195 protein-coding genes and 9 pseudogenes (1 of these 204 cut by a window edge) are annotated in these 228,998 nt (G+C 71.1%); 99 read left to right on the top strand and 105 right to left on the bottom strand.

Annotation, left to right across the window (positions count from 1 at the left end; all coding sequences use genetic code 11):
• Window positions 1–195 precede the first annotated feature (195 nt).
• The 3 genes from ACFY0P_RS23710 (at window position 196) to ACFY0P_RS23720 (ending at window position 3,814) form a co-directional block, all read left to right on the top strand.
• A complete protein-coding gene (locus ACFY0P_RS23710; protein ID WP_388916438.1) occupies window positions 196–720 on the top strand; it encodes a flavin reductase family protein in 525 nt (174 codons plus the stop codon).
• A 350-nt stretch (window positions 721–1,070) separates the two neighbouring features.
• Window positions 1,071–2,465, top strand: coding sequence for a polyprenol phosphomannose-dependent alpha 1,6 mannosyltransferase MptB (gene mptB / locus ACFY0P_RS23715; protein ID WP_388916441.1), 1,395 nt, complete (start codon window positions 1,071–1,073; stop codon window positions 2,463–2,465).
• On the top strand, window positions 2,462–3,814 hold the full coding sequence (locus ACFY0P_RS23720) for a glycosyltransferase 87 family protein (RefSeq protein ID WP_388916444.1): 1,353 nt from the start codon (window positions 2,462–2,464) through the stop codon (window positions 3,812–3,814). Before mptB ends, ACFY0P_RS23720 begins: the two co-directional genes overlap by 4 nt.
• 89 nt (window positions 3,815–3,903) lie before the next feature.
• Here ACFY0P_RS23720 and ACFY0P_RS23725 read toward each other — a convergent pair.
• Window positions 3,904–4,749: pseudogene (locus ACFY0P_RS23725) on the bottom strand (D-alanyl-D-alanine carboxypeptidase family protein); the annotation flags it as partial.
• A 121-nt stretch (window positions 4,750–4,870) separates the two neighbouring features.
• Window positions 4,871–6,019, bottom strand: a complete 1,149-nt coding sequence (gene rho, locus ACFY0P_RS23730; protein ID WP_388916447.1) for a transcription termination factor Rho — start codon at window positions 6,017–6,019, stop codon at window positions 4,871–4,873.
• Between the two features lie 405 nt (window positions 6,020–6,424).
• Here rho and ACFY0P_RS23735 point away from each other — a divergent pair, with 405 nt between their 5' ends.
• The 5 genes from ACFY0P_RS23735 (at window position 6,425) to ACFY0P_RS23755 (ending at window position 11,661) form a co-directional block, all read left to right on the top strand.
• On the top strand, window positions 6,425–7,678 hold the full coding sequence (locus ACFY0P_RS23735) for a cytochrome P450 (protein WP_388916450.1): 1,254 nt from the start codon (window positions 6,425–6,427) through the stop codon (window positions 7,676–7,678).
• A 123-nt stretch (window positions 7,679–7,801) separates the two neighbouring features.
• The gene (locus tag ACFY0P_RS23740; RefSeq protein WP_388916453.1) at window positions 7,802–8,572 is read left to right on the top strand and encodes an SDR family NAD(P)-dependent oxidoreductase; all 771 of its coding nucleotides are present in this window, start codon (window positions 7,802–7,804) and stop codon (window positions 8,570–8,572) included.
• Between the two features lie 6 nt (window positions 8,573–8,578).
• Window positions 8,579–9,046: a VOC family protein gene (locus ACFY0P_RS23745; RefSeq protein WP_388916456.1), complete on the top strand. Its 468-nt coding sequence runs from the start codon at window positions 8,579–8,581 to the stop codon at window positions 9,044–9,046.
• Between the two features lie 13 nt (window positions 9,047–9,059).
• Window positions 9,060–10,577, top strand: a complete 1,518-nt coding sequence (locus ACFY0P_RS23750) for an MFS transporter (protein WP_388916459.1) — start codon at window positions 9,060–9,062, stop codon at window positions 10,575–10,577.
• 163 nt (window positions 10,578–10,740) lie between these two features.
• On the top strand, window positions 10,741–11,661 hold the full coding sequence (locus ACFY0P_RS23755; RefSeq protein WP_388916462.1) for a hypothetical protein: 921 nt from the start codon (window positions 10,741–10,743) through the stop codon (window positions 11,659–11,661).
• Between the two features lie 3 nt (window positions 11,662–11,664).
• Here ACFY0P_RS23755 and ACFY0P_RS23760 read toward each other — a convergent pair whose 3' ends face one another.
• The 8 genes from ACFY0P_RS23760 to ACFY0P_RS23795 form a co-directional block, all read right to left on the bottom strand.
• Entirely contained in the window at window positions 11,665–12,435 is a 771-nt protein-coding gene (locus ACFY0P_RS23760; protein WP_388916464.1) for an SDR family NAD(P)-dependent oxidoreductase, read from the bottom strand.
• Window positions 12,436–12,490: 55 nt separating this feature from the next.
• Window positions 12,491–13,474 (bottom strand): LysR family transcriptional regulator, encoded by a 984-nt coding sequence (locus tag ACFY0P_RS23765; RefSeq protein ID WP_388916467.1) that lies wholly within the window; start codon window positions 13,472–13,474, stop codon window positions 12,491–12,493.
• Window positions 13,475–13,658: 184 nt separating this feature from the next.
• The gene (locus ACFY0P_RS23770; protein ID WP_388916470.1) at window positions 13,659–14,615 is read right to left on the bottom strand and encodes a fumarylacetoacetate hydrolase family protein; all 957 of its coding nucleotides are present in this window, start codon (window positions 14,613–14,615) and stop codon (window positions 13,659–13,661) included.
• A 6-nt stretch (window positions 14,616–14,621) separates the two neighbouring features.
• A complete protein-coding gene (locus tag ACFY0P_RS23775; protein WP_388916473.1) occupies window positions 14,622–15,992 on the bottom strand; it encodes an FAD-binding oxidoreductase in 1,371 nt (456 codons plus the stop codon).
• Between the two features lie 8 nt (window positions 15,993–16,000).
• Entirely contained in the window at window positions 16,001–16,837 is an 837-nt protein-coding gene (locus ACFY0P_RS23780; protein WP_388916476.1) for a cyclase family protein, read from the bottom strand.
• Window positions 16,834–17,838 carry an amidohydrolase family protein gene (locus tag ACFY0P_RS23785; protein ID WP_388916479.1) on the bottom strand — a complete coding sequence of 335 codons (1,005 nt, stop codon included), beginning with the start codon at window positions 17,836–17,838 and terminating at the stop codon, window positions 16,834–16,836. Before ACFY0P_RS23785 ends, ACFY0P_RS23780 begins: the two co-directional genes overlap by 4 nt.
• Entirely contained in the window at window positions 17,835–18,959 is a 1,125-nt protein-coding gene (locus ACFY0P_RS23790) for an FAD-dependent monooxygenase (protein ID WP_388916482.1), read from the bottom strand. The genes ACFY0P_RS23785 and ACFY0P_RS23790 overlap by 4 nt, the downstream gene beginning before the upstream one ends.
• A gap of 49 nt (window positions 18,960–19,008) precedes the next feature.
• Window positions 19,009–19,314, bottom strand: coding sequence for an antibiotic biosynthesis monooxygenase family protein (locus tag ACFY0P_RS23795; protein ID WP_388916485.1), 306 nt, complete (start codon window positions 19,312–19,314; stop codon window positions 19,009–19,011).
• Between the two features lie 276 nt (window positions 19,315–19,590).
• Between ACFY0P_RS23795 and ACFY0P_RS23800 the strand changes: the two genes are divergently transcribed.
• From ACFY0P_RS23800 to ACFY0P_RS23825, 6 genes are all read left to right on the top strand, one after another.
• The gene (locus tag ACFY0P_RS23800) at window positions 19,591–20,556 is read left to right on the top strand and encodes a fumarylacetoacetate hydrolase family protein (protein WP_388916488.1); all 966 of its coding nucleotides are present in this window, start codon (window positions 19,591–19,593) and stop codon (window positions 20,554–20,556) included.
• Window positions 20,553–21,488 (top strand): VOC family protein, encoded by a 936-nt coding sequence (locus tag ACFY0P_RS23805; RefSeq protein WP_388916491.1) that lies wholly within the window; start codon window positions 20,553–20,555, stop codon window positions 21,486–21,488. The genes ACFY0P_RS23800 and ACFY0P_RS23805 overlap by 4 nt, the downstream gene beginning before the upstream one ends.
• A gap of 29 nt (window positions 21,489–21,517) precedes the next feature.
• Window positions 21,518–22,819 (top strand): histidinol dehydrogenase, encoded by a 1,302-nt coding sequence (hisD, locus tag ACFY0P_RS23810; RefSeq protein ID WP_388916494.1) that lies wholly within the window; start codon window positions 21,518–21,520, stop codon window positions 22,817–22,819.
• Complete coding sequence (locus tag ACFY0P_RS23815; protein WP_388916497.1) at window positions 22,816–23,577, top strand: SDR family NAD(P)-dependent oxidoreductase; 762 nt, start codon at window positions 22,816–22,818, stop codon at window positions 23,575–23,577. The genes hisD and ACFY0P_RS23815 overlap by 4 nt, the downstream gene beginning before the upstream one ends.
• Before the next feature lie 282 nt (window positions 23,578–23,859).
• Window positions 23,860–25,767, top strand: a complete 1,908-nt coding sequence (locus ACFY0P_RS23820; protein ID WP_388916500.1) for a hypothetical protein — start codon at window positions 23,860–23,862, stop codon at window positions 25,765–25,767.
• Between the two features lie 120 nt (window positions 25,768–25,887).
• Window positions 25,888–26,637: a class I SAM-dependent methyltransferase gene (locus tag ACFY0P_RS23825; protein ID WP_388916503.1), complete on the top strand. Its 750-nt coding sequence runs from the start codon at window positions 25,888–25,890 to the stop codon at window positions 26,635–26,637.
• On the opposite strand, the gene ACFY0P_RS23830 is transcribed toward ACFY0P_RS23825, so the two are convergent.
• The 4 genes from ACFY0P_RS23830 to ACFY0P_RS23845 form a co-directional block, all read right to left on the bottom strand.
• Window positions 26,607–27,350, bottom strand: coding sequence for a GntR family transcriptional regulator (locus tag ACFY0P_RS23830; RefSeq protein WP_388916506.1), 744 nt, complete (start codon window positions 27,348–27,350; stop codon window positions 26,607–26,609). The two genes, ACFY0P_RS23825 and ACFY0P_RS23830, sit on opposite strands and share 31 nt — an antisense overlap.
• Window positions 27,351–27,470: 120 nt before the next feature.
• The gene (locus ACFY0P_RS23835; RefSeq protein ID WP_388916509.1) at window positions 27,471–28,649 is read right to left on the bottom strand and encodes a serine hydrolase domain-containing protein; all 1,179 of its coding nucleotides are present in this window, start codon (window positions 28,647–28,649) and stop codon (window positions 27,471–27,473) included.
• An 89-nt stretch (window positions 28,650–28,738) separates the two neighbouring features.
• Entirely contained in the window at window positions 28,739–29,143 is a 405-nt protein-coding gene (locus ACFY0P_RS23840) for a nuclear transport factor 2 family protein (RefSeq protein WP_388916512.1), read from the bottom strand.
• A 13-nt stretch (window positions 29,144–29,156) separates the two neighbouring features.
• The gene (locus ACFY0P_RS23845; protein WP_388916514.1) at window positions 29,157–30,125 is read right to left on the bottom strand and encodes an acetylxylan esterase; all 969 of its coding nucleotides are present in this window, start codon (window positions 30,123–30,125) and stop codon (window positions 29,157–29,159) included.
• A gap of 103 nt (window positions 30,126–30,228) precedes the next feature.
• On the opposite strand from ACFY0P_RS23845, the gene ACFY0P_RS23850 reads away from it, so the two are divergent.
• The gene (locus ACFY0P_RS23850) at window positions 30,229–31,587 is read left to right on the top strand and encodes an 8-oxoguanine deaminase (RefSeq protein WP_388916517.1); all 1,359 of its coding nucleotides are present in this window, start codon (window positions 30,229–30,231) and stop codon (window positions 31,585–31,587) included.
• 5 nt (window positions 31,588–31,592) lie between these two features.
• On the opposite strand, the gene ACFY0P_RS23855 is transcribed toward ACFY0P_RS23850, so the two are convergent.
• Together ACFY0P_RS23855 and ACFY0P_RS23860 are read right to left on the bottom strand one after the other, a co-directional pair.
• Complete coding sequence (locus ACFY0P_RS23855) at window positions 31,593–32,180, bottom strand: hypothetical protein (RefSeq protein ID WP_388916520.1); 588 nt, start codon at window positions 32,178–32,180, stop codon at window positions 31,593–31,595.
• 216 nt (window positions 32,181–32,396) lie between these two features.
• On the bottom strand, window positions 32,397–33,005 hold the full coding sequence (locus ACFY0P_RS23860; RefSeq protein ID WP_388916523.1) for a TetR/AcrR family transcriptional regulator: 609 nt from the start codon (window positions 33,003–33,005) through the stop codon (window positions 32,397–32,399).
• A gap of 173 nt (window positions 33,006–33,178) precedes the next feature.
• Here ACFY0P_RS23860 and ACFY0P_RS23865 point away from each other — a divergent pair, with 173 nt between their 5' ends.
• From ACFY0P_RS23865 to ACFY0P_RS23875, 3 genes are all read left to right on the top strand, one after another.
• Complete coding sequence (locus ACFY0P_RS23865) at window positions 33,179–33,622, top strand: nitroreductase family deazaflavin-dependent oxidoreductase (protein ID WP_388916526.1); 444 nt, start codon at window positions 33,179–33,181, stop codon at window positions 33,620–33,622.
• A gap of 173 nt (window positions 33,623–33,795) precedes the next feature.
• Window positions 33,796–34,719 (top strand): NADP-dependent oxidoreductase, encoded by a 924-nt coding sequence (locus tag ACFY0P_RS23870; protein ID WP_388916529.1) that lies wholly within the window; start codon window positions 33,796–33,798, stop codon window positions 34,717–34,719.
• On the top strand, window positions 34,716–35,465 hold the full coding sequence (locus tag ACFY0P_RS23875; protein ID WP_388916532.1) for a GNAT family N-acetyltransferase: 750 nt from the start codon (window positions 34,716–34,718) through the stop codon (window positions 35,463–35,465). The genes ACFY0P_RS23870 and ACFY0P_RS23875 overlap by 4 nt, the downstream gene beginning before the upstream one ends.
• On the opposite strand, the gene ACFY0P_RS23880 is transcribed toward ACFY0P_RS23875, so the two are convergent.
• Complete coding sequence (locus ACFY0P_RS23880; RefSeq protein ID WP_388917271.1) at window positions 35,426–35,827, bottom strand: MarR family winged helix-turn-helix transcriptional regulator; 402 nt, start codon at window positions 35,825–35,827, stop codon at window positions 35,426–35,428. The two genes, ACFY0P_RS23875 and ACFY0P_RS23880, sit on opposite strands and share 40 nt — an antisense overlap.
• A 141-nt stretch (window positions 35,828–35,968) precedes the next feature.
• On the opposite strand from ACFY0P_RS23880, the gene ACFY0P_RS23885 reads away from it, so the two are divergent.
• Together ACFY0P_RS23885 and ACFY0P_RS23890 are read left to right on the top strand one after the other, a co-directional pair.
• Window positions 35,969–37,006: a hypothetical protein gene (locus ACFY0P_RS23885; protein ID WP_388916534.1), complete on the top strand. Its 1,038-nt coding sequence runs from the start codon at window positions 35,969–35,971 to the stop codon at window positions 37,004–37,006.
• Between the two features lie 106 nt (window positions 37,007–37,112).
• The gene (locus tag ACFY0P_RS23890) at window positions 37,113–37,910 is read left to right on the top strand and encodes a putative protein N(5)-glutamine methyltransferase (RefSeq protein WP_388916537.1); all 798 of its coding nucleotides are present in this window, start codon (window positions 37,113–37,115) and stop codon (window positions 37,908–37,910) included.
• Between the two features lie 194 nt (window positions 37,911–38,104).
• Here the strand turns inward: ACFY0P_RS23890 and ACFY0P_RS23895 are convergent, their stop codons facing one another.
• Together ACFY0P_RS23895 and ACFY0P_RS23900 are read right to left on the bottom strand one after the other, a co-directional pair.
• The gene (locus tag ACFY0P_RS23895; RefSeq protein ID WP_388916540.1) at window positions 38,105–38,857 is read right to left on the bottom strand and encodes a hypothetical protein; all 753 of its coding nucleotides are present in this window, start codon (window positions 38,855–38,857) and stop codon (window positions 38,105–38,107) included.
• 141 nt (window positions 38,858–38,998) lie between these two features.
• Window positions 38,999–41,077: a SpoIIE family protein phosphatase gene (locus tag ACFY0P_RS23900; RefSeq protein ID WP_388916543.1), complete on the bottom strand. Its 2,079-nt coding sequence runs from the start codon at window positions 41,075–41,077 to the stop codon at window positions 38,999–39,001.
• A gap of 276 nt (window positions 41,078–41,353) precedes the next feature.
• Between ACFY0P_RS23900 and ACFY0P_RS23905 the strand changes: the two genes are divergently transcribed.
• From ACFY0P_RS23905 to ACFY0P_RS23920, 4 genes are all read left to right on the top strand, one after another.
• Window positions 41,354–42,226: a hypothetical protein gene (locus ACFY0P_RS23905; protein ID WP_388916546.1), complete on the top strand. Its 873-nt coding sequence runs from the start codon at window positions 41,354–41,356 to the stop codon at window positions 42,224–42,226.
• Between the two features lie 122 nt (window positions 42,227–42,348).
• Window positions 42,349–42,717, top strand: coding sequence for a hypothetical protein (locus ACFY0P_RS23910; protein ID WP_388916549.1), 369 nt, complete (start codon window positions 42,349–42,351; stop codon window positions 42,715–42,717).
• 129 nt (window positions 42,718–42,846) lie between these two features.
• Window positions 42,847–44,862 carry an FAD-dependent oxidoreductase gene (locus ACFY0P_RS23915; protein WP_388916552.1) on the top strand — a complete coding sequence of 672 codons (2,016 nt, stop codon included), beginning with the start codon at window positions 42,847–42,849 and terminating at the stop codon, window positions 44,860–44,862.
• Window positions 44,863–44,884: 22 nt separating this feature from the next.
• Window positions 44,885–45,430 (top strand): PadR family transcriptional regulator, encoded by a 546-nt coding sequence (locus ACFY0P_RS23920; protein WP_388916555.1) that lies wholly within the window; start codon window positions 44,885–44,887, stop codon window positions 45,428–45,430.
• Here ACFY0P_RS23920 and ACFY0P_RS23925 read toward each other — a convergent pair.
• Both ACFY0P_RS23925 and ACFY0P_RS23930 read right to left on the bottom strand, forming a co-directional pair.
• Window positions 45,427–45,999 (bottom strand): hypothetical protein, encoded by a 573-nt coding sequence (locus tag ACFY0P_RS23925; RefSeq protein ID WP_388916558.1) that lies wholly within the window; start codon window positions 45,997–45,999, stop codon window positions 45,427–45,429. The genes ACFY0P_RS23920 and ACFY0P_RS23925 overlap by 4 nt on opposite strands.
• A 180-nt stretch (window positions 46,000–46,179) precedes the next feature.
• The gene (locus ACFY0P_RS23930; RefSeq protein ID WP_388916561.1) at window positions 46,180–47,142 is read right to left on the bottom strand and encodes a fibronectin type III domain-containing protein; all 963 of its coding nucleotides are present in this window, start codon (window positions 47,140–47,142) and stop codon (window positions 46,180–46,182) included.
• 386 nt (window positions 47,143–47,528) lie between these two features.
• Here ACFY0P_RS23930 and ACFY0P_RS23935 point away from each other — a divergent pair, with 386 nt between their 5' ends.
• The gene (locus tag ACFY0P_RS23935; RefSeq protein ID WP_388916564.1) at window positions 47,529–48,215 is read left to right on the top strand and encodes a glycoside hydrolase family 75 protein; all 687 of its coding nucleotides are present in this window, start codon (window positions 47,529–47,531) and stop codon (window positions 48,213–48,215) included.
• Window positions 48,216–48,247: 32 nt separating this feature from the next.
• Here the strand turns inward: ACFY0P_RS23935 and ACFY0P_RS23940 are convergent, their stop codons facing one another.
• Complete coding sequence (locus ACFY0P_RS23940) at window positions 48,248–49,009, bottom strand: SDR family NAD(P)-dependent oxidoreductase (RefSeq protein WP_388916567.1); 762 nt, start codon at window positions 49,007–49,009, stop codon at window positions 48,248–48,250.
• A gap of 162 nt (window positions 49,010–49,171) precedes the next feature.
• Between ACFY0P_RS23940 and ACFY0P_RS23945 the strand changes: the two genes are divergently transcribed.
• Entirely contained in the window at window positions 49,172–49,807 is a 636-nt protein-coding gene (locus tag ACFY0P_RS23945; RefSeq protein ID WP_388917274.1) for a TetR/AcrR family transcriptional regulator, read from the top strand.
• On the opposite strand, the gene ACFY0P_RS23950 is transcribed toward ACFY0P_RS23945, so the two are convergent.
• The 7 genes from ACFY0P_RS23950 to ACFY0P_RS23980 all read right to left on the bottom strand — a co-directional run bounded on the left by ACFY0P_RS23950 (window position 49,804) and on the right by ACFY0P_RS23980 (window position 60,837).
• Window positions 49,804–53,874, bottom strand: coding sequence for a discoidin domain-containing protein (locus tag ACFY0P_RS23950; protein ID WP_388916570.1), 4,071 nt, complete (start codon window positions 53,872–53,874; stop codon window positions 49,804–49,806). The two genes, ACFY0P_RS23945 and ACFY0P_RS23950, sit on opposite strands and share 4 nt — an antisense overlap.
• A 786-nt stretch (window positions 53,875–54,660) precedes the next feature.
• Window positions 54,661–55,071: a PTS-dependent dihydroxyacetone kinase phosphotransferase subunit DhaM gene (locus ACFY0P_RS23955; RefSeq protein ID WP_388916573.1), complete on the bottom strand. Its 411-nt coding sequence runs from the start codon at window positions 55,069–55,071 to the stop codon at window positions 54,661–54,663.
• Window positions 55,064–55,663, bottom strand: a complete 600-nt coding sequence (gene dhaL / locus ACFY0P_RS23960) for a dihydroxyacetone kinase subunit DhaL (protein WP_388916576.1) — start codon at window positions 55,661–55,663, stop codon at window positions 55,064–55,066. The genes ACFY0P_RS23955 and dhaL overlap by 8 nt, the downstream gene beginning before the upstream one ends.
• A gap of 58 nt (window positions 55,664–55,721) precedes the next feature.
• Window positions 55,722–56,714, bottom strand: a complete 993-nt coding sequence (gene dhaK, locus ACFY0P_RS23965) for a dihydroxyacetone kinase subunit DhaK (protein ID WP_388916579.1) — start codon at window positions 56,712–56,714, stop codon at window positions 55,722–55,724.
• Window positions 56,715–57,497: 783 nt separating this feature from the next.
• Window positions 57,498–58,238 (bottom strand): class I SAM-dependent methyltransferase, encoded by a 741-nt coding sequence (locus ACFY0P_RS23970; RefSeq protein WP_388916582.1) that lies wholly within the window; start codon window positions 58,236–58,238, stop codon window positions 57,498–57,500.
• Window positions 58,239–59,060: 822 nt separating this feature from the next.
• Entirely contained in the window at window positions 59,061–59,969 is a 909-nt protein-coding gene (locus tag ACFY0P_RS23975) for a helix-turn-helix domain-containing protein (RefSeq protein ID WP_388916585.1), read from the bottom strand.
• A 4-nt stretch (window positions 59,970–59,973) separates the two neighbouring features.
• Entirely contained in the window at window positions 59,974–60,837 is an 864-nt protein-coding gene (locus ACFY0P_RS23980) for a phytanoyl-CoA dioxygenase family protein (protein WP_388916588.1), read from the bottom strand.
• A gap of 197 nt (window positions 60,838–61,034) precedes the next feature.
• Between ACFY0P_RS23980 and ACFY0P_RS23985 the strand changes: the two genes are divergently transcribed.
• The 10 genes from ACFY0P_RS23985 (at window position 61,035) to ACFY0P_RS24030 (ending at window position 74,468) form a co-directional block, all read left to right on the top strand.
• Window positions 61,035–62,198 (top strand): LacI family DNA-binding transcriptional regulator, encoded by a 1,164-nt coding sequence (locus ACFY0P_RS23985; RefSeq protein WP_388916591.1) that lies wholly within the window; start codon window positions 61,035–61,037, stop codon window positions 62,196–62,198.
• Window positions 62,195–63,121, top strand: a complete 927-nt coding sequence (locus tag ACFY0P_RS23990) for an ABC transporter permease (protein WP_388916594.1) — start codon at window positions 62,195–62,197, stop codon at window positions 63,119–63,121. Before ACFY0P_RS23985 ends, ACFY0P_RS23990 begins: the two co-directional genes overlap by 4 nt.
• The gene (locus tag ACFY0P_RS23995; RefSeq protein WP_388916596.1) at window positions 63,121–63,999 is read left to right on the top strand and encodes an ABC transporter permease; all 879 of its coding nucleotides are present in this window, start codon (window positions 63,121–63,123) and stop codon (window positions 63,997–63,999) included. The genes ACFY0P_RS23990 and ACFY0P_RS23995 overlap by 1 nt, the downstream gene beginning before the upstream one ends.
• 69 nt (window positions 64,000–64,068) lie before the next feature.
• Window positions 64,069–65,610: an ABC transporter substrate-binding protein gene (locus ACFY0P_RS24000; protein WP_388916599.1), complete on the top strand. Its 1,542-nt coding sequence runs from the start codon at window positions 64,069–64,071 to the stop codon at window positions 65,608–65,610.
• 47 nt (window positions 65,611–65,657) lie between these two features.
• Window positions 65,658–66,638, top strand: coding sequence for an ABC transporter ATP-binding protein (locus tag ACFY0P_RS24005; protein WP_388916602.1), 981 nt, complete (start codon window positions 65,658–65,660; stop codon window positions 66,636–66,638).
• Window positions 66,635–67,459: an ABC transporter ATP-binding protein gene (locus tag ACFY0P_RS24010; RefSeq protein WP_388916605.1), complete on the top strand. Its 825-nt coding sequence runs from the start codon at window positions 66,635–66,637 to the stop codon at window positions 67,457–67,459. The genes ACFY0P_RS24005 and ACFY0P_RS24010 overlap by 4 nt, the downstream gene beginning before the upstream one ends.
• A complete protein-coding gene (locus ACFY0P_RS24015) occupies window positions 67,456–69,612 on the top strand; it encodes a trehalase family glycosidase (protein WP_388916608.1) in 2,157 nt (718 codons plus the stop codon). Before ACFY0P_RS24010 ends, ACFY0P_RS24015 begins: the two co-directional genes overlap by 4 nt.
• On the top strand, window positions 69,609–71,222 hold the full coding sequence (locus ACFY0P_RS24020) for an FAD-dependent oxidoreductase (protein WP_388916611.1): 1,614 nt from the start codon (window positions 69,609–69,611) through the stop codon (window positions 71,220–71,222). Before ACFY0P_RS24015 ends, ACFY0P_RS24020 begins: the two co-directional genes overlap by 4 nt.
• Window positions 71,223–71,347: 125 nt before the next feature.
• The gene (locus tag ACFY0P_RS24025) at window positions 71,348–72,283 is read left to right on the top strand and encodes a dihydrodipicolinate synthase family protein (protein WP_388916614.1); all 936 of its coding nucleotides are present in this window, start codon (window positions 71,348–71,350) and stop codon (window positions 72,281–72,283) included.
• 67 nt (window positions 72,284–72,350) lie between these two features.
• Window positions 72,351–74,468, top strand: a complete 2,118-nt coding sequence (locus tag ACFY0P_RS24030; RefSeq protein ID WP_388916617.1) for an exo-alpha-sialidase — start codon at window positions 72,351–72,353, stop codon at window positions 74,466–74,468.
• Between the two features lie 184 nt (window positions 74,469–74,652).
• Here ACFY0P_RS24030 and ACFY0P_RS24035 read toward each other — a convergent pair whose 3' ends face one another.
• From ACFY0P_RS24035 to ACFY0P_RS24065, 7 genes are all read right to left on the bottom strand, one after another.
• A complete protein-coding gene (locus ACFY0P_RS24035; protein ID WP_388916620.1) occupies window positions 74,653–75,282 on the bottom strand; it encodes a DUF3887 domain-containing protein in 630 nt (209 codons plus the stop codon).
• Window positions 75,283–75,297: 15 nt separating this feature from the next.
• Complete coding sequence (locus ACFY0P_RS24040) at window positions 75,298–76,044, bottom strand: hypothetical protein (RefSeq protein ID WP_388916623.1); 747 nt, start codon at window positions 76,042–76,044, stop codon at window positions 75,298–75,300.
• A gap of 22 nt (window positions 76,045–76,066) precedes the next feature.
• The gene (locus ACFY0P_RS24045; protein ID WP_388916626.1) at window positions 76,067–76,945 is read right to left on the bottom strand and encodes a TauD/TfdA dioxygenase family protein; all 879 of its coding nucleotides are present in this window, start codon (window positions 76,943–76,945) and stop codon (window positions 76,067–76,069) included.
• A gap of 63 nt (window positions 76,946–77,008) precedes the next feature.
• Entirely contained in the window at window positions 77,009–77,710 is a 702-nt protein-coding gene (locus ACFY0P_RS24050) for a hypothetical protein (protein WP_388916629.1), read from the bottom strand.
• Window positions 77,649–78,734 carry a GSCFA domain-containing protein gene (locus ACFY0P_RS24055; RefSeq protein WP_388916632.1) on the bottom strand — a complete coding sequence of 362 codons (1,086 nt, stop codon included), beginning with the start codon at window positions 78,732–78,734 and terminating at the stop codon, window positions 77,649–77,651. Before ACFY0P_RS24055 ends, ACFY0P_RS24050 begins: the two co-directional genes overlap by 62 nt.
• A gap of 11 nt (window positions 78,735–78,745) precedes the next feature.
• Entirely contained in the window at window positions 78,746–87,919 is a 9,174-nt protein-coding gene (locus ACFY0P_RS24060; RefSeq protein ID WP_388916635.1) for an amino acid adenylation domain-containing protein, read from the bottom strand.
• Window positions 87,916–91,911 (bottom strand): amino acid adenylation domain-containing protein, encoded by a 3,996-nt coding sequence (locus ACFY0P_RS24065; RefSeq protein WP_388916638.1) that lies wholly within the window; start codon window positions 91,909–91,911, stop codon window positions 87,916–87,918. Before ACFY0P_RS24065 ends, ACFY0P_RS24060 begins: the two co-directional genes overlap by 4 nt.
• A 577-nt stretch (window positions 91,912–92,488) precedes the next feature.
• Here ACFY0P_RS24065 and ACFY0P_RS24070 point away from each other — a divergent pair.
• Window positions 92,489–92,893, top strand: a complete 405-nt coding sequence (locus ACFY0P_RS24070) for a hypothetical protein (RefSeq protein ID WP_388916641.1) — start codon at window positions 92,489–92,491, stop codon at window positions 92,891–92,893.
• Between the two features lie 162 nt (window positions 92,894–93,055).
• Here the strand turns inward: ACFY0P_RS24070 and ACFY0P_RS24075 are convergent, their stop codons facing one another.
• Window positions 93,056–93,709: a LuxR C-terminal-related transcriptional regulator gene (locus ACFY0P_RS24075; RefSeq protein ID WP_388916644.1), complete on the bottom strand. Its 654-nt coding sequence runs from the start codon at window positions 93,707–93,709 to the stop codon at window positions 93,056–93,058.
• Entirely contained in the window at window positions 93,697–94,848 is a 1,152-nt protein-coding gene (locus ACFY0P_RS24080) for a histidine kinase (RefSeq protein WP_388916647.1), read from the bottom strand. Before ACFY0P_RS24080 ends, ACFY0P_RS24075 begins: the two co-directional genes overlap by 13 nt.
• Window positions 94,849–94,990: 142 nt before the next feature.
• On the opposite strand from ACFY0P_RS24080, the gene ACFY0P_RS24085 reads away from it, so the two are divergent.
• Complete coding sequence (locus tag ACFY0P_RS24085; protein WP_388916650.1) at window positions 94,991–95,299, top strand: hypothetical protein; 309 nt, start codon at window positions 94,991–94,993, stop codon at window positions 95,297–95,299.
• A 24-nt stretch (window positions 95,300–95,323) separates the two neighbouring features.
• Here ACFY0P_RS24085 and ACFY0P_RS24090 read toward each other — a convergent pair whose 3' ends face one another.
• Window positions 95,324–95,527, bottom strand: a complete 204-nt coding sequence (locus tag ACFY0P_RS24090) for a cold-shock protein (protein WP_362596413.1) — start codon at window positions 95,525–95,527, stop codon at window positions 95,324–95,326.
• A gap of 202 nt (window positions 95,528–95,729) precedes the next feature.
• Window positions 95,730–96,575 carry a helix-turn-helix domain-containing protein gene (locus tag ACFY0P_RS24095; RefSeq protein ID WP_388916654.1) on the bottom strand — a complete coding sequence of 282 codons (846 nt, stop codon included), beginning with the start codon at window positions 96,573–96,575 and terminating at the stop codon, window positions 95,730–95,732.
• 101 nt (window positions 96,576–96,676) lie between these two features.
• On the opposite strand from ACFY0P_RS24095, the gene ACFY0P_RS24100 reads away from it, so the two are divergent.
• The gene (locus tag ACFY0P_RS24100) at window positions 96,677–97,384 is read left to right on the top strand and encodes an SDR family oxidoreductase (RefSeq protein WP_388916657.1); all 708 of its coding nucleotides are present in this window, start codon (window positions 96,677–96,679) and stop codon (window positions 97,382–97,384) included.
• A gap of 57 nt (window positions 97,385–97,441) precedes the next feature.
• On the opposite strand, the gene ACFY0P_RS24105 is transcribed toward ACFY0P_RS24100, so the two are convergent.
• A complete protein-coding gene (locus ACFY0P_RS24105; protein WP_388916660.1) occupies window positions 97,442–98,230 on the bottom strand; it encodes a hypothetical protein in 789 nt (262 codons plus the stop codon).
• Between the two features lie 567 nt (window positions 98,231–98,797).
• Between ACFY0P_RS24105 and ACFY0P_RS24110 the strand changes: the two genes are divergently transcribed.
• Together ACFY0P_RS24110 and ACFY0P_RS24115 are read left to right on the top strand one after the other, a co-directional pair.
• The gene (locus ACFY0P_RS24110) at window positions 98,798–99,739 is read left to right on the top strand and encodes an SGNH/GDSL hydrolase family protein (protein ID WP_388916663.1); all 942 of its coding nucleotides are present in this window, start codon (window positions 98,798–98,800) and stop codon (window positions 99,737–99,739) included.
• A 172-nt stretch (window positions 99,740–99,911) separates the two neighbouring features.
• A pseudogene (locus ACFY0P_RS24115) lies at window positions 99,912–100,103 on the top strand (hypothetical protein); the annotation flags it as partial.
• A gap of 46 nt (window positions 100,104–100,149) precedes the next feature.
• On the opposite strand, the gene ACFY0P_RS24120 reads toward ACFY0P_RS24115, so the two are convergent.
• Both ACFY0P_RS24120 and ACFY0P_RS24125 read right to left on the bottom strand, forming a co-directional pair.
• Entirely contained in the window at window positions 100,150–101,763 is a 1,614-nt protein-coding gene (locus tag ACFY0P_RS24120; protein ID WP_388916666.1) for a GMC family oxidoreductase, read from the bottom strand.
• A gap of 16 nt (window positions 101,764–101,779) precedes the next feature.
• Window positions 101,780–103,216, bottom strand: a complete 1,437-nt coding sequence (locus tag ACFY0P_RS24125) for an aldehyde dehydrogenase (protein ID WP_388916669.1) — start codon at window positions 103,214–103,216, stop codon at window positions 101,780–101,782.
• A gap of 378 nt (window positions 103,217–103,594) precedes the next feature.
• Here ACFY0P_RS24125 and ACFY0P_RS24130 point away from each other — a divergent pair, with 378 nt between their 5' ends.
• Entirely contained in the window at window positions 103,595–104,227 is a 633-nt protein-coding gene (locus ACFY0P_RS24130; RefSeq protein ID WP_388916672.1) for a TetR/AcrR family transcriptional regulator, read from the top strand.
• 441 nt (window positions 104,228–104,668) lie between these two features.
• Here the strand turns inward: ACFY0P_RS24130 and ACFY0P_RS24135 are convergent, their stop codons facing one another.
• Both ACFY0P_RS24135 and ACFY0P_RS24140 read right to left on the bottom strand, forming a co-directional pair.
• Window positions 104,669–105,136: a VOC family protein gene (locus ACFY0P_RS24135; RefSeq protein WP_388916675.1), complete on the bottom strand. Its 468-nt coding sequence runs from the start codon at window positions 105,134–105,136 to the stop codon at window positions 104,669–104,671.
• A 314-nt stretch (window positions 105,137–105,450) separates the two neighbouring features.
• Window positions 105,451–106,272 carry a class I SAM-dependent methyltransferase gene (locus ACFY0P_RS24140; RefSeq protein ID WP_388916678.1) on the bottom strand — a complete coding sequence of 274 codons (822 nt, stop codon included), beginning with the start codon at window positions 106,270–106,272 and terminating at the stop codon, window positions 105,451–105,453.
• 397 nt (window positions 106,273–106,669) lie between these two features.
• Here ACFY0P_RS24140 and ACFY0P_RS24145 point away from each other — a divergent pair, with 397 nt between their 5' ends.
• Window positions 106,670–107,050: a 5-carboxymethyl-2-hydroxymuconate Delta-isomerase gene (locus tag ACFY0P_RS24145; RefSeq protein ID WP_388916681.1), complete on the top strand. Its 381-nt coding sequence runs from the start codon at window positions 106,670–106,672 to the stop codon at window positions 107,048–107,050.
• 59 nt (window positions 107,051–107,109) lie between these two features.
• Here the strand turns inward: ACFY0P_RS24145 and ACFY0P_RS24150 are convergent.
• A pseudogene (locus ACFY0P_RS24150) lies at window positions 107,110–107,373 on the bottom strand (alpha/beta hydrolase fold domain-containing protein); the annotation flags it as partial.
• A gap of 4 nt (window positions 107,374–107,377) precedes the next feature.
• Between ACFY0P_RS24150 and ACFY0P_RS24155 the strand changes: the two are divergent.
• The 3 genes from ACFY0P_RS24155 (at window position 107,378) to ACFY0P_RS24165 (ending at window position 109,307) form a co-directional block, all read left to right on the top strand.
• Complete coding sequence (locus ACFY0P_RS24155; protein ID WP_388916684.1) at window positions 107,378–107,845, top strand: MarR family winged helix-turn-helix transcriptional regulator; 468 nt, start codon at window positions 107,378–107,380, stop codon at window positions 107,843–107,845.
• Between the two features lie 72 nt (window positions 107,846–107,917).
• Window positions 107,918–108,841 carry an NAD(P)-dependent oxidoreductase gene (locus ACFY0P_RS24160; protein ID WP_388916687.1) on the top strand — a complete coding sequence of 308 codons (924 nt, stop codon included), beginning with the start codon at window positions 107,918–107,920 and terminating at the stop codon, window positions 108,839–108,841.
• A gap of 10 nt (window positions 108,842–108,851) precedes the next feature.
• Entirely contained in the window at window positions 108,852–109,307 is a 456-nt protein-coding gene (locus ACFY0P_RS24165) for an RpiB/LacA/LacB family sugar-phosphate isomerase (RefSeq protein WP_388916689.1), read from the top strand.
• Window positions 109,308–109,320: 13 nt separating this feature from the next.
• Here ACFY0P_RS24165 and ACFY0P_RS24170 read toward each other — a convergent pair whose 3' ends face one another.
• Window positions 109,321–109,686, bottom strand: a complete 366-nt coding sequence (locus tag ACFY0P_RS24170; protein ID WP_351956391.1) for a DUF6479 family protein — start codon at window positions 109,684–109,686, stop codon at window positions 109,321–109,323.
• A 128-nt stretch (window positions 109,687–109,814) separates the two neighbouring features.
• Window positions 109,815–110,480, bottom strand: coding sequence for a CBS domain-containing protein (locus ACFY0P_RS24175; protein ID WP_388916692.1), 666 nt, complete (start codon window positions 110,478–110,480; stop codon window positions 109,815–109,817).
• Between the two features lie 336 nt (window positions 110,481–110,816).
• Here ACFY0P_RS24175 and ACFY0P_RS24180 point away from each other — a divergent pair, with 336 nt between their 5' ends.
• From ACFY0P_RS24180 to ACFY0P_RS24195, 4 genes are all read left to right on the top strand, one after another.
• Window positions 110,817–111,266, top strand: a complete 450-nt coding sequence (locus ACFY0P_RS24180) for a universal stress protein (protein WP_388916695.1) — start codon at window positions 110,817–110,819, stop codon at window positions 111,264–111,266.
• Between the two features lie 57 nt (window positions 111,267–111,323).
• Window positions 111,324–111,704, top strand: a complete 381-nt coding sequence (locus tag ACFY0P_RS24185) for a ferredoxin (protein ID WP_388916698.1) — start codon at window positions 111,324–111,326, stop codon at window positions 111,702–111,704.
• A gap of 167 nt (window positions 111,705–111,871) precedes the next feature.
• Window positions 111,872–112,396 (top strand): cupin domain-containing protein, encoded by a 525-nt coding sequence (locus tag ACFY0P_RS24190; RefSeq protein WP_388916701.1) that lies wholly within the window; start codon window positions 111,872–111,874, stop codon window positions 112,394–112,396.
• A gap of 94 nt (window positions 112,397–112,490) precedes the next feature.
• Window positions 112,491–113,669, top strand: a complete 1,179-nt coding sequence (locus ACFY0P_RS24195) for an acyl-CoA dehydrogenase family protein (protein WP_388916704.1) — start codon at window positions 112,491–112,493, stop codon at window positions 113,667–113,669.
• A 328-nt stretch (window positions 113,670–113,997) separates the two neighbouring features.
• Here the strand turns inward: ACFY0P_RS24195 and ACFY0P_RS24200 are convergent, their stop codons facing one another.
• From ACFY0P_RS24200 to ACFY0P_RS24275, 16 genes and pseudogenes are all read right to left on the bottom strand, one after another.
• On the bottom strand, window positions 113,998–114,708 hold the full coding sequence (locus tag ACFY0P_RS24200) for an IS701 family transposase (protein WP_388917277.1): 711 nt from the start codon (window positions 114,706–114,708) through the stop codon (window positions 113,998–114,000).
• A 657-nt stretch (window positions 114,709–115,365) separates the two neighbouring features.
• Window positions 115,366–116,406: a LacI family DNA-binding transcriptional regulator gene (locus ACFY0P_RS24205; RefSeq protein WP_217236390.1), complete on the bottom strand. Its 1,041-nt coding sequence runs from the start codon at window positions 116,404–116,406 to the stop codon at window positions 115,366–115,368.
• 172 nt (window positions 116,407–116,578) lie between these two features.
• Window positions 116,579–117,622, bottom strand: coding sequence for a Gfo/Idh/MocA family oxidoreductase (locus ACFY0P_RS24210; RefSeq protein WP_359438483.1), 1,044 nt, complete (start codon window positions 117,620–117,622; stop codon window positions 116,579–116,581).
• 96 nt (window positions 117,623–117,718) lie between these two features.
• Entirely contained in the window at window positions 117,719–118,501 is a 783-nt protein-coding gene (locus ACFY0P_RS24215) for a TIM barrel protein (protein WP_388916708.1), read from the bottom strand.
• Window positions 118,502–118,726: 225 nt separating this feature from the next.
• A complete protein-coding gene (locus ACFY0P_RS24220) occupies window positions 118,727–119,710 on the bottom strand; it encodes a TIM barrel protein (protein ID WP_388916710.1) in 984 nt (327 codons plus the stop codon).
• Window positions 119,711–119,740: 30 nt separating this feature from the next.
• Window positions 119,741–121,243, bottom strand: a complete 1,503-nt coding sequence (locus ACFY0P_RS24225; protein ID WP_388916713.1) for a CoA-acylating methylmalonate-semialdehyde dehydrogenase — start codon at window positions 121,241–121,243, stop codon at window positions 119,741–119,743.
• Between the two features lie 29 nt (window positions 121,244–121,272).
• The gene (gene iolD, locus ACFY0P_RS24230; protein ID WP_388916716.1) at window positions 121,273–123,156 is read right to left on the bottom strand and encodes a 3D-(3,5/4)-trihydroxycyclohexane-1,2-dione acylhydrolase (decyclizing); all 1,884 of its coding nucleotides are present in this window, start codon (window positions 123,154–123,156) and stop codon (window positions 121,273–121,275) included.
• A pseudogene (iolB, locus tag ACFY0P_RS24235) lies at window positions 123,156–124,029 on the bottom strand (5-deoxy-glucuronate isomerase). Before iolB ends, iolD begins: the two are co-directional and overlap by 1 nt.
• A complete protein-coding gene (locus ACFY0P_RS24240; RefSeq protein WP_388916718.1) occupies window positions 124,026–124,898 on the bottom strand; it encodes an aldolase in 873 nt (290 codons plus the stop codon). The pseudogene iolB and the gene ACFY0P_RS24240 overlap by 4 nt, the downstream one beginning before the upstream one ends.
• Before the next feature lie 4 nt (window positions 124,899–124,902).
• On the bottom strand, window positions 124,903–125,880 hold the full coding sequence (iolC, locus tag ACFY0P_RS24245; protein ID WP_388916721.1) for a 5-dehydro-2-deoxygluconokinase: 978 nt from the start codon (window positions 125,878–125,880) through the stop codon (window positions 124,903–124,905).
• A 116-nt stretch (window positions 125,881–125,996) separates the two neighbouring features.
• Window positions 125,997–126,908 carry an ATP-binding cassette domain-containing protein gene (locus tag ACFY0P_RS24250; protein WP_109005518.1) on the bottom strand — a complete coding sequence of 304 codons (912 nt, stop codon included), beginning with the start codon at window positions 126,906–126,908 and terminating at the stop codon, window positions 125,997–125,999.
• Between the two features lie 5 nt (window positions 126,909–126,913).
• On the bottom strand, window positions 126,914–127,984 hold the full coding sequence (locus tag ACFY0P_RS24255) for an ABC transporter permease (RefSeq protein ID WP_351476785.1): 1,071 nt from the start codon (window positions 127,982–127,984) through the stop codon (window positions 126,914–126,916).
• Window positions 127,985–127,989: 5 nt separating this feature from the next.
• Complete coding sequence (locus ACFY0P_RS24260) at window positions 127,990–128,994, bottom strand: substrate-binding domain-containing protein (RefSeq protein ID WP_388916724.1); 1,005 nt, start codon at window positions 128,992–128,994, stop codon at window positions 127,990–127,992.
• 356 nt (window positions 128,995–129,350) lie between these two features.
• Window positions 129,351–129,674 carry a hypothetical protein gene (locus ACFY0P_RS24265; RefSeq protein ID WP_388916727.1) on the bottom strand — a complete coding sequence of 108 codons (324 nt, stop codon included), beginning with the start codon at window positions 129,672–129,674 and terminating at the stop codon, window positions 129,351–129,353.
• Window positions 129,675–129,967: 293 nt separating this feature from the next.
• Entirely contained in the window at window positions 129,968–130,615 is a 648-nt protein-coding gene (locus tag ACFY0P_RS24270) for a zinc-binding dehydrogenase (RefSeq protein ID WP_359438584.1), read from the bottom strand.
• A gap of 27 nt (window positions 130,616–130,642) precedes the next feature.
• Window positions 130,643–131,009 (bottom strand): annotated as a pseudogene (locus tag ACFY0P_RS24275) (alcohol dehydrogenase catalytic domain-containing protein); the annotation flags it as partial.
• Between the two features lie 15 nt (window positions 131,010–131,024).
• On the opposite strand from ACFY0P_RS24275, the gene ACFY0P_RS24280 reads away from it, so the two are divergent.
• Window positions 131,025–131,420: a hypothetical protein gene (locus ACFY0P_RS24280; protein WP_388916730.1), complete on the top strand. Its 396-nt coding sequence runs from the start codon at window positions 131,025–131,027 to the stop codon at window positions 131,418–131,420.
• A gap of 104 nt (window positions 131,421–131,524) precedes the next feature.
• On the opposite strand, the gene ACFY0P_RS24285 is transcribed toward ACFY0P_RS24280, so the two are convergent.
• Window positions 131,525–132,115 carry a hypothetical protein gene (locus ACFY0P_RS24285; RefSeq protein ID WP_388916733.1) on the bottom strand — a complete coding sequence of 197 codons (591 nt, stop codon included), beginning with the start codon at window positions 132,113–132,115 and terminating at the stop codon, window positions 131,525–131,527.
• A 628-nt stretch (window positions 132,116–132,743) separates the two neighbouring features.
• Here ACFY0P_RS24285 and ACFY0P_RS24290 point away from each other — a divergent pair.
• The 3 genes and pseudogenes from ACFY0P_RS24290 to ACFY0P_RS24300 all read left to right on the top strand — a co-directional run bounded on the left by ACFY0P_RS24290 (window position 132,744) and on the right by ACFY0P_RS24300 (window position 134,044).
• Window positions 132,744–133,013, top strand: a complete 270-nt coding sequence (locus ACFY0P_RS24290) for a helix-turn-helix transcriptional regulator (RefSeq protein WP_067259018.1) — start codon at window positions 132,744–132,746, stop codon at window positions 133,011–133,013.
• Window positions 133,014–133,165: 152 nt separating this feature from the next.
• A pseudogene (locus tag ACFY0P_RS24295) lies at window positions 133,166–133,546 on the top strand (DUF6083 domain-containing protein); the annotation flags it as partial.
• Window positions 133,547–133,819: 273 nt separating this feature from the next.
• On the top strand, window positions 133,820–134,044 hold the full coding sequence (locus ACFY0P_RS24300; protein ID WP_324613864.1) for a hypothetical protein: 225 nt from the start codon (window positions 133,820–133,822) through the stop codon (window positions 134,042–134,044).
• Between the two features lie 155 nt (window positions 134,045–134,199).
• On the opposite strand, the gene ACFY0P_RS24305 is transcribed toward ACFY0P_RS24300, so the two are convergent.
• Complete coding sequence (locus ACFY0P_RS24305; protein ID WP_387862224.1) at window positions 134,200–134,658, bottom strand: hypothetical protein; 459 nt, start codon at window positions 134,656–134,658, stop codon at window positions 134,200–134,202.
• Between ACFY0P_RS24305 and ACFY0P_RS24310 the strand changes: the two are divergent.
• A pseudogene (locus ACFY0P_RS24310) lies at window positions 134,602–136,078 on the top strand (UvrD-helicase domain-containing protein). The gene ACFY0P_RS24305 and the pseudogene ACFY0P_RS24310 sit on opposite strands and share 57 nt — an antisense overlap.
• 134 nt (window positions 136,079–136,212) lie before the next feature.
• Window positions 136,213–136,821: pseudogene (locus ACFY0P_RS24315) on the top strand (amidohydrolase family protein); the annotation flags it as partial.
• Between the two features lie 69 nt (window positions 136,822–136,890).
• Here the strand turns inward: ACFY0P_RS24315 and ACFY0P_RS24320 are convergent.
• Window positions 136,891–137,763, bottom strand: a complete 873-nt coding sequence (locus ACFY0P_RS24320; protein WP_383459335.1) for an alpha/beta fold hydrolase — start codon at window positions 137,761–137,763, stop codon at window positions 136,891–136,893.
• Window positions 137,764–138,192: 429 nt separating this feature from the next.
• On the opposite strand from ACFY0P_RS24320, the gene ACFY0P_RS24325 reads away from it, so the two are divergent.
• Window positions 138,193–138,795, top strand: a complete 603-nt coding sequence (locus ACFY0P_RS24325) for a TetR family transcriptional regulator (protein WP_388916735.1) — start codon at window positions 138,193–138,195, stop codon at window positions 138,793–138,795.
• A 273-nt stretch (window positions 138,796–139,068) separates the two neighbouring features.
• Here the strand turns inward: ACFY0P_RS24325 and ACFY0P_RS24330 are convergent, their stop codons facing one another.
• Together ACFY0P_RS24330 and ACFY0P_RS24335 are read right to left on the bottom strand one after the other, a co-directional pair.
• The gene (locus tag ACFY0P_RS24330; protein WP_109005513.1) at window positions 139,069–139,641 is read right to left on the bottom strand and encodes a TetR/AcrR family transcriptional regulator; all 573 of its coding nucleotides are present in this window, start codon (window positions 139,639–139,641) and stop codon (window positions 139,069–139,071) included.
• A 102-nt stretch (window positions 139,642–139,743) separates the two neighbouring features.
• Window positions 139,744–140,211 (bottom strand): helix-turn-helix domain-containing protein, encoded by a 468-nt coding sequence (locus ACFY0P_RS24335; RefSeq protein WP_109005512.1) that lies wholly within the window; start codon window positions 140,209–140,211, stop codon window positions 139,744–139,746.
• Between the two features lie 92 nt (window positions 140,212–140,303).
• Between ACFY0P_RS24335 and ACFY0P_RS24340 the strand changes: the two genes are divergently transcribed.
• Window positions 140,304–140,804: a PaaI family thioesterase gene (locus ACFY0P_RS24340; RefSeq protein WP_388916739.1), complete on the top strand. Its 501-nt coding sequence runs from the start codon at window positions 140,304–140,306 to the stop codon at window positions 140,802–140,804.
• Window positions 140,805–141,005: 201 nt separating this feature from the next.
• Here ACFY0P_RS24340 and ACFY0P_RS24345 read toward each other — a convergent pair whose 3' ends face one another.
• Window positions 141,006–142,073, bottom strand: coding sequence for an alkene reductase (locus ACFY0P_RS24345; protein WP_362243929.1), 1,068 nt, complete (start codon window positions 142,071–142,073; stop codon window positions 141,006–141,008).
• Between the two features lie 646 nt (window positions 142,074–142,719).
• Entirely contained in the window at window positions 142,720–142,992 is a 273-nt protein-coding gene (locus tag ACFY0P_RS24350) for a hypothetical protein (RefSeq protein ID WP_387861778.1), read from the bottom strand.
• Window positions 142,993–143,356: 364 nt separating this feature from the next.
• Between ACFY0P_RS24350 and ACFY0P_RS24355 the strand changes: the two genes are divergently transcribed.
• Entirely contained in the window at window positions 143,357–143,785 is a 429-nt protein-coding gene (locus ACFY0P_RS24355; protein ID WP_159106840.1) for an ester cyclase, read from the top strand.
• Between the two features lie 73 nt (window positions 143,786–143,858).
• Here ACFY0P_RS24355 and ACFY0P_RS24360 read toward each other — a convergent pair whose 3' ends face one another.
• From ACFY0P_RS24360 to ACFY0P_RS24375, 4 genes and pseudogenes are all read right to left on the bottom strand, one after another.
• Window positions 143,859–144,278: a hypothetical protein gene (locus ACFY0P_RS24360; RefSeq protein WP_387861782.1), complete on the bottom strand. Its 420-nt coding sequence runs from the start codon at window positions 144,276–144,278 to the stop codon at window positions 143,859–143,861.
• A pseudogene (locus tag ACFY0P_RS24365) lies at window positions 144,275–144,610 on the bottom strand (transposase); the annotation flags it as partial. The pseudogene ACFY0P_RS24365 and the gene ACFY0P_RS24360, both read right to left, overlap by 4 nt.
• Before the next feature lie 36 nt (window positions 144,611–144,646).
• Window positions 144,647–146,536: a propionyl-CoA synthetase gene (locus ACFY0P_RS24370; RefSeq protein ID WP_388916743.1), complete on the bottom strand. Its 1,890-nt coding sequence runs from the start codon at window positions 146,534–146,536 to the stop codon at window positions 144,647–144,649.
• A 185-nt stretch (window positions 146,537–146,721) separates the two neighbouring features.
• A complete protein-coding gene (locus tag ACFY0P_RS24375; protein ID WP_055705486.1) occupies window positions 146,722–147,633 on the bottom strand; it encodes an alpha/beta hydrolase in 912 nt (303 codons plus the stop codon).
• 469 nt (window positions 147,634–148,102) lie between these two features.
• Between ACFY0P_RS24375 and ACFY0P_RS24380 the strand changes: the two genes are divergently transcribed.
• The 3 genes from ACFY0P_RS24380 (at window position 148,103) to ACFY0P_RS24390 (ending at window position 149,647) form a co-directional block, all read left to right on the top strand.
• Window positions 148,103–148,252 (top strand): iron-containing alcohol dehydrogenase, encoded by a 150-nt coding sequence (locus tag ACFY0P_RS24380; RefSeq protein WP_388917281.1) that lies wholly within the window; start codon window positions 148,103–148,105, stop codon window positions 148,250–148,252.
• On the top strand, window positions 148,249–148,473 hold the full coding sequence (locus ACFY0P_RS24385) for an iron-containing alcohol dehydrogenase (RefSeq protein ID WP_388916746.1): 225 nt from the start codon (window positions 148,249–148,251) through the stop codon (window positions 148,471–148,473). Before ACFY0P_RS24380 ends, ACFY0P_RS24385 begins: the two co-directional genes overlap by 4 nt.
• 163 nt (window positions 148,474–148,636) lie before the next feature.
• Window positions 148,637–149,647 (top strand): enoyl-CoA hydratase/isomerase family protein, encoded by a 1,011-nt coding sequence (locus ACFY0P_RS24390; RefSeq protein ID WP_388916749.1) that lies wholly within the window; start codon window positions 148,637–148,639, stop codon window positions 149,645–149,647.
• A 191-nt stretch (window positions 149,648–149,838) separates the two neighbouring features.
• Here ACFY0P_RS24390 and ACFY0P_RS24395 read toward each other — a convergent pair whose 3' ends face one another.
• Entirely contained in the window at window positions 149,839–150,462 is a 624-nt protein-coding gene (locus ACFY0P_RS24395; protein WP_067257758.1) for a TetR/AcrR family transcriptional regulator, read from the bottom strand.
• Window positions 150,463–150,619: 157 nt separating this feature from the next.
• Here ACFY0P_RS24395 and ACFY0P_RS24400 point away from each other — a divergent pair, with 157 nt between their 5' ends.
• From ACFY0P_RS24400 to ACFY0P_RS24415, 4 genes are all read left to right on the top strand, one after another.
• Window positions 150,620–151,615, top strand: coding sequence for an NADP-dependent oxidoreductase (locus ACFY0P_RS24400; protein ID WP_388916752.1), 996 nt, complete (start codon window positions 150,620–150,622; stop codon window positions 151,613–151,615).
• A gap of 66 nt (window positions 151,616–151,681) precedes the next feature.
• A complete protein-coding gene (locus ACFY0P_RS24405) occupies window positions 151,682–152,548 on the top strand; it encodes an alpha/beta fold hydrolase (RefSeq protein WP_383459312.1) in 867 nt (288 codons plus the stop codon).
• A 31-nt stretch (window positions 152,549–152,579) separates the two neighbouring features.
• On the top strand, window positions 152,580–153,386 hold the full coding sequence (locus ACFY0P_RS24410; RefSeq protein WP_351476505.1) for a strictosidine synthase: 807 nt from the start codon (window positions 152,580–152,582) through the stop codon (window positions 153,384–153,386).
• A 119-nt stretch (window positions 153,387–153,505) separates the two neighbouring features.
• Window positions 153,506–154,339, top strand: coding sequence for an enoyl-CoA hydratase/isomerase family protein (locus tag ACFY0P_RS24415; RefSeq protein WP_055705479.1), 834 nt, complete (start codon window positions 153,506–153,508; stop codon window positions 154,337–154,339).
• Between the two features lie 252 nt (window positions 154,340–154,591).
• On the opposite strand, the gene ACFY0P_RS24420 is transcribed toward ACFY0P_RS24415, so the two are convergent.
• Entirely contained in the window at window positions 154,592–155,305 is a 714-nt protein-coding gene (locus ACFY0P_RS24420) for an SDR family oxidoreductase (protein WP_055705478.1), read from the bottom strand.
• Between the two features lie 167 nt (window positions 155,306–155,472).
• Between ACFY0P_RS24420 and ACFY0P_RS24425 the strand changes: the two genes are divergently transcribed.
• The gene (locus tag ACFY0P_RS24425) at window positions 155,473–156,060 is read left to right on the top strand and encodes a TetR/AcrR family transcriptional regulator (protein ID WP_055705477.1); all 588 of its coding nucleotides are present in this window, start codon (window positions 155,473–155,475) and stop codon (window positions 156,058–156,060) included.
• A gap of 346 nt (window positions 156,061–156,406) precedes the next feature.
• Here ACFY0P_RS24425 and ACFY0P_RS24430 read toward each other — a convergent pair whose 3' ends face one another.
• A complete protein-coding gene (locus ACFY0P_RS24430) occupies window positions 156,407–157,078 on the bottom strand; it encodes a TetR/AcrR family transcriptional regulator (protein ID WP_234357682.1) in 672 nt (223 codons plus the stop codon).
• Window positions 157,079–157,146: 68 nt separating this feature from the next.
• Here ACFY0P_RS24430 and ACFY0P_RS24435 point away from each other — a divergent pair, with 68 nt between their 5' ends.
• On the top strand, window positions 157,147–157,986 hold the full coding sequence (locus ACFY0P_RS24435) for an alpha/beta fold hydrolase (protein ID WP_067257768.1): 840 nt from the start codon (window positions 157,147–157,149) through the stop codon (window positions 157,984–157,986).
• Between the two features lie 1,662 nt (window positions 157,987–159,648).
• Here ACFY0P_RS24435 and ACFY0P_RS24440 read toward each other — a convergent pair.
• Window positions 159,649–160,662 (bottom strand): NADP-dependent oxidoreductase, encoded by a 1,014-nt coding sequence (locus ACFY0P_RS24440; protein ID WP_388916759.1) that lies wholly within the window; start codon window positions 160,660–160,662, stop codon window positions 159,649–159,651.
• Window positions 160,663–160,801: 139 nt separating this feature from the next.
• On the opposite strand from ACFY0P_RS24440, the gene ACFY0P_RS24445 reads away from it, so the two are divergent.
• Window positions 160,802–161,275: a helix-turn-helix domain-containing protein gene (locus ACFY0P_RS24445; protein WP_306504923.1), complete on the top strand. Its 474-nt coding sequence runs from the start codon at window positions 160,802–160,804 to the stop codon at window positions 161,273–161,275.
• 34 nt (window positions 161,276–161,309) lie between these two features.
• Here the strand turns inward: ACFY0P_RS24445 and ACFY0P_RS24450 are convergent, their stop codons facing one another.
• On the bottom strand, window positions 161,310–161,915 hold the full coding sequence (locus ACFY0P_RS24450) for a CGNR zinc finger domain-containing protein (protein WP_388916762.1): 606 nt from the start codon (window positions 161,913–161,915) through the stop codon (window positions 161,310–161,312).
• 65 nt (window positions 161,916–161,980) lie between these two features.
• On the opposite strand from ACFY0P_RS24450, the gene ACFY0P_RS24455 reads away from it, so the two are divergent.
• Window positions 161,981–162,853, top strand: coding sequence for an alpha/beta fold hydrolase (locus tag ACFY0P_RS24455; RefSeq protein ID WP_067257776.1), 873 nt, complete (start codon window positions 161,981–161,983; stop codon window positions 162,851–162,853).
• Window positions 162,854–163,082: 229 nt separating this feature from the next.
• Here the strand turns inward: ACFY0P_RS24455 and ACFY0P_RS24460 are convergent, their stop codons facing one another.
• Genes ACFY0P_RS24460 through ACFY0P_RS24470 form a run of 3 tightly spaced genes read right to left on the bottom strand, consistent with a single transcriptional unit; the run spans window position 163,083 to window position 166,487 of the window.
• The gene (locus tag ACFY0P_RS24460) at window positions 163,083–164,549 is read right to left on the bottom strand and encodes a class I adenylate-forming enzyme family protein (protein ID WP_388916766.1); all 1,467 of its coding nucleotides are present in this window, start codon (window positions 164,547–164,549) and stop codon (window positions 163,083–163,085) included.
• Between the two features lie 35 nt (window positions 164,550–164,584).
• On the bottom strand, window positions 164,585–165,505 hold the full coding sequence (locus tag ACFY0P_RS24465) for an alpha/beta hydrolase (RefSeq protein WP_387137778.1): 921 nt from the start codon (window positions 165,503–165,505) through the stop codon (window positions 164,585–164,587).
• Window positions 165,506–165,512: 7 nt separating this feature from the next.
• Window positions 165,513–166,487 carry an enoyl-CoA hydratase/isomerase family protein gene (locus tag ACFY0P_RS24470; protein ID WP_388916769.1) on the bottom strand — a complete coding sequence of 325 codons (975 nt, stop codon included), beginning with the start codon at window positions 166,485–166,487 and terminating at the stop codon, window positions 165,513–165,515.
• A gap of 212 nt (window positions 166,488–166,699) precedes the next feature.
• Here ACFY0P_RS24470 and ACFY0P_RS24475 point away from each other — a divergent pair, with 212 nt between their 5' ends.
• Window positions 166,700–167,383: a WHG domain-containing protein gene (locus tag ACFY0P_RS24475; RefSeq protein WP_351476532.1), complete on the top strand. Its 684-nt coding sequence runs from the start codon at window positions 166,700–166,702 to the stop codon at window positions 167,381–167,383.
• 53 nt (window positions 167,384–167,436) lie between these two features.
• Here ACFY0P_RS24475 and ACFY0P_RS24480 read toward each other — a convergent pair whose 3' ends face one another.
• The gene (locus ACFY0P_RS24480) at window positions 167,437–168,333 is read right to left on the bottom strand and encodes an SDR family oxidoreductase (protein WP_387861805.1); all 897 of its coding nucleotides are present in this window, start codon (window positions 168,331–168,333) and stop codon (window positions 167,437–167,439) included.
• Window positions 168,334–168,440: 107 nt separating this feature from the next.
• Between ACFY0P_RS24480 and ACFY0P_RS24485 the strand changes: the two genes are divergently transcribed.
• The 3 genes from ACFY0P_RS24485 to ACFY0P_RS24495 all read left to right on the top strand — a co-directional run bounded on the left by ACFY0P_RS24485 (window position 168,441) and on the right by ACFY0P_RS24495 (window position 170,648).
• Window positions 168,441–168,938 carry a winged helix-turn-helix transcriptional regulator gene (locus tag ACFY0P_RS24485; RefSeq protein WP_388916774.1) on the top strand — a complete coding sequence of 166 codons (498 nt, stop codon included), beginning with the start codon at window positions 168,441–168,443 and terminating at the stop codon, window positions 168,936–168,938.
• Window positions 168,939–169,053: 115 nt separating this feature from the next.
• Entirely contained in the window at window positions 169,054–169,587 is a 534-nt protein-coding gene (locus tag ACFY0P_RS24490; protein WP_055705465.1) for an SRPBCC family protein, read from the top strand.
• Window positions 169,587–170,648: an LLM class flavin-dependent oxidoreductase gene (locus tag ACFY0P_RS24495; RefSeq protein WP_388916777.1), complete on the top strand. Its 1,062-nt coding sequence runs from the start codon at window positions 169,587–169,589 to the stop codon at window positions 170,646–170,648. Before ACFY0P_RS24490 ends, ACFY0P_RS24495 begins: the two co-directional genes overlap by 1 nt.
• Before the next feature lie 50 nt (window positions 170,649–170,698).
• Here the strand turns inward: ACFY0P_RS24495 and ACFY0P_RS24500 are convergent, their stop codons facing one another.
• Entirely contained in the window at window positions 170,699–171,328 is a 630-nt protein-coding gene (locus tag ACFY0P_RS24500; protein WP_387861810.1) for a TetR/AcrR family transcriptional regulator, read from the bottom strand.
• Window positions 171,329–171,424: 96 nt separating this feature from the next.
• On the opposite strand from ACFY0P_RS24500, the gene ACFY0P_RS24505 reads away from it, so the two are divergent.
• Together ACFY0P_RS24505 and lpdA are read left to right on the top strand one after the other, a co-directional pair.
• Window positions 171,425–172,600, top strand: a complete 1,176-nt coding sequence (locus ACFY0P_RS24505; RefSeq protein ID WP_388916780.1) for a saccharopine dehydrogenase NADP-binding domain-containing protein — start codon at window positions 171,425–171,427, stop codon at window positions 172,598–172,600.
• A 131-nt stretch (window positions 172,601–172,731) separates the two neighbouring features.
• Complete coding sequence (gene lpdA / locus ACFY0P_RS24510) at window positions 172,732–174,144, top strand: dihydrolipoyl dehydrogenase (RefSeq protein WP_388916783.1); 1,413 nt, start codon at window positions 172,732–172,734, stop codon at window positions 174,142–174,144.
• Window positions 174,145–174,194: 50 nt separating this feature from the next.
• On the opposite strand, the gene ACFY0P_RS24515 is transcribed toward lpdA, so the two are convergent.
• The 4 genes from ACFY0P_RS24515 to ACFY0P_RS24530 form a co-directional block, all read right to left on the bottom strand.
• Entirely contained in the window at window positions 174,195–174,305 is a 111-nt protein-coding gene (locus ACFY0P_RS24515) for an AMP-binding protein (RefSeq protein ID WP_324613857.1), read from the bottom strand.
• A gap of 228 nt (window positions 174,306–174,533) precedes the next feature.
• Window positions 174,534–174,815, bottom strand: a complete 282-nt coding sequence (locus tag ACFY0P_RS24520; RefSeq protein WP_388917284.1) for an AMP-binding protein — start codon at window positions 174,813–174,815, stop codon at window positions 174,534–174,536.
• Window positions 174,812–176,299, bottom strand: a complete 1,488-nt coding sequence (locus tag ACFY0P_RS24525) for an amidase (protein WP_388916786.1) — start codon at window positions 176,297–176,299, stop codon at window positions 174,812–174,814. The genes ACFY0P_RS24520 and ACFY0P_RS24525 overlap by 4 nt, the downstream gene beginning before the upstream one ends.
• A gap of 455 nt (window positions 176,300–176,754) precedes the next feature.
• Window positions 176,755–177,582: an NAD(P)-dependent oxidoreductase gene (locus ACFY0P_RS24530; RefSeq protein WP_055705458.1), complete on the bottom strand. Its 828-nt coding sequence runs from the start codon at window positions 177,580–177,582 to the stop codon at window positions 176,755–176,757.
• A 63-nt stretch (window positions 177,583–177,645) separates the two neighbouring features.
• Here ACFY0P_RS24530 and ACFY0P_RS24535 point away from each other — a divergent pair, with 63 nt between their 5' ends.
• The 5 genes from ACFY0P_RS24535 (at window position 177,646) to ACFY0P_RS24555 (ending at window position 182,376) form a co-directional block, all read left to right on the top strand.
• Window positions 177,646–178,872, top strand: coding sequence for an acyl-CoA dehydrogenase family protein (locus ACFY0P_RS24535; RefSeq protein WP_055705457.1), 1,227 nt, complete (start codon window positions 177,646–177,648; stop codon window positions 178,870–178,872).
• Window positions 178,873–179,005: 133 nt separating this feature from the next.
• Entirely contained in the window at window positions 179,006–179,500 is a 495-nt protein-coding gene (locus ACFY0P_RS24540) for a MarR family winged helix-turn-helix transcriptional regulator (protein ID WP_388916791.1), read from the top strand.
• A gap of 415 nt (window positions 179,501–179,915) precedes the next feature.
• Entirely contained in the window at window positions 179,916–180,146 is a 231-nt protein-coding gene (locus tag ACFY0P_RS24545; RefSeq protein ID WP_387861821.1) for a hypothetical protein, read from the top strand.
• Between the two features lie 403 nt (window positions 180,147–180,549).
• Complete coding sequence (locus ACFY0P_RS24550; RefSeq protein ID WP_388916794.1) at window positions 180,550–180,906, top strand: hypothetical protein; 357 nt, start codon at window positions 180,550–180,552, stop codon at window positions 180,904–180,906.
• Between the two features lie 183 nt (window positions 180,907–181,089).
• Window positions 181,090–182,376: an IS256 family transposase gene (locus tag ACFY0P_RS24555; protein WP_388916797.1), complete on the top strand. Its 1,287-nt coding sequence runs from the start codon at window positions 181,090–181,092 to the stop codon at window positions 182,374–182,376.
• A 263-nt stretch (window positions 182,377–182,639) separates the two neighbouring features.
• Here ACFY0P_RS24555 and ACFY0P_RS24560 read toward each other — a convergent pair whose 3' ends face one another.
• From ACFY0P_RS24560 to ACFY0P_RS24575, 4 genes are all read right to left on the bottom strand, one after another.
• Window positions 182,640–183,098, bottom strand: a complete 459-nt coding sequence (locus ACFY0P_RS24560; protein WP_388916800.1) for a hypothetical protein — start codon at window positions 183,096–183,098, stop codon at window positions 182,640–182,642.
• Window positions 183,099–183,709: 611 nt separating this feature from the next.
• On the bottom strand, window positions 183,710–184,165 hold the full coding sequence (locus tag ACFY0P_RS24565) for a DUF6884 domain-containing protein (protein WP_388916803.1): 456 nt from the start codon (window positions 184,163–184,165) through the stop codon (window positions 183,710–183,712).
• A gap of 83 nt (window positions 184,166–184,248) precedes the next feature.
• Complete coding sequence (locus tag ACFY0P_RS24570; protein WP_388916806.1) at window positions 184,249–184,977, bottom strand: DNA-3-methyladenine glycosylase; 729 nt, start codon at window positions 184,975–184,977, stop codon at window positions 184,249–184,251.
• Between the two features lie 146 nt (window positions 184,978–185,123).
• The gene (locus ACFY0P_RS24575; RefSeq protein WP_388916808.1) at window positions 185,124–186,128 is read right to left on the bottom strand and encodes a GlxA family transcriptional regulator; all 1,005 of its coding nucleotides are present in this window, start codon (window positions 186,126–186,128) and stop codon (window positions 185,124–185,126) included.
• Between the two features lie 392 nt (window positions 186,129–186,520).
• Here ACFY0P_RS24575 and ACFY0P_RS24580 point away from each other — a divergent pair, with 392 nt between their 5' ends.
• Window positions 186,521–187,666, top strand: a complete 1,146-nt coding sequence (locus ACFY0P_RS24580; protein WP_388916810.1) for a TDT family transporter — start codon at window positions 186,521–186,523, stop codon at window positions 187,664–187,666.
• Between the two features lie 50 nt (window positions 187,667–187,716).
• Here ACFY0P_RS24580 and ACFY0P_RS24585 read toward each other — a convergent pair whose 3' ends face one another.
• The 6 genes from ACFY0P_RS24585 to ACFY0P_RS24610 all read right to left on the bottom strand — a co-directional run bounded on the left by ACFY0P_RS24585 (window position 187,717) and on the right by ACFY0P_RS24610 (window position 196,486).
• Complete coding sequence (locus ACFY0P_RS24585) at window positions 187,717–189,249, bottom strand: DUF488 family protein (RefSeq protein WP_388916811.1); 1,533 nt, start codon at window positions 189,247–189,249, stop codon at window positions 187,717–187,719.
• A 129-nt stretch (window positions 189,250–189,378) separates the two neighbouring features.
• On the bottom strand, window positions 189,379–192,123 hold the full coding sequence (locus tag ACFY0P_RS24590; RefSeq protein WP_388916813.1) for a multifunctional oxoglutarate decarboxylase/oxoglutarate dehydrogenase thiamine pyrophosphate-binding subunit/dihydrolipoyllysine-residue succinyltransferase subunit: 2,745 nt from the start codon (window positions 192,121–192,123) through the stop codon (window positions 189,379–189,381).
• Window positions 192,124–192,322: 199 nt separating this feature from the next.
• On the bottom strand, window positions 192,323–193,201 hold the full coding sequence (locus tag ACFY0P_RS24595; protein ID WP_388916815.1) for an ABC transporter substrate-binding protein: 879 nt from the start codon (window positions 193,199–193,201) through the stop codon (window positions 192,323–192,325).
• Window positions 193,202–193,260: 59 nt separating this feature from the next.
• Complete coding sequence (locus tag ACFY0P_RS24600; RefSeq protein WP_388916816.1) at window positions 193,261–194,016, bottom strand: SDR family NAD(P)-dependent oxidoreductase; 756 nt, start codon at window positions 194,014–194,016, stop codon at window positions 193,261–193,263.
• Window positions 194,013–194,960, bottom strand: a complete 948-nt coding sequence (locus ACFY0P_RS24605) for an NAD(P)H-binding protein (RefSeq protein WP_388916817.1) — start codon at window positions 194,958–194,960, stop codon at window positions 194,013–194,015. Before ACFY0P_RS24605 ends, ACFY0P_RS24600 begins: the two co-directional genes overlap by 4 nt.
• A gap of 119 nt (window positions 194,961–195,079) precedes the next feature.
• Window positions 195,080–196,486 carry a carboxypeptidase regulatory-like domain-containing protein gene (locus ACFY0P_RS24610; protein ID WP_388916819.1) on the bottom strand — a complete coding sequence of 469 codons (1,407 nt, stop codon included), beginning with the start codon at window positions 196,484–196,486 and terminating at the stop codon, window positions 195,080–195,082.
• 184 nt (window positions 196,487–196,670) lie between these two features.
• Between ACFY0P_RS24610 and ACFY0P_RS24615 the strand changes: the two genes are divergently transcribed.
• From ACFY0P_RS24615 to ACFY0P_RS24640, 6 genes are all read left to right on the top strand, one after another.
• A complete protein-coding gene (locus ACFY0P_RS24615; protein ID WP_388916822.1) occupies window positions 196,671–197,240 on the top strand; it encodes a TetR/AcrR family transcriptional regulator in 570 nt (189 codons plus the stop codon).
• Between the two features lie 296 nt (window positions 197,241–197,536).
• Window positions 197,537–198,334: an oxygenase MpaB family protein gene (locus ACFY0P_RS24620; RefSeq protein WP_388917287.1), complete on the top strand. Its 798-nt coding sequence runs from the start codon at window positions 197,537–197,539 to the stop codon at window positions 198,332–198,334.
• A gap of 107 nt (window positions 198,335–198,441) precedes the next feature.
• Window positions 198,442–200,676 carry a tetratricopeptide repeat protein gene (locus tag ACFY0P_RS24625; protein ID WP_388916825.1) on the top strand — a complete coding sequence of 745 codons (2,235 nt, stop codon included), beginning with the start codon at window positions 198,442–198,444 and terminating at the stop codon, window positions 200,674–200,676.
• A gap of 180 nt (window positions 200,677–200,856) precedes the next feature.
• The gene (locus ACFY0P_RS24630) at window positions 200,857–202,410 is read left to right on the top strand and encodes a phytoene desaturase family protein (RefSeq protein WP_388916827.1); all 1,554 of its coding nucleotides are present in this window, start codon (window positions 200,857–200,859) and stop codon (window positions 202,408–202,410) included.
• Between the two features lie 143 nt (window positions 202,411–202,553).
• A complete protein-coding gene (locus ACFY0P_RS24635) occupies window positions 202,554–203,663 on the top strand; it encodes an NAD(P)H-dependent flavin oxidoreductase (protein WP_388916830.1) in 1,110 nt (369 codons plus the stop codon).
• Window positions 203,660–205,213 carry an acyl-CoA synthetase gene (locus ACFY0P_RS24640; protein WP_388916833.1) on the top strand — a complete coding sequence of 518 codons (1,554 nt, stop codon included), beginning with the start codon at window positions 203,660–203,662 and terminating at the stop codon, window positions 205,211–205,213. The genes ACFY0P_RS24635 and ACFY0P_RS24640 overlap by 4 nt, the downstream gene beginning before the upstream one ends.
• A gap of 19 nt (window positions 205,214–205,232) precedes the next feature.
• Here the strand turns inward: ACFY0P_RS24640 and ACFY0P_RS24645 are convergent, their stop codons facing one another.
• The 3 genes from ACFY0P_RS24645 to ACFY0P_RS24655 all read right to left on the bottom strand — a co-directional run bounded on the left by ACFY0P_RS24645 (window position 205,233) and on the right by ACFY0P_RS24655 (window position 210,779).
• Entirely contained in the window at window positions 205,233–208,142 is a 2,910-nt protein-coding gene (locus ACFY0P_RS24645) for an ATP-binding protein (RefSeq protein ID WP_388916836.1), read from the bottom strand.
• Between the two features lie 191 nt (window positions 208,143–208,333).
• Entirely contained in the window at window positions 208,334–209,341 is a 1,008-nt protein-coding gene (locus tag ACFY0P_RS24650; protein WP_388916839.1) for a (-)-alpha-amorphene synthase, read from the bottom strand.
• Window positions 209,325–210,779, bottom strand: coding sequence for a cytochrome P450 (locus ACFY0P_RS24655; protein WP_388916842.1), 1,455 nt, complete (start codon window positions 210,777–210,779; stop codon window positions 209,325–209,327). Before ACFY0P_RS24655 ends, ACFY0P_RS24650 begins: the two co-directional genes overlap by 17 nt.
• A 345-nt stretch (window positions 210,780–211,124) precedes the next feature.
• On the opposite strand from ACFY0P_RS24655, the gene ACFY0P_RS24660 reads away from it, so the two are divergent.
• The 4 genes from ACFY0P_RS24660 (at window position 211,125) to ACFY0P_RS24675 (ending at window position 215,985) form a co-directional block, all read left to right on the top strand.
• Complete coding sequence (locus tag ACFY0P_RS24660) at window positions 211,125–212,627, top strand: acyl-CoA synthetase (RefSeq protein ID WP_388916845.1); 1,503 nt, start codon at window positions 211,125–211,127, stop codon at window positions 212,625–212,627.
• Between the two features lie 141 nt (window positions 212,628–212,768).
• Window positions 212,769–214,289, top strand: a complete 1,521-nt coding sequence (locus ACFY0P_RS24665; RefSeq protein ID WP_388916847.1) for a fibronectin type III domain-containing protein — start codon at window positions 212,769–212,771, stop codon at window positions 214,287–214,289.
• 27 nt (window positions 214,290–214,316) lie between these two features.
• A complete protein-coding gene (locus ACFY0P_RS24670) occupies window positions 214,317–215,075 on the top strand; it encodes a class I SAM-dependent methyltransferase (protein ID WP_388916850.1) in 759 nt (252 codons plus the stop codon).
• A 73-nt stretch (window positions 215,076–215,148) separates the two neighbouring features.
• On the top strand, window positions 215,149–215,985 hold the full coding sequence (locus ACFY0P_RS24675; protein WP_388916853.1) for an alpha/beta fold hydrolase: 837 nt from the start codon (window positions 215,149–215,151) through the stop codon (window positions 215,983–215,985).
• Here the strand turns inward: ACFY0P_RS24675 and ACFY0P_RS24680 are convergent.
• The 3 genes from ACFY0P_RS24680 to ACFY0P_RS24690 all read right to left on the bottom strand — a co-directional run bounded on the left by ACFY0P_RS24680 (window position 215,922) and on the right by ACFY0P_RS24690 (window position 221,714).
• A complete protein-coding gene (locus ACFY0P_RS24680) occupies window positions 215,922–217,754 on the bottom strand; it encodes a sulfatase (RefSeq protein ID WP_388916856.1) in 1,833 nt (610 codons plus the stop codon). The genes ACFY0P_RS24675 and ACFY0P_RS24680 overlap by 64 nt on opposite strands.
• A gap of 111 nt (window positions 217,755–217,865) precedes the next feature.
• Complete coding sequence (locus ACFY0P_RS24685; RefSeq protein WP_388916859.1) at window positions 217,866–219,935, bottom strand: sulfatase; 2,070 nt, start codon at window positions 219,933–219,935, stop codon at window positions 217,866–217,868.
• A gap of 165 nt (window positions 219,936–220,100) precedes the next feature.
• On the bottom strand, window positions 220,101–221,714 hold the full coding sequence (locus tag ACFY0P_RS24690; protein WP_388916862.1) for an acyl-CoA synthetase: 1,614 nt from the start codon (window positions 221,712–221,714) through the stop codon (window positions 220,101–220,103).
• Window positions 221,715–221,922: 208 nt separating this feature from the next.
• On the opposite strand from ACFY0P_RS24690, the gene ACFY0P_RS24695 reads away from it, so the two are divergent.
• The 7 genes from ACFY0P_RS24695 to ACFY0P_RS24725 form a co-directional block, all read left to right on the top strand.
• Complete coding sequence (locus ACFY0P_RS24695; protein WP_388916865.1) at window positions 221,923–222,723, top strand: crotonase/enoyl-CoA hydratase family protein; 801 nt, start codon at window positions 221,923–221,925, stop codon at window positions 222,721–222,723.
• 134 nt (window positions 222,724–222,857) lie between these two features.
• Window positions 222,858–223,799 (top strand): Zn-ribbon domain-containing OB-fold protein, encoded by a 942-nt coding sequence (locus ACFY0P_RS24700; protein ID WP_388916866.1) that lies wholly within the window; start codon window positions 222,858–222,860, stop codon window positions 223,797–223,799.
• A complete protein-coding gene (locus ACFY0P_RS24705; protein ID WP_388916869.1) occupies window positions 223,796–224,845 on the top strand; it encodes a thiolase domain-containing protein in 1,050 nt (349 codons plus the stop codon). The genes ACFY0P_RS24700 and ACFY0P_RS24705 overlap by 4 nt, the downstream gene beginning before the upstream one ends.
• Window positions 224,842–226,008 (top strand): thiolase domain-containing protein, encoded by a 1,167-nt coding sequence (locus tag ACFY0P_RS24710; RefSeq protein ID WP_388916872.1) that lies wholly within the window; start codon window positions 224,842–224,844, stop codon window positions 226,006–226,008. Before ACFY0P_RS24705 ends, ACFY0P_RS24710 begins: the two co-directional genes overlap by 4 nt.
• Window positions 226,009–226,091: 83 nt before the next feature.
• Window positions 226,092–226,334 carry a DUF397 domain-containing protein gene (locus ACFY0P_RS24715; RefSeq protein ID WP_351960985.1) on the top strand — a complete coding sequence of 81 codons (243 nt, stop codon included), beginning with the start codon at window positions 226,092–226,094 and terminating at the stop codon, window positions 226,332–226,334.
• Between the two features lie 155 nt (window positions 226,335–226,489).
• The gene (locus ACFY0P_RS24720; protein ID WP_388916875.1) at window positions 226,490–227,398 is read left to right on the top strand and encodes a universal stress protein; all 909 of its coding nucleotides are present in this window, start codon (window positions 226,490–226,492) and stop codon (window positions 227,396–227,398) included.
• A 131-nt stretch (window positions 227,399–227,529) separates the two neighbouring features.
• On the top strand, window positions 227,530–228,998 hold the 5' portion of the coding sequence (locus ACFY0P_RS24725) for an ATP-binding protein (RefSeq protein WP_388916878.1). Its footprint extends 1,195 nt past the window's final position; the window shows 1,469 of its 2,664 coding nt (coding positions 1–1,469); it begins with the start codon at window positions 227,530–227,532; its stop codon lies off the right edge, out of view.

Below are 228,998 nucleotides of genomic sequence, written 5' to 3' on the forward strand. Positions count from 1 at the left end.
CGGGGGGGGGGGGGGGGGGGGGGGGCCCCCCACCCCCGGGGGGGCCCGCCCCCCCCCCCCCGGGGGGGGGGGGGGGGGCGCCCCCCCCCCCCCCCCCCGCCCCGCCTCACCGGTTCCTCCTGTCCCGCCCACCGGGCGCACGGCGCACCCGCCGGCGCGACGTCAGCAGCAGCTCCTGTCGAGAGGAGAGTCCTCATGTCCGTGACGAGGATGTTCGCCGTCGACTCCGCGCCGCCGGAGCCCGCCGTCGCGCCCGAGCGGTTCAAGGCCGCGTTCCGCGGCCATCCCGCGGGCGTTGCCGTCATTACGCTGCCCGGCCGGAAGCGTCCCGCGGGGTTCACCGCGACGTCGCTGGTGTCGCTGTCGCTCAGCCCGCCGCTGGTCTCCTTCGCCATCGCGACCACCGCATCCAGCTGGCCCTTCGTGCGGGACGGCGGCACGGCCGTGGCCCACCTCCTGACGGCCGGCCAGGAGGACCTGGCCCGCCGCTTCGCCACCAGCGGCATCGACCGTTTCGCGGCGCCGACCGGCTACCGTCTCCTGCCCGGAGGCGAGCCCGTACTGGAGGGGGTGGACACCTGGCTGCTGCTTTCCCTGGAGAGCCTCATACCGGCGGGCGACCATCGGCTGGCCATAGCCAGAGTGCGGCACGCGGCGATCGGCGCCGACCACCGGCCCCTGCTGTACCACGACGGCACCTACCACACCCTCCGGGCGTGATCCGCGCCGGCAACCGGGGCCCACGGGGGATGTCCGTTGCCGGTCGGCAGCCGGACATCAGGCGCATCGCGAGGCGAGAGGCGGCGGGGGATCCGAAGTCCACAACCGCCCGTGACCGTCGTGACAGCGGTCGTCGGCGGACCGCTGCCCGGACGGCGCCGCGGGCGGTGCGCGCCTGCCGGACCACGGGCCGGTCCCGATGTACGGCTCCGCCGCGTGGGCGCGCTCAGCCCCACCCACCCGCTCCCGACCGCGATCCACCACCCACAGGTAACAACCAGGCCGCTCCCAAGAAAACACCCCGTCGCTTTCCGGCCACCCGCCATTGACACGCTGACCCAGTGTTGGCCATGGCTTTTCCCGTCGATCTACGCCGCTGCCAGGTGCTTGGCCTGGCCGGCACCGCCTTCCTGGCCCTGGGAGGTGAGACAGCCGGTGCCCTGCCCGTGGAGGATCTGCTCGCACCCAGCTCCGTGCAGGCGGCGTTCGGCCTGGTCGGGGTCTACTTCGGCGTCGTGCTGCTGATCGCGGCGTGGCTGCTGCTGGGCCGCCTCGTGCGCAGCGCCGAACCGCCCACCCCGCGGCAGCTGTTGCTGGTCCTCGCCGTCTGGGCGGCCCCGCTGCTGCTGGCGCCCCCGCTGTTCAGCAGGGACGTATACAGCTACCTCGCGCAGGGCGCCATGGTCGACGCGCACATGGACGTCTACACCTCGGGACCCGCCCAGCTCGGCGGCCCGCTGGCCGACGAGGTCGCACCGGTGTGGCAGAACACCGCGGCCCCCTACGGCCCCGCGTTCATGGGGGTGGCCTCGCTGCTGTCCGGGCTGACCCGGGGTGAACTCCCGGCCGGACTCTTCGGGATGCGACTGGTCGCCCTGCTCGGCGTCGGCCTGATGGCGGCCGCGCTGCCCCGGCTCGCCCGGCACAGCGGTGCCGACCCGGCCGCCGCGCTCTGGCTCGGCGCCCTCAACCCGCTGGTGCTGCTGCACCTGGTCGCCGGCGCCCACAACGACGCGATCATGCTCGGTCTGCTCGGCCTCGGCCTGGTCGCGGCGCTCGGCCGCTGGCCGTTCCTGGGCGCCGTACTGGTCACGCTTGCGGCGCTGGTGAAGGCACCCGCCGCACTCGGTCTGCTCGCGGTGATCGTCGTACAGGCGCGCCGGGGCCGCAGTCCCGCGCGGGCCACCCTGACGACGGCGGTCGCGTCCGGGGTGACGACGGTGGTGGCGACCGCCGTCGCCGGGACGGGATACGGATGGATAAGGGCGCTCGACACACCCGTCTCCCCGCACAACTGGGCGCTCAGCAGCCTGCTGGGCCGGGCCACGGGCAGGGTCCTCGAACACTTCGGCAGCGATCTCGCGCCGCTCGCCGTCCCGGCCTGGCATCTGCTCGGACTGGCGCTGACCGCCGTGACCGTGCTGGTGATATGGGTCCGGCTGCGGCCCCGCCCCGTCTACGCCCTCGGCCTGAGCCTGGCCGCGGTCGCGGCCTTCGGGCCGGCGATCCGCCCGTGGTACGCCATCTGGGGCCTGTTCCTGATAGCGGCAGCGGCGCCCAGCACCTCGGTACGGCACCGGGTGGCGGCCGTCACCGGAGTCCTCGCCCTCGCCGTGCTGCCCAGCGGCGGCCCCGCCGACATCGGTCAGCTGGTCCTCGCCGTCTCCGGCGGGGTGCTCGGCGTGGTCGTGCTGTGGCAGGCCCACCAGGCCGCGCAGGCCCCGGCCGTGGGACGTACGGCATGAGGGGCCCGAGTTGGCCGCAGACCGACCGGGGGCGGCTGCTGCTCGTTCTCGTCCTCGTCGCCGCCGTGACCGTGTTCACGGCCACCGTGCCGCTGCTGCGTGACTGGTTCGACCTGCGCGTGTACTACGGCACCGTGCACACCTGGGTGCATCACGGCGGGCGGATCTACGACTACCGGGTGCCCGGGACGACGTACGGGTTCACGTATCCGCCGTTCGCCGCCGTCGGCATGCTGCCCATGGCGCTGGTGGGGCTGCACCTGGCCATCGCGGCCTCGCTGCTGCTGAACCTGGCCGCGCTGGCGTTCGTGCTGCGCATCCTGGCCGGACCGGGCTGGCGGCGCTTGGGCTGGTACCGCTGGGCGCTGGTCCTGTGCGGGCTGGCGCTGTTCGAGCCGCTGCGGGACACCTTCAGCTTCGGCCAGGTGAACCTGGTACTGCTCGCCCTGGTGCTCGCCGACTGCTGTCTGCTGCGCAGCGGGCGGGGCCGCTGGGCCGGGATCGGCATCGGGCTCGCCGCCGCGATCAAGCTCACGCCGGCCCTGTTCATCTTCATGCTGCTGATCGGCCGCAAGTGGCGGGCGGCCGGTGTCGCGACGGCCGTGGCGCTCGCCGCGACCGGGCTCGCGGCCTGGGCCGACCCCGGGGCGTCCCGCTTCTACTGGACCCAGGCACTCTGGGACACCAGCAGGGTCGGCCGGCTCGACTACGTCTCGAACCAGTCGCTGCAGGGCGTACTGGCCCGGCTCGGCCATCCGGACAAGCCGCTGTGGGCGATCGTGGTGCTGCTCACCCTGGCCGTGTGGGCGTGGCGGACCCGGAAGGCCGTGGCGGTCGGCGACTGGACGGCCGCCTTCGCGCTCACCGGTCTCGCGGCCTGCCTGGTCAGCCCGATCACCTGGGTGCACCACCTGGTGTGGGTGCTGCCGTCGTTCGCGCTGCTGGCCCGTGCCGGGCACCCGCGGGTCGCGGGCGCCCTCTACGCGGTGATGTGCACCAGCGTGGTGTGGCTGTGGTTCGACGACGCGTCCGGCATCGACGGGTTCCTCGGCAGCAACATCTACACCTGGATCACGCTGGGCCTGCTGCTGGGCCTGCCGGCCGGTCAGTCCCGCCCGGAGCGTTCGCCCCTGAGCCGCACCGTCAGGGTGACGGCGCCCGCGCCCAGCACCGCGAACCCCGCGACGATGGCGGTCTCCCACCAGTCGGAGCCGTCCTCGGGCGCCGTGGCCGCCGCCATCGGCACGGTGCTCGGGCCCGGCCGGGGCCGCGGCTTGGCCCGAAGACCGTCCAGCGAGCCCACCGGGTCGACCCGTCCGGCCGCCTCGAAACCCCAGTCGAGCAGCTGACGTGCCTCGTCGTACACACCGCCGTCCTGCGGGTTCATCACCGTGACGATGAGGGTGCGCCCGCCGCGTCGGGCGGCGGCGACGAGGGTGTTGCCGGCGTTGCTGGTGTAGCCGTTCTTGATCCCGATCAGGCCGGGGTACCGTCCCACCCCGTCCTCGCCGGTCAGCAGCCGGTTGGTGTTCTCGATGCCGAACGACCAGCCGGTGCCGTCGGGGAAGCGGGCCTGGGCGGTGGAGCAGTACCGCGCGAAGTCGGGGTTGCGCAGCCCCTCCCGGCCGAACACCGCCAGGTCGAACGCGGAGGAGACCTGCCCCGGTGCGTCGTAGCCGTCGGGGGACTCGACATGGGTGTCGAGGGCGCCCAGGGACCGGGCGTTGGCCTGCATCCGGGTGGCGGTGCGCTCCCAGCCCCCGTCGAGCGCGGCGAGAACGTGCACGGCGTCGTTGCCGGAGCTGAGGAAGACCCCGCGCCACAGGTCGGACACCCGGTAGGTGTGGCCCGCCTCGACGCCGACCAGGCTGCTGCCCTCGGGGACGTCCGCCAGTTCCTCGGACGTCACCCGGTGCGGGAGGTCGGCGGGCAGGACGGGCAGCACGGTGAGGGCGAAAAGGGTCTTCAGGGTGCTGGCCGGCGGGAGTCTGCGGTGTGCGTGGTCGGCCGCCAGCACCTGGCCGGTGTCCGCGTCGGCGACCAGCCAGGAGAGCGCGGACAGGTCCGGGAGCTCCGGGGCGCCGGGGTGCGGCCGCACCTGTGTGCCGGAGTGGTAGAGCAGCGACGGTCCGGGCACCACCGCCCTCGGGGGCGGAGCCGGGTCCAGCGCCGCGGTGCCGGCGGTGGCCGTGCCGGGGGTCAGCGCCAGCAGGCCCGCCAGGCAGACGGAGCAGGTCGTCACCGCCGCTCGCCGAGGGAATCGGTCAGGGAATCCGATCGTCATATGATCAACGTAGGAACGGAGGCGGTGTACGGCGCGCTGCCTGGGCCGGTCGGACGCGGTGAGCAACCCGGATGCCGCACGCCCGGGCCGGTGTGACCCCACCGGGAGGGGCGCCCCGGTCTCAGCCCGCCGGCAGGGTCGGCTGCACGCGCCGCAGGAAGGTCGCGTTGTCCGGGGTCTCCTTCATGCGTCCCAGGAGCGTCTCCAGCCCGCCCGGGGTGCCCTCCCGGCTCTGCAGGGCCCGGCGCAGTCCGCGCACGGTCGTCAACTCGGCCGGGGTGAGCAGGAGTTCCTCGCGGCGGGTGCCGGAGGGGGCGATGTCCAGGGCGGGGAAGACCCGCCGGGAGGCCAGCTCGCGGTCCAGGCGCAGCTCCATGTTGCCGGTGCTCTTCAGCTCCTCGAAGAAGTAGCCGTCGGCCCGGGAGCCGGTGTCCACCAGGACGGTGGCCAGGATGGTGAGCGAGCCGCCCTCCTCGGCCTTGCGGGCGGCGCCGAAGAACCGCTTCGGGCCGAGCAGCGCGCCGGCGTCGACACCGCCGCTGAGGGTACGGCCGTTGGAGGCGGCCGCGTTGTTGTGGGCCCGGCACAGCCGGGTCAGGGAGTCGAGAAGGATGACGACGTCCTTGCCCTCCTCGACGAGCCGCTTGGCGCGCTCGACGACGAGTTCGGCGAGGGCGATGTGCTCCTTGGCGGGCCGGTCGAAGGTGGAGGCGTACACCTCGCCGCGCACCGAGCGCCGCATGTCGGTGACTTCCTCCGGGCGCTCGTCGAGCAGCAGCACCATCAGGTGGCACTCCGGGTGGTTGCCGGCGACGGCGGCCGCGAACTGCTGGAGCAGCACGGTCTTGCCGGTCTTCGGCGGGGCCACGATCAGCCCGCGCTGCCCCTTGCCGACCGGTGCGAACAGGTCGGCGACCCGTCCGGCGAGCCCGGCGGCGGGGTGTTCGAGGCGGATCCGCTCGTGCGGGTGCAGCGGGGTGAGGTCGCGGAAGTTCCGGCGGCCGCGCAGTTCCCCGGGCGTACGCCCGTTGACGCGCGTGACCTCGGTCAGCGTGCGCCGGTCGCCGCGGACGCCCTCGACGAGGTCGCCCTTGCGCAGGCCGTGACGGCGGATCAGCGCCGGGGAGACCTGCGGGTCGGCGGAGGAGGGCAGGCAGCTCGGGGCCCGCAGCTGCCCCTTCCCGCCCGCGTCGATGTCGAGGACACCGGTGACGGGCCGGGCGGCGGGCCCGTCCTGCTGACGTACTGGGGGTTCGAGTGTGGTGGTCATGAGAGGTGGTCCTTTCGAGGACGGAAGACATGGGTGAAGGGGGAGTGGGCCGCGAGTGGGAGGGCATCTGCACAGCCTCCGTGCGGCGGGGAACGGCACCTCGGAAACGGCGGAGAGGCCCAGGTCACGAGGTGGTGCTGAGAAGCCGGTGAGCCGGTCGGGAAGCGACGGGCGATACGGCTGGAGGAGTGGAACCTGCACTCGGCGCCCGGCAGAGGGACGCTCACACGTGCTGATCGCACTATACCCAGGGTTCCACGATCGTCAACATGGCCCCGGTCACCGGTATTCCCGCCGGCGGCCACTGCGTGCCTGGCCTCACCGGCCGGGAAAAGCTCGTTCCCGGAGCCCGCGGGCGCCTACGATCGGCCGTGTCCGCGTCGTACCGCTGTCAGGAGCCCCCTGGTGGAGACCCCGTCCGTGCCGCACCGACTGGACCCCGCCGGCGGCTGCCCGCACGCCGACAACGCCAGGCTGCTGGCGCGCGGTGCCGTGGCCCCGGTCGTCCTGCCCGGTGGCATCGAGGGCATGGCCGTGCTCGGCCACGAGGCGCTCCGGGACTTCCTCCAGCATCCCGACGTCGCCAAGGACGTCCAGCACTTCACGCAGCTGCGGGAGGGCCGCGTCCCCGCGGGCTGGCCGCTGCTGACCTTCGCCACCGTGCGGGGCATGACCACCGCCGACGGCGCCGACCACCGCAGGCTGCGCGGACTGGTCAGCCGGGCCTTCACCCCGCGCCGAGTCGCGGAACTCCGGCCCCGGGTCGAGGAGTTGTCCGGCGCCCTGCTCGGCGACCTGGAGCGGGCCGCGGCCGACGGTGACGGTGTCGCCGACCTGCGCCGGCACTTCGCGCTGCCGCTGCCCATGGGCGTGATCGGTGAACTCCTCGGTGTGGACGCGGAGTTCCGCGACCGGCTGCACCACCTGACGAACCAGGTCGTGGCCACCGACATCGGCCCCGCCGAGGCCGTCGCCGCCAACCGGGAACTGGTCGCCGTCCTCGCCGCGGTCGCCGCCGCCCGAGCCGACCACCCGGGCGACGACCTCACCAGCGCCCTGATCGCCGTTCGGGACGAGGACGGCGACCGGCTCGGTCAGGAGGAGCTGATCGGCACCCTGGTCCTGATGATCATCGCCGGGCACGAGACCACCCTCAACCTGATCACCAACGCCGTGCGTGCCCTGTGCGGCCACCGCGACCAGCTCGAACTCGTCCGCAAGGGCGACGCGGGCTGGGCGGACGTGGTGGAGGAGACGCTGCGCTGGGACGCGCCGGTCAGCTACTTCCCGTTCCGGTATCCCGTGCGGGACCTCACCGTCGACGGGACGGTGATCCCCGCGGGCACCCCGGTGCTGGCCGGCTACTCGGCCGCCGGACGCGACCCCGCCGCGCACGGCCCGGACGCCGGCCGGTTCGACGTCACCCGGCCCATGCGCCCCGACGCCGTCCGCCACCTCTCCCTCGGCCACGGCGCCCACTACTGCCTGGGCGCCCCGCTGGCCCGACTGGAGGCCACGGTCGCCCTGGAGCGGCTCTTCGACCGCTTCCCGGCCCTGGACCTGGCCGTCCCCGAGGACCGCCTCACCCGGCAGGCCAGCTTCGTCGGCAACAGCGTGCGCGCCCTCCCGGTCCGGCTGCGCCCCCGGCCCGGCGGCTGAGGCGCATACCAGCCATACGAACCCCCGATGGCGTTTCGCTGACGCATTTCTTGTTCTGGCCATAGGCCCTACCTACGCTGCCACCACCGCACTTCGGCGGCATGGACAAGGGACTTGGCAATCATGGGTCGACTGGCCGGAAAAATCGCTTTCATCAGTGGAACGGGGGCTGGAATCGGCCGGGCCGCGGCACAGGTGTTCGCGGCGGAGGGCGCCACCGTATTCGGCTGCGACATCGATGAGAAGAGCGCCGCGGAAACCGTGGAACTCGTCGAGAAGGCCGGCGGAGTCATGCGTTCCCTGGCGCCGGTCGACCTTTCCACCGAGGCCGGGGCGCGGGAGTGGATCGAGGCCGGGATCGCGGAATTCGGCGGGATCGACATCCTCTACAACAACGCCTCCGCGCTGCGGAACGGCCCCTTCGGGACGATGCCCGCCGAAGACTGGTACTTCACCATCAGGAACGAGCTGGACATCCCCTACTTCTGCACGCAGGCCGCCTGGCCGCACCTGATCGCACGCGGCGGCGGGGCCGTCCTGAACGTCGCCTCCGTGGCCGCCGTGCGCGGCGCGCCGTTCATGCCGATGGTGCCGCACGGCGCAGCCAAGGGCGGGGTCCTCGCGATGAGCAAGCACCTGTGCGCGGCCGGCGCCCCGCACCGCATCCGCGTCAACACCGTCGCCCCCGGCATGACCCGCACCTCGGCCACCGCACCCTTCCTCGACGACCCGAACGGCCCGAAGGCCCGGCTGGAGGCAAGGATCCCGGTCGGCAGGGTCGGACAGCCCGAGGACATCGCCCGCGCGGCGGCCTTCCTCTGCTCCGACGAGGCGGCCTTCGTCAACGGCGCCAACCTCATGGTCGACGGCGGCGACAGCGCGATGGCGGGCTGAGCGCGGATGCACGCACGACTCGACCACGTGGGCGTCAACGTGCGCGACCTGCCTGCCCAACTCGACTGGTACAAAACGGCCTTCGGCCTGAGGACCGTCTTCGAGTTCCGTCTCGACGGCCCCGGACTGACCGGTGTCGTCCTGGAACACCCGCACGGCTGGCGGCTCGAACTGCTCGCCAGGCCCGGGTCCGCGCCCGGCCTCAGGGCACCGGATCCGATGGCCGCCGTCCTCACCGAGGGGTACGGGCACTTCGCGGTCACGACCCCCGAACTCGACCCCGTGTACACCGCGTTGACGGCCCTCGGGGCGGGCGAGGTCCTCGCCCCAGGTCCGTCCCCCGAACCGGGGGTGCGGATGGCCTGGGTCAAGGACCCCGAGGGAAATCTCATCGAACTCATAGAACGCGGCGAACTCGGCGGGCACGGCGAACTCGCCGAAGTCGAAGAGCGCGGCACCACCGTTAACCCGTGAGATGGAGCAGGGAATGACCAACGCTGTGAAGAAACTGGACGTGGGCACGCTCATAGCCTGTTGTCTGGCAGTTGCCGCCGCGCAGCTGTGCATTACCGTCCCCTCGCCCATCAACGGGGAAATCCAGAACGCATTCGGAGCCTCGGGATCGCAGGTCGCCTGGGTCACCTCGGCATTCATTCTGCCCACCGCGATTCTGGAACTGAATTTCGGTGTGGTGGGCGACCTGTTCGGCCGTAAGCGGCTGCTGGTCCTCGGCGGATTCGTGCTGGCGATCGGTGAACTCCTCAACGCCACCTCCCAGAACATCACCATGCTCTGGATCGGGCAGGCCCTCGCCGGCATCGGCGCCGCCGCGCTCTTCCCCAGCTCCCTCGCCGTCATCGCGGCCGCGACACCGGAGGAGAAGGACCGCGCCAAGGCGGTCTCGACCTGGGCGCTGAGCATCTCCCTCGCCTCCGCCGTGGGTCCGCTCTCCTCCGGCATCCTGGCCACGGTCGCCGACTTCCGCTGGGCGTTCGTGCCGCCGGTCGTCCTCGGCATCGCGGTCGGCATCTCCTGCTGGGCCCTGGTCACCGACTCCAAGGCGCCCGAGGGCCGCGCCCTGGACTGGCCCGGCCAGATCAGCATCGCCGTCGGCCTCACCGCCCTGCTGTGGGGCATCATCGAGGGCGGCGACCGTGGCTGGAGCAGCCCGTCCATCGTCTTCGCGCTGGCCCTCGCCGCCGTGGCCCTGGTCGGCTTCGTGATGGCGGAGCGGCGGGCCGAGTCCCCGATGTTCAACCTGGAGCTGCTGAGGATCCCGTCGTTCGCGGCGGCCGCGGTGGTCGCACTGACCGGCATGTTCGGCTTCATCGGCACCGCCTACTGCGTCTCCATCCGGCTCGGCGCGGTGATGCACCTCAGCGCCCTGCGCGCCGGCATGCCGTTCGTGATCCTCCAGCTGATCCCGCTGCTCCTCGCGCCGGTGCTCAGCAAGATGCTCACCCGCGTCGAGCCGCGCTGGCTGCTGATGGGCGGTCTGCTGCCTATGGCCGCCGGCCAGTTCTGGATCGCCGCGCTGCCCATCACCACCACCTCCCTCGCGGCCTTCATCGGCCCGGTGCTGCTGCTCGGCGTCGGCTTCATCTGCGTGGTCTCCTCGCTGACCTCGGCCGCCGTCAACGCCGTGCCGATCGAGATGACCGGCATGGCGAGCGGCGCGACCAGCCTGGTCCGCGAGTTCGGCCAGGGCCTCGGCCCGGCCGTGATCAGCACCATCGCGATGAGCGCGGCCTCCTCCGCGCTGGTCGGCAAGCTGAGCGGCGCCGACGCCGGCATGGAGGCCGCGGCCGGACCGCTGGCTGTGGTCAACGCGGGCAGCGGCAGCGCCAAGGCCGCCGCGCAGGACGCCCTCGCGCATGGCATGGCCCTCGGCGTGGTGATCTGCGGCTGCGCCTCACTGCTCGGTGCGCTGGTCACCCTGCTGCTGGTCCGCAAGAACACCGCACGAGCGGCGGCCCAGGTGCCGGTGCAGCCGGCGTCCGCCTGACGCCGGACGCGACGAGAAGGCCGGGGCGCCCGCCCCGGCCTTTCCGCGTGCGTACCCAACTGGCCTGTAACAGGCATGGGTTGGCCGGTAACGGATGTCCCCGGACCATAACGATCCCGTTCTGACGGGGACTTGACGTCCGGTTATGCCGTATCTTCACGACATGTCCACGCCACCGCAGCAGCCGCAGTCCTCTCCGCAGCAGCAGCCGTCGTCGGCCCCGCAGCAGTCCTCGCCGCCTCCGCAGCAGCCGGACCAGCCCCCGGCGGCACCGCCGCAGCCCCAGCCGACCGCGTACCCGTACCCGAGTCCGCAGTCGCCACCCCCGCAGAACCCCTACGCCCAGCCCACCGTCGTCAACCAGGCCGCCGCCCCGCCGCAGCAGGCCAACCCCTATGCCGTGCAGCCCGGTTACGGCTACCCGCCGCCGGCCGCACCGCCGGCGACCGGCGGCAACGCGGCGGGCAGAGCCGTGCTGTGGGCCGTCGTGGGCGCGGTGGTCGCCTCCGCGGGCTGGGCGGCCGGACTCTTCCTGACCGGGGGCTTCGGGAGCAGTGCGGACCTGCGCGGCTACCGGGCGCCCGCGAACCTCTGCTCCAGCGCGGACTACTCGTCGTTCAAGGACGAGTACCCCGTGGACGACTCGTCCCCGACGAAGAACGTGATGAAGGACCCCGCGCTGGACCAGAGCTACTGCAGTCTCAGTCTCAAGAAGACCAGCTCCAGCTACGGGGACGCCTACCTCTCCTTGGAGGTCGACCTGCACAAGAAGACCGACCCCGCACCGGAGTTCACGGCCACCTGGAAGAACTACGGCGACAGCCACAGCGACTACGACGTGACGCCCGTGCAGGGCATCGGCGACGAGGCCTACCTGGTCACCCAGGACACCAGCAACGGTTCCACCACCAGCGGCGCGCGGTACGCCACGCTCGCGGTGCGGGACGGCTGGATGACGTACTCGATGAGCTACAGCGCGTACTTCTCCTCGTACGACAGCGACACCGACCCGCCGACCCTCGACGACGTGACCGGCTGGCTGAAGACCGACACCAAGTCCACGCTCGAGCAGCTCAAGGACTGAGGCTCAGACCTGGTCGAGGGCGTTGGTGATCGCCTTCACCGGGCCGTGCGACGCGTAGCCGCCGTCGACGGTGATCTCCGCGCCGTTGACGTACGAGGCCTCGTCGGAGAGGAGATAGACGACCAGCGGCGCCACCTCGTCGACCGTGCCCGGACGGCCCTGGGGCGTCATGGCGAGGTGGGCGGCGACGAACACCGGGTTGGCGGTGGCCATCAGCGGGGTCTCGATGTACCCCGGGTGGACGATGTTCGTCCGGATGCCGCGCGGGGCCAGCTCCAGGGCCGCCACCTTGGACAGGCCCCGCAGCGCCCACTTGCTGGTCGTGTACGCCACCGCGTGGTGCGCGGTGAGCCCGGCGACCGAACCGACGTTCACGATCGAGGAACCGGCCGGCATCAGCGGGGCGAGGGCCTGGATGCCGAGCAGGGCGCCGGTGGTGTTCACGGCGAACGCCCGGTTCCAGTCGCCGAGTTCGACGTGGCCGAGCCGCGCCCGCATCGGGATGCCCGCGTTGTTCACGAGGCCGTGCACGGTGTCCAGGGACGCCGCCAGGGCCGCCCAGTCGTCCGGCGAGGTCACGTCCAGGTGGACGTACCGGACGTCCAGGCCGTCGGCGCGCAGGGAGGCGGCGAGCTTCTCGCCGGTCTCGTCGAGCACGTCGGTCGCGATCACCGTCGCGCCCTCCCGGGCGGCCGCGGCCGCCTCCGCGGCCCCCTGGCCCTGTGCGGCTCCGGTGACGACGACGGTACGGCCCGCCAGGCGCGTGCGGCTCACGGCTTCCACGGTGTTTCCTCCCAGGGGGGCGTGCGGAGATGTCCTCCGGTCCACGCTAGGAAGCCGCGGACAGCTCCGGAAACGCGCTCTCCGGATGGGTGGCATCCGCCTCGGCGATCTCCGGCGGCGCCTCCTCGCCCAGCGCCGCGCCGACCCTGCGGACCGTGTCCCGCAGCCAGCGGTGCGCCGGGTCCGCGTGCCGGTTGTGGTGCCAGTACATGGCCTCCACCAGCGGTACGTCCGGGAACGGCGCCGGTACGACCGCACAGCGCGCGAAACCCTCGTAGCGGCGGGCCAGCCGTTCCGGGACCATGGCCACCAGGTCCGTACCGCTCACCAGGAACGGCAGCACACTGAAGCCGGGCGTGCTGACCTGCACCTTCGGGGTGATCCCTAGGGTCTCCAGCTGGCGCTCGGCGGGGGTGTGGCTCTTGCCGATGGCGCAGGCCGCGTGCGGCATCTCGGCGAGGTCGCGGAGGGTGAGCCGGCCGTCCACCAGGCGCGGGTTGCCCGGGTCGACGATGCACACGAACCGGTCGTGCATCACGGCCTCGCTGACGCCGGGCAGCTGGTAGCCGAGCGGCACGATCATCAGGTCGTGGCAGCGCAGATGCGTCTCGGTCTCCAGCTGCCCGTCGACGATCGGATGGAAGTCGATCCGCACGCCCGGCGCCTCGGCCGCGATGACCCGCAGCAGCGGCTCCACGAACACCGTCATCACGTAGTCCGACATGACCACGGAGAACCGCTGGCGGCTGCGGGCCGGGTCGAAGTGCCGGGTCAGCGACAGGGCCTCCTCGGCCTTCTGCAGCGAGCCCTGGACGACCGGCAGCAGCCGCTCCGCGAGCGGTGTCAGCTCGTACTCGCGGCCCACCCGGATCAGCAGCTCGTCGTTGAAGTGCCGGCGCAGCCGGGCCAGCGAGCCGCTCATCGCGGACTGGCTGGTGGACAACCGTACACCGGCGTGGGTGACGTTCTTCTCCTCCAGGAGCGCTTCCAGTGCCACCAGAAGATTGAGATCGATCGCTCCGAGACCCACGAGTGTCCCCTTCCGGCCGGCCACGTCCTTGAAGCTTCGGTGAAACGCGAGGTTAACCAGCGGACGGCCGTCGAGGAAGGGGGTCGGGGCGACTGGCAGGAAGATGCGATGCCAGGCATCCCGTCGCCGGATACCCGCAGGTGGAGGGCCTGAGCGCACCACAGGCCCCCCACAGCTTCGGGTGCTAGGGGCGCGGGGTGCGGCCCCTCTTGCGGGCCCGCGGAAGGTACGCGTCCGTCCGCCCGGGCACGATCCGGTTGGACACCGTGCCCAGCCCCTCGACCGTCAGCGTCACCTCGTCGCCGGGCCTCAGCGGGGGCGGGGTACGCTCCCCGAGCCGCCCCCAGAACTCCGCCAGCGCCCCCCAGCCGCAGGTGCCCGAGCCGAGGATGTCACCGGGGCGTACCCAGGCGTCCCGGCTGGCGTAGGCGATCATCTCCTCGAAGGTCCAGGAGACGTTGGCGAGGGTGTCCCGGCCGATCAGCTCGCCGTTCAGGGTGACCGTCATCTCCAGGTCCAGGAACCCGTCCGGATCCCGCCGGTCCTCGACCTCGTCGGCGGTGACCAGGTAGGGGCCGAGCGTGTTGGCGAAGTCCTTGCCCTTGGAGAAACCCAGGCCGAGGTTCTTCTCCGGCTTCTGCAGATCACGGGCCGACCAGTCGTTGAAGACCAGGTAGCCGATGATGTGGTCCCTCGCCTGCCCGGGGGTGAGGTCCCGGCCGCTGCGGCCGATGACCACGCCGACCTCCAGCTCGAAGTCCAGCACCGAGCAGCCGGCCGGGACCGGCACGTCGTCGCGGGCGCCGTAGGCGGCATGCGGGTTGGTGAAGTAGAAGTTGGGCGCCCGGTACCACTCCTCGGGCACGTGCTCCAGGCCGTCCAGCGACTTCGACACACCCTCGATGTGCGCCTCGAACCCGACGAAGTCCCGGATGGACGGTGGCTTCAGCGGCGGCAGCAACCGCACCTGATCGACCGTCAACTCGCCAGGTGCGTCCAGGGCTTCGATGCCGGCCGCGTACAGCCCACCCGCCTCGACCAGCGTCAGGACGCTCACCCCGTCGGGCAGCGGGTGGATCACCCCGTCCCGCACCACACCGGCGCGCTCCTCGCCCTCGTGCTCGTATGTCGCGAAACGCATCGCTGCTCACTGCTCCCAGTGGTTGGTGTTGGTGACGGTCCCGGCGCTCAGATGGCCGGCGAACACGCCCTTGGGGTCGCGGGCGGCCCGGATCTCGTTCAGCCGCCGCCACTGCTCGTCACCCATGAACCTCAACTGCCGTACCGTGAAGTCGGAGTCGCCGAGATACTGGCCCGCGGTCACCGGCTGCATCGCCGCCATCGCCTCGTCCAGCCAGCCGCGCAGCTCCGCGTCCCGCCCGGAGTCGTCATGGACGACATAACTGGCGCAGTAGATCTCCGACTGCAACGAGAAGGCCATGTCGGGGAGTTGCCGCAGCGGTGCCATGGAGAACCAGATGGTGAAGGTCTGCCGGGTCGGGTGCTCGGTGAACGCCTTGCGGATCGCCGGGACGACCTCCTCGGCGCTGCCGGTCAGCCAGGCGTTGTCCACGAAGTAGCGGTGGCCTTCGGGGTTGGCGGTTCGCTGGCCGGTCAACTGCTCGGCGAGGGTGGTGGGTTGGGCCTCGATGCGGAACAGGGCCTGGTCCGCGTACGGATTGGCGTGCAGCGGTGCGAGCGCCTCGGCCGCCTCCTGTGGGCTGTCCGTCATCGAGACACCCGTGACCAGCAGCACCGGTCCGTCGAGGTCGGGCGGGGTCTGGGTGAGGGCGACGATCTCGACCAGGTCGGAGACGGTGTGATGGGTGTCGTGCAGCCAGGTCATGACCTCGTCGAAGAGGTCCAGCGGGTAGGCGTGCACGGTGTGCGCGAGGTGCCTGGGCAGGGGTCGGGTGCGCAGATGGAAACGGGTGACGACGCCGAAGAAGCCGGGGCCCGCCCCACGCGCCGCCCAGAACAGGTCGCTGTGCCGGCTCTCGTCCGCCCGGACCAGCTCGCCGTCCGCCGTGACGACGTCGATCGCCACGATGTTCTCGGCCGCCCAGCCCCAGCCCCGCGCGTTCCAGCCCTGTCCGCCCTGGAGGAGAAAGCCGCCGATCCCGACGGACGGACAGTGCCCGCCGTTGAAGAAGCGCCCGAACTCACCCAGATACGGGTTGAGTTCGTCGCCCCCCTTGACGCTGGGGGTGGCCGTCACGATCCCGGTCGTCTCGTCGTACGCCATCTCGCGGAAGCCGCCGAGGTCGATCAGCAGCGCGTCCCGGCGCACCGACCAGGCGGCCCAGCTGTGCCCGCCGGAGCGGACCGCGACCTGCCAGCCCCGCTCCAGGGCGAGCCGTACACCCTCGACGACATCCTGTTCGGTGACCGCCCACAGTACGGCGGCGGGGATGCGGTCGACCGGGCGGCGGGCGTTGAAGACCCTGCCGTACACGGCCTCCTCGAAGTCCTCGTCACCGGGGAGGTGGAGGGTGCCGGAGAATCGGTTCGTGTTCACAAGGCGGCTCACTTGACTGCGATGGGATTGACGGGGGCACCGGCCGCGCCGGTCGCCGGCAGGGGCGCCGCGACCAGCAGGAACTCGTAGACACCGTCGGCCGCGCAGTCCGCCGCGAGGGCCTCCAGATCCCACATCTCGCCCAGCGGCAGGCCCATGTCGGGGACGGCGATCCGGTGCAGAGGCGACGACACCGGCTCGGTGAACTCGTACGGCCGGACTTCGAGGCCCCACGTGTCGGCGGCGACGGCCGCGATCTCCGTGCGATGCAGCCAGCCGAGGGTGGTGAAGGACAGACCGGGCGCGGCACCGGCCGCGTACCCGTCCCAGGTACCGAGCCGCCGTACCCGGCCGAGCTGTCCGGTGCGGACGAGAACGATGTCACCCCGGCGCACACTCGAGGTGGCACCCTGCGCCTCGACGGTGTCCCGCAGGTGCTCCTCCAGAATGGGGAAGCCGTCTGCGAGTTCACCCCGCGCGTCGCCGACCGCCCGGCCGACGTCGAGCAGCACCCCGCGGCCGGTGAAGGCGTCACGCAGGTGCTCGATGCCGGTCACGCAGTCGCCGTCGTCGGCGGTGGTGCGCGGACTGCCGTGCCACGCCCGCTCGGTGTCGTGGCCGCGGCCCAACCCGTGCCACCGTGTGGCGGCTTGGGGGCCGGTCGCGTCGATCCCCTGCGCCAGCGAGAACGAGCGGCCGCGCCGTACCAGGCCCGCGGCGTGCGCGCGGATCGCGTCGTCGGCGAAGTTGAGCGTGCCCAGCACGTCGTCCTCGCCCCAGCGGCCCCGGTTGCGGTAGGCGGCGCGGGCCTTGGCCAGCTCTTCGTCGACGGGCCCCAGGATCATCGGGTGTGTCCTTTCAGCAGCAGATCCAGCGCGTTGCCCCCGGCGATCGCGTCCCGCTCGGCCGGGTCGAGGCCGGCCGCGTCCAGACGGGCCACCGGGTCGGTCACACCCATGTCGAACGGGTGGTCGGTACCGAGCACCACCCGGTCCGCGCCCACCTCCTCGACCAGATGGCGCAGCGCACGCGGGGTGTAGACGAGGGCGTCGAACCACATCCGCCGCAGATAGGAGCTGGGCGGCTCGGCGCAGCCGCGCGCGTCCGGCCGTACCCGCCAGGCGTGGTCGGAGCGGCCGATGTACGTCGGCAGATAGCCGCCGCCGTGCGCAGCCACCAGCTTCAGGCGCGGGAAACGGTCCAGGACCCCGGTGAAGATCAGGTGGGAGAGCGCGACCGTGGTCTCGGTGGGCTGTCCGACCGTGTTGCCCAGGTAGTTCGAGGCGAGCCGCTCGCCGAGCGAGCAGCCCCAGGGGTGGACGAAGACGACCGCGCCCAGTTCCTCGGCCTTCAGCCAGACGTCGTCGTGCGCGGAGTCGGCCAGCTCCCGGCCCTCGACGGTGGTGGAGACGCTGATGCCGTACAGGCCCAGCTCGGTGACCGCCTTGTCCAGCAGGGCGACCGCGAGATCGGGGTGCTGGAGCGGTACCGTGCCGAGGCCGTACAGTCGGCCGGGTGCGGCGGCGCAGTGCGCGGCCACCGCCTCGTTGACGGTACGGGCCAACTGCACCGCGAGACCGGGGCCCGCCCAGTAGTGGTGCATGGGCATCGGGCCGACCACCTGAAGGTCGACGCCCATCGCGTCGAGGTCGGCGAGCCGGCTGTCCGGATCCGTCAACTTCCCTGCCAGCCCCTGGAGTTGAGCCCGGTTGGCGGCCAGTGACTCGGGGGAGTGGCCGCGCTGCTCGGCGGCCAGCTCGGCCGCGAAGCCCGCGGTGCCGGCCACCAGGGCGTCGGCCTCGGGGACCGCGAGATGACCGTGGAAGTCGACGACGGGCGTGCTCATGCGGCCACCGTCAGGCAGGAGAGCGTCTCCGACATGATGCGGGCCGGGTCGGCGCCCGGGGTGTCCGGGTGGATCTCCCACTCGGCGAGCTGGAGGGAGTTGTCCAGCACCATGCGGACGCGGGGCAGCCGCCGGGCCATGAACCGTTCGAGAGCCCTGTCCACCGGCTCGTCGGCGGTGACCAGGTCAGCCAGCAGCACCGCGTCCTCCATGCACATCGCGGCACCCTGCGCGATCAGCGGCGGGCAGGCGTGCGCCGCGTCACCGATCACCATGGCCCGGCCCCGATGCCAGTCCTCGTCGACCAGCACCGCCTCGATCCAGCGGTAGTCCACCGCCGTGTCGTCCGGCAGCGAGGCGAGGATCCTCCCCCAGGTGCCGCCGTACCCGGCGCCACGCTCGCGCAGCAGGTCCAGCGACGCGCGCGGGCCGATCAGGGAGGCGTCCAGGTTCTCGTCGAGGAGGTAGGCGTAGCACTGATCGTCCGAGATCGGGCTGTAGCCGGCCTTGTAGCGGGGACCGCCGTAGTACACCTCGGCGCAGTCCATCTCGGCGGGGCGCCGGGCCACCACCCGGAAGATCGACATACCGACGGGGTGCGGCTTCGCCGAGATGCCGATGAGCGCGCGCATCGCCGAGTTGATGCCGTCCGCGCCGACCACCAGGTCGTAGCGTCCGGCGGAGCCGTCGGTGAAGGTCACATCCACATGATCGGCGGACTGGTCGAGGCCGCGCACGCTCAGGCCCAGCCGGACGGTGACGCCGTGCGCGTACACCGCGTCGCACAGCGCGTCCTGCAGATCGGACCGGAGCGCGCCCGCCGTGGACGGCAGGTCCGCGCCGCCGGTGTGCGGGGTCTCCAGCTCGGTGATCAGACCGCCGTCCGCCCGGCGCAGCCGCATGAGGTCGAACGGCACCGCACGGGCCAGCACCCGGTCCAGCACGCCGACCGAACGCAGCGCCTTGAGCGCGTTGCCCTGGATGGTGATGCCATGGCCCACCCCGAACCACCGGGGCGAGACCTCGACGAGCTCCACCTCGACCCCGCGCTGGGCGAGGGCGAGACACAGCACGCTTCCGGTGATGCCGCCGCCGACGACGAGCACCTTGTTCACGGGCATGGGCGATCCTTGCGAAAGTAGAAAGACAGGTGGTGGGGGTCGGCAGCCTTCAGCCGGTGAAGCGGGGGCCCAGCTCGTGGTAGTGCTCGACGGCCGGCGGGGCGGCGAAGAACGGGCCGACCAGGGCCCGCCAGCGCGCGAACCGCTCCGACTCCCGGAAGCCGGCCGTGTGCGCCTCGACCGACTCCCAGCCGACGAGCAGCAGGAAGGTCCGCGGCCGCTCCTCGCCGCGCAGCAGCTCGGCCCAGCGGAACCCGTCCGCCTCGGCGAGCACCTCGCGTGCCGTGCCGAAGACCTCCTCGAATTCCGCTTCCCGGCCTTCCTCGACGGTCAGCTCGGCGTGCTCGACTACCACGGTGTGCTCCTCGGTTCGGGGTGGCATCGAGCCTGATCGGCGGTAGGTGCAGGGTCAACGGATCCAGGCATCGACAAGGGGGACGTCATCCATCCCCGACGGCGATGGCGGTCCCACGCAGCGCGCCGCACATCGATGCAGGCCGCGGCCGCACACCGGCGCAGGCGGGGGACGGGTGCGCAGGCGATGGCAGCCATCGTGAACGGCCATTTCCGCCGACCGTGCCCGATGCCTAGCGTCGAAGGCGAGCCCCCACCCGTACGAGGAGAGCCGCCCGTGCCCGAACCATCCCCCTCCCACGCCGGACCCTTCGCGCTCGGCACCTTCAGCGACGGCGCAGCCGCCTTCCCCGGCCTGGTCGCCGGCACGCGGGTCCGCGACCTCTCCGCCCTGGTCGCGTCGGTACGCGCGCTGGTCGAGGACTGGGACACCTGGCTGCCCCGCCTGCACGAGCTGGCCGCGGCCACCGACGGCGCCTGGCACGACCTGGCCGACCTACGGGTCCTGACGCCGATCGAACCGGGCCAGATCCTGCAGAGCGGCGCCAACTACCGCAAGCACGTGGTCGACCTGGTCGCCGCCGAGAAGGAGAGCGTGCACGGTGCCACGGCGGAGGAGGCCCGCGCCGACGCCGAGAAGATGATGGACGAGCGGATCCGCGACGGCGTCCCCTACCTCTTCCTCGGCTCACCGCGCGCACTGTGCGGCCCGTACGACGACGTCGTGCTGCCCGAGCTCGGCGAACAGCACGACTGGGAGCTCGAACTCGCCCTGGTCATCGGGAGGCCGGGAAAGAACATCCCGGCCGCCGAGGCGATGTCGTACGTCGCCGGATACACCATCAGCAACGACCTCACCACCCGTGACCGGCTGTACCGGCCCGACCTGAAGGCCATCGGCACGGACTGGTTCACCGCCAAGAACGCCGACACCTTCCTGCCGACCGGGCCGTTCCTGGTCCCGGCGGACTTCGTCGGGGATCCGGGCGACCTGCGGATCACACTGCGGCACAACGGGGTGGCCCGGCAGGACGAGTCCACCAAGGACATGATCTTCGACATTCCCCGGCTGATCGCCTACGCCTCCACGACCACCACGCTGCGCCCCGGCGACCTGCTGCTCACCGGTTCCCCGGCCGGCAACGGCGCGCACTGGGGGGTCTTCCTGAAGCCCGGAGACGTGATCGACGCGGAGATCACCGGCCTCGGCCATCAGCGCAACACCGTCAGGAGCCACGCATGAGCTTCCAGCCCATCACCCATCTGCGCCATGTCGACCTGGCCGTACCGGACTTCGCCGGCCAGCGCGCCTTCTACGGCACCACCTGGGGCCTGACCGAGGTCGCGAACGACAGCGGCATCGCGTTCTTCGCCGCCGAGGGCAGCCCCGAGCAGTACATCGTCCGCATCCGCGAGGACGAGCGCAAGCGGATGGACCTCGTCGCCTTCGGCGCGGTGTCACCGGCGGCCGTCGACGAGCTGGCGGTGCGGCTGGGGCGGGCCGGGGTGCGGATCATCCATGAGCCGCGGGCGCTGGACACCCCGGGCGGCGGCCACGGGCTGCGTTTCTTCGACCCCGACGGGCGGGTCGTGGAGGTCTCGGCCGACGTGGCCACCCGCACCCACCGCAAGATCGAGGAGCGCGAGGCCATCCCCGTGCGGCTCTCCCACTGTGTGGTCAACTCCCAGGACCCGGAGGGGCTGCGCGACTTCTACATCCGGCACCTGGGCTTCCGGCTCACCGACACCCTGTACTCCACGCACATGGGTGACCTCATGTACTTCCTGCGATGCAGCCCGCTGCACCACTCCTTCGCCATCGCGCGCGGGCCCCATGTGTCGCTGCACCACGCCTCTTTCGAGATGCGGGGGGTGGAGGAGTACATGCGCGGCACCGGCCGTGCGCTGCGCGCCGGGACCCGGCTCACCTGGGGCCCGGGACGGCACCTGGCGGGCGACAACACCTTCTCCTACTTCCACGACCCGCACGGCAACACCGTCGAGTACACCACCGAACTCGCCGTCCTCGAAGAGGACCTGTGGCACCCCGGCCGGCACGACGTGGACGACCCGATCACCCAGGACCAGTGGGGGACCGCCGACCCGATGAGCGAGTCGGTCGCCAAGGAGCAGTTCAACGACCCCGACGTGCTCTTCGAAGCGCCCCCGGTCTGACCCCGAACCTTCCGAGAAAGGCCGCAGTTGTGGCAGAGATCCTGAAGCACGCCGTGCCCCGGGCCGAGGTGGCCGCCTCCCTCGACCAGGTGCGTGAGACGGTGACCGGTGTCATCGCGGACATCCGAGAGCGCGGTGACGCGGCGGTCCGCGAGTACTCCGAGAAGTTCGACAAGTGGAGCCCCGACTCCTTCCGGCTGAGCGCCGAGGAGGTCGAGAAGATCGTCGCCTCGGTGCCCCGGCAGGTCATCGGCGACATCACGTTCGTGCAGGAGCAGGTCCGCACCTTCGCCCGCCGCCAGCTGGACTCCCTGGGCGAGTTCGAGGTGGAGACGCTGCCGGGCGTGAGGCTCGGCCAGAAGCACATCCCGGTACAGGCGGCCGGCGCCTACATCCCCGGCGGCCGCTATCCGCTCACCGCCTCCGCCCACATGACCATCGTCACCGCCAAGGTGGCCGGCGTGCCCCGCGTGGTCGCCTGCACCCCGCCCATCCACGGCGAGATCCCCGCCGCCACCGTCGCCGCCATGCACCTCGCGGGCGCCGACGAGATCTGGCTGCTCGGCGGCGTCCAGGCGGTGGCCGCGATGGCCGTGGGCACCGACACCATGGAGCCGGTCAACCTGATCGCAGGTCCCGGAAACGCCTATGTCGCCGAGGCCAAGCGCCAGCTCTTCGGCGAGATCGGCATCGACCTGTTCGCCGGACCGACCGAGATCCTGGTCCTCGCCGACGGCCAGGCCGACCCGTTCGTCTGCGCGGTCGACCTGCTCTCCCAGGCCGAGCACGGCCCGGACTCCCCGGCGGTCCTGATCACCACCTCCCGCGAGGTCGCCGAGCGGACCATCGCCGAGGTCGAGCGCATCCTGCCCTCCATGCCCACCCGCGACTACGCGGAGCCCGCCTGGCGCGACCACGGCCAGGTGCACGTCGTCGGCTCGATCGACGAACTGTACGAACTCGCCGACGCGTTCGCCTTCGAACACGTCGAGGTGCTGACCGCCGAGCCGCGCCTCGCGCTGGAGAGGATGACCCAGTACGGCGCCCTGTTCCTCGGCGAGGGCACGTGCGTGTCGTTCGGCGACAAGGTCATCGGCACGAACCATGTGCTGCCCACACGTGGTGCCGCCCGCTACACCGGCGGTCTGTGGGTGGGGAAGTACCTCAAGACGGTCACCTACCAGGAGGTCACCGACACCGCCTCGCAGGCCCTGCTCGGGCGGCTGTGCGGGCGCGCCTCCCGGGTCGAGCTGTTCGAGGGCCACGCCCGCTCGGGTGACGTACGGGCCGCGAAGGCCGCGGGCGACGCGCTGCCGTGGAACGAAGCGTGAGCCTGGACGGCCGTACGGCCCTGGTCACCGGCGGGGGAGGGCCGCTGGGCCGGGCCTTCGCGCTGGCTCTCGCCGAGGCCGGGGCCCGGGTGATCCTGGTCGGCCGGAACGAGCAGGCCCTCGCCGAGGCGGCGGCCAAGGTGGGCGAGGCGGCCCGTACAGCCGTGTGCGACGTCTCCGACCCCGCCGCCGTCCGCACCCTGGCCGCGCAACTCTCCGACGAAGACGTGTCGTTGCTCGTCAACAACGCCGGCGTCGCCGGGCCGGTCCGGCCCCTGGTCGACATCGAACCCGGCGAGTGGGACGACGTGTTCGCCGCCAACGTCCGCGGCGTCTATCTCATGTGCCGGGCGTTCCTGCCGCCCATGCTCGCCGCCGGGCGGGGCGACATCGTCAACGTCGCCTCGGTCAGCGGCAAACGCCCGCTGCTCAACCGGACGCCGTACACCGCGTCCAAGATGGCGCTGATCGGCCTCACCCGGACGCTGGCCGGCGAGGTGGGCCCGCACGGCGTCGCGGTCAACTCCCTCTCCCCGGGCCCGGTCCGGGGGCCCCGTATGGACCGCAATTTCCGGCTCACCGCCGAACTCACCGGCTGCACCGTCGAGGAGGCGGAACGGGACTTCGCCTCCCGCGCCGCGCTCGGGAGGCTGGTGGAGGAGGACGAGGTCGCGCGGGCGCTGGTCGCCATGCTGGCGATGCCCGGACTGTGCGGGGCGGACATCGACCTGTCGGCGGGGATGATCGCACCGGCGTAGACCACGTACAGGGACACGGCGAGGTGGACGGCATGCGGGCGTCCGCCTCGCCGTCGTGCGTGCCCGTCGTCCAGGCCTGTGGCCACTCTGTGTGAGCGCCATGAACTCGGCGGCGCGATCCGAGGCATCGGGTTCCGGGATGCGTGTGTGCGATGTCTGTCCCGGGTTTCCCAGGGCTGATTCACTCCCACCTGCACACCTCAGGTGCTTTCGTCGCCTTGGTTTCGACGGGCGACTCGTAACTCTGCGCGACGGCGCACTCCACCCGTGGAAAGGCCTGCAATGACGCTGATATCCCGACGCTCGTTCCTGATCGCCGGTTCCGCCACCGCAGCGGCCGTGCTCGTTCCGGTCGCCTCCGGTACCGCCACCGCCGCGCCGAAGGCGGCGGGCAGGACGATCTCCGTCGCCGCGGGGGAGACCTACGAGCTCGCCGCGACCACCCAGGTGAGCCGGTTGACCATCGGGGACGGCGGCAAGATCGTCGCCCCGGAGGGGTACGACATCAGCCTCACCGTCGACGGCGTGGAGACCGGCCAGCTGCTCACCGCGACCGGCGCCACCGGGACCCTCATCCAGGCCGGCACCTACCGCGGCGACGTCGTCCTCACGGTCGCCGAGTCCAACGACGTCACCTACCAGACGCTCACCTTCCCGTTCCGGCAGGCGCTCTACGTCGGCTCCGACGGGGTCGACTCCGCGAAGTCCGTCCTGTCCGCCGTGCGCGGCGGCAAGGTCACCGACATCGCCGCCCGGGGCGTGTCGATCGCCTCCACCGGCGAGTGCTTCAACGGCGTGTACGTCGAGAGCGGCAGTTACACCCTCCAGAGCCCGACCATCACCCTCGACGGCAACGGCCGCTCGGACTTCGCCGGGTACGGCGCCGCCGTGGTCGGCGACGGCTCCGCGACCAAGTTGGTCGTGGACGGCGCCAGGATCAGCAACAAGGGCGTGGTCCGCACCACCGTCATCGCCGACGGCGGCGCCAACGTCCTCGTCAAGAACTCCTTCCTGCGCGCCCGCAACGGCGTCCTGCCCTCCGACTACCAGGCCACCGTCGAGACCCCGTACATGGAGTCGGTGCCCTGGATGCTGGGCCTGGACGGCAACGTCCGCGCCACCAACCTGATCGGCAAGAACAGCATCGCCACCTACCTCGACTCGACCGTGTTCTCGGAGACCTGGGGCGCGCTGTCCGTGGAGGGCGGCAGCGGACTGAAGCTCACCGCGATCAACAGCCACGTCGGCAACACCGGCGACTACGGGTACGGCACCTACGCCATCGGCGACGCCACGGTCCGTGTGCTCGGCTCCCGCTTCGACGTCGGCTCGTACGCGACGATCATCGCCGGGCCGGCCGCCGTCGTGCACTACGGCGACAGCACCCCCGACGCCCTCGCCGCGCTCAACACCGAGCTCGAACTCGGACTGTCCGACGCCGAGTTGCGGAGCATCCCGGAGCGCAGCACGGTGGTCAACTCCGGCCACTTCGGCTACATGTTCTTCGGCGCCGGGGAACTCACCCTGGACGGCGGCACCGTCATCAACTCCGAACGGGCCACCTTCCTCAACAAGGGCCAGCAGACCACCATTTCGGTGGACGGTTCGCAGGGCGCCCGGCTCAACCCGCGCGACGGCATCATCCTGCAGATGATCGAGCTGGACGACCCGGGCCCGGTCAACGTCAACGGCAAGATGATGAACATCGGCGTGTACACCGAGCCCGCCACCGACCCGGTGAAGAACTCGTCGTTCGACGTCACCGCCGTCCACTCCACCGACGGCGCCGCCACATTCAGCTCCATCGGGCTGAAGGGCGACTTCTACAACGGCATGCGCAACGGCAAGAACATGGTCCTCACCTTCGAGGACTCCACTGTCGAGGGCGTCATCTCGGCGACGCGGGCCAAGCACCGGGTCTCCTCGATCGACTCGTCCACCTTCTACGAGCTGGGCATCGTCACCAACACCGTGCAGGCCGCCGTCAACAACGGCGTGGTGGTGAAGCTGAACAGCGGCTCGACCTGGACGGTCACCGGGACGTCGTACCTGACCAGCCTCACCCTCGCGGCCGACGCCGCCGTGCGGGCGCCGCGCGGCAAGTCCGTGAAGCTGACGGTCGACGGCACCGAGACGGCGATCACGGCCGGCTCCACCTACACGGGTGCCCTCACGCTCACCGTGGCGTGAGATCCGGCGCCGTGCGGTGACACCCGCTGCCGACGGGTGCCACCCGGCCGCAGGCGCGGTCCCTTCCACGGACCGCGCCTGCGCCGTGTCCGGCGCCGAGCGCTGCCGTAGGCTGGCCGGATGTTCAGCCCCGAAGGCCCGAGCCTCAGTGAACTCACCGTCCAGGCGCTGTCCTCGGTCGAGCGCGGCTACGACCTGCTGGCCCCGAAGTTCGACCACACCCCCTTCCGGACACCCGACTCGGTTCTTGAAGCGGTCGCGAAGGCGCTCGCGCCGCTCGGTCCGTTCGAGGACGGTCTCGACCTGTGCTGCGGGACGGGAGCCGGTACCGGGGTGCTGGCCCAGGTGTGCCGGCACAGCGTGACCGGGGTCGACTTCAGCGCAGGCATGCTGGAGATCGCCCGCCGGCAGCTCCCGCCCGACGGCCCGGACGTCACCTACGTGCGCGGCGACGCCCGTGCCCTGCCGTTCCGGTCCGCCTTCGACCTGGTCGTCAGCTTCGGGGCGTTCGGGCACTTCCTGCCCCGGGAGCTGCCCGGACTCTTCGACCAGGTCCACGGGGTGCTGCGGCCGGGCGGCGCCTTCGCCTTCCCGGTGCTCGCGCCACCGCGGCCCAGCAGCCCCGCGTTCTGGATGCTGCTGGGCTTCGACGCCGTGATGCGGGTCCGCAACGCCCTCTGGCGGCCGCCGTTCGTCATGTACTACCGGGCCTTCCGACTCGGCGGCGTACTGGGGGAGTTGGCGCGGGCAGGGTTCGCCGTGGACCTGTACGCGCTGCCCGGGTTCGGCGAGCGCGACGACGGCAGCCCGCGCGCCCGGCTGGTCGTGGCCCGCCGCGGTCAGCCCGCGGCGGGCACCGTGAACTCGTAGACCAGCGCGTCCTGCTGGGCGTCCACCACCAGGTCGGTGATCTCCAGCGGGCGGGCGTACTGGTCGTGCACCCGGCGGGTCACCCGGACCGAGGACGCGTCCGCGACCTGGGTGATGGAGTCGCGGTGGTGCAGGGTGAGGCCCGCCTGGCGCATCCAGTCGTAGGCCCGGCGCAGCTGCGCGGCGGCACAGCCGTCGGCCCGGTCCCGGTATCGGCCCAGTTCCTCGACCTCGGTCAGGGCCACCGCCGAGAACGAGGTCACGGCGGTGCGCAGGGCGTGGCCGTCGGGGGAGGCGGACTCGTAGCGGTGCACCAGGGTCGGCCGGTGCGGGGCCAGCCCGAGCGCCGCCGCGTGCTCGGGCGGTGGCTCCTCCCAGGTCACCGTGGCCCGGTCGACCGCGCCGTGTTCCGTGGGTCCGGCGCCCACCGGGAAGGCCAGGGAGACCGGGCTCTCCACCGGACGGCCGTGCAGCGTCGCGTGACTGCCCCGTCGGTCGGTGGCCACCAGTCCGCTGTGCCGCAGCACCTCCAGCGCCTGCCGGACGGTCTCCCGGCTGACCCCGAAGTGCCGCGCCAACTGCCGTTCCGCCGGCAGCCGTTCCCCGGGCGGCAGGGTGCCGTCGCGCAGTTCACCGAGGAGTTGTGTCGCGATCCGCCAGTACAGGGGCTGCCCTTCGCTCTCGGAGTGGTGATGCGGGGTGGTGCGGGCCATGCCGCTCCTCCAGTGGGTGACAAGAAGTAGCCGTGCGGGTTCGTTCCGCGACCACATCTAGCATTGGTCTAAACCATCAGGGAAGAGCGGCCGACGGGTTCGGCCGAAACCGTGCGGGCCTCACAGACTCGCGTAAACGGCGTTGACCAGGGCTGTCTTCCGCGGGTCGTCCGCGATCCGCGGTCCCATGCGGTTCATGACGTACCCGAGGGAGACCCCCGCTTCCGGGTCGGCCAACCCGCAGGAGCCGCCGAACCCGTCGTGCCCGAAGGCGCGCGGGTTCGGCCCGTACGAGCCGTTCGGCCCGCTCAGCCAGAGTCCGAGCCCGATCTCGGTCTCGTGCTCGAAACCCGCCCCCAGTACCAGGTCACGACAGCTGCCCTGGCCCTCCCGCACCCGCTCGGCCGCCTCCGGCGACAGCACTCGCAGGCCGCCGTACTCGCCCCGGCCGGCGAACACCCCGTACAACGCCGCGACCGCCCGGGCCGTGCCGTGCCCGTTGGCCGCCGGGATCTCGGCCGCCCGCCACTCGGAGGTGTTCGCCGCGGACGCGCCCACCCCCGGGTTGGCCAGGGCGGCGACCGCGGCGGGCGTCAACTGGCTGAAGATCGCAGCCTGTTCGCTGTCCGACACGACCCGAGGATGCACCAGCTCGGCCGCCCGGCCCGCGTCCTTCTCCGGCAGCCCGACGGTGAAGTCGATCCCCAGCGGCCCGGTGACCTCCCGCTCCAGGAACGCCCCCGGCAGCAGCCCGGACACCCGCCGCACCACCTCGCCGACCAGGAAGCCGTAGGTCAGCGCGTGATACCCGGACCGGGTCCCCGGCTCCCACCAGGGCTCCGTCGCCGCCAGCCGCGCGGTCGTCAGCTCCCAGTCGTACAGGTCCTGGAGCGAGTGCGGCTCGCGCAGCCCGGACAGCCCGGCCCGGTGCGAGAGCAGATGGCGGACCAGGACCCGCTCCTTGCCGGCCGCCGCGAACTCGGGCCAGTAGCCGGCCACCGGTGCGTCGAGGTCGAGCAGTCCCCGGTCGGCCAGGATGTGCGCACACAGGGCCACCGGGCCCTTGGTGGTGGACCAGACGTTGACCACGGTGTCCCGCTCCCACGGCCGCCGGTGCGCCGGATCGGCCCAGCCGCCCCACAGATCCACCACCGTCTCGCCGCCGGCCGTCACCGCGACGGCGGCGCCCAGTTCCTCCCGGTCCCGGAAGTTCTCCTCGAACGCCTCCCGTACCGCCGCGAAACGCGGATCGCAGTGGCCGTGGACCTGTGGCCGCGGCTGAGGCTCGTGCTCGGACATGCGCCCTCCGTCGTACGCCGGAAAACCCGGACCGCGACACTGCGGCCCGGGCATCCCGAACGTACCGACTGGTCGGACTGGAGGGAAGATCAGAGCAGGAAGAGTCTCCCGGCCGGCTCCTGGTGCCCCTCGGCGGTGTGCCAGTAGTCACGGGTCTCCACCGCGAGCCCCTGCGCGTCGAAGCGCACGAACACGCACCCCGCCAGCGTGGCCGCAGCACCCCCCTCTTCGGACCGCACCCGGAACTCCGCCGCCGCGACCCCGTCCGGGCCCACCAGCGGCGCCGAGAACCTGACGTCCGTCACCCGCTCCGCCTCGAACGACCAGCGCAGATAGGCGGCGAGTTCGTCCCGCCCCCGGTGCGGGGCGCGGAACGGCATCGAGCGGTGCACACAGTCCTCGGCGTACAGGGCGAGCAGCGCGTCCACGTCGTGCGCGGCCCAGCCCCGCTCCCAGACCCGGACGAACCGCTCGGCGGCCTCCCGCGTGTCCAACTCCGCCGCCTCCTCAGACGTACGAGCGCAGCCAGCGCGCCTTCGCAGCCTCGTGGTAGGGGCCGCCGCCCTCGTGGTCGTTGAAGTCGTACACCTCGATCGTCTTGTCCTCGTGCGCCCAGGAGTTGAAGGCCGCGTAGACCGTGGAGGGCGGACAGGTCTGGTCCTCCAGAGCCGCCGAGAACAGCGCCGGGGCCCGGCCGCGCGCCGCGAAGTGCACGCCGTCGAAGTAGGAGAGGGTGCGCTGCACGTCCGCCGAGCGGCCCCGGTGCGTCTTCAGGAACAGGGCGATCTCTCGGTACGGGTGACGGTCCGTCAGCGTGGTGGCGCGCGGGAAGTCGCACAGGAACGGCACGTCCGGCGCGACGGCCACCAGATCGGGGACCAGACCTCCGACCGCGATGGTGATCCCACCGCCCTGGCTGGCGCCGAGCGCCACGGTCCGTGTCGCGTCGGCCAGCGGATGCGAGCGGGCCGCCTCCACCGCGCGCACCGCGTCCGTGTACACCCGGCGGTAGTAGTAGTTCTCGGGCGCGTCGATCCCCCGGGTCATGAACCCGGGGTACGCCGGGGCACCGCCTACCGGGTCCGCGGTGCCGCCCCCGCCGCCCCAGGCGCTGCCCTGGCCGCGGGTGTCCATCGTGAAGTGCGCCCGTCCCGTCGACGCCCAGAGCAGGTTCTCGTGCGCCAGCCCGCGCCCGCCGCCGTACCCGACGAACTCCACGACCAGCGGCAGCGGTTCGGTGGTGCCGGCCGGCACCCGCAGCCAGCCCTTGACCGGGTGGCCGCCGAACCCGGCGAACGTCACGTCGTAGACGTCGACCGTGGACAGCCCGGCGTCGACCGGCTCGAAACGGGCGTCCAGATCGTGCTCGCGGGCTTCCTGGAGCGTCTTGGACCAGAACGCGTCGAAGTCGCCGGGAGCCACCGACGTGCTGTGGTGTTCGCGGAGTTCGTCGAGGGGGAGGTCGAACAGGGCCATCAACAACCACCTTGATGAAGGGAAGGTGCGGATGATCACACCGTACGTGGATGGTCCGACGAATCACCAGGCCTCTGCGCCGCCGGGCCCCTACCATGACCCCATGCAGCCTGCTGTCGATCTGCTGGTCAGGGATGCCGGACTGCTCGTCGTGGACGGCGGGCGGGAGATCCCCGGCGGCTGGGTGGCGGTGGCCGGTGGTCGGGTCACCTCGGTCGGAGCGGCGGGCGCCGAGCCCGAGGCCCGTACGGTCGTCTCCGCGGCCGGACGGCTCGTCACCCCCGGCCTGATCAACACCCACCACCACATCTACCAGAACCTCACCCGCTCCTACGCCCCCGCCGTGAACGGCTCCCTCTTCGACTGGCTCACCACCCTCTACCCCCTGTGGGCCGCCCTCGACGAGGAGGCCGCCTACATCTCCGCGTACGTCGGTATGGCGGAACTCCTCATGGGCGGCTGCACCACCTCCTCCGACCACCTCTATGTGCATCCGCGCCCCGGCCTGGTCGACGCCGAGATCCGCGCGGCCCGCGACATCGGCTTCCGCTTCCACGCGACCCGCGGCTCCATGACCCGCTCCGTCGAGGACGGCGGACTGCCGCCCCGGAGCGTCACCCAGACCACCGACGAGGTACTCGCCGACAGCGAGCGGCTGATCAGGAGCCACCACGACCCCGCGCCGGGCGCCCTGGTCCGGGTCGCGCTCGCCCCCTGTTCACCCTTCTCGGTGACCAAGGAGGTGATGACGGCGACCGCCGAACTCGCCGAGCGCCACGACGTCCGGCTGCACACCCACCTCGCCGAGGACCACGACGAGGACACCTACTGCCAGGAGACCTACGGCTGCCGTCCCGTCGAGTACTTCGAGGACTGCGGCTGGCTGACCGACCGCACCTGGGTCGCCCACTGCATCTACCCGAGCGACGCCGAACTGCGCCGCCTGGCCGCCGCGGGCGTCGGCGTGGCGCACTGCCCCAGCTCGAACATGCTCATCGGGGGCGGCACCGCCCGGGTGCGCGAGATGCGCGACCTCGGCCTGCCCGTCGGCATCGGCTGCGACGGCTCGGCCTCCACGGACCACGCCTCCCTCTGGATGGAGACGCGCAACGCCCTGCTGCTCGGCCGCTACCGGGGCGGACCCGCCGCCATGACCGCCCGGGACGCCCTCGACATCGCCACCCGCGGCTCGGCCCGCTGCCTGGGCCGGGCCGACGAACTCGGCCACCTGCGCCCCGGCGCCTGCGCCGACCTGGTCGTCTGGGACCTCCACGAGGTCGCTCTGGCCGGCGCCGTCACCGACCCCGTCGAGGCGTGGCTGCGCTGCGGACCCGCGCGGGCGTGGACGACGGTGGTGGCGGGACGGGTGCTGGTCGACTCGGGCGAACCCGTCCTGCCCGGGCTGGCCGACGCACTGCGCACACACGCGCGCGTGGCCCGCCGTCTGCAGACGGCGGGCTAGGGGCTTCAGGCCCGCCCGCGGGTCCAGTCCGGTCCGGTGCGTGCCCACTCCTGCTCCCACTCGGCGAGCCGGTGGCGCAGCGCCACCCGGCGGACGATGCCATGGCCGAGCAGCACCACGGCCGCCGCGCCGCTCGCCCCGCACAGGCCCACGGTGACCGTGTGCTGCCAGACGGCGATGTCGTCGGGTGGCGGGGCGACCCCGTGCCCCTGCCGGTCGAACCACACGTCCACCACGTCACCGGTCCGGGTCCCCGACGGAACCCGGGCCAGGGCGGTCTTCGTCCCCTCGCCGGGCACGGTCCAGCGGACATTCGTCTGGTAGGCGTGCGCCCGGTCGCCACCCTGCACCGAGGGCAGCTGGTCCGGGGTGCCGCCGACGACCACGGCCCGCACCATGTGCCGCTCGGACCGCTGCACCGCTGCCACCGACCGCGCCTGGTCATGGGCCCACAGCCCCGTCACCGCACCCACCAGGGGCGCGCCCACGCACAGCAGGACCGCGACGGCCAGCGCGATCCACGCCTCCACCATGTCGGACTTGCGCCGCAGCGGGTTCTGCCGCCAGCGCCAGCCACGCACCCGGGTACGCATGTCGACCTCCTCGCCGCCACAAGAGCCGGAGGGCCGGACAGCCGGTCCGCAGCTCCCAGCGTGCCCCCGCTCGCATGCGAGCGTCCACACGGGACTGGTACCCCGTACGGCGTACCTCGCTCACCCTCCGGGACCAGGGACGCGCCACGGGCCGAAGCACTCGGTCCGCCGCGCGCCGCACGCCCCCGGCCCGGCGCCCCGCGATCCGTGGCCGGTTCAGGGGCGGCACACGCGCCGGACCATGTCCTGCCAGCCGTCTGCGAGCCTCCGCTCGGCATCCTGCTCGGCCTGACCGAGGTCGGTCGACGACACATACAGGAGGAGAGGCCCGTCAAGGGCGGCGGTCAGTTGCACGGCGAGAAGGTCACGGTCCGCGGGTCCCAGGTCCATCTGGCCCAGGAGCATGCGGATGTGCATCCGTGACAGCGGCGTCTGGCCGCCGGCAGGAGCAGGCTGCCGTCCGTCGAGCGCGGAACGCGCGATGTCATGGTGATCGATGAGGAACCGGACGCGGGCCCTCCCGTAGGCGATCAGGCGTTCCAGCGGCGGTGCCCCCGGCCCCAGGGGCGGTGGACCCGACAGCACGCGCTCCTGGAAGGCGTACTCGCTGTCGTCCAGCAGGGCCTGGAAGATGCCGGCGCGTGTCTTGAACCGACGGAACACGGTGCCCTTGCCCAACCCCGAGCGCTCGGCGAGCGCGTCCATCGTGATCCTGTCCGGCCCGAACTCCGTGAGCATCTCCCGCGCGGTGGCCAGGAGGCGCTGCCGGTTGCGTGCGGCGTCGACACGCTCGGAAGCCGGTTGTGGCAAGTCGGTCCGTTCCACCCGGCCACCATACGGCGCAGCCGATGAGCAGGGTGAAGGCCGATGGTGCCCCTTCCGGCGCGCCGCAACCGGACCTGCGATCAGGTAGCGGGGTATAGTCCGCTTATGGCCCTGTAGGCGCGTGGCAACAGGCTGCCGCAGCCGGGCCGATCCTTGTATTGGATGGTGCAGACATGCCGCTCACCGGGGAATATGAGCCGAGTGCCTTCGACTTCGCTCGCAATCAGGTTGAGCTGTACGAACGTTCCGGCGGCACCGAGGGCACGGACAACCAGGGCAGGCCGGTGATCGTGCTGACGTCGGTCGGTGCCAGGAGTGGGAAGCTGCGCAAGACACCGCTGATGCGCGTCGAGCATGCCGGGGAGTACGCCGTCGTCGCCTCGTTGGGGGGCGCGCCCAAGCACCCGGTCTGGTACTACAACCTGGCTGCGAACCCGCATGTCGAGCTCCAGGACGGTCCGGTCAAGAAGGACTACCGGGCCAGGGAGGTGCACGGCGAGGACTACGAGGTCTGGTTCGAGCGGGCCGTCGAGACCTGGCCGGACTACGCCGAGTACCAGAAGAAGACCACCCGGAAGATGCCCATCTTCGTTCTCACGCCCTTCGACGCGCAGTGATCGGCTGTTGCGTTCGGGCGGCCGATCCGGGTGCCCCCGCCCAGGTCAGGCCCCCGATCATTGCAGCCGCATGAACGATCCGCGGGTGCGGGAATAGCCGCCGTGTGCTCGTCCTTGCCGCTGAGTGCCGCTGCCGGGACACCGGTGACAGCACCAGAGAGCGAGGAAACACGATGCCCAAGGCGTACGTCTACACCAGGCACGGCGGGCCCGAGACCGAGGCCTTCGCCGAGCTGGACCGGCCCGTTCCCGGCCCCGGTGAACTGCTGATCGCGGTCCGCGCGGCGGGGGTCAACCCTGTCGACTGGAAGCTGCGGGGCGGCTTCCGCCGCCCCGGCGAGGGGGAGGCACGCTTCCCGGTCGTCCTCGGCAGCGAGGCCGCCGGTGTGGTCGAGGAGACGGGCGAGGGCGTGACCGGGTTCGCGGTCGGCGACGAGGTCTTCGGCAACACGGCCGGCGGCGCGTTCGCCGAGTACGCCCTGCTGACGGCGTCCGTGACCGCGCACAAGCCCGCCGCGCTGTCCTTCACCGACGCCGCCACCCTGCCGGTCGCCGGAGCAACCGCCTACGACGGCGTGCGCCAGCTCGACCTGCCCGAGGGCGCGACCCTGCTGGTCACCGGGGCGGGTGGCGGAGTCGGCGCGGCGGTCCTGCAGATCGCCCACGCCTGGGGCCTGCGGGTGGTCGGCGTGGCGAGCGAGGCCAAGAAGGACCTCGTCGAGTCGCTGGGCGCCGTGCACGTGCCCTCCGGCCCGGGCCTGGCCGACCGGGTGCGGGCCGCCGCGCCCGACGGCGTGGACGGCGTCTACGACCTGGTCGGCGGCGAGGTGCTCGCCGACGCGGCCGGACTGCTCGCCGACCGCACCAAGCTGATCACGGCGGGCGCCCCGCCGGAGACCGTCGCCGCGCTGGGCGGGGCCCGGGTGGAGCGCGCCCGTACCGCCGCGGTCCTGGACGAGGTGGCCGAGCTCGTCGTGGCCGGTGAACTGGACCCGCAGGTCTCGCGGACCTTCCCGCTGGACAGGGCCGACGAGGCGCTGCGCACGGTCGAGGACGGGCACGCCCTGGGCAAGGTCGTGATCGAGGTCGCCATATGAGCGTCCCGAACGCCCGCGAAGGCGCCCCGCACGTCCTGGACAACCCCGCCCGCGCCTCGCTCACCGGCCCGCACGCCCTCTTCGCCGAGCGGCGCGGCCGGATCCTGCGCTACCCCGTCGACGTCTCCCCGTGGCTGGCGCTCCCCGACGATCCCGACGCCGACGACTGGGCGGACCTCGCCGCCCTGGCCGGCCCCGGTGCGGAGGTCCCGCTGCCCGGCTATCGCGGTGAGCTCCCGCAGGGCTGGGAGCTCACGATGAACATCGCGGGCGTACAGCTGGTGGACGAGGGCATGGACGCCGTCCCGGAGCCGGCGGCGGTCCGGCTCGGACCGGCCGACGTGCCGGAGATACTCGACCTGGTCGAGCGCACCCGCCCCGGCCCGTTCCTGCCCCGCACCATCGAACTCGGCACCTACCTGGGCATCCGCCGCGGCGGCAGGCTGATCGCGATGGCGGGGGAGCGGCTGCACCCGCCGGGCTGGACCGAGATCAGCGCGGTCTGCACCGACCCGGCCCACCGCGGCGAGGGCCTCGCGACCCGACTCATCCGGGCGGTCGCGTACGGCATCCGGGAACGCGGCGAGACCCCCTTCCTGCACACCGGCGCCGAGAACACCACCGCGATCCGCCTGTACGAGTCGCTCGGTTTCCGCCTGCGCCGCCGTACCGCCTTCGTCGCGGCCAGGGTGCCCGAGTCGCTCGGTCAGTCGCCGGTGGAGCCTGCCGAGGTCCCGGCGTTGTAGCGCTCCAGGTATCCGGCGAACCTGACCAGGTCCGCCTCCGGCCAGTCCGCCAGCCGCTCCCTGAAGGCGGCCCGGCGGCTCTCCGTCACCTGGGCCAGGATCTCCTCTCCCGCCTCCGTCAGATGCAGCACCTGGACCCGGTGGTCCTCCGGGTCCAGGCGCCGCTCGATCAGGCCCGTGCGCTCCAGTGCCGCCACCTGCCGGCTGACCGTCGACTTGTCCAGCGCGTAGTGCGCGGCCAGGTCGGTGGCCCGGCAGCCGCCGCGCTCCTCCAGATGCCCGAGCAGCGTGTACGACACCAGCGACAGCTCGGGGTGCATGCGGCCGGCCGACGCCCGGGCCCGGCGCGCGAAGGTCGTCATCTCGCGCTGGATGGTCTCGACTGCCGTCTCCGCCGTTGTCACGGGAATACCTCCTCCGACGGTCTAGTTGTATAGTACAACTTGATCGTGAGTTGTATAAGCCAACCAGTTTGGCCCGGAAGGTTCTGGAGGTCGTACGCGATGAGGTCACCGGCACTGCGCCATGTGCTCACGCACCTGATCACCCCGCTACTGATGTGCCTGGGCATGGGGCTCGCCTATATGGGCGCGTTCGTCCACCCGGAGCCGAACCACATGCCGGTGGCCGTGGTCGGCGCCGGACCGGAAGCGAAGGTGTTGGCGCAGACCATCAAGGACACCGCCGGCGACAAGCTCGACGTCCGTACCGTCCCCACCCGCGCCGCGGCCGTCGACCTCCTCAGGTCCCGCACCGTGACCGGCGCCTACGTCCCGAGCGCAAAGGCTCCGGAACTGATCGTCGCCAGCGCCGCCTCCGACATGGGCGCCACGGCCGTCGAGAAGGTCTTCAGCCCGCTCGCCGCGAAGGAGGGCGCCGCCCTCGAGGTCACCGACGTGGCGAAGCCGGTCGCCGACGACCCCACAGGACAGGGCCTCTTCTTCCTGCTCATCGCCGTGAGCATCGGCTCCTACGCCTCGGTCGCCGCCCTCGGCGCGGCCGGTGCGACGCTCCCCATGCGGATACGGGCCCTGCTCGCGCTCGGCGTCTCGGCCGTCGTCAGCGGCATCGGCGCGTTCCTCGCCGGACCGGTGTTCCACCTCGCCCACCACGACCTGGCCGGGGTCTGGGGCATGGCCTGGCTCTACTCCGCCGGCATCCTCCTCGTCGGCGTCGGCCTGCACACCTTCCTCAAGCGGTGGACCACGCTGACCATGATGGTGCTGTTCGTGATGCTCAACTTCACCAGCTCCGGCGGGCTGTTCCGTCCCGAGCTGCAGAACGGGTTCTTCGGCACCCTGCACGCCTTCTGGAACGGCGCCGGCTTCGTCGAGGGCGTCCGCAGCCTGCTGTACTTCGGCAGCGACGGCCTGAGCCGTAACGTGTGGACCCTCGCGGTCTGGCTGCTGGCGGGTCTCGCGGTCACCGCGATCGCCGCGGCCTGCGAGCGGGCCAAGGCGGCGCCGGCCGCGTCCGTGGCCGTACCGGCATCCCCTGCCGAACTGGCCGAGGAGGAGACCGAGGAGACGGTCGGCGTCTGAGAGCCCGTCCGGAACGCCGCTCGACCGATGGACCGTCTGCACGGCGGCCCGGCCGGGCGGTAAATCATCTGAGCGGTGCGCCGGCGTCCGGCTAGGCTCCCCGGTGATGACCTCACTTTCCGAAACCCCCACCTCCGCCGTCGTCTCGGCGCTGCGCGCCGCGGGCTGCGTCTTCGCCGAGGACGAGGCGGAGCTGATCCTCGCCACCGCCCGCACCCCGGACGAACTGGCCGCCATGGTGGACCGGCGCGCCGCCGGACGGCCCCTCGAACACGTCCTCGGCTGGGCGGAGTTCCACGGGCTGCGCGTCCTCGTGGAACCCGGTGTGTTCGTGCCCCGCCGCCGTACCGAGTTCCTCGTCGACCAGGCCCTGGCCCAGGCTCCCGGCGCGTCCGTCGTCGTGGATCTGTGCTGCGGCTCCGGCGCGGTCGGCGCGGCCCTCGCCGCCGCCCTCGGGGACGTCGAGCTGCACGCCGCCGACATCGACCCGGCCGCCGTCGGCTGCGCCGGCCGCAACATCGCCCCGTACGGCGGCCACGCCCATGTCGGCGACCTGTTCGACGCCCTGCCCGCGGTCCTGCGCGGCCGCACCGGCATCCTCGCCGCCAACGTGCCCTACGTCCCCAGCGACGAGGTGGGACTGCTGCCCGCAGAGGCCCGCGAGCACGAGCCGCTGGTCGCCCTCGACGGCGGCGGCGACGGTCTCGACGTGCTGCGCAGGGTCGCCGCGGGGGCGCGCGAGTGGCTCGCGCCCGGCGGCTGTGTCCTGGTCGAGACGAGCGAGCGCCAGGCAGAGGACGCCGTCGAGACCTTCCGCCACGCCGGGCTGACCACCCGCCTCGCGGTCTCGGAGGAGCTGTACGCGAACGTCGTGATCGGCGTACGCGACGGAGACCGTGCCTGACGGGCCCCTGGTGCGTCGCCCCGCCGACGGTGCCACCCGCTCGGTGGCCGGGTGGTAAGCCTCCGCTGTGTGCCGCCCACCCACCGGGCGGACGTCCGGAGCGGGGTTCAGCCGCTCCGGCCTGCCCTCCGACGCGCGCGTGATGTGTGACCGGGACCTGCAGCGGGTCACCGCGCGGGTCCCGGGTCGCAGTGCTAGGTGGTGGCGCCGCTGCCCGAGGGGCTCGGGGACGGTGAGCGGTCGCCGGGGCGCTGCCACGGGCCGCCGTGGTCGCGCCTGCCGCCGCCCCGGCCCATGCCCGTGAAGTCGCCCGAGAACGCGCCGGACGCGGTCAGCCCGCCGTCGTCGCCGCGGGTGCCGACCAGGAAGGCCGTCGCGTCCTTCCTCAGCGTGTCGGAGTCGCCCCGCACCTTGACGTCCGAGCCCACCGTCCACGTCCACGACGTGCCGTCGTCGCTCTTCACCGTGACCTGGTCGCCGTCCGCCTTCTGGACCGTGCCGCGCTGCCAGACCCGCACCACGTACTTGCCGGTGTCCGGGTCCTTGACGGTCGCCTCGCCGTGCACGCCCATTGCGCCCAGGCCGAACCAGCCGTGTCCCGGGCCGCGTCCGTCCGGTGCGGAGGGCGCCGACGGTGCACCGGAGGCGGCCGGGGACGCGGCGGAGCCGCTGCCGCCGGAGCCCGCGGCGAACGCCACCGTGCCGCCCAGGGCGAGGGCCCCGGCGACCAGGGCCACGGTCACCGCGCGCACGCGGAACGACTGGCGGCGCCACAGCTCCCGCAGGGGCGCGCCCGGCTCACGGTCCGGTCCCGGCCCGGAGAGGACCTCCGACGGGGCTTCCCACCCGGGGCCGGCGGTCTGCGGGGGACGGTCGGGCATCGGAGGGATCGACGGTTCGGTTCCGTCGACGTCACGGCGGTGTTCCTGCTCCGGTTCGTGCGTCACGGCTCGCTCCCATCGGCGAACGGCACGCGCCATCGCGCGATACATGCCTCTCTGTGAATTGTGGGAGTCCGCCGATAAGAACCCGGTAATCAGTCCCTGTGAATTCGATGAACCGGTGCGTCCGGCGCCCCGGCGTCCCCGCTACGGAAGTTCCCGGGCCCGCGCGATGAGCAGCGCCACGTCGTCGTGGTTGTCCGGGTGGTGCAGCTCCCGCAGCAGCAGGTCGCAGATCTCCTCCAGCGGGCGGGCAGGGCCGCCGAGCAGGTTCAGCAGTTCGTCAAGACGTTCGTCCAGGGAGTGGCTGCGCGTCTCGACCAGGCCGTCGGTGTAGAACACCAGCTCGTCGCCGGGCTCGAAGTCGACGGTCGTGGTGGCGAAGGCGACCCCGCCGACGCCCAGCGGGACCCCGGTGGGCAGGTCGAGGAGTTCCGGCGGCCGGCCGGGGCGGACCCGGGCCGGGGGCAGATGGCCGGCGTTGGCGATCCGGCACCGGTGCAGATGCGGGTCGTACACGGCGTACACGCAGGTCGCGATGGAGTGGTCGAGGCCCGACGTGGTCTTGTCCAGGTGTTCGAGGAGGACCGCCGGGTCGAGGCCGAGGGAGGTCAGGGTGTTGGTCGCGGTGCGCAGCCGGCCCATCGTCGCGGCCGCGTTGATGCCACTGCCCATCACGTCGCCCACCACGAGGGCCGTTCTGCCGCCGTCCAGCGGGATGACGTCGAACCAGTCGCCGCCCACCTCGACGGTGGCGCCCGCAGGCTGGTAGCGGGAGGCGACCTCCAGCCCGGGGGTGACCCGGGGATGCGTGGGCAGCAGGCTGCGCTGGAGGGTCAGGGCGGTGGTGCGGGCGTTCTCGTACCAGCGGGCGTTGTCGATCTGCACCGCCGCCCGCCCCGCCAGTTCCCGGGCCAGCAGCAGGTCGTCGTCGTCGAAGGACGCCGGATTGCGGGTGCGCTTGAGGTCGAGGGCGCCCAGCACCTCGCCACGCGCGATCAGCGGCACGGCCAGGTACGAGTGGACCCCGGCCCGGCCCAGCAGCACCGCGGCCTCGTGGGAGGGGGCGATCCGCGCCAGGTCCTCGTCCTTGACCTGCGGCACGACTACGGCCTCCCCGGTCCGTACACACTGGGTGATCAGGCGGTCCGGCGCGTACCGGGCGACCGTGCCCGGCGCGTCGGCGGCCTGGACCACCTCGGTCTCCTGCTCCGCGCGCACGGCGAGGGCCCGGAGCGCGGCCGTCTCGGCCGGGCCGAGCGTGCTGCGCCGGCCCTCGACCACCGTGTCCAGCAGCTGAACGGCCGCCACGTCGGCGAGCTCCGGCACGGCGACGTCGGCCAGCTCCCAGGCGGTGCGCTCCAGGTCCAGGGTGGTGCCGATACGGGTGGAGGCGTCGGCGATCACGGCCAGCCGGCGGCGCGCGTTCTCGGCCTCGACTCCGGCCCGGTACGGCTCGGTGATGTCCACCACCGAGGTGGCCACGCCCAGCACGTTGTCCAGCGCGTCGTCCAGCCGGTAGACCGACACCGACCAGATGTGCTCCTCGTCCGGGTCGGCCGGCGTACGGCCCACCGCGGAGTGGTCGATGACCGGCTCGCCGGTCCGCAGCACCTGCAGGTAGGCCGACTCCAGCGCGTCGGCGTCCAGCGAGGGCAGTACCTCGCGGATCGTCCGTCCCACGTGCTCCTCGGCCGGGACACCGTTCATCCGCTCCATCGCCGGGTTGACCGACACGAAGCGCAGGTCCGTGTCGAAGACGGCCAGCCCGATCGGCGACTGCTGCACGATCCGTTCGGACAGCGCCACGTCCTGCTCCAGCCGGCGCACCGTCGACTGGTCGGCCGCCAGACCCAGCGCGAACACGTCGCCGTTGTCGTCCATGAGCCGCATGTTGCGGAACTCGACCACATGGGTGGAGCCGTCCTTGTGCCGGATCGGGAAGCCGCCGGCCCAGCTCCGCCCGGTGCTCATCACGTCCGCGAACAGCTTGCCGACCAGTTCGATGTGGCGCTCGTGCACCATCAGCCGGGCCGCGTACTGGCCGAGCGCCTCCTGCGCCGAGTAGCCGAACAGCTCCTCCGCCTGCGGGCTCCACAGCACGATCCGCCCCTTGGCGTCCAGCACGACCGAGGCCACGCTCAGGACGTCCAGCAGCCCGCCCGGCCGCACGGGCCCGCGCACGGGCTCCCGGCCCCCGGGCACCGAGGCCTCGGCTGGACTCATCGCACGCACCGCCTTCGGACTTCCGCACGGCACGCCGTCCCCCGTGCCGACTCCCCTTGTTCTATCGCGCTCACACCCGACTCTCCGATGCCACCGCTGACTTTTCCACCATCTCTCAACACGGCGGCATCCGTACGGCGAAGCGACCACAGGGGCGGCAGGGGCGTGAGTTCACTTTCCCGTCCCGTCATTGGTCTGTACATGTCTATCGGGCCCGCGTCAGACTGACCGGCGCACGCGCGTCCCACCCCCACCGATACCGAGGAGTAGGCTTCCATGCCCGCGTCCACCCGGCAACGTTGTCGCGCAGGCCTGACCGCCCTGGTCGCCCTCGCCACCACCCTGGTCCTCGCGACCGCCGCCCCGGCCTCGGCCGCCGACACCTGGACCGAGACCGGCTCCGACCATGCCGATGCACTCACCGAGAGCCAGGGCCTGACCTCGGTCGAGGTCCCGGCCAACAGCCCCAACCGGTACACCGGCATCGGCACCATCCCGCTCAGCGTCTCCAGCCGCGGCTGGAACCACGTCGGTGATCCCGACGAGTCCTACGACGGCTACTACGTCGAGCCCTACCAGGCGGACTCCGGCACCGCCAAGATGTACCGGGTGCAGGCCCCCGACGGCACCTGGTCGGAGTACGTCCACACGCTCGCCTCCGGCGAGGCCCTCAACAACTCCTGGTCCGCCATCACGCCCGACAGCCAGTACATGCTCTCCGGCGAGTACGGCACGATGACGCGCTTCCTGGTCCTCCCGACGCCGGGCGCCAACAAGAGCACCTCGCCGTCGGCGAACCTCCCGCTCGCGTCGGTCGTCCATCTGGACCACGCCGTGCGTGACGTGCAGGGCTGCGACTTCTCCAGCGCCACCACGCTGCTGTGCTCCTCGGACGACCCGGACGGCAGCCTGTTCGGCTACACCAAGCCGCTGCTGCAGATCGACCTGTCCGCCCAGCCGGGCTCCGCCGACGTCACCGGACATGTCACGGCGCTGCGCCAGCTGCCGCTGCGCAGCTCCTGCTCGGGCACCTTCGAGGCCGAGGGCATCGACTACGACCGGCGCACCGGCACGCTGCGGGTCATCGTGATGTCGCCCAACATCTGCGTCCTCACGGACAGCAAGACCTACAAGTTCACCCGGAGCTGAGCACCCGGCCGCCTGCCGCGGCGGGTGGTGCAGGGCACGGAGATCGGTGCTTTTCTGTTGGCATGGCGTGGTTCGCGGGGGAACCCGTGCCACCACGCCATGCCATGAGAGGAGCGATCACGATGGTCCGTGAGCGACTGCACGAGGAACCCGTCTCGCTGGAGATCAGCGGATGCAGCAAGGAGGACGCCCGGATCGTGTTCGACGCGCTGTGCCAGTGCTTCGAGTCCGACCGGGCCGCCGAGGACGTGCCGCAACAGCTCCACGAGACCCGCCCGATGGTGTGGCTCGGCACGTTCGAGGTCACCGACGCCCACGAGTGCTCCCTGCCGCCCCGGCTCTCGGCCTCGGTCGAGGCCGACGCGCAGGGCGGCTACTGGGCCATCGACCGGCTCCGTACCACCCTCGACTCGCTGTTCACGGTGCGGAACCTGTCGTCCGCGTCGGGGGACCAGGAGAGGGAGCTGCACGTCCTGCTCGAGAGCCGGTGAGTGGTGCGTACGGGTTGAAGGAAGCCATTGATATGTCCCATGCCACCCCGGGGGTGTTGTGCAACTAGTTGCATAAACCGTGCGCGGTCCTCTACAACTACGGTGACGACACCGCGCACGGAGGCCCCCATGAGCCGTTACCCGAACCTGCTGAAACCCCTCGACCTGGGCTTCACCACACTCCCCAACCGTGTGCTCATGGGCTCCATGCACGTGGGCCTGGAGGAGGCCGAGCGCGGTTTCGAGCGGATGGCGGAGTTCTACGCGGCCCGGGCCCGCGGGGGAGTGGGCCTCATCGTCACCGGCGGCATCGCGCCCAACGACGAGGGCCGGCCGTACGAGGGCGGCGCCAAGCTCACCACCGAGGAGGAGGCCGGGCAGCACCGGGCCGTCACCGAGGCCGTGCACCGCGAGGGCGGCCGGATCGCCCTGCAGATCCTGCACTTCGGCCGGTACGCCTACCACCGCGACCTGGTCGCCCCGAGCCCCCTCCAGGCCCCGATCAGCCCCTTCCCGCCCCGCGAGCTGACCGACGCCGATGTCGAGCGCACCGTCGACGACTACGCCCGCACCGCCCGCCTGGCCCGGCAGGCCGGCTACGACGGCGTCGAGATCATGGGCTCCGAGGGCTACCTGATCAACGAGTTCATCGCCGCGCAGACCAACCACCGCACCGACCGCTGGGGCGGCTCGTACGAGAACCGGATGCGGTTCCCCGTCGAGATCGTCCGCCGGGTGCGCGAGGCCGTCGGCGACGACTTCATCATCGTCTACCGGCTGTCCATGCTGGACCTGGTCCCGGGCGGTTCCTCCCTCGACGAGGTGATCACCCTCGCCCAGGCCGTCGAGGCCGCCGGAGCGACCATCATCAACACCGGCATCGGCTGGCACGAGGCCCGCATCCCCACCATCGCCACCTCGGTCCCGCGCGGCGCCTACACCTGGGTCACCAAGAAGCTGATGGGCGCCGTGTCCGTCCCGCTGGTCGCCACCAACCGCATCAACACCCCGGAAGTCGCCGAGGAGTTGCTCGCCGACGGGTACGCGGACATGGTCTCCATGGCCCGCCCGATGCTCGCCGACCCCGACTTCGTCAACAAGGCCGCGGCCGGTACGCCCGAGGCCATCAACACCTGCATCGGCTGCAACCAGGCCTGCCTCGACCACACCTTCAGCGGGAAGATCACCTCCTGCCTGGTCAACCCGCGCGCCTGCCACGAGACCGAGCTGATCCTCGCCCCGACCCGGCTGAAGAAGCGCGTCGCGGTGGTCGGCGCCGGACCGGCCGGCCTCGCCTGCGCGGTCTCCGCCGCCGAACGCGGCCACCAGGTCACCCTGTTCGACGCGGCGGCCGAGATCGGCGGCCAGCTGAACGTGGCCCGCAAGGTCCCCGGCAAGCAGGAGTTCGACGAGACCCTGCGTTACTTCCGCCACCAGCTCGACGCCCACGGCGTGGACGTGCGCCTGAACACGACCGTCGAACCCGAGGACGTCACCGGCTACGACGAGGTCGTGGTCGCCACCGGCGTCACCCCGCGCACCCCCGACATCCCCGGCGCCGACCACCCCCGCGTCCTCGGCTACCTCGACGTGCTGCGCGACAACGCCCCCGTCGGCGACCGCGTCGCGATCCTCGGCGCGGGCGGCATCGGCTTCGACGTCGCCGAGTACCTCACCGACGGCGGCGACAAGGCGAGCGAGGACCCGGCGACGTACTTCAAGCACTGGGGCGTCGACACGGAGTACCAGGGCCCCGGCGGTCTGGCCGCTCCCGAACGCCCGGCGCCCCCGCGCACCGTCCACCTGCTCCAGCGCAAGACCAGCAAGGTCGGCGCCGGGCTCGGCAAGACCACCGGCTGGATCCACCGCACCGAACTCAAGCACCGGGGCGTCACCATGGTCCCGGGTGTGCAGTACGACCTGATCGACGACGCCGGACTGCACGTCACCGTGGACGGGGAGAGCACCGTCCTGGAGGTCGACACCGTCGTGCTGTGCACCGGGCAGGAACCGCGCCGGGGCCTGTACGAGGAGCTGGTCGCCGCCGGCTGCAGCGCGCACCTCATCGGCGGTGCCGACGTCGCCGCCGAACTGGACGCCAAGCGGGCCATCAAGCAGGGCACCGAGCTGGCCGCCGCCCTGTAGGGGCCCTCCCTAGGATGAGCCCATGTCACTCCCGCACGCGATCCTCACCGCCCTGCTCGAAAGGCCGTCGTCGGGGCTTGAGCTGACCCGCAGGTTCGACAGGTCGATCGGGTACTTCTGGTCGGCCACGCACCAGCAGATCTATCGCGAGCTCGGAAAACTGGAGGCCGAGGGCTACATCCGCACCCTGCCGGCCGAGCAGCCGGCCCGCGGGCAGAAGAAGAGCTACGAGGTCCTGCCCGCGGGCCGCGCCGAACTGGCCCGCTGGACCGCCGCCTCCCAGGACCCCAAGCCGCAGCGGGACGTGCTCCTGCTGCGGCTGCGCGCGGCCGCGGTCGTCGGCACCGACGGCCTCGAAGCCGACCTGCGCCGCCATCTGGAGCTGCACCGGCGGCAGTTGGCCGAGTACGAGGAGATCCAGCGCCGCGACTTCCCGCCGGGCAAGGACGCCCCCGAGGACCGGCTGCGGCACCTGGTGCTGCGGGCCGGCATCGACCTGGAGACCTTCTGGACGCAGTGGCTCGGCCATGCCCTGGAAGAGTTCCGCGAACTCCCCGGCCCGTCCTAGAGCCGGTAGGGCTTCGAGCGCTTGCGCAGGTACCAGCCCGTGGCGATGACGCCCGAGCCGACCAGCGTGGCGCCGATGCCCAGGGTGAGCGGGCCGTAGTCGCGGGCGGCGCCGCCCAGGCCGCCCATCACGCCCCGGGCCGGCGCGGCCGACCTGGGGGCGGAGTTGGTGGTGGAGTTGGTGGTGGTGGAGGAGGTCGTCGGCGCGGCGGGGGTCGAGGAGACGATCACGGACTGGGTGCCCGCCGTACCGCCGTTCGAGCACATGACGACCACCGTATAGGTGCCCGGCGACACCCCCGACCAGGCGGCGGACTGGCTCACCGTGGTGCCCGCCAGGGCCACCTGCCGCCCCTGGGCGAAGGCGGTCTGACCACTGTTGAGCAGGGAGGCGTTGCCCCAGCTGCCGTTGCTCTGGGTGCAGGCGCTGGTGACCACCGAGACCGTGCTGCCGATGGTGCTCACCGAGATGCCCGAGAGCGCGGCCGACGGGCCGGCGAGCCAGGTCGGGAAAGCGGCGGCGGCCGCCAGGGTCAGGCCGGAGCGGAGGAGAAGTCGTGTAGTGCGCATGGTCTGCCCTCCGGCGGCACGGTTGGCGGAACGTCCCGTGCGCCGCCGAGGGTGGGGAAACGCCCGTGCTGCCTCAGGTTCAGCGAAAGGGGCCCGGGCGCGTCCCGCACCCGGAGGGCGACCGGCCAGGTGACTTCTTCCTCCGTCCGGTCCAGGCCCGGGATGCGCGGCCGGCCCTTGTCAGGCACCTGTCGTCACGGTCCGCTCCGCCGACCAGCCGCCCCAGGTGCCGTCCGGCAGCCGCGCCCGGAGCCGCACCTGGTGCACGACCCCATGGTCCCGGCCCACATAGAAGCTATAGGTCGACCGTCCTTCCGGTGGGGTGCCACCCCACACCAGGGAGGTGGTCGTACCGCCGTCGAGCCGGATCTGGTACTCCGTGACCACACCGTCCACCTGCGGCGGATCCCAGGCCAGATCGAGGTAGCAGGCCCCGCTCTCCTCGTGGGTCCGTGCCGTGAACGCGGTCGGCGCGGTGTCCCGGCCGTCGTCGCTGCCGGGCGTGGTGAGGCGCACCGCCGTGCTGGCGGGCGAGAGGTTGTCGGCCGCGTCCCGGGCCCGGACGGTGAAGACATAGCGGGTGCCCGGCCGCAGCCCCATGACCACGGCTGCGGTCTGGTTCCCGCCCACACTGTGGATCTTGGCTCCGCCCTGCCAGATGTCGTACGACACCACGGCCCGGTCGTCCGTCGAGGCGCCCCAGGACAGCTGCACCGCACGGCTGTCCACGGTCCGGCCCACCGGCCGGGCCGGGCGGGTCGGCGCGGAGCGGTCGGCCGCGACCCTCGCCGGGGTGGTCGCCCGCACCGCCCGGCTGCGCGGCCCGAGGCTGCCGTCCCCGCCCCGGGCCCGCACGGTGAACACATACGCCGTGGACGGTCTGAGCCTCGTGACGTCCACCATGTGCTGGGACCCGGGCACCTCCTCGACCTTCGTGGTGCCGCGGTACACCTCGTAGCCACGGATCCCGGAACCTTCCGGCAACTCGTTCCACATGACGTGCACGCTGGTGGCGCTTCCGGCGGCCGCCGTCACCCCCGTCGGGGCGCCGGGCAGCCGGCCGCTGTCGCCGTCGGCGGCCCCGCCCCAGCCACAGGACGTCACGAACAGCAGGGCGCAGACCACGACGGCGACTCGGCGCACGGTTCCGCCTCCCCGGGGACGGCAGCACGGCAATGGTCCGGACCAATATGGCCTGCCCGGGATGCGGACATCAAGAGGGCCGTGTTGGAGACGACGGGGGAGAGTTACGTATGCTGTGGGTCCTGCGGTCGAACTTCCCCGGAGAACAGGGGAGTTCGCGCCTGTGGCGCGGAACGCTGTCGTCGCTGATCCCGCGCCGGCACGGGTGGCCGGGGCGACCTGGGCCGACACCGGCTCAGCGCCCCGGTCCTCGGCGAACGCTCACGAAGTGTCAGTTTCGTTGCTCCGAACGGCCCTGTACGGCCTCCACGTGCTGGCCCGGCCGCCGGACCCGCACCATCTTGTTCCGGGTGACTCCATGTCCCCCACGAAAAGGGTCCCTCATCGTGCGTGTCCAGTCGCTGACGCTGGCCGCGGCCGGCGCCGCCCTGCTCGCCCCGGCCACACTGCCCGTGCCCGCCGCCTCGTACGCGGCCCCCCGTGACCGGCACCGGATCTCCGCCGACGACCTGCTGGCCCGGGTGCGGGACTGTACCCAGGTCTCCAGGGGCCGCTTCCGCTCCGATGCCGACACCGCCGCCACCGTCCCCGTGTGCGGCACCCGGCAGGTCGTCTTCTGGAAGGCCGACCTCGACATCGACTGCGACGGCCAGAGGACCGCGCACTGCAACCGCACCGCCGACCCGGCGTTCACCGCCACCACCGCCTACCAGCAGTCCAACGGCCGTCAGCTCAACGCCGAGAAACTTCCCTACGTCGTCGTACCCGGCCCCAGCGGCCGCTGGAACCACCGGGCGGCCGGCGTCCGGGGCGGCGCGATCGCCGCGGTGATCTACAAGGACCGGGTGCAGTACGCCGTCGTCGGCGACACCGGACCGCGCGACATCATCGGCGAGGCCTCCTACGCCACCGCGAAGGCGCTCGGCGTGAACCCCGACCCGCGGGTCGGCGGGGTGGCGTCCGGCGTCACCTACATCGTCTTCAAGGACTCCGGGATCGAGCCCATCGAGGACCGTGCGGCGGCGGAGGCGGAGGGGGAGCGGTTGGCGGCGGAGTTCACCGAGGACGGCTGACCGGCCGGCGAGCCGCCCCCCCGCGGTACGGGTCAGACGGCCGCCCAGCCGTTGTCCACCGGCAGGATCGCGCCGTTGATGTTGCTCGCGGCGTCCGAGGCCAGGAACACGATCGCCGCCGCCTGCTCCTCGGGCTCGGAGACCTGGCCCACGTTGCCGAAGTACGGGCCGAGCGCGGTCGGCCCGTGCGCGCCGTCCTCCAGGTCGATCCGGATCCCGGTCCTGGTGCCGCCGGGGGCGATCGCGTTGGCCCGGATGCCCTGGTTGCGGTACATCACCGCCAGGTTCTTGGTCAGGCCGACGACGCCGTGCTTCGAGGCCGTGTAGGCGGCGCCCGCCGCGCTGCCGCGCAGGCCGGCCTCGGAGGCGGTGTTGACGATCGCGCCCCGGCCCGCCGCCAGCATGTGCGGCAGCACGGCCCGGGTGAGGAGGAACGGTGCGGTGAGGTTGACCCGTATCACCCGCTCCCACTCCGTGTCGCTGACGTCCGCCAGCGCCGACATCCGGTCCATGATCCCGGCGTTGTTCACCAGGACGTCCACCCCGCCGAACCGCTCCACCGCGGTCGCGACCACCTGGTCCACCACGGACTGCTCGCTGAGATCACCGGTGACGGCCACGGCCGTACCGCCCGCCTTCTCGATCTCCGCCACCGCCGTGCCCGCGGCCTCGGCATTCAGGTCGGCGACCAGGACCCGTGCCCCCTCCCTGGCGAAGGCCAGGGCGGCGGCACGCCCGATCCCCGATCCCGCGCCGGTGACGATGACGCCGCGCCCGTCGAGTCCGCTGGCCATGTGGTGCTCCCATCAGGTGGTTCGAGGGCGCTCGGCGCCCGTTACGGGACACACCGTACGACTTAATGTCTTCGAGCGACATAAATTCATCGCGTGAGTTTCCACCACCTCGGCTCCTCGGCGAGAATCTCGGTGCAGCAGCCACCGGCACGGGAGGGACAGATGACCGCAGGGGGACGCACGGGACGGCCGCCGCTGACCGAGGAGCGCAAGGCCGAGATCAGACTGGAGATCGCCCGCGCCGCGGTGGACCTGTTCGTCGCCCAGGGGGTGGCCGCGACCACCGGCGAGCAGATCGGGCAGGCGGTCGGCGTCTCGGCGCGCACGGTGTGGCGCTACTTCCCTAGCAAGGAGGCCTGCGTACGACCGCTGTTCGCGGCCGGCATCGAGGCCGTCGCCGACTGCCTGCGCGCCTGGCGCCCCGGCCGGCCGCTGGAGGAGGCCTTCGAGGACGCCGTACCGGCCGACAGCCGGCTGGTGCGCAGCCCGGACCGCGCCACCATGGGCGCCCTGGTCCGGCTGACCCGCGACGAACCGGGCCTGCGCGCCGAGTGGCTGCAGTCCTACGACGAGGCCGAACCGGCGTTCGCCCGCGCCCTCGCCGAGCGCTCCGGGCTGCGCGCCGACGACCTGCGGCCCACCATCCAGGCGGCCATGCTCAACGCGGCCCTGCGCGCGGCCGTCGAGCACTACGCCTGGCGCGTCGCCGACGAGACCACGGACCCCGCCACGGCGGAGGCCGAACTCACGTCGACGATGCGCGAGGCCCTCGCGGTGGCGGCGGAGGGGCTCGCCTAGGGACGGCTGTTGTACGCCTCCGCCCGCAGCGCCGGACGGCCTGCGGAGAGGGCCCGTGACGGCCAGGACACGCTGACGGTCTGTGCTTCTCCCGGCAGCAGCCACAGGTAGTTGTGGCTGTAGAGCGTCGGCAGCACGCGGTGGCCGGTGGCCTCGTCCACCAGCGACAGCCGGACCATGGCGGCGACGGCCGAGCCGCGGTTGCGGACGGTGGCGGTCAGGGAGCGACGGTCCCCGGACCGGGACACCGGTCCGGCCGAGACGGACACGTTCACCGGTTGGGCCTTGTTGAGCGCCTGCAGGGCGGCGGGGTCGCGGTGGCGCCAGTACGTGTTGCGGGACAGCTCCTCGCCGCCCGCGGCCGTCAGGGTCAGCCGGAGCAGGTGCAGGTCGGGCAGGTCATCGGTCCAGCCGGCGGTGAACGCCTCGGCGGTGGCGGCCCGTGACACGTCCACCTTCGCCGTCCTGCCGTTGCCGAGCCGCCGGCCGGACAGGTCGTACAGCCGGGCGGTGACGGTGGCGCCCCGGAGGTCCGCACGGGTGTGGTTGACCGCGAGGACCTGCCACTTCACCGGATCGGCCTGGACGTGCAACGGTTCGCAGGCGGAACGGGCGCCGTAGTACGTGCCGTTGACGTCGAAGTCGTAGTCGTAGGTCTGCCATACGGTGCTGTGCCAGGCCGGGTGGGACATCCACAGCATCAGGCCGGTGGCGTTGTCCCACAGGTTGGCGTTCCAGGCCTCGAACATGGCGCGCGTGTTCTCGAAGTTGACGAACTGCGCCTTGCGGGCGAAGTCGTCCAGGCCGGTGGCCGCGCCGAGGCGGGTCTCGATGGCCGCCCTGTAGTTCTGCGGCGCCTGGTTCCCGCGCTCGCTCCAGTCGTGGTGGTACCAGGCGCCGCCGATGGGCCACTCCGGCTCGTCGCCCGTCAGGTTGCGCAGGCTCGCCGCGGTGGACACGACCGGCATGCCGATCTCGGTGTGGAAGCCGAAGTCCTTGCTCCCGTAGGTGGCGGGGTCGAAGTACGCCTCGGGCTCCACCCAGCCGTAGGGACCGCCGCCCGTGACGATGCCGCCCGCCGAGTTGTTCTGGTAGAGCAGCCCGGGCACCTGCTGCTCGACGGCCTCGCGCATGCCCTTGTCGATCGCGGCCGGCGGGTTGCCCTCGTTCGCCCCGCACCAGACGGCCACACAGGGATGGCTGCGGTAACGCAGCACGGTGTCCCGGGCGATCGCGTTGAAGGCGTCGTGGTCCGGCGGGTCCATGCCCCAGGCGTTCGGGAAGTCGTTCCAGACGAGGATGCCGTGCCGGTCGCAGGCGGCGAAGAACTCCTCCCGGTCGCTGCTGCCGACCCAGTTGCGGATCATGGTGAAGTTCATGTCGCGGTGCATCCGCACCGCCGCGTCCATGCGCTCCGGCGGCATGCGGCGCAGCAGCTCGTCCCAGCCCCAGTTGCCGCCGCGGGCCAGCACCGGCACGCCGTTGACCGTGATCCGCAGCGGATCGGGGGCGTTCGACACGGACTTGACGTCGGTCCACTGCTCTCCGTCGGAGGACACCCGGATGACGTACGTCTTCGGGTACGCCGTCTCCCAGACGATCGCCACCCGGTCGAAGTCCCGCGCGGAGCCCAGGTCCACCTGGATCCACTGGTGGTCCTCGTACTGCGAGGACCAGCGGGTGCCCGGGTCGCCGTCGGTGGCGTTCGAGGCGGGGTGGTCGGACTCCTCGGTGGAGGCCGTCGCCGTCCGGTGCAGGGCGAGGTCGGTGCCCGGACCGGCGCTGTCGATGACGCCGAGCGACCACAGCGAGTTGCCCCAACTGGTGTTGCGCAGCCCGCAGTCGATACGGACGTAGCGGGCGGTCCGCCGGTCGAAGTCCTCGACCTGGAGGCTGGCGTTGCCGTCGTTGAACGGCAGCGGAACGGCCGAGTTGTCCACCGCCCGCACATCGGTCCACTCGGTGCCGTCGGCGGAGACCTGCACCACGAAGGTCCTCGCGTACGCCCGCTCCCAGGTGAGGTCCACCCGGTCGAAGGACTGCGCCGAGCCCAGGTCGACGCTGATCCACTGGTCGTCCTCGTACGCCGAGGACCAGCGGGTGTCCGGATCGCCGTCCGTCACGTTCGCCGGGCCGTGGTCGTCGCCGTCCGTGCTGGAGGCGTCGGCGGGCGCGTGCAGGGCGAGGTCGGTGGCCTGCCGGGCGCTGTCCCGCACCGCCAGGGTCCACAGCGAACTGCCCCAGGAGGTGGCCCGGGTACGGCAGTTGATGCGGACGTGCCGCGCCTGCTGCCGGTCGAAGGTGACGGTCTGGGTGTACGCGTCGCCGGTCGCGGTGAACGGCAGCGGCACCTGGTACTCGTAGCCGAACTGGCGGATGCCGAAGCGGGTGGTGCGCCGGTCGCTCTCGGCGCCGTCGACCGACGCGCTGAGCGTGAGGTCGTGCAGGTCCGGCTCGCCCAGACCGTTCGGCCACCACAGCCTGGGGTTGCGCAGCCGCAACTGCCGGAAGGCGTCGGGGGCGAAGACGACGTCGACGCTCCCGCCGGCCGGGACGGTGACCGCCTTGGAGACCCGGACGTCACCGAACGCCGCGGACACCGTCGCACTGTGGTCCGTGGTGTCGGCGTTGCGGACGGGGACGACGACGGTCAGCTCGGCGACGGAGACGTCCGGCAGGTTCGGGAGGTTCGTGTCCACGCGCGGGTCGCCGATGAGGACCTGCCCGGTGGATCTGAGCCGGACGTGGTTCCAGATGCCCGCCGCACGGTCGCGGACGGCCGGCATCCAGTCCCAGCCCGAAGAGGCCAGATAGGTGGGCGAGTTGAGGTTCATCTGCCCGGCACCCGCGTCCACCCACGACTCGCCCAGGGGGCCCTTGTCACCGGGGCTGCCGGGCACGGGCATCGGCGTGATCCGCACGGCCAGCGCGTTCGCGCCGTCCGGGGCGAGCAGCCGGGTCACGTCGTGGGAGGAACGGGCGAACGGGTAGGTCAGGTCGCCGACATGCTCGCCGTTCAGCCAGATGTCGGCCTTGTGGTTGACGCCGTCGAACTCCAGCCAGATCCGGCGGCCGGACCCCGTGCGCAGGCCGCGCGGCAGCTCGAAGTCCCGCTTGTACCACCAGGAGTGCCGCGACAGCGCCTCGGGGATGCGCAGGTTGTTCAGACCGGAGACCGGGTCGGGAAGTCTGCCCTGGTCCACCAGGGAGCCCAGGACCGTGCCGGGGACGGTGGCGGGCAGCCAACTGCTCGTGTCGACACCGGCCTTCGACAGACCGGGACCGTCCCCGCCCGCCCAGTCGTCCAGGGTGAGCCGCCAGCCGGACTCCACCGGGACCGTGCCGTCGTCGGCCACGGTCAGGCCGGGCGCCGAGTCGTGCCGGGTGCCCCAGTCGGTCCAGCCGGTCGCCGCGGGGCGGTGCCCCCGGGGGACGCCGTACACCTCGAACCCGTTGAGGCCCAGCGGCAGGGGACTGGAACGCCTGCGGCAGGTCATCCGCACCCAGCGCGCCGGGACCGGGCGGCTCAGTGGGACGTCCACCACTCCGCCGGTGCCGGCGGTCGTGCGGTGGACACTCGTCCACGACTCCTCGTCGAGCGACGTCTCGACCAGGAAGTCGAGCGCGTAACTCGACAGGATCTCCTTGCCGGTGGTGCCGTCCGCCGGATTTCCGGTGGCCGGAGGGGTGAACACCGGGTCGGCGGCGTCGGCTTCGAAGGTCAGGCGGATCCGGGAGACCTCGCACGCCGTCTGCAGGTCCACGGCGATCCACTGCGGGTCGCCGCCCCCGGCGCGCCAGCCGCTGCCCCGCACGCCGGGTGCGGTGAGGCTGTCGACGACGAAGGACCCCGGCGTGGCGGCGTAGGCGGTCGAGGAGACCGAGACGGGCCGGTAGAGCGCGAGTTCACCAGGCGCGGTGGGCTTGGCAGGTGCGCCGGCGGGGGCGGCGGCCGCGGTCGGCACGGGGAGTACCGAGCCGAGTCCGAAGCCGGCCAGCAGGGTGGAGCCCGTGGCGACTATGGAACGCCGCGAAGGATTGCGCGACGGATCCGACTGATCGGTCATGAGTCTGACGTCCCATCAGAAAACGGCGGGGCGAGCCGAATCGGCTCCGGGCGCCCCGCGTCGAGCACAATGACAACGTTGCCAAAGGCTGGGACGCGTGGAGCTTCCTGTCAAGACCTGATGCGTGGATCGACCGCTGTCCCCCGGATGTGCGGCCTTGGCGATGTGGACCGTCCCCGCCGCCGACTCCAAGGTGGCCACTGTTCGCGTACGCGAAGTGCGCATAGGGTGGAATCGCGAAACCCGTCCCAGGCCTGCCCGGCGAGGTCCGGGCCGGACGGTGGAGTGGGGTGCGTCGCCCGGTCGCCCGATGGGCTGGTGGTAGCCGAAGTGACGGCGCGGCAGCGTACGAGACGGGCACGGCGAACCGAAGCGGCGAACGTCGTGCAACCCGGCGGTGACCGAGGTGGCGACGGTCACAGACGTGAAGGAGCCTGGTCGCAAGCCGCCCGGCGCGTCGTACCTCCGCGGGCCGAGGGGCAACTCGGGCCGGGCCGGACGCGCTGCGCGTGCTCGCGCGGTACCTGGCCGCGGCCGGCGATCGGCCGCAGCTCCTCCCCGCACGTCAGCAGATGGCCCTCACCCTCGGGTTCCACATCTTCCTGGTGCCCTTCGGCGTAGCGCTCACCACACTGATGCTCGCCGCCACCCACCGGGTCTGCCCCGGGGTGACGCGGAGGCCCTGCCGCCCGCGCGGCGCTGGTCCGCCGACCGCCGCGCGCGTCCCGAACTCGGCTCGGCCGCAGCTCCGTCGGCCCGCCGGATCCCGCTGTGAACAGGCAGTTCTCAGACCTTCCGGTAGGTGTACGCTTCGGCGGCCGCCGCCTCCACCGCGTCGAGGTCGGCCCCGGTCGTCGCCGTGACGACCGCGGCGACCGCGCCCTCGACGAACGGGGCGTCCACCAGGCGGGTGCCGTCCGGGAGTTCGTCACCCTCGGCGAGCAGCGCCTTCACGGTGAGCACCGCGCTGCCCAGGTCGGTGAGGACGGCGACCCCCGCACCCCGGTCCACGGACGCGGCAGCGGCCGCGATCAGCTCGGCGCTGGTGCCGAGCCCGCCGCCCTCGGTGCCACCCGCCGGAGCGACCGGCACCGCCGTGGCACCACCCGCCAGCCCCTTGGCCAGCTCCGCGACGGACGCCGCGACCTCCGCGCTGTGCGACACCAGTACGATCCCGACCAGCTTGTCGTCACTCACCGGCTGCCTCCGCGAGTCCCGCCACGAGCAGCGCCGACGAGGTGGCGCCGGGGTCCTGGTGGCCGATGCTGCGCTCGCCGAGATAGCTCGCCCGCCCCTTGCGGGCCTGCAGCGGGATCGTCGCCTCGGCGCCCTGCTCGGCGGCGGCCCGCGCCGCGCCGAAGCCGTCTCCGAGGGCGTCGACCGCCGGCACCAGGGCGTCGATCATCGTCTTGTCCCCGGGCGCGGCTCCGCCGAGCGCCATGACCTTGTCCACCCCGGCCCGCAGCGCCTCGGCGAGCTGGGCCTCACTGACCTCGGCCGTGTCGCCGAGCGCCTTGCCGGTGCTGCGCAGCAGCGTGCCGTACAGCGGCCCGGACGCGCCGCCGACCGTGGAGATCAGCCGGCGCCCGGCGAGTGTCAGGACGGCACCCGGGGTGGCGGGCGCGTCCTTCTCCAGCGCGGCGATCACCGCCTTGAACCCGCGCTGGAGGTTGCTGCCGTGGTCGGCGTCCCCGATGGGGGAGTCGAGGGCGGTGAGCCGCTCCGCCTCGCGGTCGACGGAGGCGGCGGTCGCCGCCATCCAGCGGCGGAAGAAGTCGGCGTCGAGCACTGGATCTCCTTGCGTAGCGGTACGGACGCGGGTCGGCGCCGTCGGTGGTGTCTCTCCCTCACATGCCCCAGCGCAGCGCCGGCGTCTTCACCGGCGCGTCCCACAGCCGCAGCAGTTCCTCGTCGACCTGGCAGAGCGTGACCGAGGCACCGGCCATGTCCAGGGAGGTGACGTAGTTGCCGACCAGTGTGCGGGCCACGCTCACCCCACGCTCGGCGAGCACCCGCTGGACCTCGGCGTTGAACCCGTACAGCTCAAGGAGCGGGGTCGAGCCCATGCCGTTGACCAGGACGAGGACCGGGTTGTGCGGCGGCATGTCCTCCAGGACGGCGTTGACCGCGAAGTCGGCGATCTCGCCGGACGTCATCATGGCCCGCCGCTCCCGGCCCGGTTCGCCGTGGATGCCGATGCCCAACTCCAGCTCGCCCGGCGGCAGATCGAACGTCGGGGTGCCCTTGGCCGGGGTGGTGACGGCGCTCAGCGCGACACCGAAGCTGCGGGAGTTCTCGTTCACCTGGCGCCCGACGGCCTCCACCCGATCCAGCGGCTGCCCCTCGGCGGCGGCCGCGCCGGCGATCTTCTCGACGAACAGGGTGGCGCCGGTGCCGCGCCGGCCCGCGGTGTAGAGACTGTCGGTGACGGCCACGTCGTCGTTGACGAGCACCTTCGCCACCTGGATGCCCTCGTCCTCGGCGAGCTCGGCGGCCATGTCGAAGTTGAGCACGTCACCGGTGTAGTTCTTCACGATGAACAGCACGCCGGTGCCGCTGTCCACGGCCGCGGCGGCCCGGGCCATCTGGTCGGGGACGGGGGACGTGAACACCTCGCCCGGACAGGCGGCCGACAGCATCCCGGGGCCCACGAACCCGCCGTGCAGCGGCTCGTGCCCGGAACCGCCGCCCGAGACCAGCGCGACCTGCCCGGCGACGGGGGCGTCCCGTCGTACGATCACCCGGTTCTCCACGTCCACGGTGAGGTCGGGATGGGCCGCCGCCATGCCCCGCAGCGCGTCCGCCACCACGGTCTCCGGAACGTTGATCAGCATCTTCATGCGGTCCTCCAAATGACGCTACCAGACTAGTCTCTGACCTGCTCCTTTGCAGTTCAGAGCGGGTTTCTCCGGTTCTTGATCCTGGCGCCCCGTCCGCGGTCCGGAGCGGGTCGTGGCGAGGCTGATGCCGACTCAATACTGACTTCGGTGACTGTTCGTCAGGTGCATTCGGGGGCCGTGACCGCGAGCCGCGTAGTTCTCCTGAGCGCAGTATCGACCTTGCGCGCGCGGAGGTCACCTGGGCGGGCGCGGGAAGCCCACTTGACGGGCTTGGGGCTGCCTGCTCGTCTGCCAGTGATGCGGGAAACGGCGCAAGCGACGCCCGCCGGCAGGTTGGTACACGACGCACATGGCCCTGACCAGTACGAATGCCAGCGTTGAAGCAGGGACCGCGCGCCCTGGCCCGCATATGGTCCGGATCTTGGTCGTGGACACGGCGAGGCCGGAGGCGGAGAAGGGACTCGCTCTGAACCAGGCGTGATGCGCGCAGCCAGTGGGGCGACGAGATCTTCCTGAAGCCGTCCACCTAGTGGCGCTGACCTGCGGCGATGCTGCTGGGAACGCCTCTGGCCCGGGCTGATCCGTCTTTCTGGGCCTTTCACGCTCGTCCCTCACCGGAAATGGCCCCGAGCGGGGCGGTGCCTCCCTTGCGGCGGTGGCGACGACGGCGCTTGCAGACCGTCCTCCTCGCCTCGCTCCGGCTCCGGCTCGGCCCATGATCAGCCGGACAGGCCACAGGCCTGCCCGGCGACGGGATGCCTTCACGTCCCGGCGCGGCGGAACTCACGGTTTGTGGGTCACCCAGAGCAGTTCCGCCGGCCAGCGGTGTGCCCAGTCAGGCGGGTCGGTTTCGTTGTATCCGTTGGCTGTTCCGGTTTCGGGCCGCGGCTCGATGAGGTCGTCGATGACGAGACCCGCGCCGCGCAGGACCTTGACCCAGTCGCCGTAGGTGAGCTGATAGCTGGTCGCGCCCTGGTCTTCGGCGATGGTGTCCAGCCCGAAGTAGTCCCGCTGCAGCGTCGTGGTCACGCGTTCGGCGGCTTCGTCGTAGCAGGCTTCGAACCATGGGCTGGCGACGTTGAACACCAGGCGCCCACCCCGGCGCAGGACGCGTGCGGCCTGCGGGACGGCCAGGTGCGGGGGCGCCCAGCTGAGCCCGCCGTAGTCACAGAACACCAGGTCGAAGCTGTCGGCGGCGAACGGGAGGTGTTCGGCGGCGCCTTGCACCAGCGGGTAGCGGGCCGCTCCCATCGCGCGAGCTGCCGCGGCGAGCTGGGCTTCGGACAGGTCGAGCCCGACCACGGTGGCGCCCTCGGCGGCGAGTGCCCTGGACCACTGGCCGGCGCCGCAGCCGAGTTCGAGGACGCGCTTGCCGGTGACGTCGCCCAGGGCGTGCAGGTGCGCGTCGGGGATGGAGTACATGCCCCACAGCCGGGGCGCGGCGCCGATTCGCGGGTCGTGCTCGTGCTGGTAGGCGCTGCTGATCCGGTTCCAGAGCCGCCGGTTGGCGGGGATGCTGTCCACGTGCCGACTCCAGCACGGCCTGCCGGGGACGGTCAACACTGTTTGGAGGCGGTTCGCCGGACAGCGTCCCAGGCCCTGCCGGCCGCACTGGGGCCGCCGCTACGCGAGAGGGAGGATCTGTCATCCCGAAGCGGGCCACTGCCGGCGCGCTCGGCGCCTCGAAAGACCGACCCGCACGGATGAGATGGACGGGCTGAGCCCGCGCCACGATGGCAGGCGTCACCTGCAGGCCCACGAGTACGCACAGGAGTTGATCGAGACACGAAGCCGCTCATGTACACCGGAGTCGGACTCTGCGGTGCCGGCATGGTCGCATTGACCGTCGGCGCGGTTGTCGACGTCGACGCGGCGGACCCGTGGGCCGGCGTCGGTGGTGGCATCGCAAGTCTGGCGGGCGTCGCCCTGGCGTTGTACGGCCAATTCGCGCAGTCGGCCACGCCTGCCACCAGCGGAACCCAGGTCAGCGCCGCCGGAGAACGGTCCATCGCGGCCGGAGGCAGCATCGGCGCCGCCACGACAGGCAACGGCGCCGCGCCCGCATCCCCGCCGACACCGTCCGCGGCCCCCACTCCGCCTCCGGCGTCCGGGACGGTAACCGCGGCCGGCGACAGGTCCGTCGCAGCGGGCGGTCATTCGGCAGCGCCTCGACGGGCGACGCCTGAGAAAGCTGAAGGCCGGGGCACGGCGCGGGCAGCCTGGGGAGCAAGGCGTGGTCCACCTCGAGGAGAACGGCGCGGCGGCATCGGTGCGGCTTTCGGACGAGGAGTTCGCCGCGCTGACAACGGCCGTCCGGGAACCGGCCCGGCCTCCGGGCAGCGAAGGTCATGGGCGCTGCGAGCCCTCCTGCGAGGGCGGCGCCAGAGCCTGGAGTGCGGACAGGGCGCCGTCGGCCACCGGGGAGGGCGGGGCCGAGTCGGGCGGCACCTTGCGGAAGGCGCTCGGGGACATCCCGTAGACGGCACGGAACCGGCGCGAGAAGTGGTACGCGTCGGGGAAGCCGCACCGCACGGCTATGGCGCGGAGCGAGAGGTTGCTCAGCCACAGCAGCGGCTCGGCCCTCGCCAGGCGGAGCCGTTCGAGTCCGGCGACGGGGCTGACGCCCAGGTGCCGCTGGCAGAGCCGCGACAGTGTGCTCTGCGAGACGCCGGCCGCCCGCGCCAGCCGCTCCAGGGGGAGCGGGCGGGCGACGCCGTCCGACCAGTGGCTGCGGACCGCGGCCATCATGGCGAGCAGCGGCTCCGGGAGGGCCGGTGGGCTGGGGCCGGTGTCGTGCACGAAGGTGAAGAGCAGCAGCCGCAGCGTCTCCTCGGCGTGCCGCTCCCAGCCCGGCGGGCGGGTCGTGCCGAGCGTCAGCAGGTACCGGCAGAGCGCGGTCATCGGGTCGCCCCGGCCGGTCAGGTCCCGCACGACCGGCCAGCCGGAGTCGTCGGGGGGCTCCGTGCCCCGTACGACCGGGGGCAGCCGGAAGTGCGTGTAGGCGTGCCGGGTGGGCCGGTGGCCGTCCCAGTGGAACGTGTCGCGCATACCGGGGCGCACCAGCAGCAGCGCGCTGGGCGTCAGGGGTACGGTCAGGTCGCCGCAGACCCAGCGGGCGCTGCCGTGCAGCAGCCAGACGAATTCGTACGATCCGGCGTCCCTCGGGCCGAAGACCGCGCCGGGCGGGTAGTCGGCGACCGCGGGACCGAGCCGGGACAGGAGCACGGGGGTCGGTGGCGGGGCGCGATCCGTCACGGTCTCACCGATCGCAGCCCCCGGACCGGTCGCGCCGCACCCGGGGCCTGCGCACGTCGGCGGTGCCCTTGTAGGCGTACGGGTCCCGGCCCGCGACCAGCACGATGTCCCGGAAGTCGGCCTGGGCCATGGGTACGTCGGCCTCGGGGGGTGCCCAGGGGAGGAGGGACGAGGCGCTCATGTAGTGGTTGACCAGGGCCCGGCGGAAGCCCCGCCGACCCGTGTTGGGCAGTGACTTGTGCAGCAGATAGCCGTTGAAGAGCAGCACCGATCCGGCGGCGACCTCGACCGGCAGCGCGTCGGTCTCGTCGTACGGGAAGCCGTAGGACTCGACCGTGCAGTCGTAACGGGCGTCGTCGTGCTGCCGGTTGGGGTAGATGACGCCGGGGCGGTGTGAGCCCGGCAGGACCCAGAGGCAGCCGTTGTCGACGGTGGCGTCGTCGAGGGCGAGCCAGGCGGCGGTCAGCGACCGGTCCCGGGTGGGGATGAACATCTCGTCCTGGTGCCACGCCTGGCCCGGCTTCCCCTCGGACTTGACGAACAGCATCGACTGCATCGCCTTGACGTCGGGACCGATCACCTCGGTCAGCGGTCCGACGACGGCGGGATGGCGCATGGTGTCGAGCAGGAGAGCCGACAGCTTGTGCGGATAGTGCACGCACAGGAAGCGCCGTAGCGTGTCGTCGTCGCTCTCGCCCGCCACCGGGGGCGGTGCCCCCTCGACGGCGCCCCGCAGGCCGCGGCAGATCCGCACGGTCTCCGCCCGCAGCTCCGCCACCTCGTCCGGCGTCAGGGCGCCCGGAAGCACGACGTAACCGTCCCGGGCGAAGCGGTGCGCGAGGTCGTCGGCTGCGGTGTTCTCGGCCATGGTTCCGATGGTCCTGCACCGCGCGTCCGCGGGCCATGGCTCACCCGCGCACGGGGATGGCGAATCCGGTCACACCGCAAGATCGGATCATCTGTCAGAAACAAGCCCGACAAAGGGTGTTCATGTGTCTTGACGCCTTTCGTCGCGTCCGAGTAGCGTCATTCGGCACTTGCTAATACGTATTAGTGGGAGTGCTCATGGCCCCTCCCGAACGACGTAGACGCACCACCCAACGGGACATCGCCCGGCGCGCCGGCGTCTCCCAGGCGACGGTGTCGCTGGTGATCAGCGGAGGCGCGGCGAGTGCGCAGATCGCGGAACCGACCCGCCGCGCCGTGCTGGCGGCGGCCGAAGAGCTGGGCTATGCGGCCAACGTCGCGGCGCGCAGCCTGAAAGGCGGCCGGAACCGGCTGCTCGGGCTCTACACCTTCGAGTCGGTGTTCCCGACCGACCAGCGCGACTTCTACTACCCGTTCCTGCTCGGCGTGGAGGAGGAGACGGCACGGCAGGGCTACGACCTGCTGCTGTTCTGCTCCGGCGGGAGCGCGTCCGGCGCCCCGGGCACGCCGGGCGCTCCGGGGGAGGCGGGTGCGGCGAGCGCCTCGGGTGCGCCGCGGGCCGAGCGGTCGATCTACGCCGGTGGCACCAACCGGCTGAAGATCGCGGACGGTTGTGTCCTGCTCGGCCGGAACGTCCGCCGCGAGGAGCTGTCGGCACTGGTCCGGGAGGACTTCCCGTTCGTCTTCGTCGGACGCCGCGAGGTGGACGACGGTGAACTCTCCTACGTGGCCGCCGACTACGTCTCGGCGACCGCGGCACTCGTCGCCGAGCTGGCGGGGCTCGGCCACCGGCGGATCCTGTATCTGCGCGCCCCGGAGGACAGCGAGCCCACCAGGGACCGCGAGGAGGGCTACCGGCGCGGGCTGGCCGAGGCCGGTATCGCCGTGGACGAGGCGCTGATCCGGAGCCTGGCCGATCCGGCGGATCTGACGGTCGAGCGGCTGGAGGGGTGGATCGACGGACTCGGGATCACCGCGCTGCTGGTCGAGCCGACCGAGGACAACCGGCTCACCGAGGCGCTGGCGACGATGTCGGGCACGGAACGGGTCCGGTTCCCGGAGGACTGCTCACTTGCCCTGCTGGGCGATCCGCCGTCCTGGACACCCCGGTCGCGGAACTGGACACGGTTCTCGCTGCCCCGCGCCCAGATGGCGGGGGAGGCCGTACGGGTGCTGGTCGAGTTGCTCGACCAGGAGACCCCCGAGCCGCGGCAACTGACAGTGCCCTGCGCCTTCGTGCCGGGCGACTCGGTCGGTCCGGTACGAACGGTACGCACCGGTGGCGGGAGGCCGCGGACATGATCCGGATGATCGTGCACCGGCTGCTCATCGGGGTCTTCGTGATGTGGGGCGCCGCCTCGCTGATCTTCCTCATCGTCCGGGCCGCGCCGGGCGACCCCGCGACGGTACTGCTCGGCCCGGACGCCACCCGGAGCCAGATCGACGAGCTGCGCTCCTCGCTCGGCCTCGACCGGCCGCTCGGCGCGCAGTACCTCAGCTACCTCGGCGACGTCTGCCGGCTCGACTTCGGCCAGTCGCACTGGCTCGGCAGGTCCGCGATGGGCGCGGTCCTCGACCGGCTGCCCGCCACCGTCGACCTCACCGTGACGGCCACCGTGATCGCGGTGATCGTGGGACTGACGCTCGGCATGCTGGCCGGGGCGCGGCCCGGCGGCCTCCTCGACCGGGTGGTCTCGGCCTGCACGATCGCCCTGCAGTCGTTCCCGACGTTCTGGATCGGCATCATGCTGGTCCTGGTCTTCGCCCTGACCCTGCGCCTGCTGCCCAGTTCCGGGGTCGGCACGCCCCAGCACCTGGTGCTGCCCGCCGTCACCCTCTCCTTCCCGTTCGTCGCGATCATCGCCCGGCTGACCCGGACCAGCGTCGCGGAGACGATGGGCGAGAGCTACATCCGGACGGCGCGCGCCAAGGGGCTGACCGAGCGGCAGGTGCTGTTCGGACACGCGCTGCGCAACTCGCTGATCCCGGTGGTGACCGTGGTGGGCGTCCAGGTCGGGGCCCTGGTCGGCGGCGCCGTGATCGTCGAGAACGTGTTCGCCTGGCCCGGCCTCGGATCGCTCGTGGTGGAGGCGGTGGCCAACCGCGACTACACGGTCGTACAGGGCGCGACCCTGCTGATCGCCGGCATCGTCGTCGTACTCAACCTGATGGCCGATCTGCTCATCGCCCAGCTGGATCCGCGGATCCGGACGGGAGCCGTCTGATGGCCGACCTCACCGTCGCCGTCGAGAGGCCGGCGACGGCTCCGCGACGGGCACAGCGCTCGCTCCTGGCCCGTGTCCCCGCCGTGGTCGTGGGCTGCTACCTGCTGGTGGCCGTCGTCGGGCCCCTGCTGATCCGCTACGACCCGGTGCACACCTCCCTGGACGACCGGCTGCTCGCACCCGGCGCCAAGGTGTCCACCGGAGGCACCGCCTGGCTCGGCACGGACGGACTCGGCCGCGACATGTTCGCCCAGATCGTCTACGGGGCCCGGACGGCCGTGCTCATCGGCGTGTCCACGGTCGCGCTGTCCTGTCTCGTCGGCGTCCTCCTCGGCGCCGTCGCCGGTTACTTCCGGGGCGTCGCCGACGCCGTACTCGCCCGGATCTTCGACGTCCTGCTGGCGTTCCCCGCGATCCTGCTGGCGATCGTGATCGCGGGCGCCTTCGAGCGCAGTGTCCTGCTGGTCGTCGTCGCGCTCTCGGCGACCGGCTGGATCGGCTTCGCCCGCGTCACCCGGGGCATCGCGCTCTCCCTCAGGGAACGGCCGTGGGTCGACGCCGCCCGGGTGCTGGGAGTGCCCGGCCGGACCGTCCTCGCCCGGCACGTGCTCCCGTTCACGGCCGGACCGATCGTCGCCATGGCCACGCTCGAGTTCGCGCTGGTGGTGCTGGCGGAGGCGGGGCTCAGCTTCCTCGGCATCGGGCTGCCCCTCTCGACGGTGTCGTGGGGGCAGACCATCGCCAACGGCAAGGAGTACCTCGAAACGCAGTGGTGGATCTCCACCCTGCCGGGCATCGCCCTGTCCCTCCTGATCGTGAACGTGGGCATCCTCGGCGACCAGCTCACCGCCCGCTACGGGCGTGGCCGCTCCGACTGACACACACCAGGTACAGCGCCTCACCCCCCGGCTGACTCCGACCGGCCCTCGATCGAGAGGAGCACCATCATGACCAGGACGCGTGAGCGGGGGCGGAGCCGGCTGATCCGGCTCGCCGCCACCACCACCGCGGGCGCGGCGCTCCTCGCCGCCTGCTCGACGACCACGGGCGGCGACGACAACGGGGGCGGTTCCGCCTCGGGAGACGTGACGGTCGCCGGCACCTATCCGATCGAGAGCCTGGACCCGCACGGGGCCCAAGGCGCTTCCACCGGCACCCAGCTGGCCGCCCAGGAGATCTTCAGCAGACTCGTGAAGCCCGACGCGGACGGCACCCTCGAAGGCGACCTCGCCACGTCCTGGAAACCCGACAAGTCCGTCACGACGTGGACGTTCACGCTGCGCTCCGGCGTCACCTTCTCCGACGGCTCCGCGCTCGACGCCGACGACGTGGTCGCCTCCTTCCAGCGCATGATCAGCCTGAACGGCCCCAACGCGGGCAACTTCCCGGGCGACACGATGACCAAGGTGTCCGCCACCGAGGTGGTCCTGCACAGCCCGGCGCCCGACGCGTCCGTACCCGGCAAGCTCGGCACCTTCTACGTCCTCCCGTCGGGCATCGGCAAGGATGACACCGCCTTCTTCAACCACCCCGTCGGCTCGGGGCCGTTCAGCGTCGACGCGTTCACCCCGAGCGGGTCGCTGGTCCTGGTGCCCAACAAGAAGTACCGGGGCCCGAAGCCCACGCTCGGCAAGGTCACCCTACGGAACATCCCCGAACTCGCGGCCCGCATGACCGCCCTGCGCACCGGCGAGGTGGACGTCGTCTGGGGCATCCCCGACGACCAGCTCGCCTCGCTGAAAGGCCAGAAGGGCCTGACCGTGCAGACCGTGCCGAGCAGCGCCGAGTTCACCATGTGGTTCAACTCCTCGATCCCCGCCCTCAAGGACGCGAAGGTCCGCCGGGCCATCTGGCAGGCCGTCGACTTCAGGACCATCATCGACAAGCTCTATCCCGACACCGGCAAGCCGGCCGACGCGCCCGTGACGAGCGTCGTCCTCGGCCACGCGACGCAGCCCGCCGTCGCCTACGACCCGGCGGCCGCCAAGGCGGCCCTCACCGCCGCCGGGTTCGACTTCTCGAAGAAGCTCCGGCTCCAGTTCGCCAACGACGAGTTCAAGCCCTTCATCCAGGCCGTCGTCTCGGACCTGCAGAAGGTCGGCGTGCAGGTCGAGCCGCTGGAGAAGGAGCAGGCCGTCTTCACGGAGGACCTGCTCGCGCTCAAGTGGGACATCAACTTCCAGCAGCTGGCCACCCCCAGCTACGACGCGGCCGGCAACCTCGGCCGTCTCTACACCTGCGCGGCCAAGCGCATGGGCTACTGCAACAAGACGCTGGACGGCCTGCTGGCGGCGGCCGGCGCGACGGCCGACAAGGCCAGGCGCACCGACCTCTACGGTCGGGCCAGCAAGATCATCTGGGAGGACGCGGTCGGCATGTACCCGATGTCGGTGAGCATCGCCTACGCCTGGAACAGCGAGCTGAAGGGCTTCGTCCCGGACGCGAGCGGGCTGCCCGACTTTGCCGGCGTACGGACCGGCGGCTCGTGAACCCCGCCGGAACCGCGCGCGAACACGGGGCCGGGAAAGCCGTGCCCGTGACCGACGGGCCGGTCCTGCGGATCGACGACCTGGTGGTGGAACTGCCCGGCCCGCACGGCACCCGGACCCGCGTGGTGGACGGCGTGTCCTTCGACGTGCCCCGGGCCACCACCGTGGGGCTGATCGGCGAGTCCGGCAGCGGGAAGACCATGACCGCCCAGGCCGTCCTGGGCCTGCCGCCCGAGGGCGCCACCCTGTCCGGGCGACTGCTCTGGCACGGCGAGGACCTGCTCGCCGCCGACCCGGCACGGCGCCGTGCGGTACGCGGCCGGGAGATCGCCATGATCTTCCAGGACCCGCTCGCCGCCCTCAACCCGACCCAGCGGATCGGCCGCCAGGTCGGCGAGATACCGCGCCGCGACCGGCTGCCGCGTGCCGAGGTGAACCGCCGGGTCGTCGAACTCCTCGACCGGGTCGGCGTGCCGGAGCCGGAACGGCGGATGCGTGCCTACCCGCACGAACTCTCCGGCGGTCTGCGTCAACGCGCGGTGATCGCGATGGCGTTGGCCGGAAACCCGGCGCTGCTGCTCGCCGACGAGCCCACGACGGCCCTCGACGTCACCGTGCAGTCCCGGATCCTGCGGCTGCTGGCCGGCATCCAGGCGGCGGACGGCCTGGCGATGCTGCTGGTCAGCCACGACCTGCGGGTCGTGTCGCAGGTCGGCGAACAGGTCGTGGTGATGTACGCCGGACGGGTCTGCGAACGCGGGCCCGCTCGTGACGTCCTGCGGCGGCCCGCCCATCCCTACACCGCCGCCCTGGTGCGCAGCGTGCCCGCGGTCCGGACCCGTAGCGCACTGGCCGATCCGCTGCCCGGGGCCCCGGCGACACCGGCGAACCGGCCGGCCGGCTGCGCCTTCCATCCGCGCTGCCCCCTGGCCCGCGCCCGGTGCCGTGCCGAGCAGCCACAGGTACGCGAGGTGGCGCCGGGCCGCTGGAGCGCCTGCCACTTCGCCGAGGAGGTGCCGCGGCCGTGAGCACGAGCGAGCGCGCCCTCCTCGACGTGCGTGACCTGCGCGTCAGCTACGGAGGGCGGCGGAGCGGTCAGGTCGCCCTGGACGGGGTGAGCCTGTCGGTGGCACCCGAGGAGACGCTCGGGCTGGTCGGCGAATCGGGCTCCGGGAAGACGACCGTGGCCCGGTGCGTGGCCGGACTGCTGCGGCCCGGCGCCGGGACCGTCGCCTTCGAGGGACGGCCGCTCGGCCGCGCGGGCCGTCGGCCGCCCGAACTGCAGCGTGCGGTGCAGATGGTGTTCCAGGACCCGCGGTCCTCGCTGAACCCGCGCATGACGGTCGCCTCGGTCATCGCCGAGGTCTGGAACACCCACCCGGTCACCGCACCCGAGGGCGACCGCACCGAGGCCCTGCACCGGCTCCTCGCCGACATGGGGCTCGACGCCGAGGTGGCGGCGCGGCGCGCGGGGGACCTGTCGGGCGGTCAGTGCCAGCGGGTCAGCATCGCCAGAGCGCTGGCGGTACGGCCCCGGCTGCTGGTGTGCGACGAGGCGGTGTCCGCGCTCGACGTCTCGGTGCAGGCCCAGATCCTGCGGCTGCTGGTCGACCTGCGCGGCCGGCACCGGCTCGCGATGCTGTTCATCTCGCACGACCTGGGAGTGGTGCACCAGATCGCCGACCGGGTGGCGGTGATGCGCCGGGGCGTGATCGTGGAGGAGGGCCGGACCGGCGAGGTGCTGACCGCACCGCGTCACGCGTACACGCGGGCGCTGCTGGACGCGGCCCTGGACCTGGACGACTCGGTGCCGGGGGACGGTAGCGCCGACGGCGAGGCGGTCGTATGAGCGAGGGGCGGGGTGCCGTGACTCCGGTGCCGACCGGCTGGAACACCTGGGACGTCCGCACGCACACCGGCATGAACCGGCTGCCGGACGGGCCGCGGGTACGGTTCGGCGTCCTCGGCCCCGAAGGCCCGGTGCTCGACGGCCTCACCTGGCGCGACGGCCTCGACCGGCTGGGCCCGCACACCGTGGACGGCAGCTACGCCGAGGTGACGGTACGGGCGGCGGGCCACCGGCTGCGGCTGGAGTTCGCGGGCGGCCCCGGGGACGTGCTGGATGCTCTGGCCGAGAGCACGGGGGTGATCGTGCTGTCGGTGGAGGACCTGGACGGCATCGAACAGCAGACGGACCTGTCCGCCACCGTCCGCGCGGGCGGCATCCGCTGGACGGTCACCACGTCGGCACCGGCCCGCAGCATCGAGGGCGCGCAGGACGCGCTGGTACTGGCGTTTGACGGCGCCGTAGAAGTACGGTTCGCGCCCCGACGGGGCGCGGGGCCGTATCGATCTGCGGCTCCGCCGCGGGGCGCGACCAGCCACCACGGAGCGGCAGCCGAAAGACGGCACGGCGCGGCCCGCACAGCGGAGCGCACCTCGCTTCGTTCCACCGGCTGGCTGGGCGACGCCGCCGACGCCCTGACCCGGGCCGTCACCTGGAACACCGTCTACGCCCCGGACATCGGCCGCGTCCTGACCCCCACCTCACGGGACTTCGTCTGCGCCGAACGCAAGGGCTTCTACGGCACCTGGGCCCTGCACGCCTGGGACACCTTCTTCACCGGTCTCGTCGCCTCGGCCGTCGACCGCGACTACGCGCGCGGCATCTTCGAGCAGATCCTGCCGTACGCCGACGAGACCGGCATGATCCCGAACCGGGTCTCGGACGACAGAGGCCGCACCGACGACCGTTCGCAGCCGCCGGTCGGCGCCCTGACGGTGTACCAGGCCTACCTGGCGGGCGGTCTCGGGCCCGGGACCCGCGACACGGCGCTGCTCGCCACCACCTTCCCCACGCTGCTGGCCTGGCACGACTGGTGGCCCCGGGCCCGCCGCGGACCGCACGGGCTGCTCGCCTGGGGCTCCGACCCGGTCACCGGCGACTCCGCGTCGGCGACCCTGGACCGGGCCAGACGCGAGTCGGGCCTGGACGACTCGCCGATGTACGACGAGACCCGGTACGACCCGGCGACCCACACCATGGACCTCGCCGACGTCGGCCTGAACGCGCTGCACATCGCCGACGCCGAGGCGCTGGCGGAGATCGCCGGCCTCCTCGGGGAGCGCGCGACGGCCGACCGTCTGCACGCCGAGGCCGCCGCGGCCGGGGCGGCCGCCGACCGGCTGCTGTGGGACGACGAGCGCGGTGGCTACCGCAACCTCACGTCGGCGGGCACCCACGATCCGCACGTCTCGCCGACGATGCTGTACGCGCTGCTGGGCGGGCTGCCGGACGCCGGCCGTGCGGCGGCGGTGGCCGCCGATCTGCTGAGGCCCGAAGTGCTGGGCGGTGTACGGCCCTTGCCCAGTGTGGCCCGCAACGACCCGGGTTTCGCGGCGACTTACTGGCGCGGCCGGATCTGGGCACCGATGGCCTATCTCGCCGTACGCGGGCTGCGGCGGTACGGGCTGACCGAGCTGAGCCGGCCGGTGGTGGGGAACCTGCTGCGGCTGTTTCTCCACGAGTGGCACGAGCACGGCCACGTCCGGGAGAACTATCCTGCCGTCGACGGCGAGAACCTGACGAACCTTCGGAAACGGTCGGACGGGTTGATGGCCTGGGGCGGACTGCTGGCCTACCTCGCCTTCGGTGAGCTGGCCGACGCGCGCCCGGACGGCTGGCGGTTCGCCCACCCGGGCGAGCCGGCCGAACTGTGCAACCTGCCGCTGGGCGAGGGTCGCCTCGACGTCCGGGCGGCCGACCGGCTCACCGTCCGCCTCGAAGGACGGGTCCTGCTGGACATGGCGCCCGGCGTCGTCGTAGGGAGCTACCGGCGGACCCGTGACCACGTCAGCGGCACCGCCGAGGGTGCCGGCGACCTGCTCGTCACCCCGCCGGAGGGCGGCCCGCCCGTGCCGGTGGACGTACGGGGCGCTCCTCGGAGCTTCACCTTCGGTCCGGACGGTGCGGGTGACGTACAGGAAGGGAGCGGTGTATGAGCGCGCCGACGTCGGCGGCCACGGACATCCTCGTCGTCGGCGGGGGCCTCGGCGGGGTGGCCGCGGCGCTGGCCGCACTGGACCGGGGGCGGTCGGTGCTGCTCACCGAGGAGACCGACTGGATCGGCGGTCAGCTCACCAGCCAGGGCGTACCGCCCGACGAGCACGCCTGGATCGAGCAGTTCGGCGCCACCCGCACCTACCGCGCGCTGCGCGAGGCGGTCCGCGAGCACTACCGGACCTGGTATCCGCTCACCGAGGAGGCCAGGCGGCGCCGGTATCTCAACCCGGGCGAGGGCCGGGTGAGCCCGCTGTGCCACGAACCCCGGGTCGGCGCCGCCGTCCTGGCGGCCATGGTCGCGCCGTACGTGGCCGCGGGCCGGCTGCGGATCCTGTACCGGCACCGACCGGTCGCGGCCTGCGTGGACGGCGACCTGGTGAGGTCCGTGGTCGTCGAAGGGCCGGAAGGCACCCGGGTCGAGGTCGCGGCGCCGTACGTCCTGGACGCCACGGAACTCGGCGACCTGCTGCCGCTGACCGGCACCGAGCATGTGACGGGCTTCGAGTCGCGGCGGGACACGGGGGAGCCGAGCGCACCCGAGACGGCCCAGCCGGCCAACATGCAGGCGTTCTCATGGGTGTTCGCCGTCGACCACGTGGCGGGGGAAGACCACACCATCGACCGCCCGGCCGGCTACGGCCGCTGGGCCGCCTACCACCCCCCGCACTGGCCGAACCGCCTGCTGAGCCTGAGCGCGCCCGACCCGAGGACGCTGCAGACCGTACCGCGCGGCTTCACCCCGAACGCCGACTCGGGGCCGGTCGTCGCCGACCAGAGCAAGGACGCCGGTGACAAGGACCTGTGGGAGTTCCGCCGGGTGTTCTCCCGGAAGCTGTACCGGCCGGGGTTCGCCGCGAGCGACGTGACCATCGTCAACTGGCCCATGATCGACTACCTGCCCGGACCGCTGATCGGGGTGGACGACAAGGAGCGGGACCGGCACCTGGCCGGGGCCCGCGAGCTGAGCCTGAGCATGCTCTACTGGCTGCAGACCGAGGCCCCCCGGCCGGACGGCGGCACCGGCTGGCCGGGTCTGCGGCTGCGCGGCGACGTGCTGGGCACGGCCGACGGGCTGGCCAAGGCGCCGTACATCCGCGAGTCACGCCGGATCGTCGCCCGGCGCCGGATCGTCGAACAGGACCTGTCCCTCGCCGTGCGCGGCGAGCACGGCGCGGTGCGATATCCGGACTCGGTCGGCATCGGGATGTACCGGATCGACCTGCACCCGTCCACCGGCGGCGACACCTACATCGACGTGGCCGGCAGCCCTTTCCAGATCCCGCTGGGCGCGCTGCTCCCGGTGCGGGTGCGGAACCTGCTGCCGGTGTGCAAGAACATCGGCACCACGCACATCACCAACGGCTGCTACCGGCTGCACCCGGTCGAGTGGAACATCGGCGAGGCGGCCGGGTCACTGGCGGCCTACTGCCTCGACCACCGCCTGGACGTCGAGCAGGTGTACGAGGACGGCGAGGAGCTGCGCCGGTTCCAGGACGAACTCACACGCGCCGGGGTGGAACTGGCCTGGCCGGAGGTCAAGGGGTACTGATGGGCGGTCAGGACGTCGACGCGCCCCGAGGGGGCGCGGGGCCGCATCGATATGCGGCTCAGCCGCGGGGCGCGACCGGCCACGACGGCGCCGCGGCGGAGCAACCGCACCTGAGGGTCGAGCACTTGGCCCGCGAAGAGAGGGAGCGGATCGACGGTCGCGCGCTCCTGAGTGGTGTCGTCGTGCCGCTGGTCACTCCGATGGACCGCCCCGGACGCCCCTCGGCTCCGGCCGCCGACACCCTGCTCCGCGCGCTCGCGGCCGCCGGCGCCCGCGGCCTCATGCTCTTCGGCAGCAACGGCGAGGGGCCGCTGCTGCCCACGGCGGAACTGGCCGAGTTCGCCGCCGGGGTGGCCGAGCGCTGGCGTCGGCTTACCGACGATGGACCGGTGCTGATGAACGTCACGGCCCCCGGCACCGCCGAGGCGCTGGCACGGGCGGAGGCCGTCCGGCCCGCCGCGCCGGACGCGCTGGTGCTCAGCCCGCCGATCTACTTCCACCACCGGCACGACGAGATCGTCTCCCACTACTCGGCCTTCGCCGGCCTCGGTGTTCCCGTCGTCGCCTACCACGCGCCCCGCTACGGCAACCCGCTGACCCCCGCCCTGCTCGACGAACTGACCGGCCTCGCACACCTGGTGGGCATCAAGGACAGCTCGGGCGACCCGGCCCTGTTCGGCCACGCCCTCGCGGCGGCCCGGCGGCGCGACGACTTCGGGGTCAGCCAGGGCGCGGAGCGGCAGGCACTCGACGCGCTGCGGCTCGGCGCCGACGGTGTCGTCCTCGGCGTGGCCAACCTGGCGCCCGCGGTGACCGTCGAGCTGTTCCGGGCCCACCGCGAGGGCCGGGACGAGGACGCCCGGCGCGCGCAGCAACTGCTGGACGCGGTAGTGGCGTTGCACACCGTACGTCCCGGGGTCCCGGCGGTGAAGGCCGTCCTGGCCGAGCGCGGGCTGTGCCCGCCGTATGCCGCGGCGCCCTTCACCCCGTGCTCCGAGGGAGAGCGCAAGGCGCTGCTCGACCTGCTCGCCCCCCTCGACGCGCATCTCGTACGCGCCTGAACCCGAGTCCGCACCGGTGCCCTCTCCTGTCTGTACCTCCACCGTTCCGCCCGAAAGGGGTGGCCCCATGTCCGAAGACAGACCGAACCGCACCGCCATGAACCGCAGATCCTTCGCCCGGGGCGTCGTCGGTGCCACGGCGACCGCCGCGTGGGGGCCCATGGTCCTCGGATCCACGGCGCACGCCGCCGACCGGTCGTCCGCACCGGACCGGCACGGCGCCTTCTTCGAGGAGCAGACCCTCTGGGACGCCGCCGAGGGACCGCTCGTGAGCTACCACGTCCACGCGCTCGCCGTGCTGCCCGACGACACCGTCCTGGCCGTGACCGAGGGCCGACACGAGGTGTGCGACGCCGGTCCGCGTGACCTGCTGCTGCGCCGCAGCACCGACGGCGCCCGGACCTGGGAGGCGAGCCGCACCCTGGTCGCCTCCGTCGACGGCGAGTCCTGGGGCAACCCGGCACTGGTCGTGGACCGCGAGACGCGGGAGGTCTTCCTCTTCTACATGCTCTCGCTCCGGCTTCCGCAGAACGCCTCCTGCTCGGGCGACTCGGGCGAGCTCTACGTGATCTCCAGCCGGGACGGCGGCCAGACCTGGAGCGAACCACGGACCCTGGCAGGCCTGTTCGACGGCTTCCCCTACAACTGGGCCCTGCACGGCCCCGGTCCGGGCCACGGACTCCAGCTGCGCTCCGGCCGTCTGCTGCTCAACTGCCTGCACCGCAGGGTGATCGTCGGCAACACGGTGGCCCAGCGGTACTACGGCGTCGCGCCGATCTACAGCGACGACCACGGCACCACCTGGCAGGCGACCGGCGAAGTGCCCGTACAGGTGGCGTACCCCATCAACGAGGCGCGGATGGTGCAGCGCTCCGACGGCACCGTGTTCGTCAACGGCCGCTTCGCGTCGGGCGGCGAGAACCAGCGCATCGTCTCCGTCAGCACGGACGACGGCACGACCTGGTCGCAGCCGGCGCTCGACGGCGGCACCGGCTCGTTCAACGCGGTGGACGCCGGCCTGCTGCGCTACACCGGCGGCCCCGGCAGCCGTCAACCCGGGCGCGTGCTGTTCAGCCGCCCCGACTCGCCCGTCAGATGCAACATGACGGTGTCGGTCAGCTACGACGAGGGCATCTCGTACCGGTACCAGCGGGTCATCAACGAGAACCGCTCCTTCTACTCGGATCTGGCCCGGCTCTCCGACGGCACGATCGTGCTGCTCTACGGGTGCGACGGTGACATGGCGAGCGTTCCGCGCCGGGTCGACGTCTGCTGCTTCTCGCTCGACTGGCTGACCGGTGGCCGCGACAGCCTGCGCCGCGGCCCCCACTACCGGGAGGCCGTCGTCGCGTTGGCCGAAGCGGACCGCGAGGTCACTGGCGGCTTTGTACAGACCGTCGAGGACCCGCTCGCGCGCCGTGGCGAGCGGCTGGTCCTCACCCCCGAACAGGTCGGCGACACCGTGGAGTTCACCTTCCGGGTGCCGCGCACCGGCGACTACTGGCTGCTCCTGCGCTACCACCGCTCGGCGGACGGCGCCCTGGCCACCGTCACGATGGACCACGCCCGGCTACCCGCCTACGCCATCGACACGACGGCGCAGACGGCCGAGGGATTCGACCTGGCCCACCTCGGTACCACCCGGCTGCGCGCCGGACGGCACACCCTGCGCTGCGCGGTGACGGCACCCGGCCGGGGCGGCGGCACCCGGCTCGGCCTCGACGCGCTCAGCCTGATCGAGGCGCCGGGTTCCGCCGACCTACGCGCCGAGGTGGTCGTGGACAACGACCGGCTGGGCTTCGCGATCGTCAGCGGCAGCTGGCCGACGGCGACCGCGGACCCCGGCTTCTGGTCCGGCAACTACCGTACGGCGCCCGCCGGTTCGGGCGAGCGAAAGGTGCGCTGGCAGCCGGCGGTACCCCAGGACGGGGTGTACGAGATCCAGACGTCGTACCCCCCGGCCGCCAACCGGGCGAGCAACGCCCCGTACACCGTCGTCCACGCGGACGGCACCACGACCGTACGGATCGACCAACGGGCCGCGGGCACCACGGATCCGCGCGGCGGTACCTGGGTCTCGCTGGGCGAATTCCGGCTCCGGTCCGGTCTCGGCACGTCGGTCGAACTGGCCAACGACGCCGACGGTGTGGTGGCCGCCGACGCGATCCGCCTGCTGGGTCCGTAGACCCGAGCGCCGGCCCCGGTGCCGCCCCGGCAGACAGCGCCGGCGGCCTTCGCGGTCCGCGCTGCGTCCGAACCTCGGACAGGTGACGAGAGGACGGCGGGCAGGAGCGCGATCAGCGGGACGAGCACGGTCCACGGTGTGCCCGGAGACGAGGTGAGGAGCCGGCGAGCACGAGGGCCTCCGGTCAGGCCGTGTCGGCGGCCAGGATGAACAGGCCGGCGACCTTCTCGTCGGTGTCGAACGCGACCCGGGCCTTCATCTCGCCGGCCTCGTAGCGCAGCGGGACGTCGACGACCGTGTGGTCGCCGATGCGCCGTACGAACGGTTCCTCCTCGCCGAAGCCCTCGAAGGCGCCCACCAGACCGGCGACCGTGGCCATGCCGCTGCCGCGCACCTCGTCGGTGAACGCCTCCCGGACCCGGGCGTCGAAGGACTGCCGGGCCCGGTCCAGGCGCCCTTCGAGGACGTCGGTGACGATCTCACGGGCCCGTCCGGCGGCGTCCGCCATGCGCACGGTCTTGTCCATGGGTTCTCCCGTTCGGGGGTCTATGGGCTTGCCGAACCGCTGGAAGGCGGCCTGGCGGGTGACGCCGAGCAGGTCCCCGATCTCCTGCCAGGTGTGCCCGGCGTCCCGGCACTGCTGGACGCACAGCTTGAGCACCTGTTCGGCCAGCCCGTCCAGGTCCCGGGAGCGTCGTACCAGGTCGAGATAGGCGGGCGGGGTCAGCGGACTGGCCAGCGCCTCGGCCAGCACCGAGGCCTGCCCGGCCAGTTCGGCGCTCAGCGAGGCGAGGCTCGTGGAGGAATCGGCCACATGTAAAGGATGTGTTTACACACCTGGTCGTGTCAAGGATTCCTTTACGGCTGTGAGGGCCGAGAGGAGTCCGTCGGCCAGGAGCAGGGGCTGGGGCCGGGAGGTCTCGCTCGTGGTCGCCGTGGCGCGCACGACGGCCTTCAGCTGCGCTTCGGGGAAGGTGTCGGCGTAGGCTCGGGCGTCGTCGGCCGCGTACGCCGCGCCGAGTGCCGTGCCGAGGGCCTGCGCGTGGGCCTCGGCGAAGGCGCGGGCGTTCGCCTCGGTGCTGAGACGGGCGTAGGCGTGGCCGTACGCGTCGGCCTCCGGTGCGGAGTACCCGTTGGCCAGGGCGTGGTCGCGGGCGCCCCTGTGGCCCTCGGCGTAGGCGGAGGCACGGTCGTAGGCGGCGTCGTGCAGCCGCAGCAGGAGCGGGCCGAGAGCGGATCGCCAGGTGTTCCGGTCGGCCGGTGTGCCCCCGGCCGCCGCGCGGTGCAGGGCCGTCGGCTCTGCCGTGTCCGCCGTGTCCGCCGTGCCCGCGAGCAGCGGCAGCACGGTGTCCGCCTGCCAGACGTGTACGGCCCGCAGTCCGGCCGGAGCCCTCGCGGTGCCGAGCAGGCCGTGCAGACGGGTCGCCCAGGCGTCCGCGGCCGGCGGCGGCAGCTCCCCGTGGAGGGCGGTGGCGAGCTGCCACAGCCAGGCGGGTACGCCGGCCGGGGGCGGCACGGCGGCCCCGGTCCGCAGCGCGGCGAGGAACGCCGCCGGGGCGGCCGTGGTCGTGGCCATGCGCGCTCTCCCCTCCGGCCGGTCAGGCATGCAGAGACGTGCCGTCGATCGCCACGCGGCGGCCCTGCCTGGTGTGCGGGAAGTAGTCCCACACCGCGTGGTGCTGCACACTGCGGTTGTCCCAGAACACCAGCGTGCGCTCCTGCCAGCGGACCCGGCAGTGCAGCAGCGGGGTGCGGGCGATGTGCGCGTACAGCATTCCGAGGAGGGCGTCGCTCTCGGCGCGGGACAGCTGGGTGATGTGCGAGGTGTAGGGGGCGTTGACGAACAGCAGCCTGCGGCCGGTCTCCGGATGGCGGACGACGACCGGCTGCTCGGTGCGCGGCACCTCGTACTCGGGCGGCGGGGTCAGCCCGGCGTCCGTCCAGGGCTTGGCGCCGTCGTGGAGGGCGGTCAGACCGTCGAGGAAGCCGCGCAGGGCGGGGGAGAGCAGTTCGTAGGCGAGGTGCATGTTGGCGAACAGGGTGTCGCCGCCGCTGCCGCCCTCGGGGATCGTGGTGATGTACAGCATGGAGCCGAGGGAGGGCTCGGCGTCGGCGGTGCCGTCGGAGTGCCAGCCGTTGCCGGCGACGGCCTTGGAGTCCTTGTCCGCCTTGATCTCCAGGATGTGCGGGTCCGATCCCTCCGCGGCGAGGGCGACGGGGTGCAGCTCGCCGAAGAGGCCCGCGAACCGCTTGTGCTCCTCGGGGGTCAGGTCCTGGTCCCGGAAGACCAGCACGTGGTGAGTGTGGAACGCGTGCCTGAGCTCCTTCTCCTGTTGCGGCGTCAGCTCACGGGAGAGGTCGAGCCCGGTGACCTCGGCGCCCAGCACCGGGGTGATCGGGGCGACGGAGAGGGTGTCGTAGGGCTCGGCCGGGCGGGTGGTGAGCCGTTCTACGGCGTGCAGTGCGTAGTCCTCCATGAGGGACCTCCTCGGGACGGGGTGGACGGAAGCGTCGATGGGGGCGGGGGCGGGGGCGCGGAGTCAGAGCCCGGCGTCGAGAAGCCCGGCGACCACCAGGCGGCCGAAGGCGAGGTTGCCGTGGATCGTGTCGTCCGGCTGGCAGAAGACCGGCCGCTGGTGCCCCGCGCTGTCGGTGACGCGGGCGCGCAGGTCGACCAACTCCACACCGCGCGCGGTGAGTTCGGTGCCGATGACGTTCTGGGCGGCGAAGAAGACGTCCGGGTCGGACATACCGGGGACGCGTTGCGGCGGCATGAGGGCCAGCACCCGCAGCCCGAGGGCGGCCGTACGGTCGTAGAAGGCGAGGGCGCCGCGCGCACTCGCCCGGACCAGGTCGGCGAAGAAGCCGCTGCGCAGGAACCCTGCGGGCACGGTGCCGTGCCGGTCGCGGTGGATGTCCCAGTTCTGCCGGGTGGCCACCGTGTGGGCGCTCAGCCCGAACGTGCACACGAGCGGCACCCCGAGCCCCGCGAACCCGGGCACCCCGAGCGCGTCCAGGAACTCCCGGACCAGCCGCCGCGCCTCCGCCTCCCGGAAGACCAGGTCGCCGTCACCGTCGTCGAGGAACGGTCCGAGGAAGTCCCGCCCCGAGCCGACCGGGCCGCCCACGAAGGGCAGACCGGCCTGCTGCGCGGCCCGTCCGACACAGCCGGCGTGCGAGTCACCGAGCAGGAGGAACCGGGCGGGAACGGGGTGCGTAGTAGTCGAGTACGGCATCGTCACACCAGTGGTCCTCTCCACCGGCGGGGCCGGCGACGGGGGCGGTCCGTTCGGGCGCGGGCGGCGCCGCGTCCCCCTCGGGCCGCAGAGCCCGGAAGAAGTGCCGCATCACGAAGCCCACCCCGTCGGGGGTGACCGTGCGCAGGTTCGGTCCGTAGAACGCCGCCCGGTACGGGAAACCGGTGACGATCTCGTACGACGGGAAGTAGTCGACGTCGTCCGACGCGTCGGCGAGCTGGCCGGCCGCCGCGCGCAGCACCGACTTGGAGTGGGTGGTGGCGACCAGCGCGTGACGGCCGGTGGCGGTCGCCGTCAGCGGGACCGGGGAGACCGTGAGGATCGTGCGCAGGCGGGAGTTGACGCCGCGCGCCATCGCGAGCACGTCCGTCAGGTCGCGGTGCACCCGGTCCACCGTGTGGTTGTGCAGGACATGCCGGCCGGGGTCGTAGGTGCCGCGCACGGTGCCGGGGCACACCGGCAGGACGGTGCCGGTACGGACGTCGTGCCAGGCCTCGGTCAGGCCGAGGGTGAACACCAGTACGTCGGCTCTGGTGAGGGCGGCGCGGACCGCGTCCAGCGTGACCGCGCGGGCGCGCAGCACGTCGTCCGGCGAGCGGTGGCCGGCCGGTTCCACCGCGGGCCGGTAGGGGTCGTGGAAGGCACCGTCCTCCTCCCACACCTCCTCCGGCGGTTCCTCCTCCGCCAGTGCCCAGGCGACCCACTGGCGCAGCGCGGCGGCCGTGTAGACGTTGCCGGTGCGGAAGGAGAAACGGCGGTAGCCGCGCGCCGCCTGTTCGGCGGCCGTCAGTCCCGGAGGCGGGAGTTCGGCGTCGTACCAGTGCATGCCCTCCGCCAGGAGGGCCCGGCCGATGTGCGCGGCGAAGCACGAGCCGGCGGTGACGACGGGATCGTCCTGGCCGATCGCGAACTTCGGCGTCCACAGGCCGTCGATGTCCGCCGGGTCGCGCTCGGCGACCGAGGTGCGCCAGAACGACCGCGCGGGCAGGTGGGTGTACGGATGCTGCACGGGTGGTCTCCTCAGGTCCGTCCGGCGGGCTGCCGCCGGGCGGCGGACGGGGACGCGGTCGCGGCGAGGGCGGCGGCGATCTCCCGGACGTGCGGCTCGGCGACGATCTGGTAGTGGTCGGCGTCGACGTGGTGCAGCCGGTACGGCGCGGGCAGATGCGGGTCCCAGGCACCGGGGGCGGTCGGTTCCGGCGCGAGCTCGGCCTCGTCCACCTGGCGTGCCGCCAGCCATACCGCGGTGGGCGTCCGGCGCAGCCGCGGCAGCCGGTGCCCGGCCATGGCCGCGAGGTTGGCCCGGCAGCAGCGCGCGAGCCGCTCGGCGTAGAGGCGACCGGGCGCCGCGAGGGGGGCCGCGGTCTCCGGATCGGGTCCGGCGGTGGCGTGGGCTCGTTCCGCCGGCCGCCCCAGGCCGTTTCCGCTCAACTCGCGGGCGAAGACCGCCTGGATCTGTTCCTCGTCGTAGCCTGCGAGGCGCTGCCCGGCCCCGGGCGGCGGCGGATCGAGGAGATGCAGGGCGGTGACCGGACGCTCCTCGGCCTCGGCGAGCGCGGCCATCGACAGCGCGGTCCAGGCCCCGAACGACCAGCCGGCGAGCCTCAGCCGGCGGCCGGGCTCCGGGAACTCCCGTCGCACGGCGGCCAGGTAGTGCGCGGCACGTTCCTCGATGGGGCGGCCGGCCGGCAGTTCGGAGGCGCGCAGTCCGGGGTCGGCGATCAGGCAGACGGTGAGGTCGTCGGGCAGGGCGGAGACCAGGGGCCGGTAGGCCTGGATGTCCCCGCCCACCGGATGGACCAGGCACAGCAGGTCCGGCCCCGGGCCGCGCTGCCACACCTCGACGTCCACCGTGCCGTGCGTGCGGACACCGCTGCCGAGGTGGCCGAGGATCTCCGCGAGGCTCACCCGGTGGCTGAGCCGGGACAGCTCGATGTCGGTGCCGTGCCGGCGTTTGATCTCGTCGAGGAGTTCCAGCAGGGTCAGCGAGTCGGCGCCCAGGTCGTACAGGGCGGCCTGCGGGTCGACGGTGGCCACACCGAGCAGGTCGAGGAGGATGCCGGTGATCTCCGCACCGGGGTCGCCCGGCACGGGACCGGCGGGGGCGGGAGCGGCTGGGGCGGCGGGAGCGGTGGTGGCGGTGGCGGCCGGTTCGTAGAAGTCCCGGGCGGCCGTCAGGTCCGTGGTGCTGACCATGAGATACGGCAGTTGGAGGTGTCGGGCCCGCTCGAAGACGGCAGTGCCCTCCTCGGGGGTGAGCGCCACGGTCAGGTGGACCCGGTGCCGGGCGTCCGCACGGGCGGCGTGCTGCTGGGCCATGCCGACGCCCCGCCAGGCGTCCCAGCCGACGCTCGTGCGTACGGTGGCGTCGCCGCCGGGCGTGGCGTGGTGGGCGTAGGCGTCGAGGCAGGCGTTGGCGGCCGCGTAGTCGAACTGGCCGACGCCGCCGAACCGGGCCGCCATCGAGGAGCAGTACAGGACGTAGTCGGGGGCGTGCTCGGCGACGAGCAGTTCCACGAGCAGGGCGCCGCGCAGCTTGGCCGCCGTGACACCACGGGCGGCGGCCGGTTCGCGCCGGGCCAGGAGGCCGCCCGCCGCGGCGCCGACGGCGTGCACGATGCCGGCCAGACCGTCGAGCAGCGGGGCCAGCCGGTCCGCGACGGCCGTGGGTTCCTCCGCCGCCAGGTCGGCCGTGACCAGGGTGACGCGCTCGCCGAACGGCCGCAGCCCGGCGGGCACTTCGGCACCGCGGGCCACCAGGACGACACGGTTCCCGGGGTGCCGGAGCAGGCTCGCGGCCAGGGTGGTGCCGATGCCGCCCGTGCCGCCGAGGATCAGATGGGTGCCCGGCGCCGCGGCGGGCCGGGGTGCCTCGCCGGCGGGCACCGGCACGGTGGCCCGGTGCCACCAGAACCCGTCGCGCAACGCCGTCGCCCGGTCGGTGACGGTGTCGTCGAGGAGCAGATCGGGCAGGCGGGCGGCCCAGCCTGCCGGGTGCGGGCCGGGCAGATCGGCCCAGCGCAGGGTGACGCCCAGCTCCTGCCGGGGGACCTCGAGGGCCGCGGCGAGCAGACCGGCCTCGGGGGTGTGCACGGTCCCGGTGACCGGTTGCGCCCGCTGGGACAGCAGCCAGACCCGGGGCCGCCCCGCCTCCGGGCGGCCGGCGAGGGCCAGGGCGAGCGCGGCCACCGTGTCGAGGCAGGCCCACTCGGCCGTCTCCAGCGCGGCCGCGGTCGGGCTGCCGTCGAGGGCGAGCGGAAGGGCGTGCAGCCAGTCGACGTCCGGTTCGTCCGCGCCGGTCAGGCGGTCGAGCAGAGCGGTCAGCTGCCCGGTGTCGGCGACATCGGCCTCGTAGCGGTCCGCACCGAGCCGGGTCAGGCCCGCTCCGGCGCGCACGGTCACCACCCGGGCGTAGTGGCGTTCCAGGAACCGCCAGCTCTCGCCGTCCTGTCCGGGACCGATCACCACCACGGCGGTACGGCGGGACACCGCGGCATCGGTGCGGGCGCGCCGCGAGCGGGTCCACAGGGGCTGGTGCAGCCACTGGGCGGCCGGCAGCCGGGAGACGCCGGACCGTTCCCCGGCCGCGCGCGGAAAGTCGTACTCGGCGGTGTCGAAGGCGGGCGGCGGGAAGTCCCAGGGCGCGGGTGCCGGGCCCGTCGGCCATACGACGGTGCGGCCCGCCTGCCAGGCCTCGGCGAGGGCGTACGGGTCGCGCCCCTCGACCGCCGGCGCGTTCCGGGGCGGGGCCGCGGTGACCGCCGGCAGTGCCCGCAGCCAGGCGACGGCCGAGGCGGTGTCGGGGCAGACCGCCGCCGCGCGGTGGGCGAGGGCGGGGCGGCCGGTCTGGAGGTGCCGCAGCACCCGGGGGTAGGCGTCGGGACGGGCCGTGAGGTAGTCGGCCACACGGTGCCCGTCCGCGCGGACCGCGGCCTCGGAGGCGCCGGACAGCACCAGACACGGCAGCGGCCCGGCGGGGTCCGGGGCCGGCACCGGCTCCGGTTGCTCCAGCAGTACATGGGCGTTGGTGCCGCCGATGCCGAAGCTGCTCACCCCGGCCACTCTGAGCCGACCGGCGGGCCAGGGCTCGGCGACGACCGGGATCCGGAACGGGCCGTCGGCGATCTCCGGGTTGAGCCGGTCGAAGTCCGCCGTCGGCGGGACGACCCCGTGGTGCACGGCGAGCACCGCCCGCACCAGGCCGACGACGCCCGCCGCCGCGCCCAGGTGCCCGATCTGGCTCTTCACGGACGACAGCGCCACCCGCGCGTCCTCCGCCAGCCCGTACGCCTGCCGCAACGCGGCCGCCTCGACCGGGTCGCCGAGCCGGGTACCGGTGCCGTGCGCCTCGACGTACCCGACGTCGCCGCCACGGCGGCCGCTGCGGTCCAGCGCGGCCCGGATCGCGGCCCGCTGCCCGGGCAGCGACGGGGCGCTGTAACCGAGCTTGCCGGAGCCGTCGTTGTTCAGCCCCGAGCCGGTGACGACCGCGTACACGGTGTCGCCGTCCCGGCGGGCCGCCGCCAGCGGCTTGAGGACGACCACACCGCTGCCGCTCGCCCCCACGGTGCCCTCGGCGTCCGCGCTGAAGGGCCGGCAGTGCCCGTCGGGGGAGAAGATGTGCTGCGGCCGGTAGACGTAGCCGTCCGTCAGCTCCGTGTCGACGAGGACCCCGCCGACCAGCATCACGTCGGCGTCGCCCTGCCGCAGCATCCCGGCGGCGATGTGCACCCCCGCGAGCGAACTGGAGCAGGCGGACTGGAGGGTGAACGCCGGTCCGGTGAGCCCGAGATGGTAGGCGGCCTTGGTGGCGAGGAAGTCCTTCTCGTGGTGCAGGGCGAGCCGGAAGGAGTCGGGCAGCAGGTCCGGGTCCCCTTCTCGGAGCATGCGCTGGAAGTAGGTGTTCTCGCCGCAGGAGGCGACCAGACCGACGCGCAGCCGCGCCGGGTCGCCGATTCCGGCGTGGGCGAGGGCTTCGGCGCAGTTCATCAGCAGGTGGCGCTGCTGGGGGTCCATCAGCCGGGCCTCGTGCGGGCTGATCGTGAACCGGCCCGGGTCGAAGTCCAGCAGCCCCGCCGGCTGGCTGCGGGCGCCGACCCTGCCCTCGGCCGCGGCGAAGTGCTCGATGCCGCGGCGCCCGGTGACGACCAGGTCCCAGAACGCGGCCAGGTCGGGCGCGCCCGGCAGCCGTACGGCCATGCCGACGACGGCGACGGGCCCGTCCGCCGGCCGAGCGCCGCCGGCCGCGTCCGGCTGCCGGGCCGGTGTGTCGCCGGCGGTGCCGTCGTCCGTCAAAAGCCGGGCCAGGGCGCGCAGGGTGACGTGCTCGAACAGGTCCGGTACGGAGAACGGGAGATCCCCCTCACCGGCGCACCTGAGCTGGAAGCGCATCAGGTCCAGACTGGTGGCCCCGGCGTCGAAGAACCGCTCGTCCACGTCCACGGTCCTGCCGGTCGCCGCCCGGAACAGCTCGGCCAGCCGCCGTTCGAGCGGCGACGGCCCGGCGTCAGAGCGGTCGTCCGGCGCCGGCCCGGTGCCCACGCGATCGCCCGGCCGCAGCTCGCGGCCCGGCGCGGTGAGCGCCGCCCGGCGGTCCAGTTTGCCGCTCGGCGTGCGCGGCAGGTCCGTCACCCGGCGGAAGGCGGTGACCCGGACGTAGGAGGGCAGCTGTCGCGCCAGCCGCCGGGTCAGGTCCGCCGGGTCGGGATCCTCGCCCCGGCACTGGAGGGCGGCGACCAGCCGGCCGTCCAGCACCCCCGCGACCGCGTTGACCACCCCGGGACACCCGAGGAGCGCGGCCTCGACCTGGCCCAGCTCGAGGCGGTGGCCGCCGAGTTTGACCTGGCCGTCGTCGCGCCCGGCGTAGTGCAGCAGGCCGCTCTCGTCGAAGCGGGCGCGGTCGCCGGTGCGGTAGAAGGTGCCCAGTTCGGGGTCGTCGACGAACCGGTCCCGGTGCGCGGCGGCGTCGCCCAGGTAGCACCGGCCCGCCATGGGACCGCCGATGAGGAGGTCGCCCGTCACCCCCGGCGGCACGGGCAGACCGCCCTCGTCGGCCACCCGCAGCACGGCCCCCGCCACCGGGTGGCCGATCGCGGGGCGAGCCGGCCAGGAGGCCGGGTCGCCTTCCAGGCACAGGGCGCTGACCACATGGGTCTCGGTCGGGCCGTAGTGGTTGAAGAGGCGGGCGCCGTCCGGCAGCCCCGCGAACCAGCGCCGGATCGCGTCCGTGCACACCAACTGCTCGCCGGCGGTGACGACTTCACGCAGCCGGGACGGGAACACCCCCGCGCGCACGCCGTGCTCGGCCAGCAGCTGCAACGCCACGTACGGCAGGAAGATCCGCTCCGCCCCGCCCGTCTCCAACTGCCGGAGCAGCGTGGGCATGTCCTGCCGCCACGCCGGTCTCACCAGGCGCAGTTCGCCGCCCGAGCAGAGGGTGGTCAGGATCTCCTGGAAGGAGACGTCGAAGGAGAGCATGGAGAACTGCTGGGTGACGGCGGGCCGTTCGAGCCCTCCGGCGGTCCGCTGCCAGGTGAGCAGATTGCACAGGGTCCGGTCGGGGACCCGGACGCCCTTGGGGGTGCCGGTGGAGCCGGACGTGAACAGGGTGTAGAGCGGCCGGAGTCCGCGGTGCCCGCAGGGCACGGGCGGCGCGGTGGGCGTGCGGGTGAGGGTGACGACGTGCCGGGGCAGGGACGGCGGGGCGATCGCGGCCAGGACGTCGAGGTCCTGGGCCCCGGTCAGCACGCACAGCGGGGCCGCGTGGTCCAGCACATGACGCAGCAGGGCCGGCGGGTAGGCGGGGTCGAGGGGGACGACCGTCAGGTTACGGCGGGCCGCGGCGAGGAGGGCGACGACGTGCTCGACGGACGGCTGGAGGTAGAGGGCCACGGACGCCGGGGCGGCGGGATCGTCGGGCACGCTCAGGAGCGACGCCAACTCGTTGGCCTGGGCGTCGAGTTCGGCGTACGTCAGGGTGGTGTGGCCGAGGGTGACGGCGGGCGCGTCCGGCGTGCGGGCCACCTGGCGGGCGAAGCCCTCGGCGACCGTCGTGAAGTCCGCCGCCACGGGAGTGCCGTGGGCCGTGGCCGCCGTGCGGTGGGGGGCGACGAGTTCGCGCAGGGTGCCGGCGCCGTCGCCGGTCAGCTGGTCCAGGGCTCGCCGGAACACCCGGGCCGCCGCCTCGGCCCGTTCGGCGCCGAAGTCGTCGCGGTACTCCCAGAGACAGCCGAACCCCGACTCGTCCTCCACCACCGAGAGGGTGAGCGCGCACTTGGCCCCCGCGGGCTCGGGCCACAGGGGCTCGACCGCGCAGTCCGTCAGACGCAGTGCGGAGAACTCCGTGTTCTCCAGGACGAACAGGTAGTCGAAGAGCGGGGCGCGGTCGCGCAACGCCGGGTCGGTGAGCACGTCGGCGAGGAGGACTTCCTGCCCTTCCAGAACCCGGCGCACGGTCTCGGCATGCGAGGTGAGATGGGTGTGCAGGGAGTCGTCGGGCCGTACGGCGAGGTCGAGGAGCACGGTGTTCGCGAACATGCCGACGCTGTCGGCGAACTCGGGGCGCGGCCGGTTCGCCACCGGAGCGGCGACCAGCGGCCGGGCCTGCCCGGTCACGCCGTACAGGCACGCGGCGAACGCCGACACCAGCAACTGGAACCTGGTCAGGCCCAGTTCCCCGGCGCGCCGGTCCAGAGCGGTACGGCGGACCAGGTCGAGGGAGGTACGCAGCAGCCCGGCCCGCGGCCGGGCCGAGGACCCGGGCCGGGGCGCGGGCAGGGCGGGTGACGGTTGCGATGCGTCGGCGTAGTGGTCGCGCAGGCGGGTGCGGTGGCGTTCGTACGTGGGCGTCGCGCGCCAGTCGCGCTGCCAGCGGGCGAGGTGGAGAGGTCCCACGGCCGGGGCCGGACGCGCCGTGTCGCCCGCGTAGGTGTCGGTGAGGTCGCGGAAGAGGAGGTTGAGCGACCAGCCGTCCACGGCCGCGTGGTGCAGATGCAGGAGCAGCAGGCCGCCATCGGCCCCCTCCGCCCAGGCGGCCCGCAGCATGTGGGGCTCGGTCAGGTCGAAGCGGTGGGCGAAGAAGCGGTCGGCGGTCTCCTGCCAGGGCTCCCCCGTACGGGTGTCCAGCGGCTGCCAGGGGTCGTACGGCGCCTCGGTCCGCTGCAGCAGGCCGTCCGGGGCGGGGACCAGCCGGGTACGCAGGGCAGGGTGCCGCTCCACCAGCGAGCGCAGCGCACCGCGCAGCGCCCGCGGGTCGACGGGGCCCTGGACCCGGAAGGCGAGCGGCACGTCGTAGGAACGGTCGTCGGGGTCGCGCCGGTGCAGGAACCAGAGGCGTTCCTGCTCGCTGGTGGCGGGCGCGGCCGTGGCGTCCGGGGCGGGCGGCACCGGCGGACGCGAGTCCGCCTCAGCGGTGCGCACGGCGTCCGCGAGGGCGGCGAAGTCGGCCCGCAGCACCTGGCTCTGGGGGATGTCGACGCCGTACCGCTCCAGGATCTCGAAGCGGAAGCGCAGCGCCTTGAGGGAGTCGCCCCCGCTCGGGATCCAGCGGTCGTCGGGACGCAGGCCGCCGACGGCGAGGATCTCCTCGGCGATCTCCAGGACGGGACGCTGCTCCGCGCTGACGGCGACCCTGTCCGCACGGGTGCCACGCCACGGCGCGGCCGCGTCGCGCAGCAGCGCGGCCTGGTCGACCTTGCCGTTGGCGGTCAGCGGGAGTTCCGTGACGAGGTGGGTGTGGTGCGGGCGCATGTACGGCGGCAGGGCGGCGGTGAGGTGACGTTCGTAGTCCGTGAAGGCGAGGTCGTCGCCGAGGACGAGGAAGGCCAGCAGTTCGTGCCGGTCGGCCGTGTCGCGCCGGGTGCAGACGTGGGCGCGGCGCACGGCGGGCAGGGCCAGGATCCGCTGTTCCACCTCGCCCGGCTCGATGCGGAAGCCGCGCACCTTGACCTGCCGGTCGGCGCGTCCGACGTAGACCACACGCCCGTCGGCGTCCCGCCGTACCAGGTCACCGGTCCGGTACCAGCGGCGCGGGGTACCGTCCTCGTCCTCCAGCCGGACGAAACAACGCTCGGTCAGTTCCGGCAGGTTGCGGTAGCCCCGCGCCAACGCCGGTCCGCTGAGGAGGAGTTCGGCGACTTCGCCGTCCTCCGCGGCGCGTCCGTCCGTGGTGTGCAGCAGCAACGCTGTCCCCGGGAGCGCGGTACCGATGGGGATCGAGTCGCCCTCGAAGTCACGGGGGATCGGGTGGCACAGGGCGAACGTCGTGGCCTCCGTCGGCCCGTACACGTTGTGCAGGACGGTCGGGGAGTGCGGATTGGCGTCGTACCAGGTGCGTATCGCCCGCGGGTCGAGCCGTTCGCCGCCCACCAGGACCTGGTCCGCGTCGGCGAAGCAGCCGGGGACCTGGTCGACGACCGTGTTGAAGAGCGCGACCGTGATGAACAGCGTGTCGACGCGGCGTTCGCGCAGTACGGCCGCGAGCCGGTGCGGGCTGTGCACCTCGGAGTCGTCGAGCACGACGCAGACGCCGCCGGTGAGCAGCGGGGCCCAGACCTCGAAACTGAGCGCGTCGAAGGCCGGGTTGGACAGACAGGCGAAACGGGCGCCGGGCCGCGGGTCGAGCCAGCCGGACCGGGCCAGCCGCAGCACACCCGCGTCGGTGACCTCGACGCCCTTGGGGCGGCCGGTGCTGCCGGAGGTGTAGAAGACGAAGCCCGTGCTGCCGTCCCCGGCGGGTGCGGGTGCGGGTGCGGGTGCGGGTGCGGGTGGCGCCGTGGTGGCGGGGGGTGCGGTCGGGCCGAGGAGCAGGCCGGCGTCGATCCCGTCGGCGTGCTCGGTCGTGCCGTCGTGGACGACCGCGACGGCGCCGGAGTCGTCGAGGATGTGGCGCTGCCGGTCGGGCGGGCTGAGCCGGTCGAGGGGGACGACGGTGGCCCCGGCGCGGCGGATGCCGAGCATGACGCACACCAGCTGCCAGGAGCGGGGCAGGCGGACGGCGACGGACTGCCCGGCGCCCACACCCCGTTCGCGCAGCCTCGCGGCGACCCGGCCGCTGAGCAGGTCGAGTTCCGCGTAGTCGAGCCGGCGGTCGCCGTCCTCGACGGCGACGGCGGAAGGCGTGCGGTGCGCCTGCGCGATCACGGCTTCGGCGAGTGCGGTCCCGGTCGGTCCGCAGGGTGCGGTGCGGTCGGTCATCGGGCTTCTCCCGCCGGTACGGGTGCGGAGCGCACCGCGGTGGGCGACTGCCCTTCGTGATGGGCGAGTTCGGCGGCGAGCAGCGCGGCGACCCGGGCAGTCTCGGCGCCCTCCAGGATCTCCCAGTGGTCGCAGGCCATCGTCTCGACCCGGAACTCGCCCTGCGCGCGCCGCCGCCAGAAGGCGCGGACCTCGGCGTGGAAGGCGGTGTCGGCGCCGTCCGGCACGGCTTCGGCCAGGACCAGCCGGGCCGGTGAGGCGGCCGGGACGTGCGCCCTGGCGGTGAGCCGGTTGTGGTTGTAGATCCGGAAGTAGCGGTCCACCTGGGCGTCGTCGATGCCGGGGTACATCCCGTTGAAGCGCACCAGTTTGTCGCGGAACTCGGCCGCGTCGACGGCGGTGATCGCCGCACGGGCCTCGGCGTCGTCGGTCGCCTGCGTGTCGAGGAGGACCACGCTCACGTCGCTCCGTCCGGCGGCGCCGAGCAGGCGGCCCATCTCGTGGGCGACGAGTCCGCCGTAGGAGAGCCCGGTCAGGACGAGCGGACCCGCACCGAGGGGTTCGAGGAGGCGCAGATACGCCTCGGCCATGGCCTCCACGCTGGGCAGCACGTCCTCTCCCGGGTTCACACCGGGGGACTGGATGCCGTACAGGCCGGCGTGTCCGGGCAGGTGGGCGGCCAGGGGCAGGTAGCAGAACGCGGTGCCGCCGGCCGGGTGGACGCAGACCACCCGGGGGCCGGTGCCCCGGCGGAACTCGATCAGGCTGCCCGGAGCGCGGTGCGCGCCGTCCTCGCGCAGCAGCGCGGCCAGCGACTCGATCGTCGGCCGCACCATGACCTCGGCGACCGGCAGCCGGCGGCCGAAGGTCTCGGTGACCTCGTGGGCCATCCTGATGGCGGACAGCGACGTGCCGCCGACGTCGAAGAAGTTGTCGCCGACGCCGATCGAGGGGTGGAGCAGAATGCGTTGCCAGATGCGGTACAGGGCGTGTTCGACGTGGTCCCGCGGGCTCGCGGTGTTGACCTGGTCGGACGTGTGCTCGTGGACGAGGTGCAGCAGGGCGGCGCGGTCGAGTTTGCCGCTGCGGCCCAGCGGCAGGGTCTCCAGGTCGAGGACGACGGCGGGGACCATGTAGTCCGGCAGGCTGCGGGCGAGTGCCGTGCGCCAGTCGGCGCCGGTGCGGGCCGGGGCGCCACCCCGGCCGACGGCGGCCACCAGCCGGGGTCGGCCCGCCGGGTCCTGGTCGGCGAGGACGACGGCCTCGCGGACGCCGGGCAGCCGCGTCAACGCCGCCGTTATCTCGCCCGGTTCGATACGGAAGCCGCGCAGCTTCACCTGGTCGTCGGCGCGCCCCGCGTAGTGCAGCAGGCCGTCGTCGCCCCAGCGGGCGAGGTCGCCGGTGCGGTAGACGCGGGCCCCGGGCACGAACGGATCCGGCAGGAAGCGTTCGTCGGTGAGGTCGGGGCGGCCCAGATAGCCACGGGCCAGGCCCGCCCCGCCGAGATGGATCTCCCCGACGACGCCGGGCGGGACCGGCTGCATCCGGGCGTCCAGCACGTAGCAGCGGGTGCCGGGCAGCGGGCCGCCGATGGGACACGGGCGGTCCAGCGGGCGGGGGTCGTAGTGGGCCGTGCTGTAGAGGGTCGCCTCGGTGGGGCCGTAGCCGAAGCAGACCCGCAGGCCGGGCAGTCGCTCGGTCATGCGGTGCAGCGCGGCCTCGGTCAGCGGCTCGACCCCGGTCAGCAGCTTGCGCAGGCGCAGGCCGCGCAGCCGTCCGTCCGGGTCCTCGTCGACCCACTTGACGTAGGCGGGTGGCAGGAACGCCTGCACGATCTCGTGCTCACGCAGCCAGGCGAAGAACTCCTGCGGGTCGCCGCGCAGTTCCTCGGGGACGAGGTGCAGCACACCGCCTGTGGTGAGGGGCAGCAGGAGTTCGTGGACCGAGGCGTCGAAGCCGATGCTGGACCAGGCCGAGCCCGCCTCGCCGGGGGCGGTGCCCATCCGGTCGTGCCAGACCGAGAAGAGGTTGAGGACGCTGCGGTGCTCGACGGCGACGCCCTTGGGCCGCCCCGTGGACCCGGAGGTGAAGATCACGTAGGCGAGCTGGTCCGGGGTCCGGGGGATCCCGGCCGGCGGCCGCTCGTCGGCCCTCCCCTCGGCCTCGACCGCGCCGAGGCCGAGCCAGCCCCGCGGCCGGTCCGCCCCGCTGCGGTCGCTGAGGACCACGGGGCACACGGCGTCCTCGACCATCGCGGCGAGGCGTTCCGTGGGCTGCCCCGGGTCGAGCGGCAGATAGGCGGCGCCCGCCTTGAGGATGCCGAGGATGCCGACCGCCAGGTCACAGGTGCGGCGGGCATGCAGTCCGACGACGTCGCCCGGGCGGACGGCACGGGCGACCAGGGCGTGCGCGAGCCGGTTGGCACGACGGTCGAGCGTTCCGTAGTCCAGGGCGTGCTCGCGGTCGGTGACGGCGGTGGCGGCCGGGTGCGCGCGGGCCCAGGCCTCGAAGAGGCGGGTGAGACCGGAGGCCGTGCGCAGGGCGGTGGCGGTCGCGTCGGCCGGGGCACGGGTCTCGTCCGGCTCCTTCAAGGCGTCGCCGGCGCCGATCAGCGTCAGGCGCTCGTGCGGGTCCATCAGCTCCAGGGTGTCGACGGTGCGGTGCGGGTGCCGGGCCATGTCGGTGAGCAGATGCCTGAGGTGTCCGGCCCAGCGTTCGGCGGTGGCGGTGTCCAGCAGCGCGGTCGCGTGGTCGAGGTGCCCGGTGACCCGGCCCTGTGACTCGGCCGCCGACAGGGCGAGGTCGAACTTGGCGGGGGCGTGGGCGATCGGCAGCGGCGCGGTCTCGATCCCGGGCAGCTTCAGCAGGTCGTGCCGGTCCGGGACCCAGGCCAGCATGGTCTGGAACAACGGGGTGTGGGCCGCGCTGCGGGGCGGGTTCACCACCTCGACGATCCGCTCGAACGGCAGGTCCTGATGGGCCAGGGCGTCGCGGACCACCGCCCGGGTCCGGGCCAGGGCCTGGGCCGCGGTCGGGGAACCGGACAGGTCGACGCGCAGCGGGAGCGAGTTGACGAGGAAACCGATGAGCCCGGCGGTCCCCGGGCCGCGACGGCCCGCGACCGGGCTGCCGACAACGATGTCCTGCTGCCCGGACAGCCGGGACAGCAGGACGGCCCAGCCCGTCAGCACCGCCACGAACAAGGTGGCCCCGTGTTCCCGGGCCAGGCTCCGCAGGGCGGCGGTGACGTCCGCGTCCAGCTCGAACCCGACGCGGCCGCCGGTGTAGCACTGTTCGGCGGGCCGCGGTCCCGGCAGCGGCAGTTCGAGCACGGGCGGGGCGTCGGCCAGCACGTCCCTCCAGTAGGACTCCTGGGCCGCGAGGGCGCCGCCGAGCACGGACTCCCGCTGGGCGTCCGCGTAGTCGGCGTACTGGAGCCGCAACTCCGGCAGCCCGTCCGGCACCCCCGCCGCCAACGCCTCGTAGACGAGCCCGACTTCCTTCATCATCACGTTCATCGACGCTCCGTCGTAGATACTGTGATGGAACGTCAGCAACAGCACGTGACGTGCCGCGCCGAGGACGAGCAGCCGACCGCACCAGAGCGGACCGGCCGCCAGGTCGAACTCCCTGGCCGCCTCTTCCCGCTGACACACGGCCACCCGCCCTTCGGGGTCGGCCGCGGAGCTGAGGTCCTCGACATCCAGGGTGGCGCCAGAGCCCGGCGGGTCGATGTGCTGGCACACTCCGCCCCCCTCCGCCACCAGCCGCGTCCGCAGGGTCTCGTGCCGGTCGGTCAGGGTGTCGAGGGCGGCGGTCAGGACGCCGCGGTCGAGCGGGCCGGTGAGAAGGAAGGCGAGGGTCTCGTTGTAGGCGGTGCTTCCGCCCGGGAGCTGGGCCAGGAACCACAGCCGCTGCTGGGCGAAGGACGCAGGCCGGACCCGGTGGGCGGGTTCCTCGTGGACGGGGCGGGGAGTGTTCTGCACCGGCAAGGTCTGGCCTTCCTGTCGGGGGACGGGACCGGGGACGGAACAGAGGCGCGGCGAATGACGGCATCGCGCGAAGTGCGGGAAGGGGGGGAGGGGGGAGGAAGGGGGATGCGTGGGTATCGGCGAGTGAGGGGGACCGACGGGGATACGCGTGGTGCAGCTGCGCACGCTGAGGCGTCAGCTGCGCGGAGTTTCTGAGGGGGCTCCGTGACGTAGTTGTGATCATCAGTCACGTGCTGAGGGCATGTCAACACTTGACTTTCTCGGGGGAGTTGACCTAACCCGGCAGGGTCTTCCCGAGGTGGGGCGGTTGCGCCCGTCGCCGGTGTGCGGTCTCCGGCGCCCCCTCGGCCGACCTGATGACCGGCCGCGACCTACCCGGGATGCGGTCCGCAACCGTCGGTGCCGCCAGCTCCCCGGCGTCGGCTCGTGGTGTAGCCCGCTGCACCACGGACCCGGGAGTGGGCTTCCTCGTGCCGGAGAGCGGAGACCGGAATCGTGGATGGGGAGATCGGCCGAGGTCGCAACGGACCCACCGATCGGACCGGCCCCTCGCATCCGTCTACCGAAGGACAGTTCCATGCATCCGCTCGCCCGTGTGAAGGCGTTCGTCTCCGATCTGCTGCTGTGGTCGTGCTTCGCCGGCGGACTCGCCGCGAGTTCGGCCTCGGGTGCCGTCCTCGACGGCACCCGGAAGGACATCGCCACCTACGTCGGCATCGGAGTCTCGCTCCTGACGGGCTCGCGCATCGCGAAGAGGCCGAGGATCAAGGCGTTCCTGGCGCGGCGGGGCACGCTCTGGTTCCTGTTCCTGTTCAACGGAGCCACCGCCGTCGCCATGTATTTCACGATGGACGGAGTGAAGGGGGTCATGGGCGCCGCGTTCATGGGGCTGGTGGCCCTAGGCGCCGCCGGCGGCCTCGTCGCGAGCCACCGCAGGCCGAAGCCGTCCCGGGCCCAGGCGGCCGACCAGCCCTGGTCCTGACCGGTGGCCCGACCCGGCGAGACAGGCGGCGACGCGCTCGCGACGCGGCCCACAGCGGGCGGCAGTGCCGAGGCGGTCGGCCCCGCCACGACGCACTGAGACGAAAGCAGGGGGGCCGCCCGACCGGAGCGGCCCCTCCCGCAGCGTCTCGCCACGTTCCGCTCACGCCTGCGGCGTGTGGGCGAGGTAGGCGAGGACGGCCAGCACCCGCCGGTGGCCGCTGTCGTTCGGCGGCAGGTTGAGCTTGCGGAACACGTTGCCGATGTGCTTGTGGACCGCGCGCTCGGTGACGACGAGGGTGTCGGCGATGGTCGTGTTGTCATGGCCCTCGGCCATCAGCCCCAGCACCTCGCGCTCGCGGGGCGTGAGCGAGTCCAGGGGGGAGTCCTTGCGGCGGGTGAGGAGTTCGGTGACCACCTCGGGATCCAGTGCGGTACCGCCGGCCGCCACCCGCTCCAGCGCGTCGAGGAACTCGTCGACCCGGCCGACCCGGTCCTTGAGCAGATACCCGATCCCGCTGGTGCCGCCGCCCAGCAGCTCACTGGCGTACGACTCCTCGACGTACTGCGAGAGCACCAGCACGGGGAGCCCGGGCATCCTCTCCCGGGCCTCCAGCGCCGCCCGCAGCCCCTCGTCGCGGAAACCGGGGGGCATCCGGACGTCGAGCACGGCCACGTCGGGCCGCTGCTCCAGCAACGCGGGCATGATCTCGGGCCCGCTCCCGGCGACGGCCACGACCTCATGTCCGGCGGAGGTCAGCAGCAGGACCAGTCCCTCCCGCAGGAGGGCGTTGTCCTCGGCGATCACCACACGCACGGCAACTCCACTTCGATCACGGTCGGCCCCCCGACCGGGCTGGACACTTCCACGGTTCCGTCGAGCGCGGCGACCCGCCGCCGCATACCGAGCAGCCCCGAGCCGCCGGCCTCGTCGGCGCCGCCGCACCCCTCGTCGCGCACCCGCACGCGGAGGCCGCGGCGGGCCCGGACCAGCCGGACCTCGGCCCGGGACACCCCGCTGTACTTGGCGACGTTGGTCAGCGATTCGGCCACCGCGAAGTAGGCGGCCGCCTCCACCGCCGCGGGCGCCCGCACCCCCTGGTCGAGGTCCCCGTCGTCGACGGCCACCGTCAGTCCGCTGCCCGCCGCCAGCGCCCGTACCGCGCCGGCCAGGCCGCGGTCGCTCAGGATCGGCGGATGGATGCCGCGTACGACCTGCCGCAGTTCCGTCAGCGCCTTCTCGGCCTGTTCCTGGGCCTCGTCGAGGAGCCGGAGGCCGGTGTCGCGGTCCCCGCCGTAGGCCCGCCGGGCGAGCCCGATGCGCACGGACAGTGCCACCAGCTGCGCCTGCGCCCCGTCGTGCAGGTCACGCTCGATCCGGCGCAGTTCGGCCTCGTGCGCGGCGATGGCGTCGGCGCGGGTCGCGGCCAGTTCCCGGACCCGGGCCGTGAGCTGTGCCTGCGGGGACGGCTTGAGCAGCGCGGTCGACCAGTCGGCCTCCAGGTCCGCGAGCCGCACGATCAGCGGCAGGACGACCGCCTCGCGGCGCAGCACCCCGCACCACAGGCCGTCCACGACCAGGGCCACCGGCCACAGGGGCACGGCGAGCGCGAGCAGCGCGCCGTAGAACCAGTGGGCGACCATCCAGCGCGCGTCGGACCGGGTGCCGGGATCCCGTACCGCCGTGACCACCCGCTCGCGCACCGTCCCGGTCAGCGGCCGGTACACCTCGGGGATCCGCACCCCGGTCCAGGCGGCGGTCAGGCCGCGTTTGGCGCCGGCGATCCGCCGGATCAGCAGCACCGTCTCGGGCAGCAGCCAGACACCGACGACCACCACCGTGCCGATCGCGGTGATCAGCAGGACGGTGATGAAGATCCACGTTCCGAACGCCATCGCGGCGGCCAGGAAGAGGTGGACCGTGGCCCACCCGGCGCGCCGCACCGATTTCCACATGAAAGGAAGCTAAGGGGTTTGCTTGAGTCACGCAAGTTTTTGGCTGGATCTCGCGCAGGGCAGGAACCGGGGTTGACCTCAAGTCCGGTTGAGTTTCTAGGTTGGGCGTCGCCGATGCCGACCTGCTGGAGAGGAAACGACCATGAGGACACTGGTGCTCGGAAGGACGCCCGCCAGGGTGACGGCGGTTCTGGCCACGCTGCACGCGGACGGCTTCGACGCGGAGGGAGTGAGCACCGACGAGGAGGCTCTGAAGCTCTTGGCGACCGAGGAGTTCGGAGTGCTGATCATCGGCGGGGGAGTGGGACCCGGGTCCCGCGCGGCGATCAAGGAATGCGCGGCGGGACACCGGGTGCGGCACGTGATCGACGGCGCCCTGTCCGAGCCGTTCGACGTCTATGTGCGGCGGGAGTTCGAGCCGCTGATCCGCAAGGCCGCCTCCGAGAGGTGACGGCCTTGCCCCGGCAGGGCCGCGCTAGAGCGACCGGACTTGCTGCGCCTGCGGGCCCTTGGTGCCCTGCCCGATCTCGAACTCGACGCGCTGTCCCTCGTCCAGACTGCGGTAGCCGTTGCCCTGGACCTCCGAGTAGTGCACGAACACGTCAGGGCCGCCGCCGTCCTGCTCGATGAAACCGAACCCCTTCTCCGCGTTGAACCACTTGACGCTGCCCTGAGCCATTCCTGTTTTCCCTCGTCTCGTAGCCACGACCCGGATCGTCGTGGACCGCGACGATCCTCCCCCCATACCGGGAGGGGAAACCCCGTCGGACGACAACCACCCGGACGGGGCAAACCCGGCCGGGCCCCGCCGCGCCCTGTCTCCGGCACCCCCGGCGGGGAACACCGCGGCGCCGCCGGGTTCCGTGGCGGTGGCCGTCGCGTCAGTGCTTTCCGGCCAGGCTCTGGGTGCCGAGCACCGAGATCAGCTCCAGCTTCTCGGCCGCCTCGGTCCCCGGCTCGGCCGAGTACACGAGGATGCGCAGGTCGTGCTCCTCGACCCGGAGGTGGTCGCAGTCCAGCGTGAGGGCACCCACCTGCGGATGCTCGACCGTCTTGCGGGACGCCTCCAGCCGGCCGACGACCCCCGCGTCCCACAGCTCGGCGAACCGCTCGCTCTCCGCACGCAACTCGGCGATCATCCGCCGCAGGTGGCGGTCGGCCGGATACCGGGCCGCCGTCGAGCGCAGCTCCGCGACCATGCCGGCCTCGAAGACCCGCCGCTCCTCGGGGGTGTGCCGCACCCGGGTCGGCCGGCCCAGGAAGTTCCGCCACACGCCGTTGCGCTCGAAGCCGCGCAGCTGGGACGGATCGCCCATCAGCGCCGCGTACATCGCGTTGGTCACCAGCAGGGTCATGGCCGCGTCGGTCACCGCGACGGGGGTGCCGGCCAGCCGGTCCAGCAGCCGCTGGACACTGGGCGTGATGTAGGCGGGCACCACGTCGGGACCCGGCGGTACCAGCCCCGCCAGCCCGAACAGGTACGTCCGCTCGTCCGCGGACAGCCGCAGCGCCCGGGCCAGCGCCTCCACCACCTGCACGGACGGGTTGCTCGCCCGGCCCTGTTCGAGGCGCGTGACGTAGTCGACCGAGATGCCGGCCAGCAGCGCCAGCTCCTCGCGCCGCAGCCCGGCCGCACGCCGCTGGCCGCCGGCCGGCAGCCCGGCGGCGTCCGGGGCGACGCGGTCGCGCCAGCGCCGCAGTGCCTGTCCGAGTTCCGTCGCCGTCATACCCCCAGTCAACACGGCGGGCCCGGGATGTGCCTGGTACCCGCAGTCCCAGGAAGAAGGGTCTTCTGGCTGCCCCCGCGGCCCGGGCGCAGTCTTGGGGCATGACGACAACACTGATCACCGGAGCCAACAAGGGCATCGGGTACGAAACCGCCCGCCAGCTCATCGCCGCAGGTCACACCGTGTACGTGGGAGCCCGGGACGCCGAGCGCGGACGCCGGGCCGCCGAGGAACTGGGCGCCCGGTTCGTCCTCCTCGACGTCACCGACGACGCCTCGGTGGAGGCCGCGGCCAAGAAGATCGAGGCCGACGGCGGGCTCGACGTCCTGATCAACAACGCCGGGATCGAGACCAGGAACGCGGACAACAGCGTGCCCACGGCCCAGACCGTGACCGCCGACCAGATGCGGAACACCTTCGAGACGAACGTCTTCGGCGTCGTCCGTGTCCTGCGCGCCTTCCTGCCCCTGCTGGAGCGCTCGGCGGCACCGGTCGTGGTCAACGTCAGCAGCGGCCTGGCCTCGCTGACGGCCCTCTCCGACCCCGACCACCCCGCGCACTTCTACCCGGGTATCGCGTACCCGACGTCCAAGACCGCGGTCAACATGCTCACCGTGCAGTTCGCGAAGGCGTTCCCGGAGATGCGGATCAACTCCGTCGAGCCCGGCTTCACCAAGACGGACCTGAACGGCAACACGGGCACCCAGACCGTGGAGCAGGGCGCCGAGATCATCGTCCGGATGGCGCAGATCGGCCCGGACGGACCGACCGGCGGCTACTTCGACGTCAACGGCCCGCTGCCCTGGTGAGTCACGGCTCGACCGGCCGGGACGCGGTGCCCTGCGCGGGCAGCAGCGACCCGGCGGTCAGCCGAGGCAGATGACCAGCAGGCAGAGCTGCGAGGGCGAGGTCGCGGTCGGCGCGGGGCTCGCCGACGATGCCGAGGTGCCTGCGGCGGCGGTCGCCGTGGCGGTGGGCGTGGGCGTGGCCGTCGGCTCCGCCGCCGTGCCGGTGGTGGTACCGGACACCGTGGCCGCGGACCCCGCCCGGGCGGCGGCCGAGGTCGCCGTGCGGGTCGCCGTGGTGGCGGTGTCCTGACCGGAGGCCGGCGTGGCGTGGGGCACGCCCGTGGTCTGCTCCCGCGGGGCGTTCGCCGTCGCCTTGCGGGCGGAGGGCGTGGGGTCCGGGGCCCGGTGCCGCCCGGTCGGTGCCGACGCCGCCGGGTCGGTGTCCGTGGCCTGCTCGTCGGCGAGGCCCATGGGCCTGTTGTCCGGGGCCGTGGCCGCCTGGGCCCGGTCGCCGCCCTGCCGGTCCAGGGAGGCGACGGTCAGCCCGCCACCGACCAGCGCGACCGCGGTGGCCACCACGGCCCGCCGCTGGTTCTTCTTCCAGCGGGCCCGCTGACGGCGCCGGGCCGCCCGGCCCAGGGGGGCGGACGCCGCGGCGCCCGGGCCGTCGTACGGGTCCTCGGCGGCCTCTTCGGCGTAGGCGTCCGTGTCGGACCGCGCGGTGTCGGCCGGGGCCTGCCAGGCCGCCGCGCCGGTCGTCGCCGGAGCCGCGACGGCGCGCGGGGCGATGTCCGGGGCGTACGCGCCGCAGCCGGGGCACGCCAAGGCGCCGTTGAGGTGCCGACGGCACGAGGAGCAGTAGTCCATCCGCGTCTTTCTGACTCGACTGCGCCGGCGGCATCCTGCGCCGTGGCCTGAACTCGTTCGCACGTGGGATCGAACGGCCAGAACGGTAGCGAGCCTTTGGCCAGGCAGTGTGCAGCCTGTGTGTCGCTTCTGCGCAGATGCCGTCCGCGTTCGTGCACAGCCCGGCTTGAACGAGGCCCCGAGGCCCGGGCTTGGCCCGGGAGACGGGTTCCCGGGCGGCGCGGGGGAGGGGCCGTCGGCGTCGGCCGGTGTGGCTCGCCGCCGCCCCGGTCGGGCCGTGGCCCCGTTCGCCGGGCGGACCGCGCCCGCGTCCCGCCGTTGCGACGGGTCCGGGGCGCAGTCACCGCAGCAGCGGCTGCGGCAATCGCAGTACCCGCTGCTGAAACCGCGGTACGACGTCGCGGCCGCGCGTACTGCGCGGTGAGGCCGCCGATTTCCCACAGCGGGACGACGACAGGACAGGCGGCGCCCAGGGAGCCTGAAGCGGTGCCGGAGACTGGCGCCGCGCCGCCCCGCGAGGCCCAGCCCCGGGCCGGTCGGATCCCCAGCAGCAGACAGGACCTTCGGATGAGGACTCGTACCGGGTTCGGGCTCGCAGCGGTCGCTTCGTGCGTCGCGCTCGCCGCCGCCGTGACCGTCGGCAGAGGCGGCGGAGGTGGTGCCGCGTCGCCGCTCGCACCGGCGAAGGGCCCGTACGCGGCGCTCGGTGACTCCTACACGGCCGGTCCGCGGATCCCCGGCCAGCGCGGCCGGCCCGCTGGCTGCGAGCGCTCCGACCGGAACTATCCCGCCCTGGTCGCCGCCGGACTCGGCCTGCGGGCGGCCGAGTTCCGGGACGTCAGCTGCAGCGGGGCCGTCATGGACGACCTGTCCGCGCCGCAGTCGACGGGCGACGGCGTCAACCCGGCGCAGCTGTCGGCCGTGACCCCGGCCACGCGGCTGGTCACCCTCGGCATCGGCGGCAACGACATCGGCTTCGGCTCACTGATCACGACGTGCGTCAAGAGCGGCGTGGTGTACCGGTTGGAGCAGCGGATCGTGGGCGGCGCCGCCACCGACCGGGCGCCGTGCCGCAGCCGGTACACGGCGGACGGCACCGACGAGGTCGGGGGCAGGATCAGGACGGCGGGGGCCCGGCTGTCCGGCGTGCTCGACGACATCAGGCGCCGGGCGCCCGCGGCCCGGGTCTATGTGGTCGGCTACCCGGCGATCCTGCCCGCCGACGGCACCGACTGCGCCGCGCTCGGACTGGCGCCCGGCGATGTGAGCTACCTGCGCGCGAAGGAGCGGCAGCTCAACGCCGCGCTGCGGGAGCGGGCGCGGGCCGCCGGGGCCGGATACGTCGACACCTACACGCCCTCCAGGGGGCGCGACGCCTGCGCGGACCCCGCCGCGCGCTGGATCGAACCACTGGTCCCGGCAGCCCCTGCGGCCCCCGTGCACCCCAACGAGCGCGGCGAGCGCGGCATGGCCGAGGCCGTGCTCCGCGCGGTCGGCGCGGCGCGCTGACGGTCCGGGAGTCGTACCGGGGCAGGAGCCCGCGGGCCGGACGCGTACTGCGGTGTCAGTAGCCCGTCCTGCGGATTCAGTAGCCGGCAGTGCCCGTAGCCGCACGACGACGCGGGGACCTCGCCGGGACAGCCTGGGTGACCAAGCGAGGTCGGATGTGGAGTTCCCTGACGTGGCTACTTTTCTGTATCGACTGGGCCGACTGGCCTTCCGGCGGCGCGGATACGTCGCCTTGCTGTGGCTGGCCGTCCTGGCGGCCGTAGGACTGGGCGCACTGCGGGCGCCGGGCGCCGCCGACGAGGAGTTCTCGACGCCGGGCATCGAGTCCCAGAAGGCGTACGACCTGATGCAGGAGCGCAATCCTCACTGTCAGGCGTCGCCCACCCGACGGGGTTTCAGGGACGTCGCGTTCAGCGAGGCTGCTCCCCGATCAGCTCGGCCGCCTTCTCGGCGATCATGATCGTGGGCGCGTTGGTGTTTCCGCCGGTGACGGTCGGCATGACCGAGGCGTCGACGACACGGAGTCGCTCGACTCCGTAGACCTCCAGATCGGCATTGACGACGGAGTCGTGTCCGGTTCCCATGGCACAGGTGCCCACCGGGTGATACGCCGTGGCACTCCATCTGCGGACGTGCTCTTCGAGAGCCGCGTCGCCGAGGCTGTCCGGAGGGTCCAGGTCGTCACCGGCCGGCAGGTACGACCGCGCCAGGTATGCGGCGAACGGTGCGCAGTGGGCGATGTCCACGACCGCTCTGAGCCCGGCGACCATGAGCGACGCATCCGCGGGCACGTCGAAGTACCGGGGATCGATCAGCGGTGGGGCCTGGGGATCAGCCGACGCGAGACGGACGGTGCCGCGAGTCTGCGGGTGCAGGGGGACGCAGTTCATCGTGAACACCGGCCGGTCAGGTGCTTCCTCACCGCTGAGAATGAGTGCCGTGGCCCCTCCCACCAGCTGGATGTCAGGACCGCTCTGGCCGTCCGTGACGTCGAGGAAAGCGCCGACCTCCCCGTAGTTGGAGGCGAACGGCCCGTCGCCGTGGGCGCGCCACCGGTCGAGGTTGTCCGGGGTGAGCAGGTCCCGGACGATGTCAGTGGAGTTCCGGGTCTCCCACACCACGGGAGTCATCAAGTGGTCCTGCAGGTTGCGCCCGACGCCGGGCAGGGGGACTCGCACGTCTATCCCCACGTCGCGCAGCTCGCCGGGATCGCCTATGCCCGACAGAAGCAGCAGCTGGGGCGAGTTGACGGATCCGCCGCAGAGCAGAATCTCCCTGTCGGCGTGGGCCGTCCGCTCCTGTCCGTCCCGGAGATAGGTGACGCCGGTCGCGCGTGATCCGTCGAGTGTGATCTTTGTCGCCAGGGCACCGGTGCGTACCGTGAGGTTGGGTCGGCCGAGGGCCGGGCGCAGATAGGCGTCGGCCGTGGACCACCGTCGCCCGTGATGGCACGTCACCTGGTACAGGCCGGCGCCGGCAGGCGACGCACCCGCGAAGTCGTCGTTGCGGTCCAGCCCCCATGCCACGGCGGCGTCCAGCCAGGATCGTGAGAGTTCGTGGGTGTAGACGCGGTCCTCGACGTGCAGGGGTCCGTCCGAACCGTGGTAGGGCTCGCCGAGACGGCGGTTCGACTCGGACTTCACGAAATACGGCAGGACGTCGTCGTAGCCCCAGCCTTTCGCTCCGTGTTCGTCACGCCAGCTGTCGTAGTCGTGCCGGTCGCCCCGGGTGTAGATCATGACGTTGGTGGACGACGAGCCGCCCAGTGTCCTGCCCCGGGGCCAGGAGAAGGTGCGGCCCGGCCGGGGCTGTGCGACCGTCCGGTAGCTCCAGTCGGTAGGCGATCCGAAGAGCATTCCGAGCGCGGCAGGGATGTGGATGAGTTCGTCGGTGTCGGGGCCGCCCGCTTCGAGGAGCAGCACGCGGACGCGTTCGTCGCGGCTCAGGCGGCCCGCGAGTACGCAACCGGCGCTGCCGGCGCCCACGATCACGTAGTCGAATCCTTCGGTTCCGGTGGAATTCATGGTGACTTCCGTGGCGTCAGGGGTGGTAGATCGACTGGAATTGCTGGTACGCGCGGAGCCCCTCGGGGCCCAGTTCGCTGCCGAGTCCGCTGGCCTTCCTCCCCCCGTAGGGAGAGGTGAGGTCGGGAAGATAGCCGTTCAGCCCGACGGTGCCGGTCCGCAATCGGCGGGCCACCTGGGCGCCATGGTCCAGGTCCGTGGCCCATACGGTGCCGGCGAGGCCGTAGGCCGACTCGTTCGCCAGGCGCACTGCCTCGTCCTCGCCGTCGTAGGAGGTGACGGTGAGGACCGGGCCGAAGATCTCTTCCTGCGCGATGGTCGATGAGTTCTCGACGTCGGCGAACACGGTGGGTTCGACGAACCAGCCTCGGTCGAGGCCGGCCGGCCGACCTCCTCCGGTCGTGAGCCGAGCCCCTTCGCCGAGACCGGTCTTGATGTGACCCAGGACCCGTTCGCGCTGGTGCTCGCTGACGAGAGGGCCGACCTGGGTGTCCGGGTCGAGCGCGTCACCGACGACGGCGTCATGGGCCATCGCCGTACAGAACTCGACCACTTCCCGGTACCTGCTGAGCGGGGCCAGGATCCTGGTGCTCGCGTAACAGGTCTGACCGTTGTTCAGCAGGCTGGCCGTGAAGAACTGTTCCGCGTTCGCGGCGAGGTCGGCGTCCTCGAGAACGACGGCGGCGGACCCGCCTCCCAGTTCCAGGGTCACCGGCCGCAGCAACTCGGCGCATACGGCGACGACTTGTCGCCCCGCCCTGGTGGATCCGGTGAACGACACCTTGTCGATGCCAGGATGGGAGACCAGATATGCGCCGGTCTCCCGGCCGCCCGGGACGATGTTGATCACGCCGTCCGGGATGCCCGCTTCCTCGACCGCCTGCGCCAGCAGCACCGAGTCGAGGACCGTCTGCGGAGCCGGCTTGAGGACGAGCGTGCAACCGGCCGCCAGAGCCGGGGCCACCTTGAAGAAGGCGATGGTCTGAGGGAAGTTCCAGGTCATGGCGGCGGCTACGACGCCTGCGGGTTCCCGGCGGACCAGGGTGGTACCACGGGGCAGTCCGGTGCGCAGTTCCTCGGACGTGAGGCTGTCGGCCAGACCCGCGTAGTAGCGCAGCAGGGCTGGGGGCACCACACCTTCGAAGGACCGGGCGACGGTGATCGGCATGCCGTTCTGTGCGCTGACGGCGGCGGACGTCGCCTCTGTCCTGGCGTCGAGCGCATCCGCGAGACGGATCATGGCGGCCGCGCGACGCCCGGGGTCCCAGGAGGCCCATCCGGTGGGTGCGTCGAATGCGGCACGAGCGGCTCCGACCGCGCGGTCGATGTCGCCCTGGGAACCGTCGGGCACGGCACCGAGATGCTCGCCGGTACTCGCGGACGCGACGTTGATGACACGGTCGCCGGACTTGTGCACCCAGCGCCCGCCGATGAACAGATGGTTGGGATCCATGGTGAACTCTCCCCACGGCATGGCCTCGGGGCCACGGCACTCCGTGGTGTTCGCTACGTGGATGACCAGCGGGCACGAGGGTGCCCTGCGCGGCACGCGGGCCGCTGCCGGTCATGGCTTTCCTGCGCGGTGGCCGGCACGTCGAATCCGCGGGTGGGCCACCTCTGCGACGCTCCTTGCGCCTGGTACCGGCCCTGGGGAGCGCTCTCACGGTTCACGGCTGAATGAGTGCGACATTACACCCATCTGGGGTAATCTGTCACCAGATGGATTAATGCGTGCGTAAGCGTCATAGCTGCCGCCGATGGGGGAGAATGCGGGCCCCCGAAGCGTGACCTCGGGCCGTGACCAGGACGCCCCAAGGAGAGGTGGCACCTCATGAGGACATACGGCGGAGCCACGGCGGAGGAGCGCGCTTCGCTCCGCCGCCGGCGCCTCATGGAAAGCGGCCTCGAACTCTTCTCCGGCCGGGGATACGCCCACACCTCCATCCGTGCGGTACTCAGCCATGCCGGACTGAAGGACAGGTACTTCGCGGAAAGCTTCACCTCGCTCGACGATCTCATGGCAGCGCTCATGAAAGACATCTACGAGGAGCAGATCTCCCGGTGCGCCGACGCGATCGCCACAGACCAGCCGCTGCGCGACCGCGCTCGAAACGTGATCGACGCCGTCGTCGGGCTTTCTCTGGAAGACCCGAGAAAAGGGCGCGTGAAACTCACGGAATCCCTGGGAGCCGGTCCTCTCACGGCACACGAACGGCGCCTGGGTCTGCAGCGCATGAGCGGCCTCGTGGACTCCCTCCTGAGAGAAGGGCTCCGTGATCCCCGGATCGACTCCGCCACCCTGTCCGTGGCCGTGGTGGGCGCGGTCAGTGAGATGCTGCTGAGCTGGTTCAACGGAGAGTTGGGCATCTCGAGGGAGGAGCTGGTGGATCAGGGCCTCCTCCTGTTCGAGGCGATCACCGAGCACTCCGGACATCACGGGAATGAAAGAGCGGCCCGGTCCTGACCGGGTCGTCGGGCTTCGTCGTCCCCGCACGAGCCGGGGGCTCGTCAGCTCAGCCTCGAGCGAGGCCGTGAGGCCAGGATTGCCTCGGCCTCGTCGCCGATCGTCCGGACCACTTCTGCGGCGGGACCGACGGCATCGACGAAGACGGCCGACCGGCCACAGCGAATCGCGCTCGTGTCAGGGTCGGGCGGGCTCTCGACGAGACTGACGTCCTTCGGGGGCGCGAATTCCTCCGTGCGGTCCCGCAGCGTCGCCTCGCGCCCTGACCAGTCGTCGGTGAACCGATTGCGGCGGCCCCTTTCGCCGCCGGCCGCCGGCCGCCGGCCACGGCGGTCCCGAGACAATGTCGAACGCGGCGAGCCGGTCCCGTCAGAAGCGCGTGCCGCGGTCCTGACGAAGTGCGGTGGTGATACGGCCGTTCGGGAGGCTGCGGGTGGCCGATCAGGAACCGGCGCCGGGCAGCTTCTGCGACAGTTCGATCATGTTGCCCCACGGGTCGCGGAAGAACGCCAGTCGCCGGCTGATGTCCTCGATCTCGAAAGGTTCACCGACAAGGTCGACACCACGGCGGGCCAGCTCTGCGCGTGCTTCGTCGACATCGTCGACATGGACGCAGAGGTGCTGGTAGCCGCCGTGCCGCAGGCTGACTCCGAGGTCGTCGAGGATCTCGTTCGGGAAGGGCACCGGTCCGGCCAGCAGTTCCACGTGGAAGGCGTCGTCGTTGGGCGGGCAGAGGTACGCGAGTTTCAGCTCACCGTAGGGCCACTCCTGGAGCACCCGGAAGTCCAGCTTCTCCGTGTACCAAGCCTTCGCCGCGTCGTAGTCGGGAACGCGGACACCGACATGGTGGGCGCTGAAGGAGGAAAAGGGGCTTGACGGGTTTTTCGGCGGGTGGACCGGCATGGGCATCGCAATCACTCCTGTCCTGCTGAGCCATCAGGGGACGGCACGATGAACCAGAAGGCTCGGCCGGTCACGCGGTTCGGCGCGGAACGATCTGGGTCGGGATTTTCGTGATCAGGTTTGATGGCTCGCCGTTCGGAGCCTGCAACACGATCATGATCGGTGCTTCTGCAGTCGCATCCAGCAGACGAGGCTGCATATCAACGAGACGAAGACGTCGTGGAGTTCGGTTCGGCATTCCCGGCGGACGGCGTGCCTGAACCGGTGGAGGAGGGCGAAGGTCTGCTCGACGGTGTCAGCCTGCTCCGCCGCCGCCCCGATCAACGGGGGGTCCCGTCCTCGGCCTTCCAGCCCCAGACGGTGAGCATGCCGGCCGACAGCGCGGCGCACTCCTCGGAGGCCAGGTACCGGACCGCCGCGTCCACGGCCGCGTCGTCGACCAGGCCGGTGGCGAGCATCGCCGCCCGGCTCCGCTCCCAGGTGTCCGCCCAGAAGCGGCTGATGGGACTGCCCGGCAGCAGCGGCGGAACATGGATCTCGGCGGCCACGGACCCGAGCCCCGCACCGCGCAGCAACTGCGGATACGACGGGACCCAGGAGACGTCCGTGCCGATGGTGGCCCGTAGCCCCTGCCACATCGCCCGCATCACCGTGGTGTACGGAGTGTCGGGCGTCCGGTCGCTCGTCAGGTCGACCGCGTCGCCGAGCACCAGCACACCGCCGGGCGCGACGAGCTCGGCCAGCGTCGCGATCAGGCGCTCGTGCTCGGGCAGGTGCATCAGCACGAAGCGTGCGTGGACCAGCCGGAACCGGCCGGGGACGACGTCCGGGGCGGTGAGGCCGGCGGTGATGTCGGCCTCCAGCACGTCGAGCCCGGGCTGCTCGGCGAGGAACCGTACGTCGCGGTCCACGGCGAGCACGCTCTCCACCCCGGCCTCGTCCAGCAGCCGGCGGGAGACCGTGCCCGTGCCGGCCCCCACGTCGAGACAACGCCACCCCGGCCCGGCGCCGAGCGCCCGCAGCCGCGCCATGGTGATGTCGTCGTAGGCGAGGGCACCGACGTCGATGCGACGGCCCTCGCCGGCCTGTTCGGGACGGAAGACGGCCTCGCCGTAGCGGCCGCCGTCCGGCGCGGCGGTCACATCACCGCCCGGCTGACGCCGGGACTGCCGGCCGGCTCGGAGAGCCGGAACCACGGGGCGCCGAAGAGTGTCATGGCCGGGCCTTCGCATGGGGTGGGGGTACCGCGCGGCCCGTTCCGGGGCCGCCCGCCCCACCGATCCTCCACCGGCGGGGGCCCGCGCGGCCGAGGCGCGCCGGGCGGGCGGCCGATCGGCCGAAGGGTCCGGCGCGTGGTCCTGGCCGGGCGCGTGGTCCGACGACCGCCGGACGTCCTGACCGCTCGTGCCCCCTCCGCCGGACCTCCGGCAGATCGACGGCTGATACAACTGTCTTCGCCGCACACGAGTCGTTCCGGGGGCGACCGTCACAGCCGAACGCGGTCGAGGAAGCCAACCGGCCAAGAGGATCAGGGTCGCCATGCCGCACATCACCGTCGACTACTCCCCGCAGCTCGCCGGCTCCTTCGACCTGCGGGTCTTCGCGGCGGAGCTGCAGTCGACGGTTCTGGAGGGCAGCGGTTCGGCGGGCACGTGCAAGACGCTGTTCCGGCAGGCGGCCGAGGTGGGGGTGGCGGACCGGCACGGCGATGCGGCGACCCTTGTGCACGTGGAAGCAGCGCCCTCCGTGCATGTGGAGGTGGCGCTGCTCCCCGGGCGGCCCGACGGCGTCAAGTCCCGGCTGTCCGAGGACGTGCTCGCCCTGCTGGAAAAGCACCTGGGGGTGGGCACGCCCCACGCCGTGGTGTGCTCCGTGGAGGTGCGTGACCTGGGCGGCTCGTACCGTCTCCGGACCTTCTGAGCCGCGCCGGCGCGTGCGGACGAGGCACACTGCCTCGCCCGGGGGTGTGCCAACGGTCGTCAGGCGGTGTGCAGGGCGGTGTGCAGGGTGCGGGCGGCCAGGGAGATGGCGGCCTCGGCGGCGTGGGTCTCGCGCAGGGCGTTGAGCATGACGAAGTCGTGGATGATGCCCTGGAAGCGGACGGCGGTGACGGGTACGCCGGCCTCGCGGAGCTTGTCGGCGTAGGCCTCGCCCTCGTCGCGCGGGACGTCGGCCTCGGCGACGATGACCAGGGCCGGGGGCAGGCCGGTGAGCTGCTCGGTGGGGGCGCGCAGCGGGGAGGCGCCCGTGGACCGCACCGCCGCCGAGCCGGCCGAGGGCTCGCCGCTCCTCGACGACCAGCTCTGCTTCGCGCCGTACGCCGCCTCCCGCGCGGTGACCGCGCGCTACCAACCGCTTCTGGACGAGCTGGAGCTCACCTATCCGCAGTACCTGGTGATGCTCGTCCTCTGGGACCAGGACCCGGTGTCCGTGCGTGAGCTCGGCGCCGCCCTGCAACTGGAGTCGAGCACGCTCTCCCCGTTGCTCAAGCGCCTGGAGTCGAGCGGACTGGTCACCCGGGAACGGCGCCCCGACGACGAGCGGTCCGTGGCCATCCGGCTGACCGGGGACGGCGCCCGGCTCCGGGACCGCGCCCGCTCCGTCCCGGTCGCCATCGGTGACGCCATGGGCCTGACGCCCGAACAGGACGCCACGGCCAAGCAACTGCTGCGCCTGCTCACCGCGAACGTCTCCGACAACGCCTCCGGCGGGTGACCGCGCCCCTCAGCGGGCGTCGTACAGTGCCGGTGATCCGCACCCACCGCACGACGACCAGGAGTTGGGACGATGACGCGAGCGACCGGCAGCGCCGGTGCCCCCGGGTACGGCTTCGTCGGGCTCGGGGTGATGGGGCAGCCCATGGCGCTCAACCTCGCCCGGGCCGGCACCCCGCTCGTCGTCTGGAACCGGACGCCCGAGCGGGCGGAGGCGCTGCGGGCGGCCGGGGCGCGGGTGGCGGCGAGCGTCGAGGAGGTCTTCGCCCAGGCCCGTGTCGTGTTCGTCATGCTCGTCGACGAGGCGGTCACGGACGCGGTCCTGGGCCGGGGCGGCCCGGAGTTCGCGAAGCTGGTCGCCGACCGGGTCGTGGTGTCGACGGGCTCGACGGCACCGGAGTACGCGCGGGGACTCGCCGCCGACATCGAGGCCGCCGGCGGCCGTTTCGTCGAGGCCCCGGTCTCCGGGTCGCGCAAGCCGGCCGAGGCGGGCGAACTGGTCGCGATGCTCGGCGGCGACCCGGACACCGTGGCGGAGGTACGGCCGCTGCTCGCCCCCATGTGCCGGGAGACCGTCCACTGCGGTCCGGCCGGGTCCGGCGTCCTCATGAAACTGGCCGTCAACCTGTACCTGGACACGACGCTCGCGGCACTGGCCGAGGCCGTCCACTTCGCCCAGCGGCAGGGGCTGGACCTGGAGACCTTCCGCGCCGTCGTCGACTCCGGCCAGCTGGGCAGCGGCATCACCAAGGTCAAGATCCCGATGCTCGCGGCCCACGACTTCACGGTGCAGGCCGCCACCGCCGACGCCTACGCCAACACCCGGCTCATCGCCGACGCGGCCCGCGCGGCCGGGATCGCCACGCCCCTGCTCGACCTCAGCAGCGAGCTGTACGGCGAGAGCGTACGGCTGGGCAACGCCCGCCTCGACATGTCCTCGGTCCTCACCGCGATCGAGACCCGCACGGACACCGCGCCGCCGCCGGCCGCCGACTAGGCTCCGGGGCATGCGGATCTCCGTCTCCTCCGACATGGACGAACCCGTCGCCCGCCTCCTCGTCGAGGAGTTGCGCCGCCGCGGCCACGACGTGCGCACGTACGGCGCCGTGGAACCCGGCGCCGACCCGCGGTGGGCCGTCTGCTCGGAGGCGGCCGCCCGTGACGTCGCCGCCGGCGCCGCGGACCAGGCCGTGGTGTGCTGCTGGACCGGCACCGGCGCCTCGATCGCCGCCAACAAGGTGCCCGGCGTGCGCGCCGCCCTGTGCACCGACGCCTACACCGCCGACGGCGCCCGCCGCTGGAACGACGCCAACGTCCTCGCCCTCGGCCTGCGCCTGACCTCGCAGCCGGTGCTCAAGGAGATCCTCGACGCCTGGTTCTCGGCCACGCCGAGTCAGGACGCCGAGGACCTCGGGAACGTGGCCCACGTCGGTCGCCTCGACGCGGCCCACGGGACCCTTTAGGCAGGGTCCGGGGTCAGTGGGCGCCGAGCCCGCCGCCGCCGAACGAGCCGCTGGAACCCTTGCTCCAGCGTGGCCGGTCCTTCGACGTGCTCGGCCTGGTCTGCTGGTTGCTGAGTTCGTACGGGGTGAGCGGGCGGCCGCCCTTGGGCATCAGCGGGATCTCCTCCGACTCGCGGTTCTCCCGGATCTCGTGCACAGCACCCTCCGGCGGCAGCTTCGGCTGCTCCTCGGGACGCGGCCGGGGCGACTCGCGGTACTTGACCCGGTTGCCCAGCCAGAAGCCCCCGGCGAGCATCGCCAGCACGGCCACGGCCACCACGAAGAGCGCGAGACTCAGTAGGCCGCTGGGAGCGGCCAGCTGCATCGGTTCCGTACTCATAGCAAAGGAATACCCCACCCACATCGGTACGAACCGGACGCAATCGGTGACTGATCGCGCACGTGGGGCGACAGCAGGGGAAAGCCGGGGCTGGGGAGGGGACGGCTGGGGAGGAGGGCGGCTGGGCGTCAGTGCGCATCGTCGGGTACGGAGACCGGGCAGAGGAGGCAGCGGACGTCGACCACGCCCTCCACGGCGCGGGCCAGCCGTTCGGCGACCGGCGCCGGTTCCGGGCTGTCGATCCAGCCGGTCAGGGTGACGACCCCCTCGGTGACCTCGACCCGGATGTGGTCGGCGGAGAGCGGGAACAGGCGGTCGACGACCTCCCGGCGCACCTCCTCGGTCAGTTCCTCGTCCGCACGCAGGAACACCTTCAGCAGGTCCGACCGGCTGACGATGCCCCTGAGCACGCCCGCGCCGTCGACGACGGGCAGTCGCTTGACCCCGCGCCGGGCCATGACACGCGCGGCCTCCGCCACGGTGGCGTCGGCGTGCACGGTCACCGCGGGCGCGTTCATCAGCTCCCCGGCGGTCACCCCGACGGCCTTGGCCGGGTCGGCGGGCCGTTCCCGCCCGACGAACAGGTCAGGGTCGCGGTCCCCGAAGCCCTCCTTGAACAACAGGTCGGCCTCGGACACGACGCCGATCACCCTGCCCTCGCCCGCCAGCACGGGCAGAGCACTGACCTTCCACCGGTCCATCAGCGTGACGACGTCCTTGAACGGGGCGTCGCGGCCCACGGCCACGGGGTTGCGGGTCATCACGTCGCCGACGGTGTGCGGGCTGCCGTGCATGGTCGCCTCCTCGGATCCCGCCGATCACGAGAGGGCGGGAAGGACGCCATCCGCTTCTCGCGGATCCTGATTGCGCGGTGCGCGACCGTGGCCGGCCGCTTCCCCGCGTCACTGCGGGTCCTTCCCGTCACCTCCAGCACACCACGGGAACGCCCACGCCACCAGGGCCCACCGGCACGGAATTCACCGCGCCTCCCAGGCGCGGCGGCCGGCGGACCGTGTCATGCCGCCGGCCGCACTTCTCTGGCGGTGCGGCCGCCCGTCGCGCAGCGTGGAAGAGGGGCCTGCCGAACGCCCGAGGAGAGCGCGAGGAGAGCCCGAGGAGAGGTGGAACGCATGGACAGGGATGTCACCGAGCGCCGGATCGTGGTCGGCGTCGACGGATCACCGTCCTCGTACGCGGCCCTGCGCTGGGCCCTGCGGTACGCCGGCCTCGTGGACGGCGTCGTGGAGGCGGTCGCCGTGTGGGAACTGCCGGGGCTGTACGGATGGTCGGGGCCCGCCGTGGACATGGACCTCGACGCGGAGGAGGCCCGGGACCGGATGCGACAGGAGCTGACCGACGTGCTCGGCGCGGACGCGGCCGGCATGGTCCGTTCCCACCTGGTGCACGGCAACACCACCGACGTCCTGCTGCGGGCCGCGGAGGGCGCCGAGGCCCTGGTCGTCGGAAGCCGCGGCCGGGGCGGGTTCGCCCGCGCGCTGCTCGGTTCCGTCAGCCAGCAGGTGTCCCAGCACGCCACCTGCCCGGTCGTGATCATCCGTGCGGAGGCGGAACAGGGCTGATCCGTGTCCGACGGCACGCGGCGTTTGCCCGCGTCGCGTGCTGGTTACCCGGGCTGCATGACTTGGACGTCTTCTCAACAGGACCTGTACCGGTTCCTGGAAGACCGGTTCGCGTGCGCGCAGGCCTGCACGGAGTGCGCCCGGATGTGCGCGCTGCGTGCGGGGGTGCTGGACCCGGGCGGGGCCGCCGACGCCGAGGCGGACCGGTTGCGCCGCACCGGCATCATGTGCGCCGAGGTGTGCGACGCCACCTGCCGCGCACTGACCGAGGAGACCGACCGGGACGCGGACGGTCTGCGCGTCCAGCTGGAGTGGTGCCGCACCGTCTGCCTCGACTGCGCCCGGGCCTTCGACGCCCGGCCGGGCGCCGAGCCGAGCGCGGCCGCCTGCCGGGCGTGCGCCGCGGCCTGCACGGACTTCATTGTGGCGCTCGGCTGACACCGGCCCCCGCTGAGTTCCGGACGGAGGCGGGCCGGCCGGCGAGAACCGCTGACCCGATGGCTGGCATCGCCGATACGCGTTTCCGCCGCCCCGCCGGGCTGCCTAGCGTGACCTGAGCAGCGCCGCGACCCCGACCTCCCGTGTGCGACCAGAGGAGCACCTTCATGAGCCAGCCGCCCCGCCGGATCGTCACCGGTCACGACGAGACGGGCACCTCCGTGTTCCTCTCCGACGGCGAGCCGCCCGTCATCCACACCGCGCCCGACGGCGCCGCCTTCTACGAGATGTGGAACACCGACTCCGTACCGGCCCCCGTCGCGGCGGACGAGCCCGAGCCCACGGAGCGCGACCTGACCGTGCCACCGGCCCCGGGCGGTACCAAGATCCGTGTCAACGAGTTCCCGCCGGGCTGTGTCTCCCCGACCCACCGGACCCAGACCGTGGACTACGGCATCGTCCTGGCCGGCGAGGTCGTCCTCGTCCTCGACGACTCCGAGCGGGTGCTGCGCGCCGGGGACGTGGTGATCCAGCGCGGCACCGACCACCGCTGGGAGAACCGCACGGACACGGCGGCCCGGATGGCGTTCGTCCTGGTGGACGGCGTCTTCACCGAGCCGCTGCTGAAGGTCCTGGGACCCGGGGTGCTCGGCTCCCTGCACGGCAGTCCGCTGGCGCCCGGACAGTCCTGACCCGGGTCGCTACGGTCCGCCGCCATTCCCAATTTCTGGAACACGTTCTACGGTGTGCGCCGTCAGGACCGCCCTTGGGGAGCCTGGAGGCGCCGTGCACCTCGACCACACGCCCGAGCAGCAGCGGCTGCGCAGCGAACTGCGTGCCTACTTCGCCGGCCTGGTGCCGGACAACGCGTACGCCCGCTACGCCGACCCGGCCGCGCAGAAACGCTTCTACCGGGAGACCGTCCGCCGGCTGGGCACCGACGGCTGGCTCGGGGTGGGCTGGCCGAAGGAGTACGGCGGCCGCGGCCTGACCGCGATGGAACAGTTCATCTTCTTCGACGAGGCCGCCCAGGCCGGCGTACCGCTCCCGCTCATGGCGCTGAACACCGTCGGCCCGACGATCATGCGGTACGGCACCGACGAGCAGAAGTCGTACTTCCTGCCCCGCATCCTGTCCGGCGAGATCGACTTCGCCATCGGCTACAGCGAGCCCGACGCCGGCACCGACCTCGCCGCCCTGAAGACCCGGGCCGTACGCGACGGCGACGAGTACGTCGTCAACGGCCAGAAGATCTGGACGACGAACGGCGACACCGCCGACTGGGTCTGGCTCGCCACCCGCACCGACCCCGAGGCCCCGCCGCACAAGGGCATCACCATGCTCCTGGTGCCGACCACCGACCCCGGCTACTCCTGCACCGTCATCAACACCCTCGCCTCGCACGACACCACGGCCAGCTACTACGAGAACATCCGCGTCCCGGTCTCCCGCCGGGTTGGCGAGGAGAACCACGGCTGGCGGCTGATCACCAACCAGCTCAACCACGAGCGCGTCACCCTCGCCGCCCACGGCACCATGGCCATCCGCGCCCTGCACGACGTGCAGCGCTGGGCCATGGAGACCAAGCTCGCCGACGGCCGCCGCGTCATCGACCTGCCCTGGGTGCGCCGCAACCTCGCCCGCACCCACACCCGCCTGGACGCCATGAAGCTCCTCAACTGGCAGATGGTGAGCGCCGTCCAGGAGGGCACCCTCACCCCGCAGGACGCCTCCGCCGTCAAGGTCTACGGCTCCGAGGCCCGCCGCGACGCCTACGCCTGGCTGATGGAGGTCGCCGGCGCGGCCGGGCCGCTCAAGGAGGGCTCGGCGGGCGCGGTCCTCCACGGCGACCTGGAACGCGGCTACCGCTCGGCGGTCATCTTCACCTTCGGCGGCGGCAACAACGAGATCCAGCGGGAGATCATCTCGTGGATAGGGCTGGGGATGCCACGGGTACGGCGTTAGCCCCCTGTGACCACAGACGTTAGTTGTCACATACCGAGGATAGTTGGCACCGTGATTCTGTGGGATCAGGATGACGGCCGAGCCGTGATGCGGCAGTTGGCACTTCGCCGCGAGCACTGGAAACGCCGTCGACTGCGACTTCGCGGCGATGGCGGCTCCAACTCAAGATCGAGAACTTACCGCCTGCCAGGCTGAAGTTCTCCGCTGGCGCCGCGTCCGAGGTTGCCCGTGGGCGTACACCATCGGCAGCGGCCGTTCTGGCGGGGATCTTGGAGATGCCGTTCGCGGACTCGAGGGCGGTGGATGACTGAGCCCTGCTGCCCTCTCGTCAGGTGACGTCCTCGAAGCGGGTGTGCGCATCGATCAGTTGGTGCAGGGGGCGGGCCGGCTCGCGATAGCGCGGCAACGTGGGCGGGCCCCATCCCTGGTAGGGCGGCAGCTCCGGCTTGGCACCGGCCGGGCGGGCGATCTCCTTGGGCTCGACAGCGACGATGTAGGACCAGCCGCGTTCCTCCAGGGCCAGGCGGAAGCAGACACTGCGGCCGTATCCGCAGTCGGCCACAATCACCGGCACCGACGGAAGCCAACCCGCCAGCCTCTCCAGCAGCCCCAGGGTCAGGCGGGGCTTGGGCACATGCCCCACCTCATCGGGCACGCCCGCAGCCGTGCGACGCCGTGTGTCGTGCGCCCGTTCCTCGGGTAGGAACAATTCCCATTCCAGTGGGCAGGAGGCGGTATCCGTGGCCGCATGCACACTGACGGCGACCTGGCAGGTTGCCCGATTCCCCAGTGCCCCGCAGTACTGCCGGGCCACCCCCACCGACGCCCGCCCGCACTTGGGAAACGCGACGTCGTCGATGACCCACACCTCGGGCTTGACGACCTGGACCAGCCGCTCGGCGATCCGCCGCCGCACCGGTGTCCACTGCCACGGCGACTGGTTGACGAACTGCTCCAGGGCCTGCATGTTCCCGTCCGGCAGCCGCTGCGCCATCGGCTGGATCGACTTGCGCCGGCCGTCCAGCATCAGCCCCCGCAGATAGCAATCGCTCTACATCGCAGGCATCTTTCTTTGGTCCGCACGATGATCCAAACGAAAGTCCCTAGGTGCGACTGGGCCAGCCGGAAGGCGACGTGGGGAGTGTCTGCGAGGTGACAGTGGACATGTCCGGCAGGCCGTTTTGTCACGCCTCGGCAAACCTGGCAAAAGGAAGTGATGACTGTGTCGGGCACTTCTTGCTCCGTGCCGCGTCCGCCGAGCACGCACCTGGTCACCGGGAATGCCTCGAAGCGCGGTGAACTCCAGCCTCTGGCGGGCCGCGGACCGGGTCCGCTCCGCTCGGGGCGTGCGTCGGCGCTACGGGGCGGTGGGACGCGGGGCGGGTGAGGGCGAAGAGGTAGCCGCGTTCGTCGTCGAGACGCAGGGCGTGGGGGACGGAGGGACGGCTTCGGAGAGGTGCGGGTGGCGGCCCGGCTCCAGGCGGGTGTAGTGGGTGGTGACACACGCCAGGGGCGCGACCTCCTCACGGCTTGGGCACCCGGCGCGCCCCGCGCCCGGTGGCAGTCCGGCGGTGTTCGGGGTGAGGAGGGGGCGACGGGAGCGGAGAAAGTCGCCGAGTTCGCCGTTGTACCCCATTCCTCAGGTAGTTGGAGGCGCGTGGGACTGTGTGCGGTGCGAGGTTGGCCCAGACGACGCTCAGGTGGCCGGTGCGGTAGAGGGCGGGGCCGTCGTCCCCCGGACCACGAGGTGTGGAGCCACCACCTGTTCCCCGGTACCGGTGTCGCGACCGTCCAGGCGTGCGATGGCCCGGTCCACGGCGAGGTGGGCGAGGCGGGGGATGTCCTGCCCGACGGTGGTGAGGTCGATATGGGCCAGGCGGGCCAGATGGCTGTCGTCGAAGCCGACGACGGAGATGGCGCCGGGGACGGGAATGCCGCTGCGGAGGAAGACATCGAGGACACCGGTCGCGCAGCGGTCGTTGAAGGCGAGGACCGCGGTGGGGCGCGGGTGGGAGGCGGCGAGAACCTGGGCGGCCTCGGCGCCCTCTGCCTCGGTGAGGCCCCCGGGCACGACGCGGATGTGCTCGGTGAGACCGTGGCGGCTCATGGCGGTGCGGTAGCCGCGTCGCCGGTCGGCTGCGCCGGGTGCCTTGCCGCCGTCGATGTGGGCGATGGCACGGTGGCCCAGCGCCACGAGGTGGTCGACCGCCTGGCGGGCGCCCTTGTCGTCGGCGGTCCGTACGACCTCCAGGCCGGGGACGGGTGGCCGCAGGTGGCGGGCCACAGAGACGACCGGCAATTGCCCGGCGAGCTCCGTCAGCCGTGAGGCGGGGGCCTGTGGGCCTAGCAGGATCAGCGCCTCGCAGCGGTCGTCGAGCAGGGTTTCGACGGCACGCTGCTCACCCCGTTCGGCGGTCACGGCGCTCAGCGCGATCTGGTATCCGGCTGGTTCGGCGGTGGCGTAGATGCCCTCCACCAGGTCGGCGTGGAAGGGATGTTGGAGGCCGAACTGCACGCCGAGCAGGTGGGAGCGGTGGCTGCGCAGCAGTCTCGCCCGGGCGTCCGGGCGGTAGCCGATCTCCCGCGCGGCCTCCAGGACACGCTCGCGGGTGGCGGCGCTGGCCCCCTTCGCCCCGCGCATCACGATGGAGGCCAGCGCGGTGGACACGCCTGCCCGCGTCGCCAGGTCGGCGAGCGTCGGCCGCTTCCCGTCCGGGACCGCCGGGGTCGCAGGCATCCTGTCCTCTCCTGGTCGGTCTCGTCTGCTGGGGACCGATTGTAGAACGTTCCATGTGGGCGTTGCTTCAGGAGGGGGCTCGGCAACGGCACGGTGACGTGAGAGGTACGACCCTGGCGGCGGCCGCTCGGGCTGGAGAAGGCGCCGCCGAGTCGGCGTCGTGTGCTCGGTGCTACGGCCGCACTGTCACCGGGCTCTCCCTGACGTCACCCACGCTGACCGCACCGCCCGTGGCGATCGAACCGATCGAGGCGAGGGCGATGCCCAGCGCGGCCCGAGCGTCCTCGCCGGTCACCGACGGAGCACGCTTGTCCCGGACGCTGTCGGTGAACTCGGCCAGTTCGGCAACGTAGGCCGCGTGGAAGAGATCCTGGTCGTAGCTGACGCACTCGGCGGCAGCGCCGGCCACACCGTAGGACGTGAGGTGGCTGCTGCGCAGGTCACCCAGGGTGAGCATGCCGGTCGAGCCCTTGACCTCACCGCGGACGTCATAGCCGTACACCGCCTGGAAGTTGGCCTCCGCCGTGGCGATGGCGCCGTTGTCGAAGCGGATCGTCACCACGGCCGTGTCGAGCAGTCCGTGTTCCTTGAAGTCGGGCCGGACCAGGGCGTCGGCCATGGCGAAGACCTCGACGGGCTCTGAGCCGGGGTTGAGGTAGCGCAGGACGTCGAAGTCGTGGATGAGCGTCTCCAGGAAGATCGTCCATGGCGGGATGCGCGACGGGTCGTGCAGGTTGGGGTCCCGGGTGAGGGAACGCAGCAGCTGCGGGGTACCGATGTCACCGGCGGTGATCTTCTCGTGGGCGGCGCGGAAGCCGACGTCGAAGCGGCGGTTGAAGCCCACCTGGAGCACCACGCCCGCCTCATGTGCGGCGGTGATGGCGCGGTCGGCTTCGTCGAGGGTGACGGCCATCGGCTTCTCGCAGAAGACCGACTTGCCGGCGCGTGCTGCGGCCTCGATGAGTCCGGCGTGGGTACGGGCGGGCGTGACGATCACGACCGCCTCGATCTCGGGGTCGTCGAGCAGGTCACCGATCTCCGTGTACGTCTTGGGGCAGCCGAGACGATCGGCCAGAGCCTTCGCGGCCCCGGGTGCGGGATCGGCAATGGCGGCCAGCCGTACCCCGGGGAGGCGGCGGGCCAGGGTCTCGGCGTGGAAGGAGCCCATGCGTCCGGCGCCGATGAGGCCGACCGCGAGGGACTGGGGGGAGGTCATGGCACATACTCCGTGATCTACGTCGTGGCTTCGGTGGTGGCGGCTGCCGTGGTGCGCGGACGCGAGGGCGGGGCAGATGTCCCGCGGTCGCTCCTGTCAGACGGTGAAGGCGGCCCGGAAGCGTTCCAGAGCGGCCTCGCTGTCGCTGGATGCCCATGCCTCCATGGCGACGGTGCCGTCGTAGCCGATGTCTGCGAGGGTGCGGGCGACGGCCGGGTAGTTGATCTCTCCCGTGCCGGGTTCGCAGCGGCCCGGCACGTCCGCCACCTGGATCTCACCGATGAGTCCCGCGCCGTGGGCGCGGCGCACCAGCTCGATCAGATTTCCCTCGCCGATCTGGGCGTGGTACAGGTCCAGGTTCATGCGCAGACCGGGCCGGTTCACGGCGGCAACCAGCGCCAGGGTGTCGGCAGCCTTCGCGAAGGGCACCCCGGGGTGATCGACGGCGGTGTTGAGATTCTCCAGGGTGAAAATGACCCCGGCGTTCTCGCCGAGCTCGGCGATCCGGGTGAGTGTGCGGTGCGCGGCCATCCACATCGCGCCGGTGGGCTCCCCGGGTACCGGCACCACGGGCAGCCCCTGGCCGTCCAGACCGGTTCCGTGGAGGTTCAGGCGAGTGCAGCCCAGGTGCTCGGCCGCCTTGAGTGACTCCTCGGCCGTGCGCAGCAGTTCGGCGGCGCCGTCGTCCTCGGTGAGGCTGCCGCTCACGTACCCCGTCATCGAGACGATCTCGGCGGACGAGCGGGCGAGGGCATCGAGATCGTGGTTCGTCCAGTCCCAGATCTCGACCTGGAAACCGGCCTCGTGGATACGCCGTGCCCGCTCCTCGATCGGAAGGTCGCGGAAGACCATCTCCGCACAGACCGCCAGTGCGTACATCGTGGTTCTCCTCATCTCCGGACGACCGGGAACTAGAACGTTCTATATACTCTGACCAGTACGCCAGTCACCATGAGCCGCTGTCAAGTGTCGGGTGGCCATGAAGCCTGTAACGTTCTAGCAATCTCGCGCGGAAGCCGTCAGCACCGCGTAGAAGCCCGCCACGGCGCGTCAACTGCGCCGGGGGTCCCCATGGGCCGGCCACCGCGCGAGCCGGTGGCTTGGTTACTCGGGGGCTCTGCTCGGCCGCTCGTCGGCAGGGAGCGTCAGCCTCGGGCGTCGGGTGCCGGTCAGGCCGCAGCCGGCCAGGTGCTCGCGCGTGCTGACGGCGATGGGCAGCGGCACCTCGGGTGCGCAGGGGTAGAGGTCTTGTTCGACGATGACGAACAGCTCGGCGTCGAGGGTGGCGAGTGCGGTGACGATGTCGGCGGGGTTGGGCACGCCGGCGGGCGGGGAGACGCACACCCCGCGCTTGACGGCCTCGCCGAAGGAGAGGTTTTCGGCGGCGACCCGGGCCAGGACGGCGGGGTCCATCTGCTTGATGTGGACGTAGCCGACGCGTTCGCCGAAGCGGCGGATGAGGTCGAGGTTGTCGCCGCCGCCGTAGGCGACGTGGCCGGTGTCCAGGCAGAGGTTGGTGTAGCGGGGGTCGGACTCGTTCAGCAGCCGTTCGATCTCGGGCTGGGTCTGGATGTGGCTGTCGGCGTGCGGATGGATGACGAGGCGTACGTCGTATTCGTCGAGCAGCAGCTTGCCGAGCCGGTCGGCGGCCCTGCCGAAGCCCGCCCACTGTTCGGCGGTCAGCTCGGGCGACTCGGTGAACGCGCCCGTCTTCTCGTCCCGGTACATGGGCGGGATGAAGACGAGGTGGTGGGCGCCGGCGGCGGCGGTCAGGCCGGCGATCTGCCGGAGGTGGGCGAGCATGTCGTCCCAGGCCTCGGGGCGGTGCAGCGCACCGAAGACGGTGCCGCCGGAGACCTGCAGGCCGCGGGCGTCGAGTTCGTCCTTGAGGCGCTGTGGGTCGGTGGGGAGGTAGCCGTAGGGGCCGAGCTCCAGCCACTCGTAGCCGGCCTGGGCGAGTTCGTCGAGGAAGCGGGTGTACGGCACCTGGTGCTCGTCCTCGGGGAACCAGACGCCCCACGAGTCGGGGGCCGAGCCCAGGCAGAGGTTGCCCGCAGTGGTGCGGAAGGGAGGTGGCGCCGTTGCCATGGTGTGTCCTTCGGAGTGCGGCACGGAAACTCAGTTGGAGGTGGGGAAGTTGAAGCCCGCGCTGACCTGCTGCTTGGGCTGGGGCCAGCGAGTGGTGACGACCTTGGGGCGGGTGTAGAAGCGGATGCCTTCGGGGCCGTGGATGGGGGAGTCGCCGATGAGGGAGTCCTTCCAGCCGCCGAAGGAGTAGTAGGACATCGGGACGGGCACCGGTACGTTGATGCCGATCATGCCGACCTTGATGTGGCGCTGGAAGCGGCGGGCTGCTTCGCCGGAGGCGGTGAACAGGGCGGTGCCGTTGCCGTAGGGGTTGGCGTTGATGAGGTCGATGGCCTCGTCCAGGGTCTCGACTCGGAGGATCGCCAGCACCGGGCCGAAGAGTTCCTCCTTGTACGCTGCCATCTCGGTGGTGACGTGGTCCAGGAGGGAGGGGCCGGTGAAGAAGCCCTCGGCGTAGGCGGGGTCGTCGAGCTTGAGACCGCGGCCGTCGACGACGACGGTGGCGCCCTGGGTGGCGGCGACGCCGACCGCGCTCTCGACGCGCTCCTGGGCGGCCTTGGTGACCAGCGGCCCCATCTCGGTGCCGGGCTGGTCGCCGGGGCCGACCTTCACCTCGCGGGCCTTGCGCTCCAGCACCTGCACGAGTCCGTCGGCGGCGTCGCCGACGGCGACGGCGACCGAGACGGCCATGCAGCGCTCGCCGGCAGAGCCGTAGGCGCCGGCGGTGATGTGGTTGGCGGCGAACTCGAGGTCGGCGTCGGGCAGGACGACGGCGTGGTTCTTGGCGCCGCCCAGGGCCTGGACGCGCTTGCCGTGCGCGGTGGCCTGTTCGTGCACGTACTTGGCGATCGGCGTCGACCCGACGAAGGAGACGGCCTCGATGCCGGGGTGGGTGAGGATCGCGTCGACCGCGTCCTTGCCACCGTGCACCACGTTGAAGACACCGTCGGGCAGTCCGGCCTTCTTGTACAGCTCGGCGACGAAGTTCGCGGCCGACGGGTCGCGCTCACTCGGCTTCAGGATGAAGGTGTTGCCGGTGGCGATGGCCATGGGGTGCATCCACAGCGGCACCATCGCGGGGAAGTTGAACGGGGTGATGCCGGCGACGACGCCGAGGGGCTGGCGGAAGTTGTGCACATCCACGCCACGCGAGACCTGGTCGGAGAAGGAGCCCTTGAGGATGTCGCCGAGGCCGCAGGCGAACTCGACGACCTCGCGGCCCCGGGTGATCTCGCCGCGGGCGTCGTCGACGGTCTTGCCGTGCTCGGCGGAGATGATCCTGCCCAGCTCCTCCTCGTGCTCGAGGAGCAGCTGGCGGAAGGCGAACATCACCTGCGTGCGCTGGGTGAGCGACGATTCCGACCAGGTCTCGAAGGCGGCAGAGGCAGCCTGGACGGCGGCGTCCACGTCGGCCGCGCCGCCGAGGACGACCTGGGCCTGCTCGGCACCGGTGGCCGGATTGAAGACCGGCTGGGTGGCTGTGGCGGTGCCCTGGACGGGAGCGCCGATGATCCAGTGCTGGATGGTGGTCACGGTGCGGGTTTCCTTTGCGGGGACGGGACTTACAGGTAGTGGCGCTGGTTCTGCTTCTGAGCGGCGTACATCTCGTAAGCGGAGCGCGTGGTGTCGAGGGCGGAGGTCTGGCTGACGGGGACGTCCCACCAGCCGTGGCCAGGCGGGTTGGGGCCGTAGAGGTCGGTCTCGACGTGGACGACGGTCATGCGGGTGGCGGCCTTGGCCTTCTCCATCGCCGCCCGGAACTCCTCCACCGACGTGGCGTGCAGGACGTCCGCGCCGAGGGAGGAGGCGTTGGCGGCGAGGTCGACCGGGAGGACGTCGCCATCCAGTAGGCCCGAATCGCCGTCGCGGAAGCGGTACTTGGTGCCGAAGCGCTGGCTGCCGAGTGACTCCGACAGCGAACCGATCGACGCGAAGCCGTGGTTCTGGACAAGCACGATGATGACCTTCAGTCCCTCGGAGACCATGGTGACGATCTCCTGGGCCATCATCAGGTACGAGCCGTCGCCGACCAGCACGACGACCTCGCGGGTCGGGTCGGCCATCTTGGCACCGGCACCGGCGGCGACCTCATATCCCATGCAGGAATAGGCGTATTCGACGTGGTAAGCCTTCGGGTCTCTGGCGCGCCACAGCTGCTGCAGGTCGCCGGGCATGGAGCCGGCAGCGTTGATGACCACGTCACGGTCGCCGAGGACCTCGTTCAGGGCGCCGAGGATCTGCGTCTGGGCGGGCAGATCACCGGTGTTCCGCTCGGGAGCAAAGCACTCGTCCTCGATCTGCCGCGTCCGGGCGATCAGCCGGCGGATGTGACGGCGGTAGGTCTCCTCGACCTCCCAGCCGTCCAGCGCTCCGGCGAGGGCCTGGATGCCGAGCCGGGCGTCGGCGACCAACGGCTCCGCCGAGTGCTTGACGGCGTCCAGGCGGGCCACGTTGAGGTTGACGAAGGCGACGTCCGGATTGCCGAAGCCGGTGTGGCTGGCGGTGGTGAAGTCGGAGTAGCGGGTGCCGATGCCGAGCACCACGTCCGCCTCGCGGGCGAGTTCGTTGGCGGCATACGAGCCGGTGGAGCCGATGCCGCCGGCGGCGTAGGGGTGGTCCCAGGGGACGGCGCCCTTGCCGGCGTGGGTGTCGGCGACCGGGACCCCGGTGGCTTCGGCGAACGCGCGCAGCACGGTCTCCGCACCGGAGTACACGGCCCCGCCGCCCGCCACGATCAGCGGCTTTCGGGCATTGCGCAGCAGACGGGCGGCCCGCTCGACGGCGGCCGCCTCCGGCACCGGGCGGCCCACGTGCCACACCCGCCGCCGGAAGAACGACAGCGGCCAGTCGTACGCCTCGGCCTGCACGTCCTGCGGCAACGCGAGGGTGACGGCACCTGTCTCGACCGGGTCGGTCAGCACCCGCATGGCCGCAAGGGCGGCCGGGATGAGCTGCTCGGGCCGCGAGATGCGGTCGAAGTACTTCGATACGGCGCGGAAGGCGTCGTTGACGGTGACGTCCCCGCCGTGGGTGTCCTCCAGCTGCTGCAGCACCGGGTCGGCGGCGCGGGTGGCGAACATGTCAGAGGGCAGCAGCAGGACCGGCAGCCGGTTCGTGGTGGCCAGCGCCGCGCCGGTGATCATGTTCGTCGAACCCGGCCCGGTGGAGGCCGTGCAGGCGAAGGTGGCCAGCCGGTCGCGCATCTTGGCGTAGGCCACTGAGGCGTGGACCATGCCCTGCTCGTTGCGAGCGAGGTAGTAGGGCAGGTCGGCCTCGCCGGTCGTGGCCGCCTGCAGCAGCGCCTGGCCGATGCCGGCCACGTTGCCGTGCCCGAAGATGCCCCACACGCCGGGGATGAGGCGCTGCTCCTGGCCGTCGCGCTCGCTGTACTGGTTCGCCAGGAAACGCACCAGGGCCTGAGCGGTGGTCAGTCTGATCGTGTTCATCAGTGGTTCTCCTCGGCCGCGAACGGCAGCCGGTCATCGATGTCCTGGGCGTCCCAGGTCGAACGCACCCAGCCATGGGCGGGGTCGTCGCAGATCAGCCAGGCACGGTCTGGGCCGGGGCCGGCCATGACGTTGAGGTAGTACAGGTCGTAGCCGGGCGCGGCGATGGACGGCCCGTGCCAGCCGTGCGGGATCAGCACCGTGTCCCCGGAACGCACCTCGGCCAGCACGTCGATCGGCTGCTCGGCGGTCCCGTACAGCCGCTGGTAGCCGAAGCCGTTCTCGCCGCCGGAGACCTCGAAGTAATAGATCTCTTCCAGCTCCGACTCCTGGCCGGGCCGGGCCTGGTCGTGCTTGTGCGGCGGATACGACGACCAGTTGCCGCCGGGTGTGAGGACCTCGCAGACCAGCAGCTGCTCGGCCTCGAAGGTGCCCGGCAGGCAGTAGTTGTTCACCTGCCTTGAGCAGGCCCCGGCACCGCGCAGCTCCACGGGCACGTTCTCCTTGGACCCGTACCGGGCGGAGAGTGAGCTCCGCCCGGTACGGGCGCTGGGCAGTGCGAACCGGCCGCCGGCCGCACTGCTGATCAGGGCCTCCGACTCGCGGGGGAGGTAGGCGAAGTCGGTGACCGAGGCGAACACGCCTGTCCGACCGGTGAGTTCGAAGACGCTGCCGTCCGTGGTGACGGTGCAGGAGCCCGTCAGCGGCAGGACCAGGAACTCGGAGTCGCCGGTGGACACGGCGTGTGCCTCGCCCGGCTTGAGGGGTCAGGATCCTCAGGCCGGAGTATCCCCAGCCCGCCGACTCCGGCGTGACCAGGAGATCATAGGGGCCATCGGAAGAAGTCCCCGTCGGCAGGTGGTACTTGCTCACAGCAGGCTCACCGCCTTGTCCACCGCACCGGCGACGTCACCGTTCGAGGGGTAGAGCAGAGACCGGCCCACGACGAGCCCCTGCGCGGTCGGCTGCTTGAGCGCCTTGCCCCATGAGGCGAAGGCCGCGTCCGCGTCCTTGACCTCGCCGCCCAGCAGCAGCGACGGGAGGGTGGAAGAGGCCAGCACCCGTCCCATGTCCTCCACCACCGGAAGCTTGAGCCAGGTGTAGGCGGTACGCCGGCCGAGCCCCGAGGCGATGGTGACGGACTTGACGACGGCATCGGTGGACAGATCGTTGCGGATCTTCCCGTCCTGCCAGGCGGACAGGAACGGCTCGACCATCGCGATGAGCTGACGGTCATTGAGCTCGTCGATCGCTCGGGCACTGTTCTCCAGGGCGGCCGGTGTGGCGGGGTCGCCCAGCGCGATGCGGGTGAGCATCTTGCCGCCGTCGAAGCCCATCGCGGCGATCGTGGCGGCGTCGTAGCCGGTGAACCGGTCATCGATCTCGAACACCGACCCGGCCAGGCCCGCCCTGTTCATGGAGCCGAAGACGCTCTTACCGTCCAGCACGCCGAGCAGCAGCAGGTCCTCGAGGATGTCCGCGGTTCCCAGGACACCGGTCACGCCGGGCCGTTCCAGCGCGATGCACAGGCGCTCCAGCAGTTCGAACCGGTCCGCCATCGCATTCGGGTCCCCGCCGACGCCGTTGGCGCCGCGGGCAGGGTGGTCGGCGGCGATGATCATCGCCTTGCCGTGCTCGCCGAGCAGGGAGGGAGCCTTCACCCGGCGCGCAGCGGCGGCCGCGACGGCGCCGGGGTCGCCCACCCGGGCGTTCACGATCCGGCTCACATTCTCGGACAGCACGTCGTCACACCTCTTGCTGGGAGTCGTTGGTGGATGTTCCGGCCGCCTCGCCGAGCTTGGCGTCGACCTCGGCCTCGGTCGGCATCGCGTCGGAGCAGGAAAGTCGGCTCGCGACAATGGCGCCGGCGGCGTTGGCGAAGATCACGGTGCGGCGGGTGTCCCAGCCCGACAGCAGGCCGTGGCACAGCGCGCCGCCGAAGGCGTCTCCGGCGCCGAGCCCGTTGACGACCTCCACCGGAACCGGCGGGATCTCGGCGGTAGCACCGTCCCGGTCCATGGCCAGGACCCCCTTGGGGCCCTGCTTGACTATGGCCAGCTCCACTCCGGCGGCCAGTAGCGCCTTCGCCGCCGCATACGGCTCACGCTCACCGGTAGCCACCTCGCACTCGTCAAGATTGCCCACAGCAACCGTCGTGTGCCGCAGGGCCTGCGCGTAGAACCCGCGCGCCTGGTCCGGGTCGGCCCAGAACATCGGCCGCCAGTCCAGGTCGAAGACCGTCGTCCCCGCCTTGGCCCGGTGAGCGAGAGCGGCCAACGTGGCCGAGCGGCTCGGCTCCTCGCTGAGCCCGGTACCTGTCACCCAGAGGACCGCCGCGTCCCGTACTGCCCCCAGGTCCAGCTCACCAGCGGTGATGTCCAGGTCGGGGGCCTTCGGGAGCCGGTAGAAGTACAGCGGGAAGTCATCCGGTGGGAAGATCTCGCAGAAGGTCACCGGCGTCGGTGCGATGTCCGACGTACCGACGAACCGGCTGTCGACGCCGTAGCTCTCCAGTGCCTGCCGGACGAAGTCCCCGAACGGGTCCCTGCCCGTCTTTGTGATCACAGCCGAGGAGTGCCCGTACCGGGACGCGGCCACCGCCACATTGGTCGGGCTACCCCCGAGATACTTGCCGAACGAGGTGACCTCCGCCAGCCCCACGCCGGTCTGAAGTGGATAGACATCCACTCCCACGCGGCCAATGGTCAGCACTTCGAACGGCATGACACTGATTTCCCTTCGCTCCGGAGACTCCGGGGGTGGAGAGGTGGACTTGGCGTCTAAGCCGGTTGCGCCCGTCGGTGGCGGAGACGTGTGGGCCGGGCTGGCCGCCACGGTTGTCAGGAGGCGGCTTCCTTGGTGACTGCCACGGGTGCGGTGAGGTCGGCCTCTTCGGGGAGTTCCTCGACGTCGACGCCGCGGACCTGGGACAACTCGTGCTTGAGCGCGGCGAGTTCGGCGCCGCCCGCCATGTGGTTGGTCAGCTCCTCGAGCGTGATCTGGCTGCGCTCGGCGGAGAGTTCCATCGTGCCCAGGCGCAGCACGCTGAAGTGGTCGCCGACCATGTAGGCGTGGTGCGGGTTGTGGGTGATGAAGATGACCCCGAGTCCGCGGTCGCGGGCGGCGGCCACGTACTTGAGGACGACACCGGACTGCTTGACGCCCAGGGCGGCGGTGGGTTCGTCCAGGATCAGGACGCGGGCGCCGAAGTAGACGGCGCGGGCGATGGCCACGCACTGGCGCTGACCGCCGGAGAGGGTGCCGATGGGCTGTTCGAGGTCGTCCAGGACGATGCCCATCTCGCGCAGTTCGTGGTCGGCGGTCTTCTTCATCCTCTCGATGTCCAGGCGGCGCAACGGCCAGGGGCCCTTGGTCATCTCGGAGCCCAGGAAGAAGTTGCGCCACACCGGCATCAGCGGGACCACGGCGAGGTCCTGGTAGACGGTCGCGATGCCCTTGTCCAACGCCTCGCGCGGGGTGGAGAAGCGCACCGGTTCGCCGTCGACGAGGAACTCGCCCTCGGTGTGCTGGTGCAGTCCGGAGATGATCTTGATGAGAGTGGACTTGCCGGCGCCGTTGTCGCCGAGCACACAGGTCACCTGGCCGGGATGCACCGTCAGGCTCACCCCGTGCAGGGCACGGATGTTGCCGTACGCCTTGCCCGCGTTGCGCAGTTCGACGACCGGGGAGTCCTTTTCGGGGGCCCTGTCCGCGAGGACAGCGCCGTGGGTGCCGGTTTCGTTGGTTGTCATTCGGGTCACCTCCGGGTCGCTGTGCGCTGGACCCACAGATTGATCAGGACGGCGCCAAGGAGCATCACGCCGAGGAAGGCCTTGAACCAGTCGGGGTTCCAGCCGGCGTAGACGATGCCCTGCTGCACCATGCCGAACATGAACGCGCCGAAGACCGGGCCGATCGCCGAGCCGTAGCCGCCGGTCAGCAGGCAGCCGCCGATCACCGCGCCGGAGATGTAGATCAGCTCGATGCCGACGCCCTCGCCGGACTGCACGGTGTTGAACGAGAACAGTTGGTGCATGCCGACGAACCAGGCGCCGACGCCGACCAGCATGAACAGCGAGATCTTCGTGAAGGCGACCGGAACGCCGACCGCGCGGGCCGACTCCTTGTTGCCGCCGACCGCGAAGATCCAGTTGCCGTACTTGGTGCGCAGCAGCACCCAGGTGGCGATCGCCGCGAACAGCAGCCACCAGAAGACGGTGATCTTCACCTGGACGCCGCCGATGTCGAAGCTGGAGGCGAAGACCTTCTTGGCCTGGTCGAAGCCGTCCATGGTGCTGATGTCGTCGGTGGCGACGTTGCCGGTGACCAGCTTGGTCACCGCGAGGTTGACCCCTTGCAGGATCAGAAAGCTGCCCAGGGTGACCAGGAAGCTCGGCAGTCCGGTCTTGACGACCATCCAGCCGTTGAAGAAGCCGATCGCCAGCGACACGATCAGGGCGGCGATGACGCCGACCCAGACGTTCATGCTCAGCTGGTAGGCGGTCATGCTCGCGGTCAGCGCCGAGGTGATCACCCCGACGCCGGCCGACAGGTCGAACTCGCCGCCGATCATCAGCAGTGCCACCGGGACGGTCACGATGCCCAGGGTGGAGGACTGGTAGAGGATGTTCGCCATCGAGCTGGCGTCGCGCACCGGCGGCGCCGCGATCAGGAAGAACACGTAGACGGCCACGGCACCGAGGAAGACGCCCACGTCGGGGCGGGCCAACAGCCTTACGATCATGGACCGTTCGGCGGTGCGCCCGTCGGTGTCCTTGGGGCCGGGGGCCGGCGGTGTGGTCACCGCCGGCTCGGCGTGCTGGGTCATGCTCGTCACCGGGTTCCCTTTGCGGCGAAGGCGGCGACCTTGTCGACGTTGGACTTGTCGACGAAGGCAGGGCCGGTCAGCACGGGCTGCTCACCGCCGCCGCTGTAGTTGCCGTTGTTCTTGTAGAGCCACAGCGCGTCGACGGCCAGGTAGCCCTGGAGGTAGGGCTGCTGGTCGACGGCGAACTGGATGGAGTTCTCCTGGATGGCCTTGATGAGGTCCTTGTTGAGGTCGAAGGTGGCGACCTTCGCCTTGCTGCCGGCGTCCGAGACCGACTGCGTGGCGGTCAGCGCGATCGGCGCGGCAAGCGTGACCACCTCGTCGATGGACTTGTCTGCCGAGAGCTTGGCGGTGATCGTCGACTTCACCGACGGCATGTCGGTTCCGTTGACGTAGAGGACGTCGGTCTTGCCGGAGAAGGTCTTCTTCACGCCGTCGCAGCGCTGGGTCAGGGCGATGTTGCCCTGTTCCTGGACGACGCAGACGGCGTGCTTGGCACCGATGTCACTGAGCTTCCTGCCGAAGGCCTCGCCCGCCACGCTCTCGTCCTGGCCGAAGTACTCCAGGAGGCCCAGACTCTTCCACTGGCTCAGGCCGGCGTTGAGGCCGGTCACGGGTATGCCGGCCTGCTCCGCCTTGGCCAGGACGGACTTCATGGCGTCCGGCTTGGCCAGCGTGACGGCAATGCCGTCGACCTTCTGGTCGATCGCGTTCTGCACCAGGTTGGCCTGGTTGCCCGCGTTGGGGTCGGCGGAGTAGATGAGCTTGATGTTGTCCTTGGCCGCGGCGGCCTCGGCGCCCTTGCGGACGGTGTCCCAGAAGGTGTCGCCGGGGGCCTGGTGGGTGACCAGCGCGACGGTCATGCGGGGAGTGGTGGCCTTGCCCGCCGACGCGCCGTTCGCGGTCTCCTCGGACTTCTTGCCGCCTGAGCTGCTGGAGCAGCCGGTGGCGAGAAGAGCGCCGGTGAGAACGGCGGCGGCCAGTGCGGCGGCTCTGTGGTGTCTGTGCATGTCCCTTGCACCTCGCTGTGCTGATCAGGGTGGGAATGGGGTTCCGGCCTCGGGAGGGCCGCGCCCGGCCGAGTGACGCGGGCGAGCGGTTGATGAGAACGCCGTGTGCGGCGGAACGTGTCGTCTGCGGCAGCCATCGGGTGTGTGCGGCTCGGCAGCCTCTAGAACGTGCTACTAGTACGTTCTAGATGCCCGTACTATCGAATGCCCTGTCGGCGGTGTCAAGAGGTTTGTCAGGACGTATCGACAACATGGACTGCCTGGCCGCCGACGTGATCTCGAGGATGTCGGGCGTGCGCTCCTCTTCATGCCGCTCGATCCGGCGTCCGGAAAGGACCGCGCTGACGGACGAAGCGTCAGTGGTGAACCTGATCGGCCATCTCGTCGAGCGCCGACTGAAGCTGTCCCCCACTCTGACCCGGGATGTCGTGGTCCAGCGGAGCTACGGGTGCCGATGCCCAACGGGGTCGACCTGTCGGCCGATCTCCCGGCACCGCGATGCCTCCGATGACAACGGTGTCGGATCTTTCACGGACGGCGTCGCCAAGGTGGTTCAGCAGTGTGGTGCCCTCAACGGAGTACGAGGAGGCGCCGTCAAGGGTGACGATGCCGTACTCGTAGGTCTGGTCGGCGACTTCCGAGACATCTGAAATCACCCGGTAGCCAGCGGAGTGATTCACGGTCGCGCTGTCCTAGGAGGAGAGCGTCTGGGGCAGCGACAGCTTCTCCACGTGTGCCGGCCGTACCTGGAACATCACTTCGGCGCGGCTAACTGCAGGTGGTATCCGGTTATGACGCCCATTGCTCCAGCTCCGACAAGCAGCAGGTGGGGGACAGCGACGCGTCGTAGGGCACAGGTGTTCCTCTTTGTGGGTGAGAGGAAGAAACCCGGAGGCCAGCTCCGCGTGCGGCGCTGGCCTCCATGGCGGTTGGATTGACTTCAGAGGGTCATACGACGACGGTGCGGATCTGCTCACCCCGCCTCCAACGCTCGAATGGCGTCGTTCACCTCGTGCAGTGGTACGCGGCGCGTGACCATCGACGCGAGATCGAGGCGGCCTGTCTCCGCCAACTCCACGATCAGCGGAATGTCCCGCCGGGCCTGCGTACCGCCGTAGAGGCTGCCGCACAGCGGTTTGTCGTCCGAGGCCAGGGAAAGCGCGGGCATGGTGATCATCGCGTCGGCGGCCGACATTCCGACGAGGGCGACCGTCCCGCCGCGGCGGGCGGCGTCCCACGCCTGGGTGATGGTCGTGGGGTTGCCCACCACTTCGAAGGTGTGGTGGGCGCCGCGTCCGCCGGTGAGACGCCGGACTTCGTCGACCAGGTCGGCGCTCGTGGGGTCGATCGCGTCCGTCGCGCCGGAACCGAGCGCGGCCGACCGCTTGTTCTCCAGGGGATCGACAGCGATGATGCGGGCGGCACCGGCGATCCGCGCGCCTTGGATCACCGCCTGACCGACACCGCCGGAGCCGATGACCACGATGCTCGAAGCGGGCTTCACCTGAGCCGTGTTGAACACCGCCCCCAGGCCGTTGGTGATGGCGCATCCGATCAGCGCGAGCTGTTCGTCCGGCAGGTCCGTGGTCACGGGGACCACGCTTGCATCGTGCACGGTCATCGCCTCGGCGAAGGTGCCGAGGCCGACAAAGGCTGGAACCTCCGTGCCGTGGGTCCTTTTGACGCGCGGCGCCGAGGTCATGGCCATGCTGTTGTCGCAGAGGTGGGTCATGTCGCGGACGCAGTACCAGCAGGTGCCGCACACAGCGCCCACGGTGCCGATGACCCGGTCGCCGACGGCGACGGAGGTCACCTCGGAGCCGGTCTCCGGCGCCCTCGTGGCCGAGGACGAGGGGCAGTGGCATCGGCAGGTGGCCGCCCAGGACGGTGACGTCGGTGTGGCAGACCCCGCTGGCGCCGACTCGTACGACGATGTCGTGCGGGCCCGGTTTGCGGGGGTCGACCTCCTCGACCGACAGGTAGTGGCCGTCGGCGAGGCCAAGTGCAGTCAGCATCCGTGCTCTCTCCTCATGAACGCGAACAGGTTGAAGGGGCGGGGGTTGGTGATCCGACGGGTCGGCTATGCCGGAGGCACGACGGGCTTCATCTGGGACGCGGACTTCCGCGCCGAGGTGGTCCGGGTGGCAACCGAGGCCTCTGCGGGTGCCACGGAGCCGAACCGGCCTAGAAAAAAACTAGGCCCTGAGATGGCGCTGAAGGAGAAGCAGGCCGCAGCTCTCTCTGGGGAGTTGCTCATTCCCATGACGGCGGCGATCGGCGCGGCTCTGTCGGGCGGGGCCGACGAACAGGTGGCGGAGCAGTTCGACGTCGGCCTGCAATTCGCGGCCTGGCGTATGAATGCTTCAGGCGCTCGGAAAATCGCTCAGCGGACACGTCAGAAGCGAGCGGCGGGAATTCGACGTTAGTCGATCAGGATCCCGCGTCGGCGCTGAGAGCGATGCCCCCGGCGCCTCGGCGCGGATGTTTGCGATATCGACGTTGCGTGTGACGGACCGTCGACGTCTGCCAGTCACCGACGAGTCGTTCCTTCGCATCCACGCTCGCCGGGCTCTGTCAGTGTCCAGTACAGATCTCCCGACGCCGACTGCACGCTCCAGGAGCTGATGTGTCCTGCGGCCGTCAATTGGTCAAGTGCATCCGTGAAATCCGTTGCGGCCAGCCCGCACTCGCGTGCCAGCTGATCCACTTCAGCTGTTCCATGGGTGCTCTCGGGAGCGGTATGGGCCTTGATACACATGGCAATGAGCTGGGAAAACGGGGCGCAGTCCATGCGGATGCCGCAAGCGGCTCGCAGCGCCCAGTCTGCGGCAGCGAGCCGGTCGGGACGGGCCGGGCATTGGGCGAAGAGCCCGACGTCGAGGAGCTGGATGACTACAGCGCGTGCGCTGGAGTGCGACGTGGGCAGGGTTGCGCATAGCCATCGTGCCTGGTGGAGATCCCGCCAGGAATCCGTGGCAGGTTCCAATCGAAGGCTGCGCAGTACCCCGAGCGGCAAGCGGACTTGAGCCGAGTCGTTCATGCGCAAGGCGCATTGCAGGGCGATCAGTCGGGCGGCAGGTCCGGTCTCAGTCGGCAGCGCGGAGGCGAGGTAGTTGAGCATCTCCCGCACCCGGGTCTGCCTGTCCGGGCCTCTGGGGCTTCGGTGCTTTCGACGGATGTCCGCATGCGCCGGCGGCGCCGTCGCAGCGTTGATGAACGTGTCGGGAACGACGGCCGCTTGTGACGTGGCGGCGGCGCAGGCCGTGCACGCGTCCGCGAGGCGCCACAGCCGTCCGCCTCGCTCGCGTGCGAGCACGAGCCGGATGGGCCCACCACAGCCTCGATGGCGCGGGTGCCAGCTGCAGCCGCGCTCGTGGCACTGGCAGGTACGAAGGTGAGCAGGGAGGAGATCGCGGCGAGCGTGTCGTGCCAGGTGGGCCAGGAGCTCCGACCGAGCGGACGTGCCACTGAGCAGTCGGTCGCTGCGGGAGCACTGCTGGCATACGAGGATCGGTCCGCCGGGCTGCGGGCGCAGTTCCACGGTCCAGGCGCGCCGGACGCCGGGTCGCGTCGTGCAAAGCCTCATGGGGGGCGTGTTCCTCCCGTCATGTCTGCGCTGTACCCGCGGAGGGTGGGGTGGCCCGCACACGGTAGTGCAGACCTCTGCCCTTCACTTGATGGCGTCACCTGCAGAAATAGGGCAGAGGTCTGCACTGACAGGGCAGTGGTCTGCACCGTCGGATTGTCGGGTGACGATCCTCCCGCCCGACCCGGATTTCGAGGCGCTGCGTCTGGAGCTTGCGCGGCTGCGGGCGGCGCGCGGCTGGACCTATGACGAGCTCGCTGATCGAAGCGGCCTGGCCAGAAGGACCCTCATCGAGATCGAGCAGGGACGCACCATCGGCACTCTCAAGACCTGGCACGCCCTCGCCCATGCCTTGAGCACTCCGCTCGACGAGCTCTTCGGAGCCGTGTGTGAGGGGCACGAGCCCCCGGGGCCGACCGGCGCTGACCGTTGACTGGGAGGGCTCGCGCCAATCACCCGGACCGGCGAAGCGACACGAATCTCTGATCGACAACTCGAACGTGCGTTTCATGGAATGGGGCTGTTCGAGGGACCCTCCAGCCTCGGCGCTGTGGATGCGGCGTGTTGCCTGGCACCTTCGCACGCATGCGTTCTTCATCCACACCGCGGCACTGGGACGGCAGCCCCGCTGTCGCCTACCCCCGCCGCTCACTGCGTATCGAGCACGACAGCCCCAGTCGGCTCCTCCGCTGCGCTCAGCGTGATCGCTGCCGAGAGTGCGGCAACCCGGTCGAGTGGTACCACCGCAGCTTTGCGCGGCCCGTCCGCCTGCACCCCCGGGAAGTGCCCGCGGCCGAGGTGCCCACCGCCTACCGTTGGCACGTAAGCTCTGGTGTCGCCCATCCGGCTGGCGATGGCAGAGCCTGGTGCCGCCTGGCTCACGCCCCAGTCTGTCCCGCTCGCGACGCTGCGCCCGAAGCCTCCGCGCTGGACGGGCTGCGCCGGGATCTGGCCCTGCACACACGCCGCCTGATTGACACCGGCGTGTTCACTCCAATGCCCCCTTCGAGCCGGCCAATGGCTCAACCGGACGGCTGCCGACCCGCCAGACCCGTAGTGCAGTTCCTGTATGTCCGCTACCTCGCTGCGCAACCTGTGGACGAAATCCAGTGCGTGGCGCAGACGCGGCGTCGCGACCGCTGCTCGCAGAGGCTGCTCACTGCGGACGGCCCCGTGGGCGTCTGGAGGCTGGTACCCGCTACGGCCACACGGGGGCAACTGGCATTGCCCTGTGAGCTCATGGCTGTATATGACCTCACCGCCCTGCCTTACGCCGAGCAGCTGCGCTGGCGCATGCAGCGCTGTTCCACCCACACCGCAACCCAGTCAGCAGCGGACCTCGCGCTGGCCGACTGGGAGCCCTTCGACCCCATGCTCCACCGCGCGCACATCCACAACCGCCTGCCGAACCACGTCCGTCGTCCGCGCCCGACGCACCACGAGTATGGAACGGCTGGGTCGTGACCTCGCACGATGGCATTGAAATCCTGCTGACCAGGCCAGCCACCAATGGCGAGCTCCACCGAGCTCGTCGTACGGTGTCGCTCGCAGCGAACGCCGACCGCACCCGGTTGATGGCCGTTCAGCCGGCCAGGACGCCAGGCCGCGCGCTGCGGTCACTACGGCGACGGCTGCACCACCTTCTGCCCATCGATGCCCTGACCACCCACTACCCCGACCAGCACGGGCAGGTCCTTCTTAATCTCGAGTTCAGCCGTACCGCGCGAGCGGCGATCCGCCAGGCCGCGACCGCCAGAGGACAGCGGCCCGGAGACTTCGTCGCCCGGAGCGTGACCGCAGCCCTCGATCGGAACGAGAGAGAACGCTCCCTGCAACTGACGGCGCAACTCGAAGGCCTGCTCGCCCTCCACTCCTCCGAGGACGTACTGGCTTGCACAGCCGACATCCTGCTCCGTCGTCGTGATCCGGCCGTATCTGACGCGTACGCCGCTGGCCGCGCTGGACGGAGCCAGTCTCACGCGCACCCGAACCCTTAGCCCTTCTCCTCCGTGGAGCCCTTGTTGCACACGCCCACAGACGAACAGGCTCATGCTGTCGAAGCATTCCGAGATGGCCATCACCTCGTGCTGCAGGCCGGCGCCGGCACAGGAAAGACCAGCACGCTGAGCCTGCTCGCCGCGAGTACCAAACGCCGAGGGCGCTACCTCGCCTTCAACAAAGACATCGCACACGACGCCTCCGCACGCTTCCCGCGATCCGTGATGTGCAAGACTGCCCACGCCACGGCCTACGCAGCCCTTGGCCACCGCTTCGCTCGCAGACTCAACAGCCCCCGCCAACCTGCGTGGAAGATCGGGCAGGCCCTCGGCATCACCTCTCCGGTCCGAATCGGAGATCACGAGATCAGCCACAGGACGTTGTCACACAGCGTCCTGCGCACGGTGACCCGCTTCTGCCACTCGGCTGATCGCACGCTGGCTTCTCACCACGTACCCGCGCTGCGCGGCCTGAGTGCGCCGGACGAACACGCCCGCCTCGCCGAGGTCGTGACGTCGTTCGCGGACAAGGCGTGGGGAGACCTGCAGAATCCCGAGCAGGGCGTGGTCCGTTTCGAGCATGACCACTACCTGAAGATGTGGGCTCTCACCGAACCAAAGATCGACGCCGACTTCCTCTTCCTCGACGAAGCACAGGACACCAACCCTGTCCTGGAACAGGTCTTCGCGGCTCAACGCGCCCACACCCAGCTGGTCATGGTCGGCGACTCCGCACAGGCGATCTACGGCTGGCGCGGAGCCCGGGACATCATGACAAGCTTCGACGCCACCCACCTCACCCTGACTCGATCCTTCCGCTTCGGCCCCCTCCTTGCCGAACAAGCCAACCGGTGGCTCGCGTTCACCGACGCGCCCATCCGACTGACAGGTACCGAGGCGGTCCCGACGAAGGTCGGTCTCGTCGCCTCCCCGGACGCGGTGCTGTGCCGCACCAACATCGGGGCCATGACCGAGGTCATGCGACTGCTGGCCGCCGGCCACCGCGTCGCGCTGACGCGGGGAGGGCATACGCTCGTCGCGCTGGCGCTGGCTGCACGGGACCTCAAAGACGGCCGTCGCACCGCCCACCCAGAACTCGTTCTCTTCGCCTCCTGGGGTGAGCTGCAGGAGTACGCGGATCACGATCCGGCCGGCCGTGATCTGCAGCCTTTCGTAGAACTTGTCGACCAGCACGGACCCGAGGCCATCATCACCGCGGTCCACGCACTGACCGACGAGGACAAGGCCGACGTCACGGTCTCCACGGCCCACAAGGCCAAAGGCCGGGAATGGCCCACGGTCAAGATCGCCGATGACTTCCCCCCCGCCCCCGGACAGCGATCAACACGACGACCGTGGTCGCCCGATCTCGGAACCCGTGAGTGAAACGGACGCCCGCCTCGCCTACGTTGCCGTGACACGTGCCCGCAGTCGGCTCGATCTCGGTGGTCTTGCATGGATCGACCTCGTTCCAGCCGCCTCGGACGGAGTGGTTCAGTGAGCGGAGGCGAACGGCGGGGCGGTAGCTTCGGCCGCGGGGAGTGCGGGGGTATCGAGTTTCCTGTGCGAGGGTCTCGGGGAGCACAGCGACGACGGCGATGCCGTGGGCGCTTCCCGTGAACATGCCTCGGCACGGACAACTCCTACCTGCTCCAGGCCCTCGGCAAGGCGTCGGGGCCCTCTCTGCGGCGTGGCCGTCGTAGACCCCGGACGTCGGGGGAACTCGACCGGCTCGTGGAGACGGGTGCGTGCGGGATCCGCCTCAACCTGATCAGCGGCCCGGTGCCCCCGCTGGAAGATCGGCTCTGGCAGCGACTGGTGCACGAAATCGCCGCCCCTGGACTCCACTTGGAAGTCCAGGGACAGCAACGCCAGTGGGAGGAGCTGGAACCCTGGCTGCTCGGCCGGTCCGGCGCGGTGGTTGTCGATCATCGGGGGCTGCCGGCGGCCTTGTCTCTGCCCTACCCCGGATGCGCTGCGCTCTCCCGCCTGCTGGCCGGACAGTATGTGTGGGCGAAGGCGGCCGTGCCTTGTCGTGCAAATGGCCGTGCCTACAGCACCCCGACCTGGCTCACGGCGGAACTCAACCCCACCGAAGCCCTGCGGATACTGTGCGCCAACCCAGCGCGACTGTTTGCTTGGACGCCCTTTCGTCGCGCGGGCCGACCGATGACGTACAGGGCCGCACTCAGGCACGGCCGAGCAGGGGGGCCGCCTTCCACGGCCAGGGCCGGCGAACGGTGACGGCCGAGCTGACGTTTCCGAGGGCGTTGTGCGAGCGTGAAGGTGCGGGCAGCGCGGCTTGGCTCGGGCTCAGGACCCAAGGAACTCGAGTGCCCTTGCCACGAATTCATCGTGGTACTGGAAGATCCCCCCGTGTCCGGCATCCGGGTAGAGGGGCACGAGTTCACTCCTGGGCAGGCGGGCGGCCAGGTCGAGTGTGTTGTGGCTGGGCACCATGCGGTCGTTCTCGCCGTTTGCCACGAGCACCGGTTGACGAATCTCCGACAGGTCCGACGGCGCCTGACGGCCCCATTGTCTGATGGCCTTCAGCTGGGCTCGGAACGCCGGCAATGAGATGTCCTTGTCGCGGTGTTGCGTGCGCTCCTTCAGCCGTTCCAGCAAGGCCCGTCCCGCCCGCCGACCGCCCTCGGTTTCGGTGAAGAAGAGGGAGAGCTTGGGATCCTGGCGGGTCAGGGCGCCCTTGAGCGTGGCCTGGAGGGTGAGCGCCGGGACCTTGTCGATGCCGGGGCCACCGGCGGGGCCTGTGCCCGCCAGGATGACCTTGCGGATGAGGTGAGGTTCTTGTTCCGCGATGACCTGTGCGATGAAGCCGCCCATCGACAGGCCGAGCAGATCGACCTGGTCGAACCCGAGGGCTCGGATGAACAGCACCGCGTCGCGGGCCATCGCCTCGATCGTGTCCGGCGTGGAGCCGCTCGATCCGCCCACCCCGCGGTTGTCGAAGGCGATGACCCGGCGTCGTGCGGCGAGTCCGTCGACGACGCGCGGGTCCCAGTTGTCCAGGACCCCGGCCAGGTGAATCAGGAGGATCAGCGGTACGCCGTCCTCAGGGCCGAGTTCCCGGTAGGCGAAGTCCTCGCCGCGGACGGACACGGAGCGGGTCGGCGCGTTCTGGTACGACGACGAGGGCGAGGAGGACGGTGAATTCCGCGGTGTGTTCATGTCCAGGTCCTTCTGTAGCGAGTTTCAAGGACGGAGTTCTCTTCGCCGGCGCCCGATGCACTGCACCGACACTGTCGACCAGGTCACACAGTGGTGGGTACCGACCCATGTCATCCGGCTCGTTCTGATCACACCCGGCATCCGCCTCGCCGAGCGCTGAGGCGGCGCCAACCGAGGGACATTGGATTACACTCATAATACTGTGCATGAAGACGATGGATGGCAAGCGGGCCCCCGCAGTCGACCGCACTCCATGGTGCGCAAATGAACGCCCCCGAGTGAGGGGATACCGCTCCACCTGGCACGGCACCTCGCCGCCGAACGGGCGGCCGTCGGAGCCTCGAATCCATTGAAGTACGATCGAAATGTAAAATGATAAGAGTGCCCGCCAAGAGCAAGCAGCCTCTCCGACGAGCAAAGGAGCGCGCGGTGCGCTACGCGAAAGAGCACAAGCAGGCGACCCGGCAGCGGATCATCGAGGCGGCCGGTCGCCGGTTCAAGCGGGACGGCATCGACGGCTCGGGCATCTCAACCCTCATGACGGACGCGGGGCTGACCAACGGCGCCTTCTACACCCATTTCACGTCGAAAGACGACCTCGTGGCCACCGCGGTCTCCGACCAATTGCAGGCGCAGAACGCGAGGATCGTCGCGCAGGCGGCACCCGGGCGCGCAGGACTTGAGCAGATCGTGCGCCGGTACCTGTCCGCCCAGCATCGCGACAGCTCCGACGACGGCTGCCCCTCCGCCGCCCTGCTCGACGAAATCCGGCGCTGCACAGACCCGACCAAGCAGGCTTACACCGACGGCGTACTGATGGTCATCGACGGCATCGCCGCCCGCCTGGCACCCGACGATCCCCTCTCGGTCCGCACCAAGGCGCTCGGCGCCTACGCCATGATGGCCGGGACGCTCCAGCTCTCCCGAGCCCTCACCGACCGGCAGCTTGCGGACGAACTGCTCGAACAGGGCATTCACAACGCCCTCGCCCTGCTGGGCGTGGAGCACGGGCATTCCAGCCCCGCGATGTGACACACCCGCACCCCTTGGATGGTTCCGACCCGGAACTCGGTCGACCTGGCGCGCGAGTGCCGAACGGCGAGTTGGTCCTCTACCCCGACGCCGGCCATGGCGGCATCTTCCAGTTCCACGGGCAGTTCGTGGAGACGGTTCTCGAGTTCCTCGAGCGGCAAAAGGCGTGCGGTGCGGTCGTAGTCTGGGCCGAGGGTGGTGCCTCAGGGGCGTGGCGCCCTTTGGGCGAGCGGCTCGAGGCGCCCGTTCACTGACGCGACCTCGCCTTCCGCCTCACCCCATGAACGCGAGAGCGTTCTCGATCCCCAGCTCAAGGACCTCATCGGCGCGCTTCTGGTCGGACAGGGCGCGGGACAGCTGCATCGTCCCCACCAGCATGGTGAACAGCCCGATGGCCTTGGCCTGAGCGGACCGCGGGTCCTCGGGTGTCAGGCGGGCGGAGATCTCCTCCAGGATGGCCCGCGCGCCGTCGCTGTAGGCCTGCCTGGTCCCGTCCTCGCAGCGGCCGATCTCGTCGAGAAGGGCGGCGGAGGGGCATCCGAGGCCGGGGTGGTCCCGGTGCTCGGGAGACAGGTACTCGCGGATGAGGTCCTCGAGTCCCGGGCGGCCGGGCCGCAGGGTGCTGTAACTCGCGACCTGCGTGTGCAGTTCTTCGGCCACCACATGGGCGACGAGGTCGTCCTTGGACGCGAAGTGGGCGTAGAAGGCTCCGTTGGTGAGCCCCGCGTCCGCCATCAGCGTGGAGATACCCGAGCCGTCGATGCCGTCCTGCTTGAACCGGTGGCCGGCCTTTTCGATGATGCGTCGCCGCGTCACCTGCTTGTGCTCCTTGGCGTAGCGCACCACGAGCTTTCTCCGTTCGCTCCGTAAGGCCATGCTTCGCACTCAAGGGTAATCCATGGCCTGACGCACGTAATATCATGACTGGCGACCCCATGACCGGCGTGCTCACGACCGGATGCGGGCACCGGGTCCGAGTCGGGCGGTGACTTCCGCGGGGCTGAGGGTGGAGTGCTCCGCGGAACACTCGACGACGACGCGGACCGGGGCGTCGCAGTCGGTGTGACGGATGTCCAGTACGGGCCCCTCGGGGCCGAGGGCGTACGCCTCGCCCCACTGGCTCAGCGCCATCAGGACAGGCCACAGATCCCAGCCCTTGCGGGTCAGGCGGTACTCGTTGCGGGAGCGGCTGCCCGGCTCCTGGTATGGGACGGTCTTCAGGATGCCGGCCGCGATCAGCTTCCGGAGGCGGTCGCTGAGGACGGCTTCCGACAGGCCGATGTGGCGGTGGAAGTCGTCGAAGCGGCGGACTCCGTTGACGGCGTCACGCAAGATCAGCAACGTCCATTTCTCTCCGACCACGTCGAGCGTGCGCTGGACGGGGCAGTTCTCCGTGCTCGCCTCAAGCCACTCCATCCCGCCAGCGTAAGGGTCTGGCTTCGTCATTGACAGTCAGGTGAGCGGGAAACTAGCTTCGTTTTCAAAAGTCAGATGGAAGGTGCCCGGCCGTGGGACGAACGCGTACGTATCAATGGGAAGATCCCGCGATCCTGGCGGAAGCCGCCGGACGCATGGCCGGCATCGACTTCCTGCGTGAGTTGCAGGCGGGGCGACTGCCGGCGCCGCCCATCAATTACTCCATCGACTTCACTCTGAGCGAGGTGGAGCCCGGCAGGGCGGTCTTCTCCCTGACACCGGGTGAGGAGCACTACAACCCGATCGGCAGCGTGCACGGTGGCATCTTCGCCACCCTGCTCGACTCGGCGGCCGGCTGCGCGGTCCAGTCGACCCTTCCGCAGGGCGTTGCGTACACCTCGCTCGACCTCACGGTGAAGTTCCTGCGACGGATCACCGTGGACACGGGCACGGTACGCGCCATCGGCACGGTGGTCAGCAAGGGCCGTAAAACCGCCCTGGCCCAGGCGCAGTTGGTCGACGGCACGGACCGTCTGCTCGCCCACGCCACCAGCAGCTGCATGCTCTTCCCGGTGTCACCCTCGCAGGTGTGAGCCTCGGCGGCGACCGGTATCGGTCCGGGCCGTGACGTCGCACTGCCTCGATCGCGGCGCAGAGCGCCGGGGTGTGAGGTGAAACCGCTGCGGCGCAGGTCGGTCGCGGCCCGTAACTCCTCGGGTCGCCGGCCTCCGTGCGCCGCAGCTGTGTCGAGGCGGCGAAGGTGGTGGTTCCCTCGGGCGCCGGGCTGCTCTTCGTCAGGCGGCGTGGGTGGGGTAGTCGGTGTAGCCGGCCGCGCCGCCGCCGTAGAAGGTGGCGGGGTCGGGGGTGTTCAGGGGGGCGCCGGCGCGTACGCGCTCGACGAGGTCGGGATTGGCGAGGGCCATGGTGCCGACGGTGACGACGTCGGCCAGACCGTCTTCGACGTCCTTGGCGCGGGCGGCGATGTCGGCACCGGCCCGGTTGAGGATCAGCGTGGTCGGCCACAACTTGCGGAGGGTGGAGAGGAGTTCCTCGTCGCCGCCGTGACCGATGTGCAGGTAGGCGAGGTTGAGGGGGGCGAGGGCGCGCAGGAGGTGCGGGTAGAGCTCGTGCGGGTCGCTCTCCGCGAGGTCGTTGAGCTTGAAGGGGTTGCCGGGAGAGATCCGGATGCCGGTGCGGCCGGCGCCGATCTCGTCGGCAACGGCCGTGGCGACCTCCACCGCGAAACGGATGCGGTTGTCGAGGGAGCCCCCGTACTGGTCGGTGCGCTGGTTGGTGCTGGGGAAGAGGAACTGGTTGACCAGGTAGCCGTTGGCCCCGTGGATCTCGACGCCGTCGGCGCCGGCCGCGATGGCGGCCGCGGCGGCGCGCCGGAAGTCGTCGACCGTCGCGGCGACCTCCTCGGTGGACAGTTCGCGCGGCTCCGGCATCTCCTGGAGCCCGGACGGGGTGAACGTCTGGCCGCCCGGCTTGATCGCGGAGGGTGCCACCGGCTGCCGGTGGTGGGGGGTGTTGTCCGGGTGGGAGATGCGCCCGGTGTGCATCAGCTGGATGACGATGCGTCCGCCGGCCTTGTGTACGGCGTCGGTGACCTTGCGCCAGCCGGCGATGTGATCCTCGGTGTAGATGCCCGGGGTCACCGGGTAGCCCTGGCCGTCGGCGGAGGGCTGGGTGCCCTCGGTGATGATGAGCGCGTGCGAGGCGCGCTGGGCGTAGTACTCGGCGTTCAGCTCGGTCGGCACGCCGTCCGGGGTGGCCCTGCTGCGGGTCAGGGGGGCCATGGCCAGCCGGTGCGGCAGGGCGATCTCTCCGACGACGGTCGGGTTCCACAGGGCGTTGAGCATGGGTCATTCCTCAGGTGGTGTGTGGTGGTGCCGAAAGGGCGGGGGCGGACACCGCGTGGACGTGGACAGCTGGCTCTTCTGTCTCCGGGTCCGAAGACGCACCCGCCCTGCGCCCGCCGGTCGAGTCGCAGTCGGCAGTGGCCTATCAAATTACGAACATAATACTAAGCGGTTCGGGTGAGCTGCGGCAAGTGGGGCCCGGCAGGGGGTGCGAAGCCGTGCGGCGCAGCTCGCGCAAGGACCTCACGCCAGAGCGGCGGGAGTTCCGCAACGGCAGCTGGAACCGCCTGCTCCGCCTGGATGACCTTGTCCTTGCGGGTGTGCCGTGTGCTCCAGTATTCGGTGGGGTGGGCGACGAGGCAGGCCGCGGCCGCCGTCGTCGAGACCTGGGCGCGGCGCAGGTGCGGGGCGGTGCTGCTGGCGTCGGAGATTCGCTCGTCAGGGCGGACTGAAGGATCATCCGCAGTTTGACAGGGCTCTTGCCGTAGCGGATGGCGGTCGTCACCAGTTCGGTGACCACGAGTTCACTGACCGCGAGTTCGGGGGGTGAAGACCAGTTCCTCCAGCTCTCGGAGGGCGGTTCGTGAGGTGTTGTCCGTTTGCAGGTGAGGTTGGGGCAGGGCTGCTGGTCGCGGGGCTTGGTCGGCTACTGCTTTCTGGTGAAGCTGCCGGCGTCGGCCTCGGTGAGGACGTCGAGCCTGACGAGGCGTTTCAGCTTGGCGCGGGTGCCATCGATGTTCTTCGGCAGCGGTTCGTGGTCGAGGGCTTCGTAGACATCACGGGCCCGGAGGGGGCCGGTGACCTCGTTGAAGACGGCGAGGATGCGGGGGTAGTTCGGGTGCTCGGGCAGGTCGGGCGCGGCGGTCTGGGCCGGGAGACGGTCAGCGAGAGGAGTAATGGTCTTCCGGTTGATCGTCAAGTGTTCGTCGTCACCGACGCGGCGCTTTCTGCCGCACACGCTGCGCCCCGTTCTCCGCCGTGACGTTCACGGCTGACGGCGTGCCCCCGTGCTCGACCGGTAGGCCGCCACACGATCCCACTCACCTCGGAACTTGCTTGCGGCCTCTCGGTCGCTCCGATAGAATTACGATCATAAGGTAATGAGTGGTCGTCCTCCCCGTGATGACGCTCGTGACCGGTGGGTCCCGGGCTCGGAAGGGGCGGTCGCACTCGCGCAAGTCGGAAACGTGCCAGACCCTGCTCGTCCAACCCGCCTGTTCGATCCGATTCCCCTGTCCGTCACCGGGGCGGAGTCGCTCCGTCCATCCACATTGGAGAAGCACATGTCTTCCTCGAACGCCGAGCCCCGAACGTCCGCCGCCGACTTGCACCGGCTTGCCGATGAGTACGTCAGGCGCGTCAACCTGCGCGACCTCGACGCCCTGTTCGCCCTGTACGCGCCGGACTTCCGCAACCACGCCGCCGATGGCACCACCACCGGCCTCGAGGAGGCCCGCGCGGTGCTTGCGTCGTTCCTTGACGCGGTCCCCGACTTCGCCGCCACGCCGGTCCGTGTCGTCGCCGAGGACGATTGGTTCGCGATCAGCTTCATCCTCACCGGCACGAACACCGGGTCCTTCAACGGCACTCCCGCCACCGGCCGATCGATCAAGGTGCTGGAGGTCCGCATGTTCAAGGTGGCCGACGGGAAGCTCACCGACCACTGGGGCCTCATCGACCTGGCGACGCTCTTCGCCCAGTTGCAATCCTGAGAGGGTTACGTGAGTTGATGCCTGTTTCCCCCTTTGGGGAGGGGCAGGCGGGCCGGCCGCAGCCGCCGGGCGGCTACGGCCGCGGCTGGGTGAACGAACCCTGCCCGGTCTCGACCAGGATTCCGCGCTCGGTCAGCCGCTTGAGCTTCAGGCGGGTGTTGTTGAAGGTGTTGGCGATCTCCATGTCCATCGCCTCGCACACCTGCCGCGCCCGCAGCGGAGCGTCGGCCGCGGTGAATACTGCCAGGATCTGCCGGTAGGCCGGATGGTCGGGCAGCTTCGGCGCCGGCGGCGCGGGTGGCTGCGGATCGGGCAGCTCCAGCAGTGTCTTGCGGGTGATCCGGATCTCCTCAGCGGCCCTGCCGAGCTCGTCCAGCCGTGCGGTCAGCTGCTCGATCTGCTCTCCCGTCGTCTCGGCCAGCGCGGCGATCTCCCGTTCCCGCTCCTCCAGCCGGGCCAGCACCGCCCCGAGGGTCAGCTCCCCGCCGGTCATGTGCTGCGCCAGGCCGCGCTTGCGGACCGGTACTTTTTTGCCGCATCACACCCCGTCGACTCCGCGGGCACCCGGCCGCCGCATGCATGCTCTGGGTGTCGAGCACCACCAGGCTCGGGTCCGATTTCCGCCGCGCCATCTCCCGCACCTGCCAGCGCAGCAGGTCGTGGATGGTCTGGTCGGTGCCGTCGTCGCGCCACTTGGCGAAGTTGGTACATCACCGCGCCGCCCGGCGGCAGGTCGTGCGGAAGCAGGTCCCACTGGCAGCCGGTGCGGCCCTGGTAGAGGAGCGCGTTGACGATCTCCCGCATCTCGTACCGTCCCTGGTGGCCGCTGACCGAACGGTGCGCGGCCTTCCACGCGACCGATCACGGGGTGTGACCGGCGCGGCGGAGAACAGGGCGCAGGGTCTCGATGACACCGGGGTCGTCCACGGTGGAGGGGATGGGTTCGTCGTGGCCGTCGGCGATGCCGCGCATCGTCTTGCGGAGGATCTTCCCCGAGCGGGTCTTGGGCAGGGCGGCCACGACCGTGACGTCCTTGAGGGAGGCGACGGCGCCGATGCGCTCGCGTACGAGCTGGACGAGTTCGGCCTCGACCTCGCCCGGTTCGCGGTCGCTGCCGGCTTTCAGGACGACGAAGCCGCGCGGGATCTGTCCCTTGAGTTCGTCGGCGACGCCTATGACGGCGCATTCGGCGACGTCGGGGTGGGCGGCCAGGGCCTCTTCCATGCTGCCGGTGGACAGCCGGTGTCCGGCGACATTGATGACATCGTCGGTGCGGCCCATGACGAAGACGTAGCCGTCGTCGTCGAGGTGGCCGCTGTCGCCGGTGAGGTAGTAGCCGTCGTAGGCGGAGAGGTAGGAGGCGACGTAGCGGTCGTCATCTTTCCAGAGCGTGGGGAGCGCGCCGGGCGGCAGGGGAAGCCTCACGACGATCGCGCCGTCGACGCCCGCGGGCACCGGCTTGCCCGAAGCGTCGAGGACGCGGACGTCCCAGCCCGGCAGCGGGCGGGTCGGGGAGCCGGGCTTCAGTGGCGCGGCTTCGATGCCCACAGGGTTGGCGACGATGGGCCAGCCGGTCTCGGTCTGCCACCAGTGGTCGATCACCGGGACGCCCAGCAGGTCGCTCGCCCAGTGATAGGTCTCGGGGTCGAGGCGTTCACCGGCCAGGAAGAGATAGCGCAGGTGGGAGAGGTCGTAGCCGGCGGTGAGCGCCCCCTTCGGGTCCTCCTTCCTGATCGCCCGGAAGGCGGTGGGCGCCGTGAACATGGTCTTGACCCGGTACTCGGCGGCCACCCGCCAGAACTGGCCCGCGTCCGGGGTGCCGACCGGCTTGCCCTCGTACAGCACCGTGGTCGCGCCGACCAGCAAGGGCGCGTAGACGATGTACGAGTGCCCGACGACCCAGCCGACATCGGAGCCGGTGAACATGGTCTCGCCCGGGCCCACGTCGTACACGGCGCCCATCGACCAGTGGAGGGCGACCGCGTAGCCGCCGCAGTCACGCACGACTCCCTTGGGCTTTCCGGTGGTTCCGGAGGTGTAGAGGATGTAGAGGGGGTCGGTTGCGGGGACGGGAACACAGTCGGCCGGTGGCGCGGTAGCCACCAGGTCGGCCCAGTCGAGATCGTGAGGCCCCAACTCGGCCGTCTCCTGTGGGCGTTGCAGGATGACACTCTTCTGCGGCTTGTGGGCCGCGAGTTCGATCGCCTGGTCGAGCAGGGGCTTGTACGCGATGACGCGCTTGCCCTCGATGCCGCAGGAGGCGGAGACGACCACTTTGGGGGCGGCGTCGTCGATGCGAAGGGCGAGTTCGCGTGCGGCGAATCCGCCGAAGACGACGGAGTGGACCGCGCCGATGCGTGCGCAGGCCAGCATCGCGACGGCGGCCTCGGGGACCATCGGCATGTAGATGACCACGCGGTCGCCGTGTCCCACGCCGAGCTGTGCGAGTGCTCCGGCGAAGGCCGCCACCTCGTCCCTTAGCTGTTCGTAGGTGTAGGTGCGTCGGGTGTCGGTCACGGGGGAGTCGTGGACAAGCGCGGGTTGCTCGCCCCGGCCGGCTTCGATGTGCCGGTCGAGCGCGTTGAAGCAGACGTTGAGCCGTCCGTCGGGAAACCAGCGGTAGAAGGGTGCGCCCGAGGAGTCCAGGGCGCGGTGCGGAGTGACATCCCAGTCGATGCCTTCCGCTGCCTTCAGCCAGAAGCTCTCCGGGTCCTCGGTACTGGCGCGGAAGACATCTTCGTATGTTCCCATCGCGCACTCCTTTGTGGCATCAAGGGACGGTGATGTGGCTGGGTGGGGAACTGTGTCGGACACAGGCACCGCATGCCGGCCGACATGGTCTGGCAGGATGCCGGCGACCGGCGGGAACCGGTCACCGGCGTCGCGGTGGTGCGGCGGTCCGGCCGAAGGGCCGCTCCGCCCAGTGTGCCTTCAGCTCACGCGCCGAGGTGCTTGCGCAGCCATTGGCCCATCTGCTGGATCGCCTGGTCCACCTCGGGTACGCGCCCGGCGCCCAGGATGAACGAGTGCTGCCCTTCGGGCATCGGGTGGACCTCTGAGGTGACCTTGAAGTCCGCGAGGCGTCGGCCGAGTTCGGCGCCGTCGTCGGCGAGGGTCTCGTACTCGCCGTAGTGGACGGTCGTGGGCGGCAGGCCGGTCAGATCGGCGTTTGCGATGCTGATCGCGGGGTCGGTGAAGTCCACGGCGGGATCCTGCAGCCAGGCTCCTCGGAAGAGTTCGAGGGTGCTCCTGCTGAGCATCTTGTCGTTGTCCTCGTTCTCGTCCACCGACGCGTTCTGGATGGTGAGGTCGGTCCACGGCGAGACGCTGACGATCGCGCCCGGCGTCGCCTCGCCCTTCGCGAGCAGGCGCAGCGGGAGCATCACCGCGAGGGTGCCGCCGATCGAGTGGCCCGTGCTGCCGATGTTCCGCGGCTCGTAGCCCTGCGAGAGCAGCCACCGGTACGCCGTCTCGGCGTCGTCGAGCTGCGCCGGGTAGGGGTGTTCGGGCGCCAGGCGGAAGTCCACGACGAGGGAGCGGGCTCCGGCTGCCTTGGCGATGTGGCCTGCGGCCTTGCGGTCCGAGTGCATGGAGGCGGTGACGGATCCGCCGAAGTGGAAGTGGAGCAGTGCCTTGTCGGGATCGGCGCCCTCGGGGATGGCCCAGAGGGCGGGAACGCCGCCCGCGTCCACCTCGGCGTACGTGACGCCTTCCGGCTCGGTCGACGCCTTGTGGTTCGAGTCCACGATGTCGCGGATGACGGCCAGGTCGAGACCGGGTGTCGACGACTTCGCGCTCACGCTCGCGAGGAACTCCGCGAACTCGTGTGCCTCTCGGCTTACGCCCATGGTGGTGCTCCTTCGCAGGTTGCTGCCACGCCCACGTCCCGCGTGCAGCCAGGTTGATGTGCTGGTCCAGACGCTACTGGCTGAGTATAAGAAAGTAAACCCAGAAGAGTAAGGGGCACCTCTGGCTGCGGGCGCGGCGGCGCAGTGCGGGCGGCCGAGGGTGATCAACGCTCCAGAATCTCTGCCGTTGCGGATCAGCGGTCTGAGGTCCGACTGTCTGGGAGGAGCAGTCCCCCCGTCGCCTGGGCCGGTGCGGCGGAACGCCTGATGGTGATGCGTGAGGACGCCGGACTGCAGCCGTGTCTGTCTGCCGGGACCGTCCCGGATCCGACGACCGATTCGCTTGGCGCCGGCCTGCCTGTGGGGCGTACAGGGCGGCCGGATGCGGGACTACAAGGCTCCGCACACGAACCTCAGCATCACGACAGCGCCACGGACGAGAAGATGACTCTGTTCGGGACCGGCGTTCCTGTCGGTCGCCGTCGTCGACGCGCTCAGTCGTGCCGTCGAGGCGTACGTGAGCCGCAAGGCAAATCCGCTCTCCGGCGGCCTCGCGCTGAACGCTCTCGTCCTTGCCGGGGTAGATGGCGTGGGGCGAGTCGCCCATGGCGCGGCATGAGCCGCCCGATCGGCGCGCACTTCCACGTCGCTCATGGTCTGTCGAACGCGATGCTCCTCCCCGCGGTGACGGCGTTCTCCGTACCGGCCGCCGAGAGCCGGTACGCCGACTCCGCCCGCGCGTTCGGAGTCGCCGCCGACGGCGACGGCGATGCCCTGGCGGCCGGGAGGTTCGTGGAGGCGCTCCGCGACCTGTGCGAGGATCTTGACCTTCAGCCGTAGATCTGCGGGTAGAGGTCCTGGATCTCGTCCACGGTGGGCACAACGGGGTTGTTGGCGGGGTTCCGGACACGAGCGCCTGCTCAGCCATGAGGGGCGACAGTCGGCGACGGAGGAACGGTGATGGCACAACAGCCAGGTCCGCGCGGAGTACGAGATGAGACGCATGACTGACATTGCTGAGGGCGAGGTTCTCACCGACGTGCACCGGGGCGTCGGCCGGATCCTTCTGAACCGACCCAAGGCGCTCAACGCCCTGACGACAGGCATGGTCGCGGCCATTGACGGTGCGCTCGCCGCATGGGGGCACACACCGCTGTCCGCTGTGGTGATCGCCAGCACCAGTGTGAAGGCCTTCTGCGCCGGCGGCGACATCCGCACGATCCGCGAGCACAGCCTCGCTGGGGATGCCGAGGCCAGTGAGCGGTTCTTCGCCTCCGAGTACCGGCTCAACGCCCGGATCGCTGAGTATCCCGTGCCGGTCGTGTCGCTCATCGACGGCATGTGCATGGGCGGTGGTCTCGGTCTGTCGGTCCACGGCACCTTCCGCGTCGTCACCGAGCGTGCGGTGCTGGCGATGCCCGAGACCGGGATCGGTTTCTTCCCCGACATCGGGGCCAGCTACTTTCTGCCGCGGCTGCCCGGCGCGATAGGCATGTACCTGGGACTGACCGGGCACCGTCTCGACGCTGCCGACGCCCTGTACGCGGGGCTGGCCACGCACTTCGTCCCCACGGACAGGCTCGGTGCGGTCGCAGACGCCCTGGCGGACAGCCCAGGCGCCCCGGTGGACGTCGTCCTGAACCGCCTTGCCAACCGTTCTCCGGTGGGGGCGAGCTGGCTGGCGGAGGTACGCGGGGAGATGGACTGGGCGTTCGGCGCGCCGACCCTCGGTGAGATCGAGAAACGCCTGCGTCACCTCGACACCGCCTGGGCGTCAGACGCGTTGATCGCCCTGGAGTCCGCCTCGCCGCAGAGCTTGGAGATCACTCACAACCTGCTGGCCCGGGGCAGACAGCAGACGTTGCGCGAGTGCCTTGCCGCCGAGCTCACTCTCACGCGCACGACCATCCGCACGCCGGACTTCCTGGAGGGCGTCCGAGCGGCCTTGGTCGACAAGGACCGCAGTCCCATCTGGGAACGTGAGGCGCAGGGCGGACAGACGCCGCCGGCCTGACCGGTAGTGCAGGGTGAGCGGCTGCCCGTTGTCCGCACTGCCGCACTGCCGGACAGGTTGTTCTTGCCGAGTTGCGCGGCGCGGATCGCGGTGACGTGCCCGCGCTTCCGCCGCCGATGGTGACCACGCCGTAGCGCGTGCTCACGAAGTGCCCCCGTTCCGGGGACATGGTCGGCTCGTGGAGCGAGCGGTCATGCGGCGCGGATGTGCTGCGCCAGGGTGGCGTGGACCTGGTCGCGGATGTCGGCGAGCACGGCCTCGTCGCTGCGGTGCAGGCACACGGTGGCGGTGGTGCTGATGTGAATGATCGCGGTGATCACCCGCGCCAGCGTTGCCGCGTCGGCGGCGCCGATGTCCTCGTTGCGCGTGAGCAGGCCCGTGATGCCGTCCTCGACGCGGCCGGCAAGGGTCAGACCCACTTGCCGGTATGGCTCGGCCGGGTCGCCGAAGACAAGTTCGCGCAGATAGGTGCGGCCGTTCTCGATGTGCTCCCGCACGCACTCCACCAGGGGGCGGATGAGAGCGATGACCCGCTCCAGCGCGCCCTGTCCTACGGCGGCGTCGGCGGCGGCGAGGCCGGAATCGACGGCGGCGGCGAACTTCTCGTTCTGCACCATGATCAGCAGCTCGGCCTTCGTGGACGCGTACAGGTAGAGCGTCCCGATGGCGACATCGGCCCGGCGGGCGACCTGCTGCGTCGTGACCCTGTCCACGCCGTGTTCGGCGAACAGCTCGCGGGCGGCGGTCATGATGCGCTCGCGCTTGTCCTGTTTGGCCCTCTCGCGGCGCCCGGTCGGCATGTGATCGCTTCCCATGGGGACCCCCTTGACAATAATTATGAGTGGACTCATAGTTGAGTGTACTCGGATCGACCGAATGGTGCGAGGTCGTGAGGCCCCCGGATGTCGCGCCGGGTTTGCCGATCCAGTCTCAGACCTGGATAAATAGGACAAGTCTCAGGAGTGGCGCCCCATGCGAGCGTTCGTCGTCACCAAGTACAAGGAGCCGCTGCAGGAGGCGGAGGTCCCCGAGCCCACCGTGGGGGAGCACGACGTGCTTGTGCGAGTGGAGGCCGCCGGGCTGAACCCGCTGGATGAGAAGATCCGCGCCGGTGAGTTCAAGCAGATCCTGCCCTACAAGCTGCCGCTGATCCTGGGCAACGACGTCGCGGGCACCGTCGTCCGCGTCGGGACGGCGGTTCGCGGCTTCAAGCCCGGAGACGAGGTCTACGCCCGGCCCCACCAGGACCGCATCGGCACGTTCGCCGAGCGCATCGCCGTAGCGGAGGGCGACCTGGCGCTCAAGCCCGCTTCGATCAGCATGGAAGAGGCCGGCTCGCTGCCGCTGGCGGCGCTCACGGCATGGCAGGCGCTGGTGGAGCGCGGGAAGCTGCGGCCCGGGCAGAAGGTGCTCATCCACGCCGGTGCCGGCGGGGTCGGTTCGATCGCGATCCAGCTCGCCGCGCACCTCGGCGCGAGTGTCGCCACCACTGCCAGCGGTTCCAACGCGGCCTACGTGCGCGCGCTCGGCGCGGACACGGTGAATGATTACCGCACCCAGGACTTCGAGCAGCTCCTGACCGGCTACGACCTGGTGCTGGACAGCCTCGGTGGAGAGACCCTCGAGAAGTCCCTGCGGGTGCTCAGGCCCGGCGGCAAGGCCATCGGGATCGCCGGTCCCCCGGACCCCGCGTTCGCCCGCCAGGCCGGCCTAAATCCGCTGCTGCGCCTGGCGGTCACAGCCCTGAGCCGCAAGATCCGCAAGCAGGCGAAGAAGCTCGGCGTGACGTACGAGTTCCTGTTCATGCACGCCAGCGGCGACCAGCTCCGCCGGATCACCACCCTCATCGACCAGGGCGCGGTGCGCCCGGTCGTGGGAAAGGTGTTCCCCTTCGACCAGACCCCGCACGCGCTGCAGTCCCTGTCTCAGGGCGGCATCCGCGGCAAGGCCGTCATCGGCAACAGCTGACCCGCCGCAACCGCGACGGGCGACACGAAACACACAGCGACACAGAACACGCAAGGAGAATCGGTCATGAGCAGCACAGACGCCCCGAACGAACCCGTCATCACCTCCTACGCGAAGGCCCCGGCCCGCACCGTCCGCGCAGGCGGCGTCACCTACGCCTACCGCGAGCTGGGACCGAAGGGCGGCATCCCCGTCGTCTTCTTCGTCCACCTCGCCGCGACCCTGGACAACTGGGACCCCCGCATCATCGACCCCATCGCGAAGGGACGTCACGTCATCGCCTTCGACAACCGCGGTGTCGGGGCGTCCACCGGCCAGGTGCCGGACAGTGTCGAGGCGATGGCCGACGACGCCTACACCTTCATCAGGGCCCTCGGGTTCGACAAGATCGACGTCTTCTCGTTCTCCCTCGGCGGCATGGTCGCCCAGGCCCTGGTGGTGAAGCACCCCGAGCTCGTCCGCAAGCTGGTCCTCACCGGCACCGGGCCCAAGGGCGGCAAGGACATGGACAAGGTCGCCAGAGTCACCTACTGGGACATCCTGCGTGCCACGTTGACCCGTTCGGACCCCAAGGAGTTCCTGTTCTTCAACCGCAATGCCACCGGCAAGCCCGCCGCACGCGCGTTCGTCAACCGGCTCAAGGAGCGCACCGTCGACCGCGACGCGGACATCAAGACCAAGGCGTTCCAGACGCAGCTGAAGGCCATCAAGAAGTGGGGGCGCTCCGCCCCTGACGACCTGTCGTCGATCACGCAGCCCACCCTGATCGCCAACGGCGACAACGACCGCATGGTGCCGTCGGTCCTGTCGGAGGACCTGCACCGGCGCATCAAGGGCAGCGAGCTGATCATCTACCCCGACTCCGGGCACGGCGGCATCTTCCAGTACCACCAGGAGTTCGCCCCCGTCGCGGTCGAGTTCCTGGCTCGATGACCACCACCTGACCAGGAAAAAGGGCAACATCATGAGCACGTCACCGGTCGCCGCGCCCCCGGAAGTGAAGAAGCCTCTCACCTCCTCGATCCTGCTGTGGGTGCGCACCGACCAGCCCCGCCAGACCGGCATGGACCACTGGAAGGGCCCGCACTCAGGGATCATCTCCGCCACCCCGGGGCTGGAGGAGTACCGGCAGATCCACCTCGCCGAGCAGAACACGGGCCTGTGGCCGGCCATCGACGGGGTCCAGACCGCGATCCCAGCAGACCGGAAGATCGACGGCGTCGCGGAAGTCACCTTCCAATCGGTGCTCGCACCCCTGAAAGGGCGCGAGCAGACGAAGCTGGCCTACGCCGACGAGATCAACGTGTTCCGCCGCACCCTGCTCTACGCCGGCCCGCCGAACTCCTCCCGGTGGTACGACGTCGCGGGCCCCGGAGAGACGGTCGGTGCCCGCGCGCTGATCTACCTTCGCCGCAGGGACGGGGTCGGCGCCGGCGCCTTGCGGAAGTTCGTCAACGAGGAGCTCGCCCCCGCGCTCGCCGGCACCGGAGTGCTGAAGGAACTGCGCACGCAGACGTTCCTGCCCTGGACGAAAAAGCTCTGGGACACCCCGGACGTCGCCCACGACAACCCCCACGACCAGCGCTTCCACGCCTCGGTCAGCCTCGGGTTCACCGACACCGCGGCACGGGACGCCTTCTTCAGCGGCAACGCGATCGAGGACCTGTCCGACCGGCTGGCACCGCAGGTCTCCGCGATCCACGCCTACGACGTCGCCGCCGCCCTCACCTACGTCAAGAACGGCGAGATCCTCCCGCACTACCAGGAGTGAGCAGCGCAGACGGGAAACGGGACCGCCGGATCTGCTCGGCACATCCATCCGCCCCGGCTTCCTTGCCCTCCTCGCACCCCAATCGCCGTCTGATACCCACCACGCATCCGGAGCCAGCCATGAGCGAGCAGCAGAGCACCATCCACTACGAGCGCACCTCACCGCAGATCGCGAAGATCACCTTCGCCAACCCGCCCGTCAACCTCATCGTCGGCGAGACCGTCCTGCGCCTCATCGAGATCGTCACCGAACTGGCCACTGACCCGGACATCCAGGTCGTGCTGTTCGACAGCGCCACCCCCGACTTCTTCTACAACCACTTCGACCTGGCCGCCGCCGCCGACTTCCCCGCCCCCGAGGACCCGGACGCGGTGCCGGCCTGGACGAATCTGGTCCTGGAACTCTCCAAAGCGCCGTACATCACGATCGCGGTCATCCGTGGACGCACCCGCGGCGGCGGGAACGAGCTCGCCCTCGCTCTCGATCTGCGCTACGCCAGTCGTGAGAAGGCGATCTTCGGACAGCCCGAGGTCGGCAGCGGACTGCTGCCCGGCGGTGGTGGCAGCGAACGCCTGCCCCGGGCCATCGGACGCGACCGCGCCCTGGAAGCCATCCTCACCAGCGACGACTACGACGCCGACACCGCCGAACGCTGGGGCTGGATCACCCGCGCCCTCCCCGACAGCGAACTCGACGCCTTCGTCGGCACCGTCGCCGCCCGACTCGCCTCCTTCGACCGCGCCTCACTCGCCTCGGCCAAAGCCCAGATCAACCGGGCAACCCTGCCCCCGGACGGGGACCTGGTCGCCGCGTACGGCGAGTTCGCCCACTCCCTCACGCTTCCCGGTTTCCTCACCCGGGCCGCAGGCACGCAGGCCGTCGTCGAACAGGCCGGCATCGACTTCGAGTACCGTCTCGGGCACTACATCGGCATCGCCAACCAGCAAAGCTGACACCCATCAGAAAGTGAGCACGGATGCAGCGGATGCTGCGTCCGTCCTCATTTGCCGCGGGGCCCACCTGATTTCCGACGTCTTCGGCACGATGGTCGGATCGGGCTGCTGCCGGATCGACCGCCGATGTCCTCCACCGCTCGACGGCCGCGACGGTGCACCGCTTCTGGACACTGGTCGGCCGACCGTTCGCACGCCATGGATCACTGGGTCCCCGACGTGAAGAGATCGCGTCGGGACCGAACAACAAGCTCAGGCTTCCGTGCTGTGCAGGTCCGGGTAAAGCGCCTCGACCGGGCCGCTCAGAGCCGCCTTGACCCCCTTGGTCAAGTCGTCGGCCAGGACCTCGTATTCTCCGGCCTCGACGGCGTCGTAGACGGTCGTCACCAGCTGTGTCGGCAGCATCTTGGGGCCGTCGGCGTGCGCGGCCATATCGGTGTCGACGTAGCCCATGTGCACCCCCGTCACGTGGACGCCCATGGGTGCGAACTCGATGCGCAACGAGTTGGTGGCCGACCACAGTGCGGCCTTGGAGGCGCTGTAGGCGCCGCCGAAGGCATACCAGCTGGCAACGGAGTGCACGTCGATGAGGACTGACCCCTTGTTGGCGGCGAGGATCGGTGCGAAGGCGCGGGCGAGGAAGACCGGTCCGAAGAAGTTCGTCTCCATGTTCGCCCGGATGTCTGCCTCGGTGACGTCCAGCAGGCTCGCGCTCGGCGGGGTGGCGCCAGCGTTGTTGACGAGCACGGTGACATCCGCCGCGGCGGCCACGGCCGCGTCGATCGACGTGCGGTCGGTCACGTCAAGGGTCAGGGGGACGATGCGGTCGTCGTCCCAGGCGCGGGGGGAGCGGGCGGTGGCGTAGACCTTGACGGCGCCGCGCGCCAGGGCGTCGTGGACGAAGTGGGTGCCAATACCGCCATTGGCGCCGGTGACGAGGACGACTGCTCCATCGAGGGAGGGCATGGGTTCCTTCTTTCCGCGGGGGATGTGAAGTACGTGGCTGCGCACGGATGGGGCAAGGACACATCGCACAGCGATGGGAGAATGAGCGGAGCCACATTCGAGCCCACATGACATTGAGTACAATCATAACTGATTACAGTCAGAATCTATTCCTGGAGGACACCGCCATGCCTCTCGGCCGGCGCGAGCGGAACAAGCAGGAGAAACTCGACCGCATTGTCGCTGCCGCCAGTGATCTGTTCGCCGAGCACGGCGTCGATGAGGTCACGACCCAGCAGATCGCGGACAAGGCCGACATCGGCACCGGGACCCTGTTCCTTTATGCCAAGACCAAGGGCGAACTCCTCCTCCTTGTCCAGAACGCCAAGTACGTCGAAGCACTTGAGCGGGGCCGGGCGGACGCCGAGACCGTCCCAGGCGTGCTGGACGCGGTGCTGGCGATCGTCCGGCCGATCGTCGAGTGCAACCGCGTCCAGATCGACAACGGACGCACCTACCTGCGAGAGATGGTCTTCGGCGACCCCGAGGAGCCCCGGCACGGCGCGGCACTCGCCATCGTCGCGCAGACCGAGGAGGCCGTCGCCGCCGTGCTGCGCCGAGACGAGCGGGTCACCGAGGGCGACGCCGCGACGCTGGCACACATCGTGTCCGCCGTGATGTTCCTCAGCATGGCGGTGAGCGTGAACATCGCCTTGAGCGTGGAGGAGATCGTGCAGGACATCCGGGGGCAGGTCGAGGTCCTGCTGCCTCGCTGAAGTGCGGCCCGGTCTCCGGCCCGGGTGACCATCCGGGCAGTCCTCGGTTGCGGTATGGCCCGAATCCCCGAATGGCAGGTCATCCGGACGTTGCTGCCCATACCGGTACGACTGGACGGCTGGGGCGGCCGGCCGGAGGGCTACCGCCACCGCGTGCTGCTGGGATTCCCGAGATTGCCCACCTGTACGGCGTCGGGTCACACTCCCACCCCGCGCCTGGACCGCGTTGAAAATGGTCGCCCGAAAGGGCGGCGGGGTGGTGCTGCCGGTGTTAGTGCTGAGGTAATTGGGAGCTGGCCTCGTGCTGTTCAAGGTATTGGGCTGGGCTTGCGTCGGTCGGCTGCGGTCAGGTCTCCGGACTGCTTGCCGCCAGCTGGTCGCTGTTGACCTGTGCCAGTGACGCGAGAATCTCCTTGCGGCAGACATCGAGGATCTCGTCCGCCAGCGGAGAGCCGTCCGGGCATGCCCGCGACAACATGATCGCGCCGACCGAATGGGCGAGCATGTCGATCACCATCATGCGGGCCGCGCGCTGGTCCGCATCTCCCGGTGTATCGCCTTGGGGCTGAAGGGCCGTCAGCAGGTTCTCGATCCCGGCTGCGAACTCTGTTCTGATGTCCGCCGGCTGACGTGCGGCGTCGCCGCCGAGGGCCGCGATGGTGCAGCCGTCGCTGCGCCCGTCGCGATGCTCCCGCGAGACGTAGCGCTCGACGAACTCGGCGGGGTCCAGACCTTGTGCCCGTGCCACGGTCTGCGAGAGCCCGCTCGCGGACGCTTCGGCCATCAGGTCGGCCTTGGAGCGGAAGTGCTTGTAGAACCCGCCGTGGGTGAACCCGGCGGCCGCCATCAGCTCTGCCACACCGACACCGTCGTAGCCGCGCTCACGGAACAGCCTGGAGGCTGTCGCGACGATGTGGGCACGGTTCTGCTCTGCCTGTGCCTTGGTGACCCGCATGTCCAGCCGTCCCTTCGTCGATCGGCGCTCGACGGTCCAGCATACATAGATGTCGATCGACATCGAAGAGGTTGACTTTTTAGATTACGATCGTCATCGTATTGCTCACCCCCTCCAGAAAGGCTCAGGCCATGAGTGACACGCATGTGACCGCACCGACTCAGTACATCGAGGTTGACGGCGACCGGTTCGCCTACCGGCGCTGGGGCAAGCCCTCGGGCGTCCCGATCTTCCTGGTCCAGCACTTCCGTGGAGGGATGGACAACTGGGACCCGCTGCTCACCGACGGCTTGGCGGAAGGCCGTGAGGTCATCCTGTTCAACGGCCGCGGCGTCGCCTCGTCATCGGGCACGCCCCGTAATCGGATCGAGGACATGGCCGACGACATCGCCGCGGTCATCCGGGCACTGGGGCTGGAGCAGGTCGACCTGCTCGGCTTCTCGCTCGGCGGTTTCCAGGCGCAGGAAGTCACGCTGCGCCACCCCCAGCTGGTGCGCAAGCTCCTCCTGCTCGGCACCGGCCTCCGAGGCGGGGACCCGACAAGTGACCCCCAGGTGCCTCAGTACGCCCTGAACCCGGTCCCCACCCTGGAGGACTTCCTCTTCCTGTTCTTCGGCCGCTCGGAAGCCGCGAAGCAAGCGGGCAAGGCCTTCTGGGAGCGCCGTCACCAGCGGGTCGACCAGGACCCGCCGAGCTCGCCCGCGGTCGCACAGGCGCAGTTCGAAGCGACTATGGCCTACGCGGAACCGCTGCCGGGCGAGAACCCCTACGCCCACCTGAACGCGATCACCCAGCCGACGCTGGTCCTCAACGGCGAGAACGACGTGATGATCGCCTCGATCAACTCCTGGCACCTCGCCCAGAACATCCCCAACGCGCAACTGCTGATCTACCCCGATGCCGGGCATGGAGCGCAGTTCCAGTATCCCGAGCGGTTTCTGAAGCACGCCGTTCAGTTCCTCGACGAGTAACGCCTGCAGGGCTTCGGTGCAGTCGCTGACGCCTGGTCCGTGCGCGAGAATCCGGCAGGCCGGACCCCGGCCGCCGGAGCGGCTGGCCGAGGTAGGCGCATCCTCCGTGAGCGAGGCGGGGTGCGCCGTCGCCCGGCTGCCCTGCCCGCTCCCACGGTGTCCACCGCCGCGACCCTCCGGCCGGGACGGCTGATACGTGCCGCACGGGCGTCGAAGACGTGGGCGCCGGCCGCTCCGTCGGTGACCACGACGAGGAGCGCCTGAGGTCCAGCCACTGGGCGGCGATCCGCTCGATCGTGGTATCCGGGCAGAGCCACTCGACGCCCTCGCTGCTGGCCTTGACGACGTGGGCGACGCCGCTCCTTCCAGCGTGCCCCGGGACGGTCCGCTGGGCGAGTCGGCCCGGGGGCGGCGGGGATAGTCGCCGGACCGGTCCCTGAGGCTTTGCTCGCCGAGACGGGGTCGTAGAGCGCCTGACCGCCGCCGCCGAACTGCCCGAGCTCGGTCATCAGCGCAACGCCTCTGGATCTCGTCCGCTGTCCAGCAGGTGATTCCTTGATCATCGATAGTCGGCTGCGCGCTGCGCCCGACGTCCTTTCGCACGCCAGGCGCCTGGGGGGGTGTCGGATTCAGGAGGGCCCGGGCGGCGCAGGCCTGCTGCGGTTGGCAGTGGAAGAACGGTGCCGCCGCTGTGCAGTGCGCCGATTTCGAGAGCCGGCCGGCGGATGGCCTCCTCGTACAGAGCCAGAGTGCGCGCAGGTCGGTGTTCTCCTTCCGTGGCCGGCTCAGGTTGGCTTCCGTACGTACGTCGGATCCGGAGGGTTCCGTCGGCGTCGCAGGCCGGGCCGGCGCCGGGATGCGGGGCCGGAAGCGCACGTCGACCAGGGTGGCGTAGTGCCGCGGCCGGCACTTGCCGCACCATCGTGCCGCCAGCCCCGTCCCGCCACGGCGACCACACTGAAGCCCGCGCGCTGACGGATGGGATCGGCCCTCACGACGTCCTGCCCACAGGTAGAACTCGTTGACCGTGGACACCTCCCGGTCCCAACTCGCCTTTTCCGAACGAGGGCCACGCTCATCACGACGCCGCCGCCACTCGAACGCCGCTCGGTGGTCCATGGACGCGTCACGCCGGTCCCGCCTGCGTCGCGTGAACCACAGGAATGCCACGTATGTGCGCAGGTCCCGGGCATGAGCGTGTCGGCGAACGTTCAGCCCGTCGCGCGCAGCAGATCGGGACTCGGCGCGGCGAGGTAGTCCTCGGCGAGGGCGTGCGGGGGCACTGGCAGGTGCGGTCATCGTGCTGACGTCCTTCGGGCTTCGACACCTCGAAGATCAGCCGATGGCCGTTCATCTATGCGGGCACCGACCCGATGCCGGAGCAAACCCCGGATCAGATCGAACCCGTACACCACTTCCCTGGATGCAATCCAAGGCACTCGGGGCACGGGGCTCCGCAGACTGTTGCGGCCGCCGGCAGCCCTCGGATTCGGGGCCGGAGCAGAGGACGCCGTTGGACAACTCCCGTGTCCGTCATGAGCGTCGGGACACGCGAGCCGTCGATGGTGTTTCGCCCGACGCGGCGAGCGCCTCTCGCCCCTGCCGTCGCGTCGTCGGCCCCGCGTGATCATGCCAGGAGGATGCCGTGTGACCGGCCTGATCTCAGTTGCTGTCGGGCGTCATCGAGACCACGACCTTGCCGGCCGTGGTGCGACCCTGCTCGACGTAAGCCATCGCCTCGAGCGTCTGATCGAACGGGAAGGTGCTGTCGATGACCGGGCGGAGCTTCCCGCTGTCGTAGAGGGCGCCGAGCTCGCGCAACTGGGAGCCATTGGCCTGCATGAAGAAGAACTGGTAGCGAACGCCCAGGGCCTTCGCCTGCTTGCGGATCTTGCGACTGAGCACGTTCATGACCAGCCCCAGGAAGGAGGGAGCGCCGAGCTGCCCGGCGAACCCGGCGTCCGGCGGGCCCACGACGCTCACAGCCAGGCCGCCGGGCTTCAGCACGGTCAGCGACTTCTCCAGGTTCGCCCCGCCCACGGCGTCCAGCACCAGGTCGTAGCCGGACAGCACCTTGGAGAAGTCCTCTTTGGTGTAGTCGACGACGACGTCGGCACCCAGGCTTCGGACCAGCTTCTCGGAATCAGTGCTCGCGGTCGTCGCCACGGTGGCACCGAGGTGTTTGGCGAGCTGGATGACCGTCGATCCGAGTCCGCCGGCACCGGCGTGGACGAGCACCTTCTGACCCGGCTTCACATGGGCCTGGTCCACGAGGACCTGCCAGGCGGCCAGGGCCACCAGCGGCACCGCGGCCGCCTCCTGCGGGGTGAGCGAGACCGGCTTGGGCGCGACGTCGTCCATGTCGATCGCGATGTACTCCGCGAAGCCTCCGATCCGCAGGTCGCGCGGACGGGCGTAGACCTCGTCGCCGACTTCGAAGCCGCGCACGGCGGAACCGACCCGCGTCACGACGCCGGCCACGTCATGACCGAGCACGAACGGAGGCTTGTACTTCAACAGCTGTTTGAACTCCCCGTTGCGGACCATCTTGTCCAGCGGGTTGATGCTCGCGGCGCTCACCCTGACCAGAACATCGCGGTCACCGACGCTGGGCTCGGGTACCTCGGCGGCGCGCACGCCGTCCTTGCCGTACTTTTCGACGACGAATGCCTTCATGTCGGCCGCCTTTCCATGTGATCTTCTCGGTCGTCTGCGTGTGGTCATGACGCTACTTGTTGAGTATGGAAAAGTAAACTCAGGTCGGGTTAGAATCACCCTCATGGATGCGAGGACGGAAGCTCTTCAGGACGCCGGCATGGACACCCGACTCGACCGGGACATGTCGAACTGCTCGATCGCTCGGACCCTTGAGGTCGTGGGTGAGAAGTGGACGATCCTGATCCTGCGCGAGGTCTGGTACGGCTCGTCCCGCTTCAGTGACTTCGAACGGGTCCTCGGCTGTCCCCGCAACCTTCTCGCTGCCCGGCTCCGGATGCTTGTCGAGGAAGGGATCCTGGCCACCGAGACCTACAAGGAGCCGGGTTCGCGGAGTCGGCCGAAGTACGTGATCACACCCAAGGGCGTGGATCTGGTCCCGGCTGTGATGGGGCTCCTGCAGTGGGGCGACCGCTACCGCGCCGACCCGGAGGGCCCTGCCGTGCTGACGCGACACCGCGGATGCGGTGCGCACGTCGATGCCCAGATCCGCTGCGAACGCGGCCACGCCGTGCTAGCGGAGGACATCGAGAGTGTCCCCGGCCCCGCATTTCGTCTGAGGCCCGCGGAGTGAGCTGAGCGCGGTGGCGGCAGGGGTCCAGGTGGGCTCAGTCCGCCGGGGTGCGCTCACTCCGTCTGGCTCGGGCCTGGTGGAGGCGGACTTTGGTGCGGTTGCCGCAGCGGGACATCGAGCACCAGCGGCGGTTGTGGGCGGGCGAGCGGTCCAGGAAGCGCAGGGCGCACATGTCCGCGCTGCACACGCGTACGCGCCGGATCTCGGTCGACAGGAGCAGGTCTACGGCGTCCTGCGCGATCAGCGCCAGCGCGGTCGCGGAATCAGGTGCCATGGTCGTGGTGTCGGCGGGCTCCAAGTGACCGCCTTTGATGGTGATTTGCGGCGCCGGCCGGGGCGCCTGTGCTGCCGATTCGTTGAGCAGTACGACGTCGCTGGAGGAGGGCAGTCGGCCGTCGGAGACCGCGAGTACGGCCCGGTCGACCGCCTCGCGCAGCCGTCGGCCCGATGCCAGGACGGCGGCATCCACGGGATCCGGGATGCCCGGTGTGAGCAGTCCGGCCCGCTGAAGCCAGAGGGTGAGATCGCCCGGGTTCCGGAGCGTCTCCCCCGGCGTGGGTCGCCACCGGTGGCGGAGGGTGTTGGTGAAGTCCAGACAGACCCGCCCGCCGTCCCAGATCCACGTGTCGTCCGTTGCCACGCCTTCATTCTGCACGTTAGCTTTAACCCTCTAAGAGGGTTAGTTCATGCCGGGGAGGCGCATCCATGGGACAGCCCACTGTGACCACAGGCGTGACGCAGGTGGACGGGGTCCGCCTGCACTACCTCCGAGCGGGATCCGGTCCTCTGCTCGTCCTGCTCCACGGCTGGCCGCAGACCTCCGACTGCTGGCAGCCGGTGCTGGCGGATCTTGCCGCCGACCACACCGTTGTGGCACCCGACCTGCGTGGCTACGGCCTGAGCGACAAGCCCTCGACCGGATACGACAAGCGGCGGATGGCCGCCGACATGGCGAGCCTCGTCGAAGCACTCGGCTTCGAGACGACCGCCGTCGTGGGTCACGACCGGGGCGCTCGCGTGGGGCACCGCTGGGCGCTGGACCGCCCCGATCAGGTGGAACGGCTGGCTGTGCTCGACATCGTGCCGACCCGGGAGATGTTCCGCCGGCTGGACGCCTCGCTCGCCTCCGGGTACTGGCACTGGCTGTTCCAGATGCAGCCGGACCTTCCCGAGCGGCTCGTGGGGCACGACGTACGCGGGTATCTCGAGTACTTCTTCGAGCGATGGACCTATAACCGGCACGGGCTGACACCCGAAGCGGTCGACAGATATGTCCGAGCCTTCTCCCGCCCTGGTGCCATGCGCGCGAGTTTCGACGACTACCGCGCCATGGAGCAGGACGTCGCCCTCGACGACATCGATGCCGCCGAGGGCCGCCGCCTCACCATGCCGGTACTGGCGCTCTGGGGTTCCGCAGGGCTGCCCTCCCGCCTGCCGACGCTGGAGATCTGGCGCGCCTACGCGGACGACGTCACCGGAGCAGAAATCCCGGAGTGCGGCCACTTCATCCCGGAAGAGCAACCAGATGCACTGCTGGGCCATTTGCGGTCGTTCCTGGCCCACGAGGCGAGTCGGTGACCCAGCCACCACGACGAGAGCGGCGCCCCTGCGGGTCCACAGTCTCACTGGCCGGCCGGGGCAAGTCGTCCGAGCCGCCTCCCGGACCGAGGGGCGGCCCAGTTGCTTCCGGTCAGGCCGCCACGCAGTCAGATCCGGGCCGAGACCGGGACACCCGCCGAAGCGTCCCCCGCGGCCGCGCTGTCGGATGTGTGCTGCCTGGGCATCCAGGCTCGGCGCGCGGTGAATCTCAGGAAGCCGCGACGTGGGCAGCGCGCAAGGAGGCTTTGTCGATCTTCCCGACCGCGTTCTTCGCTATGGCCTCCACCACGAAGAACTCGGTCGGACGCTTGAAGCCGGTGAGGTTGCGCGCACAGAGCTCCCGCAGGGCCGTCGGATCCACGGTCATGCCTGGTCGCGGCTGTATGTAGGCCACGACCACCTCTCCCCACTTCTCGTCGGGTACGCCGATCACGGCAGCTTCGAGCACCGATGGGTCGCCTGTGAGGACGTCCTCGATTTCCTTGGGGTAGATGTTCTCCCCGCCACGGATGATCATGTCTTTCGAGCGCCCGACCAGGGTCAGGTAGCCCTCGGCGTCGAGGTGACCCACATCGCCCGTGTGCAACCAGCCGTCGACGATGACTCTGGCCGTTTCCTCGGGGCGGCCGAGGTAGCCACGCATGACGTTGGGGCCCTTCACGAGGACCTCACCGTCCGTGCCCGGCCCCACCTCGGTACCTTCGGCGTCGACGATCCGAATCTGCTGGCCGGGGAAGGGAAGTCCCACGGTGCCGGCACGTCGCGGGCCCGCGACGGGGTTGACGGTGGACCCGCAGGTTCCTTCGGACAGGCCGTACCCCTCGACAAGAGGGAACCCGTAGCGGGCTTCGAACCGGTTCAGCAGCTCGGCGGAGGCAGGTGCGGCGCCACAGACTCCGAACCTCAGCGACGATGTGTCGGGCCGCACGTCGTCCGGGAGTGCAGCGAGCATGCCGTAGATCGTCGGCACGGCGCTGAAGAAGGTGGGGCGCTCCTGCTCGACGAGGTCGAAGAAGCTGTGTGGGTCGAACCGGCCGCCCGCGATGACGACGCTCGCCCCCGCGAGAAGAGGCGTGAGAATGCTGACCACGATGCCGTTGACGTGGAAGAGCGGCAGGATCAGCAGGCACCGGTCGGCGGGCCCGATGTCCAGGGACAGGCGGCCCATCTCCGTCATGGCGTCGATGTTGGCGTGGTCCAGCATCACGCCCTTGGGCGTCCCGGTGGTGCCGCTGGTGTATATGAGGAGAGCCAGCGCGGACGGGTCCACATGCGGTGCGTGATCCGAACTCGCCCCTTCCTTGTGCAGTGCGCCGACGGCGAGTACGGCAGTACCGTCCGTGACGGGCGCCTCGTGGTCTTCGACCACCAGCAGACGCGCACCGGAGTCCTTGACCTGTCGGTCCACCTCGACGTCGGTCATGCTCGGGTTGACCGGCGTGATGGTGGCGCCGATCCGCCAGGCGGCGAACAACAGCAGCACGAACTCGATGCGGTTCGTCAGCTTGAGGGCCACGACATCGCCGGGACCGATGCCGAGGTCCTGGAGCTGAAGCGCTGCGGCACGGACGCGGTCCAGCAACTGGGTGTTGGTGAGTGACTGGCGCCCGTCCGAGACCGCTGCCCCATCGGGGTCGTGAGCGGCGCGGCGGTCGGGCAGTGAAGCGAAGTTCATGGCGGGCGTACCTGTCTCGGTGTTGTGCGATCCGGTCAAGGAGTCGATGCCGGCGCGGGGCGCAGCTGCCGGGTGAGGAACTCGATCTGGTCGCGGACCAGGGCCTCGAAGGTCTCGCCGGTGTAGAAGTCGAAGTGGCCGGCGTCGTACCTCTTGATCTCTCCCCGGGGTGCGGTGCGCGCGTACCTGAGGGTCTGGGCGGGAGGCGTGACGGAGTCGGTGTTGCTGACGCAGAAGAGGATCGGCATGGCGACCTTCTTCGCCGCACGCCCGGGCCGGTAGGTGGCGATGGTCGGAATGACCCGTGCCGCCACCTCGTTGCGGAACGTCGTCCCCGGCGGTTGCAGCGCCTGATATCCGGGCAGGGCGTCCGGAGCGTTCATGAGGGCCGGCGAACCGGGGGCGGAGGCGATGGGAACCATCGCGGGTGCCTTGCCGCGCAGTCTGGCCGCCATGTCCCGGGCGAGCACGGGGGTCATCCTGAGCGAGGCGACCGGGCCGAGTGCGAGCGCGGAGGCGAGGCCATCGGTGAACGGGCACTGGGACACGGCCGCGCGCAGTTCGGGATGCCGAGAGGCGACGGTGATGGCGTGGCCTCCGCCGAAGGAGCTGCCCCACACCGCGATGCGGGAGCGGTCGATGTCAGGGCGGGCCTTGACGTAGGCGATGGCGGAGTCCCAGTCGGCGAGCTGACGCTTGATCGACAGGAGCTGGCGCGGGTGGCCGCCGCTGTCGCCGAAGTGCCGGTAGGTGAAGGCCACGGCGGCGATACCGGCCTGGGCGAAACGCTCGGCGAAGGCGTCCAGGCGCATCTCGCGGGTGGCGCCGAGGCCGTGCCCGAGGATGACGACGGGCGGGGAGGTGACGCCGGTCGGGAGGTAGAGCCATCCGGCACAGGTGCTGTCGCCGGAGGGGAAGGTGATGTCGTGACGGGTGAAGGAGTGCGCAGTGGTCATCGTCGGCTCACCGCCGCGTCGACTTCGTCGAGCGCTGCCCGGGCACGCTGCCCGAGGCGAGCGCCTGGGCGTAGGTGTCCGGGGCGTAGAGCGGGAGCTCGCCGGTGGCGTCCGTCGTCTTCATGTAGTCGAGCATCAGTTCCTGACCGTCCTTCGACATGACTCTGGTGAAGAACTCGGCGCGTTCGACGTGGAGTCCGTCCTCCAGGGACATCGAGCCGCCGAAGTACACCGACCTCTTGGCGGCCGCGACCGACCCCTTCGACCGTCGGCCGAAGTGCTCCGCGAGTTCGACCGCCTGCGCGACGACCTTGTCCTGGGGTACGACCTTGTCGACCGCCCCGTTGGCGAGCGCCTCCGCGGGCGTGAACGGCTTGCCTTCGAGGATCGCGGCCAGGGACCGGTGGGTGCCGATCAGGCGGGTCAGCCGCTGGGTGCCGCCTCCGCCCGGGATGATGCCGAGGAGGATTTCGGGCTGGCCGATGAAGAAGTCCCCGTCGGCCATGACCCGAAGATCGCAGGCCCAGGCGAACTCGGCGCCGAGGCCGAGAGCCGAACCGTTGAGGGCGGCGAAGAAGAGGACACCGCTGGCGTTCATCCGGAGGAAGGTCGTGTGCAGGCGCTCCAGCTGGAGGGCTCCACGCATCGGGGTCCTGCGCATCACGGGCCCGAGGAGACGGGACCGGTCCACGTGCTTGGCCATGCGTACCACAGCGGCGGCACCGCGCCGGCCGACCGTCGGGCTCGCGGCGCCCTCTTCCTGCAGCCACCGGACCGCGGCATGGCTGACGAACCGCTCGGGATGTGCCCCGGTGAAGACGACGGCACGGACGCTCGGATCGCGGTCGACCCGGGTCACCAGCTTGTCCAGCTGCCGGGCGATGTCGAGGCCGAACAACTGGTGCGGGCCGCCGTCGACCCGGACGACAAGGACGGCTCCGCGGTCCTCGATCTCCAGATGACCCTTGTCTTTGTATGGCATGGATTCTGCTCCCGTGCTGGGTTCATGGGGGAGTGCAAAGCGAGTGAGGGAGGGGCTGCCGGCGCCAGGAATCTGGGACAGTGCGTGAAAGCCCGTCCGGGGAGGCGCGCCCCGTGTCCGAAACGGCACGTCGCTCGAGATGTGTACTATTGCCGTGACGAGTTACATAACCAAGTTATTTCAAGAGTGTCAATGGTGGAGGCGCGAGAGGCATGGCAGGGCGGCCGAAGCTCGATGACGCACCGGAGCGGCTGGTGCGAGCCGCTGTCGGTCTGCTGGCCGAACAGGGGCCGTCGGCCATCAAGGCGCGTACGGTGGCGTCCGCGAGCGGGCTGTCGACGATGGTCGTCTACGGCCACTTCGGTGGGATCCCCGAGCTGATGCGCGCCGTCGCCGACCACGGCTTCAGGGAGCTCGCCGGGGCGTTCGCCCAGGTGCCGGTGACGGATGATCCGATCGCGGATCTCTTCGCCATGGCTTTGACCTGCCGCCGAGTGGCCCACGAGAACCCTCACCTGTATGACCTGATGTTCGGCCTGTCCACTCGTGCGACGTACCGGCCGCTGTCGGACGCGGACCTTCGCTTGAGCGGCCATTCGCCGGCCTTCAGGGATGCCCACGTCCATATCACCGCGGCATGTCAACGGCTCGTGGACTCGGGCAGGGCCGAGCGGCAGAAACCTGAAGTCATAGCCGCCCAGTTGTGGAGTCTGGTCCACGGGTACATCACCCTTGAGCTGGCCGAGCACTTCGGCGAGTTCGAGGACCCCGTGGCGCAGGTGATGCGGCCGATGGGCGTGAACTTCTCTGTCGGTCTGGGCGACGAGCGGGAACGGGCCGAAGCCTCGCACGAGGCGGGCGCGCGCCTTTACGACTCGATCGTTCAAGGTCGGTGAAAGTCGACAGGGCAGGGCAGGTCGCGGTCCCGCGCGGGACTGCTTATGTGCGGCTAGGGCGACTTGGTCTCCGCGGCAGAGGTGCCGGTGCCCGGCGTGAGCTGGTCATGCCTCCCCAGCGCCGCGACCTCCCGTTCGAGGGACGGAACGGCACGGGCCGCGAAGCGCCTCGCCCATGGCCAGGCCAGTGGCGAATTCAGCGCTGCCTTGGCCCAGTTGGCCACGACGACCGCGCGGGGGACGTACACGCGGCTGCGGCGGCGGACGAGCCCGTCGACGATCGCGGCAGCCGCCCGGTCGGCACTCGTGGTGACATTGCCCGGGTAGGGAAGCCGGTTGCGCAGGCCCTGGAACGAGGGAAGGTCCGCCTCGGCGCCCCGGACGAGATCCGTGTCGATCCAGGAGGGGTGCACCAGGCCGACCGTGACGCCGAGGTGCGCCACCTCCTGGCGGTAGGTCAGGGCGAGCAGCTCGGCCGCGGCCTTGCTGGCGCCGTAGGAGGCCATCGCCGCCAGCGGCATGAAGGACAGCGCGGACGCCACGACCAGTACGTGTCCCCGGCTGCGCTCCAGATGGGGCGTCACGTACTTGAGGGTTCGGAAGACACCGTTCAGATTGATGTCCAGGACCCGCTCGAACGACGCCTCGTCCGTCTGTCGCACGGTCCCGTACGCCACGACCCCGGCATTGGCGACGACCAGATCGATGCCGCCCATGACCCCCGCGGCCTCGTCGATCGCTGACCGCAGGACGGTGCCGTCGCGCACATCGGCCTCACGCCAGGAAGCGGCGGGGCCCAGCTCGCGGGCGAGGTCACGGAGCCGATCGGGTTCCAGTCCGATCAAGGCCACCTGAGCGCCTCGGGCGATGGCCAGGCGGGCCACCTTCTCGCCGATGCCGCGCGCCGCTCCGGTGACAACCAGTTTTCTGCCCAGCAAGTCACGTTTCATGGCCGCAACATAACTTCGTTATTTATTGAGCGCAAGATGTCGCGCGGATGAATTGTCACCGCTCCACCTGCTGGGTCTTACGACTGGACGAACCTATGCTGACGGTCATGAGGCGGACATCCATTGCGCACTGGCCCTGTTCGATCGCGCGCACCATGGACCTGCTCGGGGACTGGTGGACGCCGTTGGTGCTGCGTGAGGCGTTCTACGGGATCCGGCGGTTCGACGCGTTCCAGGTGTCACTGGGGATCGCGCGCAACACATTGACGGACCGGTTGCGTCGGCTGGTGGACGAGGGGCTGCTGGAGAAACGGCCGTACCAGACGGAGCCGGTTCGGTACGACTACGTGCTCACGGAGAAGGGGCGCGACTTCTACGGTGTGCTGCTGGTGATGAACCGGTGGGGGGACCGCTGGCTGTCCGGTGAACAGGGCCCGCCGGTAGTCATGCGGCACGAGGCCTGTGGACAGGAAGCCCACGCCGAGGTGGTGTGTTCTTCCTGCGGTGAGCAGATGACCGCGGAGAACACCAGTCCTCGGATGGGCCCCGGCTATCCGCCACACCTGGCCGAACGGCCGGATGTGCGGGAGCGTTTCGCCGGCTGACTCAGCGGCTCTGCCGGGGCTGCGCTTTCCCTTGACAGGTGAGTCCATCTACGCAACTTTACTGGTCACATCTGGTCATGGGAGTTCTCGGATCGGCATGGAGGCTGCAGGAAACATGGAGTGGACAGGCGCGCGCTATGCGGACAAGCCGACGGTGGAGGTCCGCACCTGGATCGCTGCTCCGCCCGAACAGGTGTGGACGCTCGTGTCCGACATCGAGTTGATGCCGCGTATGAGCTCCGAACTGCAGTCCGTCGAATGGCTGGACGGCAGGACCGCCCCTGCCCTGGGAGCCCGGTTCATCGGCCGGAGCAAGCACGAGGCACTCGGGGAGTGGGCCACCACCTCCCACATCGTCGAGTGCGAGCCGCCGAGGCTGCTTGCCTGGGCCGTCGAGAACCCGCAGAACCCGACGGCGATCTGGCGGTTCACGTTGGAGCCGCAGGGCGGTGGCACTCTGCTGAGCGAATGGATGCAGATGGGGCCGGCCCGTTCGGGCCTCTCCTTCGCCATCGATCGCATGCCGGAGAAGGAGCAGAAGATCGTCTTCGTGCGCATGCGGGAGTTCGAGGCCAACATGACCATCACCCTCGAAGAGATCAAGAAGCTGGCCGAGAGGGCCCGGCCCGCGGGCGAGGCGAGGCTCTGATGCGTACCTCCACCACGATCGAGGCTTCCGGGGGCGACTGGCGGGAGATCGTCGCCTATGTCACCGAGGCGGAGAAGCTCGGTCTTGACATCTGCTGGGTGGCGGAGGCGTGGGGCTCCGAGGCCCCCTCGCCGTTGGGCTACCTCGCGGCGAAGACCGAGCGCATGCTCCTCGGATCCGGAATCATCCAACTCGGCACCCGCACGCCGATGGCCATCGCCCGCGCCGCGATCACACTGTCGCAGATCTCCGAGGGGCGCTTCCTTCTCGGCCTGGGCCCCTCCGGGCCGCAGGTGATCGAGGGGCTGCACGGCGTGCCCTTCGCCCGGCCGCTGGTGCGGATGCGGGAGACCGTCGAGATCGTGCGGGAGGCCGCCGCGGGCGGCAAAGTCTCCTACTCAGGAAAGGAGTTCCGGATTCCGCTGCCGGGCGGGCAGGCGAAGCCCATGCGTCTGTCGATGCGTGCCGAGCATGACATTCCGGTCTACCTCGCCACTCTCTCGCCGAAGATGCTGCACCTGACCGGTGAGATCGCCGATGGGTGGCTGGGCACCAGTTTCGTGCCCGAGGGCGCCAAGGAGGCGTACATCGACCACCTGGACCAGGGCCTTGCCGCCGCCGGTCGCGCCCGTGCCGACCTCGACATCTGCCAAGGCGCCGAGGTCGCCTTCGCGGACGACGAGGACGCGCTGAGCGCGATGGTGGCCGGACGCAAGAAGGAACTTGCCTTCAGCCTCGGCGGCATGGGTTCCGCGACCACGAACTACTACAACAACGCCTACAGCCGCCAGGGTTGGGCCGAAGTGGCGGCCGAAGTCCGCACACGTTGGCAGGCCGGGGACCGGGACGGCGCGGCCGGCCTGGTCACCGACGAAATGGTGCTGGCGACCACTCTGATCGGAACCGAGGGCATGGTGCGCCAACGGCTGCGTGTGTGGCGCGACGCCGGTGTGGACACCGTACGTTTCTATCCGGCCGGAGAGACCCTCGACGCTCGGCTCACCACTATCGGCCGGGCCATCGACCTGGTCCGTGACATCGAGGACGAGGCGGCACGGTAGCGGCACGGCCGGGTGCGGTCGAGGAGTGCTGTTGCAGGCGTTGGTCGACGTCAACCGTGCGCGCTGACGCCGTCCGCCGCCAGGCCCGACATCAGCAGGGTGATCGTGTGGAACGTCCTGGCCAGGGCGTCCTCCCGGTCCGCCGCGGCGGCGATGATCTGGTTGCCCTCGCACAGGACGGCCAACAGCAGGCGGGCGACGGTGGCGACCGGAACATCCGATTCCACGTCACCGCGTTCGGCCAGGACAGTCAAGAGCCGTTCGATCGGCGGCTGGGCCACCGTGTCGTTGATGTGCCGGTACTGCTCCACCAGCACCGAGGGCGCCTGGGCCATGAGCTCTCGATGCAGGGGATCGTCGATGGTCCGCCGCAAGAAGGCGTGCGTGAGGTTCGACACGGCGGTCAACGCAGGCTTGCCCGGTGTCGCACGGATCGCCTCGGACGCCGCGTCGGCGAGCGCTCCGACCGGCTGGAGCAACTCCGTGTAGAGCTCGGCGAACATCGCCTTCTTGTCCGGGAAGTGGTGGTAGAAGGTGCCCTTGCTCACTTGCGCCGCCGCGGTGATGGCCTCCACCGACGTGTCCGCGAACCCGTTGTCGACGAAGAGTTTGCGCGCGGCCGCCACCAGGTCCGCCCGGGTCTGCTCCGCATACAGCTGTCGTCGGTTTGGCCCTCTCATGTTGACCATCGTATATTCAATGACCTGAAGTCAGTGAATGACTCGTGGTCGGTCAGTGGTCGTCGTGACAGTGCCCTCCGGAAGGCAGACGTAGCCGTGGAAAAGCGCAGAATCCTGTTGCTGGGTGCGACGGGGTACACGGGGCGGCGGGTTCTCAGGGAACTGCTCGCACGAGGTGAGAAGCCGACCTTGGTCGGGCGAAGCCGAACGAAGATGCTGACCCTGGCCGACCGCTTCGAGGCGGAACTGCCGGTGGCGGAAGTGGACGTCACCTCTTCCGCCCGCCTCACGCGCCTTCTGGGCCCCAGCGATGTGGTCGTCTCCACGGTCGGGCCGTTCATGCAACTGGGCATGGCCACGGTCACGGCCGCCGCGCGGGCGGGAGCGCGCTACTTCGACTCCACGGGGGAGGGCCCCTTCGCCCGCCGGGTCCTCCTTGAACTGGACTCCGTCGCGGCCGCCCGGGGAGCGACTCTCGTGCCCGCGTTCGGCTACGACTACGTGCCCGGCAACCTCGCCGGCGCCCTGGCCCTGGAACAGGCGGGCGAGCGCGCATGCCATGTCGAGATCGGCTACTTCATCACCCGTTCGGGGCGCGGGAGTGAGCTGCATTACCGGAGCACCCTGCGCGACTCCTGGGACCTGACCACGGGTGGCACGCGCCAGACGCTGGTCGCCGCGGCGGCCGAGGACGGGTTCGCCTACCGCTCCCCACGTCCTGGAGCCTCTTCCCGACTGGTCGACGAGCGGGCCGCCAAGCGTGTCCTCACCTTCCGCTACGCCGGTGTGCGACGCCCGGCCATAACCGTCCCGGGCACGGAGCATCTCGGCCTGCCTGAGGTCTTCCCTCGGCTGGAGAGCGTCGAGGTGGGGATGGGCTGGCTCGGGCGGTGGACGCGTCCGGTACAGATCGCCGCCATGCTCCAGGCGCCCTTGCTGAGGTCGGCGAAGGTGCGGGCTGCTCTGACGCGGTGGTCCGGGAGGCTCCCGGGAGCACATCGTGAGCCGGACACCGACGGCCGTTCCCTGGTGATCGCGGTCGCCCGCGACGGCCACGGTCGTCCCCTGGCCACGACGGCCCTCACCGGACCCGATCCCTACGAGATGACGGGCTCCCTCCTGGCGTGGGGTGCAGTCCATGCGGCGGCGCCGGATGCCGTCCTGAAGCCCGGTGTGCACGGTCCGGTCGCGGCCTTCGGGCTCGACACCCTCAGGCTCGGCGCCGCCGAGGCGGGAGTACACGAAGTCGACGGGGCCTCGGCACGTCGGTGATCGCTGCGCGGGCATGGATCACGGCATCGGGGCGTTGAACCACAGCGACTGAGTTGACGAACAGGTTGTGCGATCGGGAGCGAGTCGGCCACCGACGTGGAGTCGACCGTCCCAGTGGAAAGGAATGGTCCATGGACGAGCAGGGTGAGCACTTCGACGTCGTCGTACTCGGCGCGGGCCCGGGCGGGTACGTAGCCGCCATCAGGGCCGCCCAACTGGGCAAGCGCGTAGCAGTCGTCGAGGAGAGGTACTGGGGCGGCGTCTGCCTGAACGTGGGCTGCATCCCCACCAAGGCCCTGCTGCGCAACGCCGAACTGGCGCACGTCTTCACGCGCGAGGCGAAGACCTTTGGCATCAAGGTCGATGGTGAGGTCTCCTTCGACTACGGGGAGGCATTCCGCCGTAGTCGGAAGGTCGCGGACGGCCGGGTCAAGGGCGTCCACTACCTGATGAAGAAGAACAAGATCACCGAAATCAGCGGACGCGGCTCGTTCCTCGACCCGCACACACTCCAGGTGGCCGACTACGACGGCAACACCCGCACCATCGGCTTCGAGAACTGCATCATCGCCGCCGGGGCGACCCCCAAGCTGCTGCCCGGCACCAAGCGCAGCGCGCGCCTGGTGACGTACGAGGAGCAGATCCTCGCCGAGGACCTGCCGCAGTCGATCGTGATCGCCGGCGCCGGGGCCATCGGCGTCGAGTTCGCCTATGTGCTGCACAACTACGGCGTCAAGGTCACCGTCGTCGAGTTCCTGGACCGTATCGCCCCGCTGGAGGACGCCGAGGTCTCCGCCGAACTGGCCAAGCAGTACCGGAAGTTGGGCATCGACGTGCTCACCTCGACCCGCGTCGAGTCGATTGACGAGTCCGGCCCGCAGGTCCGAGTCACCGTCACCGGCAAGGACGGCACCCAGCAGGTGCTGGAGGCCGACAAGGTCCTGCAGGCCATCGGCTTCGCCCCGAACGTCACCGGATACGGCCTGGAGAACACCGGCGTCCGCGTCACCGAGCGCGGCGCGATCGACGTGGACGGCCGCTGCCGCACCTCTGTACCGCACATCTACGCCATCGGCGACGTCACCGCGAAGCTGATGCTCGCGCACGCCGCCGAGGCGATGGGCGTGGTCGCCGCCGAGACGATCGCGGACGCGGAGACCATGGAGCTGGACTACGTGATGATCCCGCGATCCACCTTCTGCCAGCCGCAGATCGCCAGCTTCGGCTACACCGAGGCGCAGGCGAGGGAGAAGGGGTACGACGTCCAGGTCGCCAAGTTCCCGTTCACCGCGAACGCCAAGGCCCACGGCCTGGGCGACGCGGGCGGCTTCGTGAAGCTGATCAGCGACGGCAAGTACGGCGAACTCCTCGGCGGCCACCTCATCGGCCCCGACGTCACCGAACTCCTTCCCGAGCTGACCCTGGCCCAGCAGTGGGACCTCACCGTCCATGAGGTCGCCCGCAACGTCCACGCCCACCCCACCCTGGGCGAGGCGGTCAAGGAAGCCGTCCACGGCCTCGCGGGCCACATGATCAACATGTAGCAGGGCGCTGCCCCCTCGAAACGAACAGGTAGATGCCGGCGAGCGCGTTGTCATACACGTTGCGGTGACGCAGCTCTGCGCTTGGGGTGGCCGGTGGTGCCGGACGTGTAGGGGACCACCGCTGTGTCGTCTTCGTCGCGTTCGACCGTCCGGAACGTCACGGGCTGCTCGGCTACGACCGAGGTGTAGGACTCCGGCGTCTCGTTCCCGGACTACGGCGCGCCGCCGCTCTCGATCAGGAAGAACTCGGTGCAGTCCGCCCTCTCGCGGAATCCCTTCCAGGCGGCCTTTCCGATCGGCAGCTCCGGGGTGCCCTCGAAGGCGAAATACGCCCTTCGCGTCGGAGTCGGTGAGGTGGTAGGCGACCTCGCGGCCCTGCAACAGCACGTTCAGCGGCACGACCGCGGCGCCGGCCTTGAGGATGCCGAAGTAGATGCTGGAGAATCGGGGCAGGACAGCGCGACCTTGTCCCCGGGCTGGATCCCGCGCGAGACGAGCAGGTTCGCCACCCGGTTGGCCGCGGCGTCGAGGGCCTCGTACGTGATGCGGTCGTCGACGAAGACGATCGCGGTGCGTTCCGGGTAGCGGGACGCGAATCCGTCAGCAGTCGTGACGCGTTGCGGCTCAAGCCGTGCATCGTCGTTCTTCGGGGTCTTCGGGCGGGTGGTCAGGGTCCAGTGGTGGGGGTCTGGACGAAGGCCGGAGGCGGCACGAAGCCGTCTACTTCCCGGCCCAGCAGGGCGGCGAACTCGATGGTGGTGAGATCGCCCCCGCTAGGGCCCATGGCCTGCAGACCGATGGGCAGTCCGCTCCTGCCTCGGCGCACCGGGATGGTCGTCGCCGGCCCCCCGGAGACGTTGGCGACGGCGCTCCACTTGACCTGGTCCCAGTAAGGGCGTCGCACACCTTCGACTTCGAATGGCCGCCCGAACCAGTCGATCAGCTTGTTGTGGTGGGCGGGGGCGGCCGTCGGGGTGACCGGCATGAGCACGATGTCGAAGTCCTGGAAGAACTCGAACCATCGTTGCCGGATCTCATTGCGCACCATGTGGGCCTGCAGCCAGTGATAGTGGGACTGGAAGGTTCCGATCAGGGCGGGACCGGCGTCACCCCGCGGGTGCTGGACGAACCGGGCCAGCACCGCGGCGCTGGAGGCAGGAGCGAGGCCGGTGCGGTCGCCCGCGCCGAAGAGCAGGGGCTGGAAAGCCTTCCCGTGATTCGTCGCGATGTCGACAGGGAGGCCGGCGGGCTGGACCGTGATCTTCGCGCCGGCCGCCCGCAGCACAGTGACTGCATCGTCCACGGCTGCCGCGACGTCGCTGTCGACGGGACACGCGGGATCCTCACTCCAGACGGCGACCCGGAAGTCGGCGAGCTTGGTCGCGCGCGGCGGTGCGAGTGTGTAGCTGAAACCGCCGTCGTAGTCGGCGGGCCCGACCGTTGCCCGCAAGATCGGGACGAGGTCACGGGCGTCGCGGACCTGCGCGCCGCCGCAGCCCATGTCGGCCTCGGTCCATCGTCCCGGGCCCGGGCCGTAGGGCACATGCCCGATGAGGGGTATGGACCGCCAGGTCGACTTGTGCCCGTACAGGCCGTTGAAGTGGGACGGGATCCTGGTCGATCCGCCGATTTCCGAGCCGAAGTCGAACGCCGTGAGGCCCACGGCGGTGGCGACGGCGCCGCCCCCGGCGGATCCGCCCGAGGTACGGGTCGTGTCCCACGGGTTCGATGTAGGACCGAACACCGGGTTGTCGGCCTGGACGTCCTGGTTGCCCGGAGGCATGTTGCTCTTCCCCATGATCACGGCACCGGCCGAACGCAGCCGTTTGACCGCCTCGGCGTCGTGGTCGGGCACGTAGTCCTTGAGGTCTGTTCGCCCGCAGACAGTGCGCATCCCGGCTGTCTCGAAGCTGTCCTTGACCGTGATCGGCACACCGTGCAGAGGACCGAGGTCTCGCCCGGCCGCCCGCGCGGCGTCCGCTTCCCCGGCCTCGCGACGGGCCCGCTCGGGGTCAAGGGTCACCACCGCGTTCAACGCGGTGTTATGGGTGGCGATCCGCTCAAGATAGAGCTCGACGAGTTCTCGGCTCGAGATCTCACCCGCGGCCAGCGCGCGTGACTGCTCCACTGCGGGCTGGAAGGGGACCTCACTCACGGCATGCCTCATCTCTGACTCTGACGGCGCCATCAAATGTGAGTCATAGCATTACATTCGACAGACCATAGGCTCGGGATGACGTGCAAGGCAATGGCCCTGCGGAATGAACGGAGGATCCTGTGGCATCAAGGGACGACCTCGTCGCCAACGTCGTCGTGGAGGAGCTACGCATGCAGGCGGCGCGGTACGGCACTCTGCGGCCCGGCTGCCCGGGACTCGAGGATCTCGTTCTCGGCTATCTGTCGCCCGAGCACCGGGACCAGTGCGGCGTCGGATGTCCCTCCGGGCCCTGCTCGACTAGTTCGACCGCTGCGAAGGCCTAGGTCGCTGCAGCTGTCCCGCGCCGCCTTCGACTCGAAGCTCGCCGATGAGGTCCTCGAGAAGGGCATTGAGAAGGGCATCGAGAAGGGCATCGAGAACGCTCTCGCGTTCATCGACTGAGCAGTGTGGGATCAGGCCGGATCGACGAATATGTCGAGCGCGAGATCACCTTCGAAGTCGGCAGGGCTGTAGACAGACAGGTCGGTGACGCCCTCGTCCGACAGGACCTCGTCGTCGATGAACAGGTTGGCGGTGCACTTCCGCGCGTCACGCGTGAGGATGGCGTACGCGGCGTCAGCCATGATCCGCGGACTACGGGCTTGTCCGGCGCCGCCGACCACGTTGCGCACGGCGGCTGTGTCGATCAGGGTCCGCGGCCACAACGAGTTGGCGGCGATGCCGTCGGCGGCGAGCTCCTCGGCGAGCCCGATGGTGCACAGACTCATGCCGTACTTCGACAGCGTGTAACCGAGGTGCTTCCCCACCCAGTGCGGCGCGAGGTTCAACGGCGGGGAGAGCGTGAGGATATGCGGGTTGCCCGCTTTGCGCAGGTGCGGGATAGCGGCCTTGCTCAGCAGGAACGTGCCGCGCGTGTTGATGTCCTGCATCAGGTCGTACCGCTTCATCTCCAGCTGCTCCGACGACGACAGGTCGATGGCGCTGGCGTTGTTCACCACGATGTCTATGCCACCGAAGGCGCTGACCGCCGCGTTGACAGCGGTGCGCACATCGTCCTCGTCGCGGACGTCACCGACGACGGCCAGCCCCTTGCCGCCCGCGCGCTCAATCTCGTCAACGGCGGTGTGGACCGTGCCTTCGAGCTTCGGATGCGGCACGGCGGTCTTGGCGAGCATCACCACGTTCGCACCGTCGCGAGCCGCGCGCAGAGCGATGGCGAGTCCGATGCCGCGGCTGCCTCCCGACATCAGGATGGTCTTGTCGGCCAGCGTCTGTGTCATGGTCGAACCTCCAAAATAGATTGTCGAACTAATGGTACGTGGTGCTAATGGTATCTTCCCCGTATGACTTCCACTCCCACACGCCAGATCGACCGGCTCTACCACGAGCTCCTCGCCCCCAAAGAGACACAGTCCGTTCGCGCTGCCGTGCGCCGGATCGCAGAGCACGAAGTGGCTCCCCACGCCGTGGCGATCGCGGGGGGCGACGAGCGCACGGACGGCTTTCCCCGGCATGTGTTTGACGCGCTTGCGTCGGCGGGCGTCTTCCGGATCCCCTTCCCCAGCGAGGTCGGCGGCGACGGTCTGACCCATCCGGCGAGCGCCACCGCCGCGGCCATCGAGGAACTGGCCTACTACTCCAGCAGCGTCGCGGCCGTCTTCGACGTGCACTGCATCCTGGCGGGCAACGCCCTGCGGCAGGGCACCGAGGAGCAGCAGCAGCGATGGCTGCGAAAGGTCGCGGAGGGCTCAGTGGTCGGCGCGTTCGCCACCACCGAGCCGAACGCCTCAAGTGACCTGTCTCCGCAGGCGGTTCAGACCGAGGCGATACGCACCGAGGCCGGCTGGGTGCTGAACGGCCACAAGCGGTGGATCTCCAACTCGCCCGTCGCCGGGTTCGTGGTGGTTCTCGCCCGCACCGGCACCCGGCTGAGCATGTTCATCGTCGACACGGCACTTCCCGGAGTGGAAGTCGGCCTTCCAGACCGCAAGATGGGCAACCGCGGCCAGCTCACCGCGGACATCCGCTTCACGGATGTGCACCTGACCGACGACGACCTTCTCGGTGGCGCCGAGGGACACGGACTACGCCATGCGCTGTCCACTCTGACCTACGGCCGGATCGGTATCGCGGCTGCCGGGGTCGGAATGGCGCAGGCCGCCTTCGACCACACCGTGGCCCACCTGTCGACGCGACACGCCTTCGGCAAGCCGGTGGCCGCCAACCAGCACTGGCAGTTCCTGCTCGCCGAACGGGCCACCGAGATCGAGAACGCCCGCACCCTCTACACCAAGGCCGCCCTGCGCCTGGACGCGGGCAACCCGTCCCCGGAGCCCGAGGCCGCGATGGCGAAGTACTACGCCACCAAGCTGTCGGTGGACATGGCGCGCGACGCCGTCCAGGCCTTCGGAGGCCTCGGCTTCGCGCGCGAACTGGGTGCCGACGGCAGCCCCGGACCCGTCGAGGCGATCTACCGGGACAGCAAGATCGGCGAAATCTATGAGGGCACCAACGAGATCCAGAAGTGGGTCATAGCCCGGCAGATCTTCGGTCGGGCCATCGTCGGCTGACCACCCAGGACGCACCGGCCGTAAGCCGGCGGAAGGTGGGGAATCCCGCCGGCCTGCAGTGGTCCTGGTGCCTCGGGCGTTCTCGTACGATGGACAGGACCATACGTACGACTAACCATGGGCGGGATAAACAATGTCCGAGGCTCCGCTGGTTCCGGGGACAGTGGCCGAACACACCATCTGCCTGCTGGTCAAACTCGGGCAGGTGGCGTTCAGGATCGCCGAGGACGGCATCGGCGGGACCGGCTTGCGGGTGCGGCATTACAGCGTCCTGCAGGCTTTGGCGGACAACGGTGCCATGCCGCAACTGGCACTTGGCTCGTTCCTGCGCATCGACCCCGCGACGATGGTGACGAGTCTCGACGACCTGGAGCGCGCCGGATACGCGGAGCGGACACGAGATCCGCAGGATCGTCGCCGCTACGCCGTGGACATCACCGCCGAAGGGCGCAAGGTCCTGGCCCACCTCAACCACACACTCGTCGATCTCGACGGCGAAATCCTCGCAGACCTGGGTGCCACGGAACGGCAGTCGCTTCACGTCCTGCTGGGCAGTCTCGCGGCAAGTCCCACTCTGACCTCCCTGTTCGACACCGTCCGGGAGCAGAACGGTGGGAAACGGGCTTAACGGCTCTAGGGGATCGCCCCGGGGTATTGCGCTATGCCCCGGTTCTGGCGAAGTTGGCTTGCCGGGCCGTATGCCATCCGGCGGTCTCCGGCGGACTCGTTGTGGTGGGCAGGGGGCGCCCTGTTCGTAGGCCATGCGTCAATTGGGTCGAGCATGGGGCAACACCCGAGTCGCTGACCGTGATCGAGGTGTTCGTTCCCGGCAGGTGCGTCACCACGTTCGCCGAGCGGTTTGTGTGGTGGGCTCGGAGGGTTGGGCGACCGGGCTCCACGAAAAGTGCGCCGGTCGGCAGACTGAGTCTGGAGGGGCACGCGCTCGTCCCCGTCGAGGGGGGGACGTCGTCTACAACGGCGTGCACCTCTCGCTCGCGGAATCCGAGGGTGGTGGCCGCGACGCGCGAAGGGCACCCCGCCAAGTGAAGGCGCTCGGAGTGGAGTTCGTGGTGGCCGGCCACCAAGACCCGGCCCGCCCGGACGACGCGGCCCACATCGGCCGCACGAGGCGCTACCTCGACGCTGCGGACCGGCAACTGAAGAACTCCACCACAACGATGGAGTTCTTTGAGGGGATGACGGGTTTCCACCCCGAGTGCATCAACCCGGGCGTGCTGTGGTCGGGAGCCCTCACGCTTTTGTCCGGCGACTAGGTTCAGCAGTGCTGATACCCCAGTCCCTCACCTACTCGGCCAACCGTTCCTGCCCAGGAGGTCGAAGACGCGCGTTGTCCCTCTGCTTCGCCAACGATCGACACGATGGGGCTGTGACGGATGGGTGGGATCTGCCACGGACCGCCACACGGCACCGTCGCGCACCAGGCACACGAAGCGGAACGGAGAATGACGTCGACGGCAGGGGCCGTCGGCGGCAGGATCCGCGGCTCAGGCCATAGGCACGGCGGGCTGGACGACGAGGGAGACGTCACCGCGCACTCTCTACACGCACTTCCCCAGTAAGGACGAGCTGGTCGGGGCATACCTGCGGTCCCTGGGCGACGACCTCCTCCCCGTCCCCCCGCCGTCCGCCCCACCGACCTCGAGCCCGCGTGAGCAATTGCTCGCCGTCTTCGACTGGAAGCCGCCGGAAACCACCGCTCCGTTCCGGGGGTGCCCGTTCCTGAACGTCAGCGTTGAAGTACCCGACCCTGGGCATTCCGCCCACCAACTGGCCGCGGCGTACAAGGGCGAGTTCGCCCGCCGCCTCTCGGACATCGCACGGCAGGCCGGGGCCGCGGATCCGGAAACCCTCGGTGAGCGACTGGCACTGCTCTTCGACGGCGCGGCCGCACGCGGCACCGCCCTCAACAGCAGCCACACCGCCGCGTGCGCGCGATCCATCGCAGAGTCGTTGATCGACGCAGCCCTCGCCGAGGTCGGCAACCTCCCTGGAAATGCCGACGCAACCAGGTAGGGGTGTAGAGCTGGTCCCGTAGGTGACGCCGTTCCGGCAGTCAGCCGGTCACCGTCGCTGCCCTCAGCGAGCCATGGCCGCTCTGTTGCGGTGGACCGCACCTCGTGGCATTGGCGGGTGTCGACTGCGGGCTGCGGGTCTGTACGGTGAGTGGTGTAACTCCCGAGCTGGAAGCGACAGTTGATGACTGACGGGACGAGTGACACCGAGGCCGGGAAGGCCGCTTCGAGCGGGACAAGCGCCGTGGATGACGGGCTGGTCGCCGAGTTGGTTGCCCGGGCTCAGGCCGGTGGCGTGAAGCTCACCGGGGAGGGCGGCCTCCTGCAGCAGCTGACCAAGCGGGTGCTGGAGTCCGCGCTGGATGGTGAGCTCACTGATCATCTGGGGCACGAGCCCGGTGAGCGGGCCGAGGGCGGTCGGGAGAACTACCGTAACGGGCACCGGTCCAAGACGGTGATCACCGAGTCGGGGCCGGTCGAGATCGCGGTGCCGCGGGACAGGGCTGGATCGTTCGAACCGCAGCTGGTCAGGAAGCGGCAGCGGCGTCTGGGCGGGGTGGACGAGATGGTCCTGTCCCTGTCGGCGAAAGGGCTCACGCACGGGGAGATCTCTGCGCATCTCGCCGAGGTGTACGGCGCGGAAGTTTCCAAGTCCACGATCTCCACGATCACCGACAGTGTGATGGCCGGCATGACGGAATGGCAGAACCGTCCGCTGGACAGCGTCTATCCGGTCGTCTTCATCGACTGTGTGAACGTGAAGGTCAGGGACGGGCAGGTCGCCAACCGGCCCGTCTACATGGCGGTCGCCGTCACCGCCGAGGGACACCGGGACATCCTGGGCCTGTGGATCGGTGACGGCGGGGAGGGCGCGAAGTACTGGTTGCAGGTCCTGACCGAGATCAAGAACCGCGGCGCGGCCGATGTCCTGATGCTGGTCTGCGACGGCCTGACCGGCCTCCCGGACGCCGTGAATACCGTCTGGCCTGCGACGATCGTCCAGACCTGTGTCGTTCACCTGCTGAGGAACAGCTTCCGTTACGCGTCCCGGCAGGACTGGGAGAAGATCGCGAAGGCGCTCAGGCCCGTCTACACCGCGCCGACCGAGGAGGCCGCGCTGGAGCGGTTCGTGGAGTTCACCGATGCCTGGGGCGGGAAGTATCCGGCGATCGTCCGGCTCTGGGAGGCGGCCTGGGCGGAGTTCGTGCCCTTCCTCAGGTTCGACGTGGAGATCCGCAAGATCGTCTGCACTACCAACGCGATTGAGAGCATCAACGCGCGGATCCGCAAGGCCGTCCGGGCCCGGGGGCACTTCCCCACCGACCAGGCCGCCCTCAAGTGCGTCTACCTGGCCGTCATGAGCCTGGACCCGACCGGTACCGGACGCAAACGCTGGACCATGCGCTGGAAGGCCGCACTCCAAGCCTTCGACATCACCTTCGACGGCCGGCTCACCGCCGGACGCCGCTGAACAAAACCGACCGAGTTCCACCGTTCGCTACACAGACCCCTTCCAGGCTGCAGCGCCTTACCAGGGTCCCGAACGGCTGTGGACCGTCTTCTGCCGCCAGAAGCAGCTGCTCCTGTAGCCGCAGTGGGTCGGTCAAGTGCCTTCGTCCGGCGGACAGCGTATCGATCAGGCCTACTACATGGTCGTGCCAACCAGCAACCACCGCGTAGTTCCACCCAGCAACCAGGGCGACCTCGGCCGCAGCGGCGAACTTGACCTCGTCCTCACGGGATGTGCTCGACGCTGCCGTTGACGCTCTGGAAGCGCAGACGGAACGGTTGAGTCAGCGCCTCCACAAGAGATCCTGAGAAGTCAGCTGCCAGAAGGAGGAGTTCCTCCTCGAAACTCTCGAAACCGTGGTGACGGTCGGTACTGACCAGATATCCAAGGCCGGGGCGATGCCACTGATCGGTACGCCAAGTGAAGCGGCGCACAGGAACACTTGAGAGCACGTCGACCTCGCCCAGGTTCCTGACGGTGCAACCGACGAGCGTCCGTCCGAAACGCCACGCCGTAGTCCACCGGGCAGTCCAGTCCGACGGCATGGCCAGTTGACTGACGGCGTCAGCTGAGATGGCATGCATTCGGGCGAGATCGTGCAATGTCGATGTGTCCGACCAGGGGACAGTAGCGCTCGATGCGCCAACTGGCGAGTGATCGAGCAGCGGGGGCTGGGGAGCCACGTCTCCGCCTTACATGCCAAGAGTGCGATGGAAATTACGAAGATCATCTTAAGGGCCTCTGGATCTTCGTAACGCCGCCTCATCGCACCGGGATACCAGGGGTGCGCCTCCCACGGTCATCACGCAGCACCCTTGCTGGGCGGTCTCAGGGAGATGTCCCGAGGTGCTGAGCCCCCCACTGATCAAGTCCAGCAAAGGCTGACGGTCCAACCAGGGGGCGCGTAGGCCGGAGGTGAGTCGCCATATGGCAGTGATCTGAGCGGGGAAGAGCGGAGGCCTCCGCGACACGCTCACCCGAGCAGCGTCGTCGGCAGATAGAAGACCGCCGCCCCGTTTTCGAGGGAGTGATCCAGCGGCCCTCTGGGAAGGATGCCGACGTGACGTCGTGGTTGGGGATGGGCCATTGGAGGCAACCGGAGGAGGAAGGGGCGTCGTCGGTGCAGGCAGGGAGGCCTTCGAATCTGTACCGATGTGCCAAGAATCCTCGGCAGACAGCTCCCCATACTGCTGAAGGTGGTTGGCAAAAGTGCAGGTCAGCGTAGTGCTCCGGAGACACCTAGCGTCTGTGGTCACACCCCCGTGACCGCCGACGCCGGCCGCCGCACGGACCGTCATGCCGGAGGCAGCCCCCGTCCCTCGCGCAGTGCCGCGAGCCGGGCCATCTGCTCGCCCATGCCGCGCGCGCCGGCCAGCGGCGTGCGGACGTGCGGCCAGACGGAGCGCACGAGGGCGACATGTCGTGCACCGCCGAGGGCTACCACGGGGTCGAGGCGCACGATGCCACGCGCGGTTGCCTGTTCCAGCAGGACCTGGCCGGTCACCGCGTCGGCAGCGCCATGAGGTGTGTCGTACGGGTCGATGACGTCGTCGAGGTCGAGGAGCCCGTGACGTGCGGAGAGAATGAGCAGCAGGCCGGGCCGGAGAGCGTCGGCCGCCTTGCGGCAGGCCCGGTGGTAGGAGCCCACGTACATGTCTGCCGAGCGCGCGGGCGAGCCGAGTTTGCGGCTGCCGCACGGGATGACGACGAGTTGTGGTCCGAAGTGGTCGAGACGGTCGTTTGCGGTCATGTCCATCGTCCTGTCTGGGGGTGCGAGGCGAGCAGTACCGGTACCGGTCGGGTGCCCTGTGTGTTGTTCCGGGGGCGGTGGGGTCAGCCCGCCGGCCGCCCCCGTCGGCGGGACCCCGGGTGCGGCCGGTAGGGGCTGACGCTCGACTCGCCGAGCATCCAGAAGCGCCAGGGATACGAAGCAGCAGGACCGCCCACCCCCGTCCGCGGCCCTCGACCGATCCGCTCGGACGGCACACCCCCGGCGGGTTCCGCGAGGAACAACTCCGCCGCCCCGTCGCATGCTGACCGCCCGTCATGACGCAGGTCGGCGATGCCCAGCGCCCGGGCGAGGTTGGCCGGGCCGCGGGCCAGATCACGCGCCCGCATCCCGGGACCCCGGCGTTCTCGGGCGACGTCGGCTCCCTCCACCACGGTGGCGGCGCGGAGCAGCACCGAAGCGGGACGCCGCCCGGGTCCGCAGACGACGTTCAGGCACCGGTGCACCGCATGCGTCCGGTACACGTAGAAGGTTCCCGGGGCTCCGAACTCCGCTCGATTGGTCCGGTTCGGGCCGCCGAACGCGTGCGAGGCGGGATCGTCCGGGCCCTCGTACGCCTCCACCTCGGTGATACGCAGCGCGGTCACGCCGCGCTGGGAGCGTGCGACGACCAGAGCCCCCAGGAGCCCGGGAGCCACCTCGACGGCGGGCCGGTCGAAGAAGTGCTCGCACAGGGCGGACCGCCCCGTCGGCGCAGCCCCCGGCCCATCGAACACCCGCAACTGCTCGTGATCGGTTCCGGCCGCGCCCGGGACCGTCCTGTTCTCCGTCAAACCACTGCCTTCCGTGAGGATTCCGGGGCGCCGGAACCGGCGCCCCCACGGGCCCAGCGCTCTCCGCGCATCGCTCCATGGCCGTAGAAGCAGCCGTGGGGCGCTCGGATACGGACATTCGTGCCGGGCGCCCACGACGCAGGGCGTCAGGAGCGTGCGCCGTCGCCCGCCGTGTGGGTGGTGCGGAAGCGGGCCCGGTAGGCCCCCGGTGTGATGCCCAGGTTGCGTGTGAAGGCGCGGCGCAGTGACTCGGGTGACCCGAAGCCGGTGCGCCGGGCCACCGTGGCCATGGGGTCGTCGCCGTCCTCCAGCATCGCCCGGGCGGCTTCCATGCGGACCTGCTCGACGTAGCGGGCGGGGGTCGTGTTCATCTCCTCGTGGAACAGGCGTGACATGTGGCGGGTGCTCACACCCGCCCGGCGGGCCATGGCGGCAAGGGTGTGCGGGGCGGACGGGTCCTCGGCGACCGTGTCCAGGACCCGGCGCAGCATCTCCTGTCTCGCGCGCGGTGTGTGGGTGCGGACACTGAACTGGGACTGGCCTCCCGGTCGCTGCATGAACACGACCATGTCCTTGGCCACGGCGCGGGCGACATCGGCGCCGAGGTGCTCCTCGACCAGGGCGAGCGAGAGGTCGATGCCCGAGCTGACGCCGGCCGAGGTCATGATGTGGCCGTCGCGCACGAACAGGGCGTCCGCCTCCACGGTCACCCGCGGATAGCGCAGGGCCAGCTGGTCGGCGAAACGCCAGTGCGTGGTCGCCCGGCGGCCGTCGAGCAGTCCTGCCGCGGCGAGGAGGAAGGCCCCGGTGCAGATGGACGCGGTGCGGCAGCCGAGTGCGTCGAGCGCCCCTATGGCGTCCAGCAGGGCGTCGTCCTTGACGAGGGACGGCCACTCGGGGCCGCCGGGGATGACCACCACGTCGCTGGCCTCGTGCACCTGCGCGGCAGCCAGGTCGACGCGCAGTCCGGTCCCCGCTGCGGTGACCACGTCGGCGCCGTCGGGGGAGACCGTGCGCACGCGGTAACGGCCGCCGAAATCGTTGGCCGTCGTGAACACCTCGATCGGGCCGGTGACGTCGAGCAGCCGTACGCCCGGGAAGACCAGCACGGTCACCAGGAGCGGCTTCCTGCCTGACGGACTGTCCTTCATCGTGTGCCTCCCGGTCGGACGGTGACCCACGGCAGAGGACACCATCATCCGTCGTGTGCCGAGGTGCCGGGTGCCGGCGCCTCACCCGCCATCAGCGGTTGCCTGCGGTCGCGTCATGGCCGCACCTGCGGCCACAACACGCTCGGATGAGGACATCGGGATGTCCGCCCGACACCCGGCAGGGCCTGCCCGGTGCCCGATGTCCTGGTGTGAGGGCGTCACGGCGCGTGCCGTGCTGTGGCCGGAGCGGCGTTCGTCCGTAGCGTCGGGGCCGCCAACAGGCCGCCGGTCTCCGTGGCGGCCCGAGGGCTGTCGGCTGCGGTCCGGCCGGTCACCGTCGCTGATCGAGGACGGTGACGCATCCGACACGAGAAGAGAAGGCGTTCCGAGCCGTGACACCGCCCCGCAGTCCCCGTCGAACAGTCCCGTCCCGGATCGGCCCGGCACCGGGACCGTCCGCGCAGGTCCGTGACCAGCCGCAGGAGGCCGCCGACAGGGAGCGGGGCGGGCTCGGTCCCGGCTGGTTCGCGGCCGTCATGGGCAGCGGGATCGTCGCCGTCGCGGCCGCCACCCTGCCGCGCGGTTTCCCCGGGCTCGAGGCGGCCGCCACGGTGGTCTGGGCGGGGACGGCGCTGCTGCTGATCGTGCTCGCCGGCACCTACGCCTGGCAGCGCAGGCTGCGGACGCATGCCGGAGACCCGGCACTGGCGCAGTTCTTCGGGGCGCCGCCGATGGCGCTGCTCATCGTCGGGGCCGGGACGCTGCTGCTCGGCCGGCGGCTGGTCGGGGAGCGCGCTGCGGTCGATGCGGACTGGGTGCTGTGGTCGGCCGGTACGGTGCTGGGCCTTGTCACCGCCTGCACGATTCCGTATCTGATGGTCACGCGGCACCGGTTCACGCCGGACGCGGCGTTCGGTGGCTGGCTGCTGCCGGTGGTGCCGCCGATGGTCTCCGCCGCGACGGGCGCGCTGCTCGTCCCGCGGGCTCGGGCCGGGCAGGTGCGGCTGGCCCTGCTGCTGGGCTGCTATGCGATGCTCGGGCTCGGGCTGGTCGCGGTCCTGCTGGTGCTGGCCATGGTCTACAGCCGCCTGGTGCACCACGAGGCGCCCGGTGGTGCGGTGGTGCCCACGGTGTGGATCGGAGTGGGAGCGCTGGACCAGGCGGTGACGGCACTGTCGTCGCTGGCCACCGCCGCGCCGAGCGCACTGCCCGACCCGTACGCGCGCGGGAGCGCGGTGGTGGCGCTGCTGGGCGGGCTCGGGATCTGGGGCTTCGCCCTGCTGTGGCTGGTGCTGGCCACGGCGCTGACCGTGCGGGAGATCCGCAGGGGACTGCCCTTCGCGCCCACCTGGTGGTCCTTCATCTTTCCCCTCGGCGCCTGCGTCACCGGCACCAGCGCTCTCGCCACCCGTACCGGTTCGCAGCTGTTCGTCTGCGCCGCCGTCGCCCTGTACGCCCTGCTCGTCGCCGCCTGGGCGGTGGTCGCCCGGTACTCGCTGAGCCATGCCGTCCGGCAGCGTGCGCGCGTCCGGCGGTGACAGGGCCCGTGTACCGCCCCGCATGACACGGACCCGGCGCGAACCCGTGCCTACGGCAGCGTTCCGGGCGCCGCCGGGGCCGTGCTCCGCGGCCGGGCGGTCCGTCCCGCACCCGCGGGTCCGGGCGTGGCCGTGAGGCCGGCCCGGAGCTCGGCGACGACCATGGCGGCGAACACGACAGCCCAGAACACCGCGGCGATCCAGACCTCCCAGCGGCCCGCGCTCGTCATCCACGGGGTTGCGGTGGCGCGTCCCAGCTCGTGCGTGGTGACCGCGTACATGCCGACCGGGAAGACGAGGTTCCACCAGCCGAGCTCGTAGCGCAGCGGGATGCGGCGCAGCGCGTGCCGCCATACGCCCAGGGCCAGCAGGAGCGGGATCAGCCAGCTCGAGAAGGCCCACAGGACGACGGACGTCCCGATGAGGAGCGGACGGGCCAGCATGGTGCTGCCGGGCGGGAGCGCGATCAGCCGGACCCCGGCCAGCACGGCGATCGCCGCCGCCCCCATGAAGATCCATACGGAGGTCATGAGGCCTTCCGGCTGCACCGGCCGGACCAGCAGCCGGGCCAGGACCAGCGCGGCGGTCAGCAGGTACTGCACCAGACCGACGGCCCAGCACACCACCGCCAGTACGGCCAGTGCGTGCCCCGGGGTCACCCGGGCCAGCGAGGCCGCCGCGACCGCGACCGACTCCGATCCCACGGCCCACAGGAACCAGGTGCCGTTCACCTGGTCGAGCGAGGGGCCCCGCCTCAGGGTGGTGACGAGCGCCAGCGGGACGCCGTAGTCCAGCGCCACCCACCCCAGCGTCCCGAACGCCAGGAACGCCCCGGCGACCGTGGTGTGACCGTCCGGCACGAACCGTGCGGCCAGCACGTTCGAGGAGATCGCGAAGGTGAGGAACGCGAAGGCACGCGGTCCGAGGAGATCCGCGACGAACCGCTCGCGCCGGCGCAGCAGCCGCCAGCCGTAGGCGGGCACCAGGAGCGCGAAACCGGCCAGGGCCACCCACAGCAGTGCGGCGGAGGCGGTGCGGGCGCCGTTGACGTACAGGGCTGTGGAGACGATGCCGGTGCCCATGACGAACGCCAGCGCGCCCGGGTTGAGGCCGGCCACCGCGTCGGACAGGGCCGCGCGGCGTCCGGACGCCTGCGGACCGGGAGCGGCCCGTCCGGGCCGGGGAGGAACGGCAGGCGGACGCCGCTGATCGTGGGGGCCGGGTTCGGTGAGCCATTCGGCCAGGACCGAGGTATGGCCGTGGTCCACGTCCCGGGTGGCGGTCAGCAGGGTGAGGCTGTGGTGTCCGGCCAGGTCCCGGAGCCGGGCGGCCGCGTACCGGTGCCGTTGATCGCCCAGTTCAGTGCGGTAGCGGCGCCGGAACTCACCGAACTGCCGGGGGTTGTGGCCGTACCAGCGCTGCAGCTCGACGGAGGGTGCGACCTCCCGCAGCCATTCGTCGAACGGTGCGCCCTGCCGGCGCATGCCTTCCGGCCAGACCCGGTCGACCAGCACGCGCTCGCCGGCCTCGCCGTCCACGCTCGGCGGCTGCTCGTCGATTCTGCGGCAGATGATCCTGGCCATGACCCGTCCTCCGGCCGTTTCCGAGGTAGTGGCATTTTACCGAGATGAGAATTTCGTTGCCTTTTTGCCGCGGGGTGGGCCGGTTCCCTCGTCACCGGTGGTGGCCGGCACGCACCGCGCGAGCCGCTGTCACCGGAAGGCCGATGTCACGAGAGTCCTCTGCTCCACGGCATGCCGGCGGGCCGAGCCGACCGCGGGGGCAGGCGCCTCGGGCCGGCCCACGTACGCCACGGCGCGTCGGGTCAGCCGGTGCAGACGTGGCGCGACGAACGACCACGCACCCTGGTTCTCCGGCTCCTCCTGCACCCACCGCACATCCGCGGCCGCAGGGAAGCGGGCGAGTTCCGCCGCGAGCTCCTCGTCGGGGAACGGGTAGAGGCGCTCCACGCGGACGATCGCCGTGTCGGCCGAGCCCGCGGCGTGCCGGTGGGAGTCGAGGTCGTAGAAGACCTTGCCCGAGCACAGCAGCACGCGCGTGACCCGGGCCGGGTCCGTCGTGTCGGCCGGCAGGACCGGGCGGAAGCCACCCCGGGTGAACTCGGCCAGGGCGGAGACGGCCGCCTTCGACCGCAGCATCGACTTCGGGGTGAGGACCACCAGCGGCCTGCGGCCGTCCAGCGCCTGCTGCCTGAGCAGATGGAAGTAGTTGCCGGGCAGCGACGGCATGGCCACGGTCATGTTGTCCTGTGCGCACAACTGCAGGAAGCGCTCGATCCGGGCGGAGGAGTGGTCCGGGCCCTGTCCCTCCAGGCCGTGGGGCAGCAGCAGTGTCACCGCGGAGCGCTGACCCCACTTCTGCTCGGACGAGGCGATGTACTCGTCGACGACCGTCTGCGCGCCGTTGGCGAAGTCGCCGAACTGGGCCTCCCACAGCACCAGGGCTTCGGGACGGGCCTGCGCGTAGCCGTACTCGAAGGCCAGCGCCGCCAGTTCGGACAGCATCGAGTCGTACGGTGCGAAGCTCGCGGCACGCGGGCCGAGGGAGCCCAGCGGAGTGTGCTCCGCGCCGGTGCGCCGGTCGGTCAGTACGGCGTGGCGCTGGCCGAAGGTGCCGCGCCGCGAGTCCTGCCCGGCCAGCCGCACCGGGACCCCCTCCAGCAGCAGTGAGCCGATCGCGAGTGTCTCCGCGGTGGCCCAGTCGACCGTGCCGGCGTCGAGCGTCTCCGCACGCCGGCGGAGCTGCGGCAGGACCCGCGGGTGCACGGTGAAACCCCGGGGCAGGCCGGTCTGTGACGCGATGACCTGCCGGGCCGTCGCCTCGTCGATCGCGGTCGCCGTGCGCTGGGCGGGCGCCTGGCCGGCTCCGGTTCGAGGAAGGTCTTCGTCCGGTGCGGGGACGGGCAGCTCCCGGGTCTCGGCGAAGGCCCGTTCGAGATGATCCCGGTAGTCGCGGCGGGCGCTGTCCACCTGCCGCTCGCCGATGTCCCCGCGGCGTACCAGGGCGTCGGCGTACAGCGTGCGCACCGAAGCCCTGGCGTCGATGCGGTCGTACATCACGGGCTGGGTGATGGACGGGTCGTCGACCTCGCTGTGCCCGTGGCGCCGGTAGCAGATCAGATCGATCACGACGTCCTTGTGGAACTCCCGGCGGTAGTCGAAGGCCAGCCGTGCGACGCGGTCGACGGCCTCCGGGTCGTCGCCGTTGACGTGGAGGATCGGGGCCTCGACCATCCGCGCCACATCGGTGGCGTACGTGCCCGAACGGCCGTTGGCGGGCAGCGTGGTGAAGCCGAGCTGGTTGTTGACGACCACGTGGACCGTCCCGCCCGTGCGGTAGCCCGGTAGCTGCGACATGTTCAGGGTCTCGGCGACCACGCCCTGGCCGGCGAAGGCCGCGTCGCCGTGGACGACGACCGGCAGCACGGGGAATGAGGCGGCATGGTCCGCGGCCTTGTCCTGTTTGGCGCGCACCACCCCCTGGGCCACCGGCCCCACGATCTCCAGGTGCGAGGGGTTCGCCACGACCGAGACGGCGATCGTGCCGCCGTCGAGGGCGTGGTAGGTGCCCTCCGCGCCCAGGTGGTACTTCACGTCCCCTGATCCCTGCACGGACCGGATGTCCACCGCGTCCTCGAACTCGTGGAAGAGCTGCGCATAGGACTTGCCGACGATGTTGGCCAGCACGTTGAGCCGGCCGCGGTGCGCCATACCGATGACGGCTTCCCGCACACCGTCCTTGATCGCGCGGTGCAGCAGCGCGTCGAGCAGCACGATCGCCGACTCGCCGCCCTCGAGCGAGTAGCGCTTGTGGCCCACGTACTTGGTCTGCAGGAACGTCTCGAAGGCTTCCGCCGCCCCCAGCCGGTAGAGGATCTGCAGTTGTCCGGCCCGATCCGGCCGGCGCTGCGGGCCCTCGGCCCTCTGCTGGATCCAGCGGCGTTCACCGGAGTCCTGGATGTGCATGTACTCGAAGCCGACGGAGCGGCAGTAGAACTCCCGCAGGGCGTCCAGCACGTCCTTGAGACGCATCGTGGCGTGCCCGGCGAATCCGTCGACGGCGAACTCCTCCGCTCCGTCCTCGTCGTGGAGCCCGAATGCCGTGAGGTCGAGCTCCGGATGCCCGGCGGCCGGCCGCGGCGTGAGCGGGTCCGTGTCGGCCACCAGGTGGCCGCGCACCCGGTACGCGTGGATGAGCGCCGCGACGCGCACCGCCCTGACGGCCGCGTCGTCCCTGCCGTCACGTCCGGCCGCCGTGGCGGTGCGTACCCGCTGGGCCGGGACGGAGGCCCGGACGGCAAAGAAATCCCGCCACGTCTGGTCCACCGAGGCGGGGTCGTGCAGGTACTGCCGCCACTGCTCGTCCACGACCCATGCGTTGAGCCCGAACTCCAGGGCCTGGGGCACCGGCCGACCGGTGCGTGACTGCGACTCCACAGCGAAGAACGCCTTCTTTCCTCATTCGGAGTTGAGCCGGCCGAAGGGATCAGTTCCGGAGCGATCCCTTCGACCACATCGCACCGGCAACGCTAGGACGCCGTGAAGGTCGTGACGGACACGAAGATATGACGCAACTGCCTCATATTCGGACATCATGGTGGGGCATCGGGGCGCATGGTCCCGGCGGTCCCGGCGCCTACGGCGCGGCCGTCCCGGTGCGGTAGAACTCGGCCGCGGTGACGCCGGCGGGCACGCCGAGTTCGGCGGCGACCGCGGTGATCGCCTCGTCGCCGACGGTGAGGTCGGCCTGGCCGTCCGTGGTGAAGTACGGCGCGATGAAGGTGTCGTAGTGGGCTCGGGCCTCCTGCGCGGTCTGTCCGCCGAGGAACGTCCGCATGTGCCGCACCGTGGTGTCGGGGTCGTCGTGGATCACCTGGAGGGCGCGCCGGTGGGCTCGTACGACGGCCTGGACCGCGGGGGCGTCCGGTGAGATGAAGGTCGGGTCGACCGCCACGCCCACGGTGGGGATCCGGAAGTGGTCGCCGACCCAGGCCAGCACGTGCCAGCCGTGCTCGGCGGCCACCGCCTCCGGTGCCATGGTGCTGCCGACGTAGGCGGCGTCGACGCTGCCGTCGTTGAGGTGGCGCAGGTCCATGGCGTAGTCGCCGGGAGAGCGGACGACGGTCCGCACGTCGCGGTCCGGGTCGAGGCCGGCCCTGCGCAGCACGATCCGGGCGAACGCGCCGGGCGGGGTGTGCGGGGCGTGGACTGCCAGCCGTCGGCCCGCGAGGTCGGACATCGAGGTCAGGCCGGGGCGGGCCAGGAACCAGAACAGCGGGCGCTGGGTGTTGACGCTCAGCGCGACCCATGGGGTGCCGTCGGTCAGTCGTGCCAGCAGTGCCCGGCCCAGCCCGATGGTGGCGCAGTGGCGCAGCCGTTCGTCGTCCCAGGTGCAGCCGTCGCGCAGCGCGACGTGGACGCCCTCGTCGGCGTAGTAGTCCTGCTGGTCGGCGATGTAGGCCGCCAGTTCCTCGTGCAGGCCTCGTCCGACGTAGGCCAGGTCGATCGTGTGCATGAACGTTCATCCTTGATCGTCAAAGGGCGCGGCCATGGGTGCGCAGGCCCGTGGGGGCCTCAGTACATGGCCATGCCGCCGTCGACCGCGGCCGTGGTGCCGGTCATGAAGGAGTTCTCCTCGGTGGCGTAGAAGGCGACCGCCTGGGCGACGTCGGCCGGGTGGGCCAGGCGGCCCATGGGGGTGGCGGCCACCTGCCGCCGCCTCGTTGCGTCGTCGAGGACGGCGTCGGCCGTGCGGGACTCCACCGGGCCGGGTGAGACGACATTGACCGTGATGCCCTGCGGGCCGAGTTCCTGGGCCAGATACCGGGCGAACTGTTCGAGGGCGGCCTTGGAGACGCCCAGCGCGATCATGCCCGCCCGGGGCCGGCGGCTGAGTCCGGTGCCGATGTAGACGAGGCGTCCCCCGCCCCGCCCGGTCATGACCGGCAGGACGGCCTTGGTGACCGCGAACGCCGCGTGCATCTCGGCGTCGAGCTTGCCGCCCAGCTCCTCCCAGGTCATGTCCTGGAACGACTTGACCGCGTACGGGATGAGCGCGTTGTGCACGAGCACGTCGATGCCGTCCCAGGCCCCTCGGACCTGTCCGACCATCCGCTCGACGGCCGCCTCTTCGCGCACGTCGGCCTGCACGGCCATGGCCTGCCCGCCCGCGGCCTCGATGTCGGCCACGACCTCCTCGGCCGCCTTGCCGTTGCGAAGGTAGTTGACCGCCACGCGCATCCCTCGCGCGGCCAGAAGCCGCGCCGTGGCCGCGCCGATTCCGCTGCTGGCCCCCGTCACCAACGCCACCCTGCCTGTCGACCCGGTCATGGGATCACCTCCTGATCGTCGTCGCGGGCCGTCGGGACGACCGGCTGGGGTTGTTCGGCGGTGCCCCGCGCGGTGTTCGGCGCGGGCCACCAGGCCGCGTTCGAGACCGGGGTCGCGGGCGAGCCGGTGAGCCGGGGAACCACGTCGGTGACCACGGAGACCTCGTCCCGCTCGATCGCCTGGTACCAGGAGATCCATGTCTCGATCTGTTCCCCGCTCATGCCCTGCCGCCAGCGCCGTGCGAAAGCCTGCTCCAGGGTCTCGGGTTCGTAGCGGTAGGGCCGGCCGGTGGCCGCGGCGATCCGGGTGACCGCTTCGCCGAGAGTCAGGGCCTCGGGCCCGGTGACCTCGAGGGTCGCGCCGTCGTACTCCGAGCGCGGACCGTCCTGCAGGGCGACGGCCGTGATCACGTCCGCGATGTCCTCGTGGGTGACGAAGGCGGCCCGGCCTGTCGTCGCGGGGCCGCGCACGACGAGTTCCTGGTCTGCGAGGGCGGCGGGCGTCGACGCGTAGAAGCCCGCCCGCAGCACCGTGTGGCGGATCCCGGCGCCTGCCAGGAACTGCTCGGTCAGCCACTGGTCGCGGGCGTTGAGGTAGGTGGCGGTGGGCGCCGCGCCGACCAGCGACACGTACAGGACCCGCCCCACGCCGACCGCGATCGCGGCCTCGACCGCGGTGGCGTGCTCCTCCAGCCGGCGCCCCGTACGGTGTCCGGAGACCAGGATGAGGGCCGACGCACCCGCGAGCGCCCCGCGCATGCCCGCGGCGTCCGCGTAGGTGGCCGGGCCGCGTCGCCGGGCGCCCGGCAGTTCGGGCATGCGGTCGGGACTGCGTCCGACCAGGAGTTGCGGGACGCCGTGGCCGGCGAGCCGGGCCGCGATCCGGCTGCCGAGCGCACCGGTCACCCCGGTGACCGCCACCGTGGCGTGATTCTTGTCGGACATGTGTCTCCCTCCGGCCCGGGCCGCTGCCGATCCCGGCGTTCCTGTTTCCGCTCAGGTCCGGCAAAGGCTCAGGTCCAGCAAAGAGAGCGAGGGCCTCGGCCGCATCCTCGGGCGTGGTCTCACGATCCGTGTCGCGCGTGCCGGGGACCGGCGTGTTCGGCACCTGAGCCGACCGGTGTCCGGTTGCGCCGGTCGTGCAGGGTGAAGTCGGCACGAATGGCCACACCGGACTGCAGCAGCTTCTGGTGGACCAGGGGGGCGCGTCCGGGGTGCGAGGCTACGACGCTGATGTACCCCTCGGGCAGCCCGCTCACGGCGTACTCGCCCCGCGCGTTCGTCGTGGTCCGCACCAGCTGCCGGCCGCCGGCGTCCATGACGGTCACCGCGGCATGGTGGACGGGCTCCTGTCCGGTGTCGCGGACGGTGCCCTCCAGCATCGGCAACGGCTCACCGAAGTGGTGCGGGCGGACCGGCAGCGCGGTGGGTGCGGGTGCCTCCACGGAGGGGTCCTCCACCGGCGGCTCGGGAACGTCCTCCTGCTCGTCCTGCGCTCGCCGCCCTGCGGCTGTGCGGTGCCGCAACGCGTCCAGGCCCAGCAGCGCCGTGCCCGCGGCGATCCACGCGCACAGCACGAGGACCGGCTTCAGCACCCCCGCACCGTCGAAGTACAGGACTCCCCTCAGGGCGTCGACCGCGTTGCCCAGCGGCATGACGGTGTGCAGGCCCTGGAAGAACCGCGGCAGCAGCTGGACGGGGACCAGGCCGCTGGAAGGAACGCTCAGCACGACGTACAGGCCCAGACCCGCGAGCGGGAAGAAGTGCTTGACGAACGGCGCCATGCCGAGGGAGAACGTGGCCACGGCCGTCGTGAGCAGGAAGGCGATCGCCAGGGTCTTGGGGTCGTCGGGGAAGAAGCCCAGTCCCGCGCCGACGAGGAAACCCACGACGCTGAAGAGGCCGGCGGCGCCGGCGATCGTGATCAGCTTCCTGCGCCGGGTGAAGGTCACCGCCCGCAGCAGGGTCGTGGCGAGTATGTAGCCGGGCACGTTCCAGGCGATCCCGAAGTAGACGAGGGTCGTGCCGGGCCCGTCCTTGCCGACCGTGGGGGCTACGTCCGTGACGGTGAGCTTCTGATGGTCGTGCGCCGCGAGCTGGGTGAAACCCTTGGCCAGCGCCTGCTCCAGGGCCGAGCCGTTGGCCTTGGCCACGTACAGCACGGCGTGTCCGTCCGTGGCGGCGAAGCCCGCCACGGCATCCCGGTCCAGCACCGCCCGGCGGGCGTCCCGGGCGTCCGCCACGGCGGTGACGTCGAACCCGTCGCGATCCTCCCGCCGCAGCGCGGTGTCGACCCTGCGTTCCACCGTGAGACCGGCGACCGCGATCTTGGCATGGTGCGGCTGGGGCTGGTGAAAGGCCAGCGGGAAGCAGAGCAGCAGGCCCAGGAAGAGCAGCACCGGGATCGTGAGGGTCTCGACGAGGACCCGGGCCACGGAAACGCCCCGGGGCCGCTCGATCCGGGGCTTCACCGAACCACCCCCCGGTCACCTCTCCGGTGCCGGCAGGTCTGCGTTGTTCGCGGTCCGGACAGTTTCACGGCGCCTCTCCCGACTGTGCCGCGCCCGGACATCGGCAGGGCGCCACTAGATTAACGTACCGATCGGAACATCTATGGTGCTGGACCTTACGCGTACCGGTCGGTACAGTCAAAGTGTGTCGCGCCCCGTCAATGCCGAAAAGCGAGCCGAGCTGCTGCAACAGGTGGTGCACCACCTCCAGCACCACGGCGTCGCGCAGATGTCGCTGAGTCCGCTCGCCCAGTCGATCGGCACCACCAAGCGCATGCTTCTGTACTACTTCGGCAGCCGTGAGAACCTGCTGGCCCAGGCGCTGGCCACCAGCCGTCCCGACGCCCACGCGATGTTCGACGGCGTGCGCGACGGCGCGGAGCTGCGCGAGGCGGCTCATACCCTGTGGGACGCGATGACCGTCGGGGAGCAGTCCGGGCCGGTCCGCATGCTGCTGCAGCTGCTCAGCCTCGCCGCCACCGATCCCGAGCAGTACGGCGCCGTCGCGGCCGAGACCGTCGAGGTCATGATCGGCCCCATCGCCGCGGCCTACGTCCGGCTGGGCCACCCGCCGCAGCAGGCGCGGGCGGAGGCCACACTCCTCGTCTCAGGACTGCGCGGTCTGTGTCAGGACCGCCTGGTGACCCATGACGTCGCCCGTACCGACGCCGCCGCCCGCCGGCTCATCAGGGACGCGGTCGCGGCGGCCGACTGAGCTCGTGACCGTTCGAGGTCGGGGCGCACGACCGGCGGACTCCGGACCGTGTCGACGGGAGTGATCCAGGGGCACCGGGGGAAGGACTCGGGGTGACGCCGTGGGGCAGGACGGTCGGGTCCGTGAATCCGTACCGCTGCGCCGGGCCCCTCGGCGGACGATCCACGGGGTGCTGAGGACGGTTGGCGGACATGCGGGACGACATCGTGCTCCGGAGACTTCGAGCGGCTCCGGTCCCACCTGCCGGTACGGACGGTGACGCAGGGCTCTTCACCCCCGACTCCGTGACCTGGCAGATGCACGGCGACCCCATGATGTGGGTCGCCGGCATCCGGGCGCTCTATCTCCAGGCCCTGCATCCTCGCGCGGTGCGCGGTGTCATGGAGAACTCCGACTTCCGCCGTGACGCCTGGGGCCGGCTGATGCGGACCGCGAACTTCGTCGGTACGACGACCTACGGCACCACCGAGGCCGCCGAGCGGGCCGGAGCGCGGATCCGGAAGATCCACAGCATGCTGGGCGCGACCGACCCGGACACCGGCGAACGCTACGGCGTGGACGAACCCGACCTGCTGCTGTGGGTGCACTGCGCCGAGATCGACTCCTATCTGCACGTCGTCCGCCGCTCCGGCTTCCCGCTGACCGACGCGCAGGCCGACCGCTACATCGCCGAACACCGGATCAGCGGCCGCCTGGTCGGCCTCGACCCCGCCGCCGTGCCGGGCGACCAGGAGGAGATGACCGCCTACTTCGAGAAGGTGCGACCGCAGCTCACCGCGGGAGCCGACGCACGCGTCGTGGACGACTTCCTGCTCCGCCCGCCCACGCACCCGCTGCTGATACCGGCGCGCGACGTACTGTGGCGGCGCGTGGCCCACCTCGCGTACGCCTCCCTGCCGCCGTACGCCCACGAGCTGTACGGCAGACCGGCCCCCCGACCCGCCGTCGTCACCCGCCGACTGCGCGCCACCGGCACCCTGTTGCGCTGTGTTCCCGCACGTCTGCGCTGGCAACTGCCGCCCAAACACATCCTGCGCGCCATGGCGAGGCTCGGTCCTGACGCGCGCCCGGCACCGTACAAAGCCGGGCGATAAGGAGCCATACTGGGCGAGTTGGGGGTGCACGGCACCGCGCGGCCACGCTGTGCCGGTGACCCCCAGGGGAGGGCGGGGCTGGAGGCGACGGGGGGCGACGGCGCGCGATGGCTGACAGCAGGCTGGTCCAGGGGCGGTACCGGCTGCTCGACCTGATCGGGCGGGGCGGGATGGGCGAGGTGTGGCGGGCCCGCGACGAGTCCCTCGGCCGGCAGGTCGCCGTGAAGTGCCTCAAGCCGCTCGGCCCGCACCACGACCAGGCGTTCACCCGTGTCCTGCGCGAGCGGTTCCGGCGGGAGGCGAGAGTCGCCGCCGCGCTCTCCCACCGCGGGGTCACCGTCGTCCACGACTTCGGCGAGTACGACGGCATCCTCTACCTGGTGATGGAGCTGCTGAACGGGCGCAACCTCAGCCAGCTCATGGAGGACCACAAGCACCACCCGCTGCCCGTCGGCGACGTCGTCGACATCGCCGAGCAGGTCGCCGCCGCCCTCGCCTACACCCATCAGCAGGGCATCGTGCACCGGGACCTGAAACCGGCGAACATCATGCGGCTCACCGACGGCACGGTGAAGATCTGCGACTTCGGCATCGCCCGCCTCGGCCACGACATCGGCTTCACCTCCCGGCTGACCGGCACCGGCATCGCCATGGGCACCCCGCACTACATGTCCCCCGAGCAGATCGGCGGCACCGAGGTCGACCAGCGCAGCGACCTGTACTCGCTGGGCTGCGTCCTCTACGAGATCGCCACCGGGGCACCGCCGTTCGACCTCGACGACGCCTGGGCGATCCTCGTCGGCCACCGCGACACCCCGCCCGCCCCGCCGCGCTCCCACCGCCCCGAACTGCCCGGCTGGTTCGAGAAGGTCGTCCTCGACCTGCTGGCCAAACGGCCGGAGCAACGGCCGTACGACGCACGGGAGCTGGGCCGCCGGATCACCTCCGGGCGGACGACGCCCACGTACGTCCCCACCGTCGTCACCGCGCAGCCCCGCCTCGGGACCCCGGAACCGGCCACCCGCGAGCCCCGGCTGCCGTCCTGGACCCGGGGGATGACGACCGGTCACAAGGCGACCGGCGCCGCCCTGCGCACCACCCCGCCCGACCCGGGGGCCGGGCTCACCGGCGAGTGGACCGCCCGCCCGGCCACCGGCGCCGCGGAACCGCTCCCGGCGGCCCCCGTCCCCTCCCCGGAGGCCCTCGCCGCCCTCGCCGGCCGGCACAACGCCGGGCTCAGCCTGGGACGGCTCGGCCGCTGGGCCGAGGCCGGCGAGGTGCACCGCGCCGTCGCCGCCGAACGTACCCGCCTCCTCGGCCCCGACCACCCGGACACCCTCGCCAGCCGCTACGAGATCGCCTTCACCCTGAGCCGCACCGGCCACGCCGCCGACGCGCTGCGCGAGTACACCGAGGTCGCCGCCGCCCGGGAGCGCGCACTGGGCGCCGACCACCCCGACACCCTCGCCACCCGCCAGGAAACGGCCTTCGTGCTGGGCCAGTTGGGCCGCCACTTCGACGCCCACCAGGTGTACACGGCCGTCCTCGCCGCCCGGCAGCGGCTGGCCGGCCCCGACCATCCGGACACCCTGCGCTGCCGCCACAACCTCGCCTTCAACCTCAGCAGGCTGGGCCGTTTGGAGGACTCGTACCGCATGGCCCACGACGTGGCCGCGGCCCGCGCCCGGGTGCTCGGCCCGCAGCACCCCGACACCCTGGTCACCCGCTACGAAGTCGCCTATGCCCTGGGGCAGTTGGGCCGCTGGGAGGAGGCCCTGCAGACCTATCGGGAGGTCGCCGAGGCCCGCGGCCGCGCCCTCGGCCCCGACCACCCCGACACCCTCGCCGCCCGCTACGAGGTCGGCATCAGCCTCGGCCGCCTGGGCCGCAGCGCCGACGCACTCACCCTCTACCGCGCCCTGATCGACGACCGCACCCGCGTCCAGGGCCCCGCCCACCCCGAGACCCTGCGCGCCCGCCACGGCCTCGGCGTCAACCTCGGCCGCCTCGGCCGCTGGGAGGAGGCCCTGGCGGAGTCCCGCGACGTATGCGCGATCCGCGACCGGGTCCTGGGCCCGGACCACCTCGACACCCTGGTCAGCCGCCGCGAGGTCGCGGTGAGCCTCGGCTGGCTGGGCCGCTGGCCGGACGCGCTGACGGAGTACCGGAGGGTGGCCGCCGCCCGGGAACGAGTCCTCGGCTCCGACCACCCCGACACCCTGGCCAGCCGCAACGACGAGGCGCACTGCCTGGAGCAACTGGGCCGGGGCGCCGAGGCGGTGGAGCTGTACCGAAGGGTGGCGGTACTGCGCCAACAGCGCGCATCCGGGGGCCGACTCTGAGACGCGCCCCACAACGCGCCCCAAAGGGGTGCGGGGCTGTGACATATGTGCGGCTCCGCCGCGTGGGGGCGACCGGCCACATACGACCTGCACGTGGGAACCGGCCTTCCCGCGGAGCGAACCGGCACGCCTCTTACTTCCCTAGATCATCATGTGTTACGAAGAGCTATGCCCGCTGCCATGGAACCCTCCCGCACCTACGACGCCATCATCGTCGGCGGCGGCCACAACGGCCTCGTCGCGGCGGCCTACCTGGCCCGGGCCGGCCGCACCGTACTGGTGCTCGAGCGGCTGGGCCGCACCGGCGGCGCCGCGGTCTCCACCCGCCCCTTCGCCGGCGTCGACGCGCGGCTGTCCCGCTACTCGTACCTGGTCAGCCTGCTGCCGAGGAAGATCGTCCGCGACCTCGGCCTGGACTTCCGCGTCCGCGGCCGCACCATCTCCTCGTACACGCCCGTGGAACGCGACGGGCGGCCGACCGGCCTGCTGGTGGGCGGCGGGGAGCGGCGGATCCGCGAGGCGTTCGAACGACTGACCGGGGGCAAGGCGGAGTACCAGGCGTGGCAGCGGTTCTACGGCATGACCGGCCGGGTCGCCGAGCGGGTCTTCCCGACCCTCACCGAACCGCTGCCCGCGCGTGCGGAGCTCCGCCGCCGGATCGACGACGAGGCGGCCTGGCGAGCCCTGTTCGAGGAGCCGATCGGGGTCGCGATCGAGGAGAACTTCACCGACGACCTGGTGCGCGGGATCGTCCTCACGGACGCGCTGATCGGCACCTTCGCCGACGCCCACGACACCTCGCTGCGCCAGAACCGCTGCTTCCTCTACCACGTCATCGGCGGCGGCACCGGCGCCTGGGACGTGCCGGTCGGCGGCATGGGCGCCCTCACCGACGCGCTGGCCACCGCCGCGCGCTCGGCGGGCGCGGTGCTCGCCACCGGGCACGAGGCGGTACGGATCGAGACCGACGGGCGGGCCGCCGAGGTCGCCTACCGCACCGCGGACGGCGAGGGCGTCGCCGCCGCCCGGCACGTCCTGGTGGGCGCCTCCCCGCAGGAACTCGCCGCGCTCACCGGCGACCCGGCCCCGGAGCCCGCCGAGGGCGCCCAGCTCAAGGTGAACATGCTGCTCAAGCGGCTGCCCAGGCTGCGCGACACCGCGGTCGACCCGCGCGAGGCGTTCTCCGGCACCTTCCACATCGCCGAGGGCTACGGGCAACTGGCCACCGCCCACGCCCAGGCGGCGGCCGGCCGGCTGCCCGCCGCCCCGCCCTCGGAGATCTACTGCCACTCCCTGACCGACCCCACCATCCTCGGCCGTGACCTGGCCGAACGCGGATACCAGACGCTCACCCTCTTCGGTCTGCACACCCCGGCCCGGCTCTTCGCCGCCGACAACGACGCCGTACGGGACGAACTCCTGAAGTCCACCCTCGCCCAGCTCGACGCCCACCTCGCCGAGCCGATCGCCGACTGCCTGGCCCTGGACGCCGACGGCCGCCCCTGCATCGAGGCGAAGACCCCCCTGGACCTGGAACGCGACCTGCGCCTGCCCGGCGGCAACATCTTCCACCGCGACCTCTCCTGGCCCTACGCCCAGGACGGCACCGGCCGCTGGGGCGTGGAGACCCGGCACGCCAACGTTCTGCTGTGCGGGGCGGGCGCGGTGCGCGGGGGAGGGGTGAGCGGGGTGCCGGGGCACAACGCGGCGATGGCGGTACTGGAACAGGCCTGATCGAGCGGCGCGTTCGACACCCGGTCCACCGGGGGAGCCCCACCGTGCGCGCCGAACGAGGCCGACGGAGAATCTGACGAAGAATCTGACGGGGCATCAGAAAACCTCTTCCGTCGGCCGCGTGACTGCGGCATCCTGCGCCCATGCAGACGGAGCTGAGCAAGACCCTGGGAGTCGAGCACGCCGTCTTCGGCTTCACGCCGTTTCCCGCCGTGGCCGCGGCCATCAGCCGGGCCGGCGGCTTCGGAGTGCTCGGCGCGGTCCGCTACACCGCCCCCGACGACCTCAAACGCGACCTCGACTGGCTCGAGGCACACGTCGACGGGAAGCCGTACGGGCTCGATGTCGTGATGCCCGCCAAGAAGGTGGAAGGCGTCACCGAGGCCGACGTCGAGGCGATGATCCCGGAGGGGCACCGGCAGTTCGTCAGGGAGACCCTCGCCAAGTACGGCGTGCCCGAACTGGCCGACGGGGAGGCGTCCGGCTGGCGCATCACCGGCTGGATGGAGCAGGTCGCCCGCACCCAGCTCGACGTCGCCTTCGACTACCCGATCCGGCTGCTCGCCAACGCCCTCGGCTCCCCGCCCGCCGACGTCGTCGACCGCGCGCACGACCAGGACATCCTCGTCGCCGCGCTCGCCGGCAGTGCCCGGCACGCGGTCAAGCACAAGGACGCGGGCATCGACATCGTCGTGGCCCAGGGCTACGAGGCCGGCGGCCACACCGGCGAGATCGCCACCATGGTGCTCACCCCCGAGGTCGTCGACGCCGTCGCCCCACTGCCCGTACTGGCGGCGGGCGGGATCGGCAGCGGGCAGCAGGTGGCCGCCGCGCTCAGCCTCGGCGCTCAGGGGGTGTGGCTGGGCTCCATGTGGCTGACCGTCACGGAGGCCGACCTCTCCTCGCCCGCCGTGACCCGCAAACTGCTCGCCGCCGGCTCCGGCGACACCGTCCGCTCCCGCGCCCTGACCGGCAAACCGGCCCGCCAGCTGCGCACCGAGTGGACCGACGCCTGGGACGACGCGAGCGGCCCCGGCACCCTCCCCATGCCCCTCCAGGGCCTGCTCGTCGCCGAGGCGCTGACCCGCATCCAGAAGTACGAGGTCGAGCCCCTGCTCGGCACCCCCGTCGGCCAGATCGTCGGCCGCATAACCAGCGAACGCAGCGTCCAGGCCGTCTTCGACGACCTCACCCGGGGCTTCGAACAGGCCGTCGACCGCATCAACCGCATCGCCGGAAGGAGCGGCAAGTGACCAGCACGCCCCCAGCCGGATTCTGGGCCCAGGCCACGAGCGATCCCGACCGCCAGGTGCTCGTCGCACCGGACGGCGAGGAATGGACCGCCGGCCGCCTGCACGCGGCCGTCAACCAGCTCGTCCACGGACTCCGGGCCGCGGGCCTGGAACGCGGCGACGCCTTCGCGGTCGTCCTGCCCAACGGGCCCGAGTTCTTCACCGCCTACCTCGCCGCCACCCAGGCCGGCCTCTACCTCGTCCCCGTCAACCACCACTTCGTCGGCCCGGAGATCGCCTGGATCGTCGCCGACTCCGGCGCCAAGGTGCTCCTCGCCCACGAGCGGTTCGCCGGCCCGGCCCGCCACGCCGCCGACGAGGCCGGCCTCCCCGCCACCCACCGGTACGCGGTCGGCGAGGTCGAGGGCTTCCGGCCGTACGCCGAACTCCTCGACGGACAGCCGGAGTCGGCACCCGCGGACCGCGAACTCGGCTGGGTCATGAACTACACCTCGGGGACGACGGGCCGCCCCCGCGGCATCCGCCGCCCGCTGCCCGGCAAACTCCCCGAGGAGGCCTACCTCGGCGGCTTCCTCGGCATCTTCGGCATCCGTCCCTTCGGCGGCAACGTCCACCTGGTCTGCTCGCCGCTCTACCACACGGCCGTACTCCAGTTCGCGGGCGCGTCCCTCCACATAGGCCATCGCCTGGTCCTGATGGACAAGTGGGTCCCCGAGGAGATGCTCCGCCTGATCGACGCACACAAGTGCACCCACACCCATATGGTCCCGACCCAGTTCCACCGTCTGCTCGCCCTCCCGGAGGAGGTGCGCGCACGCCATGACGTCTCCTCCATGCGCCACGCCATCCACGGCGCCGCGCCCTGCCCGGACCATGTCAAGCGGGCCATGCTCGACTGGTGGGGCCCCAGCGTGGAGGAGTACTACGCGGCCAGCGAGGGCGGCGGCGCCTTCGCCACCGCCGAGGACTGGCTGAAGAAACCCGGTACGGTCGGCAAGGCCTGGCCCATCAGCGAACTCGCGGTCTTCGACGACGACGGCAACCGGCTCCCGCCCGGCGAACTCGGCACCGTCTACATGAAGATGAACACCGGCGGCTTCGCCTACCACAAGGACGAGGCCAAGACGCAGAAGAACCGCATCGGGGACTTCTTCACCGTCGGCGACCTCGGCTACCTCGACGAGGACGGCTACCTGTTCCTCCGCGACCGCAAGATCGACATGATCATCTCGGGCGGGGTCAACATCTACCCCGCCGAGATCGAGTCGGTGCTCCTCTCCCACCCCGCCGTCGCCGACGCCGCCGCCTTCGGTATCCCGCACGACGACTGGGGCGAGGAGGTCAAGGCCGTCGTCGAACCCGCCCCCGGACACGAGCCCGGCCCGGACCTCGCCGCCGGCCTCCTCGCCCACTGCGCCGGACAACTCGCCGGCTACAAGTGTCCCAAGACCGTCGACTTCATCGCCGAGATGCCCCGCGACCCCAACGGCAAGCTGTACAAGCGGCGGCTGCGGGACCCGTACTGGGAGGGCCGCACCCGGCCGGTGTGACCGACCGGGACCCGGCGCTTCAGGAGCGCGGCCGGTGCCGGGCCTCCAGGAACCCGGCGAGGCCGGCGGCATCGGTGCCCAGCTTGCGGTAGACGCTGGACAGCAGCTGCCGTACGCCCTGCTCGGTGAGGTGCAGATCCTTGGCGACGACGGCCACCGAGTGTCCCTGGACGGTCAGTTCGGCGGTCCGCAGTTCCTGCGCGGTGAGCGTGTCGACCTGCGCGTACCGCAACGGCAACGGCCGCAGCCCGGCCGCCGACAGCTCCTCCCTGGCCCGGGCGGCGAGTGCCTCGGCCCCGCAGTGCACGGCTCCCTCCAGCCCCTGGTAGAGCCGGTCGGCGGCCTCCTGGAGCCGGCCGTTGCGGGACAGCGCGGCACCGTGGCCGATCTGGGCGCGGGCGAGTTCGTAGGCGGCGGGCGACTGCTCCAGCTGTTCGACGGCCTCCGCGTACAGGGCGACGGCGGCCGGCCCGCCGGTCACCTCGGCGAGGGTGTGCAGGGCCTGGCCGACGGTGGAGGAGGCACCGAACTCCCGGGCGCGCCGCAGGGCGTCCTCGGCGTGACCGACCGCCTCCTCGGGGGCCGTGGGGGCCAGCGCGCAGGCGAGCCGCAGCTGCCACGGGCACCAGGCCGGGTTGCGCCAGCCCCGGGCGTCCAGCCACTCCCCGACCTCGGACAACAGCCGCGCCGCCTCGGCGTGCTTGCCCTCGGCGAGGAGGAGTTCGGCGTAGACGGTGCGGGGGTCGGGGTAGATGACGGCGTTGACCGGTGTCGCGCCGAAGTGGTGATCGTCGGCGAACGCGCGCGCCTCGGTGACGCGCCCGCGGGCCAGCAGCGTCTTGATGAGAATGCTCACGCCGAACCACTGGGCGGCCACCACCCCGTCCACCTTGTCGGCGATCCGCAGTCCCTCCCGTACGGTGTCCTCGGCTTCGGCCAGGCAACCGCGGCGGTACTGGATGTATCCGGCGATGGTCTGGCCGAACGCCAGGTGGGAGCCGTGCCAGCCCTTGGCCACGCATTCGGCGATCCCTTTGCTGAACAGCTCCTCGGCGCGCCGCGGCTGGTCGCCGTACACGAAGACCAGGGCGACGGAAAGGGGCACCTCGAACCCGCGGTTCTCGTCGGTCCAGCTCATGCCGCCGTGCAGGGCCTTGTCGGCGTACGCGAGGGAGGTCTCCCTCGGTTCGCCGCGCATGGCCGCGTCCCAGGCCCGCAGTCCCAGGATGTAGCGTTCCTCCAGGCTGCGGCCGGGCAGCTGCTCGGCCAGGCGCGCCAGCGTCCTGGAGCGGGTGGGCGAGTCGTGGTCGTCCGGGCGCACCATGCTCCAGACGAACTGATCGGCCTGCATGCGCAGTTTGACGCGCGGGTTCGTGGCCTGCCGTGCCTCCTCGGCGGCCACGTTCACGGCCTCGGCCAGCTGGTCGGTGTGCGCCATGGCCGTGGTCAGCCGATAGACGATGGAGGCGCGCAGATCAGGGTCGACGTGCGGCTGGGCCAGTGCCTGGCGCAGATGCCGGACCGTGGCCGTGGGCTCGATCAGGAAGGTGGCGCACGCGAGTTCGTGAAGGACCGCGGCACGGTCCTCGGGCAGGGGCGGTTCCTGGAGCGCACGCGTCAGCAGACGCCGTGCCGCTTCGGTGGCTCCGGCGCGGAGGTATTCGCGAGCGGCCTCGCGCAGACAGGTGACGGTCTCGGGACGGTCTTCGCAGGGGACCTCCAGCAGATGCCGGGCGGCTTTGGTGGGGCCGTATCCCGCGGCGAGGACGGCCTGCGCAGCGGTGTTGTGCAGACCGGTCCGGAAGCCCGTGCGGATGGAGCGGTAGATCGTCGTGGCGATCAGCGGGTGCACGAACTCGAGCTCGCCCTCGTGGCCGTGGCCGTCGGCCAGGATCCGCGCGGCGCGCAACTTCTCGGTCGCCTCGGTGACCGCCTCGTCACCCAGCACGGCGATGGCCGCGGCGAGCTCCGGTGAGAAGGGCGAACCCAGTACGGCCGCGGTCTGCGCGAAGCGCACGGTGGTGGTGCCGAGCCGTTCCAGGCGTTCGATGAGCCCCGGGCCCTTGATCGCGGCGGCGAGCTCACGCATCGCGGGCAGGTCGTCGTCGGTGCCGCCCAGTTTCCGCTCCGCGAGCCCGATGGCCAGTTCCACCGCCTCGAAGGGGCTTCCACCCGTGGCCGACCAGCATTCCTTGCAGAACCGGTCCCCGGCCGCCTCCCCGATCTCGGTCCTGACGATCTGCGCGACGCCCTCCGGGGTGAGCAGGGCCAGGTTGTGGGGGCGGTTTGCGTGGTCGCCCACGAGCGTGCGGAGCTCACCCGCCTCGGGGGGCAGTTCGTCGGGCCGGTAGGTGACGACGATCAGCAGGGGGAGGTCCTCGACCCGTGGTGCGAAGGAGGTGAGCCAGCTCAGTGACTCGGAGTCGGTCCAGTGGAGGTCGTCCAGGAGCAGGACGATGGGAGCCTTCTTCACCGCGAGGCGCGTCATGACCCAGTCGAGCCCCTCGCGGACGCCGGTCGGGTCCGGCGCGGGGGCCGATCCCGTCGCCTCGAGACCGAGGACGGCGGCGACGGTGTCGTACCAGCTGCCCAGGAAGACGCGGAGTTCCGCCTCGTCCATCCGTGCCAGTGAGGGTTGCATCAACTGGCGTACCACGCGGAACGCCGATCCCTGCTCCGTCTCGCTGCCCCTGCCAGACAGCACCGTGAACTTGTGTGCAACGGCCCGGGCGCGTGCTTCCCTGATGAGTGCGGTCTTGCCCAGTCCGGCCGGCCCGGAGTAAGCGAGCAGCCCTTTGCTTCGTGCTCGTGGGACGCCGCTCGTGGTACGCCGCAATTCCCGGAACGCCGCGTCGAGGGCCTGAAGTTCCCGTCGGCGCTCGATCAAGGTCTCTTGGTCCGTGATCGGTTGCCGCGGCTCCGTCGCCATATGCCGTACCGCTTTCTTTCGTTCGGCCCGGGGACAGCCGAGCGTACGCCTTGGCGCGGTGCGAGCAGGCCGGACTGAGTACTATCGGGTGAATCATGAACTGCAGAAGGGATAATGTCCGTCTTCCGGGTAAGAGTTCCTGATCGCCACCTCTCTCAGGAGCGATAGCGGGAGCGCGTCGGATACCTCGACTACGTCACGGCGGGCACCGACGCCACGTCCGCGTACCGGGGTACGGTTCGGGACCAGTGATAGCACCCGCGGATCCAGCCGATCATGCCATCCAGGTATGCGACGCCCGCCGGGCTCAACGCCGGTGCGACCTCCGCGTGGAGTTCCTCGAACTCACGGATCGTGCTGTTGATCCGCCGGATGGCCAGGATGACGGCGGCCTGCAGGGAGCAGTGGTGTTCGCGCTGGTACGCCAGTGCCAAGTTGATCATTTCGCCCGCGCGCTGTTCTTTCACGGCCGAGAACAGATCGGCTGTCCAGACCGCCGCGTCGGACGAGAGCCGGCTCAGTCGTCCCACGGCTGGATGGTGGAGTTCCGCGGGGGACAGTTCGTCCGACGCCGCGGCCTCGTAGAGCGGGTAGAACGGCTCGACGCCGGCGGTCAGCGAACGTATGGAGGTGCAATCTCCCGTGCGCAGGCCGACGGGGTGGGCCTGGACCACCGCTTCGTACAACAGACCGTGCACGTATTCCCGGCTCTTCCAGGCCCATCGTGCGGCCTGACCGGCTGTGCACCGTTCCCGGACCTGCCGGTACAGGTCGTTCAGGGCTGCTCCGAGCGGTGTGCTGGGCGCCCGGCCGTCCCGCAGAATCGCGATGCTCTCGCAGAGCATGGGCACGAGCCTGGCCGGATCGTGCCGGCCGACGTCCTCCGCCCGGTCGTCGAAGACGAACTGATAGGCGATCTGCTGGGCCACGATGCGCAGGAGCCCGGGATCCACGGCGGGGCTGGTGAAGGATGCGAGTTGGGCGGGGCGAGTACGGGCGATCATCGCCGCCACACCTGGTTCGGGGGTCAGACCCCAGGTACTCAGCCATGCCTCCACGCCGGCCGAGGCCTCCGGTTCGTGGGGGTTGCGCCGGAACGGGAAGGGCATGTGCAGGTGGGTGTCGATGAGGTCCTTGAGACTGGCTGCCGCCTGGCCGTTCGGTACGCCGACCGCCACTTCCTCACGCGTTGCCGACACTGTGGTCACCTGCCGATCGGGAATCCGGTGCCTGTCGGGTGCACACCGCGCTGCGCGTGAGCGGTGCGCGGGTCGATGACGTGTCCGACGGCCGATGCGAACGTGGTTCGCCGAGCATGACCAGCGAGCGCGGCCCCAGCGTGATCGCGGGGCGAGGGGGCCGTGCGACGTACCCGGGCAGATGACGCAGCCGCACGCGGCCTGCGATGGTCGCGAGCGCCACGGTGACCTCCACCATGGCGAACTCGTCGCCGAGGCACTTGCGGTTGCCCGCGGAGAACGGCATCATCGCGCGCCGCTGTCCGGCGGTGGGCCGCCCCGGCAGCCAGCGGTCGGGGTCGAAGCGTTCGGGGTCGGGGAACGACGACGGGTCGTGGTGGAGGAGGTAGGGGCTGTAGAGCACGGTGGCTCCGGCGGGCAGCCGGCATCCGGCGAGTTCCGTCTCCCGGGTGGCGACGCGGGTGAAGAGCCAGCCGGGGGACGAGTGGCGCAGCGTCTCGGAGACCACGCACCGGGTCTGGAGGAGGTCCGGCAGGTCGTCGGGGCCGGGCCTGCGGCCGCCGGGGAGGACGGTGTCGAGCTCGGCGTGCAGGCGCTGTTCGGCCTCGGGATGGCGGGCCAGCAGGCTGAAGGCCGCGGCCAGGGACAGGGCCGAGGTCTCGGCGCCGGTGAGCAGCAGGGTGATCAGGTGGTCGTGGATCTCCTGGTCGGTACGGGCGGCGGCCAGCAGGGTTCCCAGGACGTCGTCACGGGCGGCGCCCCGGCGGCGCTCCGCGATCACCCCGTCGATGACGGCGTGCAGGCGGGCGAGCGCGCGCCGGTAGCGGCGGTTGGCCGGGGTCGGGAGCCGGAACAGCGCGTCGATCGGGACGACCGTGCGGACGAAGAGGCCGCGGACGACGTCGGCGAGACAGTCCCGCACCTGGGCGGAGGCCGTGTCGTCCAGTGAGTCGGAGAGGAGGACCCGGCTGATCACGCGGGTCGTGAGGGTCGTCATCGCCTCGGTGACGGGAACCGTCCCGCCTGCCTGCCACCCCTCGCACACCGACTCGGCCTCCTCGGCGACGAGTTCCGTGTACGCGGCGGCGTGGGACGGACGGAAAGCCGGCTGCAGGAGCCTGCGCTTGTCCCGGTGCGCGGGCTGACGGCAGGTGACCAGTCCGTCCCCCATCAGCTTGCCCAGCCTGTCGTACAGCGGGCCCCCCTTGTCGAAGGTGTGCGGGTCCATGAGCACCTCGTGGGCCAGTTCCGGGTGGCACACCATCCAGGCGCGCTGGGGGCCCAGCCGTATCTCGACCAGATCCCCGTACGCGGGCAAAGAATTCAGAAACGCCAGCGGCCGGCGGTATAAGGCGATACCGTGACCGAGGACTGGGAATATGCCGGGAGCAGTACCTGCCGTCCACGTTCGTTTTTGTTCGGGCACAGCACCGTTCATGGAAACCTCCTGCCCAGTACGACACGTGAAATGAGCGAACCTGCTTCGAGGCTGACGGCCCGAGACAAGTCCTGCCCAGTTCAACCATGCCCGGGTTTCCGGAAGCCTTTCTCCAAAGGGGCGCACGGGGGCATGCTGAAGCAAAAAGCGAATGGGATGTACGTCTCTTGATGCATGGCGCATCGATGGTGATTCCTTCTTGTCACTTCAGTGCGGTACCGCCCCATCCGGCCGTCCGACCGCGAGCGGTGGGGAAGCGAGGTGGCAGAGCGGACCCCCGGGTTTTCGGTGCCGGCCTTCGCCGTCGCTTGACCTGTCCGGGTTGCGGCCGGAGGATCATGGGTCATGACGCAGGGACAGGGCAGCACGGTGGACGGGGTGCTGCGGCGCAGCGCCCGGCGCACCCCCGCGCGGGTGGCGGTTCGGTACGGCGAGCGGCGGTGGACGTACGAGGAACTCGACGACGCCGTCTCCCGAGCGGCGAGCGTACTGCTCGGCCAGGGCCTCGACCGCGGTGACCGGGTCGGAGCCTACGGACACAACTCCGACGCCTACCTGATCGCCTTCCTCGCCTGCGCCCGCGCCGGCCTGGTCCACGTCCCGGTCAACCAGAACCTGACCGGCGACGACCTCGCCTACATCGTCGGCCAGTCGGGCAGCTCGCTGGTGCTGGCCGACCCGGATCTCACCGACCGGCTCCCGGACGGCGTACGGTCGCTGCCGCTGCGGGACGCCGACGGCTCGCTCCTCGCCCGGCTCGCGGACGCGGCGCCCTACGACGGGCCCGAACCGCGCACCGAGGACCTGGTGCAGCTGCTGTACACCTCGGGGACCACGGCGCTGCCCAAGGGCGCGATGATGACCCACCGGGCGCTGGTGCACGAGTACCTGAGCGCGATCGCCGCCCTCGACCTGAGCGCCGGTGACCGGCCCGCACACGCGCTGCCGCTCTACCACTCCGCCCAGATGCACGTGTTCCTGCTGCCCTACCTCGCGGTGGGCGCGACCAACATCATTCTCGACGGGCCCGACGGCGACACCCTCCTCGACCTCGTCGAGGCCGGGGACGTGGACAGCCTGTTCGCGCCGCCCACCGTGTGGATCGGGCTGTCCAACCGGCCCGACTTCGCCACCCGGGACCTCGGCGGACTGCGCAAGGCCTACTACGGGGCGTCGATCATGCCGGTGCCCGTCCTGGAGCGACTGCGCGAACGGCTGCCGAAACTCGCCCTGTTCAACTGCTTCGGGCAGAGCGAGATCGGACCGCTCGCCACGGTGCTCGCCCCCGAGGAGCACAAGGGGCGGCTGGACTCCTGCGGCCGCACCGTCCTGTTCGTCGAGGCACGCGTGGTCGGAGAGGACGGCGAGGACGTCCCCGACGGCACCCCCGGCGAGATCGTCTACCGCTCACCGCAGCTCTGCGAGGGCTACTGGGACAAGCCCGAGGAGACCGAAGAGGCCTTCCGGGACGGCTGGTTCCACTCCGGCGACCTCGCGGTGCGCGATGCAGACGGCTACTTCACGATCGTCGACCGGGTGAAGGACGTCATCAACTCCGGTGGCGTGCTGGTCGCTTCGCGGCAGGTCGAGGACGCCCTCTACACCCATGAGGCGGTCGCCGAGGCCGCCGTGATCGGCCTGCCCGACGAGCGGTGGATCGAGGCGGTCACCGCGGTCGTCGTAGCGCGCGGGCAGATCGACGAGGCCGGGCTGATCGCCCATGTGAAGGAGAAACTGCCCGCCTTCAAGGCACCCAAGCGGATCCTGTTCGTGGACGCGCTGCCCCGCAACGCCAGCGGAAAGATCCTGAAGCGGGAACTGCGGGAACGGTTCGGCCCTGCCTCCTGAGGATCCCGGGCGGCTCTCGCGAGGCCCCGGGACGTGAGCGTCGGCACAATGCCCGCCCAGGCCCCGAGAAGTCTGGTTCCATACCGTGTGCGGCTTCCGACACCACGTCCGCCGTTCACCGCCGGCGTGCACACAACAGACATGCGCTGCTGCCTCCCCCTCCCCCTCGGCGCGCTCGCGGGCGTCCCCGGCCCCTGCGAGATGCTGCGCTCCGGCTTCCTCCTCGCACCCGCCCTGCTCCGCTCCGGCACCACCCCCCGCGCCCGGCACCCCCGTTCGCTCGTCGCCGTCCACCTGGAACTGGTCACCCTCACCGAGGACCGCGCCGTCATCACCTGGCACACCGCCCTGCCCGGCACCGACGACGGCTCCGGCCGGATGCTGCCCGCCGCCACCGAGGGCGAGGTCGTCTACGGCACCCACCCGGCCCGCCTCAACCGCACCGCCGGCGAGGACCGCCCCACGGCCCACCACCACGTCGAACTCACCGGCCTGGAGCCGGGCCAGACGTACTACTACCAGGCCCGCTCCCGGGGCGTGCCCGCCACCCCCACCGCGCTGCACCTGGTGCGCGGCAACGCGGCCGGCACCTCCCGCCACGGCCTCGGCACGCCCGGCGGCCCCTACTCCTTCACCACTCCGCAACCCCCGCCCGGCCGCCACCTGCTCTCCCTCGCCCTCTGCAACGACCTGCACATCGGCGAGACCGTCGCCGGTCTCGTGGCCGGGGTCCCCTTTCTGCGCGGAGTGGCGCAGCGGACGGGACAGACCCCCTACCCGGAACTCATGAGCCGGGCCGTGGTGGACGAGGCCCGCCGCCGCGGTGCCCAGCTGCTGCTGGCCGCCGGTGACATCTCGGCCGGCGGCGGACCGCGCGACCTGGCGGAGGCCAGACGGATCCTCGACGGCTTCGGCACCCACCGGCGGGACTACTTCGTCGTCCGGGGCAACCACGACCGCGCCGCGGGCCAGGACGACGCCTTCCACCACGTGTTCGGCGTACCGGACGGGCCCGGCTGGTTCGAGCACGACGTGGCCGGACTGCGGATCATCGGCCTCGACACCTACGACAAGCGCGGCAACGGCGGTGACGCGGGCGGCCTCGGCGCCGAGCAGCTCTCCTGGTTCCGGCGCCGGTTGCGGGCCCACCGGGAACAGCCCACCGTCGTCTTCGGCCACCATCCACTGACCGTCCCGGAGGCCCTCTTCCCGGTGAGCCCGGCACAGCGCCTCGGCCGCCGCCAGGCCCGCGCGATGCTCCGGGCCTACGCCTCCGCCCCGGGTGTGTTCCTCCACCATGGGGGCCACACCCACCGCAACAAGCGCACCCATGTGCCGCTCGCCCCGCAGGTGACCCTGCAGGAGGTCGGTGCCGCCAAGGAATACCCCGGCGGCTTCTTCCTGCTGCGGATCCACAGCGGCGGCTACGCGCTCAACTTCTTCCGGGCCCGCGCCGCCGAGGCCCTGGAGTGGAACGAGAGCAGCCGCCGGCAGGCCGGGGGGCTGTGGCCGTACCACGCGCTCGGCCGTACGGTCGCCGACCGCAACAGTGTGGCCGCCCGCGACCTGTCCGGCATCGGCCGCCTCGTGCCGCCGTCCGCCCAGTCCCATTCGTCCCAAGGGATGACGGCCGTCCCCAACCCCCGCCTGGATGTGGCCTAGAGAGGGGCATCTCCGTAGCGTGGGGACATGTCGACCTTGTGGGAACTCATGCGCGATTGCATCCCTGACGACCACGCTCGCCAGGTCACCTCCCGCTACTACCTCGACGAAGCCATGAGCTCGCCGCGGGCACCGGACCGGGTGGTCGACCTCGGCTGCGGGCGAGGCGCGTCGGCCGAGCTCTTCCGCAAGCACGACTCCGACGTCCGCTGGGTGGGGGTCGACATCCGCGATTCGCCGGAGGCCGCCCAGCGCAGGCCCGGGGGCGACAGCGTGGTCTACTTCGACGGCGTCAACCTGCCGTTCCGCTCCGACGCGGTACCGCTCGTCTACTCCCACCAGGTCTTCGAACACGTGGCCCGGCCCAGGGAACTGCTCGCGGAGGTGAGCAGAGTGCTGCGCCCGGGCGGGCTGTTCATCGGCAGCACCTCCCAGTTCGAGCCGTACCACTCCTTCAGCCTGTGGAACTACACGCCGTACGGATTCCGGGTGCTGGTCGAGGAGGCCGGGCTCGCCCTGGAGGAGATCCGGCCCTCCCTCGACGGCGTGACACTGATCATGCGCACCTACCACGGCGGCGCGCGGAAGCAGGAGTACGGCAGATTCTGGCGGACGGAGTCGCCGCTCAACACGGAGATCGATGCCTGGGCCCGCAAGAGCAAGCGGGACACGGCGCTGGTGAACCTCCGCAAGCTCACGTTCTGCGGCCAGTTCGCGTTCCGGGTGAGCAAACCGGCTCCGGGCGTCCGAGGCTCCCGCAGAGCCCCGGCCCGGCTGAACCGGTGAAGCACGACCGACGCGGCCCCGGCCCGTCGAATTCCGTTGCGACGCGCCGCCTCCGTCCCCGAAGATCAGCGCCATGCCCACTTTCACCGCAGCCGACGGGACCCGCCTCGCCTACCACGTCCGAGGGGAGGGCGAACCCCTCGTCGTGCTGCCGGGCGGCCCCATGCGGGCCTCCGGCTACCTGGGGGACCTCGGCGGGCTGACCGCCCATCGGCGGCTGATCCTCCTCGACCTGCGGGGGACCGGCGACTCCGAGGTGCCCGCCGATCAGGCGTCGTACCGCTGCGACCGACTGGTCGACGACGTGGAGCTGTTGCGCGCCCACATGGGGCTCGACCACATGGACCTCCTGGCACACTCCGCCGGCGGGAGCCTGGCCATCCTGTACGCGGCGGCCCATCCGCAGCGGGTGCGGCGGCTCGCACTGATCACCGGCAACCCCTCGGCCCTGGGTCTGGGCGCCACCCCCGAGGACCGGCTGGCGGCGGCCCGGCTGCGGGCTGGGGAGCCCTGGTTCGAGGAGGCGTTCCCCGCGCTGGAGGCGTGGCTGACGGGCACCGGGGAGTTCGACGAGGTGTTCCTGCCCTTCTTCCACGGCCGCTGGGACGACGCCGCCCGGGCTCATGTCGCGGCCACCGAGAAGCAGAGCAACTTCGAGGCGGGCGAACGCTACTTCGCCGAGGGCGCCTTCACCCCGGACGCCACCCGGACCGCCCTGCGCGCCCTCTCCGCCCCCGTCCTGGTGTACGCCGGGGAACTCGACGGCGGACCCAGCCCCGCCCTGGCCCGGCGCGTCGCCGAGGCCTTCCCGGCCGCCGAGGTCGCGGTGCAGCCCGGCGCCGCTCACTACCCCTGGCTCGACGACCCCGCGTGGTTCGTCCGCCGTACCGTCGCCTTCCTTGACGCCTGAGCCGCACTCGGGTCCTGCGGCCCGAACGCCGTCAGGAAGCGGTCGCGGAACTTGTCCATCGCCCAGATCGGCGCGTCGGCGGCGGGCTTGAGGCCCGGTGTCCAGCCCCAGCCGGAGACCCGGTCCAGGACCGCGGGGTCGTGGGCGACGATCGTGACGGGGACGTCCCGGCGCGGGCTGCCCGCGACGACCTCCGGGCGGGGCTGGTGGTCGCCGAGGAAGACCAGGACCGTGTTCCGGTGGGCGTGGCGCCGCATGAACCCGAACAGGCTGCGCAGCGAGTACTCGATCGAGACCCGGTACTCGGTGCGCACCCGCTCCGTGTCCTTCCAGACCTCCGCCGGGTCCTTGCCCGCCTTCCGGATCGGCCAGAAGACCGAGCCGTCGCCGAGGTCCTTCCAGTCGACCATGCGGGGGAGAGGCGCCCAGGGCTGGTGGCTGGAGGCGAGGACGATCTCCGCCATCACCGGGCGGCGGTTCTTCCTCCCGTACTCCAGGCGGTCGAAGGCCTCCAGCGTGAACTGGTCGGGGACGGGCGTCCAGCTGAAGTACGGGCCGCGGTAGCCCAGGTGCGTGGCGTCGTAGGAGCGGTCGAGGCCGAAGAACCGGGCCTCCGGCCAGGCCTTGCGGACGCCCGGGACGACGCCGACCGTGCGCCACGCGCCCGTCCTGCGGAAGTACCCGTTGAGGGTCGTCCGGTCGCCCGAGACGAGATTGCGGTAACGCTGCTGGTTGTCGATCCACAGCCCGGACAACAGCGTGGCGTGGCACATCCAGCTGCCCGCCCCGAGCACCGGGGACCGCAGCCAGCCGCTGCGCGCCGCGAAACCGGCCGCATCGAGAGCGGCGGCGCCTTCCTGGAGGACCGCACCGACCTGCCGCGCCATCGCCGGGTCCTCGATCGCCGTACGGCCGTAACTCTCGACGAACGTGAACAGCACGTCCTTGCCGCGCAGCCCCGTCAGCAGCCGGTCCGGCGGAGTGTTCTCGAACGCGTCGACGGCGGCCTGCGCGGTGAAGACCCGCGCGTCCGCCAGACCGGCGCGGACCGCCCGCACACGGTCGTCCACCAGCTGGGCGTCGAGCGTCGAGGCGACGGGCGCGCCGCCCGCCTGAAGGCCGAAGGTGGCACAGGTGACCCAGGCAACGGCCAGGACCAGGGTGGTACGACCCGCGGACGGGCGCCGGCGTGCCATCCGCTCGGCGACCCGCACCAGGGCGAGGACGGTCACGGCCGGCACGGTCGCCACGAGGAGCAGGGCCCCGGCGATCGCGAGCACCTCACTGGTCCGGCCGAAGGACTCCCGTACGTAGTCCGCCGCGTCGTCCAGCAGGATCCAGTCGAGCACCAGGTCGAACGGCCGTTGCAACGCCGAGTAGAAGCCCATGTCCAGGCACTTCACCAGGGTCAGCAACCCCAGCCCCGCGCCCGCCAGCGCCGCGGTGACGCGCCGCGCCCGCCCGGGCAGCACCAGCAGCGCGGCCGAGAGGACGATCCCCTCGGCCGGGAGGCGCAGGAACGCCCTCGGCCTCAGCTGGTCCAGCTGGTTCGGCAGCAGGAGCGCGGTCAGGAGCAGGGCGGCGGCCAGGAACGTCGTCCCCGCCGTGACGGTCCTGGCGACACCCGGATGTCTCCGCAGCCGGCCGCCGTCACCCCGCGCCCCGGTCGACGCGCCTTCGGTGTCCGGCAACTGAGCAGGCGTGGGGTGCGGCACCGGAGGTCCTTCCGCGCGACCGTCGTGACACTGTGTGCGTGATCGACGCCACATCGTATGCGGTGGGTGTGACCCCGAACCGTCCCGCGCCGGCCCGGCGTGCCGCCCAGGCGTTCCTGCCGGACACCTGACCTGCCGGAGACCTGCCGGACACCTGAGACGAACTCAGCCCTGCGGTCCGAACGCCTTCATGAAGCGGTCCCGGAACTGGTTCATGGGCCACTCCGGTGCGTTGTCCGCGGGCTTCAGCCCGTCCGTCCAGCCCCACCCGGAGACCCGCTCCAGGACCTTCGGGTCGCGGGCGACGATGGTGATCGGCACGTCCCTGCTGGTGTTGCCGCCGCCCGTGACCGTCGGGACGGGCTGGTGGTCGCCGAGGAAGACGAGGACGGTGTTGTCGTCGCCGTAGCGCTGGACCCACTGGGTCAGGCTGTCGACGGAGTACTGGATCGCCTTGCGGTACTCGGTGCGCACGCGCTGCGCGCTCTTCCAGACCTCCGTGGGGTTGGTGCCCTCCTCCTTGATCTTGTAGAAGATCTTGCCGTTGCCGAGGTCCTTCCAGTCGATGATGTGAGCGATGGGGGACCAGGGGTTGTGGCTGGAGGCCAGGATGATCTCCGCCATGATCGGGTCGCGGTTCTTCTTCCCGTGCTCCAGCTTCTGGAAGGCCTCCAGGCTGAACTGGTCCGGCACCGGCGTCCAGCTGAAGTACGGGCCCTGGTAACCGAGGTGCGTGGAGTCGTAGATGTGGTCGAGGCCGAAGTACTTGCCCTCGGGCCAGGCCGCGCGCACGCCCGGCACGATACCGACCGTGCGCCAGGCGCCGGTCTTCTGGAAGTAGCTGGTGAGGGTCGCACGGTCACTGGTCGTCAGGGTCCGGTACCGCTGCTGGTTCTTGACCCACAGGCCGGACAGGAACGTCGAGTGGGCGAGCCAGCTGCCGGCGCCCGTGACGGGTGACCTGAGCCAGCCGCTCTGCGCCGCGAACCCGGCCGCCTTGAGCCGGGCGTCTCCCTCCTTCAGCGTCGCGTCCATCTCCGGCGCCATCGCCGGATCGTCGATCGCCACCCGGCCGTAGCTCTCGATGAAGGTGAACAGCACGTCCTTGCCCCGGAGTCCGGTCAGCAGCTGGTCGGACGGAGTGTTCGCGTAGGAGTCGACGACGAGCTGCTTCTTGAAGACGTCGGCGTCCCCCAGCCCCTCGCGCACGTACTTCACGCGGTTGGCCAGGAACTGGCTGTAGCCCTTGGTGGCGAACGGGACCCCGGTGAACTGCACGCTCAGCGTGAAGCAGGTGATCCACACCACGCCCAGAACGAGCGTGGTGCGTACCGCCACGGCCCGGTGGCGGGCCATCACGTTCGCCAGCCGCAGCATCGCGAGGGCGCTGAGCACGAGCACGGCGACGATCAGGACGATCACACCGATCACCGCGAGAACCTCGCCCGTGTGACCGAACGAGTCCTTCACCCAGTCCGCCGCGTCGGTCAGCAGAACCCAGTCGAAGACCAGGTCGAACGGCCGGGCCAGGGTCTGGTAGAAGCCCATGTCGAGGCACTTCAGGACGGTGGACAGGCCGATCAGCGCGCCCGAGCCGACGGCCGCGATCCGCCGTCCCCTCGACGGCAGTGCGAGCAGGACGATCGCCAGGAAGAGCGCTTCGACGGGGAGGCGGAGGAAGTTCTGGAGAGCGAGCCGGTCGAGGCGGTCGGGCACGAGTATCGCCACGAGCACGAACACGGCGGCCAGGACGCTCGTGCCCACGCGTACGAAGGCCGCGGCACGGGGGTGCAGCCGACGCCGCCGGAACCAGCCGGTACGGGCGGAGCCGACGGCCGGGGCGGCCTCGGTGGTGGTTCCGGTCCGCTCGGCCGGGGCGGCCTCGGCGGCCTCGGTGGTGGTTCCGGTCTGCTCGGCCGGGGCGGGCTCGGCGGCCTCGGATCCGGTGCGGTCGTCGACGGCGGGCGAGTCGGCGGCCGCCTCGGCCGCCTCGGCCCGCTCGCCGTCACCGGTCGCTTCGGTCCGCTCGCCGCCACCCGTCGCCTCGGCCTGGGCCGCTGCCCGGGGTTCGGGTTCGGGCTCGGCCGCCGGTTCGTCGTCCGTCGGGCGTGTGTCCGTCTCGGCGCTCGGCTCGGGGCCGGCTGCCGGTGCGGGTGATGCCTCCTCCAGCTGGTCTGTGGCAGGCGCGTCCGCGTCCGTGTCCAGTTGCTGGCGAGGGGGCGTGAGGTGCGACACCCGTACGTCCTTCCGTGCGAAGCCCCGTGATGGCATGGCGGACCCGGCCCGCAGGCCACGACCGCCAACCTCGCGTACGGCTGCGCGTAACCCCACGTTCAACCGCCCGGGTCAACCGCGCGCAAAGAGTACGCCCTGCTTGTGTCCCTGCCCGCACGGGTGTCGTCAGTGGTCCGCCGCGACCGCCACCTCCCGCGCCCACCGGTAGTCGGCCTTCCCGCTCGGCGAGCGCTGTATCGCCTCCGCGATCACCAACTGGCGCGGGATCTTGTAGCCCGCGAGATGGGTGCGGCAGTACGACTGGACGTCCTCCAGGGAGGGTCGCGGCGCCCCCTCGCGCAACTGCACCACGGCGGCCACGTGGCTGCCCCACTTCGCGTCCGGCACTCCGGCCACCAGTGCGTCGTACACGTCCGGATGCGACTTGAGGGCCTGTTCGACCTCCTCCGGGTACACCTTCTCGCCCCCGGTGTTGATGCACTGCGAGCCCCGGCCGAGCACGGTGACGACACCGTCCCCGTCGACCGTCGCCATGTCACCGAGGAGCACCCAGCGCCGCCCGTCCTTCTCGAAGAACGTCTCGGCGGTTTTCACCGGGTCGTTGTAGTAGCCGAGCGGGACGTGCCCGCTCTGCGCGACCCGGCCGATCTCGCCCACCGCCACCGGCTCGTAAGTGGCCGGATCGACCACCTGGGTACGGGAGTTCACGCGGACCCGGAACTTGCTGCCCGCCCCCGAGTCGTTCGTCGCCGTGCCGTTGAAGCCGGACTCGGAGGACCCGAAGTTGTTCAACAGCATGGTGTTCGGCAGCAGTTCGGTGAACTGCTTGCGCACCGTCTCGGAGAGGATCGCACCGGAGGAGGAGACGCTGAACAGGGCGGAGCAGTCGGTGCCCTTCAGCGGCCCGTTGAGGGCGTCGATCAGCGGGCGCAGCATCGCGTCGCCGACCAGCGACATGCTGGTGACCCTCTCCTTCTCGACGGTCCGCAGCACCTCCTCGGGTACGAACTTGCGGTGGATCACCACCCGTTGCCCGAAGTTGAAGCCGATGAAGCTGGTGAGCGTGGACGTGCCGTGCATCAGCGGGGGAGTGGGGAAGAAGGTGATCCCGCTGCCGCCCGCCGCGACTCGTTCGGCCAGTTCCTCCGGTCGCTTCACCGGCTCACCGGTTGGCGCCCCACCGCCCAACCCCGCGAAGAACAGGTCTTCCTGACGCCACATCACGCCCTTGGGCATGCCGGTGGTGCCACCGGTGTAGATGATGAACTGGTCGTCCGCCGACCGTGCGGGAAACCCCCGCCCGGGCGACCCGGCGGCCTCGGCCTCCGTGAAGGCGAGGGCCTTGAGCCCCGCGTCCACCGGCTCACCCACCCGCACCAGGTGCCGCAGCCTCGGCGTCCGGGGCAGGGCCGCCGCCACCCGGTCGTCGAACTCCGCGTCGAAGACCAGCGCGACCAGATCCGCGTCCCGGTAGAGGTACACCAACTCCTCTTCCACATACCGGTAGTTGACGTTGACCGGTACGACCCGTGCCTTCAGGCAGCCGAGCACCGTCTGCAGGTACTCGACGCCGTTGTAGAGGTGCAGGCCGAGATGCTCGCCGGGCCTGATCCCGCTGCCGATCAGATGGTGACCGATGCGGTTGGCGGCGGCGTCCAGCTCCGCGTAGGTCAGCCGGCGCTCCGCACCCGTGCCGGGGTGGTCGACGTACACGAGTGCCTCGCGGTCGGCGGCCACGTCGACGACCGACTCGAACAGATCGGCAAGGTTGTACTCCACCGCTCCTCCTGATCCCGGCAACCGTGACGAAGAAAGGCGCACCTGTCCGTTCGCCGGTCATCAGAGCAAAGGGCGCGGCAAGTGTGAAGGGTTCACGCGAAGAAATCTGACTGCCTGTCAGAAAACCCTTGAAGTGCCTCCCCTGCTACTGCAACCTGTTCTCGTTCTGGTGGAGGGGGGACGATCCCTTCCAGAGGGGAGACGGTCCATGGGTGGGACGGAACACCTCACCGTGCGGCGCGAGGGCGCCACACTCGTACTCACGCTCAACAGGCCCGAGGCGAAGAACGCGCTCTCGATCTCCATGCTCGTCGGCCTGTACGACGGCTGGATCGAGGCCGACGAGGACGACGACGTCCGCTCGGTCGTGCTCACGGGGGCGGGGGGCGCCTTCTGCGCCGGGATGGACCTCAAGGCGCTGGCCGGGCAGGACATGGCGGGCGAGCACCTGCGGGACCGGCTGAAGGCCGACCCCGACCTGCACTGGAAGGCGATGCTCCGCCATCATCGCCCGCGCAAACCCGTGATCGCCGCCGTCGAGGGCCACTGTGTCGCGGGCGGCACCGAGATCCTCCAGGGCACCGACATCCGGGTGGCGGGCGAGTCCGCGACGTTCGGACTCTTCGAGGTCCGGCGGGGGCTCTTTCCGATCGGTGGCTCCACGGTGCGGCTCCAGCGGCAGATTCCGCGCACGCACGCTCTGGAGATGCTGCTCACCGGGCGGCCGTACAGCGCACGGGAGGCGGTGGAGATCGGGCTCGTCGGGCATGTCGTGCCGGACGGCTCGGCGCTCGAGAAGGCGCTGGAGATCGCCGAACAGATCAACGCGTGCGGGCCGTTGGCGGTCGAGGCGGTCAAGGCGTCGGTGTACGAGACCGCGGAGATGACGGAGGCGGACGGGCTGGCCGCCGAACTCAAGCGGGGGTGGCCGATCTTCGATACGGCCGATGCGAAGGAAGGGGCGCGTGCGTTCGCGGAGAAGCGGACGCCTGTTTACAAGCGCGAGTGATGCCTGGGGTGCGTCTGAGGCTGCGGGCCGAGTGTGGCTGGTCGCGCCCACGCGGCGGAGCCGCATATGTCCATGTCCCGCGCCCCTGAAAGACGGGGTGTCACCCGCACCGACCTGAAGGAGGCAAGCCCCTCATGCCTGAAGTTCTCAAAGCTCCCCTCGTCGTCGAGTTTCCGTTCACCCGCTCCCTCGGCCCCGTGCAGAGCGCGTTTCTCACCGGGCTGCGTGAACGCGTCGTCCTCGGGGTGAAGACCGGCGACGGCCGCACCCTCGTCCCGCCCGTCGAGTACGACCCCGTCACCGCCGAGGAGATCCGTGACCTCGTCGAGGTCGCCCCCACCGGTACGGTCACCACCTGGGCCTGGAACCACGAGCCCCGCCGCGGCCAGCCCCTCGGCACCCCCTTCGCCTGGGTTCTGGTCCGGCTCGACGGAGCCGACACCGCCCTGCTGCACGCCCTCGACGCACCGGGACCGGACGCCGTGCACACCGGTATGCGGGTCCGGATCCGCTGGGCGGCGGAGCGGTCGGGGGCCATCACCGACATCGCCTGCTTCGAGCCGTACGACGGTGAACCGGCCGATGTGACAGGGCACAGCGGCGAGTTCGAGGACGCCATCCACGGCATCGTCGCCCACGCCCGCCTCGACTACACCTACTCGCCCGGCCGTGCCCAGTCCGCCTACATCGACGCGCTGTCGTCCCGGCGGACCTTCGGCGAGCGCTGTCCCTCCTGCCGGAAGGTGTACGTCCCGCCGAGGGGCGCGTGCCCCACATGTGGCGTGGCCACATCGGAACAGGTCGAAGTGGGTCCCGGTGGCACGGTCACCACCTTCTGCATCGTCAACATCAAGGCGAAGAACCTCGACATCGAGGTGCCGTACGTCTATGCCCACATCGCCCTCGACGGCGCCGGGCTCGCCCTGCACGGCCGGATCGGCGGGATCCCCTACGACCAGGTGCGAATGGGGCTCAGGGTCGAACCGGTGTGGACCGAGGGGGCCCGCTTCCCCGACCACTACCGGCCCACCGGCGAACCCGACGCGGACTACGAGACGTACAAGGAGCTGCTGTGACGCGTGACATAGCACTGGTCGCCTTCGCGCAGACCGACCACCGCCGCACCAGCGAAGAGCTCTCCGAGGTCGAGATGCTCATGCCGGTGCTGCACGACGTGCTCGGGCAGACCGGCCTGAAGACCGCTGACATCGGCTTCACCTGCTCCGGCTCCAGCGACTACCTGGCCGGCCGCGCCTTCTCCTTCACCCTCGCCCTCGACGGCGTCGGCGCCTGGCCGCCCATCTCCGAGTCGCACGTCGAGATGGACGGCGCCTGGGCCCTGTACGAGGCCTGGACCAAGCTGCTCACCGGGGACGCGGACACCGCGCTCGTCTACTCCTACGGCAAGTCCTCACCCGGCTCCGTGCGCGACGTCCTGACCCGCCAGCTCGACCCCTACTACGTGGCCCCCCTCTGGCCGGACTCCGTCGCCCTCGCCGCCCTCCAGGCCCAGGCCCTCGTCGACGCGGGCGAGACCGACGAGCCCGCGCTGGCCGCCTTCGGCGCCCGGAGCAGGGCGGATGCGGAAGCCAACTCCCATGCACAGCTGAGGGGTTCGGTGCCGCAGGGGGACTACGTCGTACGGCCGCTGCGCACCGGCGACTGCCCGCCGATCGGCGACGGCGCCGCCGCCGTGATCCTCGCGGCGGGGGAGCGGGCCCGGGAGCTGTGCGCCCGGCCCGCCTGGATCCGGGGCATCGACCACCGCATCGAGGCGCACGGCCTGGGCGTCCGTGACCTGACCGACTCGCCGTCCGCACGGCTCGCCGCCGAGCGGGCCGGGGCCTTCGAACGACCCGTGGACACCGCCGAGCTGCACGCGCCGTTCAGCTCGCAGGAAGTCGTGCTGCGCAAGGCGCTGCGGCTCGGCGACGACGTGCGCGTGAACCCGTCCGGCGGGGCCCTCGCCGCCAACCCGATCATGGCCGCCGGGCTCATCCGCATCGGCGAGGCCGCCGCCCGTATCCACCGCGGCGAGTCCGACCGGGCCCTCGCCCACGCCACCTCCGGGCCCTGCCTGCAGCAGAACCTGGTCGCCGTACTCGAAGGGGATCCGCGATGAGCAAGGAGCCCGTGGCCGTCACAGGGATCGGCCAGACCAAGCACGTGGCGGCGCGGCGGGACGTCTCGATCGCCGGGCTCGTCCGCGAGGCCGCGCGACGCGCCCTCGACGACGCCGAGTTGGACTGGGCCGACATCGACGCCGTCGTCATCGGCAAGGCGCCCGACTTCTTCGAGGGCGTGATGATGCCGGAGCTGTACCTGGCGGACGCGCTGGGGGCGGTCGGCAAACCCATGTTGCGGGTCCACACGGCGGGGTCGGTGGGCGGCTCGACCGCACTGGTCGCGGCCAACCTCGTCGCCGCCCGGGTCCACTCCACCGTGCTGACCCTCGCCTTCGAAAAGCAGTCCGAGTCCAACGCCATGTGGGGGCTGTCCCTGCCGATCCCCTTCCAGCAGCCCCTGCTGGCGGGTGCCGGCGGCTTCTTCGCGCCCCACGTACGGGCCTACATGCGGCGCAGCGGCGCCCCGGACACCGTCGGCTCGCTGGTCGCCTACAAGGACCGGCGCAACGCGCTCAAGAACCCCTACGCCCACCTCCACGAGCACGACATCACCCTGGAGAAGGTCCAGGCGTCCCCCATGTTGTGGGACCCCATCCGCTACTCGGAGACCTGCCCGTCGTCCGACGGCGCCTGCGCGATGGTCCTCACCGACCGGGCCGGAGCCACCCGTTCCGGCAAGCCGCCGGCCTGGATGCTCGGCGGGGCCATGCGCAGCGAACCCACCCTGTTCGCCGGCAAGGACGCGGTGTCGCCGCAGGCCGGGAAGGACTGCGCCGCCGACGTCTACCGGCAGGCGGGGATCGCCGACCCGCGCCGGGACATCGACGCCGTCGAGATGTACGTGCCGTTCTCCTGGTACGAGCCCATGTGGCTGGAGAACCTCGGTTTCGCCGAGGAGGGCGAGGGCTGGAAACTCACCGAATCGGGGGTCACCGAACTCGACGGTGACCTCCCCGTCAACATGTCGGGCGGCGTCCTGTCCACCAATCCGATCGGTGCCTCCGGGATGATCAGGTTCGCCGAAGCCGCCCTCCAGGTGCGCGGCCAGGCCGGAGAACACCAGGTGGACGGCGCCCGGAAGGTGCTCGGGCACGCCTACGGCGGCGGCTCCCAGTTCTTCTCCATGTGGCTGGTCGGCGCCGCGGCCCCGGACAACTGAAAGGACCCGTTCACGTGGCCTGTTGAGTGCCGGAACCGAAAGCTAGGCTGGCCGCGGACGACGAATTCGGGAGGAGCACGGACGTGGCCGAGAGCACCATCCAGCAGCAGCCGGTACTGGGCTGGGAGAAGCCGGAGCTGGACCTCAGCGGAGCCGATTGGCAGTCCAGCAGCCGGGGCCTGGGGGATGTCCAGATCGCCTTTGTCGAGGGATTCATCGCGATGCGCAACAGCGGCAGCCCCCAGAGCCCTTCCCTGATCTTCACCCCCGCCGAATGGGGGGCTTTCGTGTCAGGGGCCCGGGAGGGCGAGTTCGACCTCACCTGAGCGCCTCCCCCGGCTCCGCCGCTGTGGCAGAGAGGTGAACCCGGGGGTGTTCCGCAAGGATTTCCGGACACGTGACCAGCAGCGCCCTTCCGGGGCCGACGCCTGAGACAGGCTGGCCCCGGACGGGGAAGGTCGTATTCCGGAGGTGAGGAACCATGAGCGCTGCGCCGGTCATCGCCGCGGCGGACGGTTCGGACGACAGCCTGCGCGCCCTGGACTGGGCCGTGCAGGCGGCCCGGCAGCGGGACGCGCCGCTGCGGGTGGTGCACGTCCGCCAGTACGCGGCCTGGGGGCAGCCCGACGTCCTGGTCGCCGGGGAGCCGGACGAGGCAGGCGACCCCGTGCTCGACGAGGTCCGCGACCGGCTGCGCGCCGGTGCCGTGGGGCTGACCGTCGAGTACGTCGCCATGGAAGGCGTTCCGAGCGCTTTGCTGCCCGAACTGGGCGCCGACGCCCAGTTGTTGGTGCTCGGCTCCCGGGGGCGCGGCGGCTTCGCCGGCCTGCTGCTCGGCTCCAACGGCATGGCCGCCGCCCGCGACGCCGAATGCCCGGTGGTCGTCGTGCCCCGGCCCGGGCGTGCAGTGGGGGAGCACGAGGAGCTGCCCGCCGAGCCCGGACCCCGGGTCGTCGTCGGCCTGGACGTGGACAGCCCCGACGACGCCACCCTCGCCTTCGCCTTCGCGGAGGCCGACCGGCGGGGCGCCCGGCTCCAGGTGATCGCCGCCTACCCGTGGCCGGTGGAGAGCTGGTTCGCGGCCGGGGAACTCGTCCCGCCGGCCGTCGACCAGGACGAGGTCGAGCAGGAGACCCGCACCCTCGCCGAGGGCTTCCTCGCCCCGCACCTCAAGGACCGCCCGAACCTGCGCGCCGACGTCCTGGCGCTGCCCGGGGACGCGGCCGGCCTGCTGGTCGCCGCCTCGAAGGACGCCGCGCTGGTCGTCGTCGGCCGCCACCGCCGACGACTGCTCGCCCCGGCCCGCATGATGGGCTCCGTCACCCACGCCGTGCTGTTGCACGCGGCCGCCCCGATCGCGGTGGTCCCGCCGTCACCTCCGCAGGAGTGATGTCAAGTGCCTTCGCCCAGTTACCGTCAGTAGGGAGCGGATCACCGTCGTGAAGCGTACGCTGAGCTGCCTGCAAGCCACGGTGCGCGCCCGCCCCCCGCGCTCGCGTACCACCGTGGCGGGGGGTGGTCATGGGACAGCGGGTCCTGCGGAACCGACGGACGCTCTACGAGCGTGACGGTGAACTCGCAGCCGTCGACGAGGCGTTGGCCGAGCTCACCGGCCTGGACGCGGACGGCGCGGCACCGGGCGACCGGCCGCTCGGCGCGCTGCTCGCCTTCGCCGGCCGGGCCGGCATCGGCAAGACCACCCTGCTCGCCGAGGTCCGGCGCCGCGCCGCCGCCCAGGGCTGCACCGTGCTCTCCGCACGCGGTGGCGACCAGGAACAGCGCGTCGCCTTCCACGTGGCCCGCCAGCTCCTGCAACCCCGCCTCGCCGGCGCACCGGAGGCCGAACTCCGCGCCTCACTGGGCAGTTGGTACGACATCGTCGGCCCCGCCCTGGGCCTGTGCGCCCCGACCGAGGGCGCCCCGCCCGACCAGCAGGGCCTGCGCGACGGCCTCGACTGGGTCCTCACCCACCTCGCCGTGCGCCAGGCACCGATGGTCCTCGTCCTCGACGACGCCCACTGGGCCGATCCCGAATCCCTCGGCTGGCTCGCCGCGTTCGCACCGCGGGCCGAGCAACTCCCGCTGCTCGTCGTCGTCGCGTACCGACCCGACGAACTCCCCGAGCACGCCGACGCGTTCCGGGGTCTGCCCGGCCGGGCAGGCGGCCGCCCGCACGGCCTCGAACCGCTCAGCGCCGACGCCGTCGCCGGCCTGGTCCGCGAGAGTCTCGGCGACCACGCCGACGACGCCTTCTGCCACGAGTGCTGGGCCGTCACCGCGGGCAACCCCTTCGAGGCCGTCGAGCTGACCGCCAAGGTCTCCGACCGGGGCCTCGACCCCACCGAGGCCGGAGCACCCCTGCTGCGCGACCTCGCCGCAGCCGTCAAGGGCAGCGGGCTGATCGCCCGCCTCGAACGCCTGGGCCCCTCCGCCGTCCGGTTCGCCTGGGCCTGTGCCGTCCTCGGCACCGAGATCCATCCGGCGCTCGCCGCCGCCGTCGCGGGCCTCGGCCACGAGGAGGCCGCCGACGCCGCCGACGCCCTGCGCGACGCCCGTGTCCTCACCGGCGCCGGGACCCTGGAGTTCGTCCACCCGCTGATCGCCACCGCCGTCTACCGGGCCATCCCGCCCGCCACCCGGGTCGCCCTGCACGGTCAGGCCGCCTGGTGCGTGACCGACGACGGCCAGGGCGCCACCGCCGCCGCCCGCCACCTCCTGGAGACCCACCCCGAGGGCGACACCTGGGTCGTACGGCAACTGCGCGCCGCCGCCGGGGAGACGCTCCGGGCCGGTGCCCCCGACACGGCCCGCGGCTACCTCGCCCGCGCCCTGCGCGAACCCCCGCCCGCCAAGGAGCGCGCCGCCGTCCTCTACGAACTGGGCAGCGCCTCCCTGCTCACCGAACCCGCCACCACCGTCAACCACCTGCGCGCGGCCCTCCAGGAGCCCATCGCCGAACCCGCCCTGCGCCAGCACATCGTCTACCGCCT

The organism is Streptomyces sp. NPDC001714, from assembly GCF_042892755.1.
Classification (GTDB): domain Bacteria; phylum Actinomycetota; class Actinomycetes; order Streptomycetales; family Streptomycetaceae; genus Streptomyces.

Bases quoted from the DNA above. Each gene is read 5' to 3' on its own strand.
- ACFY0P_RS23710 (WP_388916438.1), top strand. From the start codon at position 196: ATGTCCGTGACGAGGATGTTCGCCGTCGACTCCGCGCCGCCGGAGCCC.
- mptB (WP_388916441.1), top strand. From the start codon at position 1,071: ATGGCTTTTCCCGTCGATCTACGCCGCTGCCAGGTGCTTGGCCTGGCC.
- ACFY0P_RS23720 (WP_388916444.1), top strand. From the start codon at position 2,462: ATGAGGGGCCCGAGTTGGCCGCAGACCGACCGGGGGCGGCTGCTGCTC.
- rho (WP_388916447.1), bottom strand. From the start codon at position 6,019: ATGACCACCACACTCGAACCCCCAGTACGTCAGCAGGACGGGCCCGCC.
- ACFY0P_RS23740 (WP_388916453.1), top strand. From the start codon at position 7,802: ATGGGTCGACTGGCCGGAAAAATCGCTTTCATCAGTGGAACGGGGGCT.
- ACFY0P_RS23745 (WP_388916456.1), top strand. From the start codon at position 8,579: ATGCACGCACGACTCGACCACGTGGGCGTCAACGTGCGCGACCTGCCT.
- ACFY0P_RS23750 (WP_388916459.1), top strand. From the start codon at position 9,060: ATGACCAACGCTGTGAAGAAACTGGACGTGGGCACGCTCATAGCCTGT.
- ACFY0P_RS23755 (WP_388916462.1), top strand. From the start codon at position 10,741: ATGTCCACGCCACCGCAGCAGCCGCAGTCCTCTCCGCAGCAGCAGCCG.
- ACFY0P_RS23770 (WP_388916470.1), bottom strand. From the start codon at position 14,615: ATGCGTTTCGCGACATACGAGCACGAGGGCGAGGAGCGCGCCGGTGTG.
- ACFY0P_RS23780 (WP_388916476.1), bottom strand. From the start codon at position 16,837: ATGATCCTGGGGCCCGTCGACGAAGAGCTGGCCAAGGCCCGCGCCGCC.
- ACFY0P_RS23785 (WP_388916479.1), bottom strand. From the start codon at position 17,838: ATGAGCACGCCCGTCGTCGACTTCCACGGTCATCTCGCGGTCCCCGAG.
- ACFY0P_RS23790 (WP_388916482.1), bottom strand. From the start codon at position 18,959: ATGCCCGTGAACAAGGTGCTCGTCGTCGGCGGCGGCATCACCGGAAGC.
- ACFY0P_RS23805 (WP_388916491.1), top strand. From the start codon at position 20,553: ATGAGCTTCCAGCCCATCACCCATCTGCGCCATGTCGACCTGGCCGTA.
- ACFY0P_RS23820 (WP_388916500.1), top strand. From the start codon at position 23,860: ATGACGCTGATATCCCGACGCTCGTTCCTGATCGCCGGTTCCGCCACC.
- ACFY0P_RS23825 (WP_388916503.1), top strand. From the start codon at position 25,888: ATGTTCAGCCCCGAAGGCCCGAGCCTCAGTGAACTCACCGTCCAGGCG.
- ACFY0P_RS23830 (WP_388916506.1), bottom strand. From the start codon at position 27,350: ATGGCCCGCACCACCCCGCATCACCACTCCGAGAGCGAAGGGCAGCCC.
- ACFY0P_RS23835 (WP_388916509.1), bottom strand. From the start codon at position 28,649: ATGTCCGAGCACGAGCCTCAGCCGCGGCCACAGGTCCACGGCCACTGC.
- ACFY0P_RS23845 (WP_388916514.1), bottom strand. From the start codon at position 30,125: ATGGCCCTGTTCGACCTCCCCCTCGACGAACTCCGCGAACACCACAGC.
- ACFY0P_RS23850 (WP_388916517.1), top strand. From the start codon at position 30,229: ATGCAGCCTGCTGTCGATCTGCTGGTCAGGGATGCCGGACTGCTCGTC.
- ACFY0P_RS23855 (WP_388916520.1), bottom strand. From the start codon at position 32,180: ATGCGTACCCGGGTGCGTGGCTGGCGCTGGCGGCAGAACCCGCTGCGG.
- ACFY0P_RS23865 (WP_388916526.1), top strand. From the start codon at position 33,179: ATGCCGCTCACCGGGGAATATGAGCCGAGTGCCTTCGACTTCGCTCGC.
- ACFY0P_RS23870 (WP_388916529.1), top strand. From the start codon at position 33,796: ATGCCCAAGGCGTACGTCTACACCAGGCACGGCGGGCCCGAGACCGAG.
- ACFY0P_RS23875 (WP_388916532.1), top strand. From the start codon at position 34,716: ATGAGCGTCCCGAACGCCCGCGAAGGCGCCCCGCACGTCCTGGACAAC.
- ACFY0P_RS23880 (WP_388917271.1), bottom strand. From the start codon at position 35,827: ATGACGACCTTCGCGCGCCGGGCCCGGGCGTCGGCCGGCCGCATGCAC.
- ACFY0P_RS23885 (WP_388916534.1), top strand. From the start codon at position 35,969: ATGAGGTCACCGGCACTGCGCCATGTGCTCACGCACCTGATCACCCCG.
- ACFY0P_RS23890 (WP_388916537.1), top strand. From the start codon at position 37,113: ATGACCTCACTTTCCGAAACCCCCACCTCCGCCGTCGTCTCGGCGCTG.
- ACFY0P_RS23900 (WP_388916543.1), bottom strand. From the start codon at position 41,077: ATGAGTCCAGCCGAGGCCTCGGTGCCCGGGGGCCGGGAGCCCGTGCGC.
- ACFY0P_RS23905 (WP_388916546.1), top strand. From the start codon at position 41,354: ATGCCCGCGTCCACCCGGCAACGTTGTCGCGCAGGCCTGACCGCCCTG.
- ACFY0P_RS23910 (WP_388916549.1), top strand. From the start codon at position 42,349: ATGGTCCGTGAGCGACTGCACGAGGAACCCGTCTCGCTGGAGATCAGC.
- ACFY0P_RS23915 (WP_388916552.1), top strand. From the start codon at position 42,847: ATGAGCCGTTACCCGAACCTGCTGAAACCCCTCGACCTGGGCTTCACC.
- ACFY0P_RS23920 (WP_388916555.1), top strand. From the start codon at position 44,885: ATGTCACTCCCGCACGCGATCCTCACCGCCCTGCTCGAAAGGCCGTCG.
- ACFY0P_RS23925 (WP_388916558.1), bottom strand. From the start codon at position 45,999: ATGCGCACTACACGACTTCTCCTCCGCTCCGGCCTGACCCTGGCGGCC.
- ACFY0P_RS23940 (WP_388916567.1), bottom strand. From the start codon at position 49,009: ATGGCCAGCGGACTCGACGGGCGCGGCGTCATCGTCACCGGCGCGGGA.
- ACFY0P_RS23945 (WP_388917274.1), top strand. From the start codon at position 49,172: ATGACCGCAGGGGGACGCACGGGACGGCCGCCGCTGACCGAGGAGCGC.
- ACFY0P_RS23950 (WP_388916570.1), bottom strand. From the start codon at position 53,874: ATGACCGATCAGTCGGATCCGTCGCGCAATCCTTCGCGGCGTTCCATA.
- dhaK (WP_388916579.1), bottom strand. From the start codon at position 56,714: ATGAAGATGCTGATCAACGTTCCGGAGACCGTGGTGGCGGACGCGCTG.
- ACFY0P_RS23980 (WP_388916588.1), bottom strand. From the start codon at position 60,837: ATGGCCGAGAACACCGCAGCCGACGACCTCGCGCACCGCTTCGCCCGG.
- ACFY0P_RS23985 (WP_388916591.1), top strand. From the start codon at position 61,035: ATGGCCCCTCCCGAACGACGTAGACGCACCACCCAACGGGACATCGCC.
- ACFY0P_RS23990 (WP_388916594.1), top strand. From the start codon at position 62,195: ATGATCCGGATGATCGTGCACCGGCTGCTCATCGGGGTCTTCGTGATG.
- ACFY0P_RS23995 (WP_388916596.1), top strand. From the start codon at position 63,121: ATGGCCGACCTCACCGTCGCCGTCGAGAGGCCGGCGACGGCTCCGCGA.
- ACFY0P_RS24000 (WP_388916599.1), top strand. From the start codon at position 64,069: ATGACCAGGACGCGTGAGCGGGGGCGGAGCCGGCTGATCCGGCTCGCC.
- ACFY0P_RS24015 (WP_388916608.1), top strand. From the start codon at position 67,456: ATGAGCGAGGGGCGGGGTGCCGTGACTCCGGTGCCGACCGGCTGGAAC.
- ACFY0P_RS24020 (WP_388916611.1), top strand. From the start codon at position 69,609: ATGAGCGCGCCGACGTCGGCGGCCACGGACATCCTCGTCGTCGGCGGG.
- ACFY0P_RS24030 (WP_388916617.1), top strand. From the start codon at position 72,351: ATGTCCGAAGACAGACCGAACCGCACCGCCATGAACCGCAGATCCTTC.
- ACFY0P_RS24040 (WP_388916623.1), bottom strand. From the start codon at position 76,044: ATGGCCACGACCACGGCCGCCCCGGCGGCGTTCCTCGCCGCGCTGCGG.
- ACFY0P_RS24045 (WP_388916626.1), bottom strand. From the start codon at position 76,945: ATGGAGGACTACGCACTGCACGCCGTAGAACGGCTCACCACCCGCCCG.
- ACFY0P_RS24060 (WP_388916635.1), bottom strand. From the start codon at position 87,919: ATGACCGACCGCACCGCACCCTGCGGACCGACCGGGACCGCACTCGCC.
- ACFY0P_RS24070 (WP_388916641.1), top strand. From the start codon at position 92,489: ATGCATCCGCTCGCCCGTGTGAAGGCGTTCGTCTCCGATCTGCTGCTG.
- ACFY0P_RS24080 (WP_388916647.1), bottom strand. From the start codon at position 94,848: ATGTGGAAATCGGTGCGGCGCGCCGGGTGGGCCACGGTCCACCTCTTC.
- ACFY0P_RS24085 (WP_388916650.1), top strand. From the start codon at position 94,991: ATGAGGACACTGGTGCTCGGAAGGACGCCCGCCAGGGTGACGGCGGTT.
- ACFY0P_RS24090 (WP_362596413.1), bottom strand. From the start codon at position 95,527: ATGGCTCAGGGCAGCGTCAAGTGGTTCAACGCGGAGAAGGGGTTCGGT.
- ACFY0P_RS24095 (WP_388916654.1), bottom strand. From the start codon at position 96,575: ATGACGGCGACGGAACTCGGACAGGCACTGCGGCGCTGGCGCGACCGC.
- ACFY0P_RS24100 (WP_388916657.1), top strand. From the start codon at position 96,677: ATGACGACAACACTGATCACCGGAGCCAACAAGGGCATCGGGTACGAA.
- ACFY0P_RS24105 (WP_388916660.1), bottom strand. From the start codon at position 98,230: ATGGACTACTGCTCCTCGTGCCGTCGGCACCTCAACGGCGCCTTGGCG.
- ACFY0P_RS24110 (WP_388916663.1), top strand. From the start codon at position 98,798: ATGAGGACTCGTACCGGGTTCGGGCTCGCAGCGGTCGCTTCGTGCGTC.
- ACFY0P_RS24120 (WP_388916666.1), bottom strand. From the start codon at position 101,763: ATGAATTCCACCGGAACCGAAGGATTCGACTACGTGATCGTGGGCGCC.
- ACFY0P_RS24125 (WP_388916669.1), bottom strand. From the start codon at position 103,216: ATGGATCCCAACCATCTGTTCATCGGCGGGCGCTGGGTGCACAAGTCC.
- ACFY0P_RS24130 (WP_388916672.1), top strand. From the start codon at position 103,595: ATGAGGACATACGGCGGAGCCACGGCGGAGGAGCGCGCTTCGCTCCGC.
- ACFY0P_RS24135 (WP_388916675.1), bottom strand. From the start codon at position 105,136: ATGCCCATGCCGGTCCACCCGCCGAAAAACCCGTCAAGCCCCTTTTCC.
- ACFY0P_RS24145 (WP_388916681.1), top strand. From the start codon at position 106,670: ATGCCGCACATCACCGTCGACTACTCCCCGCAGCTCGCCGGCTCCTTC.
- ACFY0P_RS24160 (WP_388916687.1), top strand. From the start codon at position 107,918: ATGACGCGAGCGACCGGCAGCGCCGGTGCCCCCGGGTACGGCTTCGTC.
- ACFY0P_RS24165 (WP_388916689.1), top strand. From the start codon at position 108,852: ATGCGGATCTCCGTCTCCTCCGACATGGACGAACCCGTCGCCCGCCTC.
- ACFY0P_RS24170 (WP_351956391.1), bottom strand. From the start codon at position 109,686: ATGAGTACGGAACCGATGCAGCTGGCCGCTCCCAGCGGCCTACTGAGT.
- ACFY0P_RS24175 (WP_388916692.1), bottom strand. From the start codon at position 110,480: ATGCACGGCAGCCCGCACACCGTCGGCGACGTGATGACCCGCAACCCC.
- ACFY0P_RS24180 (WP_388916695.1), top strand. From the start codon at position 110,817: ATGGACAGGGATGTCACCGAGCGCCGGATCGTGGTCGGCGTCGACGGA.
- ACFY0P_RS24185 (WP_388916698.1), top strand. From the start codon at position 111,324: ATGACTTGGACGTCTTCTCAACAGGACCTGTACCGGTTCCTGGAAGAC.
- ACFY0P_RS24190 (WP_388916701.1), top strand. From the start codon at position 111,872: ATGAGCCAGCCGCCCCGCCGGATCGTCACCGGTCACGACGAGACGGGC.
- ACFY0P_RS24205 (WP_217236390.1), bottom strand. From the start codon at position 116,406: ATGCCTGCGACCCCGGCGGTCCCGGACGGGAAGCGGCCGACGCTCGCC.
- ACFY0P_RS24210 (WP_359438483.1), bottom strand. From the start codon at position 117,622: ATGACCTCCCCCCAGTCCCTCGCGGTCGGCCTCATCGGCGCCGGACGC.
- ACFY0P_RS24215 (WP_388916708.1), bottom strand. From the start codon at position 118,501: ATGTACGCACTGGCGGTCTGTGCGGAGATGGTCTTCCGCGACCTTCCG.
- ACFY0P_RS24220 (WP_388916710.1), bottom strand. From the start codon at position 119,710: ATGGCAACGGCGCCACCTCCCTTCCGCACCACTGCGGGCAACCTCTGC.
- iolD (WP_388916716.1), bottom strand. From the start codon at position 123,156: ATGAACACGATCAGACTGACCACCGCTCAGGCCCTGGTGCGTTTCCTG.
- iolC (WP_388916721.1), bottom strand. From the start codon at position 125,880: ATGCCGTTCGAAGTGCTGACCATTGGCCGCGTGGGAGTGGATGTCTAT.
- ACFY0P_RS24250 (WP_109005518.1), bottom strand. From the start codon at position 126,908: ATGACAACCAACGAAACCGGCACCCACGGCGCTGTCCTCGCGGACAGG.
- ACFY0P_RS24255 (WP_351476785.1), bottom strand. From the start codon at position 127,984: ATGACCCAGCACGCCGAGCCGGCGGTGACCACACCGCCGGCCCCCGGC.
- ACFY0P_RS24260 (WP_388916724.1), bottom strand. From the start codon at position 128,994: ATGCACAGACACCACAGAGCCGCCGCACTGGCCGCCGCCGTTCTCACC.
- ACFY0P_RS24270 (WP_359438584.1), bottom strand. From the start codon at position 130,615: ATGACCGTGCACGATGCAAGCGTGGTCCCCGTGACCACGGACCTGCCG.
- ACFY0P_RS24280 (WP_388916730.1), top strand. From the start codon at position 131,025: ATGAACGCGAACAGGTTGAAGGGGCGGGGGTTGGTGATCCGACGGGTC.
- ACFY0P_RS24285 (WP_388916733.1), bottom strand. From the start codon at position 132,115: ATGCTCAACTACCTCGCCTCCGCGCTGCCGACTGAGACCGGACCTGCC.
- ACFY0P_RS24300 (WP_324613864.1), top strand. From the start codon at position 133,820: ATGGCTGTATATGACCTCACCGCCCTGCCTTACGCCGAGCAGCTGCGC.
- ACFY0P_RS24305 (WP_387862224.1), bottom strand. From the start codon at position 134,658: ATGGCCATCTCGGAATGCTTCGACAGCATGAGCCTGTTCGTCTGTGGG.
- ACFY0P_RS24320 (WP_383459335.1), bottom strand. From the start codon at position 137,763: ATGAACACACCGCGGAATTCACCGTCCTCCTCGCCCTCGTCGTCGTAC.
- ACFY0P_RS24335 (WP_109005512.1), bottom strand. From the start codon at position 140,211: ATGGAGTGGCTTGAGGCGAGCACGGAGAACTGCCCCGTCCAGCGCACG.
- ACFY0P_RS24345 (WP_362243929.1), bottom strand. From the start codon at position 142,073: ATGCTCAACGCCCTGTGGAACCCGACCGTCGTCGGAGAGATCGCCCTG.
- ACFY0P_RS24355 (WP_159106840.1), top strand. From the start codon at position 143,357: ATGTCTTCCTCGAACGCCGAGCCCCGAACGTCCGCCGCCGACTTGCAC.
- ACFY0P_RS24360 (WP_387861782.1), bottom strand. From the start codon at position 144,278: ATGACCGGCGGGGAGCTGACCCTCGGGGCGGTGCTGGCCCGGCTGGAG.
- ACFY0P_RS24370 (WP_388916743.1), bottom strand. From the start codon at position 146,536: ATGGGAACATACGAAGATGTCTTCCGCGCCAGTACCGAGGACCCGGAG.
- ACFY0P_RS24375 (WP_055705486.1), bottom strand. From the start codon at position 147,633: ATGGGCGTAAGCCGAGAGGCACACGAGTTCGCGGAGTTCCTCGCGAGC.
- ACFY0P_RS24385 (WP_388916746.1), top strand. From the start codon at position 148,249: ATGAGCCGCCCGATCGGCGCGCACTTCCACGTCGCTCATGGTCTGTCG.
- ACFY0P_RS24390 (WP_388916749.1), top strand. From the start codon at position 148,637: ATGACTGACATTGCTGAGGGCGAGGTTCTCACCGACGTGCACCGGGGC.
- ACFY0P_RS24395 (WP_067257758.1), bottom strand. From the start codon at position 150,462: ATGGGAAGCGATCACATGCCGACCGGGCGCCGCGAGAGGGCCAAACAG.
- ACFY0P_RS24400 (WP_388916752.1), top strand. From the start codon at position 150,620: ATGCGAGCGTTCGTCGTCACCAAGTACAAGGAGCCGCTGCAGGAGGCG.
- ACFY0P_RS24405 (WP_383459312.1), top strand. From the start codon at position 151,682: ATGAGCAGCACAGACGCCCCGAACGAACCCGTCATCACCTCCTACGCG.
- ACFY0P_RS24410 (WP_351476505.1), top strand. From the start codon at position 152,580: ATGAGCACGTCACCGGTCGCCGCGCCCCCGGAAGTGAAGAAGCCTCTC.
- ACFY0P_RS24415 (WP_055705479.1), top strand. From the start codon at position 153,506: ATGAGCGAGCAGCAGAGCACCATCCACTACGAGCGCACCTCACCGCAG.
- ACFY0P_RS24420 (WP_055705478.1), bottom strand. From the start codon at position 155,305: ATGCCCTCCCTCGATGGAGCAGTCGTCCTCGTCACCGGCGCCAATGGC.
- ACFY0P_RS24425 (WP_055705477.1), top strand. From the start codon at position 155,473: ATGCCTCTCGGCCGGCGCGAGCGGAACAAGCAGGAGAAACTCGACCGC.
- ACFY0P_RS24430 (WP_234357682.1), bottom strand. From the start codon at position 157,078: ATGTCGATCGACATCTATGTATGCTGGACCGTCGAGCGCCGATCGACG.
- ACFY0P_RS24435 (WP_067257768.1), top strand. From the start codon at position 157,147: ATGAGTGACACGCATGTGACCGCACCGACTCAGTACATCGAGGTTGAC.
- ACFY0P_RS24440 (WP_388916759.1), bottom strand. From the start codon at position 160,662: ATGAAGGCATTCGTCGTCGAAAAGTACGGCAAGGACGGCGTGCGCGCC.
- ACFY0P_RS24445 (WP_306504923.1), top strand. From the start codon at position 160,802: ATGGACACCCGACTCGACCGGGACATGTCGAACTGCTCGATCGCTCGG.
- ACFY0P_RS24455 (WP_067257776.1), top strand. From the start codon at position 161,981: ATGGGACAGCCCACTGTGACCACAGGCGTGACGCAGGTGGACGGGGTC.
- ACFY0P_RS24460 (WP_388916766.1), bottom strand. From the start codon at position 164,549: ATGAACTTCGCTTCACTGCCCGACCGCCGCGCCGCTCACGACCCCGAT.
- ACFY0P_RS24465 (WP_387137778.1), bottom strand. From the start codon at position 165,505: ATGACCACTGCGCACTCCTTCACCCGTCACGACATCACCTTCCCCTCC.
- ACFY0P_RS24470 (WP_388916769.1), bottom strand. From the start codon at position 166,487: ATGCCATACAAAGACAAGGGTCATCTGGAGATCGAGGACCGCGGAGCC.
- ACFY0P_RS24475 (WP_351476532.1), top strand. From the start codon at position 166,700: ATGGCAGGGCGGCCGAAGCTCGATGACGCACCGGAGCGGCTGGTGCGA.
- ACFY0P_RS24480 (WP_387861805.1), bottom strand. From the start codon at position 168,333: ATGAAACGTGACTTGCTGGGCAGAAAACTGGTTGTCACCGGAGCGGCG.
- ACFY0P_RS24485 (WP_388916774.1), top strand. From the start codon at position 168,441: ATGAGGCGGACATCCATTGCGCACTGGCCCTGTTCGATCGCGCGCACC.
- ACFY0P_RS24490 (WP_055705465.1), top strand. From the start codon at position 169,054: ATGGAGTGGACAGGCGCGCGCTATGCGGACAAGCCGACGGTGGAGGTC.
- ACFY0P_RS24495 (WP_388916777.1), top strand. From the start codon at position 169,587: ATGCGTACCTCCACCACGATCGAGGCTTCCGGGGGCGACTGGCGGGAG.
- ACFY0P_RS24500 (WP_387861810.1), bottom strand. From the start codon at position 171,328: ATGAGAGGGCCAAACCGACGACAGCTGTATGCGGAGCAGACCCGGGCG.
- lpdA (WP_388916783.1), top strand. From the start codon at position 172,732: ATGGACGAGCAGGGTGAGCACTTCGACGTCGTCGTACTCGGCGCGGGC.
- ACFY0P_RS24530 (WP_055705458.1), bottom strand. From the start codon at position 177,582: ATGACACAGACGCTGGCCGACAAGACCATCCTGATGTCGGGAGGCAGC.
- ACFY0P_RS24535 (WP_055705457.1), top strand. From the start codon at position 177,646: ATGACTTCCACTCCCACACGCCAGATCGACCGGCTCTACCACGAGCTC.
- ACFY0P_RS24540 (WP_388916791.1), top strand. From the start codon at position 179,006: ATGTCCGAGGCTCCGCTGGTTCCGGGGACAGTGGCCGAACACACCATC.
- ACFY0P_RS24555 (WP_388916797.1), top strand. From the start codon at position 181,090: ATGACTGACGGGACGAGTGACACCGAGGCCGGGAAGGCCGCTTCGAGC.
- ACFY0P_RS24565 (WP_388916803.1), bottom strand. From the start codon at position 184,165: ATGACCGCAAACGACCGTCTCGACCACTTCGGACCACAACTCGTCGTC.
- ACFY0P_RS24575 (WP_388916808.1), bottom strand. From the start codon at position 186,128: ATGAAGGACAGTCCGTCAGGCAGGAAGCCGCTCCTGGTGACCGTGCTG.
- ACFY0P_RS24585 (WP_388916811.1), bottom strand. From the start codon at position 189,249: ATGGCCAGGATCATCTGCCGCAGAATCGACGAGCAGCCGCCGAGCGTG.
- ACFY0P_RS24595 (WP_388916815.1), bottom strand. From the start codon at position 193,201: ATGCACACGATCGACCTGGCCTACGTCGGACGAGGCCTGCACGAGGAA.
- ACFY0P_RS24600 (WP_388916816.1), bottom strand. From the start codon at position 194,016: ATGACCGGGTCGACAGGCAGGGTGGCGTTGGTGACGGGGGCCAGCAGC.
- ACFY0P_RS24605 (WP_388916817.1), bottom strand. From the start codon at position 194,960: ATGTCCGACAAGAATCACGCCACGGTGGCGGTCACCGGGGTGACCGGT.
- ACFY0P_RS24620 (WP_388917287.1), top strand. From the start codon at position 197,537: ATGCACGGCGACCCCATGATGTGGGTCGCCGGCATCCGGGCGCTCTAT.
- ACFY0P_RS24625 (WP_388916825.1), top strand. From the start codon at position 198,442: ATGGCTGACAGCAGGCTGGTCCAGGGGCGGTACCGGCTGCTCGACCTG.
- ACFY0P_RS24630 (WP_388916827.1), top strand. From the start codon at position 200,857: ATGGAACCCTCCCGCACCTACGACGCCATCATCGTCGGCGGCGGCCAC.
- ACFY0P_RS24635 (WP_388916830.1), top strand. From the start codon at position 202,554: ATGCAGACGGAGCTGAGCAAGACCCTGGGAGTCGAGCACGCCGTCTTC.
- ACFY0P_RS24645 (WP_388916836.1), bottom strand. From the start codon at position 208,142: ATGGCGACGGAGCCGCGGCAACCGATCACGGACCAAGAGACCTTGATC.
- ACFY0P_RS24655 (WP_388916842.1), bottom strand. From the start codon at position 210,779: ATGAACGGTGCTGTGCCCGAACAAAAACGAACGTGGACGGCAGGTACT.
- ACFY0P_RS24660 (WP_388916845.1), top strand. From the start codon at position 211,125: ATGACGCAGGGACAGGGCAGCACGGTGGACGGGGTGCTGCGGCGCAGC.
- ACFY0P_RS24665 (WP_388916847.1), top strand. From the start codon at position 212,769: ATGCGCTGCTGCCTCCCCCTCCCCCTCGGCGCGCTCGCGGGCGTCCCC.
- ACFY0P_RS24670 (WP_388916850.1), top strand. From the start codon at position 214,317: ATGTCGACCTTGTGGGAACTCATGCGCGATTGCATCCCTGACGACCAC.
- ACFY0P_RS24675 (WP_388916853.1), top strand. From the start codon at position 215,149: ATGCCCACTTTCACCGCAGCCGACGGGACCCGCCTCGCCTACCACGTC.
- ACFY0P_RS24680 (WP_388916856.1), bottom strand. From the start codon at position 217,754: ATGTGGCGTCGATCACGCACACAGTGTCACGACGGTCGCGCGGAAGGA.
- ACFY0P_RS24695 (WP_388916865.1), top strand. From the start codon at position 221,923: ATGGGTGGGACGGAACACCTCACCGTGCGGCGCGAGGGCGCCACACTC.
- ACFY0P_RS24700 (WP_388916866.1), top strand. From the start codon at position 222,858: ATGCCTGAAGTTCTCAAAGCTCCCCTCGTCGTCGAGTTTCCGTTCACC.
- ACFY0P_RS24710 (WP_388916872.1), top strand. From the start codon at position 224,842: ATGAGCAAGGAGCCCGTGGCCGTCACAGGGATCGGCCAGACCAAGCAC.
- ACFY0P_RS24720 (WP_388916875.1), top strand. From the start codon at position 226,490: ATGAGCGCTGCGCCGGTCATCGCCGCGGCGGACGGTTCGGACGACAGC.